The 189,597-nt window shown below is 73.4% G+C and carries 155 protein-coding genes, 2 tRNA genes, 1 rRNA gene and 2 pseudogenes (1 of these 160 only partly in view); 83 read left to right on the forward strand and 77 right to left on the reverse strand.

Translation table 11 applies throughout. The features are described from left to right. Positions 1-826, forward strand: the 3' portion of a protein-coding gene (locus ACGF13_RS24525; protein WP_392878504.1) for a heme A synthase. The gene continues 146 nt to the left of window position 1, outside the view; the window shows 826 of its 972 coding nt (coding positions 147-972); the start codon falls outside the window, past its left edge; it ends in the stop codon at positions 824-826. A 72-nt stretch (positions 827-898) separates the two neighbouring features. Here the strand turns inward: ACGF13_RS24525 and ACGF13_RS24530 are convergent, their stop codons facing one another. After that, positions 899-1,276: a hypothetical protein gene (locus ACGF13_RS24530; RefSeq protein ID WP_392878506.1), complete on the reverse strand. Its 378-nt coding sequence runs from the start codon at positions 1,274-1,276 to the stop codon at positions 899-901. Positions 1,277-1,386: 110 nt separating this feature from the next. Between ACGF13_RS24530 and ACGF13_RS24535 the strand changes: the two genes are divergently transcribed. Further along, positions 1,387-2,028 (forward strand): DUF2461 domain-containing protein, encoded by a 642-nt coding sequence (locus ACGF13_RS24535; protein WP_392878509.1) that lies wholly within the window; start codon positions 1,387-1,389, stop codon positions 2,026-2,028. Between the two features lie 50 nt (positions 2,029-2,078). On the opposite strand, the gene ACGF13_RS24540 is transcribed toward ACGF13_RS24535, so the two are convergent. Further along, the gene (locus ACGF13_RS24540) at positions 2,079-3,026 is read right to left on the reverse strand and encodes a heme o synthase (protein ID WP_392878511.1); all 948 of its coding nucleotides are present in this window, start codon (positions 3,024-3,026) and stop codon (positions 2,079-2,081) included. 473 nt (positions 3,027-3,499) lie between these two features. On the opposite strand from ACGF13_RS24540, the gene tkt reads away from it, so the two are divergent. From tkt to pgl, 5 genes are all read left to right on the forward strand, one after another. Continuing rightward, positions 3,500-5,599, forward strand: coding sequence for a transketolase (tkt, locus tag ACGF13_RS24545; RefSeq protein ID WP_392878513.1), 2,100 nt, complete (start codon positions 3,500-3,502; stop codon positions 5,597-5,599). An 89-nt stretch (positions 5,600-5,688) separates the two neighbouring features. Next, positions 5,689-6,831 (forward strand): transaldolase, encoded by a 1,143-nt coding sequence (gene tal / locus ACGF13_RS24550; protein ID WP_392878516.1) that lies wholly within the window; start codon positions 5,689-5,691, stop codon positions 6,829-6,831. Positions 6,832-6,892: 61 nt separating this feature from the next. Next, the gene (gene zwf, locus ACGF13_RS24555) at positions 6,893-8,449 is read left to right on the forward strand and encodes a glucose-6-phosphate dehydrogenase (protein WP_392878853.1); all 1,557 of its coding nucleotides are present in this window, start codon (positions 6,893-6,895) and stop codon (positions 8,447-8,449) included. Beyond that, positions 8,446-9,555 (forward strand): glucose-6-phosphate dehydrogenase assembly protein OpcA, encoded by a 1,110-nt coding sequence (gene opcA / locus ACGF13_RS24560; RefSeq protein WP_392878518.1) that lies wholly within the window; start codon positions 8,446-8,448, stop codon positions 9,553-9,555. The genes zwf and opcA overlap by 4 nt, the downstream gene beginning before the upstream one ends. Continuing rightward, a complete protein-coding gene (gene pgl / locus ACGF13_RS24565; protein WP_392878520.1) occupies positions 9,552-10,340 on the forward strand; it encodes a 6-phosphogluconolactonase in 789 nt (262 codons plus the stop codon). Before opcA ends, pgl begins: the two co-directional genes overlap by 4 nt. A gap of 89 nt (positions 10,341-10,429) precedes the next feature. Here pgl and ACGF13_RS24570 read toward each other — a convergent pair whose 3' ends face one another. From ACGF13_RS24570 to uvrA, 11 genes are all read right to left on the reverse strand, one after another. Further along, the gene (locus ACGF13_RS24570; RefSeq protein ID WP_223245297.1) at positions 10,430-10,717 is read right to left on the reverse strand and encodes an RNA polymerase-binding protein RbpA; all 288 of its coding nucleotides are present in this window, start codon (positions 10,715-10,717) and stop codon (positions 10,430-10,432) included. 205 nt (positions 10,718-10,922) lie between these two features. Beyond that, the gene (gene secG / locus ACGF13_RS24575; RefSeq protein ID WP_392878522.1) at positions 10,923-11,159 is read right to left on the reverse strand and encodes a preprotein translocase subunit SecG; all 237 of its coding nucleotides are present in this window, start codon (positions 11,157-11,159) and stop codon (positions 10,923-10,925) included. 87 nt (positions 11,160-11,246) lie between these two features. Further along, positions 11,247-12,032 carry a triose-phosphate isomerase gene (gene tpiA, locus ACGF13_RS24580; protein WP_392878524.1) on the reverse strand — a complete coding sequence of 262 codons (786 nt, stop codon included), beginning with the start codon at positions 12,030-12,032 and terminating at the stop codon, positions 11,247-11,249. Between the two features lie 5 nt (positions 12,033-12,037). After that, complete coding sequence (locus tag ACGF13_RS24585; protein WP_392878526.1) at positions 12,038-13,249, reverse strand: phosphoglycerate kinase; 1,212 nt, start codon at positions 13,247-13,249, stop codon at positions 12,038-12,040. A 154-nt stretch (positions 13,250-13,403) separates the two neighbouring features. Next, positions 13,404-14,411 carry a type I glyceraldehyde-3-phosphate dehydrogenase gene (gap, locus tag ACGF13_RS24590; RefSeq protein WP_392878528.1) on the reverse strand — a complete coding sequence of 336 codons (1,008 nt, stop codon included), beginning with the start codon at positions 14,409-14,411 and terminating at the stop codon, positions 13,404-13,406. A gap of 371 nt (positions 14,412-14,782) precedes the next feature. Continuing rightward, positions 14,783-15,763 (reverse strand): DNA-binding protein WhiA, encoded by a 981-nt coding sequence (gene whiA / locus ACGF13_RS24595; protein WP_360340925.1) that lies wholly within the window; start codon positions 15,761-15,763, stop codon positions 14,783-14,785. Beyond that, complete coding sequence (yvcK, locus tag ACGF13_RS24600) at positions 15,754-16,851, reverse strand: uridine diphosphate-N-acetylglucosamine-binding protein YvcK (protein WP_392878855.1); 1,098 nt, start codon at positions 16,849-16,851, stop codon at positions 15,754-15,756. The genes whiA and yvcK overlap by 10 nt, the downstream gene beginning before the upstream one ends. Before the next feature lie 63 nt (positions 16,852-16,914). Further along, positions 16,915-17,799: an RNase adapter RapZ gene (gene rapZ / locus ACGF13_RS24605; RefSeq protein ID WP_380455137.1), complete on the reverse strand. Its 885-nt coding sequence runs from the start codon at positions 17,797-17,799 to the stop codon at positions 16,915-16,917. A gap of 118 nt (positions 17,800-17,917) precedes the next feature. After that, positions 17,918-19,969, reverse strand: a complete 2,052-nt coding sequence (uvrC, locus tag ACGF13_RS24610) for an excinuclease ABC subunit UvrC (protein ID WP_392878532.1) — start codon at positions 19,967-19,969, stop codon at positions 17,918-17,920. Between the two features lie 84 nt (positions 19,970-20,053). Continuing rightward, entirely contained in the window at positions 20,054-20,491 is a 438-nt protein-coding gene (locus ACGF13_RS24615) for a Rieske (2Fe-2S) protein (protein ID WP_392878535.1), read from the reverse strand. A gap of 126 nt (positions 20,492-20,617) precedes the next feature. Then, positions 20,618-23,530 carry an excinuclease ABC subunit UvrA gene (gene uvrA / locus ACGF13_RS24620; protein WP_392878538.1) on the reverse strand — a complete coding sequence of 971 codons (2,913 nt, stop codon included), beginning with the start codon at positions 23,528-23,530 and terminating at the stop codon, positions 20,618-20,620. A gap of 269 nt (positions 23,531-23,799) precedes the next feature. Between uvrA and ACGF13_RS24625 the strand changes: the two genes are divergently transcribed. Then, positions 23,800-24,552: a maleylpyruvate isomerase family mycothiol-dependent enzyme gene (locus ACGF13_RS24625; RefSeq protein ID WP_392878541.1), complete on the forward strand. Its 753-nt coding sequence runs from the start codon at positions 23,800-23,802 to the stop codon at positions 24,550-24,552. Positions 24,553-24,597: 45 nt separating this feature from the next. Next, positions 24,598-25,251: an MBL fold metallo-hydrolase gene (locus tag ACGF13_RS24630; RefSeq protein WP_392878544.1), complete on the forward strand. Its 654-nt coding sequence runs from the start codon at positions 24,598-24,600 to the stop codon at positions 25,249-25,251. A gap of 84 nt (positions 25,252-25,335) precedes the next feature. On the opposite strand, the gene ACGF13_RS24635 is transcribed toward ACGF13_RS24630, so the two are convergent. The 4 genes from ACGF13_RS24635 to zapE all read right to left on the reverse strand — a co-directional run bounded on the left by ACGF13_RS24635 (position 25,336) and on the right by zapE (position 30,523). After that, entirely contained in the window at positions 25,336-26,316 is a 981-nt protein-coding gene (locus ACGF13_RS24635) for a TerC family protein (protein ID WP_392878546.1), read from the reverse strand. Between the two features lie 191 nt (positions 26,317-26,507). After that, positions 26,508-27,086, reverse strand: a complete 579-nt coding sequence (locus ACGF13_RS24640; protein ID WP_392878548.1) for a TerD family protein — start codon at positions 27,084-27,086, stop codon at positions 26,508-26,510. A gap of 266 nt (positions 27,087-27,352) precedes the next feature. Further along, entirely contained in the window at positions 27,353-29,443 is a 2,091-nt protein-coding gene (gene uvrB, locus ACGF13_RS24645; protein WP_392878550.1) for an excinuclease ABC subunit UvrB, read from the reverse strand. Between the two features lie 36 nt (positions 29,444-29,479). After that, complete coding sequence (gene zapE, locus ACGF13_RS24650; protein ID WP_392878857.1) at positions 29,480-30,523, reverse strand: cell division protein ZapE; 1,044 nt, start codon at positions 30,521-30,523, stop codon at positions 29,480-29,482. 171 nt (positions 30,524-30,694) lie between these two features. Between zapE and ACGF13_RS24655 the strand changes: the two genes are divergently transcribed. From ACGF13_RS24655 to msrB, 4 genes are all read left to right on the forward strand, one after another. Further along, on the forward strand, positions 30,695-31,480 hold the full coding sequence (locus tag ACGF13_RS24655) for a pyrimidine reductase family protein (protein ID WP_392878553.1): 786 nt from the start codon (positions 30,695-30,697) through the stop codon (positions 31,478-31,480). A gap of 57 nt (positions 31,481-31,537) precedes the next feature. After that, positions 31,538-31,999 (forward strand): indole-3-glycerol phosphate synthase, encoded by a 462-nt coding sequence (locus tag ACGF13_RS24660; protein WP_392878555.1) that lies wholly within the window; start codon positions 31,538-31,540, stop codon positions 31,997-31,999. A gap of 111 nt (positions 32,000-32,110) precedes the next feature. After that, positions 32,111-33,541 carry a UDP-N-acetylmuramate--L-alanine ligase gene (gene murC, locus ACGF13_RS24665; RefSeq protein ID WP_392878557.1) on the forward strand — a complete coding sequence of 477 codons (1,431 nt, stop codon included), beginning with the start codon at positions 32,111-32,113 and terminating at the stop codon, positions 33,539-33,541. 56 nt (positions 33,542-33,597) lie between these two features. Next, positions 33,598-34,002, forward strand: a complete 405-nt coding sequence (msrB, locus tag ACGF13_RS24670) for a peptide-methionine (R)-S-oxide reductase MsrB (protein WP_392878559.1) — start codon at positions 33,598-33,600, stop codon at positions 34,000-34,002. Positions 34,003-34,050: 48 nt separating this feature from the next. Here the strand turns inward: msrB and ACGF13_RS24675 are convergent, their stop codons facing one another. The 7 genes from ACGF13_RS24675 to ACGF13_RS24705 all read right to left on the reverse strand — a co-directional run bounded on the left by ACGF13_RS24675 (position 34,051) and on the right by ACGF13_RS24705 (position 40,768). Beyond that, positions 34,051-35,244: a cytochrome P450 gene (locus ACGF13_RS24675; protein ID WP_392878561.1), complete on the reverse strand. Its 1,194-nt coding sequence runs from the start codon at positions 35,242-35,244 to the stop codon at positions 34,051-34,053. After that, entirely contained in the window at positions 35,241-35,807 is a 567-nt protein-coding gene (locus ACGF13_RS24680; RefSeq protein WP_392878859.1) for an ATP/GTP-binding protein, read from the reverse strand. Before ACGF13_RS24680 ends, ACGF13_RS24675 begins: the two co-directional genes overlap by 4 nt. 70 nt (positions 35,808-35,877) lie before the next feature. Further along, on the reverse strand, positions 35,878-36,240 hold the full coding sequence (locus tag ACGF13_RS24685) for a DUF742 domain-containing protein (protein WP_392878563.1): 363 nt from the start codon (positions 36,238-36,240) through the stop codon (positions 35,878-35,880). Continuing rightward, a complete protein-coding gene (locus tag ACGF13_RS24690) occupies positions 36,237-36,668 on the reverse strand; it encodes a roadblock/LC7 domain-containing protein (RefSeq protein WP_392878565.1) in 432 nt (143 codons plus the stop codon). Before ACGF13_RS24690 ends, ACGF13_RS24685 begins: the two co-directional genes overlap by 4 nt. Beyond that, on the reverse strand, positions 36,665-38,578 hold the full coding sequence (locus tag ACGF13_RS24695; RefSeq protein WP_392878567.1) for an ATP-binding protein: 1,914 nt from the start codon (positions 38,576-38,578) through the stop codon (positions 36,665-36,667). Before ACGF13_RS24695 ends, ACGF13_RS24690 begins: the two co-directional genes overlap by 4 nt. An 82-nt stretch (positions 38,579-38,660) precedes the next feature. Beyond that, entirely contained in the window at positions 38,661-39,671 is a 1,011-nt protein-coding gene (locus tag ACGF13_RS24700) for an MBL fold metallo-hydrolase (protein ID WP_392878569.1), read from the reverse strand. 152 nt (positions 39,672-39,823) lie between these two features. Further along, a complete protein-coding gene (locus tag ACGF13_RS24705; RefSeq protein WP_392878571.1) occupies positions 39,824-40,768 on the reverse strand; it encodes a GNAT family N-acetyltransferase in 945 nt (314 codons plus the stop codon). A gap of 286 nt (positions 40,769-41,054) precedes the next feature. On the opposite strand from ACGF13_RS24705, the pseudogene ACGF13_RS24710 reads away from it, so the two are divergent. From ACGF13_RS24710 to ACGF13_RS24725, 4 genes and pseudogenes are all read left to right on the forward strand, one after another. After that, positions 41,055-42,484 (forward strand): annotated as a pseudogene (locus ACGF13_RS24710) (DUF692 domain-containing protein). 30 nt (positions 42,485-42,514) lie between these two features. Continuing rightward, positions 42,515-43,585 (forward strand): TIGR04222 domain-containing membrane protein, encoded by a 1,071-nt coding sequence (locus tag ACGF13_RS24715; protein ID WP_392878573.1) that lies wholly within the window; start codon positions 42,515-42,517, stop codon positions 43,583-43,585. A gap of 113 nt (positions 43,586-43,698) precedes the next feature. Further along, the gene (locus ACGF13_RS24720) at positions 43,699-44,481 is read left to right on the forward strand and encodes a TIGR04222 domain-containing membrane protein (protein ID WP_392878575.1); all 783 of its coding nucleotides are present in this window, start codon (positions 43,699-43,701) and stop codon (positions 44,479-44,481) included. Positions 44,482-44,542: 61 nt separating this feature from the next. Next, on the forward strand, positions 44,543-45,097 hold the full coding sequence (locus ACGF13_RS24725; RefSeq protein ID WP_392878578.1) for a hypothetical protein: 555 nt from the start codon (positions 44,543-44,545) through the stop codon (positions 45,095-45,097). Between the two features lie 57 nt (positions 45,098-45,154). On the opposite strand, the gene hemQ is transcribed toward ACGF13_RS24725, so the two are convergent. The 3 genes from hemQ to ACGF13_RS24740 are packed head-to-tail and all read right to left on the reverse strand — an operon-like array spanning position 45,155 to position 47,914. Then, positions 45,155-45,880 (reverse strand): hydrogen peroxide-dependent heme synthase, encoded by a 726-nt coding sequence (gene hemQ / locus ACGF13_RS24730; RefSeq protein WP_392878580.1) that lies wholly within the window; start codon positions 45,878-45,880, stop codon positions 45,155-45,157. Then, positions 45,877-47,307, reverse strand: coding sequence for a protoporphyrinogen oxidase (gene hemG / locus ACGF13_RS24735; RefSeq protein ID WP_392878582.1), 1,431 nt, complete (start codon positions 47,305-47,307; stop codon positions 45,877-45,879). The genes hemQ and hemG overlap by 4 nt, the downstream gene beginning before the upstream one ends. Before the next feature lie 34 nt (positions 47,308-47,341). Continuing rightward, positions 47,342-47,914 (reverse strand): Uma2 family endonuclease, encoded by a 573-nt coding sequence (locus ACGF13_RS24740; protein ID WP_392878585.1) that lies wholly within the window; start codon positions 47,912-47,914, stop codon positions 47,342-47,344. Positions 47,915-47,969: 55 nt separating this feature from the next. Here ACGF13_RS24740 and ACGF13_RS24745 point away from each other — a divergent pair, with 55 nt between their 5' ends. Further along, the gene (locus ACGF13_RS24745) at positions 47,970-48,410 is read left to right on the forward strand and encodes a DUF523 domain-containing protein (RefSeq protein ID WP_392878588.1); all 441 of its coding nucleotides are present in this window, start codon (positions 47,970-47,972) and stop codon (positions 48,408-48,410) included. Positions 48,411-48,445: 35 nt separating this feature from the next. Here ACGF13_RS24745 and hemE read toward each other — a convergent pair whose 3' ends face one another. Then, positions 48,446-49,459: a uroporphyrinogen decarboxylase gene (hemE, locus tag ACGF13_RS24750; protein ID WP_392878862.1), complete on the reverse strand. Its 1,014-nt coding sequence runs from the start codon at positions 49,457-49,459 to the stop codon at positions 48,446-48,448. Positions 49,460-49,695: 236 nt separating this feature from the next. Here hemE and ACGF13_RS24755 point away from each other — a divergent pair, with 236 nt between their 5' ends. From ACGF13_RS24755 to ACGF13_RS24775, 5 genes are all read left to right on the forward strand, one after another. Further along, positions 49,696-50,358 (forward strand): DUF3000 domain-containing protein, encoded by a 663-nt coding sequence (locus ACGF13_RS24755; RefSeq protein ID WP_392878591.1) that lies wholly within the window; start codon positions 49,696-49,698, stop codon positions 50,356-50,358. A 320-nt stretch (positions 50,359-50,678) separates the two neighbouring features. Next, positions 50,679-51,395, forward strand: a complete 717-nt coding sequence (locus ACGF13_RS24760; protein WP_392878593.1) for a LuxR C-terminal-related transcriptional regulator — start codon at positions 50,679-50,681, stop codon at positions 51,393-51,395. A gap of 327 nt (positions 51,396-51,722) precedes the next feature. Further along, the gene (locus ACGF13_RS24765; RefSeq protein ID WP_392878596.1) at positions 51,723-52,982 is read left to right on the forward strand and encodes an HRDC domain-containing protein; all 1,260 of its coding nucleotides are present in this window, start codon (positions 51,723-51,725) and stop codon (positions 52,980-52,982) included. Between the two features lie 271 nt (positions 52,983-53,253). Further along, on the forward strand, positions 53,254-54,498 hold the full coding sequence (locus ACGF13_RS24770; protein WP_392878599.1) for a thiolase family protein: 1,245 nt from the start codon (positions 53,254-53,256) through the stop codon (positions 54,496-54,498). 2 nt (positions 54,499-54,500) lie between these two features. Next, positions 54,501-56,648 (forward strand): 3-hydroxyacyl-CoA dehydrogenase NAD-binding domain-containing protein, encoded by a 2,148-nt coding sequence (locus ACGF13_RS24775; RefSeq protein ID WP_392878602.1) that lies wholly within the window; start codon positions 54,501-54,503, stop codon positions 56,646-56,648. A gap of 167 nt (positions 56,649-56,815) precedes the next feature. Here the strand turns inward: ACGF13_RS24775 and ACGF13_RS24780 are convergent, their stop codons facing one another. From ACGF13_RS24780 to ACGF13_RS24790, 3 genes are all read right to left on the reverse strand, one after another. Then, a complete protein-coding gene (locus ACGF13_RS24780) occupies positions 56,816-58,342 on the reverse strand; it encodes an ArnT family glycosyltransferase (RefSeq protein ID WP_392878604.1) in 1,527 nt (508 codons plus the stop codon). 147 nt (positions 58,343-58,489) lie between these two features. Beyond that, positions 58,490-60,397, reverse strand: coding sequence for a 1-deoxy-D-xylulose-5-phosphate synthase (gene dxs / locus ACGF13_RS24785; protein ID WP_392878607.1), 1,908 nt, complete (start codon positions 60,395-60,397; stop codon positions 58,490-58,492). Positions 60,398-60,688: 291 nt separating this feature from the next. Next, complete coding sequence (locus ACGF13_RS24790; protein WP_392878609.1) at positions 60,689-61,867, reverse strand: ROK family protein; 1,179 nt, start codon at positions 61,865-61,867, stop codon at positions 60,689-60,691. 470 nt (positions 61,868-62,337) lie between these two features. Here ACGF13_RS24790 and ACGF13_RS24795 point away from each other — a divergent pair, with 470 nt between their 5' ends. Together ACGF13_RS24795 and pepN are read left to right on the forward strand one after the other, a co-directional pair. Continuing rightward, on the forward strand, positions 62,338-64,026 hold the full coding sequence (locus ACGF13_RS24795; RefSeq protein ID WP_392878611.1) for a PQQ-binding-like beta-propeller repeat protein: 1,689 nt from the start codon (positions 62,338-62,340) through the stop codon (positions 64,024-64,026). A gap of 160 nt (positions 64,027-64,186) precedes the next feature. Next, positions 64,187-66,766, forward strand: a complete 2,580-nt coding sequence (gene pepN / locus ACGF13_RS24800) for an aminopeptidase N (protein ID WP_392878614.1) — start codon at positions 64,187-64,189, stop codon at positions 66,764-66,766. 178 nt (positions 66,767-66,944) lie between these two features. Here the strand turns inward: pepN and ACGF13_RS24805 are convergent, their stop codons facing one another. The 3 genes from ACGF13_RS24805 to ACGF13_RS24815 form a co-directional block, all read right to left on the reverse strand. Then, positions 66,945-67,172 carry a hypothetical protein gene (locus ACGF13_RS24805; RefSeq protein WP_392878616.1) on the reverse strand — a complete coding sequence of 76 codons (228 nt, stop codon included), beginning with the start codon at positions 67,170-67,172 and terminating at the stop codon, positions 66,945-66,947. A gap of 20 nt (positions 67,173-67,192) precedes the next feature. Then, on the reverse strand, positions 67,193-69,295 hold the full coding sequence (malQ, locus tag ACGF13_RS24810; protein ID WP_392878865.1) for a 4-alpha-glucanotransferase: 2,103 nt from the start codon (positions 69,293-69,295) through the stop codon (positions 67,193-67,195). A gap of 153 nt (positions 69,296-69,448) precedes the next feature. Then, entirely contained in the window at positions 69,449-69,919 is a 471-nt protein-coding gene (locus ACGF13_RS24815; protein WP_392878619.1) for a hypothetical protein, read from the reverse strand. 279 nt (positions 69,920-70,198) lie between these two features. Between ACGF13_RS24815 and ACGF13_RS24820 the strand changes: the two genes are divergently transcribed. After that, positions 70,199-74,095: a beta-N-acetylglucosaminidase domain-containing protein gene (locus tag ACGF13_RS24820; RefSeq protein WP_392878621.1), complete on the forward strand. Its 3,897-nt coding sequence runs from the start codon at positions 70,199-70,201 to the stop codon at positions 74,093-74,095. Between the two features lie 295 nt (positions 74,096-74,390). Here ACGF13_RS24820 and ACGF13_RS24825 read toward each other — a convergent pair. Beyond that, positions 74,391-74,894 (reverse strand): annotated as a pseudogene (locus ACGF13_RS24825) (HNH endonuclease); the annotation flags it as partial. Positions 74,895-75,389: 495 nt separating this feature from the next. Here ACGF13_RS24825 and ACGF13_RS24830 point away from each other — a divergent pair. The 9 genes from ACGF13_RS24830 to ACGF13_RS24870 all read left to right on the forward strand — a co-directional run bounded on the left by ACGF13_RS24830 (position 75,390) and on the right by ACGF13_RS24870 (position 86,263). Then, positions 75,390-76,565 carry a mechanosensitive ion channel family protein gene (locus ACGF13_RS24830; RefSeq protein ID WP_392878623.1) on the forward strand — a complete coding sequence of 392 codons (1,176 nt, stop codon included), beginning with the start codon at positions 75,390-75,392 and terminating at the stop codon, positions 76,563-76,565. 261 nt (positions 76,566-76,826) lie between these two features. Next, positions 76,827-78,017, forward strand: coding sequence for an ROK family transcriptional regulator (locus tag ACGF13_RS24835; RefSeq protein ID WP_392878625.1), 1,191 nt, complete (start codon positions 76,827-76,829; stop codon positions 78,015-78,017). A 143-nt stretch (positions 78,018-78,160) separates the two neighbouring features. Then, complete coding sequence (locus tag ACGF13_RS24840; RefSeq protein WP_392878627.1) at positions 78,161-79,516, forward strand: ABC transporter substrate-binding protein; 1,356 nt, start codon at positions 78,161-78,163, stop codon at positions 79,514-79,516. A gap of 27 nt (positions 79,517-79,543) precedes the next feature. After that, complete coding sequence (locus ACGF13_RS24845; protein WP_392878629.1) at positions 79,544-80,560, forward strand: carbohydrate ABC transporter permease; 1,017 nt, start codon at positions 79,544-79,546, stop codon at positions 80,558-80,560. Positions 80,561-80,580: 20 nt separating this feature from the next. Further along, positions 80,581-81,489: a carbohydrate ABC transporter permease gene (locus ACGF13_RS24850; protein ID WP_392878631.1), complete on the forward strand. Its 909-nt coding sequence runs from the start codon at positions 80,581-80,583 to the stop codon at positions 81,487-81,489. After that, on the forward strand, positions 81,489-82,778 hold the full coding sequence (locus ACGF13_RS24855) for a 6-phospho-beta-glucosidase (RefSeq protein ID WP_392878632.1): 1,290 nt from the start codon (positions 81,489-81,491) through the stop codon (positions 82,776-82,778). The genes ACGF13_RS24850 and ACGF13_RS24855 overlap by 1 nt, the downstream gene beginning before the upstream one ends. Before the next feature lie 172 nt (positions 82,779-82,950). Next, positions 82,951-83,970 (forward strand): N-acetylglucosamine kinase, encoded by a 1,020-nt coding sequence (locus ACGF13_RS24860; RefSeq protein WP_392878634.1) that lies wholly within the window; start codon positions 82,951-82,953, stop codon positions 83,968-83,970. A gap of 124 nt (positions 83,971-84,094) precedes the next feature. Beyond that, a complete protein-coding gene (locus ACGF13_RS24865) occupies positions 84,095-84,820 on the forward strand; it encodes a hypothetical protein (protein ID WP_392878636.1) in 726 nt (241 codons plus the stop codon). A 342-nt stretch (positions 84,821-85,162) separates the two neighbouring features. Next, positions 85,163-86,263, forward strand: coding sequence for a hypothetical protein (locus ACGF13_RS24870; RefSeq protein WP_392878638.1), 1,101 nt, complete (start codon positions 85,163-85,165; stop codon positions 86,261-86,263). Between the two features lie 74 nt (positions 86,264-86,337). Here the strand turns inward: ACGF13_RS24870 and ACGF13_RS24875 are convergent, their stop codons facing one another. Both ACGF13_RS24875 and ACGF13_RS24880 read right to left on the reverse strand, forming a co-directional pair. After that, positions 86,338-86,994: a response regulator gene (locus ACGF13_RS24875; protein WP_392878641.1), complete on the reverse strand. Its 657-nt coding sequence runs from the start codon at positions 86,992-86,994 to the stop codon at positions 86,338-86,340. Further along, positions 86,991-88,229, reverse strand: coding sequence for a sensor histidine kinase (locus tag ACGF13_RS24880; RefSeq protein ID WP_392878643.1), 1,239 nt, complete (start codon positions 88,227-88,229; stop codon positions 86,991-86,993). The genes ACGF13_RS24875 and ACGF13_RS24880 overlap by 4 nt, the downstream gene beginning before the upstream one ends. Positions 88,230-88,363: 134 nt before the next feature. Between ACGF13_RS24880 and ACGF13_RS24885 the strand changes: the two genes are divergently transcribed. Together ACGF13_RS24885 and ACGF13_RS24890 are read left to right on the forward strand one after the other, a co-directional pair. Continuing rightward, complete coding sequence (locus ACGF13_RS24885; RefSeq protein ID WP_392878645.1) at positions 88,364-89,275, forward strand: ABC transporter ATP-binding protein; 912 nt, start codon at positions 88,364-88,366, stop codon at positions 89,273-89,275. Then, positions 89,272-90,129: an ABC transporter permease gene (locus ACGF13_RS24890; protein WP_392878647.1), complete on the forward strand. Its 858-nt coding sequence runs from the start codon at positions 89,272-89,274 to the stop codon at positions 90,127-90,129. Before ACGF13_RS24885 ends, ACGF13_RS24890 begins: the two co-directional genes overlap by 4 nt. A gap of 73 nt (positions 90,130-90,202) precedes the next feature. Here the strand turns inward: ACGF13_RS24890 and ACGF13_RS24895 are convergent, their stop codons facing one another. Both ACGF13_RS24895 and ACGF13_RS24900 read right to left on the reverse strand, forming a co-directional pair. Beyond that, entirely contained in the window at positions 90,203-90,766 is a 564-nt protein-coding gene (locus ACGF13_RS24895; RefSeq protein WP_392878649.1) for a DUF4291 domain-containing protein, read from the reverse strand. A 535-nt stretch (positions 90,767-91,301) separates the two neighbouring features. After that, positions 91,302-92,057 (reverse strand): tyrosine-protein phosphatase, encoded by a 756-nt coding sequence (locus tag ACGF13_RS24900; protein ID WP_392878651.1) that lies wholly within the window; start codon positions 92,055-92,057, stop codon positions 91,302-91,304. A 394-nt stretch (positions 92,058-92,451) separates the two neighbouring features. On the opposite strand from ACGF13_RS24900, the gene ACGF13_RS24905 reads away from it, so the two are divergent. The 6 genes from ACGF13_RS24905 (at position 92,452) to ACGF13_RS24930 (ending at position 103,825) form a co-directional block, all read left to right on the forward strand. After that, a complete protein-coding gene (locus ACGF13_RS24905; protein ID WP_392878654.1) occupies positions 92,452-93,567 on the forward strand; it encodes a PucR family transcriptional regulator in 1,116 nt (371 codons plus the stop codon). Between the two features lie 323 nt (positions 93,568-93,890). After that, positions 93,891-94,664 carry a hypothetical protein gene (locus ACGF13_RS24910; RefSeq protein ID WP_392878655.1) on the forward strand — a complete coding sequence of 258 codons (774 nt, stop codon included), beginning with the start codon at positions 93,891-93,893 and terminating at the stop codon, positions 94,662-94,664. A gap of 113 nt (positions 94,665-94,777) precedes the next feature. Continuing rightward, on the forward strand, positions 94,778-96,808 hold the full coding sequence (locus ACGF13_RS24915; protein ID WP_392878657.1) for a flotillin family protein: 2,031 nt from the start codon (positions 94,778-94,780) through the stop codon (positions 96,806-96,808). A 136-nt stretch (positions 96,809-96,944) separates the two neighbouring features. After that, positions 96,945-101,717 (forward strand): DNA repair ATPase, encoded by a 4,773-nt coding sequence (locus ACGF13_RS24920; RefSeq protein ID WP_392878659.1) that lies wholly within the window; start codon positions 96,945-96,947, stop codon positions 101,715-101,717. Positions 101,718-101,868: 151 nt separating this feature from the next. Continuing rightward, positions 101,869-102,723, forward strand: coding sequence for a class I SAM-dependent methyltransferase (locus ACGF13_RS24925; protein ID WP_392878660.1), 855 nt, complete (start codon positions 101,869-101,871; stop codon positions 102,721-102,723). A 7-nt stretch (positions 102,724-102,730) separates the two neighbouring features. Then, positions 102,731-103,825: an aromatic ring-hydroxylating dioxygenase subunit alpha gene (locus ACGF13_RS24930; RefSeq protein WP_392878662.1), complete on the forward strand. Its 1,095-nt coding sequence runs from the start codon at positions 102,731-102,733 to the stop codon at positions 103,823-103,825. Between the two features lie 521 nt (positions 103,826-104,346). Here the strand turns inward: ACGF13_RS24930 and ACGF13_RS24935 are convergent. From ACGF13_RS24935 to ACGF13_RS24965, 7 genes are all read right to left on the reverse strand, one after another. Then, positions 104,347-106,050 carry an FAD-dependent oxidoreductase gene (locus ACGF13_RS24935; RefSeq protein WP_392878663.1) on the reverse strand — a complete coding sequence of 568 codons (1,704 nt, stop codon included), beginning with the start codon at positions 106,048-106,050 and terminating at the stop codon, positions 104,347-104,349. Positions 106,051-106,119: 69 nt separating this feature from the next. Beyond that, the gene (locus ACGF13_RS24940; protein WP_392878666.1) at positions 106,120-107,031 is read right to left on the reverse strand and encodes a diiron oxygenase; all 912 of its coding nucleotides are present in this window, start codon (positions 107,029-107,031) and stop codon (positions 106,120-106,122) included. A 238-nt stretch (positions 107,032-107,269) separates the two neighbouring features. Continuing rightward, positions 107,270-108,319 carry an alpha/beta hydrolase gene (locus tag ACGF13_RS24945; protein WP_392878669.1) on the reverse strand — a complete coding sequence of 350 codons (1,050 nt, stop codon included), beginning with the start codon at positions 108,317-108,319 and terminating at the stop codon, positions 107,270-107,272. Between the two features lie 182 nt (positions 108,320-108,501). Then, positions 108,502-109,527, reverse strand: coding sequence for an RNA ligase family protein (locus tag ACGF13_RS24950; RefSeq protein WP_392878671.1), 1,026 nt, complete (start codon positions 109,525-109,527; stop codon positions 108,502-108,504). Positions 109,528-109,607: 80 nt separating this feature from the next. Then, positions 109,608-110,855, reverse strand: coding sequence for a 3-phosphoshikimate 1-carboxyvinyltransferase (aroA, locus tag ACGF13_RS24955; protein ID WP_392878673.1), 1,248 nt, complete (start codon positions 110,853-110,855; stop codon positions 109,608-109,610). A gap of 190 nt (positions 110,856-111,045) precedes the next feature. Continuing rightward, positions 111,046-111,543 (reverse strand): hypothetical protein, encoded by a 498-nt coding sequence (locus ACGF13_RS24960; RefSeq protein ID WP_392878676.1) that lies wholly within the window; start codon positions 111,541-111,543, stop codon positions 111,046-111,048. Positions 111,544-111,645: 102 nt separating this feature from the next. Continuing rightward, entirely contained in the window at positions 111,646-112,275 is a 630-nt protein-coding gene (locus ACGF13_RS24965; RefSeq protein ID WP_392878678.1) for a TetR/AcrR family transcriptional regulator, read from the reverse strand. A gap of 125 nt (positions 112,276-112,400) precedes the next feature. On the opposite strand from ACGF13_RS24965, the gene ACGF13_RS24970 reads away from it, so the two are divergent. Next, positions 112,401-113,813, forward strand: a complete 1,413-nt coding sequence (locus ACGF13_RS24970; RefSeq protein ID WP_392878681.1) for an amidase — start codon at positions 112,401-112,403, stop codon at positions 113,811-113,813. A 52-nt stretch (positions 113,814-113,865) separates the two neighbouring features. Here the strand turns inward: ACGF13_RS24970 and ACGF13_RS24975 are convergent, their stop codons facing one another. Then, a complete protein-coding gene (locus ACGF13_RS24975) occupies positions 113,866-114,618 on the reverse strand; it encodes a response regulator (RefSeq protein ID WP_392878868.1) in 753 nt (250 codons plus the stop codon). Between the two features lie 5 nt (positions 114,619-114,623). Continuing rightward, entirely contained in the window at positions 114,624-115,862 is a 1,239-nt protein-coding gene (locus ACGF13_RS24980; protein WP_392878683.1) for a histidine kinase, read from the reverse strand. 372 nt (positions 115,863-116,234) lie between these two features. Here ACGF13_RS24980 and ACGF13_RS24985 point away from each other — a divergent pair, with 372 nt between their 5' ends. After that, entirely contained in the window at positions 116,235-119,498 is a 3,264-nt protein-coding gene (locus ACGF13_RS24985; protein WP_392878685.1) for a HelD family protein, read from the forward strand. Further along, on the forward strand, positions 119,432-119,836 hold the full coding sequence (locus tag ACGF13_RS24990) for a hypothetical protein (protein ID WP_392878686.1): 405 nt from the start codon (positions 119,432-119,434) through the stop codon (positions 119,834-119,836). Before ACGF13_RS24985 ends, ACGF13_RS24990 begins: the two co-directional genes overlap by 67 nt. Before the next feature lie 2 nt (positions 119,837-119,838). Here the strand turns inward: ACGF13_RS24990 and ACGF13_RS24995 are convergent, their stop codons facing one another. Then, positions 119,839-122,691: an AAA family ATPase gene (locus ACGF13_RS24995; protein WP_392878688.1), complete on the reverse strand. Its 2,853-nt coding sequence runs from the start codon at positions 122,689-122,691 to the stop codon at positions 119,839-119,841. Positions 122,692-122,936: 245 nt separating this feature from the next. Between ACGF13_RS24995 and ACGF13_RS25000 the strand changes: the two genes are divergently transcribed. Together ACGF13_RS25000 and ACGF13_RS25005 are read left to right on the forward strand one after the other, a co-directional pair. Continuing rightward, a complete protein-coding gene (locus tag ACGF13_RS25000; protein WP_392878690.1) occupies positions 122,937-123,107 on the forward strand; it encodes a hypothetical protein in 171 nt (56 codons plus the stop codon). A gap of 276 nt (positions 123,108-123,383) precedes the next feature. Continuing rightward, complete coding sequence (locus ACGF13_RS25005) at positions 123,384-123,653, forward strand: hypothetical protein (RefSeq protein ID WP_392878692.1); 270 nt, start codon at positions 123,384-123,386, stop codon at positions 123,651-123,653. Between the two features lie 179 nt (positions 123,654-123,832). Here ACGF13_RS25005 and ACGF13_RS25010 read toward each other — a convergent pair whose 3' ends face one another. The 4 genes from ACGF13_RS25010 to ACGF13_RS25025 form a co-directional block, all read right to left on the reverse strand. Further along, entirely contained in the window at positions 123,833-124,189 is a 357-nt protein-coding gene (locus ACGF13_RS25010; RefSeq protein ID WP_392878695.1) for a peptidase inhibitor family I36 protein, read from the reverse strand. 184 nt (positions 124,190-124,373) lie between these two features. Further along, a tRNA-Leu gene (locus ACGF13_RS25015) sits at positions 124,374-124,457 on the reverse strand. A gap of 108 nt (positions 124,458-124,565) precedes the next feature. Continuing rightward, positions 124,566-125,564: an alpha/beta hydrolase gene (locus ACGF13_RS25020; protein ID WP_392878697.1), complete on the reverse strand. Its 999-nt coding sequence runs from the start codon at positions 125,562-125,564 to the stop codon at positions 124,566-124,568. Positions 125,565-125,570: 6 nt separating this feature from the next. Continuing rightward, positions 125,571-126,638, reverse strand: a complete 1,068-nt coding sequence (locus ACGF13_RS25025) for an alcohol dehydrogenase catalytic domain-containing protein (RefSeq protein ID WP_392878700.1) — start codon at positions 126,636-126,638, stop codon at positions 125,571-125,573. A gap of 97 nt (positions 126,639-126,735) precedes the next feature. Here ACGF13_RS25025 and ACGF13_RS25030 point away from each other — a divergent pair, with 97 nt between their 5' ends. Next, entirely contained in the window at positions 126,736-127,365 is a 630-nt protein-coding gene (locus ACGF13_RS25030) for a CGNR zinc finger domain-containing protein (RefSeq protein WP_392878701.1), read from the forward strand. Positions 127,366-127,478: 113 nt separating this feature from the next. Beyond that, positions 127,479-127,841, forward strand: coding sequence for a peptidoglycan-binding protein (locus tag ACGF13_RS25035; RefSeq protein WP_392878703.1), 363 nt, complete (start codon positions 127,479-127,481; stop codon positions 127,839-127,841). A 69-nt stretch (positions 127,842-127,910) separates the two neighbouring features. On the opposite strand, the gene ACGF13_RS25040 is transcribed toward ACGF13_RS25035, so the two are convergent. Further along, the gene (locus tag ACGF13_RS25040) at positions 127,911-128,054 is read right to left on the reverse strand and encodes a DUF397 domain-containing protein (protein ID WP_392878870.1); all 144 of its coding nucleotides are present in this window, start codon (positions 128,052-128,054) and stop codon (positions 127,911-127,913) included. Continuing rightward, positions 128,011-128,955 carry a Scr1 family TA system antitoxin-like transcriptional regulator gene (locus tag ACGF13_RS25045; protein WP_392878704.1) on the reverse strand — a complete coding sequence of 315 codons (945 nt, stop codon included), beginning with the start codon at positions 128,953-128,955 and terminating at the stop codon, positions 128,011-128,013. Before ACGF13_RS25045 ends, ACGF13_RS25040 begins: the two co-directional genes overlap by 44 nt. A 157-nt stretch (positions 128,956-129,112) precedes the next feature. On the opposite strand from ACGF13_RS25045, the gene ACGF13_RS25050 reads away from it, so the two are divergent. From ACGF13_RS25050 to ACGF13_RS25060, 3 genes are all read left to right on the forward strand, one after another. Next, positions 129,113-129,547: an ATP-binding protein gene (locus ACGF13_RS25050; RefSeq protein WP_392878706.1), complete on the forward strand. Its 435-nt coding sequence runs from the start codon at positions 129,113-129,115 to the stop codon at positions 129,545-129,547. A gap of 14 nt (positions 129,548-129,561) precedes the next feature. After that, positions 129,562-130,116: a hypothetical protein gene (locus ACGF13_RS25055; RefSeq protein WP_392878708.1), complete on the forward strand. Its 555-nt coding sequence runs from the start codon at positions 129,562-129,564 to the stop codon at positions 130,114-130,116. 194 nt (positions 130,117-130,310) lie between these two features. Continuing rightward, positions 130,311-130,817: a hypothetical protein gene (locus tag ACGF13_RS25060; RefSeq protein WP_392878710.1), complete on the forward strand. Its 507-nt coding sequence runs from the start codon at positions 130,311-130,313 to the stop codon at positions 130,815-130,817. A 320-nt stretch (positions 130,818-131,137) separates the two neighbouring features. Here ACGF13_RS25060 and ACGF13_RS25065 read toward each other — a convergent pair whose 3' ends face one another. Then, on the reverse strand, positions 131,138-132,052 hold the full coding sequence (locus ACGF13_RS25065; protein WP_392878712.1) for a ribosome-inactivating family protein: 915 nt from the start codon (positions 132,050-132,052) through the stop codon (positions 131,138-131,140). Positions 132,053-132,863: 811 nt separating this feature from the next. Here ACGF13_RS25065 and ACGF13_RS25070 point away from each other — a divergent pair. Further along, entirely contained in the window at positions 132,864-133,013 is a 150-nt protein-coding gene (locus ACGF13_RS25070; RefSeq protein WP_392878713.1) for a pentapeptide repeat-containing protein, read from the forward strand. Between the two features lie 27 nt (positions 133,014-133,040). Here ACGF13_RS25070 and ACGF13_RS25075 read toward each other — a convergent pair whose 3' ends face one another. Then, positions 133,041-134,027 carry an alkylmercury lyase family protein gene (locus ACGF13_RS25075; protein WP_392878715.1) on the reverse strand — a complete coding sequence of 329 codons (987 nt, stop codon included), beginning with the start codon at positions 134,025-134,027 and terminating at the stop codon, positions 133,041-133,043. Between the two features lie 100 nt (positions 134,028-134,127). On the opposite strand from ACGF13_RS25075, the gene ACGF13_RS25080 reads away from it, so the two are divergent. Next, the gene (locus tag ACGF13_RS25080; protein ID WP_392878717.1) at positions 134,128-134,532 is read left to right on the forward strand and encodes a heavy metal-responsive transcriptional regulator; all 405 of its coding nucleotides are present in this window, start codon (positions 134,128-134,130) and stop codon (positions 134,530-134,532) included. A gap of 51 nt (positions 134,533-134,583) precedes the next feature. On the opposite strand, the gene ACGF13_RS25085 is transcribed toward ACGF13_RS25080, so the two are convergent. Further along, positions 134,584-135,276, reverse strand: coding sequence for an alpha/beta fold hydrolase (locus ACGF13_RS25085; protein WP_392878720.1), 693 nt, complete (start codon positions 135,274-135,276; stop codon positions 134,584-134,586). Between the two features lie 134 nt (positions 135,277-135,410). On the opposite strand from ACGF13_RS25085, the gene ACGF13_RS25090 reads away from it, so the two are divergent. The 3 genes from ACGF13_RS25090 to ACGF13_RS25100 all read left to right on the forward strand — a co-directional run bounded on the left by ACGF13_RS25090 (position 135,411) and on the right by ACGF13_RS25100 (position 138,431). Beyond that, positions 135,411-135,926 (forward strand): hypothetical protein, encoded by a 516-nt coding sequence (locus ACGF13_RS25090; protein WP_392878722.1) that lies wholly within the window; start codon positions 135,411-135,413, stop codon positions 135,924-135,926. A 201-nt stretch (positions 135,927-136,127) separates the two neighbouring features. Next, complete coding sequence (locus ACGF13_RS25095) at positions 136,128-137,675, forward strand: AMP-binding protein (protein WP_392878724.1); 1,548 nt, start codon at positions 136,128-136,130, stop codon at positions 137,673-137,675. Between the two features lie 267 nt (positions 137,676-137,942). Further along, positions 137,943-138,431 (forward strand): GNAT family N-acetyltransferase, encoded by a 489-nt coding sequence (locus ACGF13_RS25100; protein WP_392878726.1) that lies wholly within the window; start codon positions 137,943-137,945, stop codon positions 138,429-138,431. 11 nt (positions 138,432-138,442) lie between these two features. Here the strand turns inward: ACGF13_RS25100 and ACGF13_RS25105 are convergent, their stop codons facing one another. After that, complete coding sequence (locus ACGF13_RS25105; protein ID WP_392878729.1) at positions 138,443-139,405, reverse strand: GlxA family transcriptional regulator; 963 nt, start codon at positions 139,403-139,405, stop codon at positions 138,443-138,445. A 100-nt stretch (positions 139,406-139,505) separates the two neighbouring features. On the opposite strand from ACGF13_RS25105, the gene ACGF13_RS25110 reads away from it, so the two are divergent. Beyond that, positions 139,506-140,102, forward strand: coding sequence for a cysteine hydrolase family protein (locus ACGF13_RS25110; RefSeq protein WP_392878873.1), 597 nt, complete (start codon positions 139,506-139,508; stop codon positions 140,100-140,102). On the opposite strand, the gene ACGF13_RS25115 is transcribed toward ACGF13_RS25110, so the two are convergent. Then, positions 140,092-140,616, reverse strand: coding sequence for a hypothetical protein (locus tag ACGF13_RS25115; RefSeq protein WP_392878731.1), 525 nt, complete (start codon positions 140,614-140,616; stop codon positions 140,092-140,094). The two genes, ACGF13_RS25110 and ACGF13_RS25115, sit on opposite strands and share 11 nt — an antisense overlap. A 184-nt stretch (positions 140,617-140,800) precedes the next feature. Here ACGF13_RS25115 and ACGF13_RS25120 point away from each other — a divergent pair, with 184 nt between their 5' ends. Next, a complete protein-coding gene (locus ACGF13_RS25120; protein ID WP_392878733.1) occupies positions 140,801-141,733 on the forward strand; it encodes a sigma-70 family RNA polymerase sigma factor in 933 nt (310 codons plus the stop codon). Between the two features lie 56 nt (positions 141,734-141,789). On the opposite strand, the gene ACGF13_RS25125 is transcribed toward ACGF13_RS25120, so the two are convergent. Together ACGF13_RS25125 and ACGF13_RS25130 are read right to left on the reverse strand one after the other, a co-directional pair. Then, positions 141,790-142,308 carry a DinB family protein gene (locus tag ACGF13_RS25125; protein WP_392878736.1) on the reverse strand — a complete coding sequence of 173 codons (519 nt, stop codon included), beginning with the start codon at positions 142,306-142,308 and terminating at the stop codon, positions 141,790-141,792. 52 nt (positions 142,309-142,360) lie between these two features. Continuing rightward, a complete protein-coding gene (locus ACGF13_RS25130; RefSeq protein ID WP_392878738.1) occupies positions 142,361-142,936 on the reverse strand; it encodes a nucleosidase in 576 nt (191 codons plus the stop codon). Between the two features lie 564 nt (positions 142,937-143,500). Between ACGF13_RS25130 and ACGF13_RS25135 the strand changes: the two genes are divergently transcribed. The 10 genes from ACGF13_RS25135 (at position 143,501) to ACGF13_RS25180 (ending at position 157,038) form a co-directional block, all read left to right on the forward strand. After that, positions 143,501-144,841, forward strand: a complete 1,341-nt coding sequence (locus ACGF13_RS25135) for a hypothetical protein (RefSeq protein WP_392878741.1) — start codon at positions 143,501-143,503, stop codon at positions 144,839-144,841. Positions 144,842-144,863: 22 nt separating this feature from the next. Then, entirely contained in the window at positions 144,864-145,814 is a 951-nt protein-coding gene (locus ACGF13_RS25140; protein ID WP_392878744.1) for a glutamate ABC transporter substrate-binding protein, read from the forward strand. A 257-nt stretch (positions 145,815-146,071) separates the two neighbouring features. Continuing rightward, the gene (locus ACGF13_RS25145) at positions 146,072-147,469 is read left to right on the forward strand and encodes a hypothetical protein (protein ID WP_392878747.1); all 1,398 of its coding nucleotides are present in this window, start codon (positions 146,072-146,074) and stop codon (positions 147,467-147,469) included. Positions 147,470-147,474: 5 nt separating this feature from the next. Further along, positions 147,475-150,063 (forward strand): tetratricopeptide repeat protein, encoded by a 2,589-nt coding sequence (locus ACGF13_RS25150; RefSeq protein ID WP_392878749.1) that lies wholly within the window; start codon positions 147,475-147,477, stop codon positions 150,061-150,063. A gap of 3 nt (positions 150,064-150,066) precedes the next feature. Beyond that, entirely contained in the window at positions 150,067-151,404 is a 1,338-nt protein-coding gene (locus ACGF13_RS25155; RefSeq protein ID WP_392878752.1) for a protein phosphatase 2C domain-containing protein, read from the forward strand. A 108-nt stretch (positions 151,405-151,512) separates the two neighbouring features. Further along, a complete protein-coding gene (locus ACGF13_RS25160) occupies positions 151,513-152,868 on the forward strand; it encodes a VWA domain-containing protein (protein WP_392878755.1) in 1,356 nt (451 codons plus the stop codon). Between the two features lie 73 nt (positions 152,869-152,941). Then, positions 152,942-154,261, forward strand: coding sequence for an FHA domain-containing protein (locus ACGF13_RS25165; RefSeq protein WP_392878757.1), 1,320 nt, complete (start codon positions 152,942-152,944; stop codon positions 154,259-154,261). Positions 154,262-154,454: 193 nt separating this feature from the next. After that, positions 154,455-155,372 carry an ABC transporter ATP-binding protein gene (locus ACGF13_RS25170; RefSeq protein WP_392878760.1) on the forward strand — a complete coding sequence of 306 codons (918 nt, stop codon included), beginning with the start codon at positions 154,455-154,457 and terminating at the stop codon, positions 155,370-155,372. Continuing rightward, positions 155,369-156,481: an ABC transporter permease gene (locus ACGF13_RS25175; RefSeq protein ID WP_392878763.1), complete on the forward strand. Its 1,113-nt coding sequence runs from the start codon at positions 155,369-155,371 to the stop codon at positions 156,479-156,481. The genes ACGF13_RS25170 and ACGF13_RS25175 overlap by 4 nt, the downstream gene beginning before the upstream one ends. Positions 156,482-156,633: 152 nt before the next feature. Then, positions 156,634-157,038 carry a globin gene (locus ACGF13_RS25180; protein ID WP_392878766.1) on the forward strand — a complete coding sequence of 135 codons (405 nt, stop codon included), beginning with the start codon at positions 156,634-156,636 and terminating at the stop codon, positions 157,036-157,038. 71 nt (positions 157,039-157,109) lie between these two features. On the opposite strand, the gene ACGF13_RS25185 is transcribed toward ACGF13_RS25180, so the two are convergent. From ACGF13_RS25185 to ACGF13_RS25205, 5 genes are all read right to left on the reverse strand, one after another. After that, a complete protein-coding gene (locus ACGF13_RS25185; protein ID WP_392878768.1) occupies positions 157,110-157,802 on the reverse strand; it encodes a hypothetical protein in 693 nt (230 codons plus the stop codon). Between the two features lie 29 nt (positions 157,803-157,831). Next, positions 157,832-158,275 (reverse strand): acyl-CoA thioesterase, encoded by a 444-nt coding sequence (locus ACGF13_RS25190; protein WP_392878771.1) that lies wholly within the window; start codon positions 158,273-158,275, stop codon positions 157,832-157,834. Positions 158,276-158,443: 168 nt separating this feature from the next. Further along, the gene (gene ettA / locus ACGF13_RS25195) at positions 158,444-160,108 is read right to left on the reverse strand and encodes an energy-dependent translational throttle protein EttA (RefSeq protein ID WP_359829731.1); all 1,665 of its coding nucleotides are present in this window, start codon (positions 160,106-160,108) and stop codon (positions 158,444-158,446) included. A gap of 337 nt (positions 160,109-160,445) precedes the next feature. Further along, positions 160,446-161,879 carry a Cys-Gln thioester bond-forming surface protein gene (locus ACGF13_RS25200; protein WP_392878774.1) on the reverse strand — a complete coding sequence of 478 codons (1,434 nt, stop codon included), beginning with the start codon at positions 161,877-161,879 and terminating at the stop codon, positions 160,446-160,448. Between the two features lie 358 nt (positions 161,880-162,237). Continuing rightward, positions 162,238-162,855: a single-stranded DNA-binding protein gene (locus ACGF13_RS25205; protein ID WP_392878776.1), complete on the reverse strand. Its 618-nt coding sequence runs from the start codon at positions 162,853-162,855 to the stop codon at positions 162,238-162,240. Between the two features lie 654 nt (positions 162,856-163,509). Here ACGF13_RS25205 and ACGF13_RS25210 point away from each other — a divergent pair. Beyond that, positions 163,510-163,585, forward strand: a tRNA-Arg gene (locus tag ACGF13_RS25210). 239 nt (positions 163,586-163,824) lie between these two features. Here ACGF13_RS25210 and ACGF13_RS25215 read toward each other — a convergent pair. Continuing rightward, positions 163,825-164,433, reverse strand: a complete 609-nt coding sequence (locus ACGF13_RS25215; protein WP_392878779.1) for a TetR/AcrR family transcriptional regulator — start codon at positions 164,431-164,433, stop codon at positions 163,825-163,827. A gap of 74 nt (positions 164,434-164,507) precedes the next feature. Here ACGF13_RS25215 and ACGF13_RS25220 point away from each other — a divergent pair, with 74 nt between their 5' ends. Beyond that, positions 164,508-165,056, forward strand: coding sequence for a GNAT family N-acetyltransferase (locus tag ACGF13_RS25220; RefSeq protein ID WP_392878781.1), 549 nt, complete (start codon positions 164,508-164,510; stop codon positions 165,054-165,056). Between the two features lie 131 nt (positions 165,057-165,187). Here ACGF13_RS25220 and ACGF13_RS25225 read toward each other — a convergent pair whose 3' ends face one another. Beyond that, the gene (locus ACGF13_RS25225) at positions 165,188-166,684 is read right to left on the reverse strand and encodes an MFS transporter (RefSeq protein ID WP_392878783.1); all 1,497 of its coding nucleotides are present in this window, start codon (positions 166,682-166,684) and stop codon (positions 165,188-165,190) included. 152 nt (positions 166,685-166,836) lie between these two features. Here ACGF13_RS25225 and ACGF13_RS25230 point away from each other — a divergent pair, with 152 nt between their 5' ends. From ACGF13_RS25230 to ACGF13_RS25240, 3 genes are all read left to right on the forward strand, one after another. Beyond that, a complete protein-coding gene (locus ACGF13_RS25230) occupies positions 166,837-167,520 on the forward strand; it encodes a TetR family transcriptional regulator (RefSeq protein ID WP_392878785.1) in 684 nt (227 codons plus the stop codon). A gap of 35 nt (positions 167,521-167,555) precedes the next feature. Beyond that, the gene (locus ACGF13_RS25235) at positions 167,556-168,365 is read left to right on the forward strand and encodes an enoyl-CoA hydratase/isomerase family protein (protein ID WP_392878788.1); all 810 of its coding nucleotides are present in this window, start codon (positions 167,556-167,558) and stop codon (positions 168,363-168,365) included. 116 nt (positions 168,366-168,481) lie between these two features. After that, positions 168,482-169,090 carry a hypothetical protein gene (locus ACGF13_RS25240; RefSeq protein ID WP_392878790.1) on the forward strand — a complete coding sequence of 203 codons (609 nt, stop codon included), beginning with the start codon at positions 168,482-168,484 and terminating at the stop codon, positions 169,088-169,090. A 1-nt stretch (position 169,091) separates the two neighbouring features. Here the strand turns inward: ACGF13_RS25240 and ACGF13_RS25245 are convergent, their stop codons facing one another. Further along, positions 169,092-170,318 (reverse strand): acyl-CoA dehydrogenase family protein, encoded by a 1,227-nt coding sequence (locus ACGF13_RS25245; RefSeq protein WP_392878793.1) that lies wholly within the window; start codon positions 170,316-170,318, stop codon positions 169,092-169,094. 134 nt (positions 170,319-170,452) lie between these two features. On the opposite strand from ACGF13_RS25245, the gene ACGF13_RS25250 reads away from it, so the two are divergent. Next, positions 170,453-171,076: a TetR family transcriptional regulator gene (locus ACGF13_RS25250; protein WP_392878796.1), complete on the forward strand. Its 624-nt coding sequence runs from the start codon at positions 170,453-170,455 to the stop codon at positions 171,074-171,076. A 151-nt stretch (positions 171,077-171,227) separates the two neighbouring features. Then, positions 171,228-172,667, forward strand: a complete 1,440-nt coding sequence (locus ACGF13_RS25255) for a cellulase family glycosylhydrolase (RefSeq protein ID WP_392878799.1) — start codon at positions 171,228-171,230, stop codon at positions 172,665-172,667. A gap of 81 nt (positions 172,668-172,748) precedes the next feature. Here the strand turns inward: ACGF13_RS25255 and ACGF13_RS25260 are convergent, their stop codons facing one another. Further along, positions 172,749-174,773, reverse strand: a complete 2,025-nt coding sequence (locus ACGF13_RS25260; RefSeq protein ID WP_392878802.1) for a M3 family metallopeptidase — start codon at positions 174,771-174,773, stop codon at positions 172,749-172,751. A 269-nt stretch (positions 174,774-175,042) separates the two neighbouring features. Between ACGF13_RS25260 and ACGF13_RS25265 the strand changes: the two genes are divergently transcribed. Continuing rightward, on the forward strand, positions 175,043-176,755 hold the full coding sequence (locus ACGF13_RS25265) for a bifunctional 3'-5' exonuclease/DNA polymerase (RefSeq protein ID WP_392878805.1): 1,713 nt from the start codon (positions 175,043-175,045) through the stop codon (positions 176,753-176,755). 89 nt (positions 176,756-176,844) lie between these two features. On the opposite strand, the gene dhaM is transcribed toward ACGF13_RS25265, so the two are convergent. Further along, entirely contained in the window at positions 176,845-177,237 is a 393-nt protein-coding gene (gene dhaM / locus ACGF13_RS25270; protein WP_392878808.1) for a dihydroxyacetone kinase phosphoryl donor subunit DhaM, read from the reverse strand. Positions 177,238-177,403: 166 nt separating this feature from the next. Between dhaM and dhaK the strand changes: the two genes are divergently transcribed. After that, a complete protein-coding gene (dhaK, locus tag ACGF13_RS25275; RefSeq protein ID WP_392878810.1) occupies positions 177,404-178,399 on the forward strand; it encodes a dihydroxyacetone kinase subunit DhaK in 996 nt (331 codons plus the stop codon). A gap of 51 nt (positions 178,400-178,450) precedes the next feature. After that, the gene (dhaL, locus tag ACGF13_RS25280; RefSeq protein WP_392878812.1) at positions 178,451-179,071 is read left to right on the forward strand and encodes a dihydroxyacetone kinase subunit DhaL; all 621 of its coding nucleotides are present in this window, start codon (positions 178,451-178,453) and stop codon (positions 179,069-179,071) included. Positions 179,072-179,279: 208 nt separating this feature from the next. Here dhaL and ACGF13_RS25285 read toward each other — a convergent pair whose 3' ends face one another. After that, positions 179,280-180,452 carry a PP2C family protein-serine/threonine phosphatase gene (locus ACGF13_RS25285; RefSeq protein WP_392878814.1) on the reverse strand — a complete coding sequence of 391 codons (1,173 nt, stop codon included), beginning with the start codon at positions 180,450-180,452 and terminating at the stop codon, positions 179,280-179,282. A 179-nt stretch (positions 180,453-180,631) separates the two neighbouring features. Between ACGF13_RS25285 and ACGF13_RS25290 the strand changes: the two genes are divergently transcribed. Then, positions 180,632-180,850: a heavy-metal-associated domain-containing protein gene (locus ACGF13_RS25290; RefSeq protein WP_387757800.1), complete on the forward strand. Its 219-nt coding sequence runs from the start codon at positions 180,632-180,634 to the stop codon at positions 180,848-180,850. Between the two features lie 65 nt (positions 180,851-180,915). Continuing rightward, positions 180,916-183,168, forward strand: coding sequence for a heavy metal translocating P-type ATPase (locus tag ACGF13_RS25295; protein ID WP_392878815.1), 2,253 nt, complete (start codon positions 180,916-180,918; stop codon positions 183,166-183,168). Positions 183,169-183,260: 92 nt separating this feature from the next. On the opposite strand, the gene ACGF13_RS25300 is transcribed toward ACGF13_RS25295, so the two are convergent. The 3 genes from ACGF13_RS25300 to ACGF13_RS25310 all read right to left on the reverse strand — a co-directional run bounded on the left by ACGF13_RS25300 (position 183,261) and on the right by ACGF13_RS25310 (position 188,292). Continuing rightward, the gene (locus ACGF13_RS25300; RefSeq protein ID WP_392878817.1) at positions 183,261-183,980 is read right to left on the reverse strand and encodes an SDR family NAD(P)-dependent oxidoreductase; all 720 of its coding nucleotides are present in this window, start codon (positions 183,978-183,980) and stop codon (positions 183,261-183,263) included. Positions 183,981-184,539: 559 nt separating this feature from the next. Further along, entirely contained in the window at positions 184,540-185,829 is a 1,290-nt protein-coding gene (locus tag ACGF13_RS25305) for a citrate synthase (RefSeq protein ID WP_392878819.1), read from the reverse strand. A 225-nt stretch (positions 185,830-186,054) separates the two neighbouring features. Then, positions 186,055-188,292 carry an ATP-dependent RecD-like DNA helicase gene (locus tag ACGF13_RS25310; RefSeq protein WP_392878821.1) on the reverse strand — a complete coding sequence of 746 codons (2,238 nt, stop codon included), beginning with the start codon at positions 188,290-188,292 and terminating at the stop codon, positions 186,055-186,057. 180 nt (positions 188,293-188,472) lie between these two features. Here ACGF13_RS25310 and ACGF13_RS25315 point away from each other — a divergent pair, with 180 nt between their 5' ends. Next, a complete protein-coding gene (locus tag ACGF13_RS25315) occupies positions 188,473-189,264 on the forward strand; it encodes a VOC family protein (RefSeq protein ID WP_392878823.1) in 792 nt (263 codons plus the stop codon). 250 nt (positions 189,265-189,514) lie between these two features. Here ACGF13_RS25315 and rrf read toward each other — a convergent pair. After that, a 5S ribosomal RNA gene (rrf, locus tag ACGF13_RS25320) occupies positions 189,515-189,597 on the reverse strand; the annotation flags it as partial.

Genomic DNA, 189,597 nt, shown 5'->3' on the forward strand with positions numbered 1-189,597 from the left:
TACGACCTGGCCCCGCTGCACCGACGAGAGCCTGACGCCCACCGCCGAGATGGGCTTCCACGGCGTCGTCGAGTTCACCAACCGGATGCTCACCTACGTGCTGAGCGCCGCCGTCGGCTGGGCGATCCTGGCCGCCCGCTGCCACCGGCCCTGGCGGCGCGGCATGACCAAGCTCGGCTGGGCGCAGTTCTGGCTGGTGATGAGCAACGCCGTGCTCGGCGGCATCACCGTGCTGACCGGCCTCAACCCGTACACCGTGGCGCTGCACATGATCGCCGCGATGGCCCTGGTCTGGGTCGCGCTGCTGATGTGGGAGCGGTCCAAGGAGGGCGACGGCCCGGCCAGGCTCTCGGTGGCCCGGCCGATCCACCAGCTCTCGTACGTCCTGGTCACCGTGATCGGCCTGCTCGTCGCGGCCGGCACCTTGGTGACCGGCGCCGGCCACCACCCGGGCACGCCCAAGGACAACAAGATCGTCCCGCGCATCCCGATCGACTACGACCGCCTCGCCCAGTTCCACGCGGACTTCGCGTTCGTCTCGGTCGGCCTGGCCATCGCGGTGATCTTCGTCTTCGCCGCCGTCAAGGCGCCGCAGCCCGCCCGCGCCCGGGCCAAGGAGCTGCTCGCCGTCCTGCTGCTGCAGGGCGTGCTCGGGTTCATCCAGTACTTCACCGACGCCCCCGAGCTGATGGTCGGCCTGCACATGCTGCTCGCCGCCCTCACCTGGATCGCCGCCCTGCGCGTCCCGCTCGCCCTGCGCGTCCGTGAGGACGTGGCGGCGGCCGACCAGCTGCCCGCCCAGGCCCCGCAGACCGCCTCGGTCTGACCTCGGCAACACACCGACGGCCCGGTTCCCCCGCACGGGGGAACCGGGCCGTCGCCGCGTACGGGGCCGGGCTCAGCCGCCGAGCTGGATGCCGGCCATCCGCTTCCACTCGTACTCGCCGGTCTTCACCTTGAGACCCAGCTCGCCCTCGAAGTTCTCGTGCAGGGTCAGCCCGGCCAGCTCCGCGGCCCGGCGGCCGACGGCGTAGCTGGGGGCCACCTGGTCGCCCCAGGCGCCGTCCGCGCCCACCACGACGATCCGGGTGGCCACGGCGCCGACGTACTCGACGACCGCGTCGGCGCTGCCCCCGTGCTCCCGGGCGAAGCTGGTCAGGTTCTTGGCGATGCGCTTGGCGCGGCGCTCGGTACGGGCGTCCGGCGCGGCGGCGGTGGCGGTCTCTGCGCTGCTCATGCGCCCGCCTCGCTTCGCTCGGCAGGGGCATTCGCCCATGCGCACCTCTTGATGACTCGCTCGCTTCGCTCGCTCATGCCCGCATGCTACCCACCGGTAGGCGACCTGGCGACGGGAGCGCCCTGTGCACCGGGCCACATACTGGAGGCGTGACGTTCACAGGCTGGCCGGCCGAGGCGCTCGACTTCTACGAGCACCTGGAGGCCGACAACTCGAAGACCTTCTGGCAGGCCCACCGGGAGCAGTACGAGGACGCCGTGCGGGCCCCGATGGAGTGGCTGCTCGCCGACCTGGAGCCCGAGTTCGGGCCGGGCAAGGTGTTCCGTCCCAACCGCGACATCCGGTTCAGCGCCGACAAGACCCCGTACAAGACCCACATCGGCGCGCACCTGGAGAGCGGCGGCTACATCCAGCTCTCCGCCGACGGCCTGGCCTGCGGCAACGGGATGTACCAGCTCGCCCCGGACCAGCTGGAGCGCTACCGCGCCGCCGTCGCCGAGGACGTGAGCGGCGCCGAGCTGGAACGGGTGATCGCCCGGGTGGAGCGGGCCGGCCCGCGGGTGCACGGCCGGGACAGCCTCAAGTCGGCCCCGCGCGGCTACCCCAGGGACCACCCCAGGATCGAGCTGCTGCGCCACAAGGGCCTGGTGGCCTGGCAGGACTGGGAGCCCTCGAAGTGGCTGGGCACCCGCGCCGCGTACACCCGGATCACCGGCTTCCTGCACGCCTCCCAGCCGCTGCGGGACTGGCTGGACGGCCACGTCGGCCCCTCCGAACTCCCGAGCCGCTGAACGCGAAGGAGCCCCGGTCCACCTGGACCGGGGCTCCTTCCTTGCCAGCCTTACTTCACGAACGGGTCGATCGCGCAGACCACCATCAGCAGCGACAGGTAGGTGATCGACCAGTGGAACAGCCGCATCTCCTTGAGCTTCGCGCCCACGATCCCGGCCTTGGCCCGCCCGTACAGCGCGTGCGCCTCGCGCAGCCAGGCCCCGCCCAGCAGCACCGCGGCGACCGGGTACAGCCAGCTCATGTGGCCCAGCGGCCAGAGCGCCAGCGAGACCGCCACCATGACCCAGGAGTAGACGACGACCTGCTTGCCGACCGCCACGTTGCCCTTGATGACCGGCAGCATCGGAACGCCGGCCCGCGCGTAGTCCTCGCGGACCTTCATCGACAGCACCCAGGTGTGCGGCGGCGTCCAGAAGAACACCACCAGGAAGAGCACCACCGCGGCCCAGGAGACCGAGTTGGTCACCGAGGACCAGCCGACCAGCACCGGCATGCAGCCGGCGATGCCGCCCCAGACGATGTTCTGCGAGGTGCGCCGCTTGAGCCCGAGCGTGTAGACGAACACGTAGAACAGCAGCGCGCCCAGCGCCAGCCAGGCGGACAGCCAGTTGACCCCGATGCCCAGCAGCAGGGTCGAGACCACCGCGAGCACCACGCCGAAGACCAGCGCCTCGCGCGGCGAGACCATCCCGGTGACGATCGGGCGCCGCTCGGTGCGCGACATGACCGCGTCGATGTCCCGGTCGATGTACATGTTGAGGGCGTTGGCGCCGCCCGCCGAGAGGTAGCCGCCGACGACGACCTTCAGCACCAGCAGCATGTTCGGCACGCCCTGCTGGGCCAGGAACATCACCGGCACGGTGCTCATCAGCAGCAGCTCGATGATCCGCGGCTTGGTCAGTGCGACGAACGCGCCGACACGGGCCCCGAAGGGCCGGCGCGCAGGAGTCGCCCCGGTGACCCCGGCGGGACGGGTTTCGACGGCGGTCACTAACACCCCAACTGAAGATGAATCTTCGCAGGCGTCCACAGGAACGAAGGGTCCCAAATCGTCCGCTCTGCGCGTACCACGACACCATAGACGCTCCATATATCGCATCCGGCTCCGGGGTCCCCCGGCGAGGCGGAACGCACACCCCCGGGTGAACCGCCCGGACGGGGCCGTCGGGGCCCTTCGGGGGCCTCTGCCGGGGCCCGCTCGCCCGTCCTGACCACCGGAGCGGCGCGGAGCCGCGAATCGGGAGAGTCTGGGACAAATCCAGTCCGACCGTCCCAGTGGGAATCTGCGTGCGGAATTGCCGGTTGTCCCAGCACGGAGGGTGAGCCGTGACCCGGACGGTAGGCTCGCACGCAGAAGCGGGATCTACCCTCCGTGACCGGCACCACCCAACGTCGGGACCACAGCGCCGTGGCCGACCCGGTCCCCATTCACGGGGTCACTCTTCACAACGGAAGGAGCCCTGAGACAGGGTGAGCACTGCGCCGACGAACGCATTCGAGTGGACCGATCTGGACGAGCGCACGGTCGACACCGCGCGGGTCCTGGCCATGGACGCTGTCCAGAAGGTCGGCAACGGACACCCCGGGACGGCCATGTCGCTGGCCCCGGCGGCGTACCTGATCTTCCAGCGGTTCCTGCGCCACGACCCGACCGACCCGTCCTGGGTCGGGCGCGACCGCTTCGTCCTCTCCCCCGGGCACACCAGCCTGACGCTCTACACCCAGCTCTACTTCTCCGGCTACGGCCTGGAGCTGGACGACCTCAAGGCCTTCCGCGTCGCGGGCAGCCGCACCCCCGGCCACCCCGAGCACGGCCACACGGCCGGCGTGGAGACCACCACCGGCCCGCTCGGCCAGGGCATCGCCAACGCGGTCGGCATGGCGATGGCCGCCCGCTACGAGCGCGGCCTGTTCGACCCCGAGGCCCCGGCCGGCGAGTCCCCGTTCGACCACACCATCTGGACCATCGTCTCCGACGGCGACCTGGAGGAGGGCATCTCCGCCGAGGCCTCGTCGCTGGCCGGCCACCAGAAGCTGGGCAACCTGGTCGCCCTCTACGACGACAACCACATCTCGATCGAGGGCGACACCGACACCGCCTTCTCCGAGGACGTCCTCAAGCGCTACGAGGCGTACGGCTGGCACGTCCAGCGGGTCACCCCGAAGGCCAACGGCGACATCGACGTGGCCGCCCTCGCCGAGGCGCTGGCCGCGGCCAGGGCCGAGACGTCCCGGCCCTCGATGATCGCGATGCGCACCATCATCGCCTGGCCGGCCCCGGACGCCCAGAACACCGCCAAGGCGCACGGCTCCGCGCTCGGCGCCGCCGAGATCGCCGCCACCAAGAAGGTCCTGGGCTTCGACCCGGAGAAGACCTTCGAGGTCAGCGACCAGGTCATCGGGCACGCCCGCCAGGTCATCAACCGCGGCAAGGCCGCCCGCGACCAGTGGCAGCAGGGCTTCGACGCCTGGCGCGCCGCCCACCCGCAGGCCGCCGCCAAGTTCGACCGGATCCAGGCCGGCGAGCTGCCCGAGGGCTGGAAGAAGACCGTCCCGTCCTTCCCGGCCGGCAAGGACGTCGCCACCCGCAAGGCCTCCGGCGACACCCTCAAGGCCCTCGGCGCGGTGATCCCGGAGCTGTGGGGCGGCTCGGCCGACCTCGCCGAGTCCAACCTCACCACCATCGACGAGGACAGCTCCTTCCTCCCCGAGGGCAACCCGCTGAAGTCGGCCAGCCCCTACGGCCGGACGATCCACTTCGGCATCCGCGAGCACGCCATGGGCTCGACCATGAACGGCATCGCCCTGCACGGGAAGACCCGCGTGTACGGCGGCACCTTCCTGGTCTTCGCCGACTACATGCGCCCGGCCGTCCGCCTGGCCGCGCTGATGAAGCTGCCGGTCACCTACGTCTGGACGCACGACTCGATCGGCCTCGGCGAGGACGGCCCGACCCACCAGCCGGTCGAGCACCTGGCCGCGCTGCGCGCCATCCCGGGCCTGGCCATGGTCCGCCCGGCCGACGCCAACGAGACCGCCGTCGCGTGGCGCACCGTCATCGAGCGGCAGACCAGCCACCCCGGCCCGGTCGGCCTGGCGCTGACCCGCCAGGGCGTGCCGACCTTCGACCGCGAGGTCTTCGGCTCCGCCGAGGGCACCGCGAAGGGCGGCTACATCCTGGCCGAGGCCTCCACCGGGGCCCCGCAGGTGATCCTGCTCGGCACCGGCTCCGAGGTCCAGCTGGCCGTCCAGGCCCGTGAGGTGCTGGAGGCCGAGGGCATCGCCACCCGGGTGGTCTCGCTGCCGTCCTTCGAGTGGTTCCAGGAGCAGGACCAGGCCTACCGTGACAGCGTGCTGCCGCCGTCGGTCAAGGCCCGGGTGTCGGTCGAGGCCGGCATCGCCCAGGGCTGGCGCGAGCTGGTCGGCGACCACGGCCGGATCGTGTCGCTGGAGCACTTCGGCGCCTCCGCCGACTACAAGGTGCTGTTCGAGGAGTTCGGCATCACCGCCGAGCGCGTGGTGGCCGAGGCCCACAACGCCCTGCGCTCCCTCGAGGCCGTCAGCCGCTAGCGGCTCCGGGCCGCGTGCCCGCCCGCACGCGGGCACGCGGCCCCCTCCGACCACCCCACGAAGCAAGAAGAACAAGGGACTGAAGCACCATGACTGACGCACTGAAGCGCCTCAGCGACGAAGGCGTTGCGATCTGGCTGGACGACCTCAGCCGCAAGCGGCTGAACTCCGGCAACCTGGCCGAACTGGTGCAGAACAAGCACGTGGTGGGCGTGACCACCAACCCGACCATCTTCCAGAAGGCCATCGCCGGCGCCGGCGACGACTCCTACGACGGCCAGCTGCGCGACCTCGCCGTCCGCAAGGTCACCACCGACGAGGCGATCCGCATGATCACCACCTCGGACGTGCGTGACGCGGCCGACGTGCTGCGCCCCGTCTACGACGCCTCCAACGGCCGCGACGGCCGGGTCTCCATCGAGGTCGACCCCCGCCTGGCGCACGAGACCGCCACCACCGTGGCCGAGGCCAAGCAGCTGTGGTGGCTGGTCGACCGCCCGAACGTCTTCATCAAGATCCCCGCGACCAAGGCCGGCCTGCCCGCGATCAGCGAGGTCATCAGCAAGGGCATCAGCGTCAACGTCACGCTGATCTTCTCGCTGGAGCGCTACAAGGCCGTCATCGACGCCTACCTGACCGGCCTGGAGGCCGCCAAGGCCAAGGGCCTGGACCTCTCCCAGATCGAGTCGGTCGCCTCCTTCTTCGTCTCCCGCGTGGACACCGAGATCGACAAGCGCCTGGACAAGATCGGCGGTGAGGCCCGGAACCTCCGTTCCAAGGCCGCGCTGGCCAACGCCCGCCTCGCGTACCAGGCGTACGAGGAGGTCTTCGGCAGCGTCGACGGCAAGACCGCCGGCAACGCCCGCTGGGCCGCCCTGGAGGCCGTCGGCGCCAAGCCGCAGCGTCCGCTGTGGGCCTCCACCGGCGTCAAGGACCCGGCCCTGTCGGACACCCTGTACGTCACCGAGCTGGTCGCCCCCGGCACCGTCAACACGATGCCCGAGGCCACCCTGGACGCCACCGCCGACCACGGCGTGGTCACCGGCAACACCATCGTCCCCAACTACGCCGACGCCAAGGCCGTGCTGGACGCGATCGCCGCCGCCGGCGTGGACTACGACGACGTCGTGCAGTTCCTGGAGGACGAGGGCGTCGAGAAGTTCGAGCAGTCCTGGAAGGAACTGCTCGACACCGTCACCGCCTCGCTCGCCTCCTTCGCCGACGAGAAGTGACCCCTGCTCACAGCCAGCGCACGAAAGCGGAGCCCATCAAGTGAGCACTGATTTCCCCGAGTTGACTCCGGAATCGGACGCGGACGATCTCCCGCCCGCGGCCGTCAACCCGCTTCGTGACCCCTCCGACCGACGGCTCCCGCGCATCGCGGGGCCGTCCGGTCTGGTCATCTTCGGGGTCACCGGCGACCTGTCCCGCAAGAAGCTGATGCCGGCCATCTACGACCTGGCCAACCGCGGTCTGCTTCCGCCGGGCTTCTCCCTCGTCGGCTTCGCCCGCCGCGAGTGGGACGACGAGGACTTCGCCAAGGAGGTCCACGACGCCGTCCGGGACCACGCCCGCACCCCGTTCCGGGAGGAGGTCTGGCAGCAGCTCGCCAAGGGCATGCGCTTCGTCCACGGGACGTTCGACGACGACGACGCCTTCGACAAGCTGCGCGAGACCATCGAGGATCTGGACAAGGCCCAGGGCACCGGCGGCAACTTCGCCTTCTACCTGTCCGTCCCGCCGAAGTTCTTCCCGACCGTCGTCCAGCAGCTCAAGAAGCACGGCCTGGCCGATCCGCCGCAGGGCTCCTGGCGCCGCGCGGTCATCGAGAAGCCCTTCGGCCACGACCTGGAGAGCGCCCAGGAGCTCAACAAGGTCGTCCACGAGGTCTTCCCCCGGGACGAGGTCTTCCGGATCGACCACTACCTGGGCAAGGAGACGGTCCAGAACATCCTGGCGCTGCGCTTCGCCAACCAGATGTTCGAGCCGATCTGGAACCGGTCGTACGTCGACCACGTGCAGATCACCATGGCCGAGGACATCGGCATCGGCGGCCGGGCCGGCTACTACGACGGCATCGGCTCCGCCCGTGACGTCATCCAGAACCACCTGCTGCAGCTGATGGCGCTCACCGCCATCGAGGAGCCCGCCTCCTTCCACCCGAAGGCGCTGGTGGCCGAGAAGCTCAAGGTGCTCAGCGCCGTGAAGCTCCCGGCCGACCTCGGCCTGCACACCGTGCGCGGCCAGTACGCCTCGGGCTGGCAGGGCGGCGAGGAGGTCGTCGGTTACCTGGACGAGGACGGGATCGACCCCGAGTCCAAGACCGACACCTACGCGGCCATCAAGCTGGAGATCAACAACCGCCGCTGGGCGGGCGTCCCGTTCTACCTGCGGACCGGCAAGCGCCTGGGCCGCCGGGTCACCGAGATCGCGGTCGTCTTCCAGCGCGCCCCGTACCTGCCCTTCGACTCCTACGCGACCGAGGAGCTGGGGCAGAACGCCCTGGTCATCCGGGTCCAGCCGGACGAGGGCGTGACGGTGCGGTTCGGCTCCAAGGTCCCGGGCACCTCCTTCGAGGTCCGGGACGTCACGATGGACTTCGCCTACGGCGAGTCCTTCACGGAGTCCAGCCCGGAGGCGTACGAGCGGCTCATCCTCGACGTGCTGCTCGGCGACGCCAACCTGTTCCCGCGCCACCAGGAGGTCGAGCTCTCCTGGCAGATCCTCGACCCGATCGAGAAGTACTGGGACAGCCACGGCAAGCCCGCCCAGTACGCGGCGGGGACCTGGGGCCCCGTCGAGGCGGACGAGATGCTCGCACGAGACGGCAGGAGCTGGCGCCGGCCATGAAGATCGACCTCACCAACACGACGTCCAGCAAGATCAACGCCGCGCTGATGGAGGCGCGCCGGGCCCGCGGCTCCGGCGCCGCCGGCATGGTACTCACCCTGGTGATAGTGACCGACGAGGGCAGCGCCTACGACGCCCTCAAGGCCGCCAACGACGCCTCCCGCGAGCACCCGATGCGCACCCTCGCGGTGATCAAGCGCGCCGGCCGCTCGCCCCGGGCGCGGGCCGAGACCCGGCTGGACGCCGAGATCCTGGTCGGCTCGGACGCCGGCTCCGGCGAGACGGTCGTCCTGCGGATGCACGGCGAACTCGCCTCGCACGCCCAGTCGGTGGTCCTGCCGCTGCTGCTGCCGGACGCCCCGACCGTCGTCTGGTGGCCGGACAACGCGCCGCACCACCCGGCGCAGGACCCGCTGGGCTCGATCGCCCAGCGCCGGATCACCGACGCCGTCACCGCGGAGTCCCCGGTCGGCCAGCTCGCCCAGCGCGCCCAGAGCTACACCCCGGGCGACACCGACCTGGCCTGGACCCGGATCACCGGCTGGCGCTCGATGCTGGCCGCCGCGCTGGACCAGCGGCCGTCCACGATCGTCTCCGCGGTCGTCGAGGGCGAGTCCTACAACCCCAGCGTCGAGCTGCTCGGCCTCTGGCTGACCAACCGGCTGCACGTGCCGGTCGAGCGGGTCGTCACCAACGGCCCCGGCATCACCGCGGTGCACCTGCGCACCAAGGACGGGGACATCACCCTGGACCGCCCGGACGGCCTGCTGGGCACGCTGTCCATGCCCGGCTCGCCGGACCGCCAGGTGGCGCTCAAGCGGCGCGAGACCTCGGAGCTGATCGCCGAGGAGCTGCGCCGCCTGGACCCGGACGACATCTACGCGACGGCCGTGCGCACGCCCGTCGAGCGGCTGCAGGAACCGGTCAACGCCGAGACAGCGGCGGCCGAGAAGGTCGCCCGTGAGGTCGCCGAGGAGGCCGAGGTCGCCGTCGAGGAGGCCGCCGAGGCCGCCGTGGCCAACCCGGATCGGGTGACCGCCGAGGCGGCGGAGCGCAAGCCCGCGCGCAAGGCCGCCGGCAAGCGCACCACCAAGGAAGGCGCATGACCAACGCGACCCCGCAGCTGGTCGTCCACCGGGACAAGGAGCTGATGGCCCAGGCGGCCGCGGCCCGGCTGATCACCCGGATCGTGGACGCCCAGGCCGCCCGCGGCAGCGCCTCGGTGGTGCTCACCGGCGGTCGCAACGGCAACGCCCTGCTGGCCGCGATCGCCGCCTCCCCGGCGCGCGACGCGGTCGACTGGGGCCGGCTGGACCTCTGGTGGGGCGACGAGCGCTTCCTGCCCGCCGCCGACCCGGAGCGCAACGCCGTCCAGGCCCGCGCCGAGCTGCTGGACGCCGTCCCGCTCGACCCGGCGCGGGTGCACGAGATGCCCGCCTCGGACGGGGTGGACGGCTCGGACGTGGAGGCCGCCGCCGCCCGCTACGCCGAGGAGCTGGCGAAGGCGGCCGGGCCGGGCGACCGGCTCGGCGTCCCGGCCTTCGACGTGCTGCTGCTCGGCGTCGGCCCGGACACCCACGTCGCCTCGCTCTTCCCCGAGCACCCGGGCGTGCGGGAGACCGAGCTGACCGTGATCGGCGTTCGCGGGGCCCCCAAGCCCCCGCCGGTGCGCATCTCGCTCACCCTCCCGGCGATCCGCACCGCCCGCGAGGTCTGGCTGCTGGCCGCCGGCGAGGACAAGGCGGGCGCGGTCGCGCTGGCCCTGTCCGGCCCCGGCGAGCTCCAGGCGCCCGCCTCCGGCGCGTACGGCCGCAGCCGCACCCTGTGGCTGCTGGACCGCGCCGCCGCGGAGCGGATCCCGCCGCAGCTCTACCCGCCGGCCTCCGCGTAACCGGATCCGGCAACGCCGAAGGGCGCCACCGTCGTTCGACGGTGGCGCCCTTCGTGCTGTTGCCGCTGTCCGGGCCGGAGCCGTTGCGCTCAGATCTCGCCGCGGAGCTTCGCCAGCGCCTCCGCCAGGATCGCCTCGCCGTCGGCGTCGGTGCGCCGCTCACGGACGTAGGCGAGGTGGGTCTTGTACGGCTCGTTGCGCGAGGGCGCCGGCGGGTTGTGCTGGTCCTGCCCCGCGGGGAAGCCGCAGCGCGGGCAGTCCCAGGTCTCCGGGATCGCCGCTTCGGCGGCGAAGCTGGGACGGGTCTCGTGCTTGTTCGCGCACCAGAAGGAGATCCGGTTGCGCGGGGCGGACTCGCCGCGCTCCGCCTCGCCCATCGGGCCGGCCCCGACCCTGCTGCCACGGATGGCATTGCCACTTGCCACGGTCTGACTCCCTGCGTACTGGTGCGCCGACCCGCCGCGGTGCGCGTCGGTGGCGAAAGTCGTCCTAGTGTAAGCAGGTGTTAAGCATCCGCCACCATCGCCTCCGCACCCGACCGTCCCAGGATAGGCGCTCGGGCGACGGGGCGTCAGGGATACGTCAGCTCTGGTACTTCAGCACCAGGCCCAGGATGATGATGGACGCGAACCACCCCGCGCCGACCACGATGGTGATGCGGTCCAGGTTGCGCTCGGCCACCGCCGAGCCGCCGCCGGTGGACATCGCGCCACCGCCGAACATGTCGGACAGGCCGCCGCCCTTCCCCTTGTGCAGCAGCACCAGCAGGATCATCAGCAGACTGAAGATGATCAGGGCAATCGAGAACCCGAGAACCACGACGGGACCAACTCTCTCGTATCTTCGGCGAAGGGGCCGGGCCGCGTACGGCGGTCCGGCCCCAAAGCCTACGTTGCTGCGGCGGCGTTAGCCTACTGCCTGCTCACGGTAGCGCACGATCTTGACGAACTCGTCGGCGTCCAGCGAGGCACCGCCGACCAGGCCACCGTCGATGTCCGGCTTGGCCATCAGACCGGCCGCGCTCGACGACTTCACCGAACCGCCGTACAGCACCCGGACCTTGCCGGCCAGCTCGGCGTCGTACAGCTCGGCGATCCGCGCGCGGATGGCGGCGCAGACCTCCTGCGCGTCCTCCGGGGTGGCCACCTCGCCGGTGCCGATCGCCCAGACCGGCTCGTAGGCGACCACGATCGACTCGGCCTGGTGGGCCGGGACGTCGGCCAGGCCGCCGTCCAGCTGCGCCAGGGTGTACTCGACGTGGGTGCCGGCCTTGCGGATCTCCAGCGGCTCGCCGACGCACAGGATCGGGGTGATCCCGGCGCGGTAGGCGGCCTTCACCTTGGCGTTGACGATCTCCTCGTTCTCGCCGTGGTACTGGCGGCGCTCGGAGTGGCCGATCACCGCGTAGGTGCACTTGAGCTTGGCCAGCATCGGGCCGGAGACCTCGCCGGTGTAGGCCCCGCCGTCGTGCTCCGAGATGTCCTGCGAGCCGTACTTGATCTTCAGCTTGTCGCCGTCGACCAGGGTCTGCACCGAGCGCAGGTCGGTGAACGGCACCAGGACGGCGACCTCGACGGCCTCGTAGTCCTTGTCGGCCAGCGCGAAGGCCAGCTTCTGGGTGTGCTGGATGGCCTCGAGGTGGTTGAGGTTCATCTTCCAGTTGCCCGCCATCAGCGGGAGACGGTCGGTCATGTGTTTCAGTCCTCCAGAGCGGCGAGACCGGGGAGGGTCTTGCCCTCCAGGTATTCGAGGCTGGCGCCACCGCCGGTCGAGATGTGTCCGAAGGCGTTCTCGTCGAAGCCCAGGATGCGGACGGCCGCGGCGGAGTCTCCGCCGCCGACCACGGTGAACGCGTTGCTGTCGATCAGGGCCTGGGCGACGGCCTTGGTGCCGTTCGCGTAGTCCGGGTGCTCGAAGACGCCCATCGGACCGTTCCAGAACACCGTGCCCGCGTCGGCCAGCTTGGCCGCGTACAGCTCACGGGTCTTCGGGCCGATGTCCAGGCCCTCCTCGTCGGCCGGGATCTTGTCCGAGTCGACGGTCGAGGGGTTCGCCGGGGCCTTGGTCTTGAGGTCCGGGAAGTCGGCGGAGACCAGGACGTCCGCCGGCAGCACGAACTCGACGCCGCGCTGCTCGGCCTCGGCCAGGTAGCCGAGGACGGTCGGGATCTGGTCCTCCTGCAGCAGCGAGATGCCGACCTCGTGGCCCTTGGCCTTGAGGAAGGTGTACGCCATGCCGCCGCCGATCAGGATCCGGTCGGCCTTCTTCAGCAGGTTGTCGATCACGCCGAGCTTGTCGGAGACCTTGGCACCGCCGAGCACCACCACGTACGGGCGGGCGACGTCCTCGGTGAGCTTCTTCAGCACGCCGACCTCGGTGGCGATCAGGTCGCCCGCGGCGTGCGGCAGCAGGGCCGGCAGGTCGTACACCGAGGCGTGCTTGCGGTGCACGGCGCCGAAGCCGTCGCCGACGTACAGGTCGGCCAGCGCGGCCAGCTGCTCGGCGAAGGACTTGCGCTCGGCGTCGTCCTTGCTGGTCTCGCCGGCGTTGAAGCGCAGGTTCTCCAGCAGCGCGACCTCGCCGTCCGCCAGCGCGGCCACGACGGCCTTCGCGCTGTCGCCGACGGTGTCGGCGGCGAAGGCGACGTCCTTGCCGAGGATCTCGCCGAGGCGCTTGGCCGCCGGGGCGAGCGAGAACGCCGGGTCCGGCGCGCCCTTGGGGCGGCCGAGGTGCGAGGCGACGACGACCTTCGCGCCGGCCGCGGCCAGCTTGGCGATGGTCGGCGCGACGGCGCGGATCCGGCCGTCGTCGGTGATCGTGTCACCGTCCAGCGGCACGTTCAGGTCGGCGCGCACGAAGACGCGCTTGCCTTCGACACCGGCTTCGATGAGCTCTTCGATGGTCTTCACGGGGATTCGGTTTCTCCTGGGGAGATGGTTGATGCGCAGTGAGGCGGCACGGCGCAGGGGCCGCCTGAGAAGTCCTTGAGCGCGGAACGAGGGCCCGGTCGGCACCGTACGCCGCCCGGGCCCTCGCCCCTACATCACGTCAGCTCCCGCAAGGTCAGAGCTGCCCGCCGACGAGGGCGACCAGGTCGACGACGCGGTTCGAGTAGCCCCACTCGTTGTCGTACCAGCCGAGCACCTTGACCTGGTTGCCCTGGACCATGGTGAGGCTGGAGTCGAAGATGCAGGAGGCCGGGTCGTTCACGATGTCCGAGGAGACGATCGGGTCCTCGGTGTAGGCCAGGATGCCCTTGAGCGGGCCCTCCTGCGCGGCCTTCTGGAAGGCCGCGTTGACCTCGTCCTTGGTGACCTCGCGCTCCAGGGTGACGACCAGGTCCGTGATGGAGCCGGTCGGGACCGGGACGCGCAGCGAGGTGCCGTCCAGCTTGCCCTTCAGCTCCGGCAGGACCAGGGCGGTCGCCTTGGCGGCACCGGTCGACGTCGGGATGATGTTCTGCGAGGCCGCACGAGCACGGCGCAGGTCCTTGTGCGGGAAGTCCAGGGTGACCTGGTCGTTGGTGAACGCGTGGACGGTGGTCATCAGACCCTTGACGATGCCGAAGCTCTCGTTCAGCACCTTCGCCATCGGCGCCACGCAGTTGGTGGTGCAGGAGGCGTTGGAGATGACGTGGTGGTTGGCCGCGTCGTACTTCTCGTCGTTGACACCCAGGACGATGGTGACGTCCTCGTCGGTGGCGGGCGCCGAGATGATGACCTTCTTCGCGCCGGCGGCGAGGTGCTTCTTCGCGGCCTCGGCCTTGGTGAAGATGCCGGTGGACTCGACGACGATGTCGGCGCCCAGGGCGGCCCACGGGAGGTTCGCGGGGTCACGCTCGGCGGTCACCTTGAAGGTGTGGCCGTCGACGGTGATGCTGTCCGCGGTGTGCGAGACCTCGCCCGGGAAGGTACCCAGGGTGGTGTCGTACTTGAGCAGGTGAGCCAGGGTCTTCGTGTCGGTGAGGTCGTTGACACCGACGATCTCGATGTCCGCGCCCTGGGCCTTGACCGCGCGGAAGAAGTTGCGGCCGATGCGGCCGAAGCCGTTGATGCCTACCCGGATCGTCACGAACCGATCTCCTCGTTAGGTACGCCGGGCGCGAGGCCCGGCGGGGGTGAGATTTGGGAAGTCCCCGACCGCCTACGACCCTACCCCTCCGGGGCCTCGCACGGCACATCGCGCCGCCTGCCGAGACCGGGCGTGGCGCGGCCGAAACCCGATTTCAGGCCGTCCGGCCTTGCTCCGCCGGGCAGTTGGTCCCGGGCCAGTGGTCTCTACCAATTCGGGTGTGCCGGCGGGTCCGGAAACCCGTTCGGGACGCCGTCCGCGACACCGTCCGGAACCCCCTCCGGGAAGCGGCCGGACGACGGCCCGCAGACGCCGACGGCCGGCGCCCCGGATCGGGGCACCGGCCGTGTGTTCGTCACGGAGCGTGAGCGTCAGTTCAGCGCCATCTCGTCGGTGAGGCTCGCCTCGGTGCTCGGCAGGCCGAGCTCGGAGGCCCGCTTGTCCGCCATCGCCAGCAGTCGGCGGATCCGGCCGGCCACCGCGTCCTTGGTCAGCGGCGGGTCGGCGAGCGCGCCCAGCTCCTCCAGCGAGGCCTGCTTGTGCTGCATCCGCAGCTGGCCGGCCGCGGCCAGGTGCTCCGGCACCTCGTCGCCGAGGATCTCCAGCGCGCGGGCCACCCGGGCGCCGGCCGCCACCGCGGCGCGGGCCGAGCGGCGCAGGTTGGCGTCGTCGAAGTTGGCCAGCCGGTTGGCGGTGGCCCGCACCTCGCGCCGCATCCGGCGCTCCTCCCAGGCGAGCACCGACTCGTGCGCGCCGAGCCGGGTCAGCAGGGCGCCGATCGCGTCGCCGTCGCGGATCACCACCCGGTCCACGCCGCGCACCTCGCGGGCCTTGGCCGGGATGCCGAGCCGGCGGGCGGCGCCGACCAGGGCGAGGGCGGCCTCGGAGCCGGGGCAGGTGATCTCCAGCGAGGAGGAGCGGCCCGGCTCGGTGAGCGAGCCGTGCGCCAGGAAGGCCCCCCGCCAGGCCGCCTCGGCGTCGCAGGTGGCCCCGGAGACGACCGCCGGGGGCAGGCCCCGGATCGGGCGGCCGCGGCCGTCCACGAGCCCGGTCTGGCGCGCGAGCAGCTCGCCGTCCTTGACCACCCGGACCACGAAACGGCTGCCGCGGCGCAGCCCGCCGGGGGCCATCACCACGAGGTCCGAGGAGTGCCCGAAGATCTCCAGCAGGTCCTTGCGCAGCCGCCGTGCCGCCGCTCCGGTGTCCAGCTCCGCCTCGATCACGATGCGGCCGCTCACGATGTGCAGTCCGCCCGCGAACCGCAGGATCGCCGACACCTCCGCCTTGCGACAGCAGGCCCGGGTGACCGGGAGCCGGCTGATCTCGTCCTTCACCGCTGGAGTCATCGCCATGGCCCGATCCTTCCATGTGTCCGGAAAATCCGGTCGTACGCTGCCGCCAACAGCTCGGGGTCGTGTCGCGGCGTCCCGTCGGTGCGGGCCACCGAGCCGAGCACCAGAGCCGCACCCATCCGCTCGGCGGCCTTCTCCAGGCCGTCCAGGTCGGCCTGGCCGAAGGCCCCGCCGGTGACGGCACGCTCGTCCACCAGGATCGCATCCACCACGAGGTCCGGAGCGTGGTCGGCGATGACCTCCAGGTGGCGCTGGGGGGTGAAGCCCTCGGTCTCGCCGGGCTGGGGGGCCAGGTTCAGGGTGAGCAGGCGGCGGGCGCGGGTCTCGGTGAGCGCCTTGGCCAGGTCGGGCACCAGCAGGTGCGGCAGCACGCTGGTGAACCAGGAGCCGGGGCCGAGCACCACCCAGTCCGCCTCCCGGACGGCGGTGACCGCCTCCGGGACGGCGGGCGGCCCGTCCGGCAGCAGCCGGATCGACTGCACGGTGCCCGGGGTCACCGCGACGTCGGCCTGGCCGCGGACGGCCGTGACCTCGGTGGGGTGCCGCGGGTCGTGGCCGCGAACGGTCGCCTCGATGTCCAGCGGCACCGCCGACATCGGCAGCACCCGGCCCTGCACGTTGAGCAGCCGGCCGACCCAGTCCAGCGCCGCCACCGGGTCGCCGAGCTTCTCCCAGAGCGCGACGATCAGCAGGTTGCCGACGGCGTGGCCGCCGAGCTCGCCGTTGCCGGTGAAGCGCTGCTGGATCACCTCGGACCAGGTGCGGCCCCAGTCGTCGTCCCCGCACAGCGCGGCCAGCGCCTTGCGCAGGTCGCCGGGGGGCAGCACGCCGAGCTCCTCGCGCAGCCGACCGCTGGAGCCGCCGTCGTCGGCGACGGTGACCACGGCGGTGAGGTCGGTGGTGAGCCGGCGCAGCGCGGACAGCGAGGCGGACAGGCCCTGCCCGCCGCCGAGCGCGGCGATCCTGGGCGCCGGATTGGCGCGGGCGGGACTGCTGCGCGGGCGGCCCGGCGCCGTGGGCCGGGCCGGGCTGCCCGCCCGGTCACCGGTCCTGCTCTGCGGCTGCCGCCCGGGCACGTATCCCGCCACAATCACCTCGTGTTCCTCGGCCCGCCGACCACTCCGCCGGCGGGCCCGGCAGGGAGGCGGCGGTTACTCCCGTCCCATGTCACGGTGGACGAGCACCGTCTCGACTCCGTCGGCGATGAGACGCTTGGTCAGACGCTCGGACATGGCGACGCTGCGGTGCTTGCCACCGGTGCAGCCTACGGCAAGCGTCATGTAGCGCTTCCCCTCGCGGCGGTATCCCTCGGTGATGACGCGCAGCAGCTGGGCGTAACCGTCCAGGAACTCGTTGGCTCCGGGCTGCTGGAAGACGTAGTCGGCGACGTCCGCGTCGGTGCCGGTGCGGGCCCGCAGTTCGGGCACCCAGTGCGGGTTGGGCAGGAAGCGGCAGTCCACCACGAGGTCGGCGTCGACGGGCAGGCCGTACTTGAAGCCGAAGGACATCACGGTGGCGCGCAGCTCGGGCTCGTCGTGGTCGGCGAACTGGGCGTCCAGCTTGGCGCGCAGCTGGTGCACGTTGAGGTTGGAGGTGTCGATCACCAGGTCGGCCTCGCCGCGCAGGTCGCGCAGCAGGTCGCGCTCCTGGGCGATGCCGTCCACGATCCGGCCGTCGGCCTGCAGCGGGTGCGGGCGGCGGACGCTCTCGAAGCGGCGCACCAGCGCCTCGTCGGAGGAGTCCAGGAAGACGACCCGGAGCCGGACGCCGCGCTTCTCCAGCTCGTCCAGCGAGGTGAGCAGGTCGTCGAAGAACTGCCGGCCGCGGACGTCCACGACCACGCCGATCCGGGCGACGTTGCCCTGGGAACGGGCGCCCAGGTCGACCATGGTCGGGATCAGGGCCGGCGGCAGGTTGTCCACCACGAACCAGCCGAGGTCCTCCAGGCACTTGGCGGCGGTGGAGCGGCCGGCTCCGGACATGCCGGAGATGATCACCAGCTCCGGCGCGTTCTCGGCCACGTCTGACACGGTCACTTCGGTTCCCCGCTCTCGGTCTTTCTGCTGGGGAGAACGCGTACGGCTCGGCCGCCCTTCCCCGGCCCGGGCAGGCGGGCGGGGCCGGGGCACACCGGCTGACGGGCGGCGTCGGCCGTCATGGCGTCTCCTGGGATGGTGCGGTCTGGGGTGCTGCTGCCACCGGCTCGGTAGTCTCGTCGACCCCGTCCTCGATGATCTCGCCGGTCGCGGTGTTGACCGCGGGTGCGGCGGGTGTACGGGACGACAACGCCTCCGCAACAGTCTGCGCGGTGCGGCGTCCGATGCCGGGTACCTCGCAGAGCTCGTCCACGGTGGCGGCCCTGAGCTTCTTCAGCGAACCGAAGTGCTTGAGCAGCGCCCGGCGGCGAGTCTCGCCGAGGCCCGGGACGGAGTCCAGTTCCCCGGCGGTGAGTCGCTTGGAACGCTTGTTGCGCTGATAGCTGATCGCGAAGCGGTGCGCCTCGTCGCGGACCCGCTGGAGCAGGTAGAGGCCCTCGCTGGAGCGGGGCAGCACCACCGGGTCGTCCTCGCCGGGCAGCCAGACCTCCTCCAGTCGCTTGGCCAGGCCGCACAGCGCGACGTCGTCGATGCCGAGCTCGTCCAGGGCGCGCCTGGCGGCGGCGACCTGCGGCTGTCCCCCGTCGACGACCAGCAGCTGGGGCGGGTAGGCGAAGCGCTTGGGGCGGCCGTCCTCGGTGCGCTGGCCGTCCTCGGGCCGGTCGTCCTCCAAGGGGCCCTCCTCGGGCTCCGGGACGGCCCACTCGCCGGTCTGCTCGCGCTCCCGGAGGTAGCGGCGGAAGCGCCGGCTGATCACCTCGTGCATGGAGCGGACGTCGTCCTGGCCCTCGAAGCCCTTGATCTGGAAGCGCCGGTACTCGCTCTTGCGGGCCAGGCCGTCCTCGAAGACGACCATGGAGGCGACCACGTCCTCGCCCTGGAGGTGGGAGATGTCGTAGCACTCGATGCGCAGCGGGACGGAGTCCAGCTCCAGCGCGTCGGCGATCTCCTGGAGGGCGCGGCTGCGGGTGGTGAGGTCGGAGGCGCGCTTGGTCTTGTGCAGCGCGAGCGCCTGCTGGGCGTTGCGCTGCACGGTGGCCATCAGGTCCTTCTTGTCGCCGCGCTGGGGGACGCGCAGGTCGACCTGGCTGCCGCGCAGGCCGCCGAGCCACTCGCGGACCGGCTCCACCGGGTCGGGCAGGGCGGGGACGAGCACCTCGCGCGGGACGGACTCGCCGCCGCCGTAGAGCTGCTGGAGGGCGTGCTCGACCAGGCCGGCGGTGTCGACGTCCTCGACCTTGTCGGTGACCCAGCCGCGCTGGCCGCGCACCCGGCCGCCGCGGACGTGGAAGATCTGCACGGCGGCTTCGAGTTCGTCCTCGGCGACGGCCAGCAGGTCAGCGTCGGTGGCGTCGGCGAGCACGATGGCGTTCTTCTCCATCGCGCGCTTGAGGGCGCCGATGTCGTCCCGCAGCCGGGCCGCCTTCTCGTACTCCAGGTCGGCGGCGGCCTCGCGCATCTGCTCTTCCAGCCGGCGCAGGTAGTTGCCGGTGCGCCCGGCCATGAAGTCGCAGAAGTCCTCGGCCAGCGCCCGGTGTTCGTCCGCCGAGACCTTGCCGACGCAGGGCGCGGCGCACTTGCCGATGTAGCCGAGCAGGCAGGGCCGGCCGACCTGGCGGGCGCGCTTGAAGACGCCGTTGGAGCAGGTGCGGACGGGGAAGACGCGCAGCAGCAGGTCGACCGTCTCGCGGATCGCCCAGGCGTGGCCGTACGGGCCGAAGTAGCGCACGCCCTTCTTGTGCGCCCCGCGCATCACCTGGACCCGCGGGTACTCCTCGTTGAGGGTGACGGCGAGTTCCGGATAGCTCTTGTCGTCGCGGTACTTGACGTTGAACCGCGGGTCGAACTCCTTGATCCAGGAGTACTCCAGCTGGAGCGCCTCGACCTCGGTGCCGACCACGGTCCACTCCACCGAGGCGGCGGTGGTGACCATGGTCGCGGTGCGCGGGTGGAGGCCGGCCAGGTCCTGGAAGTAGGAGGACAGGCGCGGCCGCAGGCTCTTGGCCTTGCCGACGTAGATGACCCGGCCGTGGGCGTCACGGAACCGGTAGACGCCGGGGGACGTCGGGATCGCACCGGGCGCGGGGCGGTAGGTGCTCGGGTCAGCCATGGGTCCACCGTACCGAGTGCGGCCGGGGCCGCGGGGCGGAGATCGTCAGGGGGGACCGTGGCGGTCGTGAGGCGGTCAACTCGGTCAGCTCGGGGTCACCTTGAGGTTGCCGCCCTCGACCGTGACGGTGTAGGCGGGCAGCGGGGTGGAGGCCGGTCCGTCCTGCACGGCGCCGTCGGCGATGGCGAAGCGGCTGCCGTGGCAGGGGCACTGGATCTGGGCGTTCTTCACCTGGTCCACGAGGCAGCCGGCGTGGGTGCACCGGGCGTTGAACGCCTTGTACTGGCCGGCGGTGGGCTGGGTCACCACGATCTTCTGCTCGCGGTAGACCTTGCCGCCGCCCTCCGGCACGGCCGAGGCCGGGCCGAGGTCGACCGGGCTCTTGGGGGCGCCCTTGTCGGAGGAGGACGAGGAGGAGCATCCGCTGACCGCCACGGTGCCGCCGGCCGCCAGGACGGCCGCGGCCCCGCAGAGCAGGGTGCGGCGGGAGGCGGCGGGGCTGGTCTCGGGGGCCTCGGACATCGGTGCGCTCCTACGGTTGGTGCTGCTGCGAGGGACCACGGAAGTCTATGCGGCGCCCGCCCCGCCGTTCCCGGGGTGCCCCTGGCTGTCAGGGTGGCCCGGGACGGGCGGGGCGGGCGGGCGGAGCTACTTCTTCGCGGCGGCCGCGCGCTTGCGCGGCGCCTTCTTCACCGGGGCGGCGGCCGGGGCGTCCGTGAAGCCGGCCGGCAGGATGTCCCGCAGGAACTTGCCGGTGTGGCTCTCGGGGACGGCGGCGATCTGCTCCGGGGTGCCCTCGGCGACCACCGTGCCACCGCCGGAGCCGCCCTCGGGGCCCATGTCGACGACCCAGTCGGCGGTCTTGATCACATCGAGGTTGTGCTCGATGACGATCACCGTGTTCCCCTTGTCGACCAGCCCGCTGAGCACCTTGATCAGCTTGCTGATGTCCTCGAAGTGCAGGCCGGTGGTGGGCTCGTCCAGCACGTAGACCGTCCGCCCGGTGGAGCGCTTCTGGAGCTCCGAGGCGAGCTTGACGCGCTGCGCCTCGCCGCCGGACAGGGTGGGCGCGGACTGGCCGAGCCGGACGTAGCCGAGGCCGACGTCGTTGAGCGTCCGAAGGTGCCGGGCGATCGCCGGGACGGCCTCGAAGAAGTCCAGTGCCTCCTCGATCGGCATGTCCAGCACCTCGGCGATGGACTTGCCCTTGTAGTGGACCTCCAGCGTCTCCCGGTTGTACCGGGCGCCGTGGCAGACCTCGCACGGCACGTAGACGTCCGGCAGGAAGTTCATCTCGATCTTGATGGTGCCGTCGCCCGAGCAGTTCTCGCAGCGGCCGCCCTTGACGTTGAAGGAGAACCGGCCGGGCAGGTAGCCGCGGACCTTGGCCTCCTGCGTCTCCGCGAAGAGCCGGCGGACGTGGTCGAACACCCCGGTGTAGGTGGCCGGGTTGGAGCGCGGGGTGCGGCCGATCGGCGACTGGTCGACGTGCACCACCTTGTCCACCTGGTCGGTGCCGGTGATCCGGGTGTGCCGGCCGGGCACGCTGCGGGCGCCGTTCAGTTCCCGGGCGAGGTGGGTGTACAGGATGTCGTTGACCAGCGTCGACTTGCCGGAGCCGGAGACGCCGGTGATCGCCGTGAAGGTGCCGAGCGGGAAGCCGACCGTGACGTCCTTGAGGTTGTGCTCGCGGGCGCCGTGGACGGTCAGCTGGCGCTTCCTGTCCCGCTCGCGGCGGGAGCCCGGGATCGGGATGGACCGCTTGCCGGAGAGGTACTGGCCGGTCAGCGACTCCTTGTTGGTGAGCAGCTGCTTCAGCGAGCCGGAGTGCACCACCTTGCCGCCGTGCTCGCCGGCGCCCGGACCGATGTCGACCACCCAGTCCGCGGTCTTGATGGTGTCCTCGTCGTGCTCCACGACGATCAGGGTGTTGCCGATGTCGCGCAGCCGCACCAGCGTCTCGATCAGTCGGTGGTTGTCCCGCTGGTGCAGGCCGATGGACGGCTCGTCCAGCACGTACAGCACGCCGACCAGGCCGGAGCCGATCTGGGTGGCCAGCCGGATGCGCTGGGCCTCGCCGCCGGACAGGGTGCCGGCCGCGCGGTCCAGCGAGAGGTAGTCCAGGCCGACGTCGACCAGGAAGCGCAGCCGCTCGTTGACCTCCTTGAGGACCCGCTCGGCGATCTGCTTGTCCCGGGCGTTCAGCTTCATCGCGCCCAGGAACTCGGAGCAGTCGCTGATCGACATCGAGGAGACGTCGGCGATCGACTTGTCCTGGACGGTGACCGCGAGCACCACCGGCTTGAGCCTGGTGCCCCGGCACGTCGGGCAGGGCACCTCGCGCATGTAGCCCTCGAAGCGCTCGCGGCTGCTGTCGCTCTCCGCCTCGGTGTGCCGGCGCTGGATGAACGGGATCGCGCCCTCGAAGCCGGTGCTGTACGAGCGCTCCCGGCCGAAGCGGTTGCGGTAGCGGACCTCCACCTGGTGCTTGTGCCCGTGCAGCAGCGCCTTCTTGGCCCGGGCGGGCAGCCCGGCCCAGGGGATGTCGGTGCGGAAGCCGAGCTCCCCGGCCAGCGCGTCGATCAGGCGCTGGAAGTACTCCTTGGCGTGCCCGGCCGACCACGGGTGGATCGCGCCCTCGTCGAGCGAGCGCTCGACGTCCGGCACGACCAGCTCCGGGTCGACCTCCATCCGGTTGCCCAGGCCCGAGCAGTCCGGGCAGGCGCCGAAGGGCGAGTTGAAGGAGAACGAGCGCGGCTCCAACTCCTCGAACGACACGTCGTCGTACGGGCAGTAGAGGTGCTCGGAGTACATCCGCTCGCGCTCCGGGTCGTCCTCGGGGAGGTCGACGAAGTCGAGGACGACCATGCCGCCGGACAGCCGCAGGGCCGTCTCCACCGAGTCGGTGAGCCGCCGCTTGGCGCTGTCCTTGACGGTGAGGCGGTCGATCACCACCTCGATGGTGTGCTTCTCCTGCTTCTTGAGCTTCGGCGGCTCGGCGAGCTGGATCGTCTCGCCGTCGACGCGGGCGCGGGAGTAGCCCTTGGACTGGAGGTCGGCGAAGAGGTCGACGAACTCGCCCTTGCGCTCGCGCACCACCGGGCTCAGCACCTGGAAGCGGGTGCCCTCGGCGAGCTCCAGTACCTTGTCGACGATCGCCTGCGGCGACTGCTTGGCGATGGGGCGGCCGCAGTGCGGACAGTGCGGCTTGCCGATCCGGGCGAACAGCAGGCGCAGGTAGTCGTAGACCTCGGTGATGGTGCCGACGGTCGAACGGGGGTTGCGGTTGGTGGACTTCTGATCGATCGAGACGGCCGGGGAGAGGCCCTCGATGAAGTCCACGTCGGGCTTGTCCATCTGCCCGAGGAACTGACGGGCGTAGGAGGACAGCGACTCGACGTAGCGGCGCTGGCCCTCGGCGAAGATCGTGTCGAAGGCGAGCGAGGACTTGCCGGAGCCGGAGAGGCCCGTGAAGACGATGAGGGAATCGCGGGGCAGGTCGAGCGAGACGTTCTTGAGATTGTGCTCACGAGCACCGCGGACGATGAGGCGGTCGGCCACTGCTTCTGGCGCCTTTCTCCGGGGCGAGACGGCTTGCGGTGAGTATCGGTACTTCTTCCAGGATGCGGCAGCAAGCCTATAGCTCAGACGTTCGAATCTCGACTCTGTCCAGCGGGGACCACCCGAACGAGTGAGGGTCACCCCGGGACGGTCCGCACCCGGACCGAAATACCCCCTGCTCAGGGCCCCGATTCGGCGGTAGCGTCGCCTGGTCAACGAGCGAAGCCCCGCATGGGCAACGCGCCGTCTCGTCACAGAAGGCAGATTCGATGACCGACCCACAGCCGACCGACCCGCAGTCCGCCTCCGCCTCCGCCACCCGGCACCTGGCCCAGGTCGAGGAGAGCACCCGGCACCTGCTGCACACCGCGGCCGAACTGAAGCCCGAGGCCCTCGCCGAGCCCTCCGCGCTGCCCGGCTGGACCCGCGGCCACGTGCTGGCCCACCTCGCCCGCAACGCCGACTCCCTGGTCAACCTGCTGAACGGCGCCCGCACCGGCACCGACATCCCCCAGTACGCCAGCCACGAGGCCCGCGACGAGGACATCGAGCGCGACGCGCCGCGGCCGCTGGAGGTCCAGCTCGCCGACCTGCGCGACTCCCACGCCGGCTTCGCCGGGGCCGCCGCGCTGCTGGGTCCCGAGGCCTGGGCCGCCGAGGTCAGGCACCGCTTCGGCTACGTCTTCCCGGCCTGCGACATCCCGGCCAAGCGCGTGGTGGAGCTGGAGTACCACCACGTCGACCTGGACGCCGGCTACACCCCCGCGCACTGGCCGGAGCCCTTCGCCGTCGCCCAGTTCCGCAAGCTCGCCGAGGGGCTGGCCGAGGAGGCCGACCTGCCGGCCGTCGAGCTGGTCTCGGACGACACCGGGGACCGCGCCGTGATCGGCACCGGCGAGGTGTCCCTGACCGTCGAGGGCCCGGTCCGCGCGCTGACCGCCTGGCTCTCCGGCCGCTCCGCCGGGGACGGCCTGCGCCGCACCCCCGACACCGCCCTCCCCCAGCTTCCCCCGATGGGCTGACGGAGCGAGGATGATCCCAGGAGCCACTGCAGAGGGAGCGAACGGATGACGTACCACGGAGCGGTCAAGGTCGGCGGAGCGCCGGACGTGCGGGAACTGGCCCACCTGATCATCACCAAGGTGGCCGTCGGCCCGTACGACAACAACGCCTACCTGCTGCGCTGCCGGGCCACCGACGAGCAGCTCCTGATCGACGCGGCCGCCGACGCGCCGGTGCTGCTGGAGACCGTCGGGGACGACCTCGAGACGGTGGTCACCACCCACCGGCACCACGACCACTGGGGCGCGCTGGCCGAGATCGTCGCCACCACCGGCGCCCGGACGGCCGCCGGCGAGCACGACGCCGAGGGCATCGACGTCCCCACCGAGCTGCTGCTCGCCGACGGCGACAAGCTGCGGGTCGGCGACGTGGAGCTGACCGTCCGGCACCTGGTCGGCCACACCCCCGGCGCGATCGTGCTGGTCTACGACGACCCGCAGGGCCACCCGCACGTCTTCACCGGCGACTGCCTCTTCCCCGGCGGCGTGGGCAACACCTGGGGGGATCCGGAGGCCTTCAGGTCCCTCTACCGGGACGTCACCGGGAAGATCTTCGACGTCCTGCCGGACGAGGCCTGGGTCTACCCCGGCCACGGCAACGACACCACTCTCGGGGCCGAGCGCCCGCACCTCGAGGAGTGGCGCGAGCGCGGCTGGTAGCCCGCCCCGCCGAACGGCCCGCCGAACGGCCGAGGCCCCCGCGACCGGTAGCGGTCGCGGGGGCCTCGGCGTGCTCCCGGCGGATCAGGCGTCGAGCTTCTCGCGCTCCTCGCGCTCGGCCTTCTTCGAGGCCCGCAGGCTGGTGAAGGTGGTGATCGCCAGCACCACCACGATGAAGCCCAGCGAGAACGGGATGCCGATCTCCGGGGCCCACGCCGCGCCGGCCTCGTGGGCGGCGTGCAGCACCAGCTTCACGCCGATGAAGCCGAGGATCACCGACAGGCCGTACGACAGGTGGACCAGCTTCTTCAGCAGGCCGCCGATCAGGAAGTACAGCTGGCGCAGCCCCATCAGGGCGAAGGCGTTGGCGGTGAAGACGATGTACGGGTCCTGGGTCAGGCCGAAGATCGCCGGGATCGAGTCCAGTGCGAACAGCACGTCGGTGGTGCCGATCGCCAGCATGACGATCAGCATCGGGGTGATCAGCCGGCGGCCGTTCTCCCGGACGAACAGCCGGGTGCCGCGGTAGTCGTCGGTGGCCGGGAAGCGGCGGGTGATCGACTTGAGGACGCGGTTCTCCTCGAACTCCTCCTCGCCCTCCTCCTCGGCGCGGGCCTCCTTGATCAGCTTCCAGGCCGTCCAGATCAGGAAGCCGCCGAAGATGAAGAACACCCAGGAGAACTCGGAGACCAGCGCGGCGCCGCCGGCGATGAACACCGCCCGGAGCACCAGCGCGATGATCACACCGAACATCAGCACGCGCTGCTGGTAGATCCTGGGCACCGCGAACTTGCCCATGATCAGGATGAACACGAAGAGGTTGTCGACACTGAGCGACTTCTCGGTGATGTAGCCGGCGAAGAACTCACCGGCGGGCTGAGCGCCGGAGTGCCACCAGAGGAAGCCACCGAAGAGCACCGCCAGGGCGACCCAGACGGCCGTCCAGATCCCGGCCTCCTTGATCGAGACCTCGTGCGGCTTGCGCCCTCCGATGAAGAAATCGGCCACGATCAGTGCGATCAGCACCAGGATCGTGGAAACCCACATGGTCACGGAAACGTCCACTACTGCTCCTCCGGCAGGTAGGCGAGACAGACATCGTCACTGCCGGAGGTCTCTTCCGCCCATCGGGCCAGCGCCCCGGGATGCCGCGACGGGCATCCGTGATGACGGGGTCGGCTGTCGAGGAATACTCCCCTCCGCTGCCAACGAGAGTAACAGGAAGGGCAAAGAAAGGTAAAGAAGGTAAAGAACCGTCAGAGGAACGGCTCGATCGCCGGCAGCAGGTCCTGGAAGGTGCGCCCCTTGGCCGGCGCGCCGATCGCCTGCATCTCCCAGCCGCCGTTGCCGTCCCGGACCACCTTGGCCATGATCTGCCCGGTGTGCGGCCCGCCGCCCGCCAGCTCGTAGCGGGCCAGCTCCAGCCCGGTGGTCTCGTCCACCAGCCGGCAGTGCGCCCGCTGCACCTCGGCGAAGGTCTGCCCGGTGTACGAGCTCACCGTGAACACCACCTGGGTGATGTTGACCGGCACGTGCACCAGGTCGACCAGGATCGCCTCGTCGTCCTCGGCCCCCGAGCCGCCCTCCAGGTTGTCGCCGGTGTGCCGGACGGAACCGTCGTTGCTCTCCAGGTGCGAGAAGAACACCACGTCGGACGGGGTCTTCTCGGCGTACAGCAGTGCCGAGGCGTCCAGGTCGATCTTCCGGGTGCGGCTGCCGAACAGCCCGCGCTTGGGGGCCGCCTGCCAGCCCAGGGCCATCCGCACCACGGTCAGGGTGCCGCCCTGCCCCTTCTGGAGGCTGACCTTCTGGCCCTTGGCCAGGTTCACCGACACGACGTTGTCCTCTCTGCCGGCCGCGCGGTCACACCCGCGCGGCTCCACGGTGGAACACCCCGTCGCCGTCCCCCGGCTGAGGCCCCCTCTGCATACGGCCCGCGATCCCGTCCCGCGGGCACGGTGCCGCAGGCCAGCCTAGGGCCTGCGGCACCCCGCCCTTCCCCGGGTTTCCCCGTTTGTGGCAAGGCTGAGACACCCGTGGTCTTGACCGGTGCCATTCCGGCCAAGACCGTTCGCCGCGCGGAGGCTCCCCTCCGCCGTACCTACGCCACACCGGCCTCGCGCATCTGCCGCAGTTCCCTCTTCAGCTCCTTGACCTCGTCGCGCAGCCGGGCCGCGACCTCGAACTGGAGGTCGGCGGCGGCCGTGTGCATCCGGTCGGTCATCTCCTGGATCAGGTCCGCCAGCTCGGCGGCCGGCAGGGACTTGCCCGGCTTGCGCTCCGCGCCCAGCGCCGGTACCGGGGCCTTGCCCTTGCCCTGGTTGCGGTAGCCGGTGGAGAGCAGATCGTCGGTGTCGACGTCCTCGCGGGCGAGGGTGTCCAGGATGTCGCCGATCTTCTTGCGCAGCGGCTGCGGGTCGATCCCGTGCTCCTTGTTGTAGGCCTGCTGCACGGCCCGGCGGCGGTTGGTCTCGTCGATGGCCTTCTCCATCGCGGGGGTGATCCTGTCCGCGTACATGTGGACCTGGCCGGAGACGTTGCGGGCCGCGCGGCCGATCGTCTGGATCAGCGAGGTGCCGGAGCGCAGGAAGCCCTCCTTGTCCGCGTCCAGGATCGCCACCAGCGACACCTCGGGCAGGTCCAGGCCCTCGCGCAGCAGGTTGATGCCGACCAGCACGTCGAACCGGCCCGCCCGCAGCTCGCGCAGCAGCTCCACCCGGCGCAGGGTGTCCACGTCGCTGTGCAGGTACCGGACCCGGATGTCCAGGCCGAGCATGTAGTCGGTGAGGTCCTCGGCCATCTTCTTGGTCAGCGTGGTGACCAGGACGCGCTCGTCCCGCTCGACCCGCTTGCGGACCTCGTGCACCAGGTCGTCGATCTGGCCCTCGGTCGGCTTGACGATCACCTCGGGGTCGATCAGGCCGGTCGGGCGGATGATCTGCTCGACCTGGCCGTCACCGCGCGACAGCTCGTACTGGCCCGGCGTCGCCGAGAGGTAGACGGTCTGGCCGATCCGCCCCAGGAACTCCTCCCACTTCAGCGGGCGGTTGTCCATCGCGGAGGGCAGCCGGAAGCCGTGCTCGACCAGGGTGCGCTTGCGCGAGGCGTCGCCCTCGTACATCGCGCCGATCTGCGGGACGGTGACGTGCGACTCGTCGATGACCAGGAGGAAGTCCTCCGGAAAGTAGTCGAGCAGGGTGTTCGGCGGGGAGCCGGGTTCGCGGCCGTCGAAGTGCATCGAGTAGTTCTCGACGCCCGAGCAGGTGCCGATCTGGCGCAGCATCTCGATGTCGTAGGTGGTGCGCATCCGCAGCCGCTGGGCCTCCAGCAGCTTGCCCTGCTTCTCCAGCTTGGCGAGGGTCCGCGTCAGCTCCGCCTCGATGCCGTTGACCGCGCGCTCCATCCGCTCGGGGCCGGCCACGTAGTGCGAGGCGGGGAAGACGTAGACCGAGTCGTCCTGGCTGATGATCTCGCCGGTGAGCGGGTGCAGGGTGTACAGCGCCTCGATCTCGTCGCCGAACATCTCGATCCGGACGGCCAGTTCCTCGTAGACCGGGAAGATCTCGACGGTGTCCCCGCGGACCCGGAAGGTGCCGCGGGTGAAGGCCACGTCGTTGCGGGCGTACTGGATGTCGACGAAGCGGCGCAGCAGGTCGTCCCGGTCGATCTCCTGGCCGACCTTCAGCCGCACCATGCGGTCCACGTACTCCTGCGGGGTGCCGAGGCCGTAGATGCAGGAGACCGAGGCGACCACGACGACGTCCCGGCGGGTGAGCAGCGAGTTGGTCGCCGAGTGCCGCAGCCGCTCGACCTCCTCGTTGATCGAGGAGTCCTTCTCGATGTAGGTGTCCGTCTGCGGGACGTACGCCTCGGGCTGGTAGTAGTCGTAGTACGAGACGAAGTACTCGACCGCGTTGTTCGGCAGCAACTCGCGGAACTCGTTGGCCAGCTGGGCGGCCAGCGTCTTGTTCGGCGCCATCACCAGGGTGGGCCGCTGGAGCTTCTCGATCATCCAGGCCGTGGTGGCCGACTTGCCGGTGCCGGTGGCACCGAGCAGCACGACGTCCTTCTCCCCTCCCCTGATCCGCCGTTCCAGCTCGGCGATCGCCGCCGGCTGGTCGCCGTTCGGCTGGAAGGGGCTGACGACCTCGAAGGGCGCCACGGACCGCTCAATACTCGTGATGGGACGCACCACTCAACGGTACGACCCACCACCGACAAGCGGGTCCTACTTGGCGCTGTCCCGGGCGAGGGCGACCAGGCGGGAGATGGCGCGCAGGTACTTCTTGCGGTAGCCGCCGCGCAGCATCTCCTCCGGGAAGACCTGGTCGAAGGGCAGGCCGGAGGCGGTGATCGGCAGCTCGCGGTCGTACATCCGGTCGGCCAGCACGACCAGGCGCAGCGCGGTGGACTGGTCGTCGACCTGCTTGACGCCGCGCAGGCAGACCGCGGTGACGTCGTCCAGCAGCGCGCCGTAGCGGCTGGGGTGGACGGCGGAGAGGTGGGCGAGCAGGGCGTCGAAGTCGTCCAGCGAGGCGCCGGGGGTGCGGACCGCGACGGCCGCGACGGCCTCGTCGGTGTACGGCGGCGGGGCGTCCGGCAGGCCGCGGTGGCGGTAGTCCTGGCCGTCGATGCGCATCGGGCGGAAGTGCGCGGACAGGCCCTGGATCTCGCGCAGGAAGTCGGCGGCGGCGAAGCGGCCCTCGCCGAGCTTCTCCGGCAGGGTGTTCGAGGTGGCGCACAGCTTCACGCCGTTGTCGACCAGCCGGCCGAGCAGGGTGGAGACCAGCACGGTGTCGCCCGGGTCGTCCAGCTCGAACTCGTCGATGCAGAGCAGGGTGTGCCCGGAGAGGGTCCGCACGGCCTGCTGGAAGCCGAGCGCGCCGACCAGGTTGGTCAGCTCGACGAAGGTGCCGAAGGCCTTGGGGCCGGGGGCGGAGTGCCAGAGCGAGGCGAGCAGGTGGGTCTTGCCGACGCCGTAGCCGCCGTCGAGGTAGACCCCGGCCGGGCCGGTGGGCGCGGGGGCGGAGCGGCGGAACCAGCTGCGCTTGGGCGCGGAACCGTTTCCTCCACCGAGGGTGGCCGCGAACTGCTCCAGGACCTGGACGGCCTCGTACTGGCTCGGCTGGGTCGGGTCCGGGATGTACGTCCCGAAGCTCACGTCGGCGAACCGGGGCGGCGGGACCATCTCGGCGACCAGCCGCTCGGCGGGCACCACGGGACGGCGGTCGGTGAGCGCGATCGGGGAGCCGGACGCGGGTGCGGCGGCTATCGGCTCGGTCGCGGTTGCGGGGTGGGAGGCTGCGGGCACATCAGTAGAGGGTACGCCTGCCGGGTGAGCCGTCCGAACGACGCACGGGTCCGGACGCGGGGCCCGCGGCCCCGGACGGCCCTCGGCCCGCTGCCCCGGACGGCGCCGGGGTCGCGGTGGAAGACTGAGGACATGCAACAGTTGATCAGCCCGCTGGACGGGCGGCTCGAGGATCCGGCCGCACTGGAATCGCTCGCCGCCGTGTACGCGTACCCCGAACAGGTGAATCAGGGACGCCCCTGGCTGCGCGCCAACATGGTGTCCGGCCTGGACGGCGGGGCCAGGCTGGACGGGCTCTCCGAGGGCCTCTCCGGCGACGCCGACAAGCGGATCTTCGGGGTGCTGCGGGCGCTGTCGGACGTGGTACTGGTGGGCGCGGAGACGGTCCGCGCCGAGGGCTACCGGCCGGCCAGGGCGCGCAAGGAGTTCGCGGCGGCCCGGGCGGCGGCCGGGCAGGCGCCCGCCCCGGTGATCGCCGTGGTGAGCCGCTCGCTGCGGCTGGACCTGACGGCTCCGCTGTTCACCGAACCGCTGGTCAGGACGGTGGTGATCACTACCGAGGACGCCCCCACGGAGCGCCGCCGGGCGGTCGCCGAGGTGGCCGACCTGGTGCTCGCCGGCACCGGCGCGGTGGACCTGCGGGCGGGCGTGGCGGCCCTGGCCGCGCGGGGCTGGACCCGGCTGCTGACCGAGGGCGGCCCGCGCCTGCTGGGGCAGCTCGCGGCGGCCGGCCTGCTGGACGAGTTGTGCCTGTCGCTGGCCCCGCTGCTCACCGGCGGCGACGCGCCGCGCATCCTCCACGATGCGCAAATGCCGGACGTGCAGCGGATGCGGCTGGTCTCATTGATCGAGCAGAAAGGTTTCCTCTTCACCCGCTACCTGCGTCGCCCGGGTTCGGATGACCCCGTGACCCCCTGATCGTGAGCCCGTTATGCGATGCCGGGGCCCGGGGGCCGGCCACTGGAAGGGACTCACGTGTTCAAGACGGTACTGATGATCGAAAAGGCTCTCTCGGACGCGGACGTGGAACTCGTCACCACGCTCCACGGCGAGGAGGAGGTGTCCTTCGTCGTCCTGATGCAGCCGCGCGGCAGGCAGGACGAACTGCTGCGGGCGCTCGACGACGTCGCCCTCGGCCACCTCGACAAGGTGGTGCACGAGCACGACGAGTCCGAGAGCGGCCCGACGGTGGCCACCGAGTCGCTGGAGCACAGCCTGCGCCACCTGCGCACGGCCGGGGCCGCGGCGGTGGGCGAGCTGGTGGAGGAGAAGCCGCTGGAGCGGCTGCGCGCGGTCGTCGAGGAGCAGCGGGCGGACGAGGTGGTGGTGCTCACCTCGCCGCACTTCGTCGAGGAGTTCTTCCACCGCGACTGGGCCTCCCAGGCCCGGCACAAGGTCGGGGTCCCGGTGCTCAGGCTGTTCGCCAGCGACTCCTAGCCCCGCCCGGTGGTGGTGCAGAATCGTCCTTGCGGTCCGCCCGCGAGGACGATTCCGTCTTCCCGTCCCGTCCGCCCGACCTGTCTGCCCCCGCCCGTACGGAGCCACGCCTTGAACGACGCCGCGCACGACCTGCACGCCCCGCACTTCATCGGCATCGGCGGCGCCGGGATGTCCGGCCTGGCGAAGATCCTCGCCGTGCGCGGGGCCGGCGTCTCCGGCAGTGACTCCAAGGAGTCCGAGACCGTCCTCGCGCTGCGCGCCCTCGGCGCCACCGTGCACGTCGGCCACGCCGCCGAGCACGTCCCGGACGGCACCAGCAGCGTGGTCGTCTCCAGCGCGATCCGCGCCGACAACCCCGAGCTGGTCGCCGCCCACGAGCGCGGCATCCCGGTGGTGCACCGCTCCGACGCGCTGGCCGCGCTGATGGGCGGCCGCCGGGCGCTGGCGGTGGCCGGCACCCACGGCAAGACCACCACCACCAGCATGCTCGCCGTCGCCCTCGGCGAGCTGGGCCTGGACCCGTCCTACGCGATCGGCGGCGACCTCGACGCCCCCGGCTCCAACGCCCACCACGGCACCGGCGAGATCTTCGTCGCCGAGGCGGACGAGAGCGACCGCAGCTTCCACAAGTACGCGCCCGAGGTGGCGATCGTGCTCAACGTGGAGCTGGACCACCACGCCAACTACGCCTCGATCGAGGAGATCTACGAGTCCTTCGAGACCTTCGTCGGCCGGATCGTCCCCGGCGGCACCCTGGTGGTCTCGGCCGACCACGACGGCGCCCGCGAGCTCACCTCCCGGGTGGCCGGCCGCGAGGGCCTGAACGTGGTGACGGTCGGCTCCGCCGAGGACGCCGACCTGCGGGTGCTCTCGGTGGTCGCCCACGGCATGACCAGCGAGGTCACCGTGCTGCTGGACGGCGCCGAGCTGGCCTTCACCGTCTCGGTGCCCGGCCGGCACTACGCCCACAACGCGGTGGCCGCGCTGGCCGCCGGCGTCGCGCTGGGCGTCCCGGCCGCCGACCTGGCCAAGGCGCTCGGCGCCTACACCGGCGTGCGCCGCCGCCTCCAGCTCAAGGGCGAGGCCGGCGGGGTCCAGGTGATCGACTCCTACGCCCACCACCCCACCGAGATGACCGCCGACCTGGAGGCGATCCGGGAGGGCCTGACCGGCGACGGCCGGGTGCTGGTGGTCTTCCAGCCGCACCTGTTCAGCCGCACCCAGCAGCTCTCCGAGGAGATGGGCCGCGCCCTGGCGCTGGCCGACGCCTCGGTGGTGCTGGACATCTACCCGGCCCGCGAGGACCCGATCCCCGGCGTGACCAGCGAGCTGATCATCGACGCGGCCCGCCGGGCCGGCGCCGAGGTCACCGCCGAGCACTCCTTCGCCGCCGCCCCCGCCGTGCTGGCCGGCCTCGCCCGCCCGGGCGACCTGCTGCTCACCATGGGCGCGGGCGACGTCACCAACCTCGGCCCGGCCATCCTTGACCATATTGAGGGAGGCCTGGCGCACCTCGCGAACGTTGCATCCAACGTCTGACCCACGTCCGCCTGACCCACGTCCGTCCGACGTACGCCGCGACCGGGAGCCGTGAGATGAGTTACGAGATCGAGAAGACCGAGGCCGAGTGGCGCGCCCAGCTCAGCCCCGAGGAGTACCACGTGCTCCGCGAGGCGGGCACCGAGCGCCCGTTCACCGGTGAGTACACCGACACCAAGACGGTCGGTGTCTACAGCTGCCGGGCCTGCGGGTCCGAGCTGTTCAGCTCCGAGACCAAGTTCGACAGCCACTGCGGCTGGCCGTCCTACTACGCGCCGCTGGCCGGGGACCGGGTCCAGTACATCGAGGACACCTCGCTCGGCATGCGCCGGGTCGAGGTGCGCTGCGCCAAGTGCGGCGGGCACCTCGGGCACGTCTTCGAGGGCGAGGGCTACGGCACGCCGACCGACCAGCGCTACTGCATCAACAGCGTCTCGCTGACGCTGAAGCCGGCCGAGTAGCGGCGTACGCGAGGGCCCGGGCACCCCGAGGGTGTCCGGGCCCTCGCGCTACCCCTCGACCGGCTGGAAGCGGACCGGAAGGCGCGTCAGCGCCCGGTGGAACGGGCCCGGGCGCCAGAGCAGGTCCTCGGCGGGAGTGGCCAGTTCGAGGTCGCTGAGGCGGCTGCCCAGCTGCTCGATCGCGGTGATCGCGATCAGCAGGGCCGGGTCCCGGGCCGGGCAGGCGTGCGGGCCGGCCGCCCAGGCCAGGTGGGCGCTCTCGCCGCTGCGCGGCCCGCTGTCCTCGGCGGGCGGCGCGGCCTGGGAGTTGGCGGCCGCGTACGAGACCAGCACCAGGGAGCCCGCCTCGATCTCGCGGCCGTGGAAGGTGATGTCGTACCGCGGGTAGTGGGCCGAGAAGTTGGCCATCGGCGGCGCGTGCCAGAGCACCTCGTCGATCGCCTGGTGGGCGGTCATCGCGCCGCCGAACAGCGAGCCGGCGTAGCGGGCGTCGGTGAGCAGGCGCAGCAGGGCGTTGCCGATCAGGTTGGTGGTCGGCTCGTGTCCGGCGATCAGGGTCAGGGTGATCTGCCGGATCACCTCGTCGTCGTCCAGCCCGACCGGGTGGGTGACGTACCAGGAGGTGAGGTCGTGCCGGGGGCGCTCGCGGCGCTCGGCGACCATCGCGGTGACCACCGCGAGGAGCTTCCCGTACGCGGCGCCCGCCTGTTCGGTGGACTCGATCAGCCCGGTGATCGCGGCCACCATCTCGGCGTGCTGCGCCTCGGGCACGCCGAACCAGGTGGTCAGCACGAAGGCGGGCAACTGACGGGCGTACTCGGCGATCAGGTCGGCCCGCCCGACGGCGGCGAAGCGGTCGATCAGCCGGTGCGCGGTCTCGGCGACCTGGCGCTGCAGCCGGTGCGGTTCGAACAGCGCGAGGGCGTCGGTGATCACCGCCCGGTAGCGCGCGTGCGTCTCGCCGTCGCTGAACAGCGCGGTCGGGCGGTAGCCGAGCATCGGCATCAGCGGGGAATCCGGTGGCAGGTTGTGCTGCCAGACCCGGGAGTCCTTGGAGAAGGTGTCGGTGTCGCGCAGCAGGTCCAGCGCGGCCTGGTAGTCGGTGACCAGCAGGGCCTCCACGCCGGGGGCGATCTCCACCGGGGCGACCGCGCCGTGCCGCCGCAGCCGCTCGTAGACCAGCTGGGGATCGGCGGCGAAGACCGGGCCGTGGATCGGGGTCGGGCGGGACTCGGCGGTCACGGCTGCTCCGGTGTGACGGGGGCGGCGGGCGCCGCGGGCAGGGAGTCCAGGACGTGCTCGGCCAGCGCGATCAGCGCGTCCAGGCTGCTGTCGCGGTCCCGGGCGTCGCAGAGCAGCAGCGGGGTGGTGGCGTGCAGGTCCAGGTGGGTGCGCAGCACGTCGACCGGATGGTCCGGTGCGTCCGGGAAGCGGTTGACGGCGACGGCGTACGGCAGGCCCTGCTCCTCGACCATGTCCATGATCTCGAAGGAGTCGGCCAGCCGTCGGGTGTCGGCGAGCACCAGGGCGCCCACGGCGCCGCGGGCGATGTCCCGCCAGAGCGGGAAGAAGCGGCGCTGGCCGGGGGTGCCGAACATGTAGAGCACGACGTTGCCGGGCAGGGTGAGCCGGCCGAAGTCGACGGCGACGGTGGTGGTGACCTTCTCGGGCACGCCGGCCAGGTCGTCCACCGGACGGCCGGTCTCGGTCATCGCCTCCTCGGTGTGCAGGGTGGCGATCTCGGAGAGGGTGCGGATGAGGGTGGTCTTGCCGACCCCGAACGGGCCGGCCACCACCAGTTTCATCAGCGTCTGGTCCTGGTCGGGCAGGTAGCCCACCCGGCTCTGGTCTTCCGGGCCCGGCCGGCCGGCCGGGTCACCGGAGCGCACGGAGTCCAACGAGGAGCCTCTCGACGATGGAGCGGTCGGTCTGCTGGGCGCGCGGGATCGGCGCGCGGGCGTGCAGGCAGCCCGCCTCGACCAGGTCGGCCGCGAGGAAGACGGTGGCGCTGACCGGCAGCCTCAGGTGCGCGGCGGCCTCCACCACGGTGAGCGCGCCGGGGCGCAGCAGTTCCCACAGCCGGCGGTGTTCGGGTTCGAGCGCGTTCGGCGGGTCGGCGCAGTCGGCGCGGTCGGCGAACAGCACGGTCAGCCGCTCGAAGCCCTTGGTGCCGGGGCGGCTGCGGCCGCCGGTGGCCAGGTAGGCGGGCACCATCCGCCTGCGGGGGGCGGCGGTCATGACCGCTCGTCGTCGTCCTGCCGCCGGGTCGGGCTCGCGAGCGCGCGACCGAGGGCGGCGACCTGCAGCTGCATCTGGTAGGCCACGTTGCCGAGTTGGGCTTCCGGCGAGGTGAAGACGGCGAGCGAGGTGTTCTCCCCGGCGGGCACCACGACGGCGTAGCCGAGGTCGGACTCCACCACGGTCTGGGCCAGCCGGGGCCGCTCGACGTCGGTGAACGCGGCGGTGAAGGCGCGGGCGGCGGCGTGCACGGTGGCGGTCATCGCGGCGACCCGCTCGGCCGAGGCCCGCTCCAGGCCGTCCGAGGCGCCCTCGACCAGGCCGTCCCCGGTGGCGATGACCGCGTGCAGCACCCCCGGCAGCTCCAGCAGCGGGGTCAGCACCCACGAGATCTCGTCGGTGGTGGTCGGGCTGGGCGTGCTGCTCACTGCTCTGCTCCTTCTAAGGTCGGACCGGCGCTCCGGGCGCCGGGGTCGTGGTCGGCGGCGGTGTCGCCGGAAGTGCCGGTGCTGCCGGTGCTGCCCGTACGCGTGCCGGTCGCGCCGGTGGTGCTGCCGGTGTTCGTCGTGCCGGTGGTGCTGTCGCTGTGTCCGGGAGCGGCCGGGCCGGGTGCGGCGCCGGCGGCCTCCTCGCGTGCGGCCCGGGCCACGGCGGCCCGGCCGGAGTCGGTGCCCCGCTGCAGCGCCTGCCAGTGGGCGGCGGCCCGCTCGGGGGTGCGGTCGGCCATGGGGGCGGGCCCCGCGGCGGGGGCCGGGCGCTCCGCGGCCAGCGGACGGCGGCGGCGCCGGGTCGGCAGGCCGGTGCCGTCGTCGACCGCGGGTGCCTCGGCCACGGGTGCCTCGTTCGCGGGGGCGTCCACCGCGGGCGCACCGGCCGCCGGCTCGTCGCCTTCCGGGCCGTCCGCGACCGGGTCCGGCACCACCCGGATCGCGGGGACCGGGTGCGGGCCCGGCCGGTTGTGGCGGTCGGCGAGCCGCGGGCCGTCCTGCTCGTCCGCGTCGCGCATCGGCGGCACGGCCGCGACGGTGGGCGCCGGCGCCGGGCCGGGCCGCAGCGGCAACGGGGTGAGCACCGACAGCTGCCGCTCGTCGTCCACGACGGTCACCAGCGCGGCCGGGATGCGCAGGATGGTCCGCATGCCGCCGTACGGCGAGGGCTCGATGTGGCAGGAGAAGCCGTACTGGCGGGCCAGCTTGCCGATCACCGCGAAGCCGGTCTTGGGCGGGTTGCCGAGCTCGGTGAGCAGCATGTCGGGCGGGCCGGCCAGCAGTCGGCGGGCGCGGCGCAGCTGGTCCTCGTCCATGCCGATGCCGCTGTCGTCGATGATCACCAGCGCGCCGCGGCCGCCCTGCTGGACGGTGACCGGGACGTCGGTCTCCGGGTGGGAGTAGGCGGTGGCGTTGGCGAGCAGTTCGGCGATGCTGACGGCGATCGGCTCGGCGGCCCGGGCGACCACGGCGAGGTGCTGCTCGCGCAGGTGGTTGGCGACCTTGATCCGGGCGTACCCGGGCACCCGGGAGAGTGCGCCGACGACCACCTCGGCGAGCGGCGAGTCGGTGCGGGCCAGGCCCGGCCAGGCCTCGCAGAGCACCGCGACGGTCTGGATCCGGCGCAGCGCGACCTCGTTGCGGAAGTCGACCTCCAGCAGCCGGGGGTCGTCGTTCTCGTGCTGGAGCTGCTGGACCAGGCTCTGGATCTGGTACAGCAGGGTCTGGATCCGGGAGGTGGCGCCGCGCATGGCGGCACGGGCGGCGGCGTCCACCCGTTCGCGCTCGTCGGCGAGGGCGGCGAGGGCGGCGTCCAGGACGGCCTGCAGCGCCCGGACCGCCTCGGGGCCGACGGCCTGCGGGTCCAGCGGGCCGACCAGCGGGGCGTTGGCGTGGGTGAGCCGTACGGCGGTGGCGGCGACCCGCTCCTGGGCGAGGTGGCCGATCTCGGCGAGCAGCGCGGCGCCCCGCGCCTCGGCGGCGGCGAGCGCGTGCTCGGCCCGCTCGGCGCGGGCGGTCGCGGCGTCGCCCTGCTGCACGGCCTCCCGGACGTCGGCCTGTGCCTGCCGGGCCGTCTCCTGCGCCTCGCGGACGCCGTCCTCGGCGGCCCGGGCGCGCTCCCGCTCCCGCCGGGCCTCCTCGGCGGAGTGCCTGGCGGCCTCCTGCGCGTCGCGCTGCTGCTGCTCGGCGCGGGCGAGCCCGCCCTCGGCGGCCCGGGCGCGCTCCTCGCCCCGGCCGAGCGCGGTCTCGGCGGCCGTCGCCCGGGCGAGGGCCCGGGCCCGGCCGCGGGCGAGCACGGCCGCGGCCACGGCGGCGACCAGCGCCAGGACGATCAGCGCGATCAGCGTCATCGAAGTCCTCGGGAGTGCTTGCGGGGTGGACCGGGTGGTACGGCGGGGCCGGGGGGAGGTGGGGCGGCGGGGCCGGGCGGGGTCAGTTCCGGACGGTGCGCGGGCGCGGGGCGCGGGCGGAGTCCTCGGCCAGTTCCCGGGCCACCATGGCGACCTGGCCCAGGGCCTCCAGGGCGCCGGGGGCCGCCGAGCCGTCCAGGTGCCGGTACTCGGCCGCGATGGTGAGCACCAGCCGCTCGGGCAGGCCGAGTTCGGGGTAGCGCTGCTCGGCGATCACCCGCCGGGCGGCGTCGAGGGCGGGTATCCCGGCGGCGTGCAGGACGTGGGCGCGCTCGCGGACGTAGGCGAGGTAGCCGATGTGCTCCCGGACGCCGTCGCGGTCGAGTACCGGGCCGTGGCCGGGCACGAAGATCTCCGCGCCGGTGGCGAGGGCCTGCTCGCAGGCGGCGATGACGTTCTCCAGCGGTCCGGCCCAGTGCGAGGGGTGGTCGCCGGGCTGCTCGGGGGTCGAGGAGAAGATCACGTCGCCGGTGAACACCGCGCGCTGGTGCGGGAGGTGGACCAGCAGGTCGCCGCCGGTGTGGGCGGCGGGCAGGCTGGTGATCCGCACCGGGTAGCGGCCGACGGTCAGTTCCAGCTCGCCGGTGAAGACGGTGTCGGGGCGCACCGGCTCGGTGTCGGACCAGTCGAACCGCCCGAAGTGCTCCTTCAGGTAGCCGCCGAGCGGCGAGTCCGGGTCGCTGTTGGCGACCAGGGCGTGCTGCTGCTTCGGGGTGGGCTCCCAGTGGATGTGCTCCAGCGCCTCGCGGGTGGCGATCACCTCGGCGTCCGGCAGCACCCCGGCGCCCCACAGGTGGTCCCCGTTGGCGTGGGTGACGACCACCCGGTCGATCCCGACCCCGTCCGGCAGCAGGCGCCGGCTCGCGGCGAGGAACTCCCCGGCCATCGAGGGGTCGTACGGCGTGTCGATCCAGAGCGCGGTGGTCTCCGAGGCCAGCAGCCCGCAGTTGGCCAGGCCCCAGCCCCGCTTCGGCGGGAGCCACACATACAGGTCCTCGGCAATCGCGCTCACGTTCGCACGGCTGATCGTCATGTGCGCGATTATGCCCATGCGGTGACAGGAATGGAGCAAAACTATTACAGTTCAAGCCACTTCGCGCCCGAAGAGGAATGGTCTGTCCCGTTTCACGCTACGTGGTCTGGACCACATCTGGCCGAAGTGCCCCCTGCCCCGGTTCCGGAGCGTCAGATCCCCTGCTCCGGGGGCTGCTTCGGCTGCTCCAGCCGCTTGATCCCCTTGCGCTCCCCCGCGCAGCGCTCGTAGCCCAGCCACGCGTTGATCGCCAGCATCGGCGCGTTGGTCGTGTCGTTGCTGGTGTACGCGTGCCGCAGGCCGGCCGCGGCGGCGAGCCGCAGGGACTCGAGCTTGGCCAGCTTGGTCAGACCCCGGCCGCGGAACTCCCGGCGGCAGGCGGTGAACGCGGACCAGTAGCGGCCCAGCCCGTCGGTCTGCGCCATGCTGAACGCGGCCGGGCGGCCGTCCACCACGGCGACCACGCTCAGGGCGAGGTCCCGGTCCGGCCGGGTCCAGTCGTTGCGCAGCCAGTCCTCGTACTCGTAGGCGTCCATCGGCACTTCGCTGCCGGGCTCGTCCAGGATGGCGTCCGCCTCGACCAGGAACACCGGGTGCGGGTCGGCCGCCCAGTCGGCGGCCGGGCGCAGCTCGACACCGGCGGGCCGTACGGGCGCCGCCGGCAGCGGCAGCGCCAGGTCCCGTCCGGCGAACTGCATGGTGCGCCCGAGCCGGTAGCCCCGGGCGGTGGCGAAGGCCAGCGAGGCGGGCTCGTCGTCCACCCAGGTGTGCAGCTCCGTCACCCCGTGCCCGGTCAGGTGCCGTTCGGCCGCGGCCAACAGCCCGGTGGCGGCGCCGTGCCGCCGGAACGCGGGCAGCACGCTGCCGTTGGCGTAGCCGATGCCCCGGGCCGTCGTCCCGAGCACCACCCCGCAGCGCACCGCGCCGACCACCCGGCCGTCCAGCTCGGCGACGAAGGTGCGGAAGTGCTCCTCGGGGCTCGGCTGGGCGTTCAGCCAGATCAGGGTCTCGGCGGAGAGCACCAGGTGCTCGCGCCCGGCCCGGTGGGCCGCGGCCACGGCCTCGGCGTCCTCGGGGCGGAATTCACGGATCGTCATGTGTGCGTTCGAAGAAGTCATGGATTCCCACGCTAGCCGCGCCCTCCCGTCCGGCGCCCGCGATTTTCCCGCCGGCCGGGCACCCCGACCGCGGGCCGGCCCGGACCCGGGGCCGGGTCCCGCACTCCCGGGGCGCCATGCTCAAATAATGCTCTGAGAAGACCGGGTGAGGCTTGGCAGCCACCCCGCCCGGGGACATTCTCAGCAGCACGGCCGCGCGGTTCCGGCGACGACGCCCGCACCGGTCGACGGCCCTCCCACCCGGCCCTCCGAAGGGGGCGAACCGATGACCTCCCCTGCCCTGGAACTGCCCGCCTCCACCACCTCGACCCCGGCAACCGCGCCCCGAGCGGCCGCGGGCCCGCAAGCCCCGCCCCGCCTGGGCATCGGCCTCGGCTGGCGCAGCGAGATCGACACCGTGGTCGAACGCCAACCCGGCCTGGACTGGGTCGAGGTGGTCGCCGAGAACGTCTGCGCCGACCACCTGCCCGAATCCCTGACCGTCCTGCGCGGACGCGGCGTCACCGTCGTCCCGCACGGCGTCGGCCTCGGTCTCGGCGGCGCCGACCTGCCCGACCCCGGCCGCCTCGACCGGCTCGCCGAGGTCGCGCTGGCGCTCGGCTCCCCGCTGGTCACCGAGCACCTCGCGTTCGTCCGGGCCGGCGGCCTGGAGGCCGGCCACCTGCTGCCCGTCCCCCGCACCCGGGACTCGCTGCGGGTGATCGCCGAGAACGTCCGGATCGCCCAGGACCGGCTTCCGGTGCCGCTCGCCCTGGAGAACGTCGCCGCCCAGCTCGCCTGGCCGGACGACGAGTTCACCGAGGGCCAGTTCCTCGCCGAACTGGTCGAGCGCACCGGCGTCCGGCTGCTGGTCGACGTCGCCAACCTGCACACCAACCGGGTCAACCTCGGCATCGACCCGGCCGCCGAACTCGACCGCCTGCCGCTGGAGGCGCTCGCCTACGTCCACGTCGCGGGCGGCACCCTGGTCGACGGCGTCTGGCACGACACCCATGCCCACCCCGTCACCGCACCGGTGCTGGAGGTGCTGGCCGAACTCTGCGCCCGGGTCGCCCCGCCCGGGGTCCTGCTGGAGCGGGACGCCGACTTCCCGCCGCCCAGCGAACTCTCCGGTGAGCTGGACGCCATCCGCCGGGTGCTGGAGGGGAGCGCCCGGCGATGACCGACACCACGACACCGGAGCACGAGGGCCGGACCGCCCCGGCACGCGAGGACGCCGACCGGACCGCCCCCGCGCGGGAGGACACCGGCCGGACCGCCGCCGACCAGGACCTCGCCGCCGCCCGGCGGCGCCTGGCCCGGCGCCAGGAGGAGCTGCTGGCCGCCCTGGTGGCCGGCGGCCCCGTCCCGCCCGGCTTCGACCGGCACCAGGTCCGTGCCCAGTCGGCCGGCCTGGCCGCCAAGCGGCGGTCCACCACCGCCAAGGTGGCCCCGGAGCTGCCCCGCGCGCTCGGGGAGCAGTACGGACCGCTCTTCCTCGACTACGCCCGCTCCCACCCGCAGACCGGCGGCTACCGCGCCGACGCCCGGGCCTTCGCCCAGTGGGTGCTCACCGACGGCGGCCCGCTCGCCGACGAACGGCGCCGGGCCCTGGAGCAGTGGCTCCACCCGGCCCCCGTACGGCCGCCGGGCCCGCTCGCGCGCCTGCGCCGGGCACTGCGCCGACGGCGGCCGACGGCCTCCGCGACACCCTGACGAACCATCACCACCTCGGGGGAACCATCCATGTGGCACAACAGCTACTTCATCGTCCCGGCCCTCCTGCTGGCGGCCGCCGCCCTGTACGCCGCCCAGACCCGCCAGCGGATCGGCCGGGTCCGGTACGCCAAGGGCCTGCCCGGCCGCGGCCTGCCGCTGCTCGACGCCGCGTTCCTGTCCGGCGGACCGGGGCGGGTGTTCGACACCGCCGTGGTCCGGATGCACATGGGCGAGCAGGCCGTGATCAGCCGCTCCGGCCTGGTCACGCTCACCGGCGCCAAGCCGTACGACGCCGTGGACAAGGCCGTCCACGACGCCGTCGGCCCGACCGGGAGCCGAGGACTCGGCGAGCTGCGCCACACCGTGATGCGCTCCGCCGCCGTCCAGGAGATCGGCGACCGGCTCGCCGACCGCGGCCTGCTGCGCCGCCCCGAGCGGCTGCGGCACGCCCGCACCGCCCGCCGGCTGCTCTGGCTCGCGCTGCTCGTCGTGGCCGCCTCCGCGGTGGTCGCCCTGGTGCTCGACGACGGCGCCGCCGGGCACCAGCGCCCGAACCTCTGGACTCCGGGCCTCCTGCTGCTCGGCGGCTTCACCACGCTGCTCGCCACCCGGCCGGTCAAGGGCCGGATCACCCCGGCCGGGCAGCGCCAGCTCTCCCTGATGGGGGGCACGCCGTGGACGCCCCACTCCGGAATGCCGGCGCGGCTGGCCGGCGGCGCGCTGCTGGGCGCACTGGCGCTCGGCGGGCTGGCCGCCGCCGGGCTGGACGACCAGCAGCTGGAGGCCGCGATGCTGGCCGCGGCGGCCGAGGAGGAGGCCGTGCGGCAGGCGGTCTCCGCGAACGCCTCCGGGGCGTCCTCGTCCTCGACGTCGAGCTCCTCGTGCTCCTCCGGGTCCGACGGGGGCTCCGCCTCCTGGTGCGGGTCCTCCGACTCCGGCTCCTCCGGTTCCGGCTGCGGTTCGTCCAGCTGCGGCTCCTCGTCCTCGTCCGGCTGCAGCTCCGGTTCGTCCGGCTGTGGGTCCTCGTCCTCGTCCAGTTGCGGGTCGTCGTCCTCGTCCAGCTGCGGGTCCAGCTGCGGCGGTGGCTGCGGCTCCTGACGCCCCGGACGCGGGTGCGCGGACCGGCCCCGGGGCACCGCCGGACGTCACAGTTCGGTATCGCGGGCCGGGAAGCGTTCCGCCCGCCGTCGACACAGGCATAGAACAAGCCCATGTGGTTGCTGTTCCTCATTCCGGCCTGTGTCGCGGCGGTCCTGTCCTGCCTCCGACTGGTCCGGATGACCGCCACCGCCGACGCCCTCGCCGAACGGAGCGGCCTGCGGCCCCCCGAAGCCGTCGGCATCGGCCTGTACGAGACCGCCTACCTGGCCGGCGGCCCGGACCGGGTCGTCGAACTCGCCCTCGTCCTGATGGCCGGCCGCGGACGGCTGCACCTGGCGCACACCGGCTGGACCACGGTGGTCGACCCCAAGGGCCGCAGCCGCCTGGAGCGGGCGGTGATCGCCACCGTCGGCCGCGAGGGCCAGTGCCGGACCGACGGGCTGCGCCGGGCGATGGCCGAGCACCCCACCGTGCTGGAGATCGGCGCCCGGCTCGCCCTGGCGGGCCTGGCCACCCCGGCCCCGGTGCAGCGCGACACGGTGGCGGTGATCCGGCAGGTCCGGCACGCGCTGTTGCTCACCGTGATGCTGCTGGCCGCCTCGCTGACCCTCGGCGGCTTCACCGGCGGCGACACCCTCGCCCCGCTCGCCTGGTTCTCGCTGCCGCTGGTGCTCACCTCCGGCACCCTGCTGATGGCGCGGGTCGACGTCTACCCGTACACCCGATGGGCCTCCCCGATCGGCCAGGAGGTGCTGCGCGAGGTCCGTCCGGCCCGCCAGCGCGGCCTGGCCGACGACGAGGAGCGCGAGCTGCTCACCGCCGTCGCCATGAACGGCCCGGCCGTCCTGCCCGACGCCCGGCTCCGCGCCGCCCTGCGCCCGCACCGGAACTGAGCCCGAGCCCCGAAGGAAAAGCGGCTGCGCCGACCCCTGTGACCAGGGCAGACTTCCGCCCATGGACAACCGGGACCGCGCCGTGCTCGACCGCGCCCAGGCCGAGGGGCGGCTGGTCCGGCTGCGCCGCACGCTCCCCGGCGCCGACCGGCTGGAGGGCTTCGTCCTCGGCACCGGCCCGGTCTGGACCCTGCTCGCCAACTGCGTCGACCACCGACTCGACGGCTGGACCGCCGTCCTCACCTGCACGCTGCACAAGGTCCGCGACCGGGGCGGCCCGGAGACCCTGACCGTGCGCGCGCTGCGCGGCCGCGGCCTGTGGCCGGTCCCCGTGCCCGGCACCGAACTACCGCTGGACGACCTGTCCGGCCTGCTCGCCACCGCCTCGGCGGAGTACGGCCTGATCGCCCTGCACGCCGAGGTCCTCGATCCGGACGTCTGCCGGGTCGGTACGGTCACCGAGCTGCGCCCCCGCTCGCTCCGGCTGCACGAGGTCGATCCGGAGGCCCGCTGGTACCCGAAGCCGATCAAGTACCGTGTCCGCGACGTCACCCGGGTCGACCTCGGCACCCACTACGTGGACGTGCTGCGCGAGTTCGCCGGGCCACGCCCGTGACAGGCCGGAGGCCGGCCCCCCGCTGGGGAACCGGCCTCCGGGAACCGCTCGGACCGCTCAGACCAGGCCGTTCAGCAGCTCGCTCACCGGCTTGCGGCGACCGGTGAAGAACGGCACCTCCTCGCGGACGTGCAGCCGGGCCCGGGAGGGGCGCAGGTCGCGCATCAGGTCGACGATCCGGTGCAGTTCGTCCGCCTCGAAGGCGAGCAGCCACTCGTAGTCGCCGAGCGCGAACGAGGCCACCGTGTTGGCCCGCACGTCGGGGTAGCCGCGGGCCATCTGGCCGTGCTCGGCGAGCATCGCGCGCCGCTCGGCGTCCGGCAGCAGGTACCACTCGTAGGAGCGGACGAACGGGTACACGCAGACGTAGTCGCGCGGGCGCTCGTCGGCCAGGAACGCCGGGATGTGCGACTTGTTGAACTCGGCGGGGCGGTGCAGCGCCATGTTCGACCAGACCGGCTCCAGCAGCCGGCCGAGGCCGGTGCGGCGGAAGCGGTTGTACGCCTCCTGGAGGTCGTCCGAGTCGGCGGCGTGCCACCAGACCAGGATGTCGGCGTCCGCGCGCAGACCGGAGACGTCGTACGTGCCGCGCACGGTCACGTCCTTGGCGGCCAGCTGGGCGAACAGCTCGTCCACCTCGGTGGCCAGCGCGGTGCGGTCCTCGGGCAGGGCGCCCTTGAGCTTGAACACCGACCACATGGTGTAGCGGATGACCTGGTTCAGGTCGCGCGCCTTCTTCTTCTCGGGCTGCTGCTCCGGCTCCCGCTCAACACTCTCAGTCATGCGTCCATTGTCCTCTCCGTGGAACCTGCCCCGGTCTCCGGGGTCAGCAGTCTGTCGACGAGCGCCGCCGCGGCGGCCGCCGATCCGATGCACGCCGGAATGCCCACCCCGTCGTACGCGGCGCCGCACAGCGCCAGCGCGCCCACCCGCCCCGCCGCGGCCCGCACCCGGGCCACCCGGTCCAGGTGCCCCACCGGGTACTGCGGCAGCCCGGCCGAGAAGCGGGAAACGAAGGTGTCGTACGGCCGGGCGGTCAGCCCGATCGCCTCCTCCAGGTCCGCCAGCGACCGCGCCACCAGCTCCTCGTCCGGCAGCCCCAGCGCCTCGTCCTCGCGGTACCGGCCCAGCGAGGTGCGCAGCAGGAACGCGTCCGGCGCGGAGCGCTCCAGCCACCCCCACTTGTTGGAGGAGAAGGTCGAGGCCTTGATCCGCCGCCCGTCCACCGGCGGCACCAGGAAGCCGCTGCCGCTCGGCGGTTCGGCCAGGTCGGCGCGGCGGAAGGCCAGGGTCACCAGGGCCATGCCCGCGTACTCGACGGCGTCCAGTTCGGTGGCGGCCACCGGGGCGTCCTCGCGCAGCAGCCGGGCCGCGGCGGGGGCCGGGACGGCCAGCACCACGGCGTCCGCGTGCAGCACCTCGCCACCGGTCACCACCCGCCAGCCGTCGGGGGTGCGGCGCAGCTCGTCCACCGGGGTGTCGGTGCGCAGGTCCACGCCCGCCCCGACGCAGGCCGCGGCGACCGCGCCGGGCAGCGTGCCGAGGCCGCCGCGCAGGCCCTGGAACACCGGGGTGCCGACCACCTTCGGCCGGGAGGCCAGCTCGTGCACCCCGTCGACCAGCGAGCCGCCACCGCGGGCGATCGACAGCAGCTGCGGTACGGCGGCGCGCAGCGAGATCTCGTCGGCGCGGCCGGCGTAGACGCCGCCGAGCAGCGGCTCGACCAGCCGGTCCACCACCTCCTGGCCCAGCCGGTCGGCGACGTAGCGGCCGATCGCGACGTCCTCGCCGACCTCGCCGGGCCGCTCGTGTCGGGCCCGCTCCAGCCCCTCGTCGGTCAGCACCCCGGAGGCGGCCAGCGCCTCCAGGTCACCGGGGACGCCCATCACCTGCCCACCGGGCAGCGGACGCAGCGCGCCGCGGGTCCAGATCGCGGCCTTCGCGGTGGTCGGCGGCTCCAGGTCCTCGCCGAGCCCGACCGCCCGCGCCAGCTCCACCGCCTCCGGCCGCCGGGCCAGCACCGACTCGGCCCCGAGGTCCACCCGGACCCCGCCGACCTCCCCGCCCCACAGCTTCCCGCCGACCCGCCCGGATGCCTCCAACAGCGTCACCCGCGCCCTCGCCGGCCCCCCGGCGGCCCCACTCAGGAACGCGGCCGCGGCCAGCCCCGCGATCCCACCACCGACGACGACGACCCGTGCTTGCGACATGCTCCGCAGTCTCGCAGGTCTTTACACGGATGCCTCAATCCCCTGCACGCCCGAGGTCGATCGCGATCGGGAACGGCACCGGGCGTTCGAGTCTGCCGCGGAAGATCCCGGCGGGCGCGTACGAAGCGGTCACCTGGTCCAGTTCGTAGACGTGCACGGCCGACCGACCGTCGCCTTCCTCCTCGACGATCCAGTAGTGCGGGATGCCGGCCTCGGCGTACTTGCGGACCTTGACCGTGCGGTCGCGGTGCGCGGACTCCGGCGAGACGACCTCGACGACGAGCAGGACCTCGTCAGGAGTGAACTGGGTGCGGTTTCCCTCGAAGTCGGCCCTGACGACGAGAAGGTCCGGCTCGGGGCGGTTCCGCTTGTCGAGCTTGATCGACATCTCCCGGCCGACCCTGACACCCTTCGGAAGCTGGGTACGCAGCGCGGTCTTCAGCTCGTCGATGGTTTCGCCGTGCCACCAACGCTGCGGGGACATCATGAAAACCAGTGCTCCGTCGATCAGTTCGGTGTGCCGCGGCGCCTGCGGCAGGTGGTCGAGGTCGTCCGCATACCAGCCCTCGTCTCTGGGCGCGTACATCCAGTCCGGCAGCTCGCTCATGCCCCTACGGTAGCGAGTTCGGGAACTCGCCGACCCCCCGCTTAACCTGTGTGCTATGGAACCGATCGTGGTGAGTGCGTGTCTGGCCGGGATCCCCTGCCGGTACGACGGGCGGGCGAAGACCTCCGAGGGCGCCGTGCGCCTGGTCGAGGAGGGGCGGGCCGTGGTGGTGTGCCCGGAGGGGGCGGGCGGGTTGCCGACGCCGCGGCCGCCGGCGGAGATCGTGGGCGGGGACGGCGCGGACGTGTTGGACGGGCGGGCCCGGGTGGTGGACGCGACCGGGGCGGACTGCACCGCGGAGTTCCTGGCCGGAGCCCGGGCGGCGCTGGCCGCCGCCGAGGAGGCGGGGGCGCGGCGGGCGGTGCTGATGGCGCGCAGCCCGTCCTGCGGCTGCGGGCAGGTGTACGACGGGACGTTCACCGGGGAGCTGCGCCCCGGTGACGGCGTGACGGCGGCGCTGCTGCGCCGGGCCGGGATCGAGGTCACGGCCGGGTAGCGGGCCTCCGGCTCCGGAGGCCCGCCACCGGGAGGTCAGCGGGCGCTGGCCTCGTGGACGAAGGCGACGAGGCGGCTGAGCGCGTCCGGGTCCATGGACGGCAGCACGCCGTGGCCGAGGTTGAAGATGTGGCCGCTGGTGCCGAGCGCCTGGGCGGCGTGCAGCACCTCGCGGGCCTTGGTCTCCACGACCTTGGTGGGCGCGAACAGCACGGCCGGGTCGAGGTTGCCCTGGAGGCCCTTGCCCTGGCCGACCCGCTCGGCGGCGACGTTCAGCGGCACCCGCCAGTCGACGCCGACGATGTCGGCGCCGGCCTGGCCCATCAGGCCGAGCAGTTCGCCGGTGCCGACGCCGAAGTGGATCCGCGGCACGCCGTACTCGGCGACGGCGTCGAAGACCTTGGTGCTGGACGGCATCACCGAGCGGCGGTAGTCGTCCGGCGCGAGCGCGCCGACCCAGGAGTCGAACAGCTGGACCGCCGAGGCGCCGGCCTCGATCTGCACCTTGAGGAAGGCCGAGGTGATGTCCGCGAGCCGGTCCACCAGGGCGGCCCACAGCTCGGGCTGCCCGTACATCATGGCCTTGGTGTTCTCGTGGTTCTTGGACGGGCCGCCCTCGATCAGGTAGCTGGCCAGCGTGTACGGCGCTCCGGCGAAGCCGATCAGCGGGGTCCCGCCGAGTTCGTCCACCAGCAGGCCGACGGCCTCGGTGATGTAGGGGACGTCGTCCGGCTCCAGCGGGCGCAGCCGCTTCAGGTCCTCGAAGGTGCGGATCGGGTCGGCGATGACCGGGCCGATGCCGGGCTTGATGTCGACGTCGATGCCGACGGCCTTGAGCGGCACCACGATGTCGCTGAAGAAGATCGCCGCGTCCACCTTGTGCCGGCGCACCGGCTGGAGGGTGATCTCCTTGACCAGCTCGGGCCGCATGCAGGACTCCAGCATGGGGATGCCCTCGCGGACCTTCAGGTACTCGGGCAGCGAGCGGCCGGCCTGGCGCATGAACCACACCGGGGTGTGCGGCACGGGCTCGTGCCGGCAGGCGCGCAGGAACGCGGAGTCGTACGCGGCGCCGCGGCGCCCGGGGGTGCTCGGGCCGTCGTGGGTGGCCGCCGTGGTGTCTGCCGTAGTCTCGCTCACGCGTCAAATCTTCGCACGCGTGCGGCGCCCGGTTCCCCGGTCGGTCTCGTCGGTTCCTCCAAGATCTGTCCGGGTTTGCCGTTCCGGCACGCCGCTGGGAGAGAAGTTGCGGCGATAACCCCGTTCTTCGACCTAGTCTTCGGGACATGGCAGCGGTCGGAGGGCACCCCGCGCAGGGTGGCGGAGCAGGTGGCGGAGCGGGTCGCGAGGGGGCGCCGAGCGAGTTCAGGGCGGCGGTGGCGGCCCTGGACGGGGCCCGGCTGCGACCCGAGGTGCAGCTCTCCCCCGCGCCGGCGCCGCGCCGGCTGGCCCCGTACTCCTTCGCGGTGACCGCCTCGGTCGAGGTTGACGGCGAGGAGCTGGCGGACGGCCGACTGGTGCTGCTGTACGACCCGGCCGGGCAGGAGGCCTGGAACGGGGAGTTCCGGGTGGTCACGATGACCCGGGCCGAGCTGGAGCCGGAGATGGCCGGCGACCCGATGCTCTCCGAGGTCGGCTGGGCCTGGCTGCTGGACGCCCTGCAGACGCACGGCGCCGGGTACGCGGAGCCGTCCGGCACGGTGACCCTGGCGTCCTCCCAGTACTTCGGCGGCCTGGCGGACCGCCCGTCCTCGACCGAGGTCGAGATCCGGGCCTCCTGGACGCCGGCCGACGGCCGCTTCGAGCGGCACCTGGCGGCCTGGGGCGACCTGCTGTGCATCAGCGCCGGCCTGCCGCCGGCCTCCCCCTCCCCGCAGGGGCCCGCCGAGGTTCCTTCACTCGGTGGGGTGGTCCCGATGCCCGCCCGGCGACGCCCCCGGTCGCACTGACGGGTGGTGCGGGGCTCCGGCGCCGCTCCGGGGCCGGACGCCACCCCCAGGGCTGACGGAGTGTGACTTCGGACCCGCTCTGCGTCAATTCACCGGTCGATACCGACCGATCGGCATCGAATCTGATCGATTTTGTGCGAATCGCGGGCATGTCGCATCAATCATTTGCGCGATTTGTCCGTATTGTTACTCACTAGATCGTGATCTTTCGCTAAAGCCGGGCACGGTTGCTGCCGAAGCAGACTGTGACCCTTTCCGAACGCGGAACACTCCGACCGCCCCCATCGGGGTTCCGTCCGCCACTCCCCGCAGGAGGCCTGGTGTCGGTCCTTCTTGAGCACCCCGCAAACGTGGTCGCCTACCGGCCGACCAAGCCCACCGCCATGGTGGTCATCGCCGATCCCCGCGTCCGTAACACCGTCACCCGCCACCTGTGGGCACTCGGCGTCCGGGACGTGATCGAGGTGTCGTCGATCGCCGAGGCCCGCCCCAGGGTCTCCACACCACGCGACATCTGCGTCGCCGACGTGCACCTTCCTGACGGCTCCGGACTGACCATCCTCGCCGAGACCCGCGCCGCGGGCTGGCCCAACGGCCTGGCGCTGTCCGCCGCCGACGACATCGGCGCGGTCCGCAGCGCGCTGGCCGGCGGCGTCAAGGGCTACGTGGTGACCGGTACCCGGACGAACGTCGCGATGCCCGGCCGCCCGGGCCTGCCGCTCGGTGCCGCCGGGCTGGCCGGCCGGATGCGCCGCCCCGGGATGCCGGGCATGCCGGGCGCGGGCGGTGCTCCGGGCGCCCCCGGAGCACCAGGTGCGCCGGGCGCGCAGCAGGCCGCGTACCGCGAGCTCTCCGGCCGCGAGGTCGAGGTGCTGCGGCTGGTCGCCGAGGGGCAGTCCAACAAGGCGATCGGCGTGGCGATGGGCCTGTCGGCGCTCACCGTCAAGAGCCACCTCGCCCGGATCGCCCGGAAGCTGGGCACCGGCGACCGCGCCGGCATGGTCGCGGTCGCGCTGCGCACCGGCATCATCCACTGAGCCGGGCACTCCGGACCGCTGCGGCGGCCGAGGAGGAACGTTTCCTCCTCGGCCGCCGCCGAGCTGTCTCCCCCTCGGCCGCCGCCGAGCTGTCTCCCCCTCGGCCGCCGGTGCGCCGTCCCGGTGCCCGCGGCGCGTGGACCCCGCCCCGCGCGCGGGCGGTCCCGGCCCCGGCAGCGCCCCGGGCGCGGTCCGGGCACGACCCGGTCACCGGCCCGTTCGCCGACCCGGCCACCGGCCCGATCACCCTCCCGGCTGAGCGGGCGATCAACAGTCTGACCAGTCCGACAACACTCCCGGCCGCGAGGACCGTCGTACCCTTGGGGGGTGACCGACGCCGTAGCAGCCATCCCAGAAGAAGCAGCCCCGGTCCCGCTCCTCGAACCGAGGGAGGGGATCCCGCCCGTGGTGGCGGACGAGCACACGCTGGCCGACATCGTCGCCGCCTTCGCCTCGGGCACCGGACCGGTGGCCATCGACGCCGAACGGGCCTCCGGCTACCGCTACGGGCAGCGCGCCTACCTCATTCAGCTGCGCCGCGAGGGTTCCGGCTCCGCCCTGATCGACCCGATCGCCTGCCCGGACCTCAGCGCGCTCGGCCGGGCCGTCGAGGACGCCGAGTGGGTCGTCCACGCGGCCAGCCAGGACCTGCCCTGCCTGTCCGAGGTCGGCATGAGACCCCGGCGCCTGTTCGACACGGAGCTGGCCGGGCGGATCGCCGGCTTCGCCCGGGTCGGCCTCGGGCCGATGACCGAGAACATCCTCGGGCTGAGCCTGGCCAAGGAGCACTCCGCGGTCGACTGGTCCACCCGCCCGCTGCCCGAGCCGTGGCTGCGCTACGCCGCTCTGGACGTCGAGGTGCTGGTCGAGCTGCGCAACGCACTCGAACGGGAGCTGGACGCCCAGGGCAAGCTCGGCTGGGCGATGGAGGAGTTCGCCTCGATCGCCGCCGCGCCCCGCCCGGCCCCGCGCACCGACCCGTGGCGCCGCACCTCGCAGCTGCACAAGATCCGCCGCCGCCGTCAGCTGGCCGTGGTGCGCGAGCTGTGGCTGGTCCGCGACCGGATGGCCCAGGAGCGCGACGTCTCTCCCGGCCGGGTGCTGGCGGACGCCGCGATCGTCAACGCCGCGCTGGCCATGCCGCTGAACATCGCCTCCCTGCAGGCCGTCCAGGGCTTCGGCCCCCGGGTGCACCGGCGCCAGCTGGAGCAGTGGCTGGCGGCCGTGCAGCGCGGCCGGGAGATCCCGGAGAACCTGCTGCCGCCGGCCACCGCGCCGCACGACGGACCGCCGCCGCCGCGGGCCTGGGCCGAGAAGGACCCGGTGGCCGCCGCCCGGCTCACCGGCGCGCGCGGCGCGATCGCCGAGCTGGCCGAGCGGTACCACGTGCCGGCCGAGAACCTGATCACCCCGGACCTGGTCCGGCGGGTCTCCTGGCAGCCGCCGACCGAGCCGGACCTGGAGCACGTGGCCGCCGCGCTGCGCGGGCTCGGCGCCCGGCAGTGGCAGGTGGACCTGGTGGCGCCGGCGGTGGCCGCCGCGTTCGCCGCGGCCGCGGCCGCAACCGCGACCGCGCCCCAGGGCTGATCGCGGCGCGGGCCGGTCCGCGACCCGATCCGGCAACCGGTGGAAGGGGATGTCGTCCGTACGGGCGACATCCCCTTCGTCGTACCCGGGACGGACGCTCCTGGTCGGACGGGGCGGGGAACGTGTCGGGGGACACATGGTCAGATCCCTCCGAGGGGCCTGGGCAGGTTGGTTACCGACGGGTAGCATGACCGTGATGCGGCGCCGCTCGGGTCTTCGACGGCGGCAGCCTGCCCACCTCGAAATGTTGGTCCCTGGGAGGAGAGCCCCCGTGCCTCGTACCGCGAGGGACGTCGTCTTCGTCGATGGCGTCCGCACCCCGTTCGGCAAGGCCGGCCCGAAGGGCATCTACCACGAGACGCGCGCCGACGACCTGGTCGTCAAGTGCATCCGGGAACTCGTGCGTCGTAACCCGAACCTGCCCGTCGAGCGCATCGACGAGGTCGCCGTCGCGGCCACCACGCAGATCGGCGACCAGGGTCTGACCATCGGGCGCACCGCCGCCCTGCTGGCCGGCCTGCCGAAGTCCGTCCCGGGCTACGCGATCGACCGCATGTGCGCCGGCGCGCTGACCGCCGTGACCACCACCGCCGGCGGCATCGCCTTCGGCGCGTACGACGTGGTCGTGGCCGGCGGCGTCGAGCACATGGGCCGCCACCCGATGGGTGAGGGCGTCGACCCGAACCCGCGCTTCGTCTCCGAGAAGCTGGTCGACGAGTCCGCCCTGTTCATGGGCATGACCGCGGAGAACCTGCACGACCGCTTCCCGCACCTGACCAAGGAGCGCTGCGACGCCTACGCCGTGCGCTCCCAGGAGAAGGCCGCCAAGGCGTACGCCAACGGCGACATCCAGCCCGACCTGGTGCCGATCACGATCCGCAACACCAACCCCGAGGTCGGCGAGACCGGCTGGGGCCTGGCCACCGTGGACGAGCCGATGCGCCCGGGCACCACGATGGAGAACCTGGCGGGCCTCAAGACCCCGTTCCGCCCGCACGGCAACATCACCGCGGGCAACTCGGCCGGTCTGAACGACGGTGCCACCGCCTCGCTGCTGGCCGCCGAGGACGTCGCCGAGGAGCTCGGCCTCCCGGTCAAGATGCGCCTGGTCTCCTTCGCCTTCGCGGGCGTCGAGCCCGAGGTCATGGGTGTCGGCCCGGTGCCGGCCACCGAGAAGGCGCTGGCCAAGGCCGGTCTGACCATCGACGACATCCAGGCCTTCGAGGTCAACGAGGCCTTCGCCGTCCAGGTCCTGGCCTTCCTGGACCACTTCGGCATCGCGGACGACGACGAGCGGGTCAACCCGTACGGCGGTGCGATCGCCTTCGGCCACCCGCTGGCCTCCTCCGGCGTGCGCCTGATGAACCAGCTGGCCCGCCGCTTCGAGCAGCGCCCGGACGTCCGCTACGGCCTGACCACGATGTGCATCGGCTTCGGCATGGGCGGCACCATCATCTGGGAGAACCCCCACTGGAGCGGCGAGACCCGGAACACCGAGCTCGAGGGTGGTAAGTGACCATGGCCGACACCACTGAGCTGCTCACCCGCGGCGCCGAGCTCTTCCCGGGCGAGGTCGTCACGACCGCGCACGTCCGCCACCTCGACCTGCCGCTGCAGGCCGGCAAGCTGGCCCTGATCACCCTGGACAACGGCTTCGACCACACCAAGCCGACCACCTTCGGCCCGGGCTCGCTGCTCAAGCTGAACGCGGCGCTGGACCAGGTCGAGGCCGAGGCCGCCGAGGGCAGGATCGTCGGTGCCGCGATCACCGGCAAGCCGTTCATCTTCGCGGTCGGCGCCGACCTCAAGGGCGTCGAGCTGCTCAAGGAGCACGCGGACGCGCTGGCCATCGGCAAGGGCGGCCACGACGTCTTCAAGCGGATCGCCTCGCTGCCCGTCCCCACCTTCGCCTTCTACAACGGCGCGGCAATGGGCGGCGGCGTCGAGGTCGGCCTGCACTGCGACTACCGCACGGTGTCGGCGGGCGTCCCGGCCTTCTCGCTGCCCGAGGTCTTCCTCGGACTCGTCCCCGGCTGGGGCGGCTGCACCATCCTGCCGAACCTGGTGGGTGCCGGTAAGGCCGTCAAGGTCATCATCGAGAACTCGATGAACCAGAACAAGCAGCTCAAGGGCAAGGACGTGTTCGAGCTGGGGATCGCCGACGCGATCTTCGAGCCGGCCGACTTCCTGGAGCAGTCGCTGCTCTGGGCCGCCAAGGTCGTCAAGGGCGACGTCGTCGTCGAGCGCGAGGCGATCGACCGCGGCAAGGCCTGGGACGACGCCGTCCTCTGGGGCCGCATGGTCGCCGACGGCAAGGTGCACGGCGCCGCTCCGGCCGCCTACAAGGCGCTGGACATCATCGCCGCCGCCAAGGACTTCGACCTGGCGGACAAGGCGAGCCTGCAGGCCGGCTTCGACGCCGAGGACGCGGCCCTGGCCGACCTCATCATGAGCGGCGAGCTGCGCAGCGGCATCTACGCCTTCAACCTGGTGCAGCGCCGGGCCAAGCGCCCGGTCGGCGCGCCGGACAAGTCGCTGGCCCGCCCGGTCACCAAGGTCGGCGTCGTCGGCGCCGGTCTGATGGCCTCGCAGCTGGCGCTGCTGTTCGCCCGCCGTCTGGAGGTGCCGGTGGTCCTCACCGACATCGACCAGGAGCGCGTCGACAAGGGCGTCGGCTACGTCCACGCCGAGATCGACAAGCTGCTCGGCAAGGGCCGGATCAGCCCGGACAAGGCCAACCGCCTCAAGGGCCTGGTCTCCGGCTCGCTGGACAAGGCCGCCGCCTTCGGCGACGCGGACTTCGTCATCGAGGCCGTGTTCGAGGAGATGGGCGTCAAGCAGACCGTCTTCGCGGACCTGGAGAAGGTCGTCTCGCCGACCTGCGTGCTGGCGACCAACACCTCGTCGCTGTCGGTCACCGAGATGGCCTCGAAGCTGCAGCACCCCGAGCGGGTCGTCGGCTTCCACTTCTTCAACCCGGTCGCGATCCTGCCGCTGCTGGAGATCGTCCGCGGCGACAGCACCGACGACGCCTCGCTGGCCACCGCCTTCGCGGTGTCCAAGAAGCTGAAGAAGACCTCGGTCCTGTGCAAGGACCGCCCGGCGTTCGTGGTGAACCGGATCCTGACCCGCTTCATGGGCGAGATCCAGAACATCATCGACGAGGGCACCCCGATCGCCGACGTCGAGAAGGCCGTCGAGCCGCTCGGCCTGCCGATGTCCCCGATCGTGCTGCTGGAGCTGGTCGGCCCGGCCATCGCCCTGCACGTCTCGGAGACCCTGCACGGCGCCTTCCCGGAGCGGTTCGCCGTCTCCGAGAACCTCGCCAAGGTGGTCAAGGCCGGCAAGCGCGGCTTCTACACCTGGACGGACGGCCAGCAGGTCCTCGACCCCGAGGTGCTGGAGCTGCTGTCCTTCGGCGACTCGGTGCTCACCGAGGAGCAGGTCCGCGCCCGCGCCCTGGAGGCCGTGGCGCAGGAGATCGGCCTGATGCTGGAGGAGGGTGTCGTCGCCGAGGCGCAGGACATCGACCTCTGCATGATCACCGGTGCCGGCTGGCCCTTCCATCTGGGCGGGATCACCCCGTACCTGGACCGTGAGGGCATCTCCGAGCGGGTGAACGGCAAGCCGTTCCTCGCCGTCGGTGTGGCCTCGGTGCCCGCCTAGGCAAGGCCCGTACCCGGAACACGGAGGAGCCCCGGTGACCTGCTGGTCACCGGGGCTCCTCGGTGTGTACGGGGTTCCCGCCCGATGTCTTGTGCATGGAGTTGTCGGACGTTTACTCCGTGTACAGGGGCCTCGGGGTCCTGGTGGTCTCGGTGCTCTCGGTGCTCTCAGTGCTTGAGGCGGTAGACCACGGTGTCGGCGAAGACGCCGACCATCTCGTAGTGGGTGTCCAGCAGGTTCTCGATCCTGGGGACCATGACCGGCTGGTACGGGGCGATGCCGGAGTCGTCGACCACGACCTCGGGCAGGCCGTTGGCAAGCTCCTTGTCGAAGGTCTGCCAGGCGTTGGAGACGCTGAACTGCTCGCCGACGTTCTGGTTGCCGTCCTTGCCGCCGCTGTAGTTGGTCAGGAAGCCGGCGGTCAGGTAGCGGGTGGCGGGCTTGCGGTCGGCCAGCCAGTAGAGCTCGGGGTGCATGCCCCAGACCAGCACGGTGTCCTTGGGGGTGGTCTGGGCGGCGACGGCGGTGGCCACCTCGGTGGTGCGGTTGAGCCGCTCCCCCGGCCAGGCCAGTGCCAGGCACCAGAACACCGTGGCGGCGGCCGTGGTGTACAGCAGGACGGGCTTCCAGCGGATCGCCGAGGTGGCGACCGCCCCGGTGCCGAGCAGGACCAGCGGCGGCATCAGCTGGAGGTAGTAGTGGCCGAAGAAGTGGAAGCCCACGCTGACCGCGACGACCGAGGAGAGCAGCCAGACCCACAGGTCGGTGGTCGAGCCGTGCTCCTCGCCGGCCACCGGCAGCGGGCGGTGGCGGTACTTGAGCCAGAGCCGTCGCCCGACCGGGAGCAGGAAGCCCAGGCCGGCCGCGGCCAGGATGGCGGAGTTGCCGAACGCCCGGCCGAGCATCTGGAGCCAGGCGCCGCCGAAGGAGGCGTAGTCACCGCTGCCGGTGACCACCCAGAACAGGAAGCCCTTGGGCTTGGTGAGGATCACCGCGACCAGCGCTATCGGCAGGGTGAAGCCGAACCCGATCTTGAACAGCGCGGGCGGCCAGCGCACCCCGCGCCGGCGGGCGTCCTGGAACAGCATCCAGAGCACCGGCAGCAGCACCGCGCCGCCGGTCTGCTTGGTCAGTGAGCACAGGGCGACGGCGATGCCCGCGGCCAGCCAGCGGCGCCGTTCGGCGTACCGGAAGGCGGCCACCATGGCGGGCAGCATGAAGACCTCGAAGGTCGCCGCCTGGGTGTCCTCCGGGGAGAGCCCGATGGAGACCAGCAGGTAGAGCAGTCCGGCCCCGGCCCCGGCCCGGTTGCCCCAGCGGCCGCGGGCGATCGAGGCCAGCAGGATCGCGGTGACCAGGTGGGCCACCACCGCCAGGGTGCGCAGCGGCCAGAGCGAGGCGGAGCCGAAGACCGCGAAGCAGGCCTGGTAGAGCCAGGGCAGCAGCGGCGGCTTGCGGTCGACCACGGTGTCGTACAGCACCCCGCCGTCCGCCAGCATCCGGGCCTGGGTGGCCAGGAAGCCCTCGTCCGGGCTCCAGACGGGCCGGGCGAAGGAGGGGATGTGGGTGAGCAGGGCGACCAGCGCGAGCACCGGCACCAGCCTGGTCCAGTACCCGCTCAGCACACGGGTACGGACGCGCTCGGGCAGGCGCTCGGCCAGTCCGGTGAGGCGGGGGCGGGTGGGGGTCGACACGGGTGACAACCTACCGGGCGGGACCGGCGCCGGTGGCGCCGGTCCCGCCTTTCGGTGCGATTGTCAGCTTGTCTCGCGACGAACTGTTACGGAGTTACGACAAACGGTCGTCGGTGGAACGGGGAGCGGTCCACGGGGACCCCCCGGTCAGGCCTTGACCGGCGCGGCGTCCAGCTTGGCGACCAGTGCGGTCACCTTCCGGGCGATGTCCGGGGCGTTCAGGCCGATCTCGGCCAGGATCTCGGCCCGGCTGGCGTGGTCCAGGAACTCCTGCGGGATGCCGAAGTCGCGCACCGGCAGGTCCACGTCCGCGTCCCGCAGCGCCTGCGCCACGGCCGCGCCGACGCCGCCCACCCGGCCGTTGTCCTCGATGGTGACGACCACCCGGTGCTCGGCGGCCAGGCCCGGCAGGGCCGGGTCCACCGGCTTGACCCAGCGCGGGTCCACCACGGTGGCGGTGATGCCCTGGGCGGCCAGCAGGTCGGCGACCTCCAGGCTGGTGAGGGCCATCGCACCGACCGAGACGATCAGCACATCGGCGCGGTGGGCGCCGGAGGGCTCCTCGGCGGCGCGCAGCACGTCCATGCCGCCGACCCGGCCGACCGCGGGGACGGCCGGGCCGACCGTGCCCTTGGAGTAGCGGACCACGGTCGGGGCGTCCTTGACCTCGACGGCCTCACGCAGCTGGGCGCGGACCTGGTCGGCGTCGCGCGGGGCGGCCAGCCGCAGGGTCGGGATGATCTGCAGCATCGACATGTCCCACATGCCGTTGTGCGAGGCGCCGTCGTCACCGGTGACGCCGGCCCGGTCCAGGACGAAGGTGACACCCAGCTTGTGCAGGGCGACGTCCATCAGGACCTGGTCGAAGGCGCGGTTCAGGAAGGTCGCGTAGACCGCGAACACCGGGTGCAGGCCGTTGGTGGCCAGGCCGGCCGCGCTGGTGACGGCGTGCTGCTCGGCGATGCCGACGTCGAAGATGCGGTCCGGGAAGGCCTCGGCGAACGGGGCCAGGCCCACCGGGTGGAGCATGGCGGCGGTGATGCCGACGATGTCCTCGCGCTCGTGGCCGAGCGCGACCATCTCCTCCGCGAAGACCGAGGTCCAGCTCTGCCCGCCACCGCTCTGGATCGGCAGACCGGTCTCCGGGTGGATCTTGCCGACCGCGTGGAAGCGGTCCTCGTCGTTGTTCTCGGCGGCGTGGTAGCCGCGGCCCTTCTCGGTGAGGCAGTGCACGATCACCGGGCCGCCGAAGCCGCGCGCCTTGGTCAGCGCGGACTCCAGGGCGGTCAGGTCGTGGCCGTCGATCGGGCCGATGTACTTGAGGCCGAGGTCCTCGAACATGCCCTGCGGGGCGATGAAGTCCTTGAGGCCCTTCTTGGCGCCGTGCAGCGTCTCGAACAGCTGCTGGCCGACCACCGGGGTGCGCTGGAGCGCGTCCTTGCCCCAGGACAGGAAGCGCTCGTAGCCCTGGGTGGTGCGCAGGGTGGCGAGGTGGTTGGCCAGGCCGCCGATGGTCGGCGAGTACGAGCGCTCGTTGTCGTTGACGACGATGACCAGCGGACGGTCCTTGGCGTCGGCGATGTTGTTGAGCGCCTCCCAGGCCATGCCGCCGGTGAGCGCGCCGTCGCCGATCACGGCGACGACCGGGTCGTTCTTGCCCAGCAGCTGGTTGGCCTTGGCCAGGCCGTCGGCGTACGACAGGACGGTGGAGGCGTGCGAGTTCTCGATCACGTCGTGCTCGGACTCGGCGCGGGACGGGTAGCCGGACAGGCCGCCCTTCATCCGCAGCCGGGAGAAGTCCTGGCGGCCGGTGAGCAGCTTGTGGACGTAGCTCTGGTGGCCGGTGTCGAAGAGGATGCGGTCACGCGGTGAGTCGAAGACCCGGTGCAGCGCGATGGTGAGCTCCACCACGCCGAGGTTGGGGCCGAGGTGGCCGCCCGTCTTGGAGACCTCGGTCACCAGGAAGGTCCGGATCTCCTGGGCCAGTGCGGCCAGCTGTCCGGGCGTGAGCCGGTCGAGATCGCGCGGTCCCCGAATGCGGGTCAGCAGGGCCACCCGTTCCTCCTCGTTCAGTGTTCGCGGACCACGGACGGTCCGACGGGCGTCGCTGCCCGGTCCGGTGGCACGCCGACGGTCCCGGCCGGTGCCGACCGGTCGAGTCTAATGTCCGCCTGCCGAACACCGAGCGGCGCGCCCGGTCCCACTGTTCGGTCGTGCCGTTCCGGGAGGTCGGGCAGGGGAAGCGGGTCATCTCAGATTGACGCACGCGCGTTCGAGCATGCTTATGCGGTCGCTCGGGATCGACCGTCCGGAGCCGACCGCTCGGGACGGCCCCGGCCGGCGGCGTCACGCGCGGCCGAGCGCGCCGGACTCCCCCATCTCGCTCATCACCAGGGCCAGCGCGCCGAGCACCTCGGCCCGGCCGCCGAGGGTGCCGGGGACGACCGAGAGCTGACGGGCGGCGCTCGGGATCGCGTAGCGTGCCACCGAGTCCCGGATCGGGGCGAGCACCAGCTCGCCGGCCTCGGCGAGGTCGCCGCCGAGGATGACCCGGCGGGGGTTGAGCAGGTTGCACAGGGTGGCGACGCCGGTGCCGATCTGCCGGCCCGCGTCGGCGATCACCCGGCGGCAGCCGAGGTCGCCCTGCTGGGCCAGCTCGACGACCCGGGGCAGGCTGAGGTCGGGGCCGAGGGTGGAGACCAGCAGCGAGAGCAGGTAGCGGGAGCCGACGAAGGTCTCCAGGCAGCCGCGGTTGCCGCAGCGGCAGACCGGCCCGGCCTCGTCCAGGGTGATGTGCCCGATCTCGCCCGCGGTGCCGCCCGGCCCCCGGTAGATCTGGCCGTTCACCACCAGCCCGGCGCCGACACCGCTGGCGACCTTGATGTAGGCGAGGTCGCTCAGCCCGCGCCCGGCGCCCCAGACCAGCTCGCCGAGCGCGCCCAGGTTGGCGTCGTTGTCCACGTGCACCGGCATGCCGAGCCGCTCGCCCAGCTCCCGGCCCGGGGCGATGCCCGTCCAGCCGGGCAGGATCGCGGTGGAGCCGAGCGCGCCGGTCTCCACGTCGATCGGTCCTGGCACGCCGAGGCCGACGCCGATCACCTTGTCGGAGCGGAACCCGGCCTGCGCCAGCAGCCGCTCGACCATCGCCTCGGCGCGGTCGAAGCCCTGCTGGGCGGAGACGTCCACGTCGATCGGTGCGCTCTCCTCGGCCAGCACCCGGTGGGCCAGGTTGCCGACCGCGACACGCAGGTGGGTGTGGCCGAAGTCGATGCCGACCACGATGCCGGCGTCCCCGCTCAGCGAGACGCTGCGGGCGCGGCGGCCGCCGGAGGAGGTGTCGGCGACCACGACGGTGCCGCTCTCCTTCAACTCCCGCACGATGTTGGAGACGGTGGCCGCGGACAGGCCGGTGCCGCGGGCGATCTCGGCCTGGGTGAGCGACCCGGCCATCCGCACCGCGCGGAGCACCCGTTCCAGGTTCGCCCGGTGCAGCGACGACTGCGAGCCCGGTGTGTCCGTCGACATGATCCACCCTCCCAGGGCGGGGACCCCTCCGCCGGGTGTCCCCTTCAACTCCTGAAGGGTACGGCCCGGGGGCCCTGCCGGGGATCCCGGCCGGAAGGCACCGGAGTGGAAGGGAGCGCGGAGGGCGGCGGGACGGCGCGGGCCCGGACACCGGGCGCCGGCGTGGGGGCGCGGTGATCGGCGGGTGAAGGTGTTGCACGGCCTGGACCTGCGGGGACGGGGAACCGCGGTCCTGGCGGCGGCCGAAATGCGCACACCACTAGCATGGTGCCCAATTCTCACCGTCCCACCGGCGCCGTCGACGGCGCCGACAGGGGACGCTTCCAGACATGACGGGGAATCAGATGGCAGGGGATCACCCTACGCCGGGGGCAGGCGAAACGCCCGGCAGCGGTCCGCAGGACAACCGGGGCGTCTCGTTCGGGCGCCCGCCGGGCGGCGGTGTGGATCCGGCCGCCGTCGCGGACCAGATGACGCAGCTCGACGGCGCGGCCGTCCCCGGCCCGGCCGCGCCCGCGGGCCCGCCGCCCGCCCAGCCGCCGGCACCGCCCGTACAGCCGCCCGCGCAGCCGCCGGCACAACCGCCCGTCGGCAGCCCGGAGTACGCGGCGTACGCGCCGACCGCGACCGGGTTCCCCACCCAGGCCCCGCCGCCGCCCGGCGCCGCACCGGTCGGCCCGTACGACCCGGCCCCCGGCGCGTACGGCGCTCCGGACTCCGGGCAGGCCTACAACGCGGGCGGCTACAACTACCAGCAGCAGCCCGGCTACAGCTACCCCGTCGCGCCCGTCGCCCCCAAGCAGCGCAACCCCGTGCTGCTGTGGGGCGGGATCATCGGCGGCGTACTGGCGATCTCGATCGTGATCGCCCTGGTCGTCCTGCTCAAGGACCCCAAGCACGACCCCGACCCGACCCCTGGCCCGGTCGCCGGCGACAACGGCGGCACCGGCGACGGCGGCACCGACGACGGCGGGACCAGCAACGGCCCCACCCCCGCCCCCAAGGGCGGCACCTTCAACGTCGCCTGGAGCGCCCCCAAGCCGGCCGGCGCGGACAGCTCGCCCCAGATGCTCGGCATCTGGGGCACCGACAAGCTCGCCGTGCGCGTCGACAGTTCCGGCATCAAGGCCTACAACCTGGCCGACGGCAAGGAGGCCTGGACCATCCCCGTCCCGAGCGGCAGCAAGGAGCTGTGCACCGCCTCGTACGGCGCCAACTCCAAGGGCGTCGCCGCCGTCTCCTTCAACACCGGTGACAGCGACTGCTCCACCGTCGGCGCCGTCGACCTGGCCCAGGGCAAGTTGCTCTGGAGCGTCAAGGTCTCGGCCGACCGGATGTCCTCGCCGACCCTCAGCGTCACCGAGAACGTCGTCGCCGTCGGCGGCAACGCCGTCGGCGCCCTGAACATCGCCAACGGCCAGCCGGCCTGGCAGTACCAGCCGCGCGACAAGGACTGCGTCCTGCGCGGCAAGGCGGCCGGCGCCCAGATCGCGGTCAGCGACCGCTGCTACGGCAACAGCGGCCCGAAGTCGCAGCTGGTCATCGTCAACGCCGAGACCGGCAAGCCGGCCAGCACCCCGGTCACCCTCACCGGCAACATCGAGCAGGTCGACTCGGTCGTCCAGGACAAGCCGCTGGTGCTGCTGATGTCCAGCGGCCCGCAGGGCGACTACATCCTGCCGTTCGACAAGGACAACAAGCCGGGCAACCAGATGTCCGTCAAGGAGCCCGGCGCGGACAGCCTGCGGCTCTCCGGCCAGGACGAGGCCGTCACCCACAACGTGGTCAGCGGCACCACGCTGTACGTCCAGGTCAGCGGCAGCAAGGCGGGCATCAACGCCTACGACCTGACCACCGGCAAGCGGCTGTGGTCGGCCAACTCCGGCTCGGCCGGCAACGACATGCGCCTGGTCGCCGGGACGGACAAGGACGGCAAGGTCCGCGCGATCGTCGACCAGGGCTACAACAAGCCGGCCCGACTGGTGACGCTCTCGCCGACCGACGGCTCGATGACCGACCTCGGCACCATGACCATGCCGAGCAGCATGAACATCGGCAGCAGCAGCAACGAGTACATGATCTCGGCGGACGGCGCCGCGGTCTACGCCTTCCGCCGCCTCAGCTCCAGCGACGGTCCGCTGACCAAGTGGAAGAAGTGACGCCGGGGTGACCCCGGGGGCATGACCCCACGTCGTGACCGACCCGGGCGGGGCGGGAACGGGCAGAGCGCCCGGGCCCGCCCCGCCGTGATTTTCCGGTCGCCCCGTACGTTGGACGTGCGAGGATTCGGACCATCAGTCTGACAAAGGAGTGCAGCGAGTGCCCGGCACAAACCTGACCCGTGAGGAGGCCCGCACCCGGGCCGACCTCCTCCACGTGGACGCGTACGACATCGAGCTCGACCTCGGTTCGGCCCGCGAGGGCGGCACCTTCCGGTCCACCACCGTGGTCCGGTTCACCGCCACCACCCCCGGCGCGGAGACCTTCATCGACCTCGTCGCCCCGAGCGTCGAGGAGATCACCCTCAACGGCGTGCGGCTCGACCCGGCGAGCTTCGCCGACAGCCGGATCCCGCTGCCGGGCCTGGCGGCCGAGAACGAGCTGCGGGTCGTCGCGAACTGCGAGTACACCAACACCGGTGAGGGCCTGCACCGGTTCGTCGACCCGGTCGACGGCGAGACCTACCTGTACACCCAGTTCGAGGTGCCGGACGCCCGCCGGGTCTTCGCCAACTTCGAGCAGCCCGACCTGAAGGCCGCGTTCGCGTTCACCGTGACCGCGCCCGCGGGCTGGGTCGTGGTCTCCAACTCGCCGACCCCGGAACCGGTCGGCGAGGGCGACACCCGGGTCTGGACCTTCGAGCCCACCGGCCGGATCTCCAGCTACATCACCGCGCTCGTCGCCGGCCCGTACGTCGGGGTCTTCGACACCTACGAGAACGGCGAGCAGAAGGTGCCGCTGGGCGTCTACTGCCGGCCCTCGCTGCGCGAGTTCCTGGACCCGGAGGCCGTCTTCGAGGTCACCAAGCAGGGCTTCGACTACTTCCAGGAGAAGTTCGACTTCCCGTACCCGTTCGCCAAGTACGACCAGCTCTTCGTCCCGGAGTTCAACGCCGGCGCGATGGAGAACGCGGGCGCCGTCACCCTGCGCGACCAGTACGTGTTCCGCTCCAAGGTCACCGACGCCGCGTACGAGGCCCGCGCCGCGACGATCCTGCACGAGCTCGCCCACATGTGGTTCGGCGACCTCGTCACCATGGAGTGGTGGAACGACCTCTGGCTCAACGAGTCCTTCGCGACCTACGCCGAGGCGGTCTGCCAGGCCGAGGCCCCCGGCTCCAGGTGGCCGCACTCCTGGACCACCTTCGCCAACCAGATGAAGACCTGGGCGTACCGGCAGGACCAGCTGCCGTCCACCCACCCGATCATGGCGGACATCAACGACCTGGAGGACGTCCAGGTCAACTTCGACGGCATCACCTACGCCAAGGGCGCCTCGGTGCTCAAGCAGCTGGTGGCGTACGTCGGCCAGGACGCCTTCTTCCAGGGCGTGCAGGCGTACTTCAAGCGCCACGCCTGGGGCAACACCCGGCTCAGCGACCTGCTCGGTGCCCTGGAGGAGGCCAGCGGCCGCGACCTCAAGGCCTGGTCCAAGGCCTGGCTGGAGACCGCCGGCATCAACGTGCTGCGGCCCGCCGTCACCGTCAACACCGACGGCGAGATCGAGTCCTTCGCGGTGCTCCAGGAGGCCCCCGCGCTGCCCGCCGGCGCCAAGGGCGAGGCCGTGCTGCGCCCGCACCGCATCGCGATCGGCCTGTACGAGCTGAACGGCGACGCGCTGGTGCGCACCGACCGGATCGAGCTGGACGTCGACGGCCCGCGCACCGAGGTGCCCGAGCTGGTCGGCCGCCACCGCCCGGCCGTCGTGCTGCTGAACGACGACGACCTCTCGTACGCCAAGATCCGGCTGGACGAGGACTCGATGGCCGTCGTCACCGAGCACCTCGGCGGCTTCGCCGACTCGCTGCCGCGCGCGCTGTGCTGGGCCTCCGCCTGGGACATGACCCGCGACGGCGAGCTGGCCGCCCGCGACTACCTGTCGCTGGCGATGTCCGGCATCGGCCGCGAGAGCGACATCGGCGTGGTGCAGTCCGTGCACCGCCAGGTCAAGCTCGCCCTCGACGCCTACGCCGACCCGCAGTGGCGCGAGCAGGGCCTCGCGCGCTGGGCCGCCGCCGCGGAGGAGCACCTGCGCGCCGCCGAGCCCGGCAGCGACCACCAGCTGGCCTGGGCCCGCGCCCTCGCCTCGGTCGCCCGTACGGACGGTCAGCTGGACCTGCTCGCCGGGCTGCTGGACGGCACGGTCGAGGTCAAGGGCCTCGCGGTGGACACCGAGCTGCGCTGGACGCTGCTGGTGCGCCTCGCGGCCACCGGGCGGGCCGACGAGGCCGCCATCGCCGCCGAGCTGGAGCGGGACAACACCGCGGCCGGCCAGGAGCACGCGGCCACCTGCCGCGCCGCCCGGCCGACCGCCGAGGCCAAGGCGCAGGCCTGGGCGTCGGTGGTGGAGTCCGACAAGCTGACGAACTATGTGCAGGAAGCGGTCATCGCGGGCTTCCAGCAGTCCGACCAGCGCGAGCTGCTCGCGCCGTACGCGGCGAAGTACTTCGCCGCGGTGAAGGGCATCTGGGAGACCCGCAGCCACGAGATCTCGCAGCAGATCATCGTCGGGCTGTACCCGGCCCTGGAGGTCACGCAGGGGACGCTGGACGCGACCGACGCGTGGCTGGCCTCGGCCGAGCCGGCTCCGGCCCTGCGGCGCCAGGTCGTCGAGTCGCGGGCGGGCGTCGAGCGCGCGCTCAAGGCCCAGGCGGTCGACCGTGCGGCGGGGGCCCGCTGACGGTGCGCGGATAGCCCGAAGGGGCGCCGGACGGGATCGTCCGGCGCCCCTTCGGGGTTGGTGCGGGTCCTGGGTGGACGCGTACGGGTTCGGTGGACGCGTGTGTCCGTGGTGGACGCGTGCTTCCGTGGCGAACGCGGGCTCAGGTGGCGGTCGCGGCGCTCGCCTCCACGCGGAGTTACTTCTTCTTGCCCTTGCCGTACGGCAGGCCGGCCAGACCGGCGATCACCGCGAAGGCGACGAGCGGGAGGAACACGAACAGGCCGAGGGTCTCGCCGACGCTCAGGCCGGAACCGGGGTCGTCACCGTCGTCCCGGGTGAAGGCCATGGCGGGCGACGACAGCAGCATCATCAGCGTGACCGTTGCGCTAACCGCGCCGGCTCGCAAAGCGTTCCTCTTGTCCACGTTTCCAACTTACTCGCTGCTTATGGGAGGGCGCGCGTCGGGGTCCGCCTGACGGAGCCGGGCAGGGCGAGGAGCTGCGCGAGCAGGCCGGCGGCGGGGGCGGTGGCGAGGCGTTCGAGGGTGACCGGGTCGCCGGCGCCGTCGGCGACCGGGAGGCGCCAGTTCGGGTACTGGTCCCAGGTGCCGGGCAGGTTCTGCGGGCGCGGGTCGCCGACCAGGTCCGGCAGCCAGACCCCGACCAGCTCCGCCGGGGTAGCCCGCAGGAAGCGGTACAGCACCGGCATCGACAGCGGCTCGTCCGGGCCGATCAGCCCCAGCCGGGCCAGTTCGGCCCGCCAGTCCGCCAGCTCCGCCGCCGCCCGCTCCTGCTCCTCCCCCAGCGGCCTGGCCAGCAGGCCCAGCCGGTGCCGCAGCTCGACGTGCTCGCCGGAGAGCCGGGCCGCGGTGCTGGGCAGGTCGTGGGTGGTGAGGGTGGCCAGGCAGCCCGGCCGCCAGCGGTCCGGGTCCAGGATCGCGCCGTCGGCCTGCCAGTCCCGCTCGAACCAGAGCACCGAGGTGCCGAGCACCCCGCGCGCCGCCAGCTCCTCCCGCACACCCGGCTCCACCGTGCCGAGGTCCTCGCCGATCACCGCCGTACCGGCCCGGTGCGCCTCCAGCGCCAGCACGCCGAGCATCGCCTCCGCGTCGTAGCGCACGTACACGCCCTCGGTCGGCGGGTGGCCGTTCGGCACCCACCAGAGCCGGAACAGGCCCATCACATGGTCGATCCGCACCGCCCCGGCGTGCCGGGCGGTGGCCCGCAGCAGCTCCGCGAACGGGGCGTAGCCGGCCTCGGCGAGCGCGTCCGGGCGCCACGGCGGCAGGCCCCAGTCCTGGCCGTGGGCGTTGAAGGCGTCCGGCGGGGCGCCGACCGAGATGCCGCCGGCCAGCACGTCCTGCAGCGCCCAGGCGTCCGCGCCGTCCGGGTGGACGCCGACGGCCAGGTCGTGGATCAGCCCGACCGGCATGCCCGCCTCGCGGGCCGCGCGCTGGGCGTGGGCGAGCTGCTGGTCGACCTGCCAGGCGAGCCAGCGGTGGAACTCGACCCGCGCCCCGAGCTCCTTCTCCGCCCGCTCCACCTGTGGGCCGTCCGGGTGACGCAGGCCCTTCGGCCAGTGGTGCCACACCGGTCCGTGCTCCTCGGCCAGGGCGTTCCACAGCGCGTGCCGGCGCAGCCACTCCCCCTCGCGGCGCCGGTACGCCTCGTACTCGGCCTCCCGCCCGGGCCCGCGCGGCACCTCGTGCAGCAGCTCCAGGGCCTCGCGCTTGAGCCGCCAGACGGCGTCCCGGTCGATCAGGGCGTCGTGGCCGAGGACCTCCTCGCGCAGCCGGGCGGCGCGGCGGGTCAGCTCCTCGGCGTGGTCGCGCTGGTCGCCGCCCAGGTAGGCGTACTCGGGGACGGCCTCGATCCGCAGGTGCACCGGGTCGGCGAAGCGGCGCGAGGACGGGCGGTACGGGGAGGGGTCGGAGGGGGTGCCGGGAAGAGCCTGGTGCAGCGGGTTGATCTGAACGAAGGCCGCGCCGAGCCCGGCCCCCGCCCACCGGGCCAGCTCGACGAGGTCGCCGAGGTCGCCCATGCCCCAGGAGCGCTCGGACAGCACGGAGTACAGCTGGGCGAGGAACCCCCAGCCGCGGCCGGGCAGTTGCGGCAGCCGCTCGGGGGCGACGATCAGCGCGGCCCTGGCAGTCCTCGTGGTGGTCTCCGCCGTGAGCACGTGGCGCCCCAGCGGAAGGTCCCCCGGTACCCAGTGCGAGTGCCCGCGCGGCAGCTCCCAACTCCCGCCGTCCTCCAGCTCCACGAGCAGCCGGGCGTCGGCCGGCAGGTCCAGCGCGGTGCGCCGCCCCTGCCGCACCACCACGCACGGCGGCAGCAACCGGCCCCGCTGCTCGGCCCGGTGACGCTCCAGCGCCTCCCCCACCTCCTGCGGCGACCCGGCCGCCACCCCCATCGCCCCCAGCACCGCCACCAGCGTCCGCGCCCCCACCGCCTGCCCACCCGGCCCCGGATACCGGGTGTCCACCCCGTACGCCTGCGCCAGCGCCACCAGTTCGGCGGGCGGCGGCGGGGCGTCCTGCGCCGGCACCTGCTCGGCTCCGTCACTGTCGTGGTAAGCGGCCACTCGCGGCTCCTGCGATGTCTCGGCAACGCCCGGTCAGGACAGCCACAGTCCTACCCGCGTGACGCCTCGATCACCCAGAGCGACACGACGGCGCCGGGCGGATCGGCCAGAGGCGGCTCAGCAGGACTTGAGGGCCCTGGCGCGGAACTTGTCGGGCTTCACCCGGGTCGTGCCGACGCCCTTGATGGTGAGGACCTCGTCACCTTTGAGCTTGTCCAGGTCGGCGGGCGTGAAGTCCATGACGATGTCCGCGGCGCTGAGGAGGTAGGTCCGGTCGCGGCTCAGGGCGGTGAGGCCGGTGGCGGTGGCGCTCCAGCCGGGGGGCGTGACGAAGAGCGGGAAGCGGTCCGTCCGGTCCTCCCGGGAGCCGGGGGTGATCGTCCACTCCTCCCGCAGACCGGTGCGGGTGGTCGCGACTGTCACCGACGCCACCTGGTCCCAGGAACAGAGCGGGGCGAGGACGGCGAAGCCGTCGCCGTCCCGCTGGAGGCCGGCGGTCGGCTCGGGCGACGGGGAGCACCCCGTGGCCGTGAGCAGGCCGACCGCGATCAGGGCCGGCGGCCATCGGCGCGCCGATGGTCGGACCATCCGCTGTCCCCTCCCCCGGGCACGGTTGACGCCGCGCCACACCGTGACGCCGATTCTGCTGGGCGCGGCCGGTCCGCGCCAGGGGTCGGACCCGATCTCCACAAGGGGATAAAACAGAACAAAGCCGGCATAGCCGTCGACGGCGTTGACACCCGGGTTGGCCAGCTGGTGGGGTTGCCGGAGATGTGGTCGTGGCCTGGCGAGGAGGCTCCTGTGCAAGCCCGAGTGTCCGTTGCGGCCGGGCGGCGGCTGCGGTCGCAGTTGGAGCAGAGTCCCGCGTTGCGGGACGTCGTGCAGCACCCCGCGGCGGTGGCGGCGCGGCGGGCGACGGCGCGGACGTGCCGTCAGCTGGCGCCGCGTACGGCGGACCGGCTGATCGCCGATCTCAAGGGGACGGAGCCGTTGCTGGCGTCCGTGCGGGAGGAGCGGGCCGAGCGGGCCGAGCGCGCCGCCGGGCGGCCGGGGCGGCGGGCGATACAGATAGCCGCCGGGGTCGCGGCCGCGGCGGTGGTCGGCGGGCTGCTGGCCGGCGCGGTGCCGTCGACGGCGTACGCGGCGCCCGCCGCGGCCTCGGCGCCGGACGTGGTGGGCGCCGCGCCGCAGACGCCGCTGGGCAGCGTGACCGACCCGAAGGTGTTCCCGAAGCCGCAGCAGCAGACGGTGGCGGGCAGGCCCGTCGCGGTTCCGTCGGCCGTGACGCTGGTGACCGCGCCCAAGGTGGACCAGGGCGCGGTGCGGGCCGTCCACGAGGTGCTGGAGGTCGCCGGGGCGACCGAGGTGACGCCGCAGCCGGACGCCGGGACGCCGGCCGCCGGCGCGCTGGTGGTGTACGTCGGCGGGCCCGCCGAGGGCGCCGGCGGCGAGACCGGCCGGGTGCTGCGGCAGTTGGCGGTCGCGGCGGGCGGCAAGGAGGATGCCGCGCCCTCGACCGCGGGGATGCCGGCCGGCGGGTACGTGCTGTCGGTCGGTCAGCTGCCCGCCCAGGGCGGCGGGACGTACGGCGCCGTGGTGCTGTCCGGCGTGGACGCCACCGGCACCTTCTACGCCGCACAGAGCCTGCGTCAGCTGCTCGCCGCCGTACCGGCCGGGCAGGGGCAGGCGCCGGGGGCGGCCGGGCTCGGACTGCCCGGGATCACGCTGCGGGACTGGCCGACCGGCGCGCCGGTGCGCGGCACCGCCGAGGCCTTCTACGGCACCCCGTGGACCGCCCAGCAGCGGCTGGAGCAGGTCGACTTCCTGGGCCGCTCCAAGCAGAACTTCTACCTCTACGCGCCCGGTGACGACCCGTACCGGCTCTCCCGCTGGCGCAACGCCTACCCCGCGGCCCAGGCCGAGGAGCTGCGCGAGCTGGGCTTCCGGGCGCGGCAGAACCACGTCACGCTCGGCTACGCGATCGACCCGGGGCAGTCCCTCTGCTTCAGCTCCGGCAAGGACGTGGACGCGCTGGTGAACAAGCTGGACGGGCTGCGCAAGCTCGGCTTCACCGCCTTCCAGCTGCAGTTCCTGGACGTCAGCTACGACGAGTGGCACTGCGGCGACGACCGCGACGAGTACGGCACCGGGCCCGCCGCGGCCGCCAAGGCCCAGGCCGAGCTGGTGAAGAAGGTGCAGGACCGGCTGGTGGCGCGGAACCCGGGCCTGGCGCCGCTGTCCGTCGTCCCCACCGAGTACCACCAGCAGGGCGCCACCCCGTACCGCAAGGCGCTGGCGGCGGCGCTTCCGGAGGGCGTCCAGGTGGCGTGGAGCGGGGTCGGGGTGATCCCGGAGAAGATCACCGGCGCCCAGGCCTCGGACACCGCCGGGCTGTACGGGCACCCGCTGCTCACCATGGACAACTACCCGGTCAACGACGCCACCCCGGACCGGCTCTTCCTCGGCGCCTACGCCGGGCGCGACCCGGAGGTGGCCACCCGCTCGGCGGCGCTGCTGACCGGCGCGATGCAGCAGCCGGTGGCGTCCCGGATCGCCCTCTCGACGGCCGGCGACTTCGCCTGGAACCCGGCCGGGTACAAGCCGGAGGAGTCCTGGCAGGCCGCCGTGCGCTCGCTGGCCGGGCCGACCGGCGCCGCCCCGACGCCCGCCGGGACGGCGCTGTCGGCGGTCACCGCACTGGCCGGGAACAGCACTTCGTCCCCGCTGTCCAAGCAGGAGTCCGGCTATCTGACGCCGCTGCTGGACCGGTTCTGGGCGGCCGCCGAGCCCACCTCGGGCGCCACCCCCGACGTCGCCCGCCTGGTCGAGGCCGCCGCCCCGCTGCGGGAGGCCTTCGCCACCATGGCCACCGCCCAGCAGACCCTGGCCGGCACCCCGGCCACCGCCCAGCTGGCCGGCGAGGCCGCGCCCTGGCTGGGCCCGCTGCGCGACTACGGGCTGGCCGGGCAGGCCGCCCTGGACATGCTGCTGGCGCAGCGCGGCGGCGACGGCACCGCGGCCTGGAAGGCCCGGGTCGAGCTCAACCGGCTGCGCGAGCAGCTGGACCGGGCCCCGGCCACCGTCGGCGCCGGGGTGCTCGGCCCGTTCCTGGACCGCGCCGTGCGCGCCGCCGACAACTGGGCGGGCGTGGGCGGCGGCGCGCTCACCCCGACCACCACCATGGGCACCGCGCAGGACCACCTGCCCGCGCTGATGACCGACGGCGTGGCCGACACCTTCTACTGGAGCTCCGCTCCCCCGCAGCCCGGCGACGCGGTCGGCCTGGACCTCGGCGCGGGCCGCCCGGTCAGCGGCGTGACCGTGCTGATGGGCGGCTGGGGCAACGGCCCGGACGCCCGGACCGCCTCGGACGACTACATCCGCGACGGCGTGCTGGAGTACACGACCGGCGAGGGCGGCTGGAAGCAGCTCGCCGTGGTCAGGAACCAGAAGACGGTCAGCGCCCAGCTCCCGCCGGGCACCGTGGTACGGGCGGTGCGGCTGCGGGCCACCACCGCGCAGAAGACCGCCGTCGCGGTGCGCGAGTTCACCGTCACCGCCCCGGACGAGTCCCCGGCCAGCGTCAGCGGCGGTCCCGACGCGGTGCCCGGCTCCTCCGCCTCCGCCGTGCTGGACGGCAACCCGGACACCGCGTACCGGGCCGCCAAGGCGCCGACGGCGATGGACGAACCGCTCGTCGTCGAGCTCGGCGCGGCCCGCCCGCTGGACCGGCTCACCGTGCTGACCGACCCGGCCGTGCACGCCACCGCCACCCTCGCGGTGCGCCGGGCCGACGGCACCTGGGCCGACCTCGGCACCGTGCAGCCCGGCTACAACGAGCTGTCGGCCGGTGGGCTGCCCGCCGACGCGTTCCGGCTGACCTGGCGGCCCGGCGGCGACCCGCCGGTGGTCAACCAGGTGATCCCGTGGTACGCGGACGCCCCGGCGGCCCGGCTCAGCCTCGCCGACCCGGCCCTGGACGTGGTCACCGGCGCCCCGGCCCCGGTGACGACCCGGGCCACCGTGGAGGCCGGCCGCCCCGAGGGCACCACCGGCGAGCTGCGCACCGAGGTGCCGGCCGCCGCCAAGGGCCTGACCGTGACCCCGGCCGGCCCGGTGAGCGTGCCGCGCGGCGGCCGGGTGGGCGTGCCGCTGCTGGTGAGCGCCGCCGCGGACACGCCGTCCGGGACGTACCAGGTGCCGGTGCAGTTCGTGGCCGGCGGCACCACCGTCCGGCAGGTCCTCCAGGTGCACGTGGTGCCGCCCACCGGCGGTCCTGACCTGGCGCCCGGCGCCAAGGCCACCTCCTCGGGCGACGAGACGGCGGCCTTCCCGGCCTCGGCGGTCAACGACGGCGATCCGAAGACCCGCTGGTCCTCGCCGGCCAAGGACGACGCCTGGGTGCGGCTGGAGCTGCCGCAGCCGACCAGGCTGGGCGCGGCGGTGCTGCACTGGCAGGCCGCGTACGCCGCCTCGTACCGGATCCAGGTCTCGACGGACGGGAGCACCTGGACGAACGCGGCGACGGTGGACAACGGCAAGGGCGGCGACGAGACGGTCCGCTTCGACGCGCCCGGGGTCCGGTACGTCCGGGTGCAGGGCGTGGCGCGGGCGACCAAGTACGGCTACTCGCTGTTCGGCATCGAGTTGTACGCCGTGACCCCGCCGGCCGCGCCGCAGCCCCCGGCCGGCGGCCAGCCCGCGCAGCCCGGCGGCGTGCCGGGCGGCCCCGCGGCGCCTCCCGCGACGGCGCAGAAGCCGTAGCCGTAGCCCGCAGCCCGCAGCCGTGGCCGGGCAGGGAGCCGGGCCGGGACCCGGAGAACGCGGCGGGCCGCCGGCTCCCCTGTGCGGGGGGCTCGGCGGCCCATGAGGCGCGTACCGACGGTGTGACGGGCGGGCCCTTGTGGAGCTGCGGTCAGGCGGAGAGCGGTTCGGGCTGCTCGCCGCGGCGGACGGGGGCTGGGTGGGCGGGATGTGCCCGGCCGAGCGGGACGGGGTGGACCGGCTGCTCGGTATGGTCGTGGTGCTCGTACTCGCCCCACTGCGGGGCACGCAGCTGGTCGCCGCCGCCGTAGGGCTCCAGGTAGGGCCGCCACCGCGGGTCCTTGATCCCGGTGCCGATGATGCGCCAGGCCAGGCCGCTGGGCGGCGCGGGTGGTCGCTTCATCCGCCAGCCGAGCTCGGTGAGGTGGCGGTCGGCCTTGGTGTGGTTGCAGCGGCGGCAGGCCGCCACCACGTTGTCCCACCGGTGCTGGCCACCGCGGCTGCGCGGGATGACGTGGTCGACGCTGGTGGCGGCGGCCCCGCAGTAGACGCAGCGGCCGTGGTCGCGGGCGAACAGCGCCCGGCGGGTGAGCGGGACGGGCCCGCAGAACGGGACCCGCACGAAGCGGGTCAGTCGGACGACGGACGGCGCCGGAAGGGCGCTGGTGGCGCTGTGCAGAGTGACTCCCGAGTCCTCCAGGCTGACCGCCTTGTGGTTGAGGACCAGGATGAGTGCGCGGCGCATCGATACGACGCCGAGTGGCTCGTAGGACGCGTTGAGGACCAGGACATGCGGCACGGATGCCTCCTTGGACGCCTGCGGCGCGTGGCTCGCGCCGGGACGAGCGGTTGGACCGCGCCACGCGTGCGCGATCTCCCCCAGTGTCGCCTTACGCCTTTGTACGGCGCCACCACTCCTGTGTAACGGACCTGACTTGAACTCCGGGTGTGGTCTCTGTCATAGCCGGTATGCCCGGGGGAAGGTCGGGTTGCACCCGGGTGGCGGTGCGGTGCGCCCCGGCGCCCCTGCCGGGTGGCCCTCCGAGGGCACGGTTCGGCCGTCCGGAGCAGTGCCCCGACTGCCCCGGGCGGCCTGGTGGTGCTGGTGCGCGGGGAGCGTACGGGGGCGTTGACGGGGCGTTCGGAACGCTCCGTACGCCCTCGGGCACGCTCGTGGGAGGTTCCCGGCGCGTCAGGGCGGGCCGACGGTGGCGGATAGGCTGACGCTCTCGGTCCGCGGGCCGCTCGTCGGCGGTGCGGGCCGAACACGCACCCCCGTCAGGAAGGCCCGCACGTGTTCAGCTCCGGTGCAACCGGTCCGTCCGACGCGTCCTCGACGCTCTCCACCCCGACGCCGGCCCCAAGCCCCACCGCGCAGCTGCCCGAGCTCGACCTGCGGATACCGACCAGCGCGCAGGAGGTCTCGGACACCACCCGGCAGGCCGCCAGCTGGTTCGACACCCACTGGCAGGGCTGGCTCGCCGCGGGGCTGCGGATCGTCTTCATCATCATGCTGGCGCTGGTGCTGCGGGCCATGGTGCGCAAGCTCATCACCCAGCTGATCGGGCGGATGGCGCGCTCCTCGGAGAACCAGGAGGAGAGCCGGCTGGGCGGGCTGCTGGCCAACACCGGGGTGGTGAACACGGAACGGCGCCAGCAGCGCTCGGAGGCGATCGGCTCGGTGCTGCGCAGCGTGGCCTCCTTCACCATCCTGGGCACGGCGGCGCTGATGGTGCTCTCCGCGCTGGGGGTGAACCTGGCGCCGCTGCTGGCGAGCGCCGGTGTGGCCGGTGTGGCGATCGGTTTCGGCGCCCGCAACCTGGTCACCGACTTCCTCTCCGGGGTCTTCATGATCATGGAGGACCAGTACGGCGTCGGCGACGAGATCGACACCGGGGTGGCCACGGGCACGGTGCTGGAGGTCGGCCTGCGGGTGACCAAGCTGCGCGGCGCCAACGGCGAGATCTGGTACATCCGCAACGGCGAGGTGAAGCGGATCGCCAACATGAGCCAGGGCTGGGCGACCGCCTCGGTGGACGTGCAGGTCGGGTACAAGGAGGACCTGGTCCGGGTCGAGGACCTGATCCTGGCGACGGCCGAGGGGATGGCCAAGGAGGCCCCGTACGACGAGCTGATCTGGGCGCCGGTGTCGATCCTGGGCGTGGAGTCGGTCGCCTCCGACTCGGTGGTGGTGCGGATCGAGGCCCGGACCGCCCCGGGCAAGGCGGCGGCCGTCTCCCGGGCGCTGCGCCAGCGGCTGAAGGTGGCCTTCGACCAGGCCGGGATCAAGGTCAAGGAGGAGGTCCCGGCAGCGACGGCCGGGGCGACCGGCGTGGTGATCGCCCCCTCGCCGGTGCCCGCCGCCGAGCAGGCCGCGCCCTCCGCACTGGCCGACCCGGGCTCACCGCGCTACCGGGCGACCGAGCCGATCCCGGTGGCGAAGGGGGCTGACGACCCCTCGAAGCCGTAGCGGTCCGGCGCCACGGACCCGTCCACGAGGCCCCGCTCCCACCCGAACACGGTGGGGGCGGGGCCTCGTGCTGTCCGGACACCGTCCGGTAACGCTTCGGCATCCTCCGCTCCGCCGACCATTGACACCCCGCTGACACGGCCCTTACGGTCCTTCCCAAGCGACTGGAAAGTTTCCTAACAGTTCTTCAAATCTCTTCCAGGCCCCTCCCCGCCCTTCCCCGACCGTTCTCCCGACCAGCCGAACGAGGAGGATTCCGGCATGACCAAGAGCACCGCCAAGACCCCCCTCGCCGGCACCCCCAGCCTGCTGCGCGCCATCAACGACCGCGCCGCACTCGAACTACTGCTGGAGAACGGGCCGCTGTCGCGCACCCAGATCGGCGCCCTCACCGGGCTGTCCAAGCCCACCGCCTCGCAGCTGCTGGCCCGACTGGAGGCGGCCGGGCTGGTCCTGCCGGTGGGCACCACGGCGGGCGGCCCCGGGCCCAACGCCCGGCTGTACCAGGTGAATCCGGCCGCCGGGTACGTCGCCGGACTGGACGTCACCAACAGTGAGATCCGGGTCGCCGTCGCCGACATCACCGGCACCACGCTGGCCGAGCACGCGGTGCCGACCAAGGGGATCCCGGCGGCCGGGACCGTCCCGGCGGTCGCCGCCGCCGTCGCCGAGGCCGTCCGGGCCGCGGGGATCCCCGAGGGCGCGCTGCGCACCGCCGCGATCGGGGTCGGCGGCGCCCCCGATCCGGTCACCGGCAAGCTGCGCTACGCCTCCCACCTGCCGGGCTGGCACTCGCCGCGGCTGGTCGAGGAGCTGACCGAGGCGATCGGCGCGCCGGTGTCGATCGAGAACGACGTGAACCTGGCCGCGGTCGCCGAGCAGTCCTCGGGCGCCGCGGCCGGCTTCGAGGACTTCGTCCTGCTCTGGGCCGGGGCCGGAGTCGGCGCGGCGATCGTGATCGCCGGGCGGCTGCACCGCGGTTTCACCGGCGGCGCCGGGGAGGTCGGCTACATGCCGCTGCCCGACTCGCCGGTCGAGTGGGACGCCCGCCGCCGCAAGTTCGGCGGGTTCCAGGCCCTGGTCGGCGCACCGGCCGTGCGGGCCCTGGCCCGTGAGCACGGGCTCGGCGCGGCCACCGCGCAGGAGTCCGTCGCCAGGGCACTGGTCACCCCCGGCGCCGGCGACGCCTTCCTCGCCGAGCTGGCCGGGCGGCTCGCCGTCGGGCTGGCGGTGATCGTCGCCGTCGTCGACCCCCAGCTGGTGGTCCTCTCCGGCGTGGTGCCGAGCGCGGGCGGCGAGCGGCTGCGCGCGCTGGTCGAGGACGAGCTGGCCCGGATCTCCATCGCCCGGCCGGAGGTCCGCAGCAGCGGCCTGCCCGGGTCCCCGGTGCTGCTCGGCGCCCTGCAACGTGCCCTGTCCGACGCCCGCGAGGCGGTCTTCTCCACCCACTGACGCACCCACACTGACGCAGCCACCGACGCACCCCACTGACGCTCCCCCTGTCACCTCGCCACCTGCACCCACCTCTCCCCAACCCCCGAACGCGGGACCCGAGGCAACGAGGCCTGCCCGCGCACCCCCAGGAGGATCCCGAAGTGCACGCCACCACGTCCCGCAGAGGCCGTCGCACCATCGCCGCCGTCGCCGGCAGCGCCGTCCTGGCCCTGCTCGCCTCCGCCTGCACCGGGTCCAGCGACGCGGGCGGCAACGACGACTCGGCCAGCGGCAAGGACGTCACCATCACCTTCTGGCACGGCTGGAGCCAGGAGAACGAGGTCAAGGCGATCAACGACAACATCGCCGCGTTCGAGAAGACCCACCCGAACATCCACGTCAAGGCGGTGGACAGCCTCTCGGACGACAAGGTCAACCAGGCCCTGCGGGCGGGCGGCGCGGACGCGCCGGACGTGGTGTCCTCCTTCACCACCAACAACGTCGGCATGTTCTGCTCGACCAAGGCCTTCGTCGACCTCAAGCCGCTGCTCCAGAAGAGCGGCATCGACCCGGCCAAGACCTTCCCGGCGACGATGCTCGACTACACCCAGTTCCAGGGCAACCAGTGCTCGCTGCCGCTGCTCGGCGACGCGTACGGCCTGTACTACAACAAGAAGGCCTTCGCCGCCGCCGGCATCGCCAACCCGCCGAAGACCTTCAGCGAGTTCGCCGACGCCGCCGCCAAGCTGACCGCCCCCGACGGCGACTCGTACAAGCAGCTGGGCTTCATGCCGCTGTACCACGGCTACGAGTCCACCACCGAGCACTACCTCGGCCAGTACGGTGCGAGCTACTTCGGCCCCGACGGCAAGTCGAACCTCGCCACCGACCCGAAGGTCGCCGCGATGCTCACGTGGCAGAAGGGCATGGTCGACCAGCTCGGCGGCTACGCCAAGCTGGAGAAGTACCGCGCCACCTTCGGTGAGGAGTTCAGCGCCAAGAACCCCTTCAACACCGGCCAGGTCGCGATGATCATGGACGGCGAGTGGCGCACCGCCTCGCTCGCCAAGGACAAGCCCGACTTCGAGTGGGCCACCGCCGCCTTCCCCGTCCCGGACGACCAGGCCGACACCTACGGCCGCGGCTACCAGACCGGCACCATCGTCGGCATCGCCGGCACCAGCAAGAAGCAGGCCGCCGCCTGGGAGTTCGTCAAGTACCTGACCACGGACACCGACGCGGTGGTGAACTTCGCCAACGCGATCCACAACGTGCCGAGCACCTTCGCCGCGCTCGACTCGCCGAAGCTGGTCAGCGACGCGAACTTCAAGACCTTCCTGGACGTCGCCAAGAACGCCCACTCCAGCACCACCCCGCCGGCCGTCAACGGCGGCTCCTACATCACCACCCTGCAGAACCTCGGCTACGACTACGAGTCCGGCAAGCAGGGCGACCTCGCCGCGGGCCTGGCCGCCACGGCCAAGCAGATCGACACCGACATCGCCCAGGCCAAGTAAGGGCCGGGAACGGTCCACGGAGCTCCCATGTCACTCGCGTTCGGCACCCGCAAGGGCAACGGCGACCAGGCCGACGCGGGACCGACCGGCCCGGCGGCGCCCTCCACGCAGCACCTGCTGCGCCGGAAGCGCCGCCGGGCGGCGGCCCGCACCATCGCCTTCCTCTCCCCCTGGCTGATCGGGTTCAGCGTCTTCTTCGTCTACCCGCTGGTCTCCACCGTCTACTTCTCCTTCACCTCCTACAACGGCTTCGGCAGCCCGACCTTCAGCGGCCTGAAGAACTGGGACTACGTCTTCAACCACCTGCCGACCTTCTGGCAGGGCCTGCGCAACACCCTGTGGCTGGTCGTCGTGATGGTGAGCCTGCGGGTCGCCTTCGGCCTGGGCCTCGGGATGCTCATCACCAAGGTGAAGACCGGCGCCGGCTTCTTCCGCACCGCGTTCTACCTGCCGTACCTGGCCCCGCCGGTGGCCGCGACCGTCGCCTTCGCCTTCCTGTTCAACCCCGGCACCGGCCCGGTCAACCACCTGCTGGGCGAGCTCGGCCTGCCGCAGCCCGGCTGGTTCGCCTCCGAGGACTGGTCCAAGCCCGCGCTCACCCTGCTCGCCATGTGGGGCGTCGGCGACCTGATGGTCATCTTCATGGCCTCGTTGCTGGACGTCCCCAAGGAGCAGTACGAGGCGGCCGAGCTGGACGGCGCCGGCCCCTTCCAGCGGTTCCGGTACGTCACCCTGCCGAACATCTCGCCGATCATCATGTTCGCGGTGGTCACCGGGGTGATCCAGACCATGCAGTACTACACCCAGGCGATCGTCGCCGGGAAGGTCGCCAGCGGCATCGCGGGGGGCTCCGGCCAGCAGTTCGAGCCCGGCTACCCCGGCGGCTCCACCTGGACCCTGCCGCAGATGGTCTACAAGCTCGGCTTCCAGACCTACAACTACGGCGCGGCCTGCGTCGTCGCCGTGGTGCTGTTCGCCATCTCGATGGCCGTCACCTCGATCCTGCTCCGCCGCCGCTCCGGCTTCATGGCGAGCGACGACTAGCGGCCCGGGAGGACCCGATCATGACCCTTGGCACCACACTCACCAAGGGGCCGGCCACGGCCGTCCCCACCCGGTCCGGCGGCCCCGCCGCCCGGGCCGCCCGGCGCCGCGCGTTCCTCAACTGGGTGGCCGTGCACACGGTGGCGATCGCCGCCGCGCTGTTCTTCCTGCTGCCCTTCGTGTTCGTCTTCCTCACCTCGGTGATGTCGGACGGGCAGGCGCTCACCACCGACTACTGGCCGACCGACTGGAACTGGGGCAACTACGGCAAGGTCTGGGACACGCCCGGCTTCCTCACCTGGTGGCGCAACACCCTGCTGTACGCCGGTCTCGGCACCCTGCTGACCGTGGTCTCCAGCCTCCCGGTGGCCTACGCGCTCGCCAAGTTCCGCTTCCGCGGCCGCAACCTGGCGCTGATGGCGGTCATCGCGATGATGATGCTGCCCCCGCAGGTCACCGTCATCCCGATGTTCCTGTTCTGGTCCAAGCAGATGGGCATGGACGGCTCGCTGTGGCCGCTGATCATCCCGATGGCCTTCGGCGACGCGTTCTCCATCTTCCTGCTGCGCCAGTTCCTGATGACCATCCCCAAGGAGTACCTCGAGGCCGCCCGGGTGGACGGCTGCGGTGACCTGCGCACCCTGCTGCGGGTGGTGCTGCCGATGGCCAAGCCGGCCATCGCGGCGGTCGCGCTGTTCCAGTTCTTCTACTGCTGGAACGACTACTTCGGCCCGCAGATCTACGCCAGCAACAACCACCAGGCCTGGACCCTCAGTTACGGACTGGAGTCCTTCAAGGCCGCGCACCACACCAACTGGAACCTCACCATGGCCGCCACCCTGCTGGTGATGGCGCCGGTGATCGTCCTCTTCTTCTTCGCTCAGAAGGCCTTCATCGAAGGCGTGACACTGACAGGGGTCAAGGGCTGATGTCCGCACTGAAGTTGGCAATCGTCGGCGGGGGTTCGACGTACACCCCGGAGCTGATCGACGGCTTCGCCCGGCTGCGCGACTCCCTGCCGATCGGCGAGCTGGTGCTGATCGACCCGGCGGCCGAGCGCCTGGAGCTGATCGGCGGCCTCGCCCGGCGGATCTTCGCGAAGCAGGGGCACTCCGCCGTCGTCACCGTCACCACGGACCTGGCGGCGGGCGTCGCCGGCGCCGACGCCGTACTGCTCCAGCTGCGTGTCGGCGGGCAGGCGGCGCGCAACCAGGACGAGACCTGGCCGCTGGAGTGCGGCTGCGTCGGGCAGGAGACCACCGGCGCCGGCGGGCTCGCCAAGGCGCTGCGCACCGTTCCGGTGGTGCTGGACATCGCCGAGCAGGTGCGCCGGACCAACCCGGACGCCTGGATCGTGGACTTCACCAACCCGGTCGGCATCGTCACCCGCGCCCTGCAGACCGCCGGCCACAAGGCCGTCGGGCTGTGCAACGTCGCGATCGGCTTCCAGCGCAAGTTCGCCGGGCACCTGGGTGTGGACCCGGAGCTGGTCCGGCTCGACCACGTCGGGCTCAACCACCTGACCTGGGAGCGCGGGGTGACCCTGCTGGACGCCCCGGGCGCCGCGGGCGGGCGCGAGGTGCTCCCCGAGCTGCTGGCCTCGCACGGCAAGGAGATCGCCGAGGACCTCCACCTGCCGCAGGCCGTGATCGAGCGGCTCGGCGTGGTGCCGTCCTACTACCTGCGGTACTTCTACCAGCACGACGCGGTGGTGGCGGAGCTGAAGGAGCAGGGCTCGCGGGCCGCGCAGGTGGCCGAGATCGAGCGGCAGCTGCTGGAGCTGTACGCCGACCCGGCCCTGGACACCAAGCCCGAGCTGCTCGGCAAGCGCGGCGGCGCCTTCTACTCGGAGGCCGCCGTCCAGCTGATCGCCGCGCTGCTCGGCACCGGCGGCGGGACCTCCGTGCAGGTGGTGAACACCCGCAACGACGGCGTGCTGCCCTTCCTGCCGGACGACGCCGTGATCGAGGTCCCGGCGGAGGTGGACGCGCGGGGCGTGCGCCCGCTGCCGCAGCGGCCCGTCGAGCCGCTGTACGCCGGCCTGATCGCCGCCGTCACCTCGTACGAGCACCTCGCCCTGGACGCCGCCCTGCGCGGCGGCCGCGACCGGGTCTTCGACGCCCTGCTCGCCCACCCGCTGGTCGGCCAGATCGAACTCGCCGACCAGCTCACGGACCGGCTGCTCGCCCACAACCGCGAGCACCTCGCCTGGGCCTGACCTGCGCCCGCCGGCTGCCCGCCCGCCGGCCCGAGAAGGCCGCGGGCGGGCGCCGCGAGGAGACCGTCCACCCCCGGCCGGGGACCCTTCGGCCGGGCTCCCCGGCCGCGACCACGGCCGGGCACCCGGCCGACGACCACGGCCCGGGCCACGTACGAGCCGCGGGGACCTGATGACCCACCAACCCGAACCACTCCTGCCCGGCGTCCTCGCCATAGACGCGGGGAACTCCAAGACCGACGTCGCCCTGATCGGCGCGGACGGCAGCATCCTCGGCACCGCCCGCGGCGGCGGCTTCGCACCGCAGAAGATCGGCGGCGCCGCGGCGGTCGCCGGCCTGGCCCCGCTGGTCGAGCAGGCCGCCGCCGCGGCCGGCCACCCGGCCTGGAGCGGCGTGCTCACCAGCCACGTCAGTGCCTGCCTGGCCAACGCCGACCTGCCGGTCGAGGAGGAGGCCCTGCGCGTGGCGCTGGAGTCCCACCCCTGGGGGGCCGGCAACACCGTCGTCAACGACACCTTCGGCCTGCTGCGGGCCGGCACCGACGGCCCGCTCGGGGTCGCGGTGGTCTGCGGCGCCGGGATCAACTGCGTCGGCCTGCTGCCGGACGGCCGCACCGCCCGCTTCCCCGCCCTCGGCGAGCTCACCGGCGACTGGGGCGGCGGCTCCGGGCTCGCCGTCGCCAGCATGTGGCACGCCGTCCGCGCGGAGGACGGGCGCGGCGGCCCGACCGGGCTCGCCCGGGCCATCGCCGAGCACTTCGGCCTGCCCAGCGCCGGCGCCGTCGCCGAGGCCGTCCACCTCGGGCACCTGCCGAACGCCCGGCTGCACGAGATCACCCGGGTGCTGTTCGCCGTCGCGGGCGAGGGCGACGCGGTGGCCCTGAAGCTGATCGACCGCCAGGCCGACGAGATCGTCCGGCTCGCGGTGGTGGCGCTCCGGCGCCTGCAGCTGCTGGACACCCCGGCCCCGGTGGTGCTGGGCGGCGGCGTTCTCGCCTCCCGGCAACCGCTGCTGCTGGACAACCTGACCGCCCGGCTCGCCGAGGCCGCGCCGCTGGCCGAGCCGCGGGTCGTCGTCGCCCCGCCGGTGCTGGGCGCGGCGCTGCTCGGCCTGGACCACCTGGCGGCGGGCGCCGAGGCGCAGGCCCGGGTGCGGGAGGCGTACGAGGCGGGCCGGCCGGTCGCGGTCTGACACCCGCTCAACAGCTTCCCTCCCCCGCCGGATCCGCACATCCGACGGGGGAGGGAACCGCGGTCCCGGCCCCGGCGTGTCAGGTGATTACCGACCACCGCCACCGCCCGGGGAGACTGGTGCCATGGCCACGCCCCGCATGCTCCTCGCCGCCGCCCTGCTGGTCTGCGGCACCGCCGCCGCCCTCACCGGCTGCACGCCCGCCGACTCCGGCTCCACGGTGGCCGCCGCCTCCGCCGCCGCGCTGGCCGACGAGGGCGCGGACGACCTGCTGGACGAGGACGACGGGTTCCTCTTCGAGGAGGACGACGAGGAGGCCTACTCGCCCGCGGCCGGCCCGGTCGGGGGTGCCTCCTCCGCCTCCGCCGCCTCTCCCGACGGGGCCTCCGGTGGGGCCTCCGCCGCTTCGTCCGCCGCTTCGTCTGCCGCTTCGTCCGCCACTTCGTCCGCCGCGACCTCCGCCGTGGCCGAGTGTGCCGTGCCCACCGAACGCCCCGGCCACCAGGTCCTGCTCGTCGTCGCCGCCGGCCCGGCCGAACTCACCGCCGGCCCGGCCCGCTTCAGCTGCGGCTCCGCCCGCTACGAGTCCGCCGGCAGCCCCGTCCACTACGGCTTCGCGGCGGCGGGCGTGACGGCGACCCTCGTCGACGGCCCGCACGACGGCCCGCACGACGCCCCGGCCGCGGCCGTCCCCCTCGACGAGCTGATCGCCCACCTCGACGACTGCCTCGCCGAGCGCGAGCCGGCCGAACCGTACGGCTGCCACGGCAACGCCTACGACGTCGTACTGGACTCCCACGGCCGGATCATGCGGATCGCCGAGGTCGGAGGCCCCTCGGGCACGCCCTGACGGCGCTCCGCCGGCCCATACGGTGTAGAGCCGCCTCTCAACTGTTGGTATTCCGCTGCGCTACGCGCATCGACCGGGCCGCAGCAGGGGGCTTTTGACGTTCTATACGTCCACGCGGGCCTTCCTTGGGGCTGGTCTTACCTTCTCCGTCGTTGACCCGGTTTCGGCGCCGATGCTTTGCTTCCGGCCTCGGCGGTGACCGGCCTCCGATCCCCACGCCACTGACGGTCCTTGGCGGACCGTCGGCTCGCCGGCCTGCCGCCGTCGCTCCTCCCACGTCGTCCCCCACAGTGCCGTCGCGCCGTACCCGGGCGCGGCCGACACCAGAGAGGAACCCTCACGATGGGCATCTCCACCACCTCCCGCCGGATGCGGCTGCGGGCCCTGACCGGGCTCAGTGCCCTCGCGCTGGCCGCCGCCGGCTTCGCCGCCGCCCCGGCCGCCCAGGCCGCCCAGGACGACCGGCCGGCCGGTGAGTTCGCCGGACAGCCGCACCCCTACCGGCACGGCGCGCACCCGACCAAGGAGGCCGGCAACTCGGCCAAGCCGGCGGCCGCCAACCTCCACTACGGCGGCGGCGTGGACGGCATCGGCGTCACCACCGGCGCGCCGAAGGTCTACCTGATCTTCTGGGGCTCCCAGTGGGGCACCCAGGGCACCAACTCCGCCGGCTACACCACGCTGTCGGGCGACCCGAAGGGCGAGGCCGTCCGGGCGCAGCAGCTGTTCAAGGGCCTCGGCACCAACAACGAGACCTGGTCCGGCGTCATGACCCAGTACTGCGAGGGCGTCGCCGCGGGCGCGACCAGCTGCCCGACCGGATCCACCCACGTCGGCTACCCGACCGGCGGCGCGCTGGCCGGCGTCTGGGTCGACGAGTCCGCCGCCGCGCCGAGCCAGGCCAGCGGCTTCCAGCTGGCCTCCGAGGCCGTGAAGGCCGCCGGGCACTTCGGCAACACCACCGCCGCCTCCAACCGCAACGCGCAGTACGTGGTGCTGTCGCCGACCGGCACCCACCCGGACGGCTTCAACACCCCGAACGGCGGCTTCTGCGCCTGGCACGACTACAACGGCGACACCACCCTGTCCGGCGGCGCCGCCCCCTCCCCGTACGGTGACGTGGCGTTCACCAACGACCCGTACGTGACCGACATGGGCACCTCCTGCGGCCAGAACTACGTCAACAGCGGCAGCGCGGGCACCCTGGACGGCGTGACCATCGTGTACGGCCACGAGTACTCGGAGACCATCACCGACCAGAACCCGGCGGGCGGCTGGACCGACTCGACCGGCTACGAGAACGCCGACAAGTGCTCCTGGAACGGCGTCGGCGGGACGGGCGGCGCGCAGAACGTGACGTTCGCGACGGGCTCCTTCGCCATGCAGGGCACCTGGTCGAACGGCGTCAGCGGGTGCCAGGTCTCGCACGCGATCGTGCACTGACGACGCTGAGATCCTGAGCGCCGGAGATCCGGAGCGCCGGGGTGGGCCGTACGGGCCCGCCCCGGCGCTTGTCGTCACGGGGCGACCAGACCGAACTCGTAGGCCTGGATGACCAGATGGACCCGGTCGCGGGCGCCGAGCTTGGTGAACAGCCGGGCGACGTGGGCCTTGGCGGTGGCCACGCTGATGGTGAGCTCCGCGGCGATCTCGGTGTTGGACAGGCCCCGGCCGACCAGGGTGAGCACCTCGCGCTCGCGCTCGGTGACGGCCTCGGCGACGGGCCTGCGGGGCCGGGCCGGGCCCTGCGGGCGGGCGGCGAACTCGCCGATCAGCCGGCGGGTGATGCCGGGGGCCAGCAGGGCGTCCCCGGCGGCGACCACCCGGATGCCGTCCAGGATGGTCTCCAGGGAGAGGTCCTTGACCAGGAAGCCGCTCGCCCCGGCGCGCAGCGCGCCGTACACGTAGTCGTCGTCGTCGAAGGTGGTGAGGACGAGGACGTGGGTGGGCAGGTCCGGGTCGGCGGTGATCCGGCGGGTGGCCTCGATGCCGTCCGTGCCTGGCATCCGGATGTCCATGACGGCGACGTCGGGGCGCAGCCGGGCCACCAGTTCGACGGCCTCGGCGCCATCGCCGGCCTCGCCGACCACCTCCAGGTCGGGGGCGTCGGCGATCAGCACCCGCAGGCCGGTGCGGATGAGCGGCTGGTCGTCGGCCAGGACGACGCGGATCACGGCGCCACCTCCAGGGCGGTCTCGGCGCGGGTCTCGGCGGGCGTCCCACCGGGCGCCTCGGCGGGCACCTGCTCGGGGAGCGGCAGTCGGGCGGCGACCAGGAAGCCGCCCTCGGAGCGCGGGCCGGCGCTGAACTCGCCGTGCAGCAGGGCGACCCGCTCGCGCATGCCGGCCAGGCCGTAGCCGCTGCCGGGGGTCGTGGTGGGCACCCCGGCGCCCTGGTCGACGACGGTGACGGCGAGTTCCCGGGATCCGTACTCGACGGTGACGTGGCAGTCGCGGGTGCCGGCGTGCTTGACCACGTTGGTGACCGCCTCCTGGACGATCCGGTAGGCGGCCAGGTCCACCTCGGGCGGCAGGGTACGGGCCGCGCCGCGCCGGGTGAGCGCCACCCGCACCCCGGCGCCCGCCGCCCTCGCCACCATCCGGTCCAACTCGCCCAGCCCGGGCGCCACTTCGAGTGGCGCGGACTCCCCCTCGCCCTCCCGCAGCGCGCCGAGCATCCGGCGCAGCCCGGCCAGGGTCTCCCGACTGGTGGCCTCGATCGCGGTGAGCGCGTTGCGGGTCTCGGCGGGCTGGGTGTCCATGACCCGGCTGCCCATGCCGGCCTGGATCGCGATGATGCCGATGTTGTGGGCCACCATGTCGTGCAACTCGCGGGCGATCCGCAGCCGTTCGGCGGTGATGGCCTGCTCGGCGGCCCGGCCGCGCAGCGCCTCGGTGTGGGCGCGGCCCTGGTGCACGGTGTTGCCGACCAGCCAGGCGATCAGCACGGTCGCGGCGAAGCCCGCGTAGGCGAGCGGGTTGACGGGGTAGCCCTCGACGGCGCCCCAGGCCAGCAGTCCGGCGAGGGTGGCGAGCGGCAGGGCCAGGGCGCTCAGCGAGACCCGCCGGGAGCGGGTGGCCGCGCAGTAGCCGACCACCGAGTCGGCGATCAGGAACTGGAGCGGCCCGGTCTCCGGGACGCCCCACATCCCGAACGCGAAGACGGCACCCGCGAGCGCCACCGCGATGGCCAGCAGCGGCAGCCGGACCAGCAGCGCCGCGACCAGGGTGGTGACCACCGCGGTGACCACCAGCGGCATGTCCTCGGGGTTGCCGTGGTAGTCGAACAGGTGGCGCAGCTCGTCCTCGCGCGTGAAGAACCGGAACACCACCAGGGACGTCCACAGCGCACCCACCCACACGCCCGCGGGCAGACGCCTGAGCAGCGGCGGACGGTGTTCGGTGATCATGACGCGATGGTAGCGGCGGGCCGGGAGACGGCACATCGGCCCGGGGGCGTAATCCCCGGGGCCAGTGCGGTGGCCCGCGGTTGTGTCCCGCGGCCCGATGTCCGGGGCGGGGCGCGGGCGGCAGCGTTGTCGCCGTGATCGAGATCGAGCGACTGACCAAGCGGTACGGCGCCACCACGGCCGTCGACCGGCTGACCTTCACCGTACGACCGGGTACGGTGACCGGCTTCCTCGGCCCCAACGGCGCCGGCAAGTCCACCACCCTGCGGATGATCCTGGGCCTCAACACCCCCACCGCGGGCACCGTCACCGTGGCCGGGGTGCCCTTCGCCGGCCGGCCGCGCGGCCTGCGGCACGTCGGCGCCCTGCTGGACGCGGGCGACGTGCACGGCGGACGCAGCGCCCGGGCGCACCTGTCGGCGCTGGCCAGGAGCAACCGCATCCCGCTCGGGCGGGTGGACGAGGTGCTGGCCGAGGTCGGCCTCGGCAAGGCCGCCGGGCGGCGGATCGGCGGCTACTCGCTGGGCATGAAGCAGCGCCTGGGCATCGCCGGCGCGCTGCTCGGCGACCCTCCGGTGCTGCTGTTCGACGAGCCGCTGAACGGGCTGGACCCGGAGGGCGTGCTCTGGGTGCGCGGGCTGTTCCGGCGGCTCGCGGACGAGGGGCGCACGGTGTTCGTCTCCAGCCACATGATGGCGGAGATGGAACACACCGCGGACCGGCTGGTGGTGATCGGCCGCGGCCGCCTCATCGCGGACGAGGGCCTGGCGGAGTTCTCGGCCCGCGACGCGGCCTCCTCGGTGGCCGTACGGGCACCCGAACTCCCCGCGCTGGCCGAGGCGTTGCGCGCCGAGGGAGCGGAAGTACGGCTGACGGAGCCGCGGTTCGGGATCGTCACGGGGATGCCGGCCGCGCGGATCGGCGAACTCGCGCTGCGGCACGGCGTGGTGCTGCACGAACTGGCCGCCCGGACGTCGTCGCTGGAGTCGGCGTTCATGTCCCTGACCGCCGACAGTGTCGAGTACCCGGCTGGAGACGCCCGATGAGCACCACGACCCCTGGCCGCACCGCCGGTTCCACCGCGGACCCGGCACCGCGTTTCCTCGACCTGCTCGCCGCCGAGTGGATCAAGCTGCGCTCGCTGCGCTCCACCTACTGGGTGCTGGCGCTGGCATCGCTGGTGGCGATCGCGGTCGACGTGAACGCCGTCCACACCGACCTGACGTACATCGACCACCCGCCGCCGCGGATGCCCGGCCAGCCGCCGTACACATACGACCCGCTGTTCCACGGCCTCAGCGGCATCGCGAGCGACCTGATGGCAATCGCGGCCGGCAGCCTCGGGGCGATCACCGTGTTCGGCGAGTACACCACCGGCCTGATCCGCACCACCTTCGCCGCCGTGCCGGACCGGCGTGCCGTGATCGCGGCCAAGGTGCTGCTGATCGGCGGGATCACCGCGCTCGCCGGGCTGGTGGTCTCGACGGTGTCCTTCTTCACCGTCAACGCGATGCTGGCCTCCCGGCACGTCGGCCTCTCCGTCACCGACGACGGCTGCCTGCGGGCCGTGCTCGGCTTCGCGGCGATCGTGCCGGTCTGCGCGCTGATCGGGATGGCGCTGGGCGCGCTGCTGCGGCACGCCACCGCCTCGATCGTCTCGCTGGTGCTGGTGCTGTTCATCCTGCCGATGCTGTTCGGCGGGGACCGCTACCGGTGGCTGAAGGAGATCGGCACCCACCTGCCGACGGCCACCGTGCAGCGGCTCACCATCAACCCCGCCTCCACGGCCACGATGGGGAAGTACGCGCCGAGCGTGCTGGACTCGTGGATCACCATGGGGGCGTGGGGCGTGGCCGCGGTGGTGGTGACGGTGGCCGTGGTGCGGCGCCGGGACGTGTGAATCCACCTCCTCGGGCCAGGGCGTGGCCTGCTTGGCCCGGGTCCAGGCCTGCTTGGCCAAGGCCGAGCCGCCCTCAGCCCAGGCCGAGCCGCCGCGCGGTCGCGGCGGGCAACCGGTACGGGCGCTCGGGCGGCAGCAGCCGCTGCGCCTTCGCCGCCTGTCCGCCGTGGACCAGCGCGGCGATCCGCCGCACCTGTGGGGTGAGGTCGGTGAGCCCGACGACCCACTCCTCGGCGTAGGCGCGGATCAGCCCACGGCCGATGCCCACCTGGATGCTGTAGTGGTTCAGCGCCGCCCCGCGCAGCGACCGCTCCGGGTCCCACTGCACGTGGACCTCGGCGCGGGCCACCTCGTCCGGGTGCGCGGTGGTCAGGACGGCGCGGGCGAGCGCCTCCTCCCAGCCCTCCCGGGTGATCCGGACGGCCAGCACCCTGGTCTGGCCGGACTTCTGCGCCCAGTTGCTGCGGTGCATCAGCCAGCGGAACGAGGGCTTGATCCACGTCATCCGGTGGAAGCCGAACGGCGCCACGAACCGGCCCGCCGCCAGCGCCGCGTCGGCGACGGCCGGCGGGTAGGCCTGGTAGAGCACGATCGTCCGCTCGTCGTGGTCGGCGCGGATCTCCCGCAGCACGGTCATCCCCCGGCACCCCCTTCGCCTCGCCGGCCCCTCCCCCGGCACGCTGCCAGCGCGGGGCGGGGCGGCACAACGGGATTACGGGGCGGCATGGGAGGCTGCCGGGCGGTACGGGGCGCGCTGCCGCGCGATGGGGACCGCCAGCGGGCGCTACGGCAGGCCCTGGGCGCCGATCAGCCCGTGCCCGGCTCCGGGGAGGGCCCGCCGGAGCGGGAGAACGGCGTCGGAGAGGCCCCCGAGGTCCGCCGTCCTCAGCACCCGGCCGGTCCGCACCCGGGCCGACTGCCGCTGGGCCCCATTCGGGCCGTCCGGGGCGTCCGGGTCGTCCCCGACAAGCCGACCGCCGGCCCCTCCAGTTCCTGCCCGTCCCGCTCCCGGCGCCGCCGCGGCTCCCGGTCGGCCGGTTCCGCGGCGTGCGCGTCGAGCGGCGCCCGCAGCCGCGGCCGTGCCGCTCGACGGCGACGGTGGGCACGGGGACCGGAAACCACATCGCGCGCCCGCCGACGTACGGCTCGGCAGGCAGCGGCGAGCCCTCGGCTCAGGCGGCGGCCGCCTTGGCGCGGAAGGCGCCGAGGGTGGCGGCCGGGACGCCGCAGCCGGGGAGGAAGGACGCGGCGCCGCCGTGGTGGGTGCGGACGCGGTCGAGGAACACCGACATGGCCTCGGCCGGGGCCTCCAGGAGGGGCGCGGGGATGGTGAGGTTGCGGCCCTGGGAGTCGGTGACGCGGGAGGTGGTGTGGTTGTTGAGGGCGGTGCGGTGGCGCTCGGCGAGGCCGGCGAAGATCTGCGGGAGGGCGTCGGCGGTGCGGGTGTAGTCCGCGACGATGTGCTCGGCGGGGACGTCGAGGAGGTCCAGCAGCAGGGCGGTCAGCAGTCCGGTGCGGTCCTTGCCGGCGGCGCAGTGCAGCAGGACGGCGCCGGGGCGGACGGTGGCGTCGACGGCGGCGGCCACCGCGTCGGGCGCGGACTCGGCCAGCAGGACGTAGAAGTCGCCCAGGTCGGCGGCCGTGGCCATGGTGCTCATCCGCGCGGTGAGGGCGTCGGTGGCGGGGTTCACCGGGGCGGCGACGACGGCTATGCCGGCGGCCTCGGCGGCGGCCCAGTCGGCGGGGTCGGTCTCCCGCGGGTCCCGCAGGTCCACGATGGTGCGGATGTCGCAGCCGCGCAGCTGGGTGACGGTGGCCTCGTCGGCGGCCGGGAACGGCTGGGCGGAGCGGTACAGCACACCGGGACGGACCCGCCGGCCCTCGGGGTCGCCGAGGGTGGCGGCGTCGCGGAAGTTGACCAGGGACATGCGGGGCCTTTCGGTGGGGCCGCACCCGGGCTCTGGACGGGGCTCCGGAGACGGGGGCTCCGGAGACGGGGGCTCCGGAGGCGGGGGCTCCGGAGGCGGCACGGCGGCGACGTCTGGATGTGTAACCCCTCCGGGGGCCGCCCGGCAAGCCCGGACCGGTACATCCCTCCATCCCACCCCCGTAGGCGGGCCACGGCGACCCGGCGCCGTACGGGCTGCGGCGGATCGGCGGCGGATCGACGGCGGTGGCGCGCGCTCCGGCCGGGCCGTCCGGGACCGTTCGCCCGGGCCGCCCACGACCGGCCGCGGGGGCCGCCGCAGCCGTCCCGACCTGGGGCGTCCCTGATAAGTTCAGCGCCGAAACACCAGGCCGTACGGGGGATGGCAGGACACGGTGATCGAGGGTAACGACCACGACATACCCACCGAGCTGGCCGAGGTCTACCTCGTCCTGCTCGCCGACGTCTCCAGAACCGGCCGGCTGCTGCGCCGCGAGGAGCTGGAGCGCCTGCGCAAGCTGGGCGAGCACTGCGCGGAGGCCGGGTACGGGCTGCGCGAGGTGGTCGCGCACTGCCTGGCCGCGGCCCGGCGGGCCTGGCAGACCCTGCCCGGGACGACCGCCGCGAGCAGCGTCACCGAGCTGCGCCGGATGGGCGACGCGGTGCTCGGCGCCACCGACGCCGGGCTGGCCGCGCTGGGCGAGGGCCACGAGCGGGCGCAGCGCCTGGCCGTCCGCCAGGAGGAGGCGGCGCGGCGGGAGTTCATCGACGACCTGCTGTTCGGCCGCAGTGACCTCGGACTGCTCGCGGAGCGCGCGGAGCGCTTCGGGCTGCGGCTGGCGGGTGCGTACACGGTGGCCGTCGCGGTGGGCGACGAGCCGTTCGCGGACGTGCATCCACTGGTGCACCGGGTGGAGCGGGAGCTGAGCGGGCGGTTCGGCGAGCGGGACGTGCTGCTGGCCAGCAAGGACGGCCGGCTGGTCTGCATCGCCCCCGACGCCGAGCGGGCCGTACTGGAGGCCTTCGCCGAGCTGGCGCTGCGCCCCGGGCCGGGCTACCGGCCGGTGCGCCGGGTGGCGACCGGCCGCCGGCACTCGGGGCCCAGCGGGGTGCCCCGCAGCTACGAGGAGGCGCTGGACGCACTGGACTACGCGCACCGGCTGGACCTGCCGGCCCGGCAGCTGCGGGCCGAGGAACTGCTGGTCTTCCCGGTGCTGATGCGCGACCGGGCCGCCATGGCCGACCTGGTGCGCAGCGTGCTCGGCCCGCTGACCGAGGCGCGTGGCGGCGCCCGGCCGCTGCTGGACACCATCGTGGTGCACGCGGAGGCGGCGTACGTGAACGCGGAGGCGGCCCGCCGGCTGGGCCTGAGCGTGCGCACCCTGGGCTACCGGCTGGAGCGGATCAAGACGCTCACCGGGTACGACCCGGCGGACGCGCTCCAGCGCTTCACCCTGGAGACAGCGGCCATGGGGGCGCGGCTGCTGAACTGGCCGGAACGACCGCTGTAGTTCCGGCGCGGTCCGAAGACTACGGCTGTAGTACCACCCACTACGGTTGCAGTGTCGCTCACTACGGTTGCAGTCCCGCCGTCCTGCGGCACCGCCACCGCGGTTGCGGTACCGCCAGCCAAACCCGCGGGGGCCCGTTGCGGCCGTCCGACGGTCGTCCTGTTGCCCGGTTGTTGCAGTGTCACGCGGGCCGTGCGTACCAGGGTGTCAAGAGGGCGTAAAGATTGCCGGATCCTGGCAATGTGCGGCCGCGCCCGGCACTGCCATGATCTCCCCGGCGCCGAAGCGCGGTGCCGTCGGAAGGGCGGGGGAGGGCGGCCGGGATGGGGGGATTCTTCGCGGCCGCGCTGGCCTTTCCGACGGCGCTGTTCAGCTTCGCGCTGGTGGTGGTGGTCGGGTACTGGCTGCTGATGCTGTTCGGCGGTCTGGTGCCCGGCGCCGTGCACGGGGGGCACGGCGGCGGGCACCACGTGGACGTCGGGCACGCGGGGCACCACCTGGGTGCCGGGCACGGGGGACACGCCGGACACGTCGCGGACGCCGGTCACGGTGGGCACGGTCACGGTGGGCGCGGTGCCGGGGGGCACGATGCCGGGGGGCACGATGCCGACGGGGGATCCGACCGGAGCGGCTCCGGACACCACGCGGGCGTGCTGGACAGGCTGGGGCTGGGCGGGGTGCCCGTGACGGTGGCGGTGTCGCTGCTGGTCGCGCTCGCCTGGTTCGTCAGCCTGGCCGGCACCGTCCTCACCTCGGGGGCACCGGCGCGCGGCGGCGTGTTCGTCGTCGCGCTGGTCGCCTCCTGGGCGGGAACCCGGGCGCTCGTCCGGCCGCTGTCGCGGCTGTTCCCGCAGGACCGGCCGGCCACCCGGGGGGACTTCGTCGGCCGGGTCTGCGTGATCCGGACCGGCCGGGTGACTGCCGACTTCGGGCAGGCCGAGGTCACCGCGGAGGACGGCTCCACCGCGACCGTCCAGGTCCGCACGGCGGAGCCCGAACCGGCCCTGACGGCCGGGCGGACCGCCCTGATCTTCGACTACGACGCCGAGGGCGAGCACTTCCTGGTGGCGCCCTTCGATCCGCCGTCCGTCACCTGACGCCTCACCGGTTCACCCTCCCCCTTCACCCCCCTTCACCTCCGCCTTCAACGCACCTCTCTTCTTTTTTCTTCTCTTCGCACCAACTCGCCATCTCGTCAAAGGACTCCGTGATGGACACCATCGCCGTGGGTTTCGGCGTGCTCGTCGCCGTCGTGCTGCTCATCCTGCTCGCCATGCTGCTGTTCGTGGGCCGCCTGTTCCAGAAGGTCGAGCAGGGCAAGGCACTGATCGTCTCCCGGACGAAGAAGGTGGATGTGACCTTCACCGGCGCGATCGTCCTCCCGGTGCTCCACAAGGCCGAGTTGATGGACATCACCGCCAAGACGGTGGAGATCCACCGGGCCGGCCGGGACGGCCTGATCTGCCGCGACAACATCCGCGCGGACATCCGGATCTCGTTCTTCGTCCGGGTCAACAAGACCGTCGAGGACGTCATCAAGGTCGCGCAGTCGATCGGCACCGCCCGGGCCAGCGACCCGCAGGCGATCCAGGAGTTCTTCGCGGTCAAGTTCGCCGAGGCGCTCAAGACCGTCGGCAAGCAGCTGGACTTCACCGACCTGTACACCCACCGGCACGAGTTCCGGGACCAGATCATCGCGGTCATCGGCACCGACCTCAACGGCTACACCCTTGAGGACGCGGCCATCGACCACCTGGAACAGACCCCGATGAGCCAGCTGGACTCCGACAACATCCTGGACGCCCAGGGCATCCGCAAGATCACCGAACTGACCGCGATCGAGCACGTGCGCACCAACGAGTACCAGCGCAACGAGCAGAAGGAGATCACCCGGCAGAACGTGGACGCCCGGGAGGCCGTCCTGGAGCTGGAGCGCCGGCAGGCCGACGCCGAGATCCGCCAGCGCCGCGAGATCGAGACCCTGCGGGCCAAGGAGGACGCGGTGATCGCCCGGGTGCAGGAGGAGGAGCGGCTCAACGCCCAGACCGCCTTCCTGCGCACCGAGGAGCTGCTCGGGGTGCAGCGGGAGAACCAGGCCCGCGAGGTCGCGGTGGCGCAGAAGAACCGCGAGCGGGTGATCGCGGTGGAGAACGAGCGGATCGAGAAGGACCGTCTGCTGGAGGTCGTCGGCCGCGAGCGGGAGACCGAACTGGCCACGATCGCCAAGGCGAAGGAGGTCGAGTCCGCCAAGCGCGAGGTCGCCGACGTGGTCCGCGAGCGGGTCGCGGTGGACCGCACCGTCGCCGAGCAGGAGGAGGCCGTCAAGACCCTGCGCGCCACCGAGGAGGCCGAGCGCGTCCGCAAGGCCGTGGTGATCCAGGCCGAGGCCGAGGCGCAGGAGAAGCTCGTCAAGGACATCAAGGCCGCCGAGGCCGCCGAGCAGGCCGCCGCGCACAAGGCCCGCGAGGCGCTGGTGATGGCCGAGGCCCGACAGCAGGCCGCCGAGCTGGACGCGGCCGCCAAGATCCGGATGGCCGAGGGCGTCCGGGCGGAGGCCGCCGCCGAGGGGCTGGCCCGGGTCCAGGTCCGCGAGCAGGAGGCCGCGGCGGTGGAGAAGGTCGGCCGCGCCGAGGCCGTCGTCCAGGCCGAGAAGGCGAAGGCCGCCGCGCTGGAGATCGGCGGGAAGCTGAAGGCCGAGGCCGAGGGCCTGACCGAGAAGGCCGCGGCGATGGCCAAGCTGGACGAGGCCTCGCGCGGGCACGAGGAGTACCGCCTGCGGCTGGCCGCCGAGAAGGACGTCCGGCTGGCCGGGCTGGACGCCCAGCGGCAGATCGCCGAGGCCCAGGCGGCGCTGGTCGCGGCCGGGCTGGAGAAGGCGAAGATCGACATCGTCGGCGGGGACTCGGTGTTCTTCGACCGGCTGGTGCAGTCGGTGACGGCCGGCAAGAGCGTGGACGCCTTCGTCGGCCACTCGCAGACCGCGCAGACCCTGGCCGGCCCCTGGCTGGACGGGCGGGCGAGCTTCACCGAGGACCTCACCCGGGTGCTCTCCTCGGTCTCCACGGCGGACGTGCAGAACCTGACGGTGTCCGCCCTGCTGATGAAGCTGATCGGCTCCGGGGCCGGTGACCAGGCCGGTCAGCTGCGCCAACTGCTCGACTCGGCACGGAAGCTGGGCGTCGCGGAGACCCCGATCGGGGCACTGGCCGGCGGCCTCGCCGCGGCCAACGGCTCCAAGTGACCGGCCGAGCGGCCACGTCAGCCGACCCACCCGAGCCGAGCGGCTCACCCGGGCCGACCGTTTCGCCCGAGCCGACCGTCTCAGCCGAGCCGACCGACTCACCCGACTCAACCCGCTTCAACCGAGGAACGTGACCGTGACCGTGGACGCCCTCGACGCCCGGCTCGACGCCGGCACCTACGAGGTCCTGCGTGACCGGCTCGCCCGAGCCGCCGCCGAACTCGCCGACCGGGCCCAGGCGTTGAACGCCCGCCGGGTCGCCGAGTTCGGCGGCGGGGAGCTGCGGCTGGCCGGCACCGGGCGGCTCACCACCGCCCGGGCCTGCCTGCCGCAGGACCTCACCGCCGCCGGCGGGCAGCTGCTGCTCGGCACCCGCCCGGCCCAACCCGCCGACGGCGACGAGGACTTCACCGACGTCCTCGGCCTGCACCACCCGGACCTCTCCCCCGCGCCCGCCGAGGGCACCCTGCTGGACGACCCCCGGCTGCGCCAGGACCTCGCCGACCTGCGCCGCTACTTCCGCGACGCCCGGCTGGAGCGGCTGCGCCCGGTGGACGGCCGGCTGCTCGCCGTCTTCCGCACCGGCCCGGCCGCCACCGACGTCCGGGTGCTGCGCTGGCGCCTGGACGGCGGCCTCACCGAGGGCGCCCGGCCGTCCTACCTGGACGGGCGCGGCGAGCGCGACCACACCCCCGCCGACGGCCGGCAGCTGCCCTGGACCGCGCTCACCCGGGACGACCAGCTGCCCGCCGGCCCGGGCCGCCCGCCCCGCGCCGACCTGGCCGGCGAGCTGCTGGTCGGCGTCGACGGCGGCCGACTGACCATCACCACCCCGGACGGCCGGGAGTTGCACCGCGAGCCGCTCGCCGAGGCCCTCCAGACCCTCGCCGACGCCCGGATCGCCCATGCCCGGATCGGCACCCTGCTGCTGGTGCGCGTGCGCCCGTACCAGGAGGAGACCGAGCGGCACCTGGTGGTCCACCTGCCCACCGGCACCGTCACCCGGATCGACGCGCTCGGCCAGGCCTGCCTGCGGCTGCCCGCCGACCAGGGCGTCGCCTTCCCCGGCGGCTGCCACCTGGTGGACGGCACCGTGCGCACCTTCGACCAGCCGGTCGACGGCCTGGTGTACGAGCGCACCGTCCTGTCGCCCAACGGCGAGGACGTGCTGTACGAGTTCCGCTCCCCCGTCGACGGCCGCGCCCTGCTCCAGCCGTACAACAGCGTCCGCCAGGAGGCCGCCGCCCCGCTGCCGTGCCAGGGCTACGCGCTGCTCGCCGACGGCACCCTGATCGCCCTGCGCCCGGCCGAGGACGGGCCGAGCCGGCTGCACACCGTCCAGCTCTGGCAGACCCCGTTCACCAGCGAGCGCTTCGCCGCCGAACAGCCGTCCGGCAGCGGCCCGTTGGCCCGGATCGGCAACGCCGACCTGGTCCGCGGCCTGGCCGACTGCCTGGCCCTGGCCCGGCTGGCCGCGGCCGGCGCCGACACCCCGGCCGGCCACCAGGCCGTCCTCGCCGCCTGCACCCGCACCGCCGACCGGCACCACTGGCTCGGCCAGAGCGGCCTCGGCGACCTCGCCGCGCCGCTCGCCGAGATCCGCGACACCGCCCGGCAGGTCGTCGCCGAGTACGAGGCCGTCGCCCAGCTCACCGCGCACGCCGCCCGGCGGACCGACGAGGCCGCCGAGCACGTCGAGGGCCTGCTGCGCACCGCCCGCGGCGAGACGCTGGCCGACGCCGCCGAGTGGGTCGACCGGCTGGCCGCTCTGCGTCGCGCCCAGGGGCGCGTCGAGGCGCTGCGCGAGCTGCCGCGCGCCGACGTCCAGCGGATCGACGCGCTCGCCGCGCACCTCGCCGAGGGGCTGGCCGAGGCCGCCGACCGCGCCGTCGTCCAACTCGCCGAACCGACCGCCTTCGAGCCGCACCGGCGTCGGGCCGGCGAACTAGCCGAGCGCTGCTCCGCCATCGCCACCGCCGCCGAGGCCGAGCCGCTGGGGCTCGAACTCGGCTCCCAGAGCGAGGCGTTGCAGACCGTCTCGGAGCTGGTCGGCACCCTCGACCTGGCCGACGCCACCACCCGCACCGCGATCCTCGACCGGCTCGCCGACGTCCTCGGCCTGCTCAACCGGGCCCGGTCCGTGCTGACCGTGCGCCGCCGCGAGCTGCGCACCCGCGAGGCCGCCGCCGAGTTCGCCGCCGAGACCGCCCTGCTCGGCCAGGCCACCACCGCCGCGCTCGCCGCCGCCGACACCCCCGAGGCCTGCGACGAGCAGCTCGGTCGACTGCTGCTGCGGATCGAGCAGTTGGAGACCCGCTTCGCCGACGCCGCCCCGGCCCTCGGCGAGCAGCTCACCGCCCGGCGCACCGAGATCCACGACGCGCTCACCGCCCGCCGCCAGCACCTGCTGGAGGAGCGGGCCCGGCGCGCCGACCGGCTGGCCGCCTCCGCCGAACGCATCCTCGACACCCTGCACCGCCGACTGGCCGCACTGGACTCCGCCGAGGAGATCGAGGCGGCCTTCGCCGCCGACCCGACGGCCGTCAAACTACGCGACCTCGCAGGGCAGTTGACCGCACTCGGCGACCGGGTCCGGGCCGAGGAGCTGGCCGGCCGGCTGCGCGCCGCCCGCGGCCGCGCCCACCGGGCCCTGCGCGACCGCGCCGAACTCGCCGGAGACGGCCCCGGCACCCTGCGACTGGGCCGGCACCTGTTCGCCGTCACCACCCAGCGGCCCGAACTCGCCCTGGTGCCCTGGCGCGGGCGCCCAGCCTTCACCCTCACCGGCACCGACTACCGCTCCCCCGTCACCGACCCGGCCTTCGCCGCCACCGAGCGGTACTGGGACCGCCCACTGCCCTCGGAGACCCCGCGGCTGTACCGCGCCGAGTACCTCGCGGCGAGCCTGCTGTCGGCCGCCGAGGCCGGGTCGCCGCCCGCGGACGGCGACCTGCTGGAGTACGTCCGGCGGGCCGCCGAGCAACGCCCGGACGAGGGCTACCAGCGCGGCGTGCACGACCACGACGCCGCGCTGCTGCTCCGCGCCCTGCTCCGGCTCGACGCCGAGGCCGGACTGCTGCGCCACCCGGCGGCCGCCCGGGCGGCCGCGCAGCTGTACTGGGCCCACGGCACCGACGAACGGCAGCGGCTGCTCTGGCACACCCGGGCCCGCTCGCTGGGCCTCGCCCGGGACGCCTTCGGCGACGCCCCGGCGGCGGCCGCGCTGGACGCGCTGGCCTCGCTCGCCGACGAACTCACCGCCGCCGTCGCCGACTTCGCCCCGGGAGCGGAGCCCGCCGGGCCCTACCTGGTGGCCGAACTGGCCGCCGCCGCACCCAGCTTCGCCCACTCGGCGGGCGCCGCCACACTGCTCGACAAGTTCCGCGCCGCCCCCGAGTCGGCCGGCCTCACCGAGGCGCTGGCCGCACTGCCCGAGGAGCCCGCGCTGCTGCCCGTGCGGCGCCAACTCGCCACCACCTGGCTGGAGTCCGGATCCTCCGACGCCGATCCGGCCGACCTCGCCGAGGCCGCCGCCGCGCTGCTCTGCCCGTCCCTGCCGCGCCGGCCCACCGAGGGGGCCGTGGGCGCCCGGGTCACCGGGCTGCTCGGCGACCACCCGCGAGTCACGGGCGGGGCGCTCGACCTGCGCCTGGACGAACTACTCGCCCGGGTAGCGGAGTTCGAGCAGGTCGAGATGCCCGGCTACCGGGCCTACCAGCGGCTGCGCGGCGACCTGCTGGCCGCCGAGCACGCCCGGCTGCGGCTCGACCAGTACCGGCCCGCCCCGCTCAACGGCTTCGTCCGCAACCGGCTCATCGACCAGGTGTACCTGCCGCTGGTCGGCGACAACCTCGCCAAGCAGCTCGGCACCGCCGAGTCCGGCGGGCCGGTCGACCGCAGCGGCCTGCTGCTGCTGGTCTCCCCGCCCGGCTACGGCAAGACCACCCTGGTCGAGTACCTCGCCGAGCGGCTCGGCCTGCTGCTGGTCTCCGTCAGCGGCCCCGCGCTCGGCCACCGGGTCACCTCGCTGGACCCGACCGAGGCCCCCGACGCCACCTCCCGGCGCGAGCTCGAGAAGCTCAGCTTCGCCCTGCACGCGGGCGACAACGTGCTGCTCTACCTGGACGACGTCCAGCACACCTCGCCCGAGTTCCTCCAGCGCTTCATCCCGCTGTGCGACGCCCAGCGCCGGATCGACGGCGTCTGGGACGGCGAGGCCCGCGAGTGGGACCTGCGCGGCAAGCGCTTCGCCGTGGTCATGGCCGCCAACCCGTACACCGAGTCCGGCCGCCTCTTCCGGCTGCCCGACATGCTCGCCAACCGCGCCGACGTGTGGAACCTGGGCGACGCCGTCGCCGGACGCGAGGACCTCTTCGCACTCAGCTTCGTCGAGAACGCCCTGCCCGCCAACCCCCACCTCGCCCCGCTCGCCACCGCCGAGCGCACCGACCTGGACACCCTGCTCGCCCGCGCCTGCGGCCTGCCCGGCGGCACCCTGGCCGGCGCCTGGCCCGCCGCCGAGGCCGAGCGGATGACCGCCGTCCTGGCCGGCCTGCTCCACCTGCGCTCCACCGTCCTGGCCGTCAACCGCGCCTACCTCGCCTCCGCCGCCCAGGACGACCGCGCCCGCACCGAGCCCCCCTTCCTCCTCCAGGGCTCCTACCGCAACATGGCCAAGCTCGCCCAACGCCTCGACCCCGCCCTCACCCGCCCCGAACTCGACGCCCTCCTCGCCGACCACTACCGCGCCGAGGCCCAGCCCCTGGGCGCCGACGCCGAGGCCCAACTCCTCAAGCTGGCCGAGCTCCGGGGCGTCCTCACCGAGGAACAGGAGGCCCGCTGGGCGCAGCTGAAGCGCTCCTGGCGGTCACGTCCGGACACGGGTGCCATCCACAAGTTCGAGCCATAGGTCGAGGCTTGGCGCTTCGCGCTTGAACAGTCGGGGCGATCTGACCGATCTTTCGCGAGCCATCTTCATCACATGACCACATGATTCCCTCCATCGGGGAGTCCGCCCCTGTCGTCGGATAGCGAGGCCGCTGGGCGGGTAGCCAGGTGCCATGGGTGCTGAGGGGCTCGATCTGGCCGGGCTGCGCAGGGTGTACGGGCGGGCGGGGAGTCGGTGGTTCTACACCCGGGTGGCGCGCAACGCGCGGCACTGGGGGTGGACGGAGCCGGGGCAGTCGAAGTGGCGGCTGTGGCGGGCGCAGCGGCAGTTGCAGGACGTGCTGGGGCGCAAGCTGGCGCTGCCCGCGGGGGCGCGGGTGCTGGACGCCGGGTGCGGGGCCGGCGTGGTGGCGCGGGCGATGGCGGTGCGGTTCGGGCTGGAGGTGACCGGGGTCGACGTCCTGGACTTCCACCTCGCCGAGGCCCGCCGGCTCAGCGCGCGGGCGCGGACGGGCGGGCGGACGGCGTTCCGCTTCGGGGACTTCCATCGGCTCCCGTTCGGCGACGGGGAGTTCGACGGCGTGTACTCGATGGAGACGCTGGTCCACTCCTACGACCCGTCCCGGGCGCTGGCCGAGCTCCACCGGGTGCTGCGCCCGGGCGGCCGGCTGGTGCTGCTCGGCCCGATGAGCACCGGCCCGCTGGAGGAACTGGAGCCTGCGGCAAGGGCGTTGATCGAGCCGTTCCTGGACGCGATGACGATGATCGGCGCCAGGATCTACCACGCCGGCAACCTCCCCCGGCTGCTCGCCGGGGCCGGGTTCGAGGTCGAGGAGGCACTGGACGCGACGCCGCACTACCTGCCGACCTCGGAGGCGGTGCACGCGTACTTCCGGCTGCCGTGGGAGCTGGTGCGGCGCTTCGGCGATCCCGCCAAGTGGATCAATCTCCGCTCCACGGTGGAGATGTACGCCGTGCGCGAGCACGTCGCCTGGTACGTTCACACGGCTGTCAAGCCATCGAGGTGAACTCCGCATGGACGAGCACGCCGTCCCGTTGCCGTACCCCACCGGCTGGTTCTGCGTCGGCCGGGCCCGGGACCTGCCGCCCGGGCGGGTGCGCACCGTCCGGCTGATGGGCGAGGACGTGGTGCTGTACCGGACGCGCCGGGGCGCGGTCCGCGCGGTCGGCCCGCACTGCCCTCACCTGGGCGCGCACTTCGGGGCGGGCGGGACGGTCCGGGGCGAGGAGCTGGTCTGCCCGTTCCACGGTTTCGCGTTCGGCCCGGACGGCTCGTGCACCGGTTCGCCGGACGGCGTCCGGTTCCGGGCCTCGCTGGCGCGGCGCGACCTGTGCGAGCGGGACGGCGCGTTGTTCGTCTGGTGCGACCCTGACGGCGGCCCTGACGGCGGGCTGAACGGCGGACCGGACGGTGGCCGGGACACCGGTTCGCCCACCTGGGAGCTGCCGCCGGCTCTCGGGGTGCGGCCGCTGGCGTGGTGGAGCGGAGAGGTGGCCTCCCACCCCCAGGAGGTGATGGAGAACAGCGTCGACTTCCGGCACGTGCGGGTGCTGCACGGCCTGGACACCCGGGAGACCGCCCCGCCGGAGGTGGCCGGCCCGCTGTTCACCGTCCACCAGCGCACCACCACCCGGTTCCCGGGGCTGGGCGCGGTGAACCTGGAGCAGCCGGTGACGCTCGCCGGGCTCGGGATGAGCCGGCTGGAGGTGGAACTGCCGCAGGTGGGCGGCACCTTGTGGGTGTGGGTGCTGCCGACGCCAATCGCGCCGTGGCGGACCAGGGTGCGGTTCGCGGTGACCGCCACGGTGCCGGTGCCGGGGGTCGGCGCGGCGCGGGCCGTCGACCGGGCTGCTTCCTGGGCGGCGCTGCGGGCCTCGGTGCGGATCATCAAGCAGGACCGGCCGGTGCTGGCCCACAAGCGGTACCTGGCGCAGCCCCGGCTCGTGCCCGGGGAGCGTTCGATCGGGCTGTTCCGCCGCTGGGCGCGGCAGTTCTATCCGGGGTTCCACCCCGAGCCCGCCGCCGGGGTCCTCCGCTCCGAACTCCAGGGCGAACCCCAGGCCGGACCTTCGAACGGTCTCCGGCCCGAGCCGGACACCGCCGGCTGAGCCCTGGCCGGGGCGGCCAGGGACTCCCAGACCGGATCGGGCAGTCCGGGGACGGCTCGCCCCTCCGCCTGCCAGCGCCGGGCCAGCTCGGCGTAGATGGGCGCCTCCGGTACCTCCGGTGCATCGGGTGCGTCCGGTGCATCGGGTGCGTCCGGCCCGTCGGGGGCGTCGGGCACCTCCGGCGCCCGCGACACCTGCGACACCTGCGACACCTCCGCCCCCTGCGGGACCTCCGGCGGCCGGTCCGGGGCGCCGCGCAGGATCGTTTCCTCACCCGGTTGCCACTCCGGCCCCGGCAGCCGCCCAAAACCACTCACGCTCAACCAACGCCCCCGGCCGTACCGGGTCACGCTCCCGTCAACCCGGCGCGACGCAGGTCAGCCCTCTGCGGGGAGCGGCCGGGTGCGCAGGAAGTCGGCCCACCCGACTTCCTGCGCACGTCACGCCGCCACGGCACCGCCCGGCCCCGGCACGCCGGGCACCCCGGCACCCCGGCGCCAGCAGGGCCCCGGCGGTCCCCGCTACCGCCGCCGACCCGCCGCCAGCAGCTCGGGGACGGTGGCGAGCTTCACCCGGGGCCGTCCCTCACTCTCGCCCCGCTCGCGTTCCGCGCGGTCCACCGCCCGCAGCTCCCGCAGCCCGACCGCGTCCGGCCGCCGGCGGCGCACCAGCCGTTCGAAGTCCCTGCGGTCGGCCTCCGGGACGGGCAGCGCGCGGGCGGTCGCGTCGTCCAGCAGCGCGTCCACCGTCTCCCGCGCGCAGGCCCGGTTGGCGCCGATCCCGCCGGACGGCCCGCGCTTGGCCCAGCCCACCACGTACGTCCCCGGCAGCGGCCGCCCGGTGGCCGGGTCGACCACCCGCCCGGCCCGGTGGGCGACCGTCCCGGCCCGCTCGTCGAACGGCAGCCCGGGGAGCGGGACTGCCCGGTGCCCGATGGAGCGCACCACCAGCCCGGCCCGCAGCACGTCCCGCTCCCCGGTGCCCTCGACCCGGCCGTCCGCCGCCAGGGTGGTCCGCTCGACGGTCAGGGCCTCGACCCGCCCGTCCCCGGACAGCTCGACCGGCGCCGACAGGAACCGCAGCACGATCCGCCGCCCCGGCGCGGGCGCCGCGGCCCCGTCGTACGGCACCAGCGGCAGCCCGGCGAGCAGCGCCGCGCCCGAGCCCGATCCCGGCGCACCCGCGCCCGCGCCCGCACCCGCGCCCGGTTCCACCCCCGCCGGCTCGATCGCCGCCCGCACCTGCGGGTCGTCCGCCACCACCACCTCGACGCCCGGCAGCTGCCGCAGCGCCAGGAACTCCGCCCTGGTCCACGCGGCCTGCTCCGGACCGCGCCGGGCGAGCAGCACGACCTCCCGGACCCTGCCGCGGCGCAGCGCGGCCAGCGCGTGGTCGGCGATGTCGGTGGCCGCGAGCCGGTCGGGGTCGGTGAGCAGGATGCGGGCGATGTCCACCGCGACGTTGCCGTTGCCGACCACCACCACCCGCTCGGCCGCCGACAGCTCCACCGCCTCGGCGGGCACGGTCGGTTCGGCGTTGTACCAGCCGACGAAGGTGGTCGCGGGCAGGCTGCCCGGCAGGTCCTCGCCGGGGATGCCGAGCCGGCGGTCGGCGGCCGCGCCGACCGCGTACACCACCGCGTGGTGGTGCGCGGCGAGTTCCTGGTGGCTGACGTCCGTGCCGATCTCCACGTTGAGGTGCATCCGCAGCCGCGGGTCGTGGAAGACGCTCGCGAAGCTCTCCACGATCCGCTTGGTGGACTGGTGGTCGGGGGCGACGCCGTGCCGCAGCAGGCCGCCGGTGACGGGCAGCCGGTCGATCATGGTGATCTCGGCGCTGGTGCTGCGCAGCAGTTCCTGCGCGGTGTACCCGGCGGACGGGCCGGTGCCGACGACGGCGATCCGCAGCGTGCCGAGTTCGCCCGGCAGGCTGCGCGGGAAGCTGGGCGCGCCCCAGGCGTGGTCGCTGGGGTGGTCGCGGAACCAGTCCCGGTTGAGGTCGCCGAACACGGTGTCGGGGCCGCGCAGCCGGTCGACCGGGAACACCGCGTCCACCGGGCAGGCGTCCGCGCAGGCGCCGCAGTCGATGCACGCCCGCGGGTCGATGTAGAGCATGTCGGTGGTGCCGAACTCCGGCTCGTCCGGGGTCGGGTGGATGCAGTTGACCGGGCAGACGGACACGCACGAGGCGTCGTTGCAGCAGGTCTGGGTGATCGCGTAGGCCATGGCCGGGGTGGGGTCCTCGCTGTGTCCGATGGGCGGGAAACGATCCGGTGAAAGCGATCCGACGGTTCGTCAGATCATGTGCACCCGGCGGTAGACGGCCGCCGCGCGGCTGGTGAGCAGCCCGGTCTCGGCGAGGAAGGCCATCAGGTGCCGGGAGCTGGTGCGCATCATCGCCTTGCGGTGCTCGTTGGCCCGTACCTCGGCGAGCGCCCGCGGGACGTCGAGCCCGGCGGCCTTGTACACGCCCGGGTGCACCATGCTGGTGACGATGACGTACGCGCCCACGGCGATACCGGTGGCCGAGGTGCGCCGGCGGGCCAGGCTCGCGTGGCGCATCCGCTCGCGGATCTCCTGCCGGGCGAACTTCATGTGCCGGGACTCCTCGACCACGTGGATCCGGGAGGTACCGCGGACGATCTCCAGGACGTTCTCGCCGCGCATCCAGTCGCGCTGCATGACGTCGAGCACCTCTTCGGCCACCAGGATGCCGCCGTAGGCGAGTTCGCCCTTGGCGAGCGCCTTGAAGGCGCGTCCGGCCTGGGCGATCAGCTTGTGCGGGCGGTAGGCGGGGACGCCCATCTTCTCGCAGGCCCGGGCGAACATGATCGAGTGGCGGCACTCGTCGGCGATCTCGGTGAGCGCGAACTGGAACTCGGCGCTGGCGGGGTTCTTGAGGTACTGGTCGCGCAGCACCATCTGCTGGAGGATCATCTCGAACCAGATGCCGGTGTTCATGATCGAGCAGACCTCGTGCCGGGTGAGCGTGACCCGCTGCCGCTCGGTCATCTCGTCCCACAGCCGGGTGCCGTAGAGGGTGCTCCACTCCGGGTTGAGGCCGTAGTGCTCGTCCGGGAGAGGGGCGTCCCAGTCGATCTCGGCCGAGGGGTCGAAGGAGAGGGTGGCGGCCGACTCCAGCAGCCGCTTCGAGACGTCGTCGTCGGCCGTGGTGTGGCCGTGCCCCGCGTGCCAGCTGAGCGCCATGGCTGCCTCCAGGTGCCTGTTCCGCCGCGGGCTCCCGCTCACCCGCTTATTAGACGGACAGTACAATAAGAGCCGGGCGCCGAGAACCCCCTGTGCGGCAACGACCCGGCGCGCGAGCGTCGGCTCACGCCCCCTGCACGCACTGCCCGCCACGGCACGGCCCACCCCCACCCCTCCCCACGGCACGGCGAAGGGCGGGCCCTCCCCCACGGCCCGCCCTCGGCCGTACGCCTGTTCGCTACCCGCCGATCGCCTGCCGCAGCGCCTCCGCCGCCTCGGCGGCCGCCTCCCGGAAGCGCCCGCCGAGGCCGAGGTAGTTGACGTACCCGTGGATGAGGTCCGACTGCCGGCTCAGCCGCACCTCGACCCCGGCCTCCTTCAGCGCCCGCGCGTACGCCTCGCCCTCGTCGCGCAGCGGGTCGAAGCCCGCGGTGCCGATGTACGCGGGCGGCAGCCCGGTCAGGTCCTCGGCGAGCAGCGGCGACAGCCGCGGATCGGTGCGGTCGGCGGGCGCGGGCGCGTACCGGTCGGCGAACCAGTCCATGTCCGCGCTGGTCAGGAGGAACCCGTCGGCGAACAGCCCGCGCGAGGGGCGCCGGGTCGAGGCGTCGGTCGCCGGGTAGAGCAGCAGTTGGAACGCCGGCGCGGGGCCGCCCCGCCGGACGGCCTGCTGGGCGACGACGGCGGCCAGGTTGCCGCCCGCGCTGTCCCCGCCGACCGCGATCCGCTCCGGGTCCGCACCCAGGTCGGCCGCCTTGGCGCAGGCGTAGTCGAACGCGGCCACCGCGTCCTCGGCCGCCGCCGGGAACGGGTGCTCGGGCGCCAGTCGGTACTCCACCGACAGCACCCGCACCCCCGCCCGCCGGGCGAGGAAGCGGGCGACGTGGTCGTGGCTGGCCCGACTGCCGATCACCCAGCCCCCGCCGTGCAGGAGGACCAGCAGGCCGGAGCCCGCCGCCAGCCCGTCCGGGGTGTACAGCGTCGCGGCCGACTCGCCGTGCTCCTGCGGGATGCCGACGCTCCGCGCGGCCACCGTACGATCCGTCGGCCCGCCCACCAGGTGCCGCGAGTGCTCCATCGCGGCCCGCGACGCCCCGACCCCGCCAGGCATCACCAGCGCCACTCCGGACAGCCGCTGGAGCTTCAGCATCACCTGCGCGTCCGGCGCGAGCCGCTGCCCGTCGCGCACCACCGGCTTGCCCGCGATCCCCCGTCGCAGCCCTTCCGGCAGGGCGTACAGGGCCCGGACGGCGGCGGCCTGGATCCGAACGGCGGGTGGGATCGTCATCTCTTCTGCCTCCTGAGGGCGGCCCGGGAAACGGGGCCAGGGCGGTGTCGGGGCGGTCCCACCGGGACCGGGAGCCCATGATGGGCCCCGCCCACCGGACTTGGAAGCCTCCCGCACACGACCCTCGCACCTCGGCTCACGACAGCCGCCTTCTCGCCCGGGCCACTTCCGTTCCCCCGCCGTCAGGAGTTACGCCGGTCCTGCGCGTCGAAGGATGCCAGCGAGCGAGCGCCGGGTTCCAGGGCCTGACGCAGTGCGGCCAGCACGGCGGGCTCCAACCCGCCAACGGCATCGGCGAGTTCGTCGGCCACGTCCGCCGCGATCTCCTCCGCCACGGCCTCCGCGGCCGTGCGCGGGCCCAGTTTGCTGACGGCGGCCGCCGCGCGGGTGGGGGTGAGCAGGACGGAGGCCTGGACGAGGAGCCAGGCGGGGACGCCGGCCGCACCCTCGGGCGGGGGGAGGTACGGGCGGGCGCCGTCGTAGCGGTCGTCCTCGGCGAAGGCCTGCTGCTTCACCTTCACCAGGGGACGGGCCGGGCCGGACTCGTGCCACTCGCCGGCCGGCTTGAGGACGTACCCCTCGGCGAGGTTGTCGGGCAGCTCGGGCAGGCCGAACAGGGCGGACACCCGGGTGGGGTAGCGCGCCGGGAGGTCGTGCAGGGTGTTCAGAGGTCCGTGTCCGAGCAGGGGCACGCAGGTGAGTCCGGCGGCCCGCGCGGCCGTGCGCAGGGTGCGGTCGGCGATCCACCAACGGCCTTCGGGTGTCTCGACGGTGGCGTCGAACGGCAGCCAGCGCAGGCCGGGGGCGTACCAGACGCCGGTCTGGACCGGGTCGACGCCGGGGGCGGCGGGCACCTCGGGGTGCGGGTAGCGGCCGCCGGCCAGTTCGCCGTAGATCGTCACCACGGCGTCGGGGCCGCTGGCTCCGCGCACGGCGGCGGCGAACCGGGCTGCCGCGACGGAGAGTTCGGGCCAGATCCGGCTCACGCCGAAGAAGCCGTCCAACCCCTCGTCGTCCAGCAGTTCGCGCCGCTTCGCGGCCCGCACCGAGCCGCCTTCGCAGACCACCGCGAAGTGCGCCCCGTGCACCTTCTCCGCCGCGGTCCACTCCCGGCTGCCGGGCCCGCCGGAGCGGCCGCGGGCGGCGATCTTGGGGTAGGGCCGCAGCCCGGGCCCGTCGGACACCGTCTCGAACACCGTCTCGGACACGAACGGAATCCTCGCCGCCCGGCCCGCCGGCTGGCAACCGGGATTCCGGAGGCGCCGGGCGGCGCCCGCCGCGGACCGGGTCAGACGCCCCAGCCGGCGCGCAGTTCGGCGAAGACCTCGTGGAAGCCCGGGAAGGTCTTCCGCACGCAGCCCGGGTCGTCGAAGGTGATGCCGGGCGTGCGCAGCGAGGTGACGGCGAAGGACATGACGATCCGGTGGTCGGAGTGGGTGGCGATCTCGACCGGGCGCGGTGTGCCGGGCCGGATCTCGATCCAGTCGTCTCCGGTGGCCACGGTGATGCCCATGGCCCGCAGGTTGTCGGCGCAGGCCTCCAGTCGGTCGCACTCCTTGACCCGGGTGTTGTGGACGTCCTCGATCCGCACCGGCCCGGTGGCGAACGGGGCGATGGCGGCGAGCGTGGGCATGGTGTCGGAGATGTCCCGCATGTTGACGGTGATCCCGCCGAGCGGGCCGTCGCCGGCCACCGTCGTGCGGTCGCCGCCGACGTCCACCCGGGCGCCCATCCGCCGCAGCACGTCGACGAAGCGCAGGTCGCCCTGGAGCGCGTCCCGGCCGAGGCCGGGCACGGTGACCTCGCGGCCGGCCAGGGCGGCCGCGGCGAAGAAGTAGCTCGCCGTGGAGGCGTCCGGCTCGATCGGGTAGTCGGCGGCCCGGTAGCCGCCGGAGGGCACCTCGAACACCTCGCCGGCGGGGGTCGGCTCCCGCTTCACCTCGACGCCGAAGGAGCGCATCATCGCCACGGTGATGTCGACGTACGGGGCCGAGACCAGCCGGGTGACGGTGATCCGCAGGCCGTCCCGGGTGAGCGGGCCGAGCAGCAGCAGGGCGGTCAGGTACTGCGAGGACTGCCCGGCGTCCAGGGTGAGTTCACCGCCGCGGACGCCGTCGGCGACGACCGTCAGCGGGTGGTGCCCCTCGGCCTCCTCGTGCCGCAGGTCCACGCCCAGCTCGCGCAGTGCCCGGGTGAGCGGGGCGACCGGGCGGCGGCGCATCTGGGCGGAGGCGTCGAAGCGGTAGGTGCCGTGGCCCGCGGCGGCGAGGGTGGGCAGGAAGCGCGCGGTGGTGGCGCCGTCCCGGCAGTACACCTCGGCGCCCGGTACGGCGGGCCCGGCCGGGCGGCCCTCCACCCGCCACGACCGCGGCGTCCGCTCGATCCGGTACCCGAGGGTGTCCAGTCCCTGCGCGAAGCCCTCGGTGTCGTCCGAGGTCAGCGGCCGGCGCAGGGTGGTCACGCCCTCGGCGGCGGCGGCCAGGAACAGCGCCCGGGCGGTGATGGACTTGGACCCCGGGATCTCCACAGCGGTCACGGCAGGCTCTCCCAACACGAGTGTCCGACCGGTGTCTCCGGTGACGTCGGGCCCGATCCTGCCCCACCCGGCCGCCGCCTTCGCCGACCATCCACGGACTGGACGGCGACCGGGGCGCCAACGGCGGGCGACGGTTCGAAAGGGTGGCGGCATTCGGAGAGCGGGCCCGACGACCGGCAGCCGACACTCGTCAGCCGGCCGCGGACAGCCCCGGCGGGACGGTGGCGCGCAGCCGCCGGACCGTCCGCAGGACGTCGTCCCGGTGCTTGGCCGACTTCACCCAGGCGGGCAGCCGTGCGAGCAGCGTCATCGAGGCAGGCGCCGTGGCGCGCTCGCGCAGACCGGCCCCGACGTAGCCCTCCAGCAGGTCGAGGTGCGCGGGGTTGTACGCCCACAGCCGCCGCCCCCGGCACTCCGCGTCCAGCCAGAGCGGCAGCCGGAAGTACGGGTCGGCGGGCCCGCCGAACGCCCGCGAGCCCGGGAACGCGTCCACGGCGTGCCCGCAGCCGCACCGCAGCCGTCGACGGGTGTGCTCCCGGTCGCCGATCCACCGGTGCTCGCACTCGTCGCCGAGCCGCGCGAGGACGAGGGCGCAGCCCCCGCACTCCGGGCAGCGGACGAGCACCTCGTCGGCGAAGTGGTGCAGCTTGACCCCGGGGTCGGTGAAACGTCCCGTCGTGCCCGCCATCCCGCCCTCCCCGCTGCCGACCGTCCCGAGCGTCCCGGGCCACCGGCCGTTGATCATCTCATCTGCGCGGATCTGGTACGGCTGACGGACCCCGCCCCCGTCTCAGCAGCGCGCCCAGAGCCCGGCCAGGTGCGCGTGCAGGACCTCCTCCGCCTCCGCCACCGTCCGGTGCCCGACCAGGACGTGCGCGGTGAGCCCGTCGGCCAGGGCGAGCAGCGTCCGGGCCTCGGTCCGCGCGACCACCGCCGCGCCCGCCGTCTCCCCACCCAGCGCCGACCCGCCGACCACCGCCGCGCCGGCGGCCTCGGCGACCAGCCGCACCATCAGCTCCTCCAGCGCCGCGTAGCTGCTCCGCAGGGTCGCCGCCAGCGCCGGGTTGACGGCGGCTCCGGCGACGAAGGCGAGCCAGATCCTGGCCTCGGCCCGGTGTTCCTCCCGCAGCAGCGCCACCTCACCGGCCACCAGCCCGAGTTCGCTGGCCGCCGACTGCGCCGGTCCGGCCGTGAGCCGGCCGCGCACCCGCTCGGCGACCCGCTCGCCGACGTGGGTGAGCGCGAACAGGAGCATCTCCTCCTTGGTGTGGAAGCAGCGCTGGACGGCCCCCATCGAGACCTCCGCCCGGGTGGCGACGTCCCGCAGGCTGACGCCCTCCAGCCCGTGCTCGTCCACCAGCAGGCAGACGGCCTCGGCGATCCGCCGGCGCCGGTCCTCGTGGTCCACCTGCTTGGGCATCTCCGGTCTCCTCCGCACGTCATCCGGTCTCGGACTTATTCCGATGCAAGCGTATCGGTTCCCGGGCTAGAGTGCGGTAACCGATGCGACCGCATCGGAACGTCGAAAGTCGGAGGATTACCCCCATGCCCCTGTGGAGCAGGCCCGCCACCGAACTCGCCGCCGCCGTGCGCACGGGCGAGGCGTCGGCACTGGACGTGGTGGACAGCCACCTGGCCCGGATCGCCGAGGTCAACCCCGACCTGAACGCCGTCACCCAGCTCCTCGCCGACCGGGCCCGCGAGGCCGCCCGGGACACCGACCGCCGCCGGGCCGCGGGCGAGGAACTGGGCCCGCTCGCGGGCGTGCCGTTCACCGTGAAGGAGTGCACCCCGATCGCCGGCGTGCCCACCACCTTCGGCGCCCCGCACTTCCGCGACCACGTCGCCACCACCGACGCCGTCCCGGTGGCCCGGCTGCGCGCGGCGGGGGCCATCCCGATCGGCCACAGCAACATGCCGACCCTGATCGTCGCCGGGATGCACACCCGCAGCGAGCTGTACGGCGACACCCGCAACCCGTGGGACGCGAGCCGCACCCCCGGCGGCTCCAGCGGCGGGGACGGCGCGGCCGTCGCCGCCGGGATGGCCCCGCTCGGGCTCGGCAACGACTCCGGCGGCTCGGTCCGCGTCCCGGCCTCGTTCTGCGGCGTCGCCGCCCTCCAGCCGACCCTCGGCCGCTTCCCCACCGACCAGCGCCTGATCGGGCCGGACGACCCCGGCCCGGCCTCCCAGGTGCTGGTCACCGACGGCCCGTTGGCCCGTACGGTCGCCGACCTGCGGCTCGCCTACGAGACGCTGGCGGGCACCGACATCCGCGACCCGCGCGCCGTGCCCGTCCCGCTGTACGGAGAGCCGCTCGACGGCCCGATCAGGGTCGCCGTCGTCACCGACCCGGGCGGCCGGGGCGTCCACCCCGCCGTCCGCCGCGCCGTCGAGACCGCCGCCGACGCACTGCGCGACGCCGGGTACGACGTCCGGGAGATCCCCGACGTCCCGAGGCTGGACGAGGCGTACGAGACCTACCACCGCCTCCCCGTCAGCGAGTTCGCACCGACCTGGCCCGCCGTCCGGCAGCTGCTGGGCGAGGGCGGCGACCGCTACATCGAGCTGACGATGCGCAGCGCCCCGCCCGCGGACGTCGCCGGCCTGGTCCGGCTGATGAGCGCCCGGATGGGCATCCGCCGATCCTGGGCGGAGTTCCTGCACGAGTACCCGCTGGTGCTGGGCCCGGTGTTCACCGAGCCGCCGGTCGAGCCCGGCCTGGAGTCGCGGGACCAGGCGGGCCGTGACCGGGTCGCCTCGGCCATGCGGCTCTGCTCGGTGACCAGCCTCGTCGGTGTCCCGGCCGTCGCCGTCCCCACCGGTCTCGACGCGGACGGCCTGCCGACCGGCGTCCAGCTCATCGGCCGGGCCTTCCGGGAGGACCTCTGCCTGACCGCCGCCCAGGCCGTCGAGGACCGCCTCGGCACCCTCACCCCGATCGACCCGAGGCCGTGAGCCCCGCCGGGGGCCGGTCAGGCCCGCGGCCGTGAGCCCTGCCGGGGGCCGGTCAGGCCCCCAGCAGGCCCGGCACCACCAGCCCGCTCTCGTACGCGATCACCACCGCGTGGGTCCGGTTCTGCGCGCCGAGCTTGCTCAGCACGTTCCCCACGTGCGTCTTGACCGTCTCCTGGCTCACCGCGAGCGCCTGCGCGATCTCCGGGTTGGACAGTCCGGTCGCCATCAGCCGCAGCACCCCCTCCTCCCGCCCGGTCAGCCCCGCCCGGGGCAGCGCCTCGGCCGAGTCCAGCGGCCGGGGCGCGACCATCCGGCGCAGCGCGGCGGGGAACAGCACCGCCTCCCCGGCCGCCACCACCCGCACCGCCTCGGCGATCTGCGGGACGGGCAGCCGCTTGAGCACGAAGCCGCAGGCTCCGGCGCTCAGCGCGGCGGTGACGTAGCCGTCGTTCTCGAAGGTGGTGATCACCACGACCTTGGGAGGCCCACCGGGCTCCCCCGACGAGCCAGGCTCCCCCGACTGGCGATGCTCCCCCGGGCCGCGCTCGCCCACCGGGCCGTGCTCTCGCAGCAGTTCGCGGGTCGCCTCGATCCCGTTGCGGCGCGGCATCCGCACGTCCATCAGCACCACGTCGGGCCGCAACAGCCGTGCCCGCTCGACCACGTCGACCCCGTCGGCGGCCGTCCCGACCACCGTGATGCCCGGCTGGGCGCCCAACAGGGTGCCCAGCCCGCTGCGGGTGACGGGGTCGTCGTCGGCGATCAGGAGGGTGACGTCGGGCGTACCCGGATCGGCGCCGCTCACGCCGCTCACGCCGTCCACCGCATCGGCAGCCTGACCGCCAGCCGCCACTGCCCCTCGCCGTACGGCCCGGCCTCGAACTCGCCGTGCAGCAGCCGCACCCGCTCGGCCAGGCCGGGCAGCCCGTGCCCCGAGGTCGGGAAGCCGCCCGCCTCGGACCCCGCCGCACCGGCCGCACCGCCCGGACCGCCGCCCACTCCGTTGACCACGCTCAGCTCCAGCTCCTCCGGCCCCGCCGCCACCCGCAGCTCGATCGGCCCGCCCGCGCCGTGCCGCAGCGCGTTGGTCAGCCCCTCTTGGACGATCCGGTAGGCGGCCCGGGAGAGCGTGCCCTGCACCCGCGCCAGGTCCCCGGAGGTCCGCGGCACCACGACCGCGCCCGCGTGCCGCAGCCGGTCGACCAGTTCGGGCAGGTCGGCGAGGGTGCGGGTCGGCGCGGTGCCCGACTGCTCCTCGCGCAGCGCGCCCAGCACGTAGTCGAGGTCCTCCAGCGCGGCCCGGGTGGACTCCTCGATGCTGCGCATGGCGGCCCTGGCCGCGGCCGGGTCGGCGGCCAGCACCTCGCCCGCGACGGCCGCCTGGATGGTGGCGGCGGTCAGGGTGTGCCCGATCGAGTCGTGCAACTCGTGTGCCAGCCGGTTGCGTTCGGCCAGCAGCCGCTCCCGCTCGGCGGCCATCGCGAGCCGCTCGGCCGGCGAGGGCCCGAGCAGTCGCGGCGCCAGCCACCGCAGCGCGCCCGACACCACCGCGAACAGCGTCGCCGCGAGCAGCAGGCAGAACACCCCCACGATCCAGGCCCAGATGCCCGTCAGCTCCGTGGCCCAGCCGAAGAGGCTCACCCGCGCCTCGCCCGCCGCCCAGCGTCCGGGCAGCGTCACGCCCATCGCCAGCAGCGTGCTGCCGCCGACCAGCACCAGCCACCCCAGCAGCACGTGCACCACCACGAACGCCGGCGTCCGCCACCGCTCCGTCGCGGCCCCCTTCACCGGGTCGGGCACCGCGACGCCCAGCAGCCGCCGCGCCCCCGCCGCCAGCACCCGGCGCACCACCCGGGGCAGCCCGGCCACCCCGAGCAGCACCACCCACACCGGCAGCGCCGCCCAGGCCGCCTCCGGCCGGCCGTCCAGCCCCAGCGTCAGTCCGAGCGCCAGCATCGCGACCGGCAGCCCGGCCAACGCCCCGACCACCGCGAACAGCACACCCGTATACGTCGACCCGCGCAGCAGCGGCCGCAGTCCCTTGATCATGTTCGCCAGTATCACCGCCCTTCCGGTCCCGCTCCTCCCCCGATCGAGGGAGGACCTCGACCGCCACCGCCACCGTCACCACCACCGCCCCGCGAAGCCCACGGGCACCCCGCCCGACGCCCGACCGACCACCCGCCCGACGACCCGTCCGGCGCTCGCCCGACCACCCGCCCCACGACCCGTCGGACGCTCGCCCGACCGCCCGACCGCCCTCCGGGCCCCCCGACGAGCCGGCCCCGAACCCCCGCCCGGGGAACGCCAGTTCCGTCTGTTCGTCACCGCCCGCTCTCTGGTAGTTGTTTCACCACGCACGGACGCAGGCCCGTGACGCAGGCCCGCAGCGGCGCCCCGGGCACCGCAGGGAGGACGCACATGGGCACGACCACTCGGGACCAGGTCCTGGCTGTCGAACAGCACGCGGTGAACCACGCCTACCGCTGCTACGCCGCGCGGCTCGGTGAGCTGAGCGGATCGTCGACGGCCGAGGCATCGGCGAGTGGCAAGGACGGGATCGCCAACCGGGCGGAGGCGGAGGCCCGGGCCGCGGCGTACGACGGGCTCAACGACGAAGCCCTGGTCTTCGCCCGGGTCGACGCCCCGGAGGACCCCGGCGGCAAGCCGCGCCCCTGGTACATCGGGCGCCGGGGCGTACGGGACGACGCGCGCGATCCGGTGGTGGTGCTCTGGTCGAGTCCGCTGGCGAAGCGGTGGGCGGAGGCCCTGCCCGAGTCTCCGGGCGAGGTCTCCCTGCGACGCCGGCTGCGGTGCGTGCGGCACATCGTCAAGGACTACTTCGACGAGATCGCCCCGTCGGCCTTCGCACCGATGCCCGACGCGCTCCCCGCACCCGCCCCCGAGGCGGTTGCCGAAGCGTCCCCCGAGGCGGCCACCGAGCCCCGGCCCGTACCCCGTCCGACCCCGCGACCCACGCCCCGCCCCACTCCCCGGCCGGTCCCCCGGCAGGCCACCGAGCACCGCGGCCAGCGCGGCCCCCACCCCGCGGCGAAGGACCAGGCCGACGCCCCCGCCCCGCCCCGTCCGGAACGCCGCCCGGAACTCCGGCCGGACGACTTCCTGTTGCGCGAACTCCAGCGCTCGCGCAACGGCCGGATGCGGGACATCGTCGAGACCATCCGGCGCGACCAGATGGCCCTGGTCACCGGCTCCCCCTCGGACGTCCTGGTCATCCAGGGCGGCCCCGGCACCGGCAAGTCCGCCGTCGGCCTCCACCGGGTGACCTGGCTCGTCGACAACGCCCACTTCAAGGCCCAGGACATCCTGGTCATCGGCCCCCACCAGCGGTTCCTCGACTACGTCGGCCAGGTCCTCCCCACCCTCGGCACCCGGGACGTCAACGCCGTCCAGCTGAACCGCCTGTGGGACGGCGAGGTGCTCGGCACGGACTCCCCGCGGGCCAGGACGGTGAAGTCGGACGAGCGGATGGCGGCCGTCCTGCGGCGGCGCGTCGAGCGCGAGTACCGTCCCGAGGCGCTGGACGACCTCACCGAAGCCCCCTCCTTCGAGGGCGACGAGCCCACGGTCGTCGTGACCGCCGGCAGCACGACGCTGCGCGTGCCGCGGTCCGAGGTCCTCGCCCTGCTCGCCCGGGCCCACACCGGCGACGGCCCCTACCGGGAGCGCCGCGACCGCTTCCGGGGCCTGCTCGTGGACCGTCTGCTGAAGGAGCTCTCGGACGTCGCACCGCGGCGCCGGCAGGCCGACTCGGTCCGCCGCGACCTGGAGCGCAACCGCCGGGTCGAGCGACTCGTGGACCGCGTCTGGCCGTCACCGGGCGCCCGGGAGGCGCTGCGCACCCTCTACGACTCGCCCGACCTCCTGGCCGCCTGCGCCGACGGCGTCCTCGACGCGGACGAGCAGGCGGTGCTGCTCAGGGCCCGCGCCGCCACCGCCGGTGCCGAACCCTGGACCCTCGACGACCAGGTCTGCCTCGAAGAGCTCCGGATGCTCATCAGCGGGGAGACCCCGAGGCGTTACGGGCACATCGTGATCGACGAGGCCCAGGACCTGACGCCCATGCAGGCCCGCACCCTGCGGCGGCGCTGCGCCGTCAACGGCTCCATGACCGTCCTGGGCGACCTCGCGCAGGCGACCGGGCCGCACATCCCGGCGACGTGGGAGCAGCTCGGCGCGATCCTCTCCGACGACGGCGACTGGCGCATCGCCCGGCTGGAGACCAGCTACCGCGTTCCCGTCGAGATCATGCGGTTCGTCGCGCCCCTAGCGCAGGCGGTCGCACCGACGCTGGAGTCTCCCCAGGCCGTCCGCTCGGTGGGCCCGGACGCGGTGCGGACGGTGGCGACCGACCCGTGGCGGCTACTCGACGACACCGTCGCCCAGGTGGCCCGCCTGGTGGGCACCGACGACGGTCACACCCCCCGTTCCGTGGCCGTCATCGTCCCCGACGACTCGAACTGGCTCGACGAGATCGACCGCCGGCTCAACCGAAGCGGCGCCCCGGCCGACGGCACGGGCGGCACCGGGGGCCGCGAGTCGGTGTCCGTCCTGGCCGCCGCCCAGGCCAAGGGCATGGAGTACGACCACGTCCTGGTCGTCGAGCCGGCCACCATCGCCGATCGCGGTCCGGCCGGGCTGCGGCAGCTGTACGTGGCCCTGACCCGCAGCACCCAGAGCCTCACCGTGCTCCACACCGCTCCGCTGCCGGAGGCGCTCACCGCCCCCGGCCCGACCGCACCCCAGGCCGATCTCCAGGCCGCGCCCCAGGCCGATCCGCAGGCCGCACCCCGGCCCGAGCCCCAGCAGGCCGTTCCGACGGAGAAGGCCACCGGCCCCCTCCCCCGGATCGGCGCGGACGTCAGGGTCGAGGTCGTCGGCCGCGCACCCGGGGGCCGCTACCGGGTCAAGCCCCTCTCCCCCGGGATCGACCGGCCCGTCGTCCTCACCGTCCGGCACGGCTCGGTGCCGCCGCGGCTGGGCGAGAAGCTGGACTGCTGGGTGTTCGCGAACGAGACCACCCAGACCGTCCTCACCGCCGACCAGCGGGGCCGGTCCCCGGTCTCCGAGCGGATGGCGGGGCGCTACGTCGCGGCGCTGGACGTGCTCGGTGAGCTGGCCGGGAGGGACGGGGACGTCCCGGACGCCCGCGTCCACCTCTCCGAGTTGCAGGGCATGGCCAACCGCGTGCTGCGGCGGGACCAGGCCGACTGGGTCGACGTGTTCCACCTGCTCGGCTCCCCCGACCGGGACGCGCTGGGCGCTCTGCGCGACCTCGCCGCGACGACCAACCGCGCGCTGAAGGAGGGCGCCCTGGACCTCGTCCGGCTCCGGGCGGAGCTCACGGCGTCGGGCTGGACGGAGCGCCTGGCCGAAGCCCGCGAGAGGCTCCGGGCCCGCTTCACCCCTGCCACCTCGGCCTCAACCACCCTCACCGAGACCGCCCTCACCGAGACCGCCCCCGCCGACACCGCCCCCTCCGAGACCACCCCCGCCGAGACCAGCCCCACCCCGAGCAGGAGGACGACAGCCCGATGGTCCCCGCGGTCAGCACCCCCGCCGCACCCGCCCCGGCCACGAAGGAGGGCTTCCTCCGCATGCTGGAGGCGTCCGCCGAGGCCGACCGCGGCTGCAAGAAGCACGAGGCGGTCCGGTACGCGCTGAAGTCGGCCCTGCTCTGGGCCGACTTCCAGCCGACCGACTCGCCGGTCGTCGACGTCGCCTGTGTCACCGGGCAGGGCCTCTTCCTCTACGAGGCGCTCGGCACCGGCTGTTCCTCCTACCCGGACCTGCGCTCGGGCGCGACCCGGCTGCTGGAGATCAACCACACCCTGCCCGCGCCCGCCGCCGCTCTCTACCTGGTGCTCGCCGAAGCGCCCACCGAGGACTGGTCGGCCGACACCGTCCGCGACGTCTTCGGCGTCCACGTCATCTGGCGCCGCCCGGACGGCGGTTGGGGCGGCCGGGACACGGACGCCGCCCTGGGCGTGCCGGGGGCGTAGCCTCAGCCCGCGCGCTGCGGCGGCTCCGGCACCGGGCCGAGCGCGTCGCGCAGCATGGTGCGGGAGGTGATGCCGAGCTTCTCGTAGATCTGGTACAGGTGCGCCCCGACCGTGCGGTGCGAGATGAACAGCCGGTCGGCGATCTGCTTGTTGGTGAGTCCGGAGGCGGCGAGGCGGGCGATCTCCAGCTTCTGGGCGCTCAGGCCACGGGTGTTCGAGGCGTCGGGCCCCGGCCGGCTCAGGCCCGTCGCCTGGAGTTCGTTCCTCGCCCGCTCGACCCACGGCCGGGCCCCCAGGTCCTCGAACGTGGCCAGGGCGGCGCCGAGGTGGTCCCTGGCCTCGGTGGTGGACCGGACCCTGCGCAGCCGTTCTCCGTAGGCGAGCCGGACCCTGGCGTGGTCGAAGCGCCACCGGTCGCCGCCGGGGGTGTCCAGCGCGAGGGCGAAGAGCCGCAGGGCTTCCTGGTCGTCGTCGCTGCACAGGGCGGCCGAGGCCTCCAGCAGCATGGCGTGCCGGGAGGACACGGCGCCCAGCCCGGCCTCGCGCATGGCCCGGACGTGCGCGGCGGCCTCCTCGCGCCGGTCGCAGCGGACGCCGGCCTCCACGAGGTGCGCGGCCACCCACAGCGCGTGGGGGACGTGGGAGGCCAGGGTGCCGGCGGGGCTGACGGCGTCGGCGTGCCGGTAGGCGAGCGCGAAGTCCCCGCTGCCCAGGGCCGCGACGGCCGCGGCGTGGTGGGCGTAGTGCGCGGCGCAGGGGGCGCCGTGGCGCGCGGCCCAGTCGATGACGTGGCCGGCCGTCGCGAGGCTCTCCTCGGTGTGGCCGCGGGCGCCGAGGACGATGGACCTGATGAACAGGAAGTACCAGGCGAAGGCGCGGTACCCGTGTTCCTCGCAGGCCCGCAGCGCCTCTCCGGCGAGGTGGAGCGCCTCGTCCCACCGCCCGGTGAGGTAGTCCTCCAGGCACAGGTGGATGAGGGAGGAGAGGTGGCGCCGGGCCGGGCCGCCCTCGCGTCCGGCCCGCACCACCTGCCAGGCCGCTTCGCGCACCTCGCCGAGGCGGTCGAGGTAGAGGGCCCCGGTGCCGACCCGGGTGATCAGTACGGGGTCGGCTTCCTCGCCCAACGAGGCCGTCAGGGCGTCGAGTTGCCCGTGCGCGGCGGCGCCGGTGCGCGCGGGGTCGGCGAAGGTGCGGCCCAGGACGGTCAGGATGGCGGGCGGCTCGGGGGTGAGGCGTTCCAGGGCCCGGTCGTAGGAACGCCACAGGTCGGGGTGGGCGCCGAAGAAGCAGATCACGGCGAGGACGTGCAGCGCGTCGACGAGCGCCTTGTCGTCGGCCCGGTACCGGTGGGCGCCGGCCGCGGACTCGATGGCGGTGGTCAGCAGCCGGTGCGCGGCACCCACGTCGCCACCCCCGCCCACGTCGCCGCCCCCGCCGGGCACGTCCCCGCCGAGCGCGTCCCCGTTGAGCACCAGCAGCGCCGACGCCGTGGCCGAGTGCAGCGAGTCCTCCCCCTCCGGCCCGGCCTGGCGCGCGTCGTCCAGGAGTTGGCGGGCGCTGGTCAGCTCCCCGGTGGACTCGGCGCCCAGGTAGGCGGCCTCGGCGAGCCGGCGGCGCCGGTTCGGCCCCTCCGGGGAGAGGTCGGCCGCCCGGATCAGGGTCCGCATGGCCCCGGCGGCGTCGCCGCGCCGCAGGGTGAGGCCGGCGGCGTGCTCCAGCAGCGCGGCGACCTCCTCGTCGGGCTCCAGGGTGGCCTCGCCCAGGTGCCAGGCGCCGCGTTCGGGCCGGTCGGCCAGCGCCTGGGCGAGTGCCGCGTGCGCGGCGCGCCGTTCGCCGCTGAGCGCGTGGGTCACCACGGCGGATCGGATCAGCGGGTGGCGGAACCTCAGCCGCTGCAGCCCTTCCTCGATGTCCACCAGCCGGTCGCGCTCGACCGGGCCGAGGGCGTCCAGGCCGTACGAGCCCTCGGCCCGGCGGGCGGCGGCCTGCAGCACGGCGAGGTCGCCGGTGCCTTCCAGGGCCGCGAGCAGCAGCAGTTGCCGGGAGGCGGCGGGCAGCCGGGCGATCCGCGCCCCGAACAGCGTCTCCAGCCGTCTGCTGAGCGCCGGTACGACCGGGCAGTCGGCGGAGGCGGCCGCCGGTACGGCGGGCGGCAGTTCCAGCAGTGCCAGCGGGTTGCCGCCGGCCTCGGCGAGCAGCCGCCGGCGTACTCCGCGCCCGAGGCCGGGGAACCGATCGGCGAGCAGCCGGGCCGCCGACTCGTCGTCGAGGGGCGGGAGTTCGTACGTGGGGAAGGCTGCGGCTTCCCGGGGGCCCAGTTCGCCGGAGCGCGCGGCCGCCACGAAGCCGACGCCCAGGCCGGTCACCCGGCGGGCGACGAAGCCGAGCACGGCGGTGCTGGCCGGGTCGACCCAGTGCAGGTCGTCGACGACGAGCAGCAGCGGCTGCCCGCCGGCGACGGTCTGGAGCAGCCGCAGGACGGCGTTGGAGACGAGGAGTTGCCCGGGCGGCGGGCCGCTGTCGAAGCCGAGCACCACCCGCAGGGCGTCGCGCAGCGCGGCGTCGAGCTGCTCCAGGGCGCTGAGGTGCGGGAAGAGGATCTGGTTGAGGCCCGAGTAGCCGCAGTCGGCCTCGAACTCCACGCCCGAGGCCCGGAACACCCGGGCGCCGTCCGCGAGCGCGGCCGTGGCGACCGCGTCCAGGACGGCGCTCTTGCCGACACCGGCCTGGCCGACCAGCAGCAGCGCCCCGCCACCGGCCCCGATGCCGAGCCGCTCCCGGACCAGCCGCAGATCGCCGTCCCGGCCGACCAGCGGACCTCCGTCGCCGAGCACGCCGGCCTCGACCCCGCCCACCACAACCGTTCCCCTCCCGCGCGATTCCGGCCGACCGCCACCCGCGCGCCGAAACCGGACTTCCTCGGGAGGAAATCCCCTCGGCACGGCCGTGAACGCCTCTGGCCACCCATTATGGCGGTAGACGGATAGTCAATTCATGAACTCCCCGGTCCACTTTCGGCCACCGGAGCCGGGGCGCGACTACGGCACCGGCTCCTCCATGTCCCACGTCGACGGCTCGGCCGCCCGGCGCTGGTTCCTCCATGCCCCGCGTGAGGCCGCCGGCCTCGGCGAGACCGCTGCTGACCAACCACACGACCCCGACGGACCGGCTGAACCGCACCAAGAGCCCGGCGTCGGACGAGACGCCGCTCGCGGACCCCGGCTCCACCGCGGCCAGGCTCCACTGGAGGTTCGTGGCGGTCGCCCAGTGACCCACCCGGCCCGGTGAGCCCGGCGGCCGGTCGATCCGCGGATCGACCGGCCGCCTCCCTGATTTCCTGCGAGCGGCGTGCTCCGCCCGAACGACCTTGCGGACAGATCGCCCGATCGGCCATCTCCGCAGGTCAGCACGGTGTGTCTGACAGTCCGTGAGGTCTGTTCGGATGGCGGCGTCGCTTGCGGGGGGTCGCGGCCCGTGGCTGTCTGGTTCAGGCGGGGCCGACCGGTCGCCGCCGCTTCTGATCTCGAACTCCACGGAGAGAACCATCATGCGTGCTGTCAAGCGTGTCCTGGCCGTTGCCGCCCTCACCACCCCGCTCGTGATCGGCTGCGCCGGCCTGGCCTCGGCCACCGAAGGCCTGGACGCGTCCTTCGGTCAGGGCTTCTTCACCGCCAACCAGAACGGCGCCGGCTTCGGCTCCAACCAGTCCACCGTCAGCCCGGACGGCCTCTCCCACGCCACCGCCTGGATCTACTCCGACGACACCGGCATCAGCGGCTCGTACACCGGCGCGGGCGCCATGTGGAACAACGGGTGACGTACCCCGCACCGCCGGAGTCGTGAGGCCCTCACGACTCCGGAGCGGTTGAGCGGCCGGTCGACCAGGAGGTCGACCGGCCGCTCCCGTGAAGGCACCCGTGGGCCGCGGGGGAAAGGCGTCACATGGCGCGGCGAGCCCGTCTCCCGGAGAGCCGCCGAGGATCCGCCGAGGGCGGCTCACTCTGCTCCGGCCGGTCGCGCGGACTGGACGGGGTACGGGAAGCTGGCGGCGCCGCGGCCCGGTTCGACCGCGACGCGGAGACCGCCGTACGCGGGCAACTCATAGAAGCACCAGGCCACTTGACTGTGGTTGACCACGCTCTCGACAGGCGGTTCGATCAGCGGCCGCGGCTGCCTGATGTGCTCCAGCAGACCCTGGTAGTCCACCTCGGTGTAAGCGCACACCGTGTGGCCCCGGGGACGGCCGAGCTGCCTGGGGACGGACGGCGCGCCCGCCGCGGGGATCACGGCGGCACTCGCGAGCGCCGCCGCGGTCAGGGAGACGGCCGCCCGACCCCGCATGGACCACGGCACGGCGGCCCCCTTCCGATTCCTCGGCGAGCAGCGGCCTCGCCGCCCGGAAGGGGAATCCCACCCCGGAGGGGAGCGGTAAACAGCGGCCGGGAAAGTCGTACCTTACGAAGTCGCCGCCGAGGCCCGGGAGTTGGGCGGAGAACAAAACGGCCGGTCGATCCGAAGATCGACCGGCCGTTCGCTGTGCGCGAGGGGGGAGTTGAACCCCCACGCCCTTTCGGGCACTGGAACCTGAATCCAGCGCGTCTGCCTATTCCGCCACCCGCGCATCTGGGTGATGAGGAAAACTATAGACCATCCGGAGGGGTGCCTCCGACCACCCCCCGGCGAACGGGCGGGGCCGCCCCCGGGTGGGGGCGACCGCCGCCCGGTCGCGCTACGGGGCCGGGGCCCGGAGATGGCGGGTGAGGTAGCCGAGCCAGGCCTGCTCGAAGGCCTGTGCGAGCCGCGACTCGGGGGCGAACAGGTCGAAGGCGTGGTACGCGCCGGGGTACAGGTGGAGTTCGACCGGGACGCCGTGGGCACGCAGGCGCGTGGCGTAGTCCAGGTCCTCGTCGCGGAAGCAGTCGAGTTCGCCGACCGCGATGAAGGCCGGCGGCAGCCCGCCGAGGTCCTCCGCGCGGGCGGGGGCGGCGTACGGGCAGACGTCGCCGGTTCCGGCGCGTTCGCCCAGGACCGCCCGCCAGGCCAGGAGGTTGGCGGAGCGGTCCCAGATGCCGATGTCGGTGATCTCGTGGCTCGACGCGGTCCGGTTCCGGTCGTCGAGCATGGGGTACATCAGCGCCTGGAAGAGCGGTGCCCGGCCGCCGCGGTCGCGGACCAGCAGGGCGGTGGCCGCCGCGATCCCTCCGCCGCCGCTCTGGCCGGCGATCCCGATCCGGGCACCGTCCAGGCCCAGGGCCCCCGCCTCACGGACGAGCCACCGGTGGGCGGCGTACCCGTCCTCGGCGGCGCCGGGTGCGGGGGTCTCGGGGGCCAGCCGGTAGTCGACGGCGGCGACGGCGCAGCCGACCCGCGCGCACAGCCGCTTGAGCCAGGGGTCGTCCTGGGCGGCGAAGCCGAGCACCTGCCCGCCGCCGTGGAACCAGAGCAGCACCGGCAGCGGCCCGCTCGCGGTCGTGGGCCTCAGCAGACGGATCGGCACGTCGGGGCCACCGTCCGGCCGCGCCGCGCGGTGTTCCTCCACGGTGACCGACGGGTCGTCGGGTGTGTTGGCGGCGCTCGCCTCGGCGAAGGCGCGGAGCGTCTCGCGCGTGGCGGCGATGTCGGTCAGGTCGAACGCGCCGTTGGGGGTCATCGGAACGCCGCCGAGGGCCCGGCCGAGTTCCGGGTCGATCCGCAGACGGGGGACGGACGTCGTCGTGTCCGCTGCCATGGCCGCTCAGGCCCCGAACTCGTCGATGACGACCACGCCGGTCGGCCCGTACGTCTCCAGGTCCGCCAGCACCGAGCCCGCCTCGTGGAGGCCGACGGTGCGGGTGACGATCCGGCCGGGGTGGAGGCGTCCGGCTTCGATCATGTTGAGCATCGTGCCGAACCGCTGGCCCTGCATGCCGAAGGCGCCCAGGAACTCCAGTTCCTTGACCATCATCACGTCGATCGGCAGCGCGACGTCCCCCCGCTCCGCGCCGGTGGTGTGCCCGAGTTGGAGGTGGCGGCCGCGCGTGCGCAGCGAGAGCACGGAGTTCCGGCAGGCCTCGGCGATCCCGACGGCGTCCACGGACACGTGGGCGCCACCCCCGGTGAGGGCCTTCACCGCCTCCGCCGGCTCGTCCGTGGCCGCGTTGACGGTGTGGACGGCCCCCAGGGCGCGCGCGGCCGAGAGCTTCTCGTCGTCGATGTCGACCGCGATGACGTTGGCGCCGGTCGCCGCGGCGATCTCCACCGCGGACAGGCCCATGCCGCCGCCCGCCCCGTACACCGCGACCCACTCCCCGCCGCGGACCCCGGCCTGGTCGACGACGCCATGGAAGGCGGTCATGTAGCGGCAGGCGAGGGCGGCGACGTCGACGAAGCCGACGGACTCCGGCACCCGGACGAGGTTCACGTCGGCGAAGCGGACCATGACGTACTCCGCGAAGGCACCCCAGTAGGAGACCCCGGGCACGAGCGAGTCCACGTGCTCGCACACGTGCTGGTTGCCGCTGCGGCACATCTCGCAGGAGCCCTCGCCGGGGTTCATCGGGAAGATGACGCGGTCGCCCTCCCGCCAGCCCCGGACGTCCCGGCCGACCTCCACGACGGTGCCGGCGAACTCGTGGCCGAGAACGAACGGCGGCTCGACCCGCGGCCCTCCCGTCCAGAACTCCCCCGCCCACAGCGCCCAGTCGGTGCGGCAGATGCCGTTGGCCCCGACGCGCACGATCGCACCGTCCGGAGGGCAATCGGGATCGGGCACCTCGCGGATGACGAGGGGCTTGCGGAGTTCTTCGATGACTGCGGCGCGCATGGACGCGACCTCCTCAGGGATTGTCCACCGGTTCAAGCGGTGGACTTGGACGCTATGTGCTCGCCGCGCACCACGTCAACCGCCTAAAGTGGTGGACATGAGCGATGGGGACGGCCGACGAGAAGGGCGCCAGCGCGCCAGGACCGACTTCCGGTTCGACGACGCGCGGCTGTGCTTCGCCTTCGCCGGCACGCTGGCCGACCGCGGCAAGGAGGTGCGGGTCGAACGGCTGGCCCGGCCGGAGGACCTGAGCCGCTGGTGCGTGGAGAGCGGCTGCACGACAGCCGCGCCGGCCTGCACCGAGGCCGACCTGGACGGCGCCAGGCGACTCCGCGAGGCGGTCCAGCGGATCGGCCTCGCCCTGGCGGAGGGAACGACGCCCGCGGTCGGGGACGTCGACCTCGTCAACCGCGCTGCCGCCGCACCGACTTCGGCGCCCGTACTCTCGCCCGACGCGGCCACCGTCCGCTGGCACGGGGACGGCGTCACGGCCGTGCTCTCCATGGTCGCGCGGGACCTGATCGAACTCTGCGGGTCCGACCAGCGGACACGCGTCCGCATCTGCGGGAACCCGGCGTGCGGGACGCCGTTCGTCGACACCTCCCGTGCGGGGGCACGGCGTTGGTGCTCGATGAAGACCTGCGGCGCCCTGGTGAAGAAGCGGGCCTACCGTGCGAGGAGCCAGGCGACCACTGAGGCCGAAGAGGCGGTTGCGTCTATCCGATAAGCGCACCCGGATGAGGTGTTTTCTGGACAGCCCTCACGGGACCTCTCGGGCCACCCTTGGTACACACGCGCTGCGCCGCCGGTACGGCGCACGCCAACGGGAGGGAACCCTCAATGCGCAAGCTCGTCACCGGCCTCGCCGTCGCCGGCCTGCTGTTCGCCGGCTCCGTCGCCACCGCCGGCACCGCCAACGCCGCCCAGCCCGGAGCGACCTGCAGCGAATACACCACCTCCGAGCCGCTGCTCCGGTCGAACAGCTCCGGGGCCGCCGTGCAGGCCCTCCAGTGCGAACTGAACCTCTCGATCAACCCCAACCAGGGCTACCGGCTCGACAAGGACGGCGTCTTCGGCCAGGCCACCCTGAGCGCCGTCTACAAGTTCCAGAGCTGCGTCGGCCTCGCGGTGGACGGCGAGGTCGGCCCGCAGACCTGGGCGAAGCTGGACTACTGGAGCAACGCGAGCGGCTGGGCCTGCTGACAGGACTGGTCAACGCATCGGGGCGGGGCACCGGCGGGTGCCCCGCCCCGAGGGCGTTGAGGGGGTGGATCAGCCTTCGAGCGGAAGGCGGCCGGCGCGAACGGCCTCGACGAAGGCGCTCCAGGAGGAGCCGGGAAAGACGAGGACCGGGCCGTCGGGGTCCTTGGAGTCACGCACCGGAACGAGGCCGGGGAATCCGGGGGCTACCTCGATGCAGTCGCCGCCGTTGTTGCCGCTGTGGCTGCTCTTCCGCCACTCGACTGCAGCGATCTTGTCGCTCACCATCTTTGTAACCCTCCAGCGCATCGACGATCAGCCGACGCGAGTCGCTCCCTGACAGGCATTCGCCACGGAGCTGCTCGAAGCGGCGGTGATGCTTGGTCACTTTGGCAAGATCTGCACTGAGATGCCCTGCATCAAGGCTCTCCGAGTAGACCACGCGCTGCCCATCCGGCAGCTCCAGCAACACCATAGCCGTGTTGATGTAGGCCTGCCGACTTGAGAACGGCGCCACGTGAATGACGATGTTCGGGAGCTGGGCCACCCGCAACAGGTGCTCCATCTGGCTCCTCATCACACCAGGCCCGCCAATGACAGTACGGATCGCACTCTCGTCGAGAATGGCGACCAGCAGCGGCCCGTTGGGCGCGAGAAAGCGCGCCTGTCGACTAAGTCGCGCCTTGGTCAGCTCTTCGATCTTGTCCGGATTGCCGGCCGCATCGCCAGTGGCGAAGAGCGCTCGTGCGTACGGCCGACACTGCAACAGACCGTGCACCACGCTGTCCTGGTACACCCGAGCCGCAACCGAGATGGCCTCCAAGTCGACGTGACCCTGGAACCAATCAGGGTGATCGATCGACGCGTTCCAGTCGACCATCCCGTACAGCCGCATCAGCAGGTCACCGGTGTTCAGCAGTTGCCCGAGCTCCTCGACCTCATCGAGAGGCGGCTTGCGCCGCCCGCCCTCGGTCCGTGAGACCACCGTCCGGTCGAGGTGGAGCAGCTTGCCCAACTCCTCCTGGGTGTAGCCCGCCTGCTCTCGCGCGTAGCGGATCTCCTCGCCGAACATGATCGCGGAGCTCGCCGTCGGTCCGCGCTGCTTTCGCCGTGTCATCACCACTCCCACCTGTGCGTCACGTGCTCAACACGTGGATTTGGACGCAACCGTACCCCCGCAGGCCGATCATTGACACCGGAAAGCGATCATCTGCGTGCGCAGCGTGAGCTTCGCGCCCCTCTCGCACGCCCCTCCGCCCCCTTCGAGGTGCCCCATGCTCACTGCCCGTCGCCCCCGCATGTTCGTCGCGCGCCTCGACTCGCGGACCGAGTCCACGCCCCTCGCGCGCTACCTGCTCCGGGCGTACCTCTCCGGGCTCCCCTCGGGCGAACGGTACGGCGACACCGCCGAGTTGCTGCTGGGTGAACTGTTCGCCAACGCCGTCCAGCACTCGGACGCCCCCGACGAGAGGCACATCGAAGTCCGCTTCTCGCTCGTTAACTCCCGCCTGAGGATTGAAGTCCACGACGCCGGCACCACCCACCCCGCGCTCCCCGCCCCCACCCCCGACGACGAACACGGCCGCGGACTCTTCCTCGTCAACGAGCTTGCCGAACGCTGGGGCAGCGCCTCCCACCCGGGCGGCGTCGGCAAGTTCGTCTGGGTCCTCGTCGCTCCCGTCCCCACCCCCGTCCTCGTCACCGTCTGAAAGCCCGAACCCCCATGAATCTCGCCACCCTCGCCCGCCACACCCTCTCCCGTGGCGCCACCCCGGCCGCCACGTACGCGCTCATCGCCCGCCTCGGCCACCAACCCCTGATCTGTGCCCGGGCGGTCTGCCTGGCTCTCGACATCCCCCACGCCGAAGCCACCCGCCGCCTCGACGACTGCTACGACGCCCTCCTCGCCGACCCCCGCCCCAACTCCGAGGACGACACCGGCGAACTCCTCGAAGCCCTCGGCGTCTTCGACGTCCCCAAGAGCCTCGACACCAACGAACTCGCCGTCGTCGACCTCTTCCTGGCCGCCATCGAGGCCCTGGGAGGGATTCGCCCGGGCCACCAGCACGGTCTCCAGCGCTGGTTCACCACCGGCAACCTCACGGCGGCCTACCTCTCCCTCACCGCCACCCACCCCCTCCCCCGCACCGGTGACCCGGCCCAGTACTGGAGCACCCTCACCAGCGCCGGCGAACTCCTCACCGCCACCCCCAACCCGGACCCCCGCCTCAAGCTCGCCCTCACCCACTGCCGCACCCAAGCCGCCACCCACCCCTGAACCCCACCGGCTCCCCCAGCACCCAGCGGACACCGAATGCGCCGAACCCCATGCGCCCCGCGCAGGAAGTCGACCCCACCCGACTTCCTGCGCACCCCCGGCGGCCAGCAGTCGCCGACTTCGCCGCACGAACGCGCGCCCAGCCAGCACAATGAGGCCGAACCGCAAGAACGGACGAGAGGCCCCGGAGATCCATGCTGAACCCGCTCGCTGCGCCGGACGCGGTGGAAGCCGCGGCGGAACCCCTTCTCGACCTGCTCCAGGACTGCGACCACGAGCCGTTCATCGAACTGCTTCACGTGGTCCCCGTGACGGGGACGACACCCGGTCATGACCGGATGCGGGGTCTCGCTCAGGCCGTCTACGACGCCGGCGGCTGGGGCAGCGGATACCAGGTGACAACACCTGTAGTCCCGTTCGCTTCTCCCCGGGCCTGGCGGGACATTCTCCGTCGACAGGTGACCGAGGGGTTCATGCAGCCCGCCAACAGGTGGCCGGCAGCCGACCTGCGCACGCCCGACGAGATCCGGCAGGCCGGCGAACTCGCCGATGGCGTCGCCGACCTCATCGAGGCGCACCTGGGTCCCGTCCGAAGCTCCGGCGATGTCGGAGGCCCGCACACGTCCTACATCTGGTGGCGCAACCTGCTGTTGGTCACCGACAGTTGGGCCACGATCCTGCATCTCGCGATCAGCGACTGACCGACCACTTCTCCCAAGTCACCGGCACCCCTCGGGCTTCCTGGTGTCGCGTCCTGTGGAGTGGCGTAACGGATCACCCCGGGGTGGTATTCAGGGTCACCGCCAGGCCCCGAAAACCACTTCGCCCCGCACCAGAAGTCGGCCCCGCTGACTTCCTGCTCACCACGGCGCCCAGCGGCCAAACCCGGCGGCGCCGCCAGCGGCCGGACGCCGAACCACCGGACCACGACAACGCGCAGGAAGTCGGCCCGGCCGACTTCCTGCGCGTCACCTCCGTCCGGAAGCCGGGCAGCTGCCCTGTCGGCTTCCGGAGGACGTGGCTACGGCTGGGGACGGGAACCGCTGAAGAGGTCCATGTAGGACACGTACTGCATCAGCTGCGGCAACGTGTAGAACGTGCGGGCGAAGACCCCCGCGCCGACCGTGATGGCAGGGGTGCCAGGGTTGTTCATGACCCGGTACACCCAGTTCGAGAGCGCGGCCCAGTTCGTCTCCAGGTTGACGTTCTCCACGCCGACCTGAGCGACGCCGTGGTCCCGGATGTTGCCACGGATGTTGTCGAAGATCCGACCGAAGCGCGCCGCCTCCGAGGTGGCCTGGACCATCATGAGGACGGAGTCCGCCAGGAGACTGCGCCCGCTGCCGCTGGCCATGAGGCCGGAGATGTGACTCAGCTGCTGCAGGGCGTTGTCGAGCCTCGGCCCGGTGATCTGCTGGCTCTGCCTGTCACTGCCACCGGGGATGTTGTTGTAGTTGCTCGACCAGGGGATGAGGCTCGCGTTGACGCCCAGGACCCGGTTGAAACGGCCCACCGCCGCAGGACCGTCATTGAAGGTCCAGTGCGTGCCCCCGGCCTGGTAGAAGCCGGCCACGTACAGGTTGTGCGGCCAGAAGTACAGCGCACCCTGATAGATGCCGCCCCGGTGGATGCTGATCTGGATGAGCCGGTCTACGTCTCTCACCTGCGTCTCGTCCAGGTCGGTCCTGAACCAGTCGTGGCTGCTGAGCGTGTGGAGCCGGGCGATCACGTCCCAGTAGCGCTGGTGCGGCGAAGCGCCGCCACCGTTCAGGTCGCTGATGTCCCAGTTGATGTTGGTGAGATTCTCGCTCGTGTCGGCGCGCGCCGCGGGCGACGTCATGCCCGTGAGCCCGACCGCCAGCGCGAGGGCGATCATCACACCGACCAGGCGGCGGAGCACCCGTGCCGGTGCGCTGAGTTCGTTTGTCGTCAGCATGCAGGAATCCCTCGATGATGATGAGACGAGTCGTCAGCGCGCCTCACCAGCCACCGGTTTCCATGCGCGGCCGGCATCCATGACGCACTGCCAGCAGGCTAGGCAGCCGTCCGATTTCCCGATGCTCCGTCAGGGGCCAAGCACTTGATCACCAGTGCACACTCACGGGCCTGCCCACCGGCATCATCCGGTGGGCAGGCCAGGGGGCGCGCGCAGCCCTAGCCGCGCCGGGTGAACACCCAAGTGAGCAGGCTGGTCACGGTGGCACCACCCGCCGCCGCAGCGCACGGCGTTCGCCTGACAGAGCTGCGACTTCGCTTCATGATGAACTGACAGCGGACGGAACCTGACAGTCCATCGAGGTGCACCCTGTGGTGGGAATCGCCATTCCAAGCAGCGAGAAGCTTCCGCCCGGGCCTCGAAGGGACCTGGTCGAGGGCTTGCACGGGCTGTACCGGGGCGCCGGCAAGCCCAGTCTCCGCGACATCTCCGACGGCATCAAGCGCCGCGACGACCTGCCGACGACGGTGAGCCACGACACTGCGAGCCAGCTGCTGAACGGAGTGGCAGTCCCCTCCTGGGCGAGGGTGGAGTCCATGGTGCGCTACCTGGCCGAGGCCGCCGTCGGGCGGCAGAAACCGGACCCCGAAGACGAGGTCGAGCGCTTCCACCGACTCTGGCTCGCCGCCGAGGACGCGGATCCGGATGCGCCAGCAGAACCACCCACAACCGGTCAGGCGCTGAGGGCGGACCTTCGGTCCACCGATCTCGAGCGACGAATCACCGCCCTCTACCGCCTGGAACGACTGGCTTGGCGCACCCCACCGAAGGGAAGCTGCGCGGCGTTTCCTTCGCCGATGCCGATCTTTCGCGAGCGCGATTCTCCAAGAGTGCCCTGGAACGGACACAACTGACACGCACCCGGCTCGCCTCCATCGTGGTCGTATCCGACTCCGACTGAACCCACAAGACGAGGCCGCCGCCGTGCTCAAGGCGCCAGCAAGTGCCCGAAGGTGTCCCGCCCGATGCGCGCCGCCTCCGACCGGCCGACCACCCGCCCGTGCACATCCGGGTGGCTGCCCGTCCAGGTGCAGGCGCTCGCCTCGTCGGTGAAGAAGTTCAGCACGTCGCAGCAGGCCACGGCCGCCGGGCCGCCTCCGGGGCGCTGCCCGACGAAGACCACCGCGTCGGCCGGCTCCCACCGCAGGGTGCCGTCGACCGACGTGACGGTGACGGGCTCGCCGCTCACCGGGTCGGTGGAGGTGATCACCGCGTCCTGGCCGAGCATGGCCGGGATGCCCAGGGCGTCGACGGCGCACATCGACCACACCTCCACCCCGCCGGCGAGGCGGACCCGGTGCCGGGTGGGGACGGCGGAGAAGGGGTAGGCGGCGCGGATGTTCCCCGCCTCGTCCAGGGTGACGAAGTCCTCGGCAGCCAGTTCGGCGAGCGCCTCCGGCGGCAGCGGCCGGGTGTCGGGGGCGGCCCCGGTGTCGGCGAAGTGGCGCAGGATCTGCTGCTGCACGGCGCGCAGGCCGCGCTCGGCGGGGGCGCGGCGTCCGCGGCCGGCCCGGTCGACGACGCGCCGGACGTCCGGGAGGTCCGGCGCCTCCGGGAGCGGGGCGCAGCAGTCCGCCGGTCCCGGTCCCGGCCCCCCGGCATCGCGGACCGGCGCGGCCTGTCCGGCGAGGGCCCGGCGCAGGGCGGTCTCGTCCGGCAGGCCGGACATCGCGCCGTCCGCTCCCCAGTAGAGGCGGCACGACAGGCTCGGTACGGCGCCGGGCGGGGCGAACGGGTCGGTGCCGTCGAGCAGGATCGTCGGCGAGCCGTACATGCCCAGGCGGGCGGCCTCGGCCTCGTCGGCCACCTCGACCAGCTCCACCTCGGCTTCCCGCCCGTCCAGCGCGGTGGCCACCAGGTCCAGCGCGGGCCGCGCGTTCGGGCAGTCCGCCACCGTCAGCACCGTGATCCGCATGTGCTCAGCCCTCCAGGCCGTCGTTCGACTCCGACTCCGTCTCCGTCGTCCGACGCTAGACCTTCCAGTGCACTGGAAGGTCAAGGGCTAGCCTGGAGGCATGCGCATCGGCGTCCTTGCCGCCCGCACCGGGCTGACGACCAAGACCATCCGCTTCTACGAGGACAGCGGCCTGCTGCCCGCGCCGCCGCGCACGCCGGGCGGCTACCGCGACTACCCGGACACCGCCGTGACCCGGCTCGCGTTCGTCCGCGACGCCCAGCGCGCGGGCCTCACCCTCGCCGAGATCCGCTCGGTCCTCGTCCTGCGCGACGAGGGCCACGCCCCCTGCAGCCACCTCACCGGCCTCATCCACGAGCACCTCGCCGACATCGAGCGCCGCATGGCCGACCTCGCCGCCACCCGGGAGTCGCTCCGCGGCCTCGCCGACCGCGCCGCCACCACCGACCCGGCCGCCTGCACGGCGGACGACATCTGCACCATCGTCACGCCGGCAGGGCCGTAGGCGCCGACGGCCGACGGCTGCCGCGCCTCGCCCCGCCCCGCCCCGCCCCGCCTACAGCGCGGCCCGGTACGCCTCCAGCCGGTCCGCCAGTTCCTCCGGGTGGCCGAGCATCGGGAGGTGGTCGCCCGGCATCTCGTCGGGCCGGAGGCCGAGGCGCTCCTCGACGTGGCGCCGCAGGAACGCGGGCGGGAAGAAGCGGTCGCCGGTGGCCAGTAGGAACCTGGTGGGCACGTCCGGCCAGGCCGCCAGCGGCCACGGTGTCCCGAACGGCGTCGCCGACTGCCGCCGCTGGTGCCCGGTGAGGAGTTCCTCGGCCAGGGCGGCCGGGGTATCGTGCAGGAACAGGGCGCGCTCGTCCTCCTCCGCGCCCTCCGGCACGCCCCTGCCGCGGTCGGATTCGCGGCGGGCCGGCCCGTAGCCGGTGTTCTCCCACCAGGCGCCCGGTGTCTCCCCGGGTGCCGGCACCTGGGCCTGGAGCATGACCAGCAGGTCCACCGGCACCCGCGCGCACACCAGCGGACCGGTGAAGCCACCGAACGAGTGGGCGACGACCACGAGCCCGCCCGTCCGGTCGCCGATCGCCGCGACCACCGCGTCCGCGTACTCGGCGAGCCCGGCCGCGTCGTCGTCGCACGGCAGCTCCGGCGCGAGCACCTCGTGGCCGCGCCCGCGCAACTCGGCCGCCAGCGGCTCCCAGCACCAGGCGTCGGCGGCCGCGCCATGGATCAGAACGTACGTCGTCACGGATCACTCCCGCCCGGAACGGATCACTTCCGCATCGCACCCGAGCCTACCGGCCGATCCGCCCCCGAACGGTCGGTCGGCACCCGCATACTCATCCCAACGACCATTCACCGACCGCTCGTTGGGGGAAGCCCTTGTTCCGCGACACCCGCCCGCGCGGCATCCGCGTACCGACCCACCGCGAGACCGCCGAGGAGTGGGGCGAGCAGATCGCCGCGCTCCGCGGCGCTCCGCCCGGGTGGTCCTTCCTGCTGGGGCGGCTCTCCTCCGACGGCTACCTCTGCCACCTGGACCTCAACTACCACCTGGACGGCGAGCTCGTCGCCGTCGTCCAGACCTCGCGCCCCGTCCCGGACGGCCACCGGGTGGGCTCCCTCACCACCCCGCAGTCCCAACTCTCCACCTTCCTGGCCAATTCGGACCGCCTGGACCTGCGCACCCACCTCGCCCCGCTCGACGGCCCGCCCACCCCGGGCGAGGTCCTGCTCCACGGCGTCCCCGTCCCGGTCGAGGTCCACCACAGCCACGGCTGCCGCAGCGCCCTGCTCCCCCGGCTCCCCTCCCAGCGGGGCTACGTGATCGTCACCGCCACCACCGAGCACTGGGCCGCCGCCACCGACCTCGCCCTGCGGCCTCCGGCGGCGTTCTGAACGGGGCAACGGGGCGGCGCACCGAACTCCCGGGCGATTCACTCGAACAGAGGCAGCGCCGGCGCCAAGTAACTGATTGACCGTCACGAATGCGCCGACAGCGCTATGTTCACGCCAATTGCCCGCAGGGCGTCCCCGACCCGGCGGCACGGATGGGGTTAGCCTGTGGCCATGGTTGCAAACTACAAGGAAGAAGTAGCCATGCCCGACGAGGAGTTCGTCAGCGGCCCCGCGCTGATCCTCCAGTCCCTCGCCTCCGACCCCGACCGGCGGGCCGTCGTCGCCGCCGACGGCACCGAGGTCACCGCCGGCGACTTCGCCGCCGCCACCTACCGCCTCGCCCACGAGCTGATCGCCCGGGGCGCCGCCGTCGGCACCACCGTGACCCTGCTGACGGGCAACACCCCCGAGGCCCTCAGCGCCCGGTACGCGGCGGGCCTCGCGGGCGCCCGGGTGGTGAACCTGTACGACGGCATGAGCATCCCCGTCCTGGCCGAGATCACCGCGAGCGTCGACACCGCCGTGCTGCTCGTGGACGCCGAACGGTACGCCGAGGCCCCCGAGTTGCTCCCGCTGATCGACGTGCCGACCGTCCTGACCCTGGGCCCGGGGCCGCTCGACGGCCGCACCCCGGCCATCGGCGAGGACGTGATCGCCGCCTCCGCCCACCGCCCGGCCGAGCCCCCGGACGTCCGGATCGGACCGGAGGACGATCTCAGCATCCGCCACACCGGCGGCACCACCGGCATCCCGAAGGGCATCCTCAGCCTGCACGGGCCCTACCGCCGCGTCTTCGACGACCCGGTCGTCAGCACCGGCGGCCCGCCCCGCTTCCTCGCCGCCACCCCGCTGGCCCACCTCGGCGGGGTCCTCGCCGACCTGGCCCTCCAGCACGGCGGCACGGTGGTCCTCCAGCGCTCCTTCGACCCCGGCGCGGTCCTGGCCGCCGTCGAGCGCGAACGCATCACCGACTTCTGGGTGCTGCCGCCGCTGCTCCACCAGCTCCTCGACCACCCGGCGATCGGCCGCACCGACCTGTCCAGCCTGCGGCAGATCCTGTACGGGGGCAGCGCCGCCTCACCGACCCGGATCCGCGAGGCGCTCAAGGTCTTCGGGCCGGTCCTGGTGGGCATGTACGGGATGTCGGAGGCGCAGCTGATCTCCGTACTCATGCCGCAGGAGCACAAGCGGATCGGCCAGGGCGGCCGGGTCCCGGTCGGCCGGCCCGTCCCGGGCGTCGAGGTGGCGATCCGCTCGCTCGACGGCACCGACCTGCCGGCCGGCGAGCAGGGCGAGATCCACATTCGCTCCGACGTCGTCATGGCCGGGTACTGGAAGCGGCCGGACCTCACCGCCGCGGTGCTGCGGGACGGCTGGCTGGACACCGGCGACATCGGCTACTTCGACCAGGACGGCTACCTCTACCTCTCCGACCGGGTCAAGGACCTGATCATCGTGGTCGGCGGGCACGTCTACCCCTCCGAGGTGGAGGAGCTCCTGCTCACCCACCCGACGGTCGCCCGCTGCGCGGTCTTCGGGGTCCGCGACGACCAGGAGGCGGAGCACGTCCACGTCGCCGTCGTTCCCTCACCGGGGCAGCGGCCGCGGCTGGACGAACTCCGCGCCTTCGTCACCGAGCGCAAGGGGCGGATCTTCGCCCCCGAGGTGCTGCACGTCGTCGACGAGATCCCGCTGACGCCCGTCGGCAAGCCGGACAAGAAGCGCCTGCGCGCGGCCGCCACGGGCTGACGGCGCCCACCGGGCCCACGGCCCACGGCTTCACCCCATGGTGGGGTTTGGCTCAACGGACCACGGCCCCCGTGCCGAGAAGCCAACGGGGTGGCGGCGCTGAGGGCCGCCCCCCCGCCCCTCCCCCCTTCCTCGCCTCGCCGGGCCCCGCCCGGCTCCTCCCCCGCCCTACCCGGCCTCACCGGGCCCCGCGGAAAATGACTCCCCGACCACCTGTTCGCATGCCTATGATCACCCCTCATGAACAGCAGAGATGTGGGGAAACGCATGACGCAGCAGACCACCGACCGCCAGGGCCGGACCGTGGTGCTCGAGGAGATCACGGAGGAGAACTGGCGCGACGTCGCCGACGTGGCGCCCGCCGACGACCAGCGCCGGTACGTGGCCGCACTCGCCGCGCGCTACCTCCTGCTCTCCCAGCGCGGCGGGGTCTGGACGTCCCTCGGCGTCCGCGCCGGCGAGGACATCGTGGGCCACGTCATGTGGGCGTACGACGACGAGGACGGCACCCACTGGATCGGCGGCATGGTGGTGTCCGAGGCCGAACAGGGCCGGGGCGTGGGCCGCGCCACCGTGCACGCCGTGATCGAGCGCCTGTCGGCGCTGCCGGAGTGCCGGGAGATCCGCCTCTCCTACCACCCGGACAACACCTCCGCCGGGCACCTCTACACCTCGCTCGGCTTCCGGCCGACCGGGGACCACGAGGACGAGGAGATCGTCGTGGCGCTCCCCGTCGGCGCGGCGGTCACGGCCTGACCCCGTAGACCTCAGCCCTCCTCCCGCCCCCGGAAGGCCCGCCGGTACTCCCTCGGCGCCACACCCACCCTGGCCGTGAAGACCGGCCGCAGCGAGACCGCCGAGGCGAAGCCGCAGTGGGTGGCGACGGCGTCGACGGGCAGGTCGGTCTCCTCCAACAGGCGCTGGGCGGCCAGGACGCGCTGGTCGAGGAGCCAGCGCATCGGGGCGGCTCCGGTGGCGGCGGCGAACCGGCGCGCGAAGGTGCGTTCGGACATCAGGGCGGCGCCGGCCATCCGGCGCACCGTCCAGGGGGCGTCGAGGGAGGTCAGCACCTCCGCCCGGAGCCGGGCCAGCGGGTCGTCGCCGGCAGCGGCGTCCGGGACCGGGGAGGGGATGAACTGGGCCTGGCCGCCCGCCCGGAACGGCGCGGTGACCATGGCGCGGGCGATCGCGGCGGCGGCCTGCTGGCCGTGGGCGGTGCGGACGAGGTGCAGGCAGAGGTCGATGCCCGCCGCGACGCCCGCCGAGGTCCACAGGCCGTCGCCGCCGGTGAAGAGCACCTCAGGCCGGACCGTCACCGCCGGGAAGCGGCGGGCGAGTTCCGGGGCGAGCGCCCAGTGGGTGGTGGCCTCGCGGCCGTCCAGCAGGCTGGCCTCGGCGAGGACGAAGGCGCCCGCGCAGAGCGAGGCGATCGGGACGCCGGCGGCGGAGACGGCCCGCAGGGCGTCCAGGATCTCCGGGCTCCGCCGGACGGCCGGGTCCTCGACGCCCGGCACCATCACCAGGTCGCAGTCGGCCAGCGCCGCGGGGCCGTGGTCGGGGACCCGCTCCAGCCCGCCGCCCAGCCGCACCCGGGCGCCCTCCGGCCCGCAGACCAGCAGGTCGAAGGCGGGCAGGCCGGGCCGGGAGGTCCGGTTCGCCCACACCTCGCCGATCACCGCGTAGTCGAAGGCCCGGACCCCGTCGAAGATCAGACACCCCACCGTTCGCATGGCAGGAACCTATGGCACGGGAACCCGTGGCAGGAATCCATCGATGGGTGGCTTCTCCGCCCATCACGCCTCCCCGGCGGCCCCGACCACCATGGTCGGCATGACCAACACCGACGCCTTCGACGCCCCGCTCACCCTCGACCCCGACGCCGTCCTGCTGCTCGTCGACGTCCAGAAGGGCTTCGAGGACGCCTCCTTCTGGGGCCCGCGCGACAACCCGCGGGCCGAGCAGCGGATGGCCGAACTGATCGCCACCTGGCAGGCCACCGGCCGGCCGATCGTCACCGTCCAGCACGCCTCCACAGCGGGCCCGCTCGCCGAGGGCACCCCGGGGTACGGGCTGAAGGACTTCGTCGCCGGCGTCACCCCCGCCCTGCACGTCACCAAGACCGTCAACAGCGCCTTCTACGGCACCCCGGACCTCCACGCCTGGCTCCAGGAGCGCGGCGCCCGGCAGGTGGTCGTCGCCGGGATCATCACCAACGTGTGCTGTGAGACCACCACCCGGATGGCCGGCAACCTCGGCTACGACGCGATCTTCCCCACCGACGCCATGCACTCCTTCGACATGACCGGCCCCGACGGCACCACCGTCCCCGCCGCCGAGCTCGCCCGCGCCACCGCGACGACCCTGCACGCCAACCGCTTCGCCAAGGTGGTCACGACCAGGGACGTCACCGAAGCCGCTACGGCCTGAACAGCGGCTCGTACACGGCGCCCTCCTCCTCCGCGTTGAGCAGCACGTACGAGGCCCCGAGGCCCAGCGCGCGCTCCCGCAGCCGCGCCAGGGCCTCGGCCGGGGAGGGAACGTCCAGCCCGAGCGCGGCGGCCGCCGCGTCCCGCTCGGCGTACAGCCCGGGCTCGTCCTCCAGGTACTCCTCGGCCGCCGCCTCGCTCTCCTCGACCGTCAGCCGCCGGCAGTCCCGCCACCACGGCACCGCCAGCAGCAGCCGGACCAGCTCCGGCACCCCGACGGCCAGCAGGGCCGCCCCACCCTCGGAGTCGGCGTACAGCACCGGCCGGTCCTCGCCGCCCTCGCCGCACAGGAAGTAGGTGCCGCCCGCGCCGTCCTTGGCCAACGGCTCCAGGGCCTCGCCCGAGGCGAGCACGACCTCCTCACCGTGCTCGTAGACGTCGAGGGAGAAGTCGCCCGGCCAGGCCAGGAAGTCGGCGGCGGCGGAGTCGGCGCGGATCGCATCGAGGAGGGACATGGCGGCCACCCTACGAGGCGCCTCGGACAGGGCCCCGGGCCGCCGACCGCCCCGCCGACCGCCCCCGACCGCCCCGCCGGGGCGCGTCGCCCAGGCACGTCGCCGGAAGGGAGTTGATCTCCCGGCGCCGCCGTTGTTGGGTGGCTCCTGCTGCCCTGCCCCCGGCGACGAAGGACCGTGACACGTGGACGAGAAGGTGGACGACCGGGCCGCCCGGGCCGCGCTCTTCGAGGAGCACCGCCCGCACCTGCGCGCCGTCGCGTACCGGATGCTCGGCTCGGTCGGCGAGGCCGAGGACGCCCTCCAGGACGCGTGGCTGCGCTACGACCGCACCGACACCGCCGACGTGGCCAACCTCGGCGGCTGGCTGACCACGGTGGTCTCGCGGGTCTGCCTGAACCTGCTGCGCACCCGCGCCCAGCGCCGCGAGGAGCCGCTGGAGCCCGCCGGTCCCGGCGGCGAGCCCGGGCCGCCGCGCATCCCGGACCCGCTGCTGCGGCGCGAGGGCGTGGTGGACCCGGAGCAGGAGGTGGTGCTCGCGGACTCGGTCGGGCTGGCGCTGATGGTGGTGATGGAGTCGCTATCGCCGGCCGAGCGGGTCGCCTTCGTGCTGCACGACCTGTTCGCGGTGCCGTTCGAGGAGATCGCCCCGCTGATCGAGAAGACCGCCGCCGCCACCCGCCAGCTGGCCAGCCGGGCCCGCCGCAAGGTGCGGGGGCAGGCGCCCACGCCCGACCCGGACCTCGGCCGGCAGCGCGCGGCCGTGGACGCGTTCTTCGCCGCCGCCCGCAACGGCGACCTGGACGCGCTGGTCGCCGTGCTCGACCCGGACGTGGTGCTGCGCTCGGACGGCGGCACGGTGCTGGCCCGGCACACGGTGGTGCTCTCGGGCGCGGGCACGGTGGCCGGTCAGGCCGTCCTGTGGGGCACGCTGTCGCCGTTCGCCCGCCCGGCGCTGGTCAACGGCACCGCGGGCGCGGTGGTCATCGGCGACAACGGCCGGGCGCTGTCGATCATGGCGTTCACGGTGGTGGACGGCGCGATCGTCGCGATCGACGTGCTCACCGACCCGGAGCGGCTGGCGGCGCTGGACCTCTCGGACTTCCGGGACGCCTGACCCCGGGGCGGCGGGGGTGGGAGGGCCCGGTCCGCCCTCCCGCCCCCGCTCCGCCGTCAGCGCCCGACCGCGCCGTCCAGCTGCTCGCGGATGATGTCCGCGTGCCCGGCGTGCCGCCCGGTCTCCTCGATCATGTGGACCAGCACCCACCGCAGCGACGGCCCCTCGGCGGCCTCCGGCCGCAGCGAGCGCGCACCCGGCCGGTCCAGGTCCGGGGCGGCCGCGGCCACCGCGTTCGACCGCTCGATCGCCGCCCGGTAGCCGGCGAGCTCCGCGGCCACGGTCGCGCCGTCCAGCGGCGCCTCGCCCGTCTTGCGCGGCTCGTCGCCCACGCCCCGGTAGGCCCAGGTGAACCAGTTGTCCTCGACCACGGCGAGGTGCCGCACCAGCCACAGCAGGCTGGTGCCGGAGGCGACGCCGGGGCGCCGGGCGTCCTCGTCGGCGACCCCGTCGAGCTTGGCGATCACCGCCGCGCGCAGGTAGTCCAGGAAGGCCAGCAGGGTGGTCGGCTCGTCCGCGTTCAGGCTCGGCGGACGGACGTCGGAGGGCTCGCTCGGAACGGTGGTCTCGGTCATCGCGCCACCCTAGCCAGCGCCGGAGCCCCGGGACACCGACTTTGAGGAGGCGTCACCAGCCCTGCGCGACCACCCAGTCGGCCAGCTTCCGGGCGCAGTCGTCCACCGACTCCTTCCAGCTGTGCCCCGCGCCGTCCCCGGCCTCGTCGCTGACGTGCTTGACCAGCCGCACGGGAACGCCGGCCCGGTGCGCGACGGTGGCGACGGCGTAGCCCTCCATGTCCACCAGGTCGGCGTGCTCGGCGAGCCGGTCGCGGGCGTCCGGGTCGGAGACGAAGAGGTCGCCGGTGGCCAGCACCGGGCCGTCGCCCTTGCCGATCACCAGCGGTGCGCCGTACTCACGCCCGGTGAGCGCGTGCAGGGTGGTGGTGTCCAGGTCGTGCTGGATCACCTGGACCACGTGGTGGATGCCCTCCCAACCGGGACGCAGCGCACCGGCCGTACCCAGGTTGATCACCTCGGAGGGCTTCTCGCCCTGCGCGAGGACGGTGGCCAGCGCGACGGCGGCGTTGACCTTCCCGATCCCGGTGAGCAGCACGGGCAGGCGGTCGTCCAGGTGGGCGGCCTCCTCGCGCACGGCGACGACGAGCAGCGGGCGGTCGGGCGAGATCGTTCCAAGCAGGCGCATACCTCCATCGTACGGAGCGAGGGGATGCCGCACCCGGGAACGCTCGTCCGCACCCGGCCCCCGCGCTCCGCCCGGCGGGGAACCGCGGAGGGGGCGGCCGGCGTCGGACGGTTCGCCACCTCCCGGGGCGACCGGCACGAGCGGAACGAGCGGCACTAGCGGCAGGAGCGGCAGGGACCGGCACGAGCGGTACTGGCGGTACGAGCGGTACCGGCGTTACGAGCGGTACCGGCGGTACGAACCGCCCCGGGGAACGTGCACGACATGCTCAAGATCGGCGCAAGTCGGGTGTGGTCGCGGGGAGTCACGGCCATACTGCTGCCATCGGTCGGGCCCCGGGGACGGGCCCGGCCCCAGGGGAGGATGAGGCGGGTGGCAACACCAGTAGGCAGCGGCGCGTCCGGCGCCGCGTTCCCGGCACGGCCGAACCAGCCGCCGGGTACGGCGGTGGCGACGGCCGCACCGGCGGCGACGGCCCGGTCGGGGGGCCCTGCCGTCCCCGGAGCGGCCCCGCCCGCGCGGCCCGGCGGCGCTCCCCCGGCGCCCAGACCCGGCGGGGCGCCGGTGAAGCGCCCCTCGACGGCCGTCGCCACCGGTGTGCGCGCCCGGCTCGCCCAGGCCACCCGCACGCCCCCCGGTCGGCTGCGGCTGACCGGTGTGGTGCTCGCGGTGCTCACCGTGGCCTTTGGGGGGCTCACCGCCTGGCAGTTGGAGACCAGGGCGCAGGCCGCCGACCGGGTGGTCTCGTACAGCCAGCCGCTCAGCCGGGACGCCGCCGAGATCCACCGCAACCTGGCCGACGCCGCCACCACCGCGGCGAGCGGCTTCCTGCTGGCCGGCGCCGAGCCCGACGAGGTCCGCAGCCGCTACGAGCAGGACGTCGCCACCGCCGCCAAGCTGATCGCCGAGGCCGCCGCCCGGACCACGGCGACCTCCCCCGCACAGGGCTCGCTCGCCCGACTGAACCAGCAACTCCCGGTGTACGCCGGCCTGGTGGAGACGGCGCGGGCCGACAACCGGCAGGGCATCCCGCTCGGCGGCGGCTACCTGCGGTACGCCTCCGAGCAGATGCAGACGGTGCTGCTGCCGACCGCCGCCGAACTGGCCGCCGCCGAGAACCAGGAGCTGGCCGACGACTACGCCGCCGCCGAGGCGGTGCCGTGGGCGGCGTACGGCCTGGCGCTGGTCACCCTGGCGGCGCTGGTCTGGGTGCAGTCGACGCTGTTCCGCCGCACCAACCGGGTGTTCAACATCGGACTGCTGGGCGCCACCGCCGCCGTGCTGGCCGGCGCCCTGTGGCTGACCGTCACCGGGCTGGCCACCGACTCGGCCCTCCACCGCAGCAGCCGCGAGGGCGCGAACCCGCTGCAGGCGCTCAACTCCGCCCGGGCGGACGTGCTGACGGCCCGGCTGGCGGAGAACCTGCACTTCGTCGCCCGCGGCTCGACCACCAGGTACGCCGACCAGTGGGCGAAGGCCGCCGAGAACCTGGCCGGCGCCGAGAAGACTCCACCGGGCCGGTACAGCGGCTCCCTGGCGGATGCCTTCTACAAGGCGCCGGAGGCCGCCAGGCCGAGCATCCAGGAGGCCAGGAACCAGTTCGACGAGTGGCGCCGGCGGCACGACGCGGCCCGGGTCCGGGAGGTGAGCGACGCCGACTACCAGGGCGCCCTGGAGGCCACCGTGACGGCCAAGGGCGACGCGGCCACCGCCGACGCCGCCTTCAACGCCACCGACAGGGCGCTCGCCCAGGCCGCCGACATCGAGCAGGACCGCTTCACGAAGGCCGCCGAGGGCACCGGCGGGGACCTGCGCGCCGCCGGCGTCGCCGCCGCGCTGCTCGGCCTGCTGGCCGCGGCCGCCGCGCTGCGGGGTCTGGGCCGACGACTGGCCGAGTACCGGTAACGGGCAAGGGGGAGACCGACCGATGCGCAACAGGACCTTCCGGAGAACCACCAGGCCCGCCGCCGCGCTGGCCCTGCTGGCGGCCGGCGCGGCCGTGCTCGCCGGGGGCGGCCCGGTCGGCGCCGCACCCGCGGCCGCGACCGCCGCGCCCCTGGCCGTACAGCAGGAGCAGACACCGGGCGACGGCTGCGACGTCTACAAGAGCGTGCCGCCGAGCACCGAGGACGGCCCCGCCGTCAAGGCCATCAAGGCCAAGCGCAGCCTGGTGATCGGCGTGGACCAGAACAGCTACCGCTGGGGCGCCCGCAACCCGAACACCGGGCAGATCGAGGGCTTCGACATCGACCTCGCCCGGGCGATCGGCGCGGCCGTCATGGGCGACCCGGAGAAGGTGGTACTCAAGCCGGTGGCCACGGCCGACCGGATGGACGCCATCAAGAAGGGCCGGGTCGACCTGATCGTCCGCACCATGACGATCAACTGCAAGCGGATGGAGGACGTCGCCTTCTCCAAGCCGTACTTCAACATCAGCCAGCGCGTCCTGGTGCCGAAGTCGTCGCCGGCGAAGAACATCGACGACGCGGTCAAGGACAAGGCGGTCTGCGCCGCCGACGGCTCCACCGCGCTGAACATCGTCAAGGAGAAGAAGACCGCCCGGCAGGTCGTCACGGTGGAGAACCAGCTGGACTGCCTGGTCCTGATGCAGCTCGGCAAGGTCGACGCCACCATGACCGACAACGGCCTGGCGGCCGGCCAGGCCGCGCAGGACCAGACCGTGCGGATCGTGGACGGCGAGGCGCAGCCGGAGGTGATCGGCGTCGCCATGCTGAAGGACAGCACCGACCTGACCGCCCGCGTCAACCAGGTCCTGGCCGACTACTACGCGCGCGGCGACTGGGCCCGTTCGTACGAGCACTGGCTCAAGCCGTACATGCTCAACGAGGCCGATCACTACTGGCCCGGCTCACACTGAGGCGGCGTCCGGCCGGCCCGGCGGCGACGCGCGGGGCCGGCCCGCGGCGACGCGGAGGACGGCGCGGGGGAGGTAGCGCGCGCGCCGTCAGCGGGGCGTTGACGGCGCCTTGACGCCCCGCGCCCGCTCCGCCGCAACGGCCACCGGTTAGGGTTCGGGACGATCACCACGGGGAGACCGGTGGTGGACACGGGGGTTGTCGTGGGACCGCACGTCAGGCACGTCGGGATCGCACGCGAGGAAGGAAGGACACCGCGGTGGCGGCATCGGCTGGCCCGGCACTGAGCCGGGAGGAGGTCGACCGCGCGCTCGCCCGCCTCGGCGCGGAGCGGGACGCGGTCGAGTCGGCGCTGCTCGCCCTCCAGGACCACCCGGGCCTGCGGCTGCTGGACGGCGCCGAGCTGTCCGGGCGCACCCTGGAACGCTGGTCCGTCGCCGGCAAGGGCCTGCCGCTGCTCTGGGCGCTGTTCGACCGCTACTCCGAGGCGCTGGCCTCGGCCCGTGCCGTCCGGGCCCGCAAGGCCAAGCCCGGCGCGCCCGAACTGGCCGAGCTGAGCGAGCTGCTGACCGGCGACGCGGTGACCGTCCCCGGCGGGGTGGTGCCGGACGGCCCGCAGGTGCTCGGTGCGCCCGCCAAGCTGGTCGAGCGGATCAGCCTGAACGCGCTGATGGCCCGGATGAACTCCTGGTACGCCACCGTGCTGGAGGTGGTCAGCGCCGCCGACGCGGTCTGGTCGGCGCTGCCGGCCCGGATCGACCTGCTGCTGGCCGAGCTCCAGCGGGTGCGCACCCTGGCCGCCTCGCTCGGCGTGCGCACCGGAGGCCACCCGCTGGGCGACGACCTGGCCGGGATCGAGCAGGACCTCACCGCGCTGCGCACCGAGGTGCACGGGGACCCGCTGGCGCTGTGGCGCCCGGCCCGGGTGCCCGCCCAGCGCGGCACCGTCCCGGAGGGCTCGGCCTTCGCCGGCCCGGCCGGGGTGGTGGACACCGAGCGGTTCGACCGAGCCGGGCGGGCGCTGGACGGCGTCCGGCTGGAGCTGGAGGACCTGCTGCGGCTGCGCGACGAGGCCGAGGAGCGGCTCCAGGGCGTCGGCGACCTGCTCCAGCGGGCCGACGCCACCCTGGCCGAGGCCCGCCGGGCGCGCGGCGAGGTGCTGGCGAAGATAGCGTCCAGCGACGTCCCGGCGGTGCCGGGCCCCGCCTCGGCGCTGCGCGAGCGGATCGTCGCCGCGCTGGACCTGCGCCAGGCCGGGCAGTGGGGCCGGCTGGCGCCGCTGCTGGACGCGCTGGAGGACGCCGCCGCCAAGGAGCTGGGCCGGGCCCGGCAGTCGCTCACCGAGGTGACCCAGCCGCTGGCCGTCCGGGCCGAGCTGCGCGGCCGGCTGGACGCCTACAAGGCGATGGCGGCCCGGCTGCGGGTCGCCGAGGACCCGGAAGTGGTCGAACGGTACGAGAAGGCGCGCTGGCTGCTCTGGAGCGCGCCCTGCGACCTGCGGGCGGCGGCCGCCGCGGTGGCCCGGTTCCAGCAGTCGCTGCGCCCGGCCCACGCCGAGGCCGAGCCCGGGCGGGCTCAGGAGGCGGCCGGCCCGGCGCCGGGCGCCTCGCAGGTTCAGGACGGACAGGCTCAGGACGGACAGGCTCAGGGGGGCTGAGGTTGATGGGCGGGACGTGCGAACGGCCGGAGTGCTCCGGCAGCGGCAGGATCGACGCCGACGGCTACTGCGACGAGTGCGGGCTCGCACCGGCGGGCGGGACCACCACGGCGCCCACGGCCGGGACCACCTCGGCGACCACGACCGGAACGACCGGGGCAGCCGCGCCCGCCGGGCCCGGCTCGCCCTGTCCGCGCGACTGCTCCGGCAGCATCGACCCGGACGGCTACTGCGACGAGTGCGGCCTGACCCCGCCCGCCGACGACACCGGCGTCACCCAGCCCTACGTCCCCTCCGCCCGGGTCTCCGGCGGCTCCGGGCACGCCGGCTCGGGGCACACCGGCTCCGCCCGTTCGCCGTCGGCCCGCACCGGCTCGGCACGCTCGATGTCCGGCCGCTCCCGCTCGCACCGCTCGACCCGTACCGGCAGCGGCCGCTCGCTCTCGGTCCGCTCCACCCGGGGCAGCGCCTCCGCGGGCACCCGCAACCGGCTGGGCGCCGGTCTGGTCACCGTGCCGACCGTCGAGGCGGCCGACCCGTCCCGGGCCGTCCTGGCCGACGCCGAGGTGCCCGAGCGCAAGCGGTTCTGCTCCAGGTGCGACGCCCCGGTGGGCCGGGAGAAGAACGGCCGCCCGGGCCGCCCGGACGGCTTCTGCACCAAGTGCGGCACGCCGTACTCGTTCACGCCCAAGCTGCGCCGCGGCGACCTGGTCGGCGGGCAGTACGAGGTGGTGGGCTGCCTGGCGCACGGCGGGCTCGGCTGGATCTACCTGGCGGTGGACCGGCGGGTCAACGACAAGTGGGTGGTGCTCAAGGGTCTGCTGGACACCGGGGACGAGGACGCGCTCGCGGTGGCCGTCGCCGAGCGGCGCTTCCTGGCCGAGGTGGACCACCCGAACATCGTCCGGATCATCAACTTCGCCGAGCACCCGGACCTGCGCACCGGCGCCACCGACGGCTACATCGTGATGGAGTACGTCGGCGGGAAGTCGCTCAAGGACATCGCCAACGAGCGCCGCACCCCGGACGGCCGGCGCGAGCCGCTGCCGGTCGAGCAGGCGATCGCGTACGCGCTGGAGGCGCTGCCGGCCCTGGGCTACCTGCACGGCCGGGGCCTGGTCTACTGCGACTTCAAGATCGACAACGTGATCCAGAGCGGCGACGCGCTCAAGATCATAGACATGGGCGCGGTCCGCCGGCTCGACGACGACGGCCCGATCTACGGCACCATCGGCTACCAGGCCCCGGAGATCGCCACCGACGGCCCCTCGGCCGCCTCCGACCTGTACACCGTGGCCCGCACCCTCGCGGTGCTCACCTTCGACTTCCAGGGCTACAGCAGCACCTACCGCGACTCGCTGCCCGGCCCCGAGCAGGTCGAGATCTTCGCCCGGTACGAGTCGTACTACCGCTTCCTGGTCCGCGCCACCGACCCGGACCCGGCCCGCCGCTTCGCCTCCGCCGAGGAGATGGCCGACCAGCTCACCGGCGTGCTGCGGGAGGTGCTGGCCCTTCAGGACGACCGGCCCAGGCCCGCGCCCTCCACCCTGTTCGGCCCCGAACTGCGCGTCGTGGACACCGAGTTGGTGCTTCCCACCGAGCAGGCCGGGAAGCTCGCGGTGGCCCCGCTGGACCCGGCCGCCGCCGCCCTCGCGCTGCCCGTCCCGCGGGTCGACCCGGGCGACCCCAACGCCGGCTTCCTGGCCGTCCTGGTCACCCCCGACCCCGAGGAGACGCTCGCCGCGCTGGCCGCCGCACCCACCGTCTCGGTCGAGAGCCGGCTGCGCGAGCTGCGCGCCCTGCTCGAACTCGGCCGCCACGAGGACGCCGTGAGCCGGCTCGCCGAGCTGGAGCGGGACCAGCCGGACGACTGGCGGGTGGTCTGGTACCGCGGCCTGACCGCGCTGGTCGGCGGCGGGGACTCCCAGCGACGACCGTCGGCGCCGGGCCAGGAGCGCCCGGAGGCGAGCGGGCGAGTCACAGCCGCCGCGGAGGCCTTCGACGCGGTCTACGACGCCTTCCCCGGCGAGGCCGCGCCCAAGCTGGCCCTCGCCATCTGCGCCGAACTGCTCGGCGACGGCGGCGACGCGGCCGAGTTCTACCGGCTGGTGTGGGCCACCGACCACGCCTACCTGAGCGCCGCCTTCGGGCTGGCCCGGGTCCGGCTGGCCGAGGAGGACCGGACCGGCGCGGTCCGCGTCCTGGAGACCGTCCCGGCCACCTCCAGCCAGTACACCGCCGCCCGGATCGCCGCCGTCCGGGCCCGGCTGCGCGAGCGCCGGCCCACCGACGACCTGGCCGCCGACCTCGACGCGAGCTCCGCGCAGCTGACCGCGCTGCGGCTGGACGACCGCCGCCGCGAGGAGCTCGCCGTCGAGGTGCTCGACGCGGCCCTCGGCTGGGTCGGCGCCGAGGCGGCCGCCGGCCGGCGGGCCACCGGACTGGTGGTCCTGGGACGTCCCGCACAGGAGCGGGAACTGCGCTTCGCCCTGGAGCAGTCCTACCGGGTACTCGCCCGGTTGGCCGACCGGGCCGAGAACAGGATCGAGATGGTGGAACGGGCCAACCGAGCCCGTCCCAGGACGTGGGTGTAGCAGATGCCGCAGCAGACCGAGTGCCCGAGCTGTTCGGAGCCGATGGAGCCGGAGGACGCCTACTGCGGCTCCTGCGGGACGGGCCGGGACGGCCGGGCGGCCCCCGGCTCGATGCCGGCGAGCTGGGCCGCCGCACGCGGCGAGGCCGTACCGTCGCCGCGCGGGCCGGTCTGCGTGCACTGCGGGCAGCCGCAGGTCGCCCCGGACGGCTACTGCGAGGGCTGCGGCAGCGCCCAGCCGCGCCCGCGCGACCACATGGAGAAGGCCCTCGGGGGCGTCGCCGGGGTCAGCGACCGCGGCGTGCGCCACCACCGCAACGAGGACTCCTTCACCGTCGCCGCGACCTCGCTGCCCGGCGGCGAGCCGGTCGTGGTCGCCGTGGTGTGCGACGGCGTCTCCTCCTCCGACCGCCCCGACGAGGCCTCGGAGACCGCCGTCGACGCCGCCTCCGAGTCGCTGCTGACCGCCCTGGAGGCCGGCCGGGACCCGAACCAGGCGATGCGCCAGGCCATCGCCGACGCCGCGCAGGCCGTCGCCGACCTCGCCACCGACGGCGCCGGCCCCACCCGGCCCGACCTCAACGCGCCCGCCTGCACCTACGTCAGCGCGATAGCCGCTGGCGGCCGGGTCACCATCGGGTGGGTCGGCGACACCCGGGCGTACTGGATCCCGGACGACCGCGCCGCCGCGGAGCCGTTCCGGCTCACCCAGGACGACTCCTGGGCGGCCCGGATGGTCGAGGCCGGGCTGATGAGCGAGGCCGAGGCCTACTCCGACCCGCGCGCGCACGCGATCACCGGCTGGCTCGGCGCCGACGCCGAGGAGGTCGTACCGCACACCCTCGACTTCACCCCGCACGTCCCCGGCGTGGTGCTGATCTGCACCGACGGCCTGTGGAACTACGCCGAGGCGGCCACCGACCTGGCGTACTACGTGCGCCCGGACGCCCGCACCGAGCCGCTCGCCACGGCGCAGACCCTGGTGAAGTTCGCGGTCGCGGCCGGCGGCCACGACAACATCACCGTCGCCGTGCTGCCGATCGACCCGCCGGCCGCCGCCGAGGACGCCGACCAGACCCCGACCGCGCTGGACCTGCCGGTGATCGCTCCGCGACCGGCCCCGGCGGCGGACGGCGGGGACGACGGGGACGACGAGGACCACGACCCGACCCTGCCGGACCTCCCGGTGATCGGTTCCGCCGCGGCCCCGCTGCCCCCGGTCCCGCCCGCACCCCCGGAGGTCCCCCCGGCGCCGCCCGTCCCGCCGACCGCCCCCGCCGCTCCCGTTCCGCCCGTCGCACCGCCCGTCCCGCCGCAGCCGCCGCACCCGCCGACGGCCTGACCGACCACCCGCCGGACGCCCCGGCGCCACGACCCGCCGGCCCGCCCGGCGGGCCGCCCCACCGTCCTGAGCACGTCCACCCCTCACCCGACGGGAGTCGACCGCCCCATGGCAACACTGGCGAAGCCGAGTCTGCCCAGGTTCCACGTGGAGATCTTCCAGAACGAGTACCTGGCCGACGGCGCCCGCGAGGTCAACGCCATCGTCACCGTCACCGCGACCGGCGGCGGCACCTCCGGCGGCCGGCCGCTCGGCTTCGCCGACGCCACCCCGGCGGGCACCGGGACGGCGGCGGCCGTGGTCATCCTGGTGGACTGCTCGGGCTCGATGGACTACCCCAAGACCAAGATCAACGGCGCTCGCGAGGCCACCGCCGCCGCCGTCGACGCGCTGCGCGACGGCACCGCCTTCGCCGTGGTCGCCGGCACCCACGAGGCCCGCGACATCTACCCCGGCGACGGCACCCTCGCGATCGCCTCCGCCACCACCCGCGAGCAGGCCAAGGACTCGCTGCGCCGGCTCACCGCGGCCGGCGGCACCGCGATGGGCACCTGGCTGGCCAAGGCCGACAAGCTCTTCCTGACCCGCCACGACATCGCCATCCGGCACGCCATCCTGCTCACCGACGGCAACAACGAGCACGAGTCGGCCGAGGACCTGGCCCGCAACATCGAGCGGGTGACCGGCCACTTCACCGCCGACTGCCGCGGCGTGGGCACCGACTGGCGGATCGACGAGCTGCGCCGGATCTCCTCGGCGCTGCTCGGCACCACCGACATCGTCGCCGAGCCCTCCGGCCTGGCCGAGGACTTCCGCTCGATGATGGCCGGCGCGATGGGCAAGCAGGTCGCCGACGTCGCGCTGCGGATCTGGACCCCGGCCAACGCCACGGTCCGGTTCGTCAAGCAGGTCGCCCCCGCGGTCGAGGACCTGACCTCCCGCCGCACCGAGGCCGGCCCCCGGGCCGGCGACTACCCGACCGGCTCCTGGGGCGACGAGAGCCGCGACTACCACGTCTGCGTCGAGGTGCCGGCCGCCGCGGTCGGCAACGAGATGCTGGCCGCCCGGGTCAGCCTGGTGCTGCCCGAGCAGGTCGCCGGCGGCACCCCCGAGGTGCTCACCCAGGGCCTGGTCAAGGCGGTCTGGACGGACGACCTGGCCTCCTCCACCCGGATCAGCCCACAGGTCGCCCACTACACCGGGCAGGCCGAGCTCGCCTCCTCCATCCAGGAGGGCCTGGAGGCCCACCGGGCCGGGGACGTCGACCGCGCGACCGCCAAGCTGGGCGCCGCCGTCCGGATCGCACACGCGACCGGGAACGAGGGCACCTACAGGCTGCTCCAGAAGGTGGTGGACGTGGTGGACCCGAAGGAGGGTACGGTTCGGTTCCGTAAGAACGTGAGCGAGGCCGACTCGATGACCCTTGAGACCCGGTCGACCAAGACGGTACGTGTGAAGAAGTGACCGCTGAAGACGTGACCGGGCCGGCACCCCGGCGCGACGCCGCACCGCGCCGGCCCGAAACGAGGGGGACCTGATGCCGATCTGCCCGAGGGGCCACGAGTCGCAGGCCGAGGACTGGTGCGACTTCTGCGGCTTCCCGATGACTCCGCCGGCCCCCACCCCGGGGGCGCACGGAGGCTACCCGGGGGCACCCGGGAGCGACCCCGCGCCCGGTGCGCACGCCGGGCACCCGGGGTACGGTGGCGCCTCCTTCGGCGCGCCGCCGCCTCCGCCGCCGATGCCGCCGGGCGCCGTCCCGCCGCACGGGGCTCCGCTGCCGCCGCCCGGCATGGTGCCCCCGCCGCAGCACGGGGCCGTACCCCCGCAGGGCGCCGCCCAGCCGCACGGGACCGCCCAGCCGCACGCCGGGCCGCAGGGCCTCACCGCGGGCCTGGCCGTCTGCCCGATCTGCCGCAGCCCCCAGACCGGACGGTTCTGCGAGGAGTGCGGCTACGACTACGAGCTCTCCACGCCCTCGCACCGCCAGGTGCCCGGCGCCGGCCACACTCCGCCCGGCCCGGCCCAGCAGCCGCCGCTGAACATCCCGCCGGCCTACGGCGGCACCCCGCCGCAGGCCCCGGCCGGCCACTCCCAGGCCGGTCAGCCGCCGTTCGGCCAGCCCCCGTTCGGGCAGCCGCCCCTCGGCCAGCCCCAGTTCGGCCAGCCGCCGGCGGCCCAGCAGGCCGTCGCCCCGCCCGTCCCGCAGCAGCCGCAGGCCCCGGCGCACCCCCACACCTACGGCTACCCGCCCTCCTCGCCCGGCATCGGGCAGGAAGGGCCCACGCCCGAGGGCGCGTTCCCCGACCAGGCGGTGCGCGAGGACTCCGGCCCGGTGTACGCCCAGCCGGCCGGCCCCGGCCCGAACAACCGCGGCGGCGACTTCGGCACCTCCTTCAACCTGGCCCCGCCGCAGCCCCAGGAGCCCGCCCCGGCCGAGCCGGTGCGGACCAACTGGATCGCCGTGGTCTCGGCCGACCGGGACTACTTCACCGAGATGATGGCCCGCAGCGGCCCCGAGGCGGCCGGCCTGTTCTTCCCGCCGTACTGCCCCGAGCGCCGGATCCCGCTGACCGGCCGCGGCCAGCTGCGGATCGGGCGGCGCAGCCAGCACCGCGGCACCGTCCCGGAGATCGACCTGTCCGTCCCGCCGGAGGACCCGGGTGCCTCGCACCAGCACGCGCTGCTCGCCGAACAGGCGGACGGCAGCTGGGTCCTGGTGGACCAGGACTCGACCAACGGCACCACCATGAACGGCGGCGCGGAGCCGATCACCCCGCACGTCGCCGTGCCGCTGAACGACGGCGACCGGATCCACATCGGCGCCTGGACCACCATCACCGTGCACCGCGGCTGAAAGGCCGTGAACTGAAAGCCCGTCCGATCATTTCCCGACGGTCGATCAGCGCAGATCATCGCCAACTCCGGCCGGGCCGGGCGGAATTCGACATCCGCCCGGCCCGGATTTGTTTGCACCGCCTTTAAAATGTCCGCAAATTCGCTCGCACAGATGTGCACAGGAGCCTTCACAACCCCTAGGCTCAGGGCACATGACTGCTGCTATATCCGCTGACGGCATCCGCCAGCGGTACGGGGATGTGCAGGCCGTCGACGGGGTGTCCCTCACCGTCGAGGCCGGCGAGTTCTACGGGATCCTGGGCCCCAACGGCGCCGGGAAGACCACCACGATGGAGATCCTGGAGGGCGTCCGGAAACCGGACGAGGGCCGGATCGAGCTGCTGGGCATGGAGCCCTGGCCGCGCAATCCGAAACTGCTGCCGCGAATCGGCGTGCAGTTCCAGGCGACCGCTTTCTTCCGCAAGTTGACGGCCCGGGAGACCATCCGCACCTTCGCGTCCTTCTACGGGGTCGGCCCCAGGCGGGCCGACGCGATGCTGGAGCGGGTCGGCCTCTCGGACAAGGCCGAGACCCTGACCGACCAGATGTCCGGCGGCCAGGCCCAGCGCCTGTCGATCGCCTGCGCACTGGCCCACGACCCGGAACTCGTCTTCCTGGACGAGCCCACCACCGGCCTTGACCCGCAGTCCCGGCGCAACCTCTGGGACCTCCTGCGGGACATCAACGCCGAGGGCCGCACCGTCGTGCTGACCACCCACTACCTGGACGAGGCCGAGGTGCTCTGCGACCGGGTCTCGATCATGGACCACGGCAGGATCCTGCACACCGGCGCCCCGGCGGCGCTGATCCGCGAGATCGACGACACCGTCCGGATCAGCGTGGCCTCCGGCCAGCTCCCGCTCGACCGGGCCCGGGAGCTGATGACCGCGGCCGGCGCGGACATCGCCAACCTCGAGGACGACACCGTCTCGCTCTCCGTCTCCACCCGCCTTCCGGCCCCGGTCCTCAGCGTCCTCGCCGAGCAGAACGCGCTGCGCGGCCTGGAAGTGCGCGGCGCCACCCTGGAGGACGTCTTCCTCCAGCTGACCGGACGGGAGTTCCGCGCATGACCGCCACCACCCCCACTAAGCCGCAGGCCGCCGGCGAGCGGGAGCGGGTCAGCGCGTTCTGGAGCCTGTCCCGCGCCATGCTGCTCGGGATGAAGCGCGACCGCACCGCGACCTTCTTCATCCTGCTCTTCCCGCTGGTGTTCCTGGTCTTCTTCGGCACCGTGACCAAGGGCTCCGGCAGCCCCCACGCCAAGGTGGCGCAGGTCGGCGCGGTGAAGCTGTTCGACTCCATCCAGGGCGACGAGCGGGCCGGGCTGGACAAGGTCCTCACCATCACGAAGACCGACGACGAGGCCGCCACCCTGGAGAAGGTCCGCAAGGGCGACTACGACGCGCTGATCAAGCAGGGCCCGGACGGCAAGGTCGAGCTGCGCTACACCGCCGCCGACCAGGTCCGCGCCGGCGCGCTCCAGGGCATCCTCAACTCGGTGGTCCAGAACGCCAACCAGGCGGCCACCGGCCAGAAGCCGGCCTTCGTGCTGGACTCCCAGCAGGTCGAGGACAAGTCGCTCAAGCCGATCCAGTTCCTGACCCCCGGCCTGCTCGGCTGGGCCGTCGCCACCGGCGCGGTGTTCGGTGCCGCGCTGACGCTGGTCAACTGGCGCAAGTCCAAGGTGCTGCGCCGGCTGCGGCTGGCCCCGATCAACGCCGGAACCGTGGTCAGCTCCCGGATCCTGGTGTCGCTGCTGACCGCCTTCCTGCAGACCGCCGTCTTCCTGGTGGTCGCGACGAGCTTCTTCGGACTGAAGCTCACCGGCAACTGGTGGCTGGTCATCCCGCTGGTGGCCTGCGCGACGCTCGCCTTCATGTCGATCGGCCTGCTGGCCGGCTCGGTCGCCAAGACCGAGGAGGCGGCCAACGGCATCTCGCAGATCATCGTGCTGCCGATGTCCTTCCTGTCCGGCTCGTTCTTCCCGCTGGACGGGGCCCCGGGCTGGCTGAAGGGCGTCTCCCAGGTCATGCCGCTGCACTACCTGGTCGACTCCGCCCAGTCGGTGCTCACCCGCGGCGGCGGCGTCATGGACGCCCTGCCGACCATGGGCGGCCTGCTGCTCTTCGCGGCGGTGCTGACCGGCATCTCCTGGAAGCTGTTCCGCTGGGAGGACTGACCCTCCCCGGCTGACGTCCGCAGACCTGTCCGCAGACCTGTCCGCGGACATCAGCCGACCGGCGTCCGCCGGTCGACGTCCACCGATCCCGACGGGGTCGTACGCCTTTGGTCCCGGTGTACGACCCCGTCGGCGTCTGCGACCATGGTCGGGTGACAGAGATCCGGCGAGGCACGCTGAGCGAGGAGACCTTCTACGACCAGGTCGGCGGTGAGCCGACCTTCCGACGGCTGGTCCACCGGTTCTACGAGGGCATCGCCCAGGACGAGCTGCTGCGGCCGATGTACCCCGAGGAGGACCTCGGGCCGGCCGAGGAGCGGATGACGCTCTTCCTGATGCAGTACTGGGGCGGCCCGCGCACCTACAGCGAGCAGCGCGGCCACCCGCGGCTGCGGATGCGGCACGTGCCGTTCAAGGTCGACAAGGCCGCGCACGACGCCTGGCTCACCCACATGCGGGCGGCCGTGGCGAGCCTGGAGCTGTCGGCCGAGCACGAGCGGCAGCTGCTCGAGTACCTGACGTACGCCGCCGCCTCGATGATCAACACCCCGGGCTGAACCGGCCCGTCCCCGGGATCCGGCCGGGGGTCACCATGCTCCGGCAGGCGGTCACCTGATCCGGCCTGGGGTCACCGGACCGGGCTCAGCCCCAGCCCCGCACCCGGCGCGGCCACGGTGCGCACCACCACCGAGCCCGCCGGGGCACTCAGCCGCAGCCAGCCGCCCGCCCGGTGCACGGTCAGCGGGGCGTCGGGCCGCAGGAAGCCGATGACGTACGCGGCGTGCGGCACCCGCAGCGGCAGCTCGGGCAGCGCGGTGACCGGCCGGGACCAGATCTCGTCGGCCAGCGCGTCCAGCACCGCGCGGGTGCGGTGGTGGGCCGGTACGGCCTCGCTGCGCTCGCGGAACTCCCGCACCCCGGCCATCAGTTCGGGGTACACCTCGGCCACCGACGGGGCCCCGACCGGCCGCCAGCCGGTGCGCGGCGGCAGCATCCCGGCCCAGGCCGGGCCGGTCACCGGCGCGGGCAGCGCGACGGCACCCGCCTCGGCGTCGACGCCGTCCAGCAACTGGCCCGCCGAGACGGTCAGGTCCACCGCCTCGTCCAGGCCGCTCAGCCGCACGGTGCGGATCGCCAGCGCACCACTGCCACCCAGCGGCAGCCGTCCGAAGACAGCCAGCACGCCGTCCCCCTCACCCGGGCCCACCGCCTGGATCCGGACGGCCGCCGCCCGGTCGAAGCGCAGCAGGCGCAGCAGGAAGGCGGAGAGGTCGGCGGCCTCCCCGGTGTCGGTCAGGGCGAGACGGGCGGTGATGGTCACAGTCGTTCAGCTCGAATCGTCAGGTGGGGTCAGACGGTGGCGACTGCCGGCTCTTCGTCCATGAAGCGGCCGAGGAACTCCCGCTCCACCGGCGAGATCCGGCGCGGCCGGCCCTCGGCCAGATCGTAGGGGACGACCACGGTGGACGCCCGGACGTACACGATGTCGCCGCCGTCCTCGGCGACGTCCTTGATCTCGTACGAGACGGTCAGCGAGGCGCCGCCGATCCTGGTCACCCAGGTCTCGATGGTGACCGGCTCGGGCCGGTGCACCAGCGGACGCTTGTAGTCGATCTCGTGGCGGGCCACCACCGAGCCGCCCGCGAACTCCCCGGCGCCGGCCGCGGCGGCCTGGGTGAACATGAAGTCGATCCGGGCCTCCTCCAGGTAGCGCAGGAAGACCACGTTGTTGACGTGTCCGAAGGCGTCCATGTCGGACCAGCGCAGCGGGCAGGCGTAGATGTGGCGAGCCACGGAAGTTCTCCTCGGTGTCCGGTCGCCCGCCGGCGCCGTTCCTCGGCGTCGGCCGGCGGTGGCGCAGAGCGTCATGCGACGGGCGGTGGCGACGGGCGGTGGCGACGGGCCGCGGCCCGGCAGGCCGCCCCGGAGGGCAGTCTGCCGGGCCGTTGTGACGGCTGGGTGTCAGCCTCGGGTCAGCTTCTTGTAGGTGGCCCGGTGCGGACGGGCGGCGTCGGCGCCGAGCCGCTCGATCTTGTTCTTCTCGTACGACTCGAAGTTGCCCTCGAACCAGAACCACTTGCTTTCGCCCTCGTAGGCGAGGATGTGGGTGGCCACTCGGTCCAGGAACCAGCGGTCGTGGGAGATGACCACGGCGCAGCCGGGGAACTCCAGCAGGGCGTTCTCCAGCGAGGAGAGCGTCTCGACGTCGAGGTCGTTGGTGGGCTCGTCGAGGAGCAGCAGGTTGCCGCCCTGCTTGAGGGTGAGCGCCAGGTTCAGGCGGTTGCGCTCACCGCCGGAGAGCACGCCGGCCGGCTTCTGCTGGTCCGGGCCCTTGAAGCCGAAGGCCGACACGTAGGCGCGGGACGGCATCTCGACCTGGCCGACGTTGATCCAGTCCAGACCGTCGGAGACGACCTCCCAGAGGGTCTTCTTCGGGTCGATGTTGGAGCGGGTCTGGTCGACGTAGCTGATCTTGACCGTCTCGCCGACCTTGACCGTGCCGCTGTCCGGGGTCTCCAGGTCCTGGAGCATCTTGAACAGGGTGGTCTTGCCGGCGCCGTTCGGGCCGATGATGCCGACGATGCCGTTGCGCGGCAGCGTGAAGCTCAGGTCGTCGATCAGGACCTTCTCACCGAAGGCCTTGTTGAGGTTCTCGACCTCGATGACGACGCTGCCCAGGCGCGGGCCCGGCGGGATCTGGATCTCCTCGAAGTCCAGCTTCCGCATCTTGTCGGCCTCGGCCGCCATCTCCTCGTAGCGGGCCAGACGGGCCTTGGACTTCGCCTGGCGGCCCTTGGCGTTGGAGCGGACCCACTCCAGCTCCTCCTTGAGGCGCTTGGCGCGCTTGGCGTCCTTCTGCCCCTCGACCTTGAGACGCGACTGCTTGCTCTCCAGGTAGGTGGAGTAGTTGCCCTCGTAGCCGATGGCGCGGCCGCGGTCGAGCTCCAGGATCCAGCCGGCCACGTTGTCCAGGAAGTACCGGTCGTGGGTGACGGCCACGACGGTGCCCTTGTACTTGGCCAGGTGCTGCTCCAGCCAGTTCACCGACTCGGCGTCCAGGTGGTTGGTGGGCTCGTCGAGCAGCAGCAGGTCGGGGGCCTCCAGCAGCAGCTTGCAGAGCGCGACGCGGCGCTTCTCGCCACCGGAGAGCTTGGTGACCGCCCAGTCGCCGGGCGGGCAGCCCAGGGCGTCCATGGCCTGCTCCAGCTGGGCGTCCAGGTCCCAGGCCTCGGCGTGGTCCAGCTCCTCCTGGAGCTTGCCCATCTCCTCGAGCAGGGCGTCCGAGTAGTCGGTCGCCATCAGCTCGGCGATCTCGTTGAAGCGGTCGAGCTTCCCCTTGATCTCCTTGACGCCGTCCTGGACGTTCTCCAGGACCGTCTTGGTCTCGTCCAGCGGGGGCTCCTGGAGGAGCATGCCGACGGTGAAGCCCGGCGAGAGGAAGGCGTCGCCGTTGGAGGGGTGCTCCAGGCCGGCCATCATCTTGAGCACGGTGGACTTACCGGCACCGTTGGGGCCCACGACGCCGATCTTCGCTCCGGGGAGGAAGCTGAGCGTCACGTCGTCAAGGATGACCTTGTCTCCGTGAGCCTTGCGCACCTTGCGCATCGTGTAGATGTATTCCGCCACGTGAGATCGCTCCGGCGTCGTCGGGAGTATTCGGCTTGCAGCCTTCCATTGTGCCGCACCCGGCCCGGAGGCCCGAATCGCCCAGGTGACCCCTTGGGGGTATCCGGAGCCCCTCCCCGCCCGCCGCGGCCCCGACGCTCCCGCCCCACCGGCAACACCCCGGCCGGCCGGGCCCCGTGGACACGCCGGCCGGGCCCCGGAAGCGGGACGGCCCGGCTCCCCGCAGCGGGTGCGGGGAGCCGGGCCGGTTGCCGCTCTCAGGGCCTCGGGAGGTCAGTGCCTCCCGGCCCGCTCGGGCGGTTCGGTCGGTTCGGCCGGTTCAGCCGGTCCGACCGGTTCAGGCGGTGGTGCGGCCGTGGCGGCCGCGGCGGCGCAGGACGAAGACGGCGGCGCCACCGGCCACGACCAGGCCACCGGCGACGGCGGCGAGGATCGGGGTGGAGTCATTGGCACCGGTCTGGGCCAGGCCACCGGTGCCCGGGGCAGCGCTGGTGGTCGCCGGGGCCGGCTGACCGGCGCCGTTGCTCGGGGTGCCCGACGGGGTCGCGGCGGGGGTGCCCGACGGGGTCGCGGCCGGGGTGGTCGGGGCCGGGGTCGGGGTCACGCCGACCTTGCAGTCCAGGACGCCCGTGAACTGCTTGGTGTAGCCGTTCGGGCCGGTCACGGTGAAGTCGTAGTTGGCCTTCTCCTCGACCTTGACGAGCACGCTCTCGGTCTTGCCCGGCTGGACGGCGACCTGCTGCTTGCCGACCGTGACGGTGGCGGCCTCGTCACCGTTGTTGGTGACGGACACCCGCACGCCGCCGGCGGCGCACTCCTCCTTGGCGGAGCTGTCGATCAGCGCGCCCTTGCCCTGCTTCCAGGTGGCCTTGGCACCGGCCGCGACGTTCACCTTGGTGGAGCTGGCCAGGATCATGGTCTGGCTGTGGCGGCCCTGCTTGTCAACCTTGCTCATGAAGACCCGGCCGCTGAGCACGTTGGCCTCGGCGGTGGCGCTGATGGCGGCCTTGCCGTCCGGGGTGCCGGCCGGCACGTCCAGGAACAGCGGGGTGTCCTTGCCGATCGGGCCGGCCAGGCTGCCGTTGACCGGCTTGTTGTCCTTGTCCAGCAGCTTGACCTTGTCCGCGGCGTCGCCGGTGACGCTCAGCTTGACCTCGTTCGCGCTGGAGTTCAGCAGGAACGGGCCGAGCTTGCCGCCCGACTTCCCGGAAGCCGAGTCCGGGGAGATCGTCAGCGAGGGCTTCGGCTCGGCCGCGACGCCCTTGTTGGCGTCGCCGACCAGGTAGTCGCGCAGCTTCTTGGCCTTCTCGTTGCGCGGGACGGCGTCCTTGTTGTCCGAGAACTTCCAGATCGCGGCCTGGGTGCCGGCGGCGGCGTCCGCCTCGCTCAGGCCCTCGATGTGGCTGTTCGTGATCAGGGACGCCAGGGTCGCCTGCGGGTACGAGTTGTCCAGGATCCAGCGGATCTTGGGGGCGTTGGCGTTGCTGTTGAGGGAGCTCGACGCCCAGTCCGCCTCGTGGTACTTGGCGCTGCTGTCCAGGTAGACCGGGTTGTCGAAGTCGATGCAGTACGTCCGGAGCTTCTCGCCGGCGTCCGTCTTGAGGGTGAACAGACCACCGTCGACGGTCCTGTTCCCGACATCGATCTTCTCGCCGAGCATCTCGTTCTGGACCTCGGCGGTCACGCCCGAGGTCGGAGCGGCGGCGCCGGCCGCGGCCGCCGCACCGGCCGCGAACAGGCCTCCGCCCAACGCCAAGCTGGTCGTGAGCATGACAGTGGTTATCCGGGACAGACTCCGCCCCTGCCTCTGGAACATCTGGGATCCCTCCGGGCCGAGCCGCACCGAGTGGGCGGCCCGCCGACTTGCCGTCCCGCGCGTGCCCCCTGTGGCACCGCTGCGGGTATGAACCAGACGAATCCTATTGAGCCCCGGAGGCCCCGAAACCCCCATGCGAAATCAGGACGATTCCGTATCTGGATCGTTATCAATCCCCTCAGGTCCCACACAAGCTGACGACCGACCAGAAACTCGCATGCGGTTTTCTGTTATCCCGTCGGATTGCGCACGCGGGTACAACGGCCATCTCGATCAACATATTTGTCGACAGGAAGGTCACCGACCCGTCGGATCAGAGCGCCCCTCCGGCGTCACCTCCCCGCTCCCGCCCGGGCACCTCGCCCGACTCCCCCGCCGCCGGCCGCCCGCCCACCGGCAGCGCCCGCACGGCGGCTGCCGCCAGCGATGCCGGGGCCGGGGCGGGCGCCGCCCCGTACGGCGCCCCGGAACCCCTGCGCGCCTCCACCGCGCTGACGATCCACTCCGGCACCACCTCACCCCCGGCCTCCGCGCCCCCCGGTCCGGGGCCGGCCGGCGGCTGCCCGCGCACCCCCGTCGCCCACCGGAACGCCGTGGTACCACGGGTGAGATCGTGTCCGACCGATCGCGCGTCGATCTCGACCCGGCTCCGCTTCACCTCCCCCTCCGTCCACTCGCGCACCCGCAGCCGACCGCTCACCAGCACCGGATCGCCCTTGGCCAGCGAGCCGATCAGGTTGACCGCCAGCGCCCGCCAGGCCGTCACCGTCACCCACTGCGTCTCGCCGTCCACCCAGCACTCGCGCTGCCGGTCGTACCTCCGCTCGGTGCAGGCGAGCCGGAAGTTGGCCATCGGCACCCCGCCGCTGGTTTCGCCGTAGCTCACCTCCGTCGCCACATTGCCGATCACCGTCACATGCGTCTCACTCACGGCACACCCTCCGCTCTCGCCGATGCACCGTACGGAATCGACCGGTGCGCCTTGAGCGTGCACTTCCGGGGAAATCCCGGCCACCGACTTCCGAAATCCTGTGGATAACTCGCCACTACGGAACTGCTGTCACTCGCAGGGGTGAATTTCAGCCCTCCGCAGCCGCTTCACCCCCGCTTCTTCGCGGCCATGACAACAAACCCGCTGCTCGCCGCCCCGCCGGCGCACCGCCGAACCCGCCCGGGATCACGCGGCGGAACGCGCCCCGACAGCCGTCCACGCACGTCATCCGACCGGGGCAAGCGCGATTAAGGCCCCCCACCCGCGCCGTCGGCGGCACATTCTCCGTGCCGAATCCATAACGGGTGAGGAGGCAGCCCCGTAACGACTGCACAACGTCCGGCGCGGAACACTCCCAGACCGCTGCACTCACGGCCTTCACCTGCGATTATCGGACCGCTCCACCGAACCGACACACCAACGGCGGTGTCGTCACACCCGGCCGGGGAACCGGTCACCCTTATCCTGTCCCCGACAGGGCGAGGGCCCGCCGCCCCCACCCCTCCCTCAGGTACGGGGCCGGACAGCGCGCGCCCCGGCGCTCGCCAGCCCGATCCCGGCCACGGTCGCGCCCGCCAGGACGCCGCCCGTCGCGCCCCCATAGCTCAGCGGATAGAGCACCCGCCTTCTAAGCGGTAGGTCGCAGGTTCGAATCCTGCTGGGGGCACCACTCGGCAATTCCGCAGGCCAACGAGTCGGCGAACACTTTCCGTATCCGTTCCGGGCCACCCCGTAATCCCCCGCGGTGAACAAGCCGCGCACGCATCGCACAGAACTCGTGACCATGCGTGTCGGTGAGCGCCGCGAATACGCGGCCGAAAACGGGGTCAACCGGAACAACCGGAATTCCCGGCGAATCCCTCGCACGGAACGGAACGGAACAGCCCCGCTCCGCCCACCGGGCCCGGCCTACTCCGCCAGCCCGGCCAGATAGGCGTCCAGCAGCTCCGTCTGCCGCTGCGCCGGGAACTCCTCCGGGGCGAACAGCGCCTGCACCACCAGGCCCAGCACGAAGGCCTGCGCCCCCGCCGCGAGCGCCGCCGGGTCGGCCTGTGCCGGAAGCTCCCCCAGCCGCTGGGCGTCCGCGACGTGCGCCGTGAGCGCGGTGCGCGAGCGCGCGTAGCGGCCCGCGTGGGCGTCCGCCAGCTCCGGATCGGCCAGGGCGTGGTCCCAGGAGCCGACCCAGATCCGGTTGTCGGCCGCGGCCTCGTCGTCCAGCGGCAGGACGTCCAGCAGCGACGCCCGCACCCGGGCCAGCCCGGACGGCGGCGGGCCGCCGTCCGCCGGCTCGGTGCGCCGCGGCCGGGCCAGCGAGCGCCGGTCCAGCTCCTCCAGCGCGTGGCTCAGCAGCGCCCGCTTGTTCGGGAAGTAGTGCGTCAACAGCCCGGTGGAGGCGCCCAGTTCGGCGGCCACCGCACGCAGCGTCAGCCCCTCGAAGCCCCGACTGGAGAGCACGCGCCACACCCCCTCGGACACTTCGGAACGTCGGGCGTCGTGGTCTCCGCGGGCCGGTGTCATGGGGGCTATCGTACATACCAAACGTTTGTTATGAATGATCCAGCCAACCTCGGCACCACCCTGAAAGGCCGCCCGTGTTTGCCGTACCGCTCACCGAGAACGCCGAACTGCGCCCGCTGGAGCCCTGGCAGGCCCCCGAGTTCCTGACCCACCTGGACCGCGCCCGCGCCCACACCGACCCGTGGATCCCCTGGGCCACCTTCTCCGTCGACCTGGACTCCGCCCGCGCCACCCTCCAGCGCTACGCCGACGGCCTGAACACCGACCAGAAGCGGATCTACGGCATCTGGCTGGACGGCACGCTGGTCGGCGGCGTGATGTTCGTGAACTTCGACGCCCGGTCCGGCGTCTGCGAGATCGGCGCCTGGACCGAGCCGGCCGGCGAGGGCCACGGGCTGGTCACCGCGGCCGTCAGGCAGCTGCTCGACTACGCCTTCGTCACCCGCGGCATGCACCGCGCCGAGTGGTGGTGCTCCTCCGTCAACGCCCGCAGCCGGGCGGTCGCCGAGCGGGTCGGCATGACCCGTGACGGCGTCCTGCGCGAATGGTTCCCGTACAACGGGGTCCGCTACGACAAGGAGATCTGGTCCATCCTGGCCTCGGAGTGGACCGGCCGGGCCTGAGAAACGGCCGGGCCCGAGGAACCGGCAGGGCCTGAGGGCCCGAAGAACCGGCCGGGCCCGCAACCGCGACAGCGCGGGGCCCGGTGGACTCCCCCGTCCACCGGGCCCCGCCGCCTCGGCCGCCACCCCCGTCAGGCGGCCGGGGCCTCCTCCGTCGACCGCAGCCGCAGCGCGCACACCAGCGCCAGCGCCAGCACCCCGCCCGCCGACAGGAACACCACGTCCACCGCGTCCGTGAAGCTGCGCACCGCGTGCTCCCGCGCCGCACCGGCCAGCGCGCCGACCGCGCCGAGCGACCGCCCCGGCTCCCCCGCCGCGAAGACCCGGGACAGCACGGTGCCGAACAGCGCCGCGCCGAGCGCGCTGCCGAGGCTCTGGAAGAACCGGATCCCGGTGGTCGCCACCCCCAGCTGGTGCCGGGGCGCGGCCTCCTGCACCACCGTGATCAGCTGGCCGATCAGCTGCCCCAGCCCGCAGCCCAGCAGGGCGAGTTCGGCCAGCACCGCCCACAGCCCGGTGTCCGGTCCGCTGAGGCCGAGCAGGGCGAGGGCGAGCGCCGAGCAGCCCGCGCCGACCGCCGGGAACGTCCGGGTCGAGTGGCCGCGCCCGCTCAGCCGGCCGGCCACGATCCCGGACGCCGTCATCCCGGCCGCCATCGGGATCAGGTAGAGGCTGGCCGAGGTCGGGGCGACGCCCCGGGCGACCTGCAGGTAGAGCATCACGTAGACGATCGAGCCGATCATGCCCATCCCGACCAGGCCCTGGATCGCGAAGCCCAGCCGCACCGCGCGGATCCGGAACAGCGACAGCGGCAGCACCGGCTCGGCGGCGGTGGCCTGGCGCCACAGGAAGAGGCCGAACGCGCCCAGGGTCGCGGCCGCCAGCCCGAGGATCACCGGGGACGTCCAGGCGTACTCCGTGCCGCCCCACTCGGTGACCAGCAGCAGACCGACCGAGAAGGCCGCCGCGAGGGCCGCGCCGGTGAAGTCCAGGCTCCGGCGGCCGGTCGTCGACGGGACCTTGACCACCAGGGCGACGCCGACCAGGACCAGCAGCCCGAGCGGCAGGTTGAGGTAGAAGATCCACCGCCAGCCCAGGTGGTCGGTGAACAGCGCGCCGACCAGCGGCCCGACCGCCATGCCGAGGCCCGCGACGATCCCGCCCACCGCGCCGCCCTTGCCGCCGCGCTCCTCCGGCTCCTTGAACTGGGCTATGACCACCATGGTGACGCTCATCAGCCCGCCGCCGCCGATGCCCTGCACCGCCCGGAAGGCGATCAGCTGGCCCATCGACTGCGCCGCCCCGCAGAGCGCCGAGCCGAGCAGGAAGGTGCCGACCGCCCCGAGCAGCACGCGCTTGGCGCCGTACACGTCGCAGAGCCTGCCGTACAGCGGCAGCAGCGCGGTCGCGGCCAGGGCGAACGCGCTGACCAGCCAGGGCAGCCGGTCGACGCCGTGGACGGGGTCGAGGTCCCGGACGATCGGCACGGTGGCCGCCGACACGATGTTCATGTCGAGCACCGCCAGCACGATCGTGACCAGGCAGAGCAGCATGCCCACCTTGCGCTGGACGGGTGTCATCAGCGCGGCGGCGGCATCGGGCGGCGCGGGTGCGGCGGTGATGGCCATGGTCAAATCCCCCCAGGGTCCGTGGAGTTCGCGCCGGAACCGGGGTGGCCGGCGCTACGCCCTCACCATGGCAGGCTTTTTAGACCGGGTCAATTCTTCATCCAGACCAATCTTTCTGCCCGGTCAACATTTGAGCCTGGTACAGTCCCCCCATGGCGACCCACCCCGGATTCGACGCCGGCCTCGACCTCGACGCACTCCCCCTGCGGGAGCGCAAGAAGATCCAGACCGGCATCCGGCTCTGGCGCACCGCGGTCGGGCTGTTCGCCGAACGCGGCTTCGACCAGGTCTCGGTGGCCGAGATCGCGGCCGCCGCCGAGGTGTCCAAGATGACCGTCTTCAACTACTTCCCCAGCAAGGAAGACCTGGTCATGAGCCCGATGGAGCAGCACCTCGACGAGCCGGCCCGGGTGGTGCGCGAACGCGCTCCGGGCACCTCCGCCGTGGCGGCGCTGCGCGCGCACTACCTGGCCGCGCTGGAGCGGTTCGACCCCTCCACCGGGCTGAGCGACGACCCGGTCGTGCTCGACGTGGTCCGGGTGATCCACCGGACCCCGGCCCTGCTCCTGCGCGCCACCACCGGCTACGACCACCGGGCACAGGCCCTGCTGACGGCCGAGCTGCTGGCGCAGGACCCGGCCGGCGAGGAGCTCACCGCCAGGATCGCCGCCGCCCAACTGCTCGCCGCCCAACTGACCCTGACCGGCGAGAACCAGCGCCGGATGCTGGCCGGCGGGCGCGCCGCGGACGCCCTGCCCGCGGCCCTCGACCAGGCCCGCCGCGCCTTCGCCCTGATCGAACACGGCCTCGGCGACTACGGCTCCGGCACCGCCTGAGAGAGTTGGCGCACCACGACCGACCGGAGGTGCGCATGGACCAGCCGCTGCTCACGCGGGACCGCTCCGCCCTGCCCGCGCAGGCCGAGGGCCTCAACGCGTACGTCGGCGAGGACGGCGTCGCGGTACTGGAGTTCGCCCGCCCGCACCGCCGCAACGCGGTGACCCTGGCGATCTGGCAGGCGCTGCCCAAGGTGCTCGAGCAGCTGGCCGACGACGAGGGCGTGCGCGTCCTGCTGCTCACCGGCGCCGGCAACACCTTCAGCGCGGGCGCGGACATCGCCGAACTCTCCGAGGTGTACGGCGATCCGGACCGCGCGGAGGCCTACCACGCGACCAACGTCGCCGCCGAGGAGGCGCTGGCGGCCTTCCCGCACCCGACCCTCGCCGTGGTGCACGGCGCCTGCGTCGGCGGCGGCTGCCAACTGGCCGTCGCCTGCGACCTGCGCTTCGTCGCCGAGGACGCCCGGCTCGGGATCACCCCGGCCAAGCTCGGCGTGGTCTACTCGGCGGTGCCGACCGTACGGCTGTCCCGGCTGATCGGCCCGGCCCGGGCCAAGTACCTGCTGTTCTCGGGCGAGTTGGTGACCGGCCGGGACGCCCCGCCGCTGGGCCTGGCCGAACGCGTCCTGCCGGACGCCGAACTGGACGCCGCCGCCCTGGACTTCGCCCGGCTGCTGACCCGCCGCTCGACCCACACCATCGGCGCGGCCAAGGCCGTCCTGGACGCCCCGCCCGAGCGGGCCGACGAGGTCCTGGCCCCCTGGCTGCTCCGCTCGCGGGAGGGCTCGGACGTCCGCGAGGGCCTGGCCGCCTTCCTGGAGGGCCGCCCCGCCCGCTTCTGAGCCCCGCCCGCTCCGGAGCCCCACCCGCCCCTGAGGGCTCGGGCCGCACCCCACGACCCATACGATCATCCGACCGAGACCCGCCCGCCCCCACACGCCCCCGGAGCACCACCCCGATGACGACCGAGGCCGAGGCCGCGCCCGCCCCCACCAGCCGGACGATCTGGGCCCGCCGGATCACCGACGGCCTGGAGCCGAAGAACGTGATCCTCGCGCTGCTCCCGCTGCTGGGCGGCCTGCGCTACGGCTGGCCGGGCATCGGCTGGGCGCTGTTCGCCGTCCTGTTCGCCGCCGTCGTCCCGACCCTGATCATCCGGTACGGCATGCGCAAGGGCACCGTGACGGACCGCCACGTCGGCCGGCGGCAGCGCCGGCTGACCGTCTTCCCGCTCATCATGGCCTCGGTGCTGCTCGGCTTCGCGGTGATGATCGCACTGGACGCCCCGACCGACCTGACCGCGCTGGTACTGGCGATGTTCGCCTCGCTGGTCCCGATCCTGGTGATCACCGCCTGGTGGAAGGTCTCCGTGCACACCGCCGTGGCCACCGGCGCGGTGGTCTGCCTCGCCGTCGCGCTCGGCCCGCTCTGGCTGCTGCTCGGCCCGCTGGTCCCGGTGATCGGCTGGTCCCGGGTGGTGCTGCGGGACCACACCACCGCGCAGACCGTCGTCGGCGCGGTGGTGGGCGCGGTCACCGCCGGCCTCACCTTCTGGCTGGCCCGCTGAGTCAGCGGATCGGCGTCCCCGAGATCGCCCGGGCGATCACCAGTCGCTGGATCTCGCTGGTCCCCTCGAAGATCGAGTAGATCGCGCTGTCCCGGTGCATCCGCTCCACCGGGTACTCGCGGGTGAAGCCGTTGCCGCCGAGGATCTGCATCGCCTGCGCGGTCACGTACTTGGCGGTCTCGCCCGCGTACAGCTTGGACATCGAGCCCTCGGCCGCGGTGAACGGCTGGTTGTTGACGGCCATCCAGGAGGCCCGCCAGACCAGCAGCCGGGCCGCGTCGATCCGGGTCCGCATGTCGGCGAGCTGGAAGGCCACGCCCTGGTTGTCGATGATCGGCCGGCCGAACTGCTCCCGGGTCTTCGCGTAGTCCAGCGCCACCTCGTACGCGGCCCGGGCGATGCCGATCGCCTGCGCGCCGACGGCCGGGCGGGAGGCCTCGAAGGTGGCCATCGCCGCGTTGCCCCTGCCGCCCGGGCGCTTGACGCCCTCGCGGGCCCGGGCGAGGCGCTCGTCCAGCTTCTCCTTGCCGCCGAGCAGGCAGCTGCCGGGCACCCGGACGCCGTCCAGTACCACCTCAGCGGTGTGCGAGGCGCGGATGCCGTGCTTCTTGAACTTCTGGCCCTGGCTCAGCCCCGGGGTGCCCGGCGGGACGACGAAGGAGGCCTGGCCCTTCGCGCCGAGCTCCGGGTCGACGGTGGCGACCACCACGTGGACGGCGGCGATCCCGCCGTTGGTGGCCCAGGTCTTGGTGCCGTCGAGCACCCACTCGTCCTTGGCCTCGTCGTACACCGCCCGGGTGCGCAGCGCCGAGACGTCGGAGCCGGCGTCCGGCTCGGAGGAGCAGAAGGCGGCCACCTTGACGTCCTCGGGGGTGCCGAACATCTGCGGGGTCCAGGTGCCGATCTGCTCGTCGGTGCCGTTGGCCAGCACCGCGACGGCGGCCAGGGTGGTGCCGACGATGGACAGCCCGATGCCCGCGTCGCCCCAGAACAGCTCCTCCATGGCGATCGGGATGCCGACGCCGGAGGGGTCGAAGTACTGCTGGGCGTAGAAGTCCAGTGAGTAGATGCCCAGCTTGGCGGCCTCCTGGATGACCGGCCAGGGAGTCTCCTCGCGCTCGTCCCACTCGGCCGCGGCCGGGCGCATCACGTCGGCGGCGAAGCCGTGCAGCCAGTCGCGTACGGCGAGCTGGTCCGCGCCCGGATCCAGCGAGAACGTGCTGCTCATGGTGCTTGCCTCCGAAGACGTGTGCGGCCGACCGGGGTGTTACCTCGGGTAACATCGTCGGAGTCTGCTACTGATTGGTAACCGGTGTCAACGCCCAGGCAGACCCCGCCCGAACCCGACCCGAGGAGCAGCGCATGTCCCGAGAGCCCCGCCGCGAGCAGCTGCTCAACGCCGCCGACCGGGTCATCCAACGCGAGGGGCCGGGCGCCAGCATGAACGCCATCGCCGCCGAGGCCGGCATCACCAAGCCGATCCTCTACCGCCACTTCGGCGACCGGAACGGCCTGATCAGAGCCCTGACCGAACGCCACACCGGCGGCCTGCTGGCCGCCGTCCGGGCCGCCCTCGCCGAACCGCTGGAGCGCCGCGACCGGGTCGAGCACGTCCTGGACACCTACCTCGCCGGGATCGAGGCCCGCCCCCAGGTCTACCGGCTGCTCACCCACCCCGAGCCGGGCGACCCGAGCGGCGCCGGCAACGCGCTCGCCCCCGCGCTCCGGCAGATCGCCGAGGAGATCACCCGGGCCGTGCAGAGCCAGGTCGACCTCGGCGCCGACCGCGACCTGCTCGCCGAGGCCTGGGGCCGGGGCATCACCGGCATGGTGCTGGCCGCCGGGGACTGGTGGCTGGAGAGCAAGCCCTGCTCACGCACCCGGATGGTGCAGGCGCTGGCCGACCTGCTCTGGGGCCGGCTGGCCGCCGCCGCGGACCTGCCGACCGCCGTCCTGCCGCCCGCGCCGGAACCGTCCGCCGGCTGAACCGTCCGCCGGCCGACACGTCCGCCGACCGTTGCGCCCGCCGGCCGGAGCACCCGCGGACCGCACCCTCCGCCGACTGAACTCTTGTGCGGCACACGACAGTCCGGGCATCATCGGGCCCCACCCCCACCCCTGCCGTGCGAGGTCCCCGATGCGCCTGCGCCGCACCGCTGTCGCCCTGCTGCTCGCCGCCACCGCCGCCCTCACCGCCGTCCCGGCCTCGGCCCACGACGGGCCGCCGGACCGATTCCCCACCGGCACCGTCACCGCCGCCGACGGCCGCACCTCCCTCACCGACGCCCAGGGCCGCCACCTGCGGCTGCGCGGCTTCAACCTCGACAAGTACGCCGAGGCCACCCCGGCCGACCTCGACTCCGTCGCCGCCCAGGGCTTCACCCTGGTCCGGCTGCCGGTCTCCTGGACCAGGCTGGAACCCCGGCGCGGCCACCTCGACGCCACCGAGCTGCGCCGCCTCCAGCGGCTCCTCGACCGGGCCGACCGGCTCGGCCTGCTGGTCCTGGTCGACTTCCACCAGGACGTCTACGGGCCCAAGTTCGTCGGCGGCAACAACGGCGTCCCCGCCTGGGCCACCCGGGACGACGACCTGCCCTTCACCCCGGACCCGGACGACTGGTTCGCCGGCTACTTCCAGCCCGCCGTCCAGGCCGCCTTCCGGCACCTCTACGACGACCCCGACCTGCGCGCCTGGCAGGCCGACTTCTACACCCGACTCGCCCGCGAACTGCGCGGCCACCGCTCGCTGTTGGGCTACGACCTGTTCAACGAGCCGTTCGGCCCGGTGGACGGCGACCCGACCGACCCGGCCGTGCTGGCCGCCTCCGCCGCCGCCCTGGAGCAGGGCCGGCTCGCCGACATGTACCGCCGCCTGATCGCCGCCGTGCGCCGGTCCGACTCCCGCGCCTGGCTGTTCGTGGAACCCACCGTGCTGGTCGGCCAGGGCGTGCCCACCCGGCTGCCCGGCTTCGCCGACCCGCGCCCCGGCGCACCCCGGCTCGGCTACGCGCCGCACTTCTACGACACCGCGGTCGAGGGCGGCGCCGACTGGGATCCGGCCGGCGGCTTCGTCGAGCGGTACACCGCCGCGATCACCGACTACCCGGCCGCCCACCGCCTGCCCGTCCTGGTCGGCGAGTGGGGCCCGCCGAACTCCCGCACCCCGGGCAACGCCGAGCTGGTCCGCCGTCAGGTCGCCGCGATGGACGGCTTCGCCGAGGGCTGGACGATGTGGTACTGGTGCCGGGGCGCCGGCGGCTACTGCGCGCTCGACCCGGCCGGGCGCCCCGCCCCCGGCGACGAGCCCGCCTTCGGCCCGTACCCGGTGGCCGTCGCGGGCACGGACGTCCGGACGGCCGCCACCGGCGTGAGCTGGCGCGCCGACGGCACCGGACGCGGCAGCGAACTCCTGCTTCCCCCGGCCGCGTTCCCGCACGGGGCCGCGGTCACCGTCGCCCCGGCCGGCGCCCGGGTCGAGGTCGAGCAGCCGACGGGCGGGCACGCGGGAACCGTACGCATCCGGCTCCCGCACGCCCGCCCGGGCACGACCGTGACGGTCACGCTCACCGCGCGGTGAACCGCCCGGCGAGCAACCCGGTGAGCCGCCCGGTGAGCCGCCCGGTGAGCCGCCCGGTGAGCGTCGTGGCCGGGCCGCCGCTCACGCCAGCCCCCGGCGGGCCAGCAGCGGCCCGGTCTCCGGCGCCCGCCCGACCACCGCGCGGAAGGACTCCAGCGGGTCCCGGCTGAACCCGCGCGACAGCAGCTCGCGGCGGAACAGCTCGCCGCTCTCCCGCACCGGGCGGCCGTTGGTCTCGAACCACTGCACGGTGTCGGCGTCCAGCACCTCCGACCAGATGTACGCGTAGTACGCCGCGCTGTAGCCGCTGGCGAAGATGTGCTGGAAGTACGCCGTCCGGTAGCGCGGCGGGATCGCGTCCACGGCGATCCCGGCCGCGGCGAGCGCCCGCGCCTCGAACTCCTCGGCGTCCGCGATCTCCGTGCCCCGCGGCACGGTGTGCCACGCCCAGTCCAGCAGCGTGGCCGCCAGGTACTCCACCGTCCGGAAGCCCTGACCGAAGCCCTCGGCCGCCGTCATCCGCTCGACCAGCTCGGCCGGCAGCGCCTCCCCGGTCGCGTGGTGGCGGGCGTAGTTGGCCAGCACCTCCGGCCGGACCATCCACATCTCGTTGACCTGCGAGGGGAACTCGACGAAGTCCCGGGGCACCGAGGTGCCCCAGAACAGCGGGTAGCGCACGTCCGAGAACAGCCCGTGCAGCGCGTGCCCGAACTCGTGGAACAGCGTGCGCACCTCGTCCCAGTCCATCAGCGCCGGCTCGCCGGGCGCCGGACGCGGGATGTTCAGGTTGTTCAGCACCACCGGCCGCCGCCCGGTCAGCCCGGACTGGGCGACCAGCTCGGACATCCACGCGCCACCGCGCTTGGACGCCCGGGCGTGGAAGTCGCCGACGAACAGGCCCAGCGGGCTTCCGTCCTCCTCGAACACCTCGAAGACCCGGGCGTCCGGGTGGTGCGCCATCAGGTCCGGCCGCTCCGTGAAGCTCACCCCGTACGCCAGGTTCGCGGCGAAGAACACGCCGTCCCGCAGCACCCGCTCCAGCTCGAAGTACGGACGCAGCACCGCCGCGTCCACCTGGTAGGAGCTCTGCCGGACCTTCTCCGAGTAGTACGCCCAGTCGTGCGCGGCGATCTCCCCGATCCCGTCCGCGGCGGCCTCCCTGGCCAGCTCCCCGGCCTCCCGGCGGGCCATCGCCACGGCCGGGCCGACCAGCCGGGACAGCAGCCCGGAGACCGCCTCGACGGTGCCGGCCGTCTCGTCCGCCACCACGTACGAGGCGTGGCTCGGGTGCCCCAGCAGCGCGGCCCGCTCGGCGCGCAACGCGGCCGTCCGGATCGCCAGCGGGCCGTTGACGTCGAGGCCCCGGCCGAGCGAGGCGGCCAGCAGCCGCTCGCGCACCGAGCGGTCGGTGAGCTGGGCCAACTCGGCCTGGCCGGAGGTGTTCCGCACGCTCAGCACGTACTTCCCGGGGTGGCCGAGCACCCGGGCGTTCTCCGCGGCGCCGGCGATCGCGCCCTCGGACAGCCCGGCCAGCTCCTCGGCGGAGTCCAGCACCAGCGCGGCGGAGCGGGTGACGGCGTTCACGTTCTGCTGGAACGTGGTGCCGAGCGCGGCGAGTTCGGCGTTCAGCTCGCGCAGCCGGGCCTGCTCGGCCGCGCCCAGGCGGGCGCCGGACCGCACGAAGGCGGTGTACCGGCGCTCCAGCAGGCGCAGCGACTCCGGGTCCAGGCCGAGCCCGGCGCGCTCCTCGTACAACGCCTCGATCCGGGCGAACAGCGCGAGGTCCAGGTGGATCGCGTCGTGGTGGGCGGCGAGCAGCGGGCTCACCTTCGCCTCCACCTCGTCCAGCACGTCGGTGGTGTCCGAGGAGGACTGGTTGAGGAACACCGCGTCGACCCGGCGCAGCAGCTCCCCGGAGCGCTCCAGGGCCACCAGGGTGTTCTCGAAGGTCGGCAGGCTCCGGTCGGCGGTGATCGCAGCGATCTCGACCAGCTGCTCGGCCATGCCCCGCTCGTACGCGGGCAGGTAGTGCTCCTCGCGGATCTCGGCGAACGGCGGGAGTTCGTAGACCAGCGGGCTGGCCTGGAAGAACGGGTTCTCGGTCATTTCGCGACCATACGCCGTGTCACCCGCCCCGCTCATGCGCTTTACCACCCACCGCGAACGACCACCCGTCGGCCCTGCCGCACCCGCCTGTCACACCCGCCCGCCGACCCCCGCCGAACCCGCCTGCCGCCCGTTGTCGGACCCACCCGTTAACGTCGACGGCGCGGACCCGTCGGTCGCGGGCCGCGGCGCGCCCCGCCCGCGGGCTCGCACCCCGTCCCGTCCCCGTCCCCGCACGCCCGACCGCGCGCCGGAGAGGAGCAGCCCCCGTGGCACCCAGGACCGCCCTCGCGCCCGATCCGCACGGCCCCGGCGGCAGGCTCCAGCCGCTGGACGACGCGGGCGCCCCGCTCGGCCCGCCGGAGGCCGTGCGCGACCTCGCCGCCGCCGTCGCCGCCCGGGAGGCCGCCGAGCGTCCGCGCTGGGTCTGGGCCGCGGCCGACTCGGCGTACGCCCCACTGCTGCCGCACCTGCCCGACCGGCTCGCCCGCTGCCACGACCTCCGGCTGGTCGAGGCGCTGCTGCTGGCGCACGAGGGCCGCTTCGGCGCGCCCCGCTCGCTCGGCGCGGCCTGGGCCCGGCTGCGCGGCCTGCCCGTCCCCGACGACCTGCCCGAGCCCGGCCTGGCCGACGCGGACGACGGCCAGGACACCCTGTTCGCCCCCGACCGGCTGCAACTGCCGCCCGGCGCCGACCCACTGGCGGCCGTGGTCGCCGTCCACGCCGAACAGCAGCGCCGGATCACCGCCCTCACCGACCCGGCCGCCCGGCAGCGGTTCCGGCTGCTGGTCGCCGCCGAGTCGGCCGGCGCCCTGGTGGCCGCCGAGATGGCCCACGACGGGCTGCCCTGGCGGGCCGACGTCCACGACCGGCTGCTGACCGAGCTGCTCGGCCCCCGCCCGACCGTCTCCGGCACCCAGCCCAGGCTCCTCGCCGAACTCGCCGTCGAACTCCACCAGGCCCTCGGCGCCAAGCCGTTCAACCCCGACTCGCACGCCCAGGTGCTGCGCGCCTTCGCCGAGGCGGGCCTCCAGCTCGGCTCCACCCGCTCCTGGGAGCTCAAGGGCCTCGACCACCCGGCCGCGCGGCTGATGATCCGCTACAAGGAGCTGTCCCGGATCCACGTCGCCCACGGCTGGGCCTGGCAGGACGCCTGGGCCCGCGGCGGCAGGTTCCGGCCCGAGTACGTGGTCGGCGGCGTGGTCTCCGGCCGCTGGGCCAGCCGCGGCGGCGGCGCCCTGCAGATCCCGCGCATCCTGCGCGGCGCCGTGGTCGCCGACCCGGGCTGGCACCTGGTCGTCGCCGACGCCGCCCAGCTGGAGCCGCGGGTGCTGGCCGCGCTCTCCCAGGACGCCGGGCTGGCCCGCACCGCCGCAGGCGGCGACCTGTACGAGGCACTCGCCGCCCACGCCTTCCAGGGCGACCGCGAGAAGGCCAAGCTCGGCCTGCTCGGCGCCATGTACGGGCAGACCAGCGGCGACATCGGCCCGCTGCTGAACACCCTGCACCGCCGCTACCCGGCCGCGATGGGCTACGTCGAGGCCGCCGCCCGCACCGGAGAGGACGGCGGCGTGGTCGCCTCCCGGCTCGGCCGGGTCTGCCCGCCGGCCTCCGCGGACTTCCTCGACCTCACCGAGGGCGAGACGGCGGGCGAGGCCGGCGGTCGCACCGCCCGCGCCCGTGGCCGCTTCACCCGCAACTTCGTCATCCAGGCCAGTGCCGCCGACTGGGCGCTCGCCCTGCTCGCGGCGCTGCGCCGCCGACTGAACGCGCTGCCGGTGCCCAGCCCGGCGGACCGCCCGCACCTGGTGTTCTTCCAGCACGACGAGGTGATCGTGCACACCCCGGCCAACCTCGCCGACGAGGTGGCCTCCGCCATCGCCGAGGCGGCCGAGGAGGCCCGCCGGCTGGTGTTCGGCGACACCCCGGTGCGCTTCCCGCTCAGCACGGCGGTGGTGGACTGCTACGCCGACGCCAAGTGACCGGAGCTTCCTGAGGGGCTTCCCGCGGGGGTTCCCATCCGGGCTTCCTTCGGTGCTTCCTTCCGGGGCCCCTCCGCGCCGCCCGGAGCTCAGAGCTTCCGGAACCCGCGCGCGTCCTCGGCCGCCGCGACCACCTCGGCCAGCCCGGCCCCGGTCGAGGCGGTGACGGCGGCGGCCACCGCACCCTCCACGAACGGCGCGTCGGCCAGCCTCACGCCCGGACGCGGCTCGTCCTCCAGCACCGTGACGGCGGTGAGCACCGAGCTGCCGAGGTCCGGCAGCACGACCACGCCCGCCCCGGCGTCGGCCCGCGCGATCGCCGCCGCGATCAGGTCGTAGCTGGTGCCGAGCCCGCCGTCCTCGGTGCCACCCGCGACGACCACCCGCACGCCGTCCGAGGCGAGTTCGCCGAGCAGCTCGCGCAACCCCTCCGCGAGCCGGGCGCTGTGCGAGACCAGAACAATGCCCACGTTCTCACTCATGCGGCCGACCCTACGGCCGGAACCCGCTGCTCCGGGAGAGTGGTCGGAATCCCGCGTGTCGCACCCCGTGCCCACCACCCCCGTCTGGCGTAGCGTCGGGGCGACGGCGTCGACTGCCGTGGCGTCCCCGCCCAGGTCACCCAGGTCACCAAGGGAGCGAAGAGCGTTGAAGAAGCTGATCAACACCCCGGAAGGCGTCCTGGAGGACGCGCTGGCCGGAATCGCCGCCGCCCATCCGGAGCTGGCGGTGGACATCCCCAACCGGGTGATCACCAGGACCGTCCGCCCGGCCGCCGCCAAGGTCGCGCTGATCTCCGGCGGCGGCTCCGGCCACGAGCCGCTGCACGGCGGCTTCGTCGGCCCCGGCATGCTCGACGCCGCCTGCCCCGGCGAGGTGTTCACCTCGCCCGTCCCGGACCAGATGCTGGCCGCCGCCAAGGCCGTGGAGACCGGCGCCGGCGTGGTCTTCATCGTGAAGAACTACACCGGCGACGTGATGAACTTCGAACTCGCCGCCGAACTCGCCGCCGAGGAGGGGCTGGAGGTCCGCACCGTCCTGGTCAACGACGACGTCGCGGTCGAGGACTCCACCTGGACGGCCGGGCGCCGGGGCACCGGCGCGACCGTCCTGGTCGAGAAGACCGCCGGCGCGCTGGCCGAGCGCGGCGCCCCGCTGGACGAGGTGGCCGCCCTGGGCGAGCGGGTCAACGCCGCCTCCCGCTCCTTCGCGATCGCGCTCACCGCGGCCACCGTCCCGGCGGCCGGCAGGCCCGGCTTCGACCTGCCCGAGGACGAGGTCGAGGTCGGCGTCGGCATCCACGGCGAGCCCGGCCGCCGGCGCGAGAAGCTCCGCCCGGCCCGCGAACTCGCCGCCGAGGTGGTCGAGACCATCCTGACCGACCACCACCTGACCCCGGGCGACGAGGTGATCGCCCTGCTCAACGGCCTCGGCGGGACCCCGCTGCTGGAGCTGTACGTGGTCTACGGCGAGGTCGCCGCCAGGCTCGCCGAGCGCGGCATCACGGTGGCCCGCAGCCTGGTCGGCAACTACGTCACCAGCCTGGACATGGCCGGCTTCTCGCTCACCCTCACCAAGGCCGACGCCCAGTTGCTCGAACTCTGGGACGCCCCGGTCGACACCCCCGCCCTCAAGCGGGCGTAGGGCGTGTCCGATCAATTCGCCCCAGCCCCGAGCCACACCGAAGGAGACCCGATGGACTTCGACACCGCCCTGGCCGAGGCCTGGATCCGCGCGATCGCCGCGGCCGTCGAGAAGGAGCGCTCCCGGCTCACCGAGCTGGACTCGGCGATCGGCGACGGCGACCACGGCAGCAACCTCCAGCGCGGCTTCGCCGCCGCCCTGACCGCCCTGGACGGCCTCCAACCGGCCGGCCCCGGCGCCGTCCTCACCAAGACCGGCACCACGCTCATCTCCAAGGTCGGCGGCGCCTCCGGCCCGCTCTACGGCAAGGCCTTCCGCGCGATGGGCGCCGCCCTGCCCGAACCGGCCGGCCCGGCCGCGGTCGCCGAGGCCCTGTCGGCCGGCCTGGACGCCGTCCGCCTCCTCGGCAAGGCCGAACCCGGCGACAAGACCATCGTGGACGCCTGGACCCCGGCCGTCGCCGCCTTCCGCGCCGCGGCCGGCGCCGGCCTCCCCGCGGCGGCGTCGGCGGCCGCCGACGCCGCCGAGCAGGGCGCCCTCGACACCGTCCCGCTCCGGGCCCGCAAGGGCCGCGCCTCCTACCTCGGCGACCGCAGCATCGGCCACCAGGATCCGGGCGCCACCTCCACGGCCCTCGTCTTCCGCACCCTCGCCGACATCACCGCCACCTGAGCCCCCCGTTCCTCCTCGCCCGGTTCCCCGAGCGCTCCCCTCCCGGCCCGCGCTCTCGGGCAGATCCCGGGCCCTTTCCCTTCCTGTTCCCCCCGCAGTTCCCCGAGCCCCGGCAGGGGCGCGGGGAACTGCGCGAAGCGGAAGGCCCCCACCCGCACCGCGCCCCGAACCCCCGAACCCCGAACCCCCGGCCCCCGCGGAGCGCCCCTCACCCGTCCGTCCGCGCGATCAGCAGCAGCAGGGCGTCGTCCCGCAGTTCCCCGCCCGTGTGCGCCAGCAGGTCCGCGTACACCCGCCCCACCGCCGCCTCCAGCTCCCCCGCCGAGCGCGCGGCTCCCCGCACCAGCGGCCCGACCCGCTCCGCCAACGGGTAGAACTCCCCGTTCGTCCGGTGCCGCGCCTCGATCACCCCGTCCGTGCAGAGCACCAGCACGTCCTCCGCACCGAACGGCTGCCCCCAGGTCGTCGGTTCCCCCGCCGCCAGCCGGCCGAGCCCCAGCGGCACCCAGGGGTCGGGCGCGTGCAGCACGTGCGCCCGCCCGTCGCCGTCCACCCGGATCGGCGGCACGTGCCCGTACTGCAGCAGCTCCATCGCCCCCGGCGTCCGGAACTCCGCGAACAGCGCCGTGGTGAACTCCCCGTCCGGCACGTGCCGTTCGACGCTGGCCTCGATCCGCGCGGCGACGCCCCGCAGCCCGGCCTCGTCGTACGCCGCCTCGCGGAACGCTCCCAGCACCACGGCCGCGGTCTGCACCGCCGCCAGCCCCTTGCCACGGACGTCCCCGACCGCGACCCGGGTGCCGTGCGGGGTCTCCAGCACCGAGTACAGGTCCCCGCCGATCCGTGAGGCGTCCGCCGCCGACACGTACCGCACCGCGAGCCGCAGCGGTCCGACGGCCGGCCCCGGCAGTTGCAGCAGCGCCCGCTGGGCGGCCTCGGCGACGGAGCTGACGGCCGCGAAGGCCGCCGCCCGCCGCATCCGGATCTTGGCGACCCAGGCCGAGAACAGCGTCAGCACGACGTAGCTGACCATCGCCCCGTACAGGAAGCGGGCGTCGTTGATGTTGTCGACCTCGTCGTGGTGGCTGAGCCCGAACACCGTGACCAGCCCGAGGGAGCAGACCAGGAGCAGTTCGCGGGGTTTCAGGGTCAGCGCCGCGACGGTCGGCACCACGGTCATCAGCGGGGCGAGGTAGCGGTCCTTGCCGGAGAGGAAGTCCGCGAGCCCGACCAGCAGGACGGCGATCAGTGCCGGGGTGGCGCGTCGCCAGAACGGCACGTCCTGGAGGTCGGCGGCGAGCAGGGCGCCGCGCTGCCGGTCCGGCGGCAGTCCGGCTGCCGTGGGAGCCGAGGGAGACTGGGCGCGGCGGAGCGGAAACACATACCGAACATAAGGGACGATCACGGGCGAGGCCCTACCGGCCCGCCCCCCGCACCGCGGGACATCCCACCCCACCCCGCCCGGAAATACCCTGGAGGGGTATGGTGTCGGTAGCAGAGTCGTTGTCGGCGCCGCATCCCGGGCAGCACCCGGGCCGCCCTGACCTCCCGGAGGCCTCCATGTCCAGCACCATCACCTACACCGTGTCCGGCATGAGCTGCGGCCACTGCGAGAAGGCGATCAGCGAGGAGGTCTCCGCCCTGGCCGGGGTCACCGAGGTCGCCGCCGACGCCACGGCCGGAACCGTGACGATCTCCTCCGCTGCCCCGTTGGACGACGAGCAGGTGCGCGCCGCGATCGACGAGGCCGGCTACGAGCTGGTCGGCCGCAGCGCCTGAACCCCCCGGCACGGCGGGGGCCTCGAACCGCTCCCGCCGTCCGCCCGACCAAGGAGCTGATCCGCATGAGCACGTCCGCCCCGGACCTCGGGGCCCGGGACCGGGTCGAGCTGTCGATCGGCGGGATGACCTGCGCCTCCTGCGCGGCCCGGATCGAGAAGAAGCTCAACCGGATGGACGGCGTCGAGGCCACCGTCAACTTCGCCACCGAGAAGGCCCGGGTCGACTTCGGCCCCGGCACCACGGTCGAGGAGCTGATCGCCACCGTCGAGCGCACCGGCTACACCGCCGAACTCCCGCCGCCCCCGGCCCCGGCCGCCCCCGAGCCCGGACCCGAGCCCGAGCCCGCCGACCCTCTGCGTGACCGGCTGCTGATCAGCGCCGTCCTCAGCCTCCCGGTCGTCCTGCTGTCGATGGTCCCGGCCCTCCAGTTCACCAACTGGCAGTGGCTGGCCTTCGCCCTCACCGGCCCGGTCGTGGTCCACGGCGGCCTGCCCTTCCACCGCGCCGCCTGGACCAACCTGCGGCACGGCGCCGCCACCATGGACACCCTGGTCTCGCTCGGCACCCTGGCCGCCTTCGGCTGGTCCTGCTGGGCGCTGTTCTGGGGCCACGCCGGCCGGCCCGGGATGCGCCACGAGTTCTCACCGTCCGTCGGCGACACCGATCCCTCCTCCTCGCTCTACCTGGAGACCGCCGCCGCCGTCACCGTGCTGATCCTGCTCGGCCGCTGGCTGGAGGCCCGTTCCAAGCGCCGGGCCGGCGCCGCCCTGCGCGCCCTGCTCGACCTCGGTGCCAAGGACGTCGCGGTACTCCGGGCCGGGCGGGAGGTACGGCTGCCGGTGGACCGGCTGACGGTCGGCACCCGCTTCGTGGTCCGCCCCGGCGAGAAGATCGCCACCGACGGCACGGTGGTCGAGGGCGCCTCGGCGGTGGACGCCTCGATGCTGACCGGCGAGTCCGTCCCGGTCGAGGTCACCGTCGGCGACACCGTCACCGGCGCCACCGTCAACGCGGGCGGCCGGCTGGTGGTCGAGGCCACCCGGGTCGGCGCGGACACCCGGCTGGCCCGGATGGCCAAGCTGGTCGAGGAGGCCCAGAACGGCAAGGCCGCCGCCCAGCGGCTGGCCGACCGGATCTCCGCCGTCTTCGTCCCGGTCGTCATCCTGATCGCCCTGGCCACCCTGGTGGTCTGGTTGCTGACCACCGACAGCCCCACCGAGGCCTTCACCGCGGCCGTCGCCGTACTGATCATCGCCTGCCCATGCGCCCTGGGCCTGGCCACCCCGACCGCGCTGATGGTCGGCACCGGCCGCGGCGCCCAGCTCGGCATCCTGATCAAGGGCCCCGAGGTGCTGGAGACCACCCGCACGGTGGACACCGTCGTCCTGGACAAGACCGGCACCGTCACCACCGGCCGGATGGCCCTGGTCGCGGTGCACACCGCCGAGGGCGTGGACGAGGCCGAGGCGCTGCGCCTGGCCGGCGCCGTCGAGCACGCCTCCGAGCACCCGATCGCCCGGGCGGTCGCCGAGGCCGCCGCCGAGGCCGGCGAACTGCCCGCCGTCGCGGACTTCCGCAACGTGCCCGGACGGGGCGTGGAGGGGGTCGTGGCGGGCCGCGCGGTCGTCGCCGGGCACGAGGCCCTGCTGGCCGACCGCGCCCTGCACCTGCCGCCCTCCCTCGCCCGCGCCAAGGCCGCCGCCGAGGCGGCCGGCCGCACCGTGATCGCGGTCGGCTGGGACGGCGAGGCGCGGGCCGTGCTGGAGGTCGCCGACGCGGTCAAGCCGACCAGTGCCGAGGCCGTCGACAGACTGCGGGCACTGGGCCTGACCCCGGTGCTGCTCACCGGCGACAACCGGGCGGTGGCCGGGGCCGTGGCGGCCGAGGTCGGCATCGCGCCGGAGCACGTGATCGCCGAGGTGCTCCCCGAGGACAAGGTCGCCACCGTCAGGCGGCTGCAGGCCGAGGGCAGGGTCGTGGCGATGGTCGGCGACGGCGTCAACGACGCGGCCGCGCTCGCCCAGGCCGACCTGGGCCTGGCGATGGGCACCGGCACCGACGCCGCCATCGAGGCCGGCGACCTCACCCTGGTCCGCGGCGACCTCCGCTCGGCGGCCGACGCGATCCGGCTCTCCCGCCGCACCCTGGGCACCATCAAGGGCAACCTGTTCTGGGCCTTCGGCTACAACGTGGCGGCGATCCCGCTGGCCGCGGCCGGCCTGCTCAGTCCGGTGATCGCCGGGGCCGCGATGGCCTTCTCCTCGGTCTTCGTGGTCACCAACAGCCTGCGGCTGCGCCGCTTCCGGCCCGCCTGAGCCCGGACACCCCGACCGGGACACCCCGACCGCACGCGCGAGGGCCCCAGACCGACACCGGTCCGGGGCCCTCGGGTCTGTCCGGGCTCGTCTCAACGCCCCAGCAGCTCGCCGCCGTTGCAGTGCAGGATCTCGCCGGTGATGAACCCGGCCTCGGGCGAGGCCAGGAAGTACACCGCCGCCGCGACCTCACCGGTCTCGCCGATCCGGCCGAGCAGGGTGCGGGCGGACCGGCGGGCGACCTCGGCCTCGTCCAGCCGCGGCCCGAAGAACTCGGTGCCCGCGACGGTGCCCGGCGCGACGATGTTGGCGGTGATGCCCGACGTGCCCAACTGGGCGGCCAGGAAGTGGTTCCAGGCGTGCAGCGAGGCCTTCGCCGCGCCGTACGAACCGGCCCCGCGCAGGGCGGCGATGGAGCTGATGGTGACCACGCGGCCGGAGCCCGGGGTGAGCCGGTCGCGGACCGACTCGGTGAGCAGCACCACGGTGAGCACGTTGCGCTCGAAGTCGCCGCGCCAGCGCGCCAGCAGGGCGTGCGGGCCGCCGCCGACCACGGTCTCCCGGCTGCCGGCGTTGTTGATCAGGACGTCGATCCGCTCGGGCAGATCGGCGAGCGCGGCCTCGACGGCGTCCGGGTCGGCGAGGTCGCACACCAGCGGGGTGACGTTCGGCCCGAGGTCGGCCGCGGCCTTCTCCAGGACCTCCCGGCGGCGGCCCACGATCACCACGCGGTCGCCGGCCTCGACGAACCGACGCGCGACTTCGTACCCGATTCCCGTGCCACCACCGGTGACGACGACGTTCCTGGCCATCAGCCCACTCCCTCCCCAGTTCCGCCGTCGCGTGGCGAATGGCGCGACGGTCCGTACCGGAATGCCACGATTCCTATCACGCTCGGTTGCCGTGACTGCGGGGAGGGTGACGTCCCGCCCGTGTGAACGTGTGATATGGGCGAGGTACGACGCGCACACGGAGCGTGGCGAGAGGCAGCTCACACCCCCGGGGCGTAACTTCTCGCACCCTGATACGTCTTAGGTTGGTAGTGCGGCAGTTTTTCCGATGGGCGGGGACACGCTGAACGGCATCGTGTCCCCGCGCTTCCAGCGGCTGTCGCCGACGGGGCTCCGGCGGGCCCCGGGAACGGTCGTCGGCTCTCGACGGCCTTCGCGCACGACGCCGGGGTTCTGGCGGGCCTGGGACGCTTTGAGCGGCCGTCCCCGGCTGCGGCCGGCCCCGGAGTCGTGCGCCGTACGGTTCCGTCCCCGCGCGGGCCCTCGGGCGCGCCACCGGGACGCGAAGGGGCCCGACCGCTCAGGCAGCGGCCGGGCCCCTTTCAGCTTCCGCGCGGGCCGGTGGTCGGCTCCGCTCCGGTCAGCGGGCGTCCAGCGGGACGTAGTCGCGGATCGCGGTGCCGGTGTAGATCTGGCGCGGGCGGCCGATCCGGCTGGTCGGGTCGTTGATCATCTCGTGCCAGTGGGCGATCCAGCCCGGCAGCCGGCCGAGCGCGAACAGTACGGTGAACATGCTGGTCGGGAAGCCCATGGCGCGGTAGATCAGACCCGTGTAGAAGTCCACGTTCGGGTACAGCTTGCGCGAGATGAAGAAGTCGTCCTTGAGGGCGTGCTCCTCCAGCTTGAGCGCGATGTCCAGCAGCTCGTCGTTCTTGCCGAGCTGGCCGAGGACCTCGTGCGCGAGCAGCTTGACCTGGGCGGCGCGCGGGTCGAAGGCCTTGTAGACCCGGTGGCCGAAGCCCATCAGCTTGACGCCGGCTTCCTTGTTCTTCACCTTCGTGATGAAGGCGTCGACGTCGCCGCCGTCCTTCTGGATGCTCTCCAGCATCTCCAGCACGGCCTGGTTGGCACCGCCGTGCAGCGGGCCCCACAGGGCCGAGATGCCGGCCGAGATCGAGGCGAACAGGTTGGCGTGGCTGGAGCCGACCAGGCGCACGGTGGAGGTCGAGCAGTTCTGCTCGTGGTCCGCGTGCAGGATGAGCAGCTTGTCCAGCGCGTTGACGATGACCGGGTTGAGCTCGTAGTCCTCGGCGGGGACGGCGAAGGTCATCCGCAGGAGGTTCTCGACGTAGCTCAGGTCGTTGCGCGGGTAGACGAAGGGCTGGCCCATCGCCTTCTTGTACGCGTACGCGGCGATCGTCGGCAGCTTGGCGAGCAGGCGCACGGTCGACAGGTGGCGCTGGGCCGCGTCGAACGGGTTGTGGCTCTCCGGGTAGAACGTGGACAGCGCGCCGACCACCGAGGACAGCATGGCCATCGGGTGGGCGTCCCGCGGGAAGCCCTGGAAGAAGCGCTTGACGTCCTCGTGCAGCAGGGTGTGCTGGGTGATCTCGCGGTTGAACTCCGCCAGCTGGTCCGCGTTCGGCAGCTCACCGTTGATCAGGAGGTACGCGGTCTCGATGAAGCCGCCATCGGAGGCGAGCTGCTCGATCGGGTAGCCGCGGTACCGCAGGATGCCGTTGTCGCCGTCCACGAAGGTGATCGCGGACTTGTACGCGGCGGTGTTACCGAAGCCGTTGTCCAGGGTGACCAGGCCGGTCTGCGGGAGCAGCTTCGAGATGTCGAAGCCGGAGTTGCCCGCAGTGCTCTCGACGACGGGGTACTCGTACTCGCCGTCCTGGTACCGCAGTACTACCGAGTTGTCGCTCACGTCTTCCTCACCGACGAAATGAATCCTCTTCCAAGGTGCCCTGACTGTCTCTACCATCCCCCATCCGGAGGACAGTCGCGCACCCGGGGTGGCCCGAAAGGGCCCGCCCCTACAAAACCTGCCGCCGCAGCCGGTACGAACCGGACAAGATCGGCACCACCCTAGGCTCTGCCGTAAATCTCTTCACGTCAAGAGAACATTAGAGGCAACCATCCCGTTGGATAATCATCCAGTAGACAGCCGATGATCGAGCGCGGTGTGCCTCCGACCTGCGCTGACGGCCCGAACGGCCTGTCCGATCGCCTTGCGTGACCCCACCAGCACCACCAGTTTCCTCGCCCTGGTCACAGCGGTGTAGAGCAGGTTCCGCTGGAGCATCGTCCAAGCGGACATGGTGACCGGAATCACCACCACCGGGTACTCGCTGCCCTGCGAGCGGTGGATCGTCACCGCGTACGCGTGGGCCAGCTCGTCCAGTTCGTCGAACTCGTACACCACCTCCTCGTCCTCGTCGGTGAGCACCGTCAACCGCTGGTCGTCCACGCTGAGGGCGGTCACCACTCCCACTGTGCCGTTGAAGACGCCGTTCCGCCCCTTGTCGTAGTTGTTGCGGATCTGGGTGACCTTGTCCCCCACCCTGAACGTGCGGCCGCCGAAGCGGCGCTCGGCCAGCCCCTCCCGGGCCGGCGTCACCGCCGCCTGGAGCAGGGTGTTCAGGTTCCCCGCGCCGGCCGGGCCGCGGTGCATCGGCGCCAGCACCTGCACGTCCCGGCGCGGGTCGAAGCCGAACTTCTGCGGGATCCGGCGCGCCACCACGTCCACCGTCAGCCCGGCCGCCCGCTCCACGTCGTCCTCGGCGAACAGGAAGAAGTCCGCCAGTCCGTCCGTCAGCGGCGGCCTGCCCTCGTTGATCCGGTGCGCGTTGGTCACCACGCCGGACTGCTGCGCCTGCCGGAAGATCCTGGTCAGCCGCACCGACGGGATCGGCCCGCCCTCGGCCAGCAGGTCCCGCAGCACCTCCCCGGCACCCACCGAGGGCAACTGGTCCACGTCCCCCACGAACAGCAGGTGGGCACCCGGCGGCACCGCCTTGACCAGCTTGTTCGCCAGGATCAGGTCCAGCATCGAGGCCTCGTCGACCACCACCAGGTCCGCGTCCAGCGGCCGGTCCCGGTCGTAGGCGGCGTCCCCGCCGGGCTTCAGCTCCAGCAGCCGGTGCACCGTCGAGGCCTCCACCCCGGTCAGCTCCGCCAGCCGCTTCGCCGCCCGGCCGGTCGGCGCCGCCAGCACCACCTTGGCGCGCTTTGCCAACGCCAGCGTCACGATCGACTTCACCGTGAACGACTTGCCGCAGCCCGGACCGCCCGTCAGCACCGCGACCCGCTCCGTCAACGCCAGCCGCACCGACTGCTCCTGCTCCGGCGCCAGCTCCGCCCCGGTGCGCTTCGCCAGCCAGTCCAGCGCCACCGGCCAGTCCACGTTCCCGAACCACGGCATCCGGTCCTCGTCCGAACGCAGCAGCCGCAGCAACTGGTTGGCGAGCGAGATCTCCGCCCGGTGGAACGGCACCAGGTACACCGCGGTGACCGGCTCGCCGCCCTCCCCCGGGACCGCCTCGCGCACCACCCCCTCGGCCGCCACCAGCTCCGCCAGGCAGTCGATCACCAGCCCGACGTCCACCTGGAGCAGCTTCACGCCGTCCGCGATCAGCCGCTCCTCCGGCAGGAAGCAGTGCCCCTGGTCGGTGCTCTGCGACAGCGCGTACTGCAGGCCGGCCTTCACCCGCTCCGGGCTGTCGTGCGGGATGCCCACCGCCTGGGCGATCCGGTCCGCCGTCAGGAAGCCGATGCCCCAGACGTCCGAGGCCAGCCGGTACGGCTCGTTCTTCACCACACCGATCGAGCCGTCGCCGTATTGCTTGTAGATTCGCACAGCCAGCGAGGTGGACACCCCGACCCCCTGCAGGAAGACCATCACCTCCTTGATGGCCTTCTGCTCCTCCCAGGCCGCCGCGATCTTCTTCGTCCGCTTCGGCCCCAGCCCCGGCACCTCGATCAGCCGGCCCGGCTCGTTCTCGATCACCTCCAGGGTGTCCACCCCGAAGCGCTCCACGATCCGCTCGGCGAACCGCGGCCCGATCCCCTTGATCAGCCCCGAACCCAGGTACCGCTGGATCCCCTGGACGGTCGCGGGCAGCACCGTGGTGTAGTTCTCCACCGTGAACTGCCGCCCGTACTGCGGGTGCGAGCCCCACCGCCCGTGCAGCCGCAGCGACTCGCCGACCTGCGCCCCCAGCAGCGCGCCCACCACCGTCAGCAGGTCGTTCCCGCCCCGGCCGGTGTCCACCCGGGCCACCGTGTAACCGGTCTCCTCGTTGGCGTAGGTGATCCGCTCCAGCACGCCCTCGACCTGCGCCAGCTGGCGCGGCACCTGCTGCCCGGACTGCGACGCCTGCTTGCTCACCGGACCCCCTTCGACCGGTACGGGTGGATCATTCCGCTACGCACCGTACCGCCCTGCCCCGACAGCCCCGGAACCGTTGCTGCCGTGCAGCGCCCCGGCCGAGGTGCCAAGGTGGGAGGAACCGAGGGGGACCGCCGTCGACCGCGCCCGCCCGCGCCCCGTCCGAGGAGCAGTGCCGCCATGCTCAACACCGACTTCCGCCCCGGTTCCCCGGACTGGCTCGACCTGAGCAGTCCCGACACCCGGGCGTCCGTCGACTTCTACACCGCGCTGTTCGGATGGACCTTCGACTCGGCCGGCCCCGAGGCCGGCGGCTACGGCTTCTTCCAGCTCGACGGCCGGACCGTCGCCGCCCTCGGCCCGGTCGCCGAGGACGGCGCCCCTCCCGGCTGGACGATCTACTTCGCCACCGAGAACGCCGACCACACCACCGCCCTGGTCGAACAGTCCGGCGGCCGCGTCCGGTTCGCCCCCTTCGACGTCTTCACCGCGGGCCGGATGGCCGGCTACACCGACCCGACCGGAGCGGACTTCGCGGTCTGGCAGCCGCACGACACCCGCGGCCTGGACCTCGTCACCGAGGAGGGCAGCCTCTGCTGGGCCGAGTGCTACAGCGTCGACGCCGAACGCGCCAAGTCCTTCTACCGGGCCGTCTTCGAGTGGCAGGAGCAGGACGTCCCGCTCGGCGAGGTGATGTACACCGTCCTCACCCCGGCCGGCGGCGGCACGGACGACGCCCACGGCGGCATCATGCAGCTCGGTCCCGAGCACACCGCGCGCGGCACCACCTCGCACTGGCTCCCCTACTTCGAGGTCCCCAACACCGACGCCAGCCTCGCCATCGCCGCCACCCTCGGCGCGACCGTACGGATCCCGGCCATGGACGTGCACGGCGTCGGCCGGCTGGCCCAGCTGGTCGACCCCCACGGCGCCGTCTTCGCCGTCATCACCAGCGCCAAGCCCGGCGACTGACGCCAACGGGGTCCCACGACCCTTCAGACGGGCCGTGAAGGGGTGCTACGGGCGTAGACAAGGCTGGGCGGGGCACGCGGTGCCTCCGGTGCCCTGATCGCGGCTGACGCGGCCGTCTGGCGAATCGATCGAATCCGTCGGTCCGTCAGATCCGTTGAATCCCTCGAACCCATCGAGCCCGTCGAGTCCGGTTTCCGGGAAATGCGAAAAGCCCCTGATCCGAATGGATCAGGGGCTTTTCAGAAGAATTGTTCGGCGGCGTCCTACTCTCCCACAGGGTCCCCCCTGCAGTACCATCGGCGCTGTGAGGCTTAGCTTCCGGGTTCGGAATGT

It is taken from the genome of Kitasatospora sp. NPDC048286 (assembly GCF_043201735.1).
In the GTDB taxonomy this organism is placed as follows: domain Bacteria; phylum Actinomycetota; class Actinomycetes; order Streptomycetales; family Streptomycetaceae; genus Kitasatospora.

Bases quoted from the DNA above. Each gene is read 5' to 3' on its own strand.
- ACGF13_RS24530 (WP_392878506.1), bottom strand. From the start codon at position 1,276: ATGGGCGAATGCCCCTGCCGAGCGAAGCGAGGCGGGCGCATGAGCAGC.
- tal (WP_392878516.1), top strand. From the start codon at position 5,689: ATGACTGACGCACTGAAGCGCCTCAGCGACGAAGGCGTTGCGATCTGG.
- opcA (WP_392878518.1), top strand. From the start codon at position 8,446: ATGAAGATCGACCTCACCAACACGACGTCCAGCAAGATCAACGCCGCG.
- pgl (WP_392878520.1), top strand. From the start codon at position 9,552: ATGACCAACGCGACCCCGCAGCTGGTCGTCCACCGGGACAAGGAGCTG.
- ACGF13_RS24570 (WP_223245297.1), bottom strand. From the start codon at position 10,717: ATGGGCGAGGCGGAGCGCGGCGAGTCCGCCCCGCGCAACCGGATCTCC.
- tpiA (WP_392878524.1), bottom strand. From the start codon at position 12,032: ATGACCGACCGTCTCCCGCTGATGGCGGGCAACTGGAAGATGAACCTC.
- whiA (WP_360340925.1), bottom strand. From the start codon at position 15,763: ATGGCGATGACTCCAGCGGTGAAGGACGAGATCAGCCGGCTCCCGGTC.
- uvrC (WP_392878532.1), bottom strand. From the start codon at position 19,969: ATGGCTGACCCGAGCACCTACCGCCCCGCGCCCGGTGCGATCCCGACG.
- ACGF13_RS24615 (WP_392878535.1), bottom strand. From the start codon at position 20,491: ATGTCCGAGGCCCCCGAGACCAGCCCCGCCGCCTCCCGCCGCACCCTG.
- ACGF13_RS24625 (WP_392878541.1), top strand. From the start codon at position 23,800: ATGACCGACCCACAGCCGACCGACCCGCAGTCCGCCTCCGCCTCCGCC.
- ACGF13_RS24630 (WP_392878544.1), top strand. From the start codon at position 24,598: ATGACGTACCACGGAGCGGTCAAGGTCGGCGGAGCGCCGGACGTGCGG.
- ACGF13_RS24655 (WP_392878553.1), top strand. From the start codon at position 30,695: ATGCAACAGTTGATCAGCCCGCTGGACGGGCGGCTCGAGGATCCGGCC.
- msrB (WP_392878559.1), top strand. From the start codon at position 33,598: ATGAGTTACGAGATCGAGAAGACCGAGGCCGAGTGGCGCGCCCAGCTC.
- ACGF13_RS24680 (WP_392878859.1), bottom strand. From the start codon at position 35,807: ATGAAACTGGTGGTGGCCGGCCCGTTCGGGGTCGGCAAGACCACCCTC.
- ACGF13_RS24685 (WP_392878563.1), bottom strand. From the start codon at position 36,240: ATGACCGCCGCCCCCCGCAGGCGGATGGTGCCCGCCTACCTGGCCACC.
- ACGF13_RS24695 (WP_392878567.1), bottom strand. From the start codon at position 38,578: ATGACGCTGATCGCGCTGATCGTCCTGGCGCTGGTCGCCGCCGTGGCC.
- ACGF13_RS24700 (WP_392878569.1), bottom strand. From the start codon at position 39,671: ATGACGATCAGCCGTGCGAACGTGAGCGCGATTGCCGAGGACCTGTAT.
- ACGF13_RS24705 (WP_392878571.1), bottom strand. From the start codon at position 40,768: ATGACGATCCGTGAATTCCGCCCCGAGGACGCCGAGGCCGTGGCCGCG.
- ACGF13_RS24715 (WP_392878573.1), top strand. From the start codon at position 42,515: ATGTGGCACAACAGCTACTTCATCGTCCCGGCCCTCCTGCTGGCGGCC.
- ACGF13_RS24720 (WP_392878575.1), top strand. From the start codon at position 43,699: ATGTGGTTGCTGTTCCTCATTCCGGCCTGTGTCGCGGCGGTCCTGTCC.
- ACGF13_RS24725 (WP_392878578.1), top strand. From the start codon at position 44,543: ATGGACAACCGGGACCGCGCCGTGCTCGACCGCGCCCAGGCCGAGGGG.
- hemQ (WP_392878580.1), bottom strand. From the start codon at position 45,880: ATGACTGAGAGTGTTGAGCGGGAGCCGGAGCAGCAGCCCGAGAAGAAG.
- hemG (WP_392878582.1), bottom strand. From the start codon at position 47,307: ATGTCGCAAGCACGGGTCGTCGTCGTCGGTGGTGGGATCGCGGGGCTG.
- ACGF13_RS24740 (WP_392878585.1), bottom strand. From the start codon at position 47,914: ATGAGCGAGCTGCCGGACTGGATGTACGCGCCCAGAGACGAGGGCTGG.
- ACGF13_RS24745 (WP_392878588.1), top strand. From the start codon at position 47,970: ATGGAACCGATCGTGGTGAGTGCGTGTCTGGCCGGGATCCCCTGCCGG.
- ACGF13_RS24755 (WP_392878591.1), top strand. From the start codon at position 49,696: ATGGCAGCGGTCGGAGGGCACCCCGCGCAGGGTGGCGGAGCAGGTGGC.
- ACGF13_RS24775 (WP_392878602.1), top strand. From the start codon at position 54,501: ATGGCCGACACCACTGAGCTGCTCACCCGCGGCGCCGAGCTCTTCCCG.
- ACGF13_RS24790 (WP_392878609.1), bottom strand. From the start codon at position 61,867: ATGTCGACGGACACACCGGGCTCGCAGTCGTCGCTGCACCGGGCGAAC.
- ACGF13_RS24795 (WP_392878611.1), top strand. From the start codon at position 62,338: ATGACGCAGCTCGACGGCGCGGCCGTCCCCGGCCCGGCCGCGCCCGCG.
- ACGF13_RS24815 (WP_392878619.1), bottom strand. From the start codon at position 69,919: ATGGTCCGACCATCGGCGCGCCGATGGCCGCCGGCCCTGATCGCGGTC.
- ACGF13_RS24835 (WP_392878625.1), top strand. From the start codon at position 76,827: ATGACCAAGAGCACCGCCAAGACCCCCCTCGCCGGCACCCCCAGCCTG.
- ACGF13_RS24845 (WP_392878629.1), top strand. From the start codon at position 79,544: ATGTCACTCGCGTTCGGCACCCGCAAGGGCAACGGCGACCAGGCCGAC.
- ACGF13_RS24850 (WP_392878631.1), top strand. From the start codon at position 80,581: ATGACCCTTGGCACCACACTCACCAAGGGGCCGGCCACGGCCGTCCCC.
- ACGF13_RS24855 (WP_392878632.1), top strand. From the start codon at position 81,489: ATGTCCGCACTGAAGTTGGCAATCGTCGGCGGGGGTTCGACGTACACC.
- ACGF13_RS24860 (WP_392878634.1), top strand. From the start codon at position 82,951: ATGACCCACCAACCCGAACCACTCCTGCCCGGCGTCCTCGCCATAGAC.
- ACGF13_RS24865 (WP_392878636.1), top strand. From the start codon at position 84,095: ATGGCCACGCCCCGCATGCTCCTCGCCGCCGCCCTGCTGGTCTGCGGC.
- ACGF13_RS24870 (WP_392878638.1), top strand. From the start codon at position 85,163: ATGGGCATCTCCACCACCTCCCGCCGGATGCGGCTGCGGGCCCTGACC.
- ACGF13_RS24880 (WP_392878643.1), bottom strand. From the start codon at position 88,229: ATGATCACCGAACACCGTCCGCCGCTGCTCAGGCGTCTGCCCGCGGGC.
- ACGF13_RS24890 (WP_392878647.1), top strand. From the start codon at position 89,272: ATGAGCACCACGACCCCTGGCCGCACCGCCGGTTCCACCGCGGACCCG.
- ACGF13_RS24895 (WP_392878649.1), bottom strand. From the start codon at position 90,766: ATGACCGTGCTGCGGGAGATCCGCGCCGACCACGACGAGCGGACGATC.
- ACGF13_RS24900 (WP_392878651.1), bottom strand. From the start codon at position 92,057: ATGTCCCTGGTCAACTTCCGCGACGCCGCCACCCTCGGCGACCCCGAG.
- ACGF13_RS24910 (WP_392878655.1), top strand. From the start codon at position 93,891: ATGGGGGGATTCTTCGCGGCCGCGCTGGCCTTTCCGACGGCGCTGTTC.
- ACGF13_RS24915 (WP_392878657.1), top strand. From the start codon at position 94,778: ATGGACACCATCGCCGTGGGTTTCGGCGTGCTCGTCGCCGTCGTGCTG.
- ACGF13_RS24925 (WP_392878660.1), top strand. From the start codon at position 101,869: ATGGGTGCTGAGGGGCTCGATCTGGCCGGGCTGCGCAGGGTGTACGGG.
- ACGF13_RS24930 (WP_392878662.1), top strand. From the start codon at position 102,731: ATGGACGAGCACGCCGTCCCGTTGCCGTACCCCACCGGCTGGTTCTGC.
- ACGF13_RS24935 (WP_392878663.1), bottom strand. From the start codon at position 106,050: ATGGCCTACGCGATCACCCAGACCTGCTGCAACGACGCCTCGTGCGTG.
- ACGF13_RS24940 (WP_392878666.1), bottom strand. From the start codon at position 107,031: ATGGCGCTCAGCTGGCACGCGGGGCACGGCCACACCACGGCCGACGAC.
- ACGF13_RS24945 (WP_392878669.1), bottom strand. From the start codon at position 108,319: ATGACGATCCCACCCGCCGTTCGGATCCAGGCCGCCGCCGTCCGGGCC.
- ACGF13_RS24960 (WP_392878676.1), bottom strand. From the start codon at position 111,543: ATGGCGGGCACGACGGGACGTTTCACCGACCCCGGGGTCAAGCTGCAC.
- ACGF13_RS24965 (WP_392878678.1), bottom strand. From the start codon at position 112,275: ATGCCCAAGCAGGTGGACCACGAGGACCGGCGCCGGCGGATCGCCGAG.
- ACGF13_RS24970 (WP_392878681.1), top strand. From the start codon at position 112,401: ATGCCCCTGTGGAGCAGGCCCGCCACCGAACTCGCCGCCGCCGTGCGC.
- ACGF13_RS24980 (WP_392878683.1), bottom strand. From the start codon at position 115,862: ATGATCAAGGGACTGCGGCCGCTGCTGCGCGGGTCGACGTATACGGGT.
- ACGF13_RS24985 (WP_392878685.1), top strand. From the start codon at position 116,235: ATGGGCACGACCACTCGGGACCAGGTCCTGGCTGTCGAACAGCACGCG.
- ACGF13_RS24990 (WP_392878686.1), top strand. From the start codon at position 119,432: ATGCTGGAGGCGTCCGCCGAGGCCGACCGCGGCTGCAAGAAGCACGAG.
- ACGF13_RS25000 (WP_392878690.1), top strand. From the start codon at position 122,937: ATGCCCCGCGTGAGGCCGCCGGCCTCGGCGAGACCGCTGCTGACCAAC.
- ACGF13_RS25005 (WP_392878692.1), top strand. From the start codon at position 123,384: ATGCGTGCTGTCAAGCGTGTCCTGGCCGTTGCCGCCCTCACCACCCCG.
- ACGF13_RS25020 (WP_392878697.1), bottom strand. From the start codon at position 125,564: ATGGCAGCGGACACGACGACGTCCGTCCCCCGTCTGCGGATCGACCCG.
- ACGF13_RS25025 (WP_392878700.1), bottom strand. From the start codon at position 126,638: ATGCGCGCCGCAGTCATCGAAGAACTCCGCAAGCCCCTCGTCATCCGC.
- ACGF13_RS25030 (WP_392878701.1), top strand. From the start codon at position 126,736: ATGAGCGATGGGGACGGCCGACGAGAAGGGCGCCAGCGCGCCAGGACC.
- ACGF13_RS25035 (WP_392878703.1), top strand. From the start codon at position 127,479: ATGCGCAAGCTCGTCACCGGCCTCGCCGTCGCCGGCCTGCTGTTCGCC.
- ACGF13_RS25045 (WP_392878704.1), bottom strand. From the start codon at position 128,955: ATGACACGGCGAAAGCAGCGCGGACCGACGGCGAGCTCCGCGATCATG.
- ACGF13_RS25050 (WP_392878706.1), top strand. From the start codon at position 129,113: ATGCTCACTGCCCGTCGCCCCCGCATGTTCGTCGCGCGCCTCGACTCG.
- ACGF13_RS25055 (WP_392878708.1), top strand. From the start codon at position 129,562: ATGAATCTCGCCACCCTCGCCCGCCACACCCTCTCCCGTGGCGCCACC.
- ACGF13_RS25060 (WP_392878710.1), top strand. From the start codon at position 130,311: ATGCTGAACCCGCTCGCTGCGCCGGACGCGGTGGAAGCCGCGGCGGAA.
- ACGF13_RS25065 (WP_392878712.1), bottom strand. From the start codon at position 132,052: ATGCTGACGACAAACGAACTCAGCGCACCGGCACGGGTGCTCCGCCGC.
- ACGF13_RS25075 (WP_392878715.1), bottom strand. From the start codon at position 134,027: ATGCGGATCACGGTGCTGACGGTGGCGGACTGCCCGAACGCGCGGCCC.
- ACGF13_RS25080 (WP_392878717.1), top strand. From the start codon at position 134,128: ATGCGCATCGGCGTCCTTGCCGCCCGCACCGGGCTGACGACCAAGACC.
- ACGF13_RS25095 (WP_392878724.1), top strand. From the start codon at position 136,128: ATGCCCGACGAGGAGTTCGTCAGCGGCCCCGCGCTGATCCTCCAGTCC.
- ACGF13_RS25100 (WP_392878726.1), top strand. From the start codon at position 137,943: ATGACGCAGCAGACCACCGACCGCCAGGGCCGGACCGTGGTGCTCGAG.
- ACGF13_RS25105 (WP_392878729.1), bottom strand. From the start codon at position 139,405: ATGCGAACGGTGGGGTGTCTGATCTTCGACGGGGTCCGGGCCTTCGAC.
- ACGF13_RS25110 (WP_392878873.1), top strand. From the start codon at position 139,506: ATGACCAACACCGACGCCTTCGACGCCCCGCTCACCCTCGACCCCGAC.
- ACGF13_RS25115 (WP_392878731.1), bottom strand. From the start codon at position 140,616: ATGTCCCTCCTCGATGCGATCCGCGCCGACTCCGCCGCCGCCGACTTC.
- ACGF13_RS25125 (WP_392878736.1), bottom strand. From the start codon at position 142,308: ATGACCGAGACCACCGTTCCGAGCGAGCCCTCCGACGTCCGTCCGCCG.
- ACGF13_RS25130 (WP_392878738.1), bottom strand. From the start codon at position 142,936: ATGCGCCTGCTTGGAACGATCTCGCCCGACCGCCCGCTGCTCGTCGTC.
- ACGF13_RS25140 (WP_392878744.1), top strand. From the start codon at position 144,864: ATGCGCAACAGGACCTTCCGGAGAACCACCAGGCCCGCCGCCGCGCTG.
- ACGF13_RS25150 (WP_392878749.1), top strand. From the start codon at position 147,475: ATGGGCGGGACGTGCGAACGGCCGGAGTGCTCCGGCAGCGGCAGGATC.
- ACGF13_RS25155 (WP_392878752.1), top strand. From the start codon at position 150,067: ATGCCGCAGCAGACCGAGTGCCCGAGCTGTTCGGAGCCGATGGAGCCG.
- ACGF13_RS25160 (WP_392878755.1), top strand. From the start codon at position 151,513: ATGGCAACACTGGCGAAGCCGAGTCTGCCCAGGTTCCACGTGGAGATC.
- ACGF13_RS25165 (WP_392878757.1), top strand. From the start codon at position 152,942: ATGCCGATCTGCCCGAGGGGCCACGAGTCGCAGGCCGAGGACTGGTGC.
- ACGF13_RS25170 (WP_392878760.1), top strand. From the start codon at position 154,455: ATGACTGCTGCTATATCCGCTGACGGCATCCGCCAGCGGTACGGGGAT.
- ACGF13_RS25175 (WP_392878763.1), top strand. From the start codon at position 155,369: ATGACCGCCACCACCCCCACTAAGCCGCAGGCCGCCGGCGAGCGGGAG.
- ACGF13_RS25200 (WP_392878774.1), bottom strand. From the start codon at position 161,879: ATGCTCACGACCAGCTTGGCGTTGGGCGGAGGCCTGTTCGCGGCCGGT.
- ACGF13_RS25215 (WP_392878779.1), bottom strand. From the start codon at position 164,433: ATGACACCGGCCCGCGGAGACCACGACGCCCGACGTTCCGAAGTGTCC.
- ACGF13_RS25225 (WP_392878783.1), bottom strand. From the start codon at position 166,684: ATGGCCATCACCGCCGCACCCGCGCCGCCCGATGCCGCCGCCGCGCTG.
- ACGF13_RS25230 (WP_392878785.1), top strand. From the start codon at position 166,837: ATGGCGACCCACCCCGGATTCGACGCCGGCCTCGACCTCGACGCACTC.
- ACGF13_RS25235 (WP_392878788.1), top strand. From the start codon at position 167,556: ATGGACCAGCCGCTGCTCACGCGGGACCGCTCCGCCCTGCCCGCGCAG.
- ACGF13_RS25240 (WP_392878790.1), top strand. From the start codon at position 168,482: ATGACGACCGAGGCCGAGGCCGCGCCCGCCCCCACCAGCCGGACGATC.
- ACGF13_RS25245 (WP_392878793.1), bottom strand. From the start codon at position 170,318: ATGAGCAGCACGTTCTCGCTGGATCCGGGCGCGGACCAGCTCGCCGTA.
- ACGF13_RS25250 (WP_392878796.1), top strand. From the start codon at position 170,453: ATGTCCCGAGAGCCCCGCCGCGAGCAGCTGCTCAACGCCGCCGACCGG.
- ACGF13_RS25255 (WP_392878799.1), top strand. From the start codon at position 171,228: ATGCGCCTGCGCCGCACCGCTGTCGCCCTGCTGCTCGCCGCCACCGCC.
- ACGF13_RS25260 (WP_392878802.1), bottom strand. From the start codon at position 174,773: ATGACCGAGAACCCGTTCTTCCAGGCCAGCCCGCTGGTCTACGAACTC.
- dhaM (WP_392878808.1), bottom strand. From the start codon at position 177,237: ATGAGTGAGAACGTGGGCATTGTTCTGGTCTCGCACAGCGCCCGGCTC.
- dhaL (WP_392878812.1), top strand. From the start codon at position 178,451: ATGGACTTCGACACCGCCCTGGCCGAGGCCTGGATCCGCGCGATCGCC.
- ACGF13_RS25290 (WP_387757800.1), top strand. From the start codon at position 180,632: ATGTCCAGCACCATCACCTACACCGTGTCCGGCATGAGCTGCGGCCAC.
- ACGF13_RS25295 (WP_392878815.1), top strand. From the start codon at position 180,916: ATGAGCACGTCCGCCCCGGACCTCGGGGCCCGGGACCGGGTCGAGCTG.
- ACGF13_RS25300 (WP_392878817.1), bottom strand. From the start codon at position 183,980: ATGGCCAGGAACGTCGTCGTCACCGGTGGTGGCACGGGAATCGGGTAC.
- ACGF13_RS25315 (WP_392878823.1), top strand. From the start codon at position 188,473: ATGCTCAACACCGACTTCCGCCCCGGTTCCCCGGACTGGCTCGACCTG.